At 51.7% G+C, this 230,686-nt stretch carries 192 protein-coding genes, 5 tRNA genes, 3 rRNA genes and 26 pseudogenes (2 of these 226 cut by a window edge); 74 read left to right on the plus strand and 152 right to left on the minus strand.

All coding sequences use genetic code 11. From position 1 onward, the window contains the following. Together mmuM and mmuP are read right to left on the minus strand one after the other, a co-directional pair. Positions 1 to 266 carry the start of a homocysteine S-methyltransferase gene (gene mmuM, locus NL510_RS18185; RefSeq protein WP_253379028.1) on the minus strand. 667 nt of this gene lie to the left of the window's left edge, so only the first 266 of its 933 coding nucleotides appear in the window; its start codon is at positions 264 to 266; its stop codon lies off the left edge, out of view. Further along, positions 253 to 1,653: an S-methylmethionine permease gene (gene mmuP, locus NL510_RS18190; protein ID WP_253379030.1), complete on the minus strand. Its 1,401-nt coding sequence runs from the start codon at positions 1,651 to 1,653 to the stop codon at positions 253 to 255. Before mmuP ends, mmuM begins: the two co-directional genes overlap by 14 nt. Before the next feature lie 180 nt (positions 1,654 to 1,833). On the opposite strand from mmuP, the gene NL510_RS18195 reads away from it, so the two are divergent. After that, on the plus strand, positions 1,834 to 2,982 hold the full coding sequence (locus tag NL510_RS18195) for an AI-2E family transporter (RefSeq protein WP_253379032.1): 1,149 nt from the start codon (positions 1,834 to 1,836) through the stop codon (positions 2,980 to 2,982). A 725-nt stretch (positions 2,983 to 3,707) separates the two neighbouring features. Here NL510_RS18195 and NL510_RS18200 read toward each other — a convergent pair. Next, the gene (locus NL510_RS18200; RefSeq protein ID WP_253379034.1) at positions 3,708 to 4,163 is read right to left on the minus strand and encodes an SgcJ/EcaC family oxidoreductase; all 456 of its coding nucleotides are present in this window, start codon (positions 4,161 to 4,163) and stop codon (positions 3,708 to 3,710) included. A 442-nt stretch (positions 4,164 to 4,605) separates the two neighbouring features. On the opposite strand from NL510_RS18200, the gene NL510_RS18205 reads away from it, so the two are divergent. From NL510_RS18205 to NL510_RS18230, 6 genes are all read left to right on the plus strand, one after another. After that, on the plus strand, positions 4,606 to 4,848 hold the full coding sequence (locus NL510_RS18205; RefSeq protein ID WP_253379036.1) for a hypothetical protein: 243 nt from the start codon (positions 4,606 to 4,608) through the stop codon (positions 4,846 to 4,848). 285 nt (positions 4,849 to 5,133) lie between these two features. After that, on the plus strand, positions 5,134 to 5,823 hold the full coding sequence (gene paoA / locus NL510_RS18210) for an aldehyde dehydrogenase iron-sulfur subunit PaoA (RefSeq protein WP_253379038.1): 690 nt from the start codon (positions 5,134 to 5,136) through the stop codon (positions 5,821 to 5,823). After that, positions 5,820 to 6,776 carry an aldehyde oxidoreductase FAD-binding subunit PaoB gene (paoB, locus tag NL510_RS18215; RefSeq protein ID WP_253379040.1) on the plus strand — a complete coding sequence of 319 codons (957 nt, stop codon included), beginning with the start codon at positions 5,820 to 5,822 and terminating at the stop codon, positions 6,774 to 6,776. The genes paoA and paoB overlap by 4 nt, the downstream gene beginning before the upstream one ends. Then, positions 6,773 to 8,971 carry an aldehyde oxidoreductase molybdenum-binding subunit PaoC gene (gene paoC / locus NL510_RS18220; RefSeq protein WP_253379042.1) on the plus strand — a complete coding sequence of 733 codons (2,199 nt, stop codon included), beginning with the start codon at positions 6,773 to 6,775 and terminating at the stop codon, positions 8,969 to 8,971. Before paoB ends, paoC begins: the two co-directional genes overlap by 4 nt. A 9-nt stretch (positions 8,972 to 8,980) precedes the next feature. Beyond that, positions 8,981 to 9,940: an XdhC family protein gene (locus NL510_RS18225; RefSeq protein WP_253379044.1), complete on the plus strand. Its 960-nt coding sequence runs from the start codon at positions 8,981 to 8,983 to the stop codon at positions 9,938 to 9,940. After that, positions 9,919 to 10,473, plus strand: coding sequence for a nucleotidyltransferase family protein (locus tag NL510_RS18230; protein ID WP_253379046.1), 555 nt, complete (start codon positions 9,919 to 9,921; stop codon positions 10,471 to 10,473). The genes NL510_RS18225 and NL510_RS18230 overlap by 22 nt, the downstream gene beginning before the upstream one ends. A gap of 168 nt (positions 10,474 to 10,641) precedes the next feature. Here NL510_RS18230 and NL510_RS18235 read toward each other — a convergent pair. Next, a pseudogene (locus NL510_RS18235) lies at positions 10,642 to 11,433 on the minus strand (LysR family transcriptional regulator); the annotation flags it as partial. A gap of 148 nt (positions 11,434 to 11,581) precedes the next feature. Here NL510_RS18235 and NL510_RS18240 point away from each other — a divergent pair. Beyond that, positions 11,582 to 11,769: pseudogene (locus tag NL510_RS18240) on the plus strand (NAD(P)H-binding protein); the annotation flags it as partial. 27 nt (positions 11,770 to 11,796) lie between these two features. Here NL510_RS18240 and NL510_RS22925 read toward each other — a convergent pair. Further along, positions 11,797 to 11,934: pseudogene (locus tag NL510_RS22925) on the minus strand (DUF1493 family protein); the annotation flags it as partial. Positions 11,935 to 12,067: 133 nt separating this feature from the next. On the opposite strand from NL510_RS22925, the gene NL510_RS18245 reads away from it, so the two are divergent. Next, positions 12,068 to 17,407: a dermonecrotic toxin domain-containing protein gene (locus tag NL510_RS18245; protein WP_253379053.1), complete on the plus strand. Its 5,340-nt coding sequence runs from the start codon at positions 12,068 to 12,070 to the stop codon at positions 17,405 to 17,407. Between the two features lie 175 nt (positions 17,408 to 17,582). Here NL510_RS18245 and NL510_RS18250 read toward each other — a convergent pair whose 3' ends face one another. The 4 genes from NL510_RS18250 to tnpA (NL510_RS18265) all read right to left on the minus strand — a co-directional run bounded on the left by NL510_RS18250 (position 17,583) and on the right by tnpA (NL510_RS18265) (position 20,498). Next, positions 17,583 to 18,200 carry an IS4 family transposase gene (locus NL510_RS18250; RefSeq protein WP_253379055.1) on the minus strand — a complete coding sequence of 206 codons (618 nt, stop codon included), beginning with the start codon at positions 18,198 to 18,200 and terminating at the stop codon, positions 17,583 to 17,585. Positions 18,201 to 18,268: 68 nt separating this feature from the next. Beyond that, entirely contained in the window at positions 18,269 to 19,804 is a 1,536-nt protein-coding gene (tnpC, locus tag NL510_RS18255; RefSeq protein ID WP_436298520.1) for an IS66 family transposase, read from the minus strand. A gap of 63 nt (positions 19,805 to 19,867) precedes the next feature. Further along, positions 19,868 to 20,203 (minus strand): IS66 family insertion sequence element accessory protein TnpB, encoded by a 336-nt coding sequence (gene tnpB, locus NL510_RS18260; protein WP_253379065.1) that lies wholly within the window; start codon positions 20,201 to 20,203, stop codon positions 19,868 to 19,870. Beyond that, complete coding sequence (gene tnpA, locus NL510_RS18265) at positions 20,190 to 20,498, minus strand: IS66 family insertion sequence element accessory protein TnpA (protein ID WP_253379067.1); 309 nt, start codon at positions 20,496 to 20,498, stop codon at positions 20,190 to 20,192. Before tnpA (NL510_RS18265) ends, tnpB (NL510_RS18260) begins: the two co-directional genes overlap by 14 nt. 232 nt (positions 20,499 to 20,730) lie before the next feature. On the opposite strand from tnpA (NL510_RS18265), the gene NL510_RS18270 reads away from it, so the two are divergent. After that, positions 20,731 to 21,747: an IS5 family transposase gene (locus NL510_RS18270; protein ID WP_253379069.1), complete on the plus strand. Its 1,017-nt coding sequence runs from the start codon at positions 20,731 to 20,733 to the stop codon at positions 21,745 to 21,747. On the opposite strand, the pseudogene NL510_RS18275 reads toward NL510_RS18270, so the two are convergent. After that, positions 21,689 to 21,880: pseudogene (locus NL510_RS18275) on the minus strand (hypothetical protein); the annotation flags it as partial. The gene NL510_RS18270 and the pseudogene NL510_RS18275 sit on opposite strands and share 59 nt — an antisense overlap. Positions 21,881 to 22,271: 391 nt before the next feature. Between NL510_RS18275 and NL510_RS18280 the strand changes: the two are divergent. Continuing rightward, positions 22,272 to 25,259, plus strand: coding sequence for a Tn3 family transposase (locus NL510_RS18280; protein WP_253379071.1), 2,988 nt, complete (start codon positions 22,272 to 22,274; stop codon positions 25,257 to 25,259). Positions 25,260 to 25,372: 113 nt separating this feature from the next. Here the strand turns inward: NL510_RS18280 and NL510_RS18285 are convergent, their stop codons facing one another. Together NL510_RS18285 and NL510_RS18290 are read right to left on the minus strand one after the other, a co-directional pair. Further along, positions 25,373 to 26,638 (minus strand): type II toxin-antitoxin system HipA family toxin, encoded by a 1,266-nt coding sequence (locus NL510_RS18285; protein WP_253379072.1) that lies wholly within the window; start codon positions 26,636 to 26,638, stop codon positions 25,373 to 25,375. Beyond that, positions 26,631 to 26,951 (minus strand): helix-turn-helix domain-containing protein, encoded by a 321-nt coding sequence (locus NL510_RS18290; RefSeq protein WP_253379073.1) that lies wholly within the window; start codon positions 26,949 to 26,951, stop codon positions 26,631 to 26,633. Before NL510_RS18290 ends, NL510_RS18285 begins: the two co-directional genes overlap by 8 nt. 226 nt (positions 26,952 to 27,177) lie before the next feature. On the opposite strand from NL510_RS18290, the pseudogene NL510_RS18295 reads away from it, so the two are divergent. Further along, positions 27,178 to 28,276, plus strand: a pseudogene (locus NL510_RS18295) (IS256 family transposase); the annotation flags it as partial. A 42-nt stretch (positions 28,277 to 28,318) separates the two neighbouring features. Here the strand turns inward: NL510_RS18295 and tnpC (NL510_RS18300) are convergent. The 3 genes from tnpC (NL510_RS18300) to tnpA (NL510_RS18310) are packed head-to-tail and all read right to left on the minus strand — an operon-like array spanning position 28,319 to position 30,628. Next, entirely contained in the window at positions 28,319 to 29,857 is a 1,539-nt protein-coding gene (gene tnpC, locus NL510_RS18300) for an IS66 family transposase (RefSeq protein ID WP_253379078.1), read from the minus strand. Between the two features lie 49 nt (positions 29,858 to 29,906). Next, entirely contained in the window at positions 29,907 to 30,254 is a 348-nt protein-coding gene (tnpB, locus tag NL510_RS18305; RefSeq protein ID WP_052908738.1) for an IS66 family insertion sequence element accessory protein TnpB, read from the minus strand. Next, positions 30,251 to 30,628: an IS66-like element accessory protein TnpA gene (gene tnpA, locus NL510_RS18310; RefSeq protein ID WP_253377879.1), complete on the minus strand. Its 378-nt coding sequence runs from the start codon at positions 30,626 to 30,628 to the stop codon at positions 30,251 to 30,253. The genes tnpB (NL510_RS18305) and tnpA (NL510_RS18310) overlap by 4 nt, the downstream gene beginning before the upstream one ends. Positions 30,629 to 30,671: 43 nt before the next feature. Between tnpA (NL510_RS18310) and NL510_RS18315 the strand changes: the two genes are divergently transcribed. Further along, complete coding sequence (locus NL510_RS18315; protein ID WP_436299143.1) at positions 30,672 to 30,827, plus strand: hypothetical protein; 156 nt, start codon at positions 30,672 to 30,674, stop codon at positions 30,825 to 30,827. A 170-nt stretch (positions 30,828 to 30,997) separates the two neighbouring features. Here the strand turns inward: NL510_RS18315 and NL510_RS18320 are convergent, their stop codons facing one another. The 4 genes and pseudogenes from NL510_RS18320 to tnpB (NL510_RS18335) form a co-directional block, all read right to left on the minus strand. Then, entirely contained in the window at positions 30,998 to 33,247 is a 2,250-nt protein-coding gene (locus tag NL510_RS18320; protein ID WP_253379079.1) for an NEL-type E3 ubiquitin ligase domain-containing protein, read from the minus strand. A 24-nt stretch (positions 33,248 to 33,271) separates the two neighbouring features. Beyond that, the gene (locus NL510_RS18325) at positions 33,272 to 33,430 is read right to left on the minus strand and encodes a hypothetical protein (RefSeq protein ID WP_253379080.1); all 159 of its coding nucleotides are present in this window, start codon (positions 33,428 to 33,430) and stop codon (positions 33,272 to 33,274) included. Positions 33,431 to 33,659: 229 nt separating this feature from the next. Further along, positions 33,660 to 35,195 carry an IS66 family transposase gene (gene tnpC, locus NL510_RS18330; RefSeq protein ID WP_436298525.1) on the minus strand — a complete coding sequence of 512 codons (1,536 nt, stop codon included), beginning with the start codon at positions 35,193 to 35,195 and terminating at the stop codon, positions 33,660 to 33,662. Positions 35,196 to 35,258: 63 nt separating this feature from the next. Further along, positions 35,259 to 35,561, minus strand: a pseudogene (gene tnpB, locus NL510_RS18335) (IS66 family insertion sequence element accessory protein TnpB); the annotation flags it as partial. A gap of 119 nt (positions 35,562 to 35,680) precedes the next feature. On the opposite strand from tnpB (NL510_RS18335), the gene NL510_RS18340 reads away from it, so the two are divergent. After that, the gene (locus NL510_RS18340; protein WP_253378013.1) at positions 35,681 to 36,100 is read left to right on the plus strand and encodes a hypothetical protein; all 420 of its coding nucleotides are present in this window, start codon (positions 35,681 to 35,683) and stop codon (positions 36,098 to 36,100) included. 8 nt (positions 36,101 to 36,108) lie between these two features. After that, complete coding sequence (locus tag NL510_RS18345; protein ID WP_301308567.1) at positions 36,109 to 37,323, plus strand: IS91 family transposase; 1,215 nt, start codon at positions 36,109 to 36,111, stop codon at positions 37,321 to 37,323. A gap of 166 nt (positions 37,324 to 37,489) precedes the next feature. Here NL510_RS18345 and tnpA (NL510_RS18350) read toward each other — a convergent pair whose 3' ends face one another. The 7 genes and pseudogenes from tnpA (NL510_RS18350) to NL510_RS18380 form a co-directional block, all read right to left on the minus strand. Continuing rightward, positions 37,490 to 37,798 carry an IS66 family insertion sequence element accessory protein TnpA gene (gene tnpA / locus NL510_RS18350; protein ID WP_253379067.1) on the minus strand — a complete coding sequence of 103 codons (309 nt, stop codon included), beginning with the start codon at positions 37,796 to 37,798 and terminating at the stop codon, positions 37,490 to 37,492. A 35-nt stretch (positions 37,799 to 37,833) separates the two neighbouring features. Further along, complete coding sequence (locus NL510_RS18355; protein WP_253379090.1) at positions 37,834 to 38,685, minus strand: IS4/Tn5 family transposase DNA-binding protein; 852 nt, start codon at positions 38,683 to 38,685, stop codon at positions 37,834 to 37,836. A gap of 176 nt (positions 38,686 to 38,861) precedes the next feature. Further along, a pseudogene (locus NL510_RS18360) lies at positions 38,862 to 39,529 on the minus strand (IS66 family transposase); the annotation flags it as partial. A 13-nt stretch (positions 39,530 to 39,542) separates the two neighbouring features. Beyond that, positions 39,543 to 40,387 (minus strand): IS5 family transposase gene (locus tag NL510_RS18365; protein ID WP_253376809.1). Its coding sequence is split into 2 segments (ribosomal slippage): positions 39,543 to 40,042 and positions 40,042 to 40,387, totalling 846 coding nucleotides; the frame shifts between segments, so codons are not numbered across the junction. A 63-nt stretch (positions 40,388 to 40,450) separates the two neighbouring features. Then, positions 40,451 to 41,005: pseudogene (locus NL510_RS18370) on the minus strand (transposase domain-containing protein); the annotation flags it as partial. Further along, positions 41,002 to 41,349 carry an IS66 family insertion sequence element accessory protein TnpB gene (gene tnpB, locus NL510_RS18375; protein ID WP_253379091.1) on the minus strand — a complete coding sequence of 116 codons (348 nt, stop codon included), beginning with the start codon at positions 41,347 to 41,349 and terminating at the stop codon, positions 41,002 to 41,004. The pseudogene NL510_RS18370 and the gene tnpB (NL510_RS18375), both read right to left, overlap by 4 nt. Further along, positions 41,346 to 41,738, minus strand: a pseudogene (locus NL510_RS18380) (transposase); the annotation flags it as partial. The gene tnpB (NL510_RS18375) and the pseudogene NL510_RS18380, both read right to left, overlap by 4 nt. Positions 41,739 to 41,873: 135 nt before the next feature. Here NL510_RS18380 and NL510_RS18385 point away from each other — a divergent pair. Continuing rightward, a pseudogene (locus NL510_RS18385) lies at positions 41,874 to 42,179 on the plus strand (Tn3 family transposase); the annotation flags it as partial. 134 nt (positions 42,180 to 42,313) lie between these two features. On the opposite strand, the gene NL510_RS18390 reads toward NL510_RS18385, so the two are convergent. The 10 genes from NL510_RS18390 to NL510_RS18440 form a co-directional block, all read right to left on the minus strand. Next, positions 42,314 to 43,534 carry an RHS repeat-associated core domain-containing protein gene (locus tag NL510_RS18390; protein ID WP_253379092.1) on the minus strand — a complete coding sequence of 407 codons (1,221 nt, stop codon included), beginning with the start codon at positions 43,532 to 43,534 and terminating at the stop codon, positions 42,314 to 42,316. Next, on the minus strand, positions 43,491 to 45,725 hold the full coding sequence (locus NL510_RS22930; protein WP_436298526.1) for a hypothetical protein: 2,235 nt from the start codon (positions 45,723 to 45,725) through the stop codon (positions 43,491 to 43,493). Before NL510_RS22930 ends, NL510_RS18390 begins: the two co-directional genes overlap by 44 nt. A gap of 1,436 nt (positions 45,726 to 47,161) precedes the next feature. Further along, the gene (locus NL510_RS18405; RefSeq protein WP_253379094.1) at positions 47,162 to 48,268 is read right to left on the minus strand and encodes a hypothetical protein; all 1,107 of its coding nucleotides are present in this window, start codon (positions 48,266 to 48,268) and stop codon (positions 47,162 to 47,164) included. A 27-nt stretch (positions 48,269 to 48,295) separates the two neighbouring features. Next, entirely contained in the window at positions 48,296 to 48,838 is a 543-nt protein-coding gene (locus NL510_RS18410) for a hypothetical protein (RefSeq protein ID WP_253379095.1), read from the minus strand. Between the two features lie 37 nt (positions 48,839 to 48,875). Further along, complete coding sequence (locus NL510_RS18415; protein ID WP_253379096.1) at positions 48,876 to 49,118, minus strand: phosphopantetheine-binding protein; 243 nt, start codon at positions 49,116 to 49,118, stop codon at positions 48,876 to 48,878. A gap of 5 nt (positions 49,119 to 49,123) precedes the next feature. Further along, on the minus strand, positions 49,124 to 49,876 hold the full coding sequence (locus tag NL510_RS18420) for a hypothetical protein (RefSeq protein WP_253379097.1): 753 nt from the start codon (positions 49,874 to 49,876) through the stop codon (positions 49,124 to 49,126). Continuing rightward, on the minus strand, positions 49,876 to 50,727 hold the full coding sequence (locus NL510_RS18425) for a beta-ketoacyl-[acyl-carrier-protein] synthase family protein (RefSeq protein WP_366518970.1): 852 nt from the start codon (positions 50,725 to 50,727) through the stop codon (positions 49,876 to 49,878). The genes NL510_RS18420 and NL510_RS18425 overlap by 1 nt, the downstream gene beginning before the upstream one ends. 48 nt (positions 50,728 to 50,775) lie before the next feature. Then, positions 50,776 to 51,620, minus strand: a protein-coding gene (locus NL510_RS18430; protein ID WP_253376809.1) for an IS5 family transposase whose coding sequence is annotated in 2 segments (ribosomal slippage) — positions 50,776 to 51,275 and positions 51,275 to 51,620 — 846 coding nt in all. Because the reading frame shifts where the segments join, the coding sequence is not laid out codon by codon here. A 37-nt stretch (positions 51,621 to 51,657) separates the two neighbouring features. Next, on the minus strand, positions 51,658 to 52,044 hold the full coding sequence (locus tag NL510_RS18435) for a beta-ketoacyl-[acyl-carrier-protein] synthase family protein (RefSeq protein ID WP_253379101.1): 387 nt from the start codon (positions 52,042 to 52,044) through the stop codon (positions 51,658 to 51,660). Between the two features lie 81 nt (positions 52,045 to 52,125). Continuing rightward, complete coding sequence (locus tag NL510_RS18440; RefSeq protein ID WP_253379102.1) at positions 52,126 to 52,422, minus strand: putative holin; 297 nt, start codon at positions 52,420 to 52,422, stop codon at positions 52,126 to 52,128. Between the two features lie 594 nt (positions 52,423 to 53,016). On the opposite strand from NL510_RS18440, the gene NL510_RS18445 reads away from it, so the two are divergent. Both NL510_RS18445 and NL510_RS23095 read left to right on the plus strand, forming a co-directional pair. Beyond that, positions 53,017 to 53,562, plus strand: coding sequence for a glycoside hydrolase family 24 protein (locus NL510_RS18445; protein WP_253379103.1), 546 nt, complete (start codon positions 53,017 to 53,019; stop codon positions 53,560 to 53,562). Positions 53,563 to 53,696: 134 nt separating this feature from the next. Continuing rightward, a pseudogene (locus tag NL510_RS23095) lies at positions 53,697 to 54,766 on the plus strand (IS91 family transposase). 37 nt (positions 54,767 to 54,803) lie between these two features. Here NL510_RS23095 and NL510_RS18460 read toward each other — a convergent pair. Then, positions 54,804 to 55,031, minus strand: coding sequence for a hypothetical protein (locus NL510_RS18460; protein ID WP_253379108.1), 228 nt, complete (start codon positions 55,029 to 55,031; stop codon positions 54,804 to 54,806). Between the two features lie 66 nt (positions 55,032 to 55,097). Here NL510_RS18460 and NL510_RS18465 point away from each other — a divergent pair. Next, positions 55,098 to 55,580, plus strand: a pseudogene (locus tag NL510_RS18465) (IS3 family transposase); the annotation flags it as partial. Here NL510_RS18465 and NL510_RS18470 read toward each other — a convergent pair. The 3 genes and pseudogenes from NL510_RS18470 to NL510_RS18485 all read right to left on the minus strand — a co-directional run. Then, positions 55,551 to 55,933 (minus strand): annotated as a pseudogene (locus NL510_RS18470) (transposase); the annotation flags it as partial. The pseudogenes NL510_RS18465 and NL510_RS18470 sit on opposite strands and share 30 nt — an antisense overlap. Positions 55,934 to 56,088: 155 nt before the next feature. After that, the gene (locus NL510_RS18475; RefSeq protein ID WP_253379112.1) at positions 56,089 to 57,210 is read right to left on the minus strand and encodes a lytic polysaccharide monooxygenase; all 1,122 of its coding nucleotides are present in this window, start codon (positions 57,208 to 57,210) and stop codon (positions 56,089 to 56,091) included. 847 nt (positions 57,211 to 58,057) lie between these two features. Then, on the minus strand, positions 58,058 to 58,432 hold the full coding sequence (locus tag NL510_RS18485) for a putative holin (RefSeq protein WP_253379114.1): 375 nt from the start codon (positions 58,430 to 58,432) through the stop codon (positions 58,058 to 58,060). Between the two features lie 596 nt (positions 58,433 to 59,028). On the opposite strand from NL510_RS18485, the pseudogene NL510_RS22810 reads away from it, so the two are divergent. Continuing rightward, positions 59,029 to 59,169 (plus strand): annotated as a pseudogene (locus NL510_RS22810) (hypothetical protein); the annotation flags it as partial. Positions 59,170 to 59,503: 334 nt separating this feature from the next. Then, positions 59,504 to 60,511: pseudogene (locus NL510_RS18490) on the plus strand (site-specific integrase); the annotation flags it as partial. Between the two features lie 359 nt (positions 60,512 to 60,870). On the opposite strand, the gene NL510_RS18495 reads toward NL510_RS18490, so the two are convergent. Continuing rightward, positions 60,871 to 62,199, minus strand: a complete 1,329-nt coding sequence (locus NL510_RS18495) for a hypothetical protein (RefSeq protein ID WP_105574252.1) — start codon at positions 62,197 to 62,199, stop codon at positions 60,871 to 60,873. Positions 62,200 to 62,450: 251 nt separating this feature from the next. Then, a pseudogene (locus NL510_RS18500) lies at positions 62,451 to 62,816 on the minus strand (integrase core domain-containing protein); the annotation flags it as partial. A 290-nt stretch (positions 62,817 to 63,106) separates the two neighbouring features. Between NL510_RS18500 and NL510_RS18505 the strand changes: the two are divergent. After that, positions 63,107 to 64,222, plus strand: coding sequence for an AAA family ATPase (locus NL510_RS18505; RefSeq protein WP_105574251.1), 1,116 nt, complete (start codon positions 63,107 to 63,109; stop codon positions 64,220 to 64,222). Beyond that, entirely contained in the window at positions 64,215 to 66,416 is a 2,202-nt protein-coding gene (locus NL510_RS18510; protein ID WP_253379120.1) for a S8 family peptidase, read from the plus strand. The genes NL510_RS18505 and NL510_RS18510 overlap by 8 nt, the downstream gene beginning before the upstream one ends. Positions 66,417 to 66,479: 63 nt before the next feature. Here the strand turns inward: NL510_RS18510 and NL510_RS18515 are convergent, their stop codons facing one another. The 10 genes and pseudogenes from NL510_RS18515 to proB form a co-directional block, all read right to left on the minus strand. Continuing rightward, complete coding sequence (locus NL510_RS18515) at positions 66,480 to 67,400, minus strand: hypothetical protein (protein WP_253379121.1); 921 nt, start codon at positions 67,398 to 67,400, stop codon at positions 66,480 to 66,482. Positions 67,401 to 67,469: 69 nt separating this feature from the next. Further along, positions 67,470 to 67,997 (minus strand): hypothetical protein, encoded by a 528-nt coding sequence (locus tag NL510_RS18520; RefSeq protein ID WP_253379122.1) that lies wholly within the window; start codon positions 67,995 to 67,997, stop codon positions 67,470 to 67,472. 10 nt (positions 67,998 to 68,007) lie between these two features. Continuing rightward, positions 68,008 to 68,565: a hypothetical protein gene (locus NL510_RS18525; protein WP_253379123.1), complete on the minus strand. Its 558-nt coding sequence runs from the start codon at positions 68,563 to 68,565 to the stop codon at positions 68,008 to 68,010. Between the two features lie 485 nt (positions 68,566 to 69,050). Beyond that, on the minus strand, positions 69,051 to 71,741 hold the full coding sequence (locus NL510_RS18530) for a TOPRIM and DUF927 domain-containing protein (RefSeq protein ID WP_253379125.1): 2,691 nt from the start codon (positions 71,739 to 71,741) through the stop codon (positions 69,051 to 69,053). 67 nt (positions 71,742 to 71,808) lie between these two features. Next, a pseudogene (locus NL510_RS18535) lies at positions 71,809 to 72,000 on the minus strand (helix-turn-helix transcriptional regulator); the annotation flags it as partial. Between the two features lie 122 nt (positions 72,001 to 72,122). After that, positions 72,123 to 73,064: a hypothetical protein gene (locus NL510_RS18540; protein WP_253379127.1), complete on the minus strand. Its 942-nt coding sequence runs from the start codon at positions 73,062 to 73,064 to the stop codon at positions 72,123 to 72,125. A gap of 139 nt (positions 73,065 to 73,203) precedes the next feature. After that, on the minus strand, positions 73,204 to 74,418 hold the full coding sequence (locus NL510_RS18545) for a tyrosine-type recombinase/integrase (protein ID WP_253379137.1): 1,215 nt from the start codon (positions 74,416 to 74,418) through the stop codon (positions 73,204 to 73,206). A gap of 165 nt (positions 74,419 to 74,583) precedes the next feature. Then, a tRNA-Thr gene (locus NL510_RS18550) sits at positions 74,584 to 74,659 on the minus strand. 111 nt (positions 74,660 to 74,770) lie between these two features. Further along, a complete protein-coding gene (gene proA, locus NL510_RS18555; protein WP_253379139.1) occupies positions 74,771 to 76,024 on the minus strand; it encodes a glutamate-5-semialdehyde dehydrogenase in 1,254 nt (417 codons plus the stop codon). Positions 76,025 to 76,034: 10 nt separating this feature from the next. Continuing rightward, on the minus strand, positions 76,035 to 77,138 hold the full coding sequence (gene proB / locus NL510_RS18560) for a glutamate 5-kinase (RefSeq protein ID WP_253379144.1): 1,104 nt from the start codon (positions 77,136 to 77,138) through the stop codon (positions 76,035 to 76,037). 304 nt (positions 77,139 to 77,442) lie between these two features. On the opposite strand from proB, the gene phoE reads away from it, so the two are divergent. Then, positions 77,443 to 78,495 (plus strand): phosphoporin PhoE, encoded by a 1,053-nt coding sequence (gene phoE / locus NL510_RS18565; RefSeq protein WP_253379146.1) that lies wholly within the window; start codon positions 77,443 to 77,445, stop codon positions 78,493 to 78,495. 316 nt (positions 78,496 to 78,811) lie between these two features. On the opposite strand, the pseudogene NL510_RS23100 reads toward phoE, so the two are convergent. The 4 genes and pseudogenes from NL510_RS23100 to gpt form a co-directional block, all read right to left on the minus strand. Then, a pseudogene (locus NL510_RS23100) lies at positions 78,812 to 79,092 on the minus strand (IS4 family transposase); the annotation flags it as partial. 267 nt (positions 79,093 to 79,359) lie between these two features. Continuing rightward, positions 79,360 to 79,761 carry a sigma factor-binding protein Crl gene (gene crl, locus NL510_RS18575; RefSeq protein ID WP_253379148.1) on the minus strand — a complete coding sequence of 134 codons (402 nt, stop codon included), beginning with the start codon at positions 79,759 to 79,761 and terminating at the stop codon, positions 79,360 to 79,362. Between the two features lie 57 nt (positions 79,762 to 79,818). After that, positions 79,819 to 81,063: an esterase FrsA gene (frsA, locus tag NL510_RS18580; protein ID WP_253379150.1), complete on the minus strand. Its 1,245-nt coding sequence runs from the start codon at positions 81,061 to 81,063 to the stop codon at positions 79,819 to 79,821. A gap of 103 nt (positions 81,064 to 81,166) precedes the next feature. Beyond that, positions 81,167 to 81,625, minus strand: coding sequence for a xanthine phosphoribosyltransferase (gpt, locus tag NL510_RS18585; RefSeq protein WP_253379151.1), 459 nt, complete (start codon positions 81,623 to 81,625; stop codon positions 81,167 to 81,169). Between the two features lie 257 nt (positions 81,626 to 81,882). Between gpt and pepD the strand changes: the two genes are divergently transcribed. After that, on the plus strand, positions 81,883 to 83,340 hold the full coding sequence (gene pepD, locus NL510_RS18590) for a cytosol nonspecific dipeptidase (protein WP_253379153.1): 1,458 nt from the start codon (positions 81,883 to 81,885) through the stop codon (positions 83,338 to 83,340). Positions 83,341 to 83,413: 73 nt separating this feature from the next. Here pepD and dinB read toward each other — a convergent pair whose 3' ends face one another. Beyond that, positions 83,414 to 84,472, minus strand: a complete 1,059-nt coding sequence (gene dinB / locus NL510_RS18595; protein WP_253379155.1) for a DNA polymerase IV — start codon at positions 84,470 to 84,472, stop codon at positions 83,414 to 83,416. A 159-nt stretch (positions 84,473 to 84,631) separates the two neighbouring features. Between dinB and NL510_RS18600 the strand changes: the two genes are divergently transcribed. Further along, positions 84,632 to 85,495: a glycerophosphodiester phosphodiesterase family protein gene (locus tag NL510_RS18600; RefSeq protein WP_253379157.1), complete on the plus strand. Its 864-nt coding sequence runs from the start codon at positions 84,632 to 84,634 to the stop codon at positions 85,493 to 85,495. 29 nt (positions 85,496 to 85,524) lie between these two features. Here NL510_RS18600 and nqrM read toward each other — a convergent pair whose 3' ends face one another. The 7 genes and pseudogenes from nqrM to NL510_RS18635 all read right to left on the minus strand — a co-directional run bounded on the left by nqrM (position 85,525) and on the right by NL510_RS18635 (position 91,576). Beyond that, on the minus strand, positions 85,525 to 85,686 hold the full coding sequence (nqrM, locus tag NL510_RS18605; protein WP_436299141.1) for a (Na+)-NQR maturation NqrM: 162 nt from the start codon (positions 85,684 to 85,686) through the stop codon (positions 85,525 to 85,527). 53 nt (positions 85,687 to 85,739) lie between these two features. Continuing rightward, the gene (nqrF, locus tag NL510_RS18610) at positions 85,740 to 86,963 is read right to left on the minus strand and encodes an NADH:ubiquinone reductase (Na(+)-transporting) subunit F (protein WP_253379161.1); all 1,224 of its coding nucleotides are present in this window, start codon (positions 86,961 to 86,963) and stop codon (positions 85,740 to 85,742) included. Positions 86,964 to 86,973: 10 nt separating this feature from the next. Further along, a complete protein-coding gene (nqrE, locus tag NL510_RS18615) occupies positions 86,974 to 87,570 on the minus strand; it encodes an NADH:ubiquinone reductase (Na(+)-transporting) subunit E (RefSeq protein WP_253379162.1) in 597 nt (198 codons plus the stop codon). Positions 87,571 to 87,576: 6 nt separating this feature from the next. Continuing rightward, the gene (locus tag NL510_RS18620; protein WP_253379163.1) at positions 87,577 to 88,215 is read right to left on the minus strand and encodes an NADH:ubiquinone reductase (Na(+)-transporting) subunit D; all 639 of its coding nucleotides are present in this window, start codon (positions 88,213 to 88,215) and stop codon (positions 87,577 to 87,579) included. Next, positions 88,208 to 89,001, minus strand: a pseudogene (locus NL510_RS18625) (Na(+)-translocating NADH-quinone reductase subunit C). The gene NL510_RS18620 and the pseudogene NL510_RS18625 overlap by 8 nt, the downstream one beginning before the upstream one ends. Then, positions 88,994 to 90,229, minus strand: a complete 1,236-nt coding sequence (locus tag NL510_RS18630; RefSeq protein WP_253379164.1) for an NADH:ubiquinone reductase (Na(+)-transporting) subunit B — start codon at positions 90,227 to 90,229, stop codon at positions 88,994 to 88,996. Before NL510_RS18630 ends, NL510_RS18625 begins: the two are co-directional and overlap by 8 nt. Before the next feature lie 3 nt (positions 90,230 to 90,232). Further along, positions 90,233 to 91,576: a Na(+)-translocating NADH-quinone reductase subunit A gene (locus NL510_RS18635; RefSeq protein WP_253379165.1), complete on the minus strand. Its 1,344-nt coding sequence runs from the start codon at positions 91,574 to 91,576 to the stop codon at positions 90,233 to 90,235. 300 nt (positions 91,577 to 91,876) lie between these two features. Here NL510_RS18635 and dpaA point away from each other — a divergent pair, with 300 nt between their 5' ends. Continuing rightward, positions 91,877 to 92,617: a peptidoglycan meso-diaminopimelic acid protein amidase gene (dpaA, locus tag NL510_RS18640; RefSeq protein ID WP_253379166.1), complete on the plus strand. Its 741-nt coding sequence runs from the start codon at positions 91,877 to 91,879 to the stop codon at positions 92,615 to 92,617. Here the strand turns inward: dpaA and NL510_RS18645 are convergent. Together NL510_RS18645 and lpcA are read right to left on the minus strand one after the other, a co-directional pair. Continuing rightward, positions 92,588 to 93,355 carry a class II glutamine amidotransferase gene (locus NL510_RS18645; RefSeq protein WP_253379169.1) on the minus strand — a complete coding sequence of 256 codons (768 nt, stop codon included), beginning with the start codon at positions 93,353 to 93,355 and terminating at the stop codon, positions 92,588 to 92,590. The genes dpaA and NL510_RS18645 overlap by 30 nt on opposite strands. 46 nt (positions 93,356 to 93,401) lie before the next feature. Then, complete coding sequence (gene lpcA / locus NL510_RS18650; protein WP_253379170.1) at positions 93,402 to 93,980, minus strand: D-sedoheptulose 7-phosphate isomerase; 579 nt, start codon at positions 93,978 to 93,980, stop codon at positions 93,402 to 93,404. A 239-nt stretch (positions 93,981 to 94,219) separates the two neighbouring features. On the opposite strand from lpcA, the gene fadE reads away from it, so the two are divergent. Then, positions 94,220 to 96,664 carry an acyl-CoA dehydrogenase FadE gene (gene fadE, locus NL510_RS18655; RefSeq protein WP_253379171.1) on the plus strand — a complete coding sequence of 815 codons (2,445 nt, stop codon included), beginning with the start codon at positions 94,220 to 94,222 and terminating at the stop codon, positions 96,662 to 96,664. 168 nt (positions 96,665 to 96,832) lie between these two features. Here the strand turns inward: fadE and NL510_RS18660 are convergent, their stop codons facing one another. Continuing rightward, positions 96,833 to 97,039, minus strand: a complete 207-nt coding sequence (locus tag NL510_RS18660; RefSeq protein ID WP_253379172.1) for a PAAR domain-containing protein — start codon at positions 97,037 to 97,039, stop codon at positions 96,833 to 96,835. A 266-nt stretch (positions 97,040 to 97,305) separates the two neighbouring features. Here NL510_RS18660 and NL510_RS18665 point away from each other — a divergent pair, with 266 nt between their 5' ends. Further along, positions 97,306 to 98,076 carry an amidohydrolase gene (locus NL510_RS18665; protein WP_253379175.1) on the plus strand — a complete coding sequence of 257 codons (771 nt, stop codon included), beginning with the start codon at positions 97,306 to 97,308 and terminating at the stop codon, positions 98,074 to 98,076. Positions 98,077 to 98,111: 35 nt separating this feature from the next. Here the strand turns inward: NL510_RS18665 and NL510_RS18670 are convergent. The 25 genes and pseudogenes from NL510_RS18670 to dnaQ form a co-directional block, all read right to left on the minus strand. Continuing rightward, a pseudogene (locus NL510_RS18670) lies at positions 98,112 to 98,901 on the minus strand (gamma-glutamyltransferase); the annotation flags it as partial. 30 nt (positions 98,902 to 98,931) lie between these two features. Further along, on the minus strand, positions 98,932 to 99,327 hold the full coding sequence (locus NL510_RS18675; protein ID WP_253379177.1) for a GntR family transcriptional regulator: 396 nt from the start codon (positions 99,325 to 99,327) through the stop codon (positions 98,932 to 98,934). Between the two features lie 372 nt (positions 99,328 to 99,699). After that, positions 99,700 to 100,251, minus strand: a complete 552-nt coding sequence (locus tag NL510_RS18680) for a tyrosine-type DNA invertase (RefSeq protein WP_253379179.1) — start codon at positions 100,249 to 100,251, stop codon at positions 99,700 to 99,702. A gap of 838 nt (positions 100,252 to 101,089) precedes the next feature. Continuing rightward, on the minus strand, positions 101,090 to 101,767 hold the full coding sequence (locus NL510_RS18685) for a helix-turn-helix domain-containing protein (protein WP_253379180.1): 678 nt from the start codon (positions 101,765 to 101,767) through the stop codon (positions 101,090 to 101,092). Next, the gene (locus NL510_RS18690) at positions 101,764 to 102,480 is read right to left on the minus strand and encodes a helix-turn-helix transcriptional regulator (protein ID WP_253379182.1); all 717 of its coding nucleotides are present in this window, start codon (positions 102,478 to 102,480) and stop codon (positions 101,764 to 101,766) included. Before NL510_RS18690 ends, NL510_RS18685 begins: the two co-directional genes overlap by 4 nt. A gap of 23 nt (positions 102,481 to 102,503) precedes the next feature. Then, complete coding sequence (locus NL510_RS18695) at positions 102,504 to 103,214, minus strand: LuxR C-terminal-related transcriptional regulator (RefSeq protein WP_253379183.1); 711 nt, start codon at positions 103,212 to 103,214, stop codon at positions 102,504 to 102,506. A gap of 106 nt (positions 103,215 to 103,320) precedes the next feature. Continuing rightward, positions 103,321 to 103,866 (minus strand): fimbrial protein, encoded by a 546-nt coding sequence (locus NL510_RS18700; protein WP_253379184.1) that lies wholly within the window; start codon positions 103,864 to 103,866, stop codon positions 103,321 to 103,323. A gap of 30 nt (positions 103,867 to 103,896) precedes the next feature. Next, positions 103,897 to 104,970 carry a fimbrial protein gene (locus NL510_RS18705; RefSeq protein ID WP_253379185.1) on the minus strand — a complete coding sequence of 358 codons (1,074 nt, stop codon included), beginning with the start codon at positions 104,968 to 104,970 and terminating at the stop codon, positions 103,897 to 103,899. Between the two features lie 8 nt (positions 104,971 to 104,978). Further along, positions 104,979 to 107,537 (minus strand): fimbria/pilus outer membrane usher protein, encoded by a 2,559-nt coding sequence (locus NL510_RS18710; RefSeq protein WP_253379187.1) that lies wholly within the window; start codon positions 107,535 to 107,537, stop codon positions 104,979 to 104,981. An 86-nt stretch (positions 107,538 to 107,623) separates the two neighbouring features. Further along, complete coding sequence (locus NL510_RS18715; RefSeq protein WP_253379189.1) at positions 107,624 to 108,310, minus strand: fimbrial biogenesis chaperone; 687 nt, start codon at positions 108,308 to 108,310, stop codon at positions 107,624 to 107,626. 77 nt (positions 108,311 to 108,387) lie between these two features. Further along, positions 108,388 to 108,909, minus strand: coding sequence for a fimbrial protein (locus NL510_RS18720; protein WP_253379191.1), 522 nt, complete (start codon positions 108,907 to 108,909; stop codon positions 108,388 to 108,390). A gap of 494 nt (positions 108,910 to 109,403) precedes the next feature. Next, positions 109,404 to 109,952 (minus strand): tyrosine-type DNA invertase, encoded by a 549-nt coding sequence (locus tag NL510_RS18725; RefSeq protein ID WP_253379194.1) that lies wholly within the window; start codon positions 109,950 to 109,952, stop codon positions 109,404 to 109,406. A gap of 717 nt (positions 109,953 to 110,669) precedes the next feature. Next, positions 110,670 to 111,404 carry an SDR family NAD(P)-dependent oxidoreductase gene (locus NL510_RS18730; protein WP_253379196.1) on the minus strand — a complete coding sequence of 245 codons (735 nt, stop codon included), beginning with the start codon at positions 111,402 to 111,404 and terminating at the stop codon, positions 110,670 to 110,672. Positions 111,405 to 111,407: 3 nt separating this feature from the next. Next, positions 111,408 to 111,656: an acyl carrier protein gene (locus NL510_RS18735; protein ID WP_253379198.1), complete on the minus strand. Its 249-nt coding sequence runs from the start codon at positions 111,654 to 111,656 to the stop codon at positions 111,408 to 111,410. Positions 111,657 to 111,702: 46 nt separating this feature from the next. Next, positions 111,703 to 112,515, minus strand: a complete 813-nt coding sequence (locus NL510_RS18740; RefSeq protein WP_253379200.1) for a MaoC/PaaZ C-terminal domain-containing protein — start codon at positions 112,513 to 112,515, stop codon at positions 111,703 to 111,705. Then, on the minus strand, positions 112,515 to 113,786 hold the full coding sequence (locus NL510_RS18745) for a beta-ketoacyl-[acyl-carrier-protein] synthase family protein (protein ID WP_253379202.1): 1,272 nt from the start codon (positions 113,784 to 113,786) through the stop codon (positions 112,515 to 112,517). Before NL510_RS18745 ends, NL510_RS18740 begins: the two co-directional genes overlap by 1 nt. A 3-nt stretch (positions 113,787 to 113,789) precedes the next feature. Next, complete coding sequence (locus tag NL510_RS18750; RefSeq protein ID WP_253379204.1) at positions 113,790 to 115,184, minus strand: efflux transporter outer membrane subunit; 1,395 nt, start codon at positions 115,182 to 115,184, stop codon at positions 113,790 to 113,792. Beyond that, positions 115,181 to 117,127, minus strand: coding sequence for a MacB family efflux pump subunit (locus NL510_RS18755; RefSeq protein WP_253379205.1), 1,947 nt, complete (start codon positions 117,125 to 117,127; stop codon positions 115,181 to 115,183). Before NL510_RS18755 ends, NL510_RS18750 begins: the two co-directional genes overlap by 4 nt. Beyond that, positions 117,120 to 118,217: an efflux RND transporter periplasmic adaptor subunit gene (locus NL510_RS18760; RefSeq protein ID WP_253385008.1), complete on the minus strand. Its 1,098-nt coding sequence runs from the start codon at positions 118,215 to 118,217 to the stop codon at positions 117,120 to 117,122. Before NL510_RS18760 ends, NL510_RS18755 begins: the two co-directional genes overlap by 8 nt. 86 nt (positions 118,218 to 118,303) lie before the next feature. Further along, positions 118,304 to 120,445, minus strand: a complete 2,142-nt coding sequence (locus NL510_RS18765) for a peptidase domain-containing ABC transporter (RefSeq protein WP_253379206.1) — start codon at positions 120,443 to 120,445, stop codon at positions 118,304 to 118,306. A 63-nt stretch (positions 120,446 to 120,508) separates the two neighbouring features. Beyond that, on the minus strand, positions 120,509 to 121,456 hold the full coding sequence (locus tag NL510_RS18770; protein WP_436298546.1) for an ABC transporter: 948 nt from the start codon (positions 121,454 to 121,456) through the stop codon (positions 120,509 to 120,511). A gap of 2 nt (positions 121,457 to 121,458) precedes the next feature. After that, entirely contained in the window at positions 121,459 to 122,130 is a 672-nt protein-coding gene (locus tag NL510_RS18775) for a DsbA family protein (protein WP_253379212.1), read from the minus strand. Between the two features lie 142 nt (positions 122,131 to 122,272). After that, a complete protein-coding gene (locus NL510_RS18780) occupies positions 122,273 to 122,464 on the minus strand; it encodes a DUF4762 family protein (RefSeq protein WP_119935421.1) in 192 nt (63 codons plus the stop codon). A gap of 612 nt (positions 122,465 to 123,076) precedes the next feature. Beyond that, a tRNA-Asp gene (locus tag NL510_RS18785) sits at positions 123,077 to 123,153 on the minus strand. Between the two features lie 131 nt (positions 123,154 to 123,284). Beyond that, positions 123,285 to 124,016, minus strand: coding sequence for a DNA polymerase III subunit epsilon (gene dnaQ, locus NL510_RS18790; protein ID WP_253379213.1), 732 nt, complete (start codon positions 124,014 to 124,016; stop codon positions 123,285 to 123,287). 64 nt (positions 124,017 to 124,080) lie between these two features. Here dnaQ and rnhA point away from each other — a divergent pair, with 64 nt between their 5' ends. Beyond that, positions 124,081 to 124,548, plus strand: a complete 468-nt coding sequence (gene rnhA, locus NL510_RS18795) for a ribonuclease HI (RefSeq protein WP_253379214.1) — start codon at positions 124,081 to 124,083, stop codon at positions 124,546 to 124,548. Here the strand turns inward: rnhA and NL510_RS18800 are convergent, their stop codons facing one another. Then, entirely contained in the window at positions 124,549 to 125,265 is a 717-nt protein-coding gene (locus tag NL510_RS18800) for a class I SAM-dependent methyltransferase (RefSeq protein ID WP_253379216.1), read from the minus strand. Positions 125,266 to 125,297: 32 nt separating this feature from the next. Here NL510_RS18800 and gloB point away from each other — a divergent pair, with 32 nt between their 5' ends. Continuing rightward, positions 125,298 to 126,056: a hydroxyacylglutathione hydrolase gene (gene gloB, locus NL510_RS18805; RefSeq protein WP_253379218.1), complete on the plus strand. Its 759-nt coding sequence runs from the start codon at positions 125,298 to 125,300 to the stop codon at positions 126,054 to 126,056. 68 nt (positions 126,057 to 126,124) lie between these two features. Next, positions 126,125 to 127,489 carry a murein transglycosylase D gene (mltD, locus tag NL510_RS18810; protein WP_253379221.1) on the plus strand — a complete coding sequence of 455 codons (1,365 nt, stop codon included), beginning with the start codon at positions 126,125 to 126,127 and terminating at the stop codon, positions 127,487 to 127,489. Between the two features lie 51 nt (positions 127,490 to 127,540). On the opposite strand, the gene NL510_RS18815 is transcribed toward mltD, so the two are convergent. Next, positions 127,541 to 128,314 (minus strand): class I SAM-dependent methyltransferase, encoded by a 774-nt coding sequence (locus NL510_RS18815; protein WP_253379223.1) that lies wholly within the window; start codon positions 128,312 to 128,314, stop codon positions 127,541 to 127,543. Between the two features lie 77 nt (positions 128,315 to 128,391). Then, on the minus strand, positions 128,392 to 129,192 hold the full coding sequence (locus tag NL510_RS18820) for an endonuclease/exonuclease/phosphatase family protein (protein WP_253379225.1): 801 nt from the start codon (positions 129,190 to 129,192) through the stop codon (positions 128,392 to 128,394). A 256-nt stretch (positions 129,193 to 129,448) separates the two neighbouring features. Between NL510_RS18820 and yafC the strand changes: the two genes are divergently transcribed. Continuing rightward, positions 129,449 to 130,354, plus strand: a complete 906-nt coding sequence (yafC, locus tag NL510_RS18825) for a DNA-binding transcriptional regulator YafC (protein WP_253379227.1) — start codon at positions 129,449 to 129,451, stop codon at positions 130,352 to 130,354. A 28-nt stretch (positions 130,355 to 130,382) separates the two neighbouring features. On the opposite strand, the gene dkgB is transcribed toward yafC, so the two are convergent. From dkgB to gmhB, 8 genes are all read right to left on the minus strand, one after another. Then, complete coding sequence (gene dkgB, locus NL510_RS18830) at positions 130,383 to 131,186, minus strand: 2,5-didehydrogluconate reductase DkgB (protein WP_253379229.1); 804 nt, start codon at positions 131,184 to 131,186, stop codon at positions 130,383 to 130,385. Positions 131,187 to 131,349: 163 nt separating this feature from the next. After that, positions 131,350 to 131,426 (minus strand) — tRNA-Asp (locus NL510_RS18835). Between the two features lie 54 nt (positions 131,427 to 131,480). Next, a 5S ribosomal RNA gene (rrf, locus tag NL510_RS18840) occupies positions 131,481 to 131,596 on the minus strand. A 62-nt stretch (positions 131,597 to 131,658) separates the two neighbouring features. Continuing rightward, a 23S ribosomal RNA gene (locus tag NL510_RS18845) occupies positions 131,659 to 134,565 on the minus strand. Positions 134,566 to 134,738: 173 nt separating this feature from the next. Next, positions 134,739 to 134,814, minus strand: a tRNA-Ala gene (locus NL510_RS18850). A 105-nt stretch (positions 134,815 to 134,919) separates the two neighbouring features. Next, positions 134,920 to 134,996 (minus strand) — tRNA-Ile (locus NL510_RS18855). Between the two features lie 69 nt (positions 134,997 to 135,065). Beyond that, positions 135,066 to 136,605 (minus strand): 16S ribosomal RNA (locus tag NL510_RS18860). Together the 16S, 23S and 5S rRNA genes with 3 tRNA genes alongside form the textbook arrangement of a ribosomal RNA operon. A 368-nt stretch (positions 136,606 to 136,973) precedes the next feature. Further along, positions 136,974 to 137,540, minus strand: a complete 567-nt coding sequence (gmhB, locus tag NL510_RS18865; protein WP_253379231.1) for a D-glycero-beta-D-manno-heptose 1,7-bisphosphate 7-phosphatase — start codon at positions 137,538 to 137,540, stop codon at positions 136,974 to 136,976. Between the two features lie 188 nt (positions 137,541 to 137,728). Between gmhB and metN the strand changes: the two genes are divergently transcribed. The 7 genes and pseudogenes from metN to NL510_RS22945 form a co-directional block, all read left to right on the plus strand. Next, positions 137,729 to 138,760 (plus strand): methionine ABC transporter ATP-binding protein MetN, encoded by a 1,032-nt coding sequence (gene metN / locus NL510_RS18870; protein ID WP_253379233.1) that lies wholly within the window; start codon positions 137,729 to 137,731, stop codon positions 138,758 to 138,760. Beyond that, on the plus strand, positions 138,753 to 139,406 hold the full coding sequence (locus tag NL510_RS18875) for a methionine ABC transporter permease MetI (protein ID WP_253379235.1): 654 nt from the start codon (positions 138,753 to 138,755) through the stop codon (positions 139,404 to 139,406). Before metN ends, NL510_RS18875 begins: the two co-directional genes overlap by 8 nt. A 40-nt stretch (positions 139,407 to 139,446) precedes the next feature. Further along, complete coding sequence (gene metQ, locus NL510_RS18880) at positions 139,447 to 140,262, plus strand: methionine ABC transporter substrate-binding lipoprotein MetQ (protein ID WP_253379237.1); 816 nt, start codon at positions 139,447 to 139,449, stop codon at positions 140,260 to 140,262. Positions 140,263 to 140,368: 106 nt separating this feature from the next. Further along, positions 140,369 to 140,773: an Rcs stress response system protein RcsF gene (gene rcsF, locus NL510_RS18885; protein WP_253379239.1), complete on the plus strand. Its 405-nt coding sequence runs from the start codon at positions 140,369 to 140,371 to the stop codon at positions 140,771 to 140,773. Continuing rightward, positions 140,770 to 141,477, plus strand: a complete 708-nt coding sequence (gene tsaA / locus NL510_RS18890; protein WP_253379241.1) for a tRNA (N6-threonylcarbamoyladenosine(37)-N6)-methyltransferase TrmO — start codon at positions 140,770 to 140,772, stop codon at positions 141,475 to 141,477. The genes rcsF and tsaA overlap by 4 nt, the downstream gene beginning before the upstream one ends. A 112-nt stretch (positions 141,478 to 141,589) precedes the next feature. Beyond that, positions 141,590 to 143,308 carry a proline--tRNA ligase gene (gene proS, locus NL510_RS18895; protein WP_253379244.1) on the plus strand — a complete coding sequence of 573 codons (1,719 nt, stop codon included), beginning with the start codon at positions 141,590 to 141,592 and terminating at the stop codon, positions 143,306 to 143,308. A gap of 117 nt (positions 143,309 to 143,425) precedes the next feature. Beyond that, a pseudogene (locus NL510_RS22945) lies at positions 143,426 to 143,931 on the plus strand (transposase); the annotation flags it as partial. Between the two features lie 102 nt (positions 143,932 to 144,033). On the opposite strand, the gene nlpE reads toward NL510_RS22945, so the two are convergent. The 3 genes from nlpE to NL510_RS18915 are packed head-to-tail and all read right to left on the minus strand — an operon-like array spanning position 144,034 to position 145,731. Further along, positions 144,034 to 144,732, minus strand: a complete 699-nt coding sequence (gene nlpE, locus NL510_RS18905) for an envelope stress response activation lipoprotein NlpE (protein ID WP_253385010.1) — start codon at positions 144,730 to 144,732, stop codon at positions 144,034 to 144,036. Positions 144,733 to 144,766: 34 nt separating this feature from the next. Further along, positions 144,767 to 145,189, minus strand: a complete 423-nt coding sequence (gene arfB, locus NL510_RS18910; RefSeq protein WP_253385012.1) for an alternative ribosome rescue aminoacyl-tRNA hydrolase ArfB — start codon at positions 145,187 to 145,189, stop codon at positions 144,767 to 144,769. Continuing rightward, the gene (locus NL510_RS18915) at positions 145,186 to 145,731 is read right to left on the minus strand and encodes a YaeQ family protein (RefSeq protein ID WP_253379246.1); all 546 of its coding nucleotides are present in this window, start codon (positions 145,729 to 145,731) and stop codon (positions 145,186 to 145,188) included. The genes arfB and NL510_RS18915 overlap by 4 nt, the downstream gene beginning before the upstream one ends. Before the next feature lie 195 nt (positions 145,732 to 145,926). On the opposite strand from NL510_RS18915, the gene NL510_RS18920 reads away from it, so the two are divergent. Both NL510_RS18920 and rof read left to right on the plus strand, forming a co-directional pair. After that, entirely contained in the window at positions 145,927 to 146,127 is a 201-nt protein-coding gene (locus NL510_RS18920; RefSeq protein ID WP_253379248.1) for a YaeP family protein, read from the plus strand. Then, on the plus strand, positions 146,114 to 146,374 hold the full coding sequence (gene rof / locus NL510_RS18925; protein ID WP_253379250.1) for a Rho-binding antiterminator: 261 nt from the start codon (positions 146,114 to 146,116) through the stop codon (positions 146,372 to 146,374). The genes NL510_RS18920 and rof overlap by 14 nt, the downstream gene beginning before the upstream one ends. A 30-nt stretch (positions 146,375 to 146,404) precedes the next feature. Here the strand turns inward: rof and tilS are convergent, their stop codons facing one another. The 5 genes and pseudogenes from tilS to NL510_RS18945 all read right to left on the minus strand — a co-directional run bounded on the left by tilS (position 146,405) and on the right by NL510_RS18945 (position 149,322). Further along, positions 146,405 to 147,691 carry a tRNA lysidine(34) synthetase TilS gene (tilS, locus tag NL510_RS18930; RefSeq protein ID WP_253379252.1) on the minus strand — a complete coding sequence of 429 codons (1,287 nt, stop codon included), beginning with the start codon at positions 147,689 to 147,691 and terminating at the stop codon, positions 146,405 to 146,407. A 57-nt stretch (positions 147,692 to 147,748) separates the two neighbouring features. Further along, positions 147,749 to 148,138 carry a VOC family protein gene (locus tag NL510_RS18935; protein ID WP_253379255.1) on the minus strand — a complete coding sequence of 130 codons (390 nt, stop codon included), beginning with the start codon at positions 148,136 to 148,138 and terminating at the stop codon, positions 147,749 to 147,751. Positions 148,139 to 148,204: 66 nt separating this feature from the next. Further along, positions 148,205 to 148,348 carry an Orn/Lys/Arg family decarboxylase gene (locus NL510_RS23105; RefSeq protein ID WP_436298554.1) on the minus strand — a complete coding sequence of 48 codons (144 nt, stop codon included), beginning with the start codon at positions 148,346 to 148,348 and terminating at the stop codon, positions 148,205 to 148,207. Positions 148,349 to 148,350: 2 nt separating this feature from the next. Further along, positions 148,351 to 148,521: pseudogene (locus NL510_RS23110) on the minus strand (hypothetical protein); the annotation flags it as partial. 306 nt (positions 148,522 to 148,827) lie between these two features. After that, positions 148,828 to 149,322, minus strand: a complete 495-nt coding sequence (locus tag NL510_RS18945; RefSeq protein WP_253379257.1) for a hypothetical protein — start codon at positions 149,320 to 149,322, stop codon at positions 148,828 to 148,830. Between the two features lie 176 nt (positions 149,323 to 149,498). Here NL510_RS18945 and NL510_RS18950 point away from each other — a divergent pair. Further along, positions 149,499 to 149,661: pseudogene (locus NL510_RS18950) on the plus strand (DDE-type integrase/transposase/recombinase); the annotation flags it as partial. 104 nt (positions 149,662 to 149,765) lie between these two features. Here NL510_RS18950 and NL510_RS18955 read toward each other — a convergent pair. From NL510_RS18955 to rpsB, 18 genes are all read right to left on the minus strand, one after another. Next, the gene (locus NL510_RS18955; RefSeq protein WP_253379258.1) at positions 149,766 to 151,517 is read right to left on the minus strand and encodes a glycoside hydrolase family 19 protein; all 1,752 of its coding nucleotides are present in this window, start codon (positions 151,515 to 151,517) and stop codon (positions 149,766 to 149,768) included. 177 nt (positions 151,518 to 151,694) lie between these two features. Continuing rightward, the gene (gene accA, locus NL510_RS18960; RefSeq protein ID WP_253379259.1) at positions 151,695 to 152,654 is read right to left on the minus strand and encodes an acetyl-CoA carboxylase carboxyl transferase subunit alpha; all 960 of its coding nucleotides are present in this window, start codon (positions 152,652 to 152,654) and stop codon (positions 151,695 to 151,697) included. Positions 152,655 to 152,666: 12 nt separating this feature from the next. Further along, positions 152,667 to 156,149, minus strand: coding sequence for a DNA polymerase III subunit alpha (gene dnaE, locus NL510_RS18965; protein ID WP_253379260.1), 3,483 nt, complete (start codon positions 156,147 to 156,149; stop codon positions 152,667 to 152,669). 38 nt (positions 156,150 to 156,187) lie between these two features. Beyond that, positions 156,188 to 156,784, minus strand: a complete 597-nt coding sequence (gene rnhB, locus NL510_RS18970) for a ribonuclease HII (protein WP_253379261.1) — start codon at positions 156,782 to 156,784, stop codon at positions 156,188 to 156,190. Next, positions 156,781 to 157,929 (minus strand): lipid-A-disaccharide synthase, encoded by a 1,149-nt coding sequence (gene lpxB, locus NL510_RS18975; protein ID WP_253379262.1) that lies wholly within the window; start codon positions 157,927 to 157,929, stop codon positions 156,781 to 156,783. The genes rnhB and lpxB overlap by 4 nt, the downstream gene beginning before the upstream one ends. Beyond that, positions 157,929 to 158,717 (minus strand): acyl-ACP--UDP-N-acetylglucosamine O-acyltransferase, encoded by a 789-nt coding sequence (gene lpxA, locus NL510_RS18980; protein ID WP_253379264.1) that lies wholly within the window; start codon positions 158,715 to 158,717, stop codon positions 157,929 to 157,931. The genes lpxB and lpxA overlap by 1 nt, the downstream gene beginning before the upstream one ends. A 3-nt stretch (positions 158,718 to 158,720) precedes the next feature. Continuing rightward, positions 158,721 to 159,176 carry a 3-hydroxyacyl-ACP dehydratase FabZ gene (fabZ, locus tag NL510_RS18985; protein ID WP_010426706.1) on the minus strand — a complete coding sequence of 152 codons (456 nt, stop codon included), beginning with the start codon at positions 159,174 to 159,176 and terminating at the stop codon, positions 158,721 to 158,723. A gap of 103 nt (positions 159,177 to 159,279) precedes the next feature. Further along, the gene (lpxD, locus tag NL510_RS18990) at positions 159,280 to 160,305 is read right to left on the minus strand and encodes a UDP-3-O-(3-hydroxymyristoyl)glucosamine N-acyltransferase (RefSeq protein WP_253379266.1); all 1,026 of its coding nucleotides are present in this window, start codon (positions 160,303 to 160,305) and stop codon (positions 159,280 to 159,282) included. Positions 160,306 to 160,308: 3 nt separating this feature from the next. Beyond that, a complete protein-coding gene (gene skp / locus NL510_RS18995; RefSeq protein WP_253379268.1) occupies positions 160,309 to 160,803 on the minus strand; it encodes a molecular chaperone Skp in 495 nt (164 codons plus the stop codon). 122 nt (positions 160,804 to 160,925) lie between these two features. Further along, the gene (bamA, locus tag NL510_RS19000; protein ID WP_253379270.1) at positions 160,926 to 163,343 is read right to left on the minus strand and encodes an outer membrane protein assembly factor BamA; all 2,418 of its coding nucleotides are present in this window, start codon (positions 163,341 to 163,343) and stop codon (positions 160,926 to 160,928) included. Between the two features lie 29 nt (positions 163,344 to 163,372). After that, positions 163,373 to 164,725 (minus strand): sigma E protease regulator RseP, encoded by a 1,353-nt coding sequence (rseP, locus tag NL510_RS19005; protein WP_253379272.1) that lies wholly within the window; start codon positions 164,723 to 164,725, stop codon positions 163,373 to 163,375. 11 nt (positions 164,726 to 164,736) lie between these two features. Then, complete coding sequence (gene cdsA / locus NL510_RS19010; RefSeq protein ID WP_253379274.1) at positions 164,737 to 165,594, minus strand: phosphatidate cytidylyltransferase; 858 nt, start codon at positions 165,592 to 165,594, stop codon at positions 164,737 to 164,739. A gap of 12 nt (positions 165,595 to 165,606) precedes the next feature. Continuing rightward, positions 165,607 to 166,365 carry a (2E,6E)-farnesyl-diphosphate-specific ditrans,polycis-undecaprenyl-diphosphate synthase gene (gene ispU / locus NL510_RS19015; RefSeq protein ID WP_253379277.1) on the minus strand — a complete coding sequence of 253 codons (759 nt, stop codon included), beginning with the start codon at positions 166,363 to 166,365 and terminating at the stop codon, positions 165,607 to 165,609. 186 nt (positions 166,366 to 166,551) lie between these two features. Then, positions 166,552 to 167,751: a 1-deoxy-D-xylulose-5-phosphate reductoisomerase gene (gene ispC / locus NL510_RS19020; protein WP_253379279.1), complete on the minus strand. Its 1,200-nt coding sequence runs from the start codon at positions 167,749 to 167,751 to the stop codon at positions 166,552 to 166,554. A 93-nt stretch (positions 167,752 to 167,844) separates the two neighbouring features. Next, positions 167,845 to 168,402, minus strand: coding sequence for a ribosome recycling factor (frr, locus tag NL510_RS19025; RefSeq protein WP_006173607.1), 558 nt, complete (start codon positions 168,400 to 168,402; stop codon positions 167,845 to 167,847). Positions 168,403 to 168,570: 168 nt separating this feature from the next. Next, complete coding sequence (pyrH, locus tag NL510_RS19030; protein ID WP_006173609.1) at positions 168,571 to 169,296, minus strand: UMP kinase; 726 nt, start codon at positions 169,294 to 169,296, stop codon at positions 168,571 to 168,573. Positions 169,297 to 169,447: 151 nt separating this feature from the next. Next, positions 169,448 to 170,299: a translation elongation factor Ts gene (tsf, locus tag NL510_RS19035; RefSeq protein WP_253379281.1), complete on the minus strand. Its 852-nt coding sequence runs from the start codon at positions 170,297 to 170,299 to the stop codon at positions 169,448 to 169,450. Positions 170,300 to 170,415: 116 nt separating this feature from the next. Further along, a complete protein-coding gene (gene rpsB / locus NL510_RS19040; protein ID WP_253379283.1) occupies positions 170,416 to 171,141 on the minus strand; it encodes a 30S ribosomal protein S2 in 726 nt (241 codons plus the stop codon). A gap of 320 nt (positions 171,142 to 171,461) precedes the next feature. Here rpsB and map point away from each other — a divergent pair, with 320 nt between their 5' ends. From map to NL510_RS19065, 5 genes are all read left to right on the plus strand, one after another. Further along, complete coding sequence (map, locus tag NL510_RS19045) at positions 171,462 to 172,256, plus strand: type I methionyl aminopeptidase (protein WP_253379285.1); 795 nt, start codon at positions 171,462 to 171,464, stop codon at positions 172,254 to 172,256. A 62-nt stretch (positions 172,257 to 172,318) separates the two neighbouring features. Next, positions 172,319 to 174,994, plus strand: a complete 2,676-nt coding sequence (gene glnD, locus NL510_RS19050) for a bifunctional uridylyltransferase/uridylyl-removing protein GlnD (RefSeq protein WP_253379288.1) — start codon at positions 172,319 to 172,321, stop codon at positions 174,992 to 174,994. 32 nt (positions 174,995 to 175,026) lie between these two features. Continuing rightward, entirely contained in the window at positions 175,027 to 175,851 is an 825-nt protein-coding gene (gene dapD, locus NL510_RS19055) for a 2,3,4,5-tetrahydropyridine-2,6-dicarboxylate N-succinyltransferase (protein ID WP_253379290.1), read from the plus strand. Between the two features lie 110 nt (positions 175,852 to 175,961). Further along, positions 175,962 to 176,348 carry a DUF3461 family protein gene (locus NL510_RS19060; protein WP_253379292.1) on the plus strand — a complete coding sequence of 129 codons (387 nt, stop codon included), beginning with the start codon at positions 175,962 to 175,964 and terminating at the stop codon, positions 176,346 to 176,348. A gap of 210 nt (positions 176,349 to 176,558) precedes the next feature. Then, positions 176,559 to 179,534 carry a putative mucin/carbohydrate-binding domain-containing protein gene (locus tag NL510_RS19065; RefSeq protein ID WP_253379294.1) on the plus strand — a complete coding sequence of 992 codons (2,976 nt, stop codon included), beginning with the start codon at positions 176,559 to 176,561 and terminating at the stop codon, positions 179,532 to 179,534. 42 nt (positions 179,535 to 179,576) lie between these two features. Here NL510_RS19065 and NL510_RS19070 read toward each other — a convergent pair whose 3' ends face one another. The 3 genes from NL510_RS19070 to dgt form a co-directional block, all read right to left on the minus strand. Next, positions 179,577 to 180,734, minus strand: coding sequence for a CdaR family transcriptional regulator (locus NL510_RS19070; protein ID WP_253379296.1), 1,158 nt, complete (start codon positions 180,732 to 180,734; stop codon positions 179,577 to 179,579). Between the two features lie 154 nt (positions 180,735 to 180,888). Beyond that, complete coding sequence (gene degP / locus NL510_RS19075; RefSeq protein WP_253379298.1) at positions 180,889 to 182,328, minus strand: serine endoprotease DegP; 1,440 nt, start codon at positions 182,326 to 182,328, stop codon at positions 180,889 to 180,891. A gap of 132 nt (positions 182,329 to 182,460) precedes the next feature. Next, the gene (dgt, locus tag NL510_RS19080) at positions 182,461 to 183,975 is read right to left on the minus strand and encodes a dGTPase (protein WP_253379300.1); all 1,515 of its coding nucleotides are present in this window, start codon (positions 183,973 to 183,975) and stop codon (positions 182,461 to 182,463) included. Positions 183,976 to 184,058: 83 nt separating this feature from the next. On the opposite strand from dgt, the gene mtnN reads away from it, so the two are divergent. From mtnN to NL510_RS19095, 3 genes and pseudogenes are all read left to right on the plus strand, one after another. After that, positions 184,059 to 184,757, plus strand: a complete 699-nt coding sequence (gene mtnN, locus NL510_RS19085; protein ID WP_253379302.1) for a 5'-methylthioadenosine/S-adenosylhomocysteine nucleosidase — start codon at positions 184,059 to 184,061, stop codon at positions 184,755 to 184,757. Beyond that, complete coding sequence (gene btuF, locus NL510_RS19090; RefSeq protein WP_253379304.1) at positions 184,750 to 185,559, plus strand: vitamin B12 ABC transporter substrate-binding protein BtuF; 810 nt, start codon at positions 184,750 to 184,752, stop codon at positions 185,557 to 185,559. The genes mtnN and btuF overlap by 8 nt, the downstream gene beginning before the upstream one ends. A 22-nt stretch (positions 185,560 to 185,581) precedes the next feature. Beyond that, positions 185,582 to 186,206 (plus strand): annotated as a pseudogene (locus tag NL510_RS19095) (TRIC cation channel family protein). Between the two features lie 37 nt (positions 186,207 to 186,243). Here NL510_RS19095 and erpA read toward each other — a convergent pair. After that, positions 186,244 to 186,591 carry an iron-sulfur cluster insertion protein ErpA gene (gene erpA, locus NL510_RS19100; protein ID WP_253379313.1) on the minus strand — a complete coding sequence of 116 codons (348 nt, stop codon included), beginning with the start codon at positions 186,589 to 186,591 and terminating at the stop codon, positions 186,244 to 186,246. An 86-nt stretch (positions 186,592 to 186,677) separates the two neighbouring features. Further along, a complete protein-coding gene (clcA, locus tag NL510_RS19105) occupies positions 186,678 to 188,078 on the minus strand; it encodes a H(+)/Cl(-) exchange transporter ClcA (protein WP_253379314.1) in 1,401 nt (466 codons plus the stop codon). A gap of 177 nt (positions 188,079 to 188,255) precedes the next feature. On the opposite strand from clcA, the gene hemL reads away from it, so the two are divergent. After that, a complete protein-coding gene (gene hemL / locus NL510_RS19110) occupies positions 188,256 to 189,536 on the plus strand; it encodes a glutamate-1-semialdehyde 2,1-aminomutase (protein WP_253379321.1) in 1,281 nt (426 codons plus the stop codon). A 187-nt stretch (positions 189,537 to 189,723) separates the two neighbouring features. Here the strand turns inward: hemL and fhuB are convergent, their stop codons facing one another. The 6 genes from fhuB to hrpB form a co-directional block, all read right to left on the minus strand. Continuing rightward, a complete protein-coding gene (fhuB, locus tag NL510_RS19115) occupies positions 189,724 to 191,706 on the minus strand; it encodes a Fe(3+)-hydroxamate ABC transporter permease FhuB (RefSeq protein WP_253379323.1) in 1,983 nt (660 codons plus the stop codon). Next, the gene (fhuD, locus tag NL510_RS19120) at positions 191,703 to 192,593 is read right to left on the minus strand and encodes a Fe(3+)-hydroxamate ABC transporter substrate-binding protein FhuD (RefSeq protein WP_253379325.1); all 891 of its coding nucleotides are present in this window, start codon (positions 192,591 to 192,593) and stop codon (positions 191,703 to 191,705) included. The genes fhuB and fhuD overlap by 4 nt, the downstream gene beginning before the upstream one ends. After that, positions 192,593 to 193,390, minus strand: a complete 798-nt coding sequence (fhuC, locus tag NL510_RS19125) for a Fe3+-hydroxamate ABC transporter ATP-binding protein FhuC (RefSeq protein WP_253379327.1) — start codon at positions 193,388 to 193,390, stop codon at positions 192,593 to 192,595. Before fhuC ends, fhuD begins: the two co-directional genes overlap by 1 nt. A 51-nt stretch (positions 193,391 to 193,441) precedes the next feature. Then, positions 193,442 to 195,652: a ferrichrome porin FhuA gene (gene fhuA, locus NL510_RS19130; RefSeq protein ID WP_253379329.1), complete on the minus strand. Its 2,211-nt coding sequence runs from the start codon at positions 195,650 to 195,652 to the stop codon at positions 193,442 to 193,444. Positions 195,653 to 195,889: 237 nt separating this feature from the next. Next, positions 195,890 to 198,406: a bifunctional glycosyl transferase/transpeptidase gene (gene mrcB / locus NL510_RS19135; RefSeq protein ID WP_253379330.1), complete on the minus strand. Its 2,517-nt coding sequence runs from the start codon at positions 198,404 to 198,406 to the stop codon at positions 195,890 to 195,892. A gap of 79 nt (positions 198,407 to 198,485) precedes the next feature. Beyond that, complete coding sequence (gene hrpB / locus NL510_RS19140) at positions 198,486 to 200,915, minus strand: ATP-dependent helicase HrpB (protein WP_253379331.1); 2,430 nt, start codon at positions 200,913 to 200,915, stop codon at positions 198,486 to 198,488. A gap of 72 nt (positions 200,916 to 200,987) precedes the next feature. Here hrpB and thpR point away from each other — a divergent pair, with 72 nt between their 5' ends. The 16 genes from thpR to NL510_RS19220 all read left to right on the plus strand — a co-directional run bounded on the left by thpR (position 200,988) and on the right by NL510_RS19220 (position 215,291). Continuing rightward, on the plus strand, positions 200,988 to 201,542 hold the full coding sequence (gene thpR, locus NL510_RS19145) for an RNA 2',3'-cyclic phosphodiesterase (protein ID WP_253379332.1): 555 nt from the start codon (positions 200,988 to 200,990) through the stop codon (positions 201,540 to 201,542). Then, entirely contained in the window at positions 201,532 to 202,236 is a 705-nt protein-coding gene (gene sfsA, locus NL510_RS19150; RefSeq protein WP_253379333.1) for a DNA/RNA nuclease SfsA, read from the plus strand. Before thpR ends, sfsA begins: the two co-directional genes overlap by 11 nt. 175 nt (positions 202,237 to 202,411) lie before the next feature. Then, entirely contained in the window at positions 202,412 to 202,867 is a 456-nt protein-coding gene (gene dksA / locus NL510_RS19155; protein ID WP_001155232.1) for an RNA polymerase-binding protein DksA, read from the plus strand. Between the two features lie 59 nt (positions 202,868 to 202,926). After that, complete coding sequence (gene gluQRS / locus NL510_RS19160; RefSeq protein ID WP_253379334.1) at positions 202,927 to 203,817, plus strand: tRNA glutamyl-Q(34) synthetase GluQRS; 891 nt, start codon at positions 202,927 to 202,929, stop codon at positions 203,815 to 203,817. A 42-nt stretch (positions 203,818 to 203,859) separates the two neighbouring features. Further along, positions 203,860 to 205,257, plus strand: a complete 1,398-nt coding sequence (gene pcnB / locus NL510_RS19165; RefSeq protein WP_253385014.1) for a polynucleotide adenylyltransferase PcnB — start codon at positions 203,860 to 203,862, stop codon at positions 205,255 to 205,257. Next, positions 205,254 to 205,733 (plus strand): 2-amino-4-hydroxy-6-hydroxymethyldihydropteridine diphosphokinase, encoded by a 480-nt coding sequence (gene folK, locus NL510_RS19170; protein ID WP_253379336.1) that lies wholly within the window; start codon positions 205,254 to 205,256, stop codon positions 205,731 to 205,733. Before pcnB ends, folK begins: the two co-directional genes overlap by 4 nt. Before the next feature lie 233 nt (positions 205,734 to 205,966). After that, on the plus strand, positions 205,967 to 206,566 hold the full coding sequence (locus tag NL510_RS19175; RefSeq protein ID WP_253379337.1) for a fimbrial protein: 600 nt from the start codon (positions 205,967 to 205,969) through the stop codon (positions 206,564 to 206,566). A gap of 61 nt (positions 206,567 to 206,627) precedes the next feature. Further along, the gene (locus NL510_RS19180; protein ID WP_253379338.1) at positions 206,628 to 207,365 is read left to right on the plus strand and encodes a fimbrial chaperone; all 738 of its coding nucleotides are present in this window, start codon (positions 206,628 to 206,630) and stop codon (positions 207,363 to 207,365) included. A 33-nt stretch (positions 207,366 to 207,398) separates the two neighbouring features. Continuing rightward, positions 207,399 to 210,008, plus strand: a complete 2,610-nt coding sequence (locus tag NL510_RS19185) for an outer membrane usher protein (protein ID WP_253379340.1) — start codon at positions 207,399 to 207,401, stop codon at positions 210,006 to 210,008. Further along, positions 210,008 to 210,565, plus strand: a complete 558-nt coding sequence (locus NL510_RS19190; RefSeq protein WP_253379342.1) for a fimbrial protein — start codon at positions 210,008 to 210,010, stop codon at positions 210,563 to 210,565. The genes NL510_RS19185 and NL510_RS19190 overlap by 1 nt, the downstream gene beginning before the upstream one ends. Before the next feature lie 22 nt (positions 210,566 to 210,587). After that, a complete protein-coding gene (locus NL510_RS19195) occupies positions 210,588 to 211,139 on the plus strand; it encodes a fimbrial protein (protein WP_253379344.1) in 552 nt (183 codons plus the stop codon). Beyond that, entirely contained in the window at positions 211,139 to 211,720 is a 582-nt protein-coding gene (locus NL510_RS19200) for a fimbrial-like protein (protein WP_301308576.1), read from the plus strand. Before NL510_RS19195 ends, NL510_RS19200 begins: the two co-directional genes overlap by 1 nt. 182 nt (positions 211,721 to 211,902) lie before the next feature. Further along, positions 211,903 to 212,694: a 3-methyl-2-oxobutanoate hydroxymethyltransferase gene (gene panB / locus NL510_RS19205; protein WP_253379348.1), complete on the plus strand. Its 792-nt coding sequence runs from the start codon at positions 211,903 to 211,905 to the stop codon at positions 212,692 to 212,694. 11 nt (positions 212,695 to 212,705) lie between these two features. Continuing rightward, the gene (panC, locus tag NL510_RS19210; RefSeq protein WP_253379349.1) at positions 212,706 to 213,557 is read left to right on the plus strand and encodes a pantoate--beta-alanine ligase; all 852 of its coding nucleotides are present in this window, start codon (positions 212,706 to 212,708) and stop codon (positions 213,555 to 213,557) included. 32 nt (positions 213,558 to 213,589) lie between these two features. Then, entirely contained in the window at positions 213,590 to 213,970 is a 381-nt protein-coding gene (gene panD / locus NL510_RS19215; RefSeq protein ID WP_253379350.1) for an aspartate 1-decarboxylase, read from the plus strand. 199 nt (positions 213,971 to 214,169) lie between these two features. Further along, the gene (locus NL510_RS19220; protein WP_253379351.1) at positions 214,170 to 215,291 is read left to right on the plus strand and encodes a fimbrial protein; all 1,122 of its coding nucleotides are present in this window, start codon (positions 214,170 to 214,172) and stop codon (positions 215,289 to 215,291) included. 1 nt (position 215,292) lies between these two features. Here the strand turns inward: NL510_RS19220 and NL510_RS19225 are convergent, their stop codons facing one another. From NL510_RS19225 to NL510_RS19240, 4 genes are all read right to left on the minus strand, one after another. After that, a complete protein-coding gene (locus NL510_RS19225) occupies positions 215,293 to 216,540 on the minus strand; it encodes a polysaccharide deacetylase family protein (RefSeq protein WP_253379352.1) in 1,248 nt (415 codons plus the stop codon). Between the two features lie 63 nt (positions 216,541 to 216,603). Next, entirely contained in the window at positions 216,604 to 217,044 is a 441-nt protein-coding gene (locus tag NL510_RS19230; RefSeq protein WP_253379353.1) for a PTS sugar transporter subunit IIA, read from the minus strand. A gap of 105 nt (positions 217,045 to 217,149) precedes the next feature. Beyond that, entirely contained in the window at positions 217,150 to 217,920 is a 771-nt protein-coding gene (locus NL510_RS19235) for an ABC transporter permease (protein WP_253379355.1), read from the minus strand. After that, positions 217,917 to 218,843 carry an ABC transporter ATP-binding protein gene (locus NL510_RS19240; RefSeq protein WP_253379357.1) on the minus strand — a complete coding sequence of 309 codons (927 nt, stop codon included), beginning with the start codon at positions 218,841 to 218,843 and terminating at the stop codon, positions 217,917 to 217,919. Before NL510_RS19240 ends, NL510_RS19235 begins: the two co-directional genes overlap by 4 nt. Before the next feature lie 107 nt (positions 218,844 to 218,950). Between NL510_RS19240 and can the strand changes: the two genes are divergently transcribed. Beyond that, on the plus strand, positions 218,951 to 219,613 hold the full coding sequence (can, locus tag NL510_RS19245; protein ID WP_253379358.1) for a carbonate dehydratase: 663 nt from the start codon (positions 218,951 to 218,953) through the stop codon (positions 219,611 to 219,613). A 73-nt stretch (positions 219,614 to 219,686) separates the two neighbouring features. Here can and hpt read toward each other — a convergent pair whose 3' ends face one another. From hpt to NL510_RS19270, 5 genes are all read right to left on the minus strand, one after another. Further along, positions 219,687 to 220,223 carry a hypoxanthine phosphoribosyltransferase gene (gene hpt, locus NL510_RS19250; protein ID WP_253379359.1) on the minus strand — a complete coding sequence of 179 codons (537 nt, stop codon included), beginning with the start codon at positions 220,221 to 220,223 and terminating at the stop codon, positions 219,687 to 219,689. Between the two features lie 198 nt (positions 220,224 to 220,421). Then, positions 220,422 to 220,694, minus strand: coding sequence for a helix-turn-helix domain-containing protein (locus tag NL510_RS19255; protein WP_253379361.1), 273 nt, complete (start codon positions 220,692 to 220,694; stop codon positions 220,422 to 220,424). 63 nt (positions 220,695 to 220,757) lie between these two features. Next, a protein-coding gene (locus NL510_RS19260; protein ID WP_253376809.1) for an IS5 family transposase occupies positions 220,758 to 221,602 on the minus strand; the annotation gives its coding sequence in 2 pieces (ribosomal slippage) (positions 220,758 to 221,257 and positions 221,257 to 221,602; 846 coding nt in all). A 281-nt stretch (positions 221,603 to 221,883) separates the two neighbouring features. Further along, a complete protein-coding gene (locus NL510_RS19265) occupies positions 221,884 to 222,075 on the minus strand; it encodes a hypothetical protein (protein ID WP_253379363.1) in 192 nt (63 codons plus the stop codon). Between the two features lie 183 nt (positions 222,076 to 222,258). Next, positions 222,259 to 222,447 carry a hypothetical protein gene (locus NL510_RS19270; protein ID WP_253379364.1) on the minus strand — a complete coding sequence of 63 codons (189 nt, stop codon included), beginning with the start codon at positions 222,445 to 222,447 and terminating at the stop codon, positions 222,259 to 222,261. A gap of 244 nt (positions 222,448 to 222,691) precedes the next feature. On the opposite strand from NL510_RS19270, the pseudogene NL510_RS19275 reads away from it, so the two are divergent. Both NL510_RS19275 and NL510_RS19280 read left to right on the plus strand, forming a co-directional pair. After that, positions 222,692 to 223,036, plus strand: a pseudogene (locus tag NL510_RS19275) (helix-turn-helix domain-containing protein); the annotation flags it as partial. Positions 223,037 to 223,216: 180 nt separating this feature from the next. Beyond that, positions 223,217 to 225,607: a glucose/quinate/shikimate family membrane-bound PQQ-dependent dehydrogenase gene (locus tag NL510_RS19280; protein WP_253379365.1), complete on the plus strand. Its 2,391-nt coding sequence runs from the start codon at positions 223,217 to 223,219 to the stop codon at positions 225,605 to 225,607. Positions 225,608 to 225,692: 85 nt separating this feature from the next. Here the strand turns inward: NL510_RS19280 and cueO are convergent, their stop codons facing one another. Continuing rightward, on the minus strand, positions 225,693 to 227,252 hold the full coding sequence (cueO, locus tag NL510_RS19285) for a multicopper oxidase CueO (protein ID WP_253385016.1): 1,560 nt from the start codon (positions 227,250 to 227,252) through the stop codon (positions 225,693 to 225,695). 145 nt (positions 227,253 to 227,397) lie between these two features. Between cueO and NL510_RS19290 the strand changes: the two are divergent. The 3 genes and pseudogenes from NL510_RS19290 to speD all read left to right on the plus strand — a co-directional run bounded on the left by NL510_RS19290 (position 227,398) and on the right by speD (position 229,511). Continuing rightward, a pseudogene (locus NL510_RS19290) lies at positions 227,398 to 227,746 on the plus strand (YacC family pilotin-like protein). A gap of 100 nt (positions 227,747 to 227,846) precedes the next feature. Continuing rightward, positions 227,847 to 228,716 (plus strand): polyamine aminopropyltransferase, encoded by an 870-nt coding sequence (gene speE, locus NL510_RS19295; protein WP_253379367.1) that lies wholly within the window; start codon positions 227,847 to 227,849, stop codon positions 228,714 to 228,716. Further along, positions 228,717 to 229,511: an adenosylmethionine decarboxylase gene (speD, locus tag NL510_RS19300; RefSeq protein WP_253379369.1), complete on the plus strand. Its 795-nt coding sequence runs from the start codon at positions 228,717 to 228,719 to the stop codon at positions 229,509 to 229,511. It abuts the gene before it with no gap. 31 nt (positions 229,512 to 229,542) lie between these two features. On the opposite strand, the gene yacL is transcribed toward speD, so the two are convergent. Beyond that, positions 229,543 to 229,905, minus strand: coding sequence for a protein YacL (gene yacL, locus NL510_RS19305; RefSeq protein WP_253379371.1), 363 nt, complete (start codon positions 229,903 to 229,905; stop codon positions 229,543 to 229,545). A 179-nt stretch (positions 229,906 to 230,084) separates the two neighbouring features. Next, positions 230,085 to 230,686, minus strand: the 3' portion of a protein-coding gene (gene acnB / locus NL510_RS19310; protein ID WP_253379373.1) for a bifunctional aconitate hydratase 2/2-methylisocitrate dehydratase. It continues 1,996 nt past the right edge of the window; the window shows 602 of its 2,598 coding nt (coding positions 1,997–2,598); its start codon lies beyond the right edge, outside the window; it ends in the stop codon at positions 230,085 to 230,087.

A 230,686-nucleotide genomic window follows, 5' to 3' on the forward strand; every position in this document is an offset into this window, starting at 1 on the left:
CGGGATTGCGCCTCGTCCAGCCCATGCGCGGCAAAGCCCGCAGGCGTGGCCTGATAGCTGGCGGTAATTGCCACCTGCGCGCCAGCCCGGTAATAGTCCAGATGCACGTCGCGGATAAGGTCCGGGTTTTCGACCAGCACGTTAGCAGACCAGAGGCTGTCTGCCAGGTTACACCCGCGCGCTTCAAGCTCCGTTGCCATCGCGCCATCCAGCACCACAAACGGCTGTTTTTCAAGGATCGGGCAAAGGGGATTATTCTGCGACATGTTCAGGCTCCTGCGATGTCATGTTTCGGGTCAGGTAGTACGCACCATAACACAGGGCGACAAACGGCAGCCCGCAGTAAAGGGCAATGCGCTGGCTCGGATCGAATGCCAGGCCGACACAGGCCACCAGGCAAAGGATAAAGCCCAGCACCGGCACCAGCGGATACCAGGGTGCGCGATACTGCAGGGCAGAGAGCGGCTGGCCGGACTGCAGGTGGCGGCGACGGAAAACGAAGTGCGACGCGCAGATGCTTATCCACACCGCGACGACGGCAAAACCAGAGATGGCCGACAGGGCGACAAACACCGTATCTGGCGCGAAAACGCTTGAGAATAGCGCCAGCACGCCGCCGAGCATCGAAACGGAGAGCGCCGTCAGCGGTACGCCGTTTTTATTGACGCGAGCAAAGCAGCGCGGCAGCGTTTTCTCTCTGGAGAGAGACCACAGCATGCGCCCGGAGGCGTACAGCCCGGAGTTCGCCGCAGACAGGATCGCCGTCAGGATCACGACGTTAAAGATGTCGGCAGCATAGGGGATCCCGACTTTCTCGAACACCAGCACGAACGGACTCTTTTCCACCCCGGCCTGCTGCATCGGGATCAGCGCCGCCAGCACAAACACGGTGCCGATGAAAAAGACAACCAAACGCGCAATTGTCGTACGGATGGCCACCGGAATGACCTTGCGCGGGTTTTCGGTTTCACCCGCCGCAATGCCGATAAGCTCCGTCCCGGAGAAGGCAAAGTTCACCGCTACCATGGTCATCAGGATCGGCAGGCCACCGTGCGGGAACCAGCCCTCCGCCGTAATATTCGCCAGTCCCGGCGCGGGGGAACCATCCTGCATAGGGATGAAGCCAAAGATCGCCGCACCGCCAAGGATAATAAAGGCGATGATGGTAATGACCTTGACCAGCGAAAACCAAAATTCGCCCTCGGCAAAGAAGCGGGTCGAGATGACGTTAAGGCCGAAAATTACCGCGCAGAACAGCACGCACCATGTCCACACGGGCACCTGCGGGAACCAGTACTGCATACAGAACCCGGCGGCGGTAAAGCTCGACCCGAGCGCGACCGTCCAGGTAAGCCAGTAGAGCCACGCCACGGTATACCCTGTGGCCGGGCCGAGATAGCGGGTGGCGTAGACATGAAACGCGCCGGTTTCCGGCATCGCCACGGAAAGTTCGCCCAGGCACTGCATCACCAGCCAGACGACCAGCGCACCAATCAGATACGCCAGCAGCGTGCCCGCCGCCCCGGTCGTTGAAATAATGTATCCGGTATTGAAAAATAACCCTGTACCAATGACCCCACCCAGCGAGAGCATAATCAGATGGCGAGTTTTCATGGTGCGCTTAAGCGGTCCATTTTGGTGTTCTGTTTGCATATTACCTTCTAAACGTATGGACATCTAAACATCCAAAGAAGGGGTGTTATACCGCGATTGGTATTAAAAAGCCAGGCTTGCATAGGCCGACAACGCCCGGTACGGCGTAGCCGCCAGTTATTGGTAAATCCTCAAATCAGTTCTATAGTCGACACAGATTATTCGATATCAGGACTCACTATGCGCTTTAATGGACTGACCAAAGGTTTCTTCATCCTTATTCTTGCCCTCGTCACCTGGGCTTTCTTCGATGTGCTGTCGCCCTACTTCTCCGCCATTTTGTGGGCCGCGATCCTGACCATCATCTTCAACCCGGTGAAAAACAGACTGCGCACCGCGCTGGGCGATCGCAACGGGCTGGCGTCGTTTTTAACACTGTGCATCATCTGCCTGATCGTCTTTATTCCGCTGATGGCGATCCTCTCCTCGCTCGCCATTGAGCTGAACATGGTCTACACCCGGCTGCAGCAAAACAACACGCAGTTCCCTGAAGTGGTAGCGGGTATATTTAACCGCCTGCCGGACTGGGCCAGCGGTTTTCTCGCGGATCACAACCTCAATAACGTTGAGCAGATCCAGAAAAAACTTTCCGACGTGGCGCTCAAGGGCGGGCAATACCTGGCGGGCAGCGCATTCCTGATTGGTAAAGGGACGTTTGGCTTTGCGATCAGCTTCGGCATCATGCTGTATCTGCTGTTCTTCCTGTTAAAAGACGGGCCTTATCTGGTACGCCAGATCCTGGATTCCCTGCCGCTGACCGACTTTGCCAAGCAACATCTTTTTGCCAAATTCGTTGGCGTCTCGCGGGCGACGGTGAAAGGCACGGCGGTGGTGGCAGTGGTTCAGGGTACGCTGGGCGGTATTGCCTTTGCCATTGTCGGCATTGATGGCAGCGTGCTCTGGGGGGTTTTGATGGCGTTCCTCTCGCTGGTGCCGGCCGTCGGTTCGGCAATTGTCTGGGTTCCGGCAGCTATCTTCCTGTTTGCCACCCACCAGATATGGCAAGGGCTGTTTATCGTCGGTTTCTTCGTCATCATCGTTGGGCTGGTGGATAACATTCTCCGTCCGCTGCTGGTGGGGAAAGACACCAAAATGCCGGATTACCTGATCCTGATCACAACGCTGGGCGGTATGGAGTTGTACGGAATTAATGGTTTTGTCATCGGTCCGTTGATTGCGGCGCTGTTTATCGCCTGCTGGAATCTCTTCTCCGGACGCGACCATGAAGGCAATGCCGAAGAGCTGGACGCAGCATTTATTGAAGAGGGAAAAAAACCCTCCCGATATTTAACATTACATGCCATCCCACTTTTGTCGCAGAAGGATTAACATGAGCGAATCGCCACGATAACAAACTGGACCTACGGTGCCACCGTGTTTCTGACCTTCGCGTCTGGCATCGTCATACTGATGGCGTCCCATGCCGACAATGTGGAGACGCCTGGCAATGAGCCCTGCGCATTCCAGGACAGGCTTCACACGTTAATAATCGAACTCCAGTCGCGATAGAGCAGGGAGAAAACGACAGACATCAGATACGCTGAAATAAGCAACGTAATTAAAATTTTAAGCTTATTGTGCCTTCTTAAAAAACAGGCCGCAAAAATGAATGTGGTTAATGCCACTATTGTATTTAATATCAAAATAAACATAGGAATGATGATTTCATACTCAGCAAAATCTTTATGCAAAAAGATCCAGCCCGTGACTAACCAAATCGCAAAATTGAGTATCGAGATAATCAGTAAAAATGAACTATATTTATCATTCTTTTCCAGTACAACGCCCTTCAAAGCCCTTCTCCTGATAAAATAAAACTGAAAACAGGATACGATGATACTGCCCTGTGCCTGGAATAGCGATGTCCAGTATGGTCCCGTCGCCCGCTCGCTGCATTTGGCCCCATGAACAGTTTTTATTTTAAAGGGTGTCTTATACCAACTGAAAGTTCAACAATATCTAAACTGTGGGCGGATGATCGCGGGGTTATGCAGAATAGTGTGTGAGGCGGGTTAATTTTCAGGGTGGCGGCAGAAGCCACCACCCGTACTGAATCAGGACTCTGGCATAGCGGAAGAGTGATGCGAAGAAATTTTCCACTCGTCGCCGGTCCAGGCGTAAGTGAAAGTATAGCGGGCAGAAACTTTTGAATTATCGGCAAAAGTAAATGTGTAAGTCCCGGTATCGATCGCTTTGTTGCAGCCAATACGAATGGTGCGACTGTCAATGTGGCCTACCGGTTTCTTTTCCAGGAAATGTTTGAAGTAATCCACACGTTCAGCGTCTGTCAGGCGTACCTGGTTTGAGACTGTTGGTAACAAAACGGCATCGGAAAGGTAGGTTTCAGCCACCTTCTGCGGATCACCGGTCTTTAGCGAAGCATTCCAGCGATCAAATAACGCCTCTATTGCGGCATTGTCTGTCTTCACGCAATTCGCTGCAGGGGTTGCGGCCCATGCAGATCCAGAAATCAACAGTAACGAACTAATAATACCGGTCATCTTTTTCATGTGTTTTCCTTTATTAACGATGTAACTCCTGAAACGACAAAGTAGCAAGCATAACGGCGGAAAACAATAACGTGTTGTTATAGTTACTTTATTTTACCTTAATTGATAACCATTGAAATAAACGCATTAATGTACACTTTAATCGCTCTTCTTTTGCCTTCTCAAAATACGTGTTCGCGCAGGCGGTCAACAGCATTTAACGTTAACAGGCCGTCAATCTTTTCATTACGGGTAATACCCGACTTAATGCCATAATTATACTTCATTTACTGCGCCATGCTCAGTAACTTGATTATAAATGTTAATACTTAGTAAACGAAACAGCGTTACGACATTGACTGCCTATTAATAACGTCAATAATACGCAGCAGGTCTACGATGCCTGCTTCCCCTCGGGGACGTTTTCTTTCGATCGACAAATTCGTTTGCTAAAAGGATAAGCATGAAATATTTATCACTTTTTTCTGCAGGTTTTATTTTTTTGCTGGCAGGATGTTCAATGATAACAACAGAAGAAGAACGCTTAAAAAGCTGTGAAGCAAAAGGCATTAGTAAAGACACCTGTTACCTGGTCGAGAAAGCCGACAGACGACAGGAAAAGGAGCAGCGTGATGCCCGTTTGCACGAGCAAAATTTGCAGGTCATTAAGCAAATGGGGGTGAAGGGCCTTGGGCTTCCGGAGTAAACGGTGATACCCAGTTGAGACCTGCTCCACGCGGGTCTTTATTTATCAAAATGACCAGCGCGACGGCTCACGACCTGCTTAGCCGCACGCGTGCAGCACAAATGTTTTCGACTCTGAAGAGAGTGATGACCGTCGCGCCGATTCCCTGCCGACTATGAATTTATTAGCCGAGCTCATAACAGCATTCGCGTTTTAAGAATAATCCCCCTGCTTTCGCCGACTATGCTTAACGTTCAAAAAACCATTAGCACGTTTATTTCCCCTTTTGAATACCGGAGGCCTGGCATGAGCAACCAAGGCGAATATCCCGAAGATAGTCGGGTTGGGATACACGAGTCACACGATTTTAGTTTGACTCGTCGCGATCTGATTAAAGTCAGTGCCGCGACGGCGGCAACGGCAGTCGTTTATTCACATTCCACATTTGCGGCACGCGTGCCGGCTGCCACACCCGCCCCCGAGATAATGCCCCTGACACTCAAGGTGAACGGTAAAACCGAGCAGCTAGAGGTGGATACCCGAACCTCGCTGCTGGACGCGCTACGCGAAAATCTGCATCTGACCGGCACGAAAAAGGGCTGCGATCACGGACAATGCGGGGCCTGCACCGTGCTGGTCGACGGTCGCAGGCTCAATGCCTGCCTGACACTTGCCGTTATGCATCAGGGGGCGGAGATCACCACCATTGAAGGCCTGGGGACGCCAGATAATCTTCACCCCATGCAGGCGGCCTTTATCAGGCATGATGGCTTCCAGTGCGGCTACTGCACCTCCGGGCAAATTTGCTCCTCGGTAGCGGTGCTAAAAGAGATTCAGGACGGCATTCCGAGCCACGTAACCCTCGACCTGGTTTCTCCGCCGGAAATGACAGCCGATGAAATTCGTGAGCGTATGAGCGGCAACCTCTGCCGCTGTGGCGCTTACGCCAATATACTTGCCGCCATTGAAGACGCAGCGGGGGGAAGTCAATCATGAAGGCGTTTACCTATGAACGTGTGAATACCCCGGCCGAGGCGGTGCTGAGCGCTCAGCGTGTTCCCGGCGCCAGGTTTATCGCAGGCGGCACCAATCTGCTGGATCTAATGAAGTTAGAGATTGAAACGCCCACCCACCTTATCGACATAAACGGGCTAGGGCTGGACCGGATTGCAGCGACCGATGCGGGCGGCCTGCGCATCGGCGCACTGGTGTGCAACACCGATTTAGCAGCCCACGAACGCGTGCGTCGGGATTATGCCGTACTCTCCCGCGCCCTGCTCGCTGGCGCTTCCGGCCAGTTACGTAATCAGGCGACCACCGCAGGTAACCTGCTCCAGCGCACGCGCTGCCCCTACTTTTACGATACCAACCAGCCCTGTAATAAACGCCTGCCCGGCAGCGGCTGTGCCGCGCTTGAAGGCTTTAGCCGTCAGCACGCGGTGGTAGGCGTAAGCGAAGCCTGCATTGCCACCCATCCAAGTGATATGGCGGTTGCGATGCGGTTGCTGGATGCGGTGGTGGAAACCATCACGCCTGAGGGAAAGTCGCGCAGTATTAAGCTTGCTGATTTTTACCGCCCTCCGGAGAAAACGCCGCACATTGAAACCGCTCTGCTGCCCGGTGAGCTTATCGTCGCGGTGACGTTGCCGCCCCCTGTCGGCGGGGCACATTTCTACCGCAAGGTGCGCGATCGTGCCTCCTACGCCTTTGCGCTAGTGTCGGTCGCGGCGATCGTCCAGCCAGACGGCAGTGGACGCGTCGCGCTGGGCGGGGTGGCGCATAAACCCTGGCGCGTTGAGGCGGCGGACGCTCAACTGCCACAGGGAGCGCAAGCCGTGTATGAGACGCTGTTCGCCAGCGCCCATCCCACCGCGGAAAACACCTTCAAACTCCTGCTGGCGAAGCGAACGCTTGCCTCCGTACTGACAGAAGCGAGGGCTCAGGCATGAAATTTGATAAACCCGCAGGGGAAAACCCGATCGATCAGCTTAAGGTCGTCGGTCGCCCCCATGACCGCATCGACGGGCCGCAAAAAACCACCGGCACGGCACGCTACGCCTACGAATGGCATGAGGAAGCACCCAACGCCGCCTATGGCTACATCGTCGGTTCCGCTATTGCAAAAGGACGCCTCGCCGCCCTTGACACGGACGCCGCGCTAAAAGCGCCGGGTGTGTTGGCGGTTATCACCGCCAGTAACGCCGGGGCGCTTGGCAAAGGCGACAAAAACACCGCCAGCCTGTTAGGCGGCCCCAGGATTGAGCACTACCATCAGGCCATTGCGCTGGTGGTGGCAGAGACTTTCGAACAGGCGCGAGCGGCGGCCTCGCTGGTACAGGCGCACTATCGTCGCGAGAGAGGAGCTTACTCCCTGGCGGATGAGAAGCCGACTGTCAGTCAGGCGCCCGAAGATGCACCCGACAAAAACGTCGGTGATTTTGACGGCGCGTTCGCCACCGCAGCGCTGAGAATTGATGCCGCCTACACGACCCCGGACCAGAGCCATATGGCAATGGAGCCGCATGCCTCGATGGCCGTCTGGGAGGGTAATAAAGTCACAGTCTGGACCTCAAACCAGATGATTGACTGGTGCCGCGCCGATCTGGCGAAAACGCTGAAGCTGCCCGTGGAGAATGTGCGCATTATCTCCCCCTATATCGGCGGCGGGTTTGGCGGCAAGCTGTTCCTGAGAAGCGATGCGCTGCTGGCGGCCCTCGCTGCCCGTGCGGTAAAACGTCCGGTAAAAGTGATGCTCCCTCGCCCCGCCATTCCCAATAACACCACTCACCGCCCCGCGACTTTTCAGCACCTGCGTATCGGTGCTGACCAGAGCGGGAAAATTACCGCTATCTCCCATGAAAGCTGGTCCGGTAACCTGCCCGGCGGCACGCCGGAAACGGCGGTGCAGCAAAGCGAATTACTCTACGCGGGGGCAAACCGCCATACTGGTCTGCGGCTCACAACGCTCGATTTGCCGGAGGGGAACGCCATGCGCGCGCCCGGCGAAGCGCCCGGGCTGATGGCGCTCGAAATCGCGATGGATGAGCTGGCGGAAAAGGCGGGTATCGATCCCGTTGAGTTTCGCATCCTGAATGACACTCAGGTTGACCCCGCCGATCCGACGCGCCGCTTCTCGCGACGTCAGCTTGTCGAGTGCCTGCGTACCGGAGCGGATTCATTTGGCTGGAAGCAGCGCAATGCCACGCCCGGACAAGTGCGCGAGGGTGAGTGGCTGGTCGGTGTCGGCGTAGCGGCGGGCTTTCGCAATAATCTGCTGGAAAAATCTGGCGCGCGGGTTCACCTCGAGGAAAACGGCAATGTCACCGTGGAAACGGACATGACCGACATTGGCACCGGCAGCTACACCATTCTGGCCCAGACAGCAGCGGAGATGCTTGGCGTAGCGCTGGAGCAAGTTGCGGTTCACCTCGGCGATTCTCGTTTCCCGGTCTCTGCAGGGTCTGGCGGACAATGGGGAGCGAACACGTCTACCTCCGGCGTGTATGCCGCCTGTGTGAAACTTCGCGAAATGATTGCCTCGGCCGTCGGGTTTGATCCTGAGCAGTCGCAGTTTGCTGACGGCAAAATTACCAGCGGTACGCGCAGCGCCACGCTGCGTGAGGCTGCCTCTGGCGGCAGGCTGACGGCGGAAGAGAGCATTGAGTTCGGCACACTTAGCAAGGAGTACCAGCAGTCGACCTTTGCCGGGCATTTTGTCGAAGTGGGCGTGCATAGCGCAACGGGGGAGGTTCGCGTTCGTCGCATGCTCGCGGTGTGCGCCGCTGGACGCATTCTTAATCCGAAAACCGCACGCAGCCAGGTCATTGGCGCAATGACCATGGGAATGGGCGCGGCGCTGATGGAGGAGCTGGCCGTGGATACCCGTCTGGGCTTCTTCGTGAACCACGATATGGCGGGATATGAGGTGCCGGTCCATGCGGATATTCCGCAACAGGAGGTCATTTTCCTGGATGATACCGATCCCATCTCCTCACCGATGAAGGCCAAAGGCGTGGGTGAGCTCGGCCTGTGCGGCGTGAGCGCGGCTATCGCCAACGCGGTGTACAACGCCACGGGTATTCGGGTACGGGATTACCCCATCACCCTGGATAAGCTGCTCGATAAGCTGCCGGAGTTGACGTAAGGGGGAACAATGTCCGACTCGCTTTTTGACATAAACGACGCGCGCTGGCATCAGCCAGAGCAGGCGTTTCTTACCGATGATCCCCAGTCTATTCTGCGTTTCGCGGTGGAGGCCCTGATGTCCGGTAAAGCAGCGGTGCTGGTGACGCTGGTTGAGATACGCGGCGGCGCTGCGCGGCCGCTCGGTGCGCAGATGGTAGTGCGTGAAGATGGCCGCTACTGCGGTTTTGTCTCTGGCGGCTGCGTGGAGGCCGCCACCGCGTTTGAAGCGCTGGAGGTGATGAACTCAGGCCGCGATCGCGAAATTCGCTATGGCGAAGGTTCGCCGTGGTTCGACATTGTTTTGCCCTGCGGCGGTGGGATCACTCTGGCGCTCCATAAGCTGCGATCGGCACAGCCCCTTCTTGCGGCGCTGAACTGCCTGGAACAAAGACACCCGGCGGGACTACGTTACGATCCGCAAACACAATCGCTCATGTGCCTGCCCGCGCATACCCGTACGGGCTGGCACCTCAATGGCTTTGAGGTGGGGTTCAGACCTTGTGTAAAGCTGGTAATTTATGGCCGTTCTCTTGAAGCGCAGGCAACCGCCAGCCTTGCGGCGGCCACAGGCTATGACAGCCATACCTTCGACCTATTTCCAGCCTCAGCCAGCGTTCAGATAGATGCCGACACGGCGGTGATTTTGCTGTGCCACGATCTCAACCGGGAGCTGCCGGTATTGCAGGCCGCGCGCGAGGCGAAACCCTTTTACCTCGGCGCGTTGGGCAGTTACCGAACGCACGCTTTGCGTCTGCAAAAACTTCGCGAGCTGGGGTGGCGCAAGGAGGAAACAGAGCGAATCCGAGCGCCTGTCGGGATATTCCCCAAAGCCCGGGATGCGCATACTCTGGCGCTCTCCGTGCTGGCAGAGGTTGCGTCCGTACGTCTTTATCAGCAGGAAAGTTCATGCCAGCCCCCGTCGTCCTGATCCTCGCTGCCGGGCGTGGGGAGCGCTTTCTTACCTCCGGAGGCAGCACCCATAAACTCGCCGCGCAGCTCAACGGCAAGCCGGTTCTGGAACATGTGATAGAGGCGGTTGAAACCGCGAATCTGAGAGGGCATCTGGTCTGCCCAGAAGGCGGAACGTGCGGCATGGGCGAGTCTATTTCGCTTGGCGTTCACGCCACCCTTGAGGCCCAGGGATGGCTCATTCTGCCTGCCGACCTTCCCTTAATTCAGCCTTACTCATTGCAACGCGTCGCTGCAGAGCTTGAAGAAAATTCGGTCGTGGTGCCTCACCACCAACATCATTCGGGCCATCCGGTGGGATTCCGGCACGAACACCGTGCTGAATTACTTGCCCTGTCTGGCGATACGGGAGCAAAAGAAATAGTGAGACGCGCGCGACAACGGGGAGAAGCTAAAGATATTTTCCTGTCGGATCAGGGTATTACCCACGATATCGATACCCTGGCAGATTTACAGGCGGCGCAAAGGTTAATAGACCTGTCGCGCGTTTAATGTCCGACTCAATCCGCAGCAGACCCCTAATGCCCGCGTGGTGGGGACATCCGAAAAATTAGCCAGTTCAGCCGCCAGCGCTTTGAGTTTCTTTTCGTCCATAATTTGCCTGTCTCCGTTGTTGGAGTGAACATATCAACAACAGGCAGATACACAATTTAAATTACAGTCTTGCAAAACCTGAATAAGCTCTCCTGACTTTATATAATCCTGCACCCTGTCTTCAGGTATACAGGCAATGCCAAAACCGGATAACGCCGCATCAATCCTTTCCGCCTGCAGATTAAAGGTTACCTGCCCTTCTACTCTGACACGTAACGGCTTCCCTTCCTTCTCAAATTCCCAGTGGTAAAGCCCACCGGCTGTCGGCAGGCGCATATTGATACACTGGTGATTTTGTAGCTCGTGCGGCGTTTCAGGTGCAGGATTTGTCGCGAAATAAGACGGCGCTCCTACGACGGCCATTCTCATGTCCGGCCCAATTCTTACCGCAATCATGTCCTTATCCACGCTTTCGCCCAGGCGGATCCCGGCATCAAAACGCCCCTCAACAATATCGACAAAGCCATTATCCACCACCAGTTCGAGATTGATTTCCGGATATTCCCTGAGGAAGGGTTTTAGCTTCGGCCATACCAGACTTCGCGCGGCATGCTCCCCGGCAGATAAACGGATATTGCCGGAAGCTGTGCCGTTCAATTGAACCAGCGATTCCAGTTTCTGCTCAAGATCGGCAATACGCGGTTCAAGGCAGGCAATAATTCTCTCACCTGCTTCTGTGGGGGCAACGCTTCGGGTCGTGCGGGTCAGAAGGCGGATATTCAGCCATTCCTCCAGGGCCTTCATCGCATGGCTAAGTGCAGACTGAGAAACCCCCAGTTTACCCGCTGCTTTGGTAAAACTTCGCTCCCTCGCCACCACAAGAAAGATTTGCAGTTCGTTGAAATTTTCTTTGAGCATCGGCGATTTCCTTATGGGGGCATTCCCTTCATCACGTACTCATGAAGTGTGTTCATAGACACAATCATTTTAGCCCCATGACTAACATTAATGATAATTGATATTCTGACTGTATGGAAAATAAGACTCAATTATCAGTAGGTTTATCATGAAAATACTCGTAGCAGGGTGACAGGAAGTATTGGTTTTCATATCGTGAATACCGCTATCAAAATGGGCTATCAGCCTGTAGCGCTGGTCAGAAATAAGCGCAAAGTGAAATCCCTTCCTCGGGAAACGGATGTTTTTTACGGCGATGTTTTATTGCCTGAAACACTCAGCGATTTGCCGAAAGATGAAGCAGAGGGGCGCTGTGCTCTCTCATTAGTACAACCCTCTTCGGGCTTTTGCTGATTCGATCAGCATGCCAACATTGAAATCTGGAACGTCAGGATAGTAAGTTTAAATTTCAAAGTTTCCCCGTTAAACCTTCAATGCATCGAAAAGCTTATCCATCAACTCTGATCTTAACGCGAAGCGGCATTCTAAATACGAACTGAACACAATATACCGGAGCGAATATACAAGTATTTGCTGATAGGAAAAAAATACTGCGTTGGTAAACATTATAGTAATCAGCTAGTAAAGGAAGAATATGCCACCTGTAAATCCACCTATCCCAGACACATCAACCACCCTAAACCGGGCATCCCGGGATGATTCAAGTCAGGAAGACCTGGATATCTGGTTTGACGCCATCGACCACGTTGAAATGGAAGGGGCCTGGTTTAATCCCCATGAAATGCATCATGCTGATCCGTCATCCTCTGCAGGAGAATACGCTGACTCCCGGGTCACGTTCACAGAAGACTGTCGTCGGTGTGTACAGCAGTTTGTCCGTACGCTGGGGGAATGCGGGGAGAGCAGAATGCTTTCTGCCTGCCTTTCCAGAATACTTCCCGACACCCCAATAAGTCTCGTGGTCGCGGCAAACAGCCTGTACACGGCGATTACTGAGCAACGTAATATTGATACCGCAGTCCTGCACACCCTTGGACTGGCATCGTGGTACCTTCCAGGGAATATGAATGTTGTTTCCCGGCTGGCAGATTTTATCCGGGATACCGTTACCGGGTGGACAGATGAGACTTTTCTGCAGCAGTTTCTGGGAAACGATGAAAATCACACTTCCACCCGCCTGTTTATAGCCCTGGCGGTTACGGCCATTGTGGCGGGACGCTGGATGAAAGACGAAGGGGCCCCGCAGCGCGGTATCCTGAAGGTCCCGGCCTTTATGGCTAATATTTTTATCCGCGCCAGTCATTACTGGACTGCGCTGGGAAATATGGCGAGCAGTCTCCCGTCCGGCGCGGCAATCCCGAAAAATAGCGGCACATCACAACACGCTCCCGCTTTTGAGGTCGATACATTGGTGGAAATGACCGGAGATCTATGTGATGCCACAGTTTCCGGTGTCTCAGCACCACGGCTCACCGCATTCTCGTCAAATTCAACTGCAAGTTCTGAGGCTTACACCCGCGCGACGGTACAGAACAGGCCCGCCTCTGCGCCTGGGAAAAATACCCATCTCTCTGTGTCTGAACAGGTGCATTATCTGGCTGTGGAGAAACTCCGGCAGGAAAGCGGTATTTCAGACCTGCTGTACTGTGCGACCCGGAAAACAGAGGCCCGCCAGCAGACGAACGAAAAGATTATTACCGCCACGCATTTCAATACGAAATGTGATGCCACAGTTTATCCTGAGCTACTCAGGAAAGCGGCAGAGAGCATACCGGTACACACAGGCATACCTGAAACACAGGTATCCTCGGCAGCAACAACCCGGAGTGGCGGGGATGCTTTATTGCCTCTGGTGATGACGGGGGCAGTGGCGGTGCCCGTGGCAACGTCTTATATGCAGGTCCTGAAAAGTAAAACGGTTATTGCAGCCGGAACCACCATGGGGTTATTCGGGCTAACCGTAGGAGGAAAAGCTTTATGGAATAGCCTCCAGTCACCAGCAGTACGGGATGCAGATAGAGCCGTTCCACACACACAATCGTTAGTAACGAATAAAAGTGTAAAAGGAGAGAGCATCATTCAGGATTTCACGAGTAAGCGTGAACTGGGTTCAAACGATGTGCCATATAATGATTATTTTATCTCGAACATGCCATGCCAAAAAAAGTTTGAGATAGTAACTAATGCTCCTCCTCACAATTCAGAAGAAGCCTTAAATGAAATCGTCCATACCATGAATGCCATTGTTGGTGAAAATAATCTCAGGCAATACGATTCCATAGAGCAACTCAAAAACGCGCGAAACGACCACCGTGGAAAAATACTTGTACGCAGAATTGAAAATGCGTTAAGTGAAGGGGAGAGGCGAATTTATAACGCTTATCAAAAATTCATTAATCCGGCAGAAAAAGATGACATTTTATTATATCTCTCTGCTGTACTTAAAACAGATAACAAAATAGCCCTTGACGAAGCTTACGAACGGTTAAAAAGGACGGCCTTTCAGACATCCATGCTGGTTAAAAACAATATCCATTTAACGGCTTTTTTTGAACGGCGAGATAAAAATATCCCTTTACCTTGCACCAGGGATAAAAGCCCGATAGTTCTTGTTAACAACAAGAACCCAGCAATGATCAAAATCAACCTGGAAGAGGCAGAAAACATGGTTGCAGAACTTTTAGTTCTGCAATCATCAGCAGGCTATAACTCCGAGCTGATGGAGGCGTTCATGCGGCAGATGATCATGCTGGGAGGAAACACGCAAGATTTAGTTACCCTGCCTGCATGTCAAAATGAGCAGGGACTCTCTTTGGGCTCATATCATCGTGCCCTGCTCTATTTCGCGATTAAAAATCAGCCTGCGCAGGCATTAGCCGGTAACGGGTCTGTCTATCCTGATGATAATGCGGTATGGGAGATACTGAACAAAACGCACAATGTAACCCTTACAGACAAGTTGCGGGATGAAGCTAAAAATAAGCTTCAAAATCGACAGGATGAATATTATCAGAGAAAAACAGGTAAAAGGCCCCCCTCACCGCATGAGCAACAAGAGATCGTTAATACCATAGCATGGATATACACAGGTTCAGAAATTGATTTTGAGGCGATGAAATTCTTCATTGATCCCGTTTACCGGGCGGATATAATGACTGCCAATACCGACTCGGCAACGATTTACCTGCGGGATATTGGAGCGGAAGGCATTCAAGCCGCCCGTAATGAGGATAGCTTATCAGCTAACTCGCTCTTTATTGCTTTTAAGCAGAAAGCGCAGGAACTCCGTAATAGTTTTTGTGACCCCTATAAGGTTGCAAGAAATATTGCCAGAGATAAAGTTTATCAACGGACGGGTCAAAGCCTCGATCCAGACAAAATTTATCTTCACCAGTTCAAACAGAGCCAAACGGTAAAAGATAGCAACAGCCATACGGGATATACCCATAACGGCCAGCCAATACATAGCGAGACGCTAACGCAAGCCTTTATGGATAATTTTAAAGTCTTTCGCAGGCGTCAGTTCAGCTCATTAATAGATTTATTAAACAGAGGCGCCATTTTATTGTCCTCAAATGGATATATCCCTGACCACCTAGACGACCCTGAACGAACTGCTCCATTTGTCACCGGCCCCGATACACTATCGGGCTTATATCAGGTTGATGCCAGTGCAACGCATTTCGGTGCTGAGAATGAAGTTAAGTATCTTCCTTCCGTTCTGAAAAATGACATCTATGATGCAAATGTCATGAAACAGATTGAAGAGCAGCAACAGGAATTCTGGAGTGAAAACAGCGAATCCTGGCGAGCCATGGCTAAAGGCCAGTTCATTGAAGAGGCGCGTTTAGCCTATATCAATAACACCCTTTCACAGCAGGCGTATGAAACAGCCATAAAAGGCGGCGCAGCCAACATTATCCTTTACGATCCGGTAACGATGCGTGAACTAAATGAGTCTGTCGCCGCCGATCCCTCGGTGGAAGTGAGTTTTTTAAATGTTCGTACTCTATCAAGTTCCTGGTCTGCCAGCAATACTATGCCTTATGCAACATTTTATACAACCAATATACTTTGTTTCACTGGCAAAGATGGACGTGAAGTTCTTTATCTCCCTGGGGACAACAACGCATTTCGTGAATTTAAAGATGCGAAAGAGCTGGAAACATGGTTTGAGCAACAAATTAAAAAAGAAGATACTCGCCAAGCATTCCTTCAACATGTTTCACTGGCGGATCGGCAAAAGGAGGTTGAAGAATCTCTTAACAATCTGGCGAATGGTAAAATATTTAAAGATGTATGGGGGTATAGTCTAAAACCCACCATCGTAAAAAATAGCGTTACAACACAGTATTACACTGAGGATATCTTCTCTGCCCTCACCCAGTTAACTAAAGAACGCACAGAACAGGATGCAGATACCTTAATCAGTTCAAACGGAGAAATTGTTTTAGAATCGGTTCAACAGATATTACAAGTGGTGAATATGCTGGCTGTGCCCCTTTTGCCAATGTTAGGGCCAGTGGGCATTGCTTTAGACATTGGTTTGACCGCCGCACAACTGGGTACAGATATTGGGATCATGTACACGGCCGATACGCAGGATGATTATAATGCCGCACTGGTAGATGTTGGTATGAGTTTGCTATTTTTAGGCTTAAATGGCATCGGTACGATCTCCGTAAACAAAAATGCGGTTCAATCCGCCACTCCATTCCGCCAGACTTTATTGAAAACAGATGTCACCACCCTGCAAAAGCAGTCGGGGTTTCTGCAGCGTATTCAGTTAATAAGGGAAAATGGTCTGAGTGGCAGAGGTGCCATTATGGGCGGGAAAAATCGGTTGCAGCGGGTTGAAAAGGCTTTTGGCGAGGATCTGAATTTTCGCTGGATTGATGACGAAATCGGGGAAACGGAAAAAAGCTTGCAAAAACTGCTCTTTTCTCGGGGAGAAAGTGCCGCGAAGCTCCGTGATTTTCGTCAAAACCCGTCAGGTTTCTGCTATGAAGCGATGGTTGAGTCTTATAATTCGCTCAAAAATAAGGGCGAACAACCTAAAGTTATTGGTTTACTCATTTATAAAACCCCTTGGGATGATGCCCCGTCAAATCATTTTGCCGTGTTTTTAAATAAAGACGCTTCTGATTTTGTTGTCGATCCCACGATCCGTCAGTTTGATCCCGTTTTACCTGAAGAGGCAACAATATCAACCTTGAGTGAGTGGAAGTCATTGATGATTAATAAAGTTGGAGTCGGCAAGGATTCAGTGATCATTATGAATACCTTTGATACCCCCTTACTGGCGAAGCTCAATGTGGCTGAACTTCATGCGGCAAAGGGTAAGTTCTTTCAGAGTTCTTTAATCAACAAAGATAATGTTAATATTTTAAAACATAGCGATCGCTTTGAAAATTCTATTATCAAGGAGATTAGCATCACGAATACCAAGCTAAAAAAGCTGGCGCGCAATTCGGTGGAATATGCTTACACCAAGCAAGATCTGGAAAGACTTATGGTACTGAAATCTCATTTATCAATTTATTCCCCAAATGAGATAAAAGTTACAAACAAGATTAAAAAAAGGTTTAAAAAACAGATTTTAAAATATTCCATCCCTACTACAGATATATCAGCATTACACTCAACAGGAGACTCCAGAGATATTATCTCAACTGTTGCAGGAAAACATTATATCAAAATACAAAAAAACGCCTGGATTAATATTGAGCAATCAGCAGATTCCTCTATTTGGTTAGTTTTCCAGGGACAAAAAAAACTGTTGATGAATTTTGATGAAATGAAGAAAAGATGGTTTTTTCCAGCTCTTATTACTAAAGCTAAAGCTAAAGGCCATGATGCCGTATCTCCAAATGTAGTCAAACCAGCTCATGGCGAGCTTGAAAAGCCCGGCCCTTCGGTCAATAAAGACGTTTTACCAGGTCCTTCTGAGAGAGGCTTGAGCGGAGTGCGGTGATAATCGCACGCTTCGTTCTTAGGAGAGCACAGTCAGGCAACTGGCTGTGCTTATCCGACTATATCTGGAAAAGCAACCGGATTCCGGTAAGTATCAGCGGCTGAGGCCAGCTAAAGTCGAAAGGTCAAAAACAGGAGTCTGTCAGTAATTCGTAAGCGTCGTCTGAGTCTTGCAACTACCCACATCTTTCAGTGGCTAATTCCCATCCGATTAGTATTTCGTTTAATCGTCGCAAGCCGCGCCAGATAACAATATTACCGGGTGGATGCTTATTTTTATTCCCAGTGTATCCTCCCAACTGGGCAAGTTTTATCGTATATTTTTCCAGTGGAGGCGATGACATGACTTGTGCTGTGTCTTTGATCATCGTGTCCAATATTTTTATCTCTGTGTCGCTGAAAGCAAGTTCTACCGGTGCCTTGGGTATTTCTCGGCTGAGCATTGTCAGCCAGAATATCCGCCAGCTCAGGATACAGTAACAGCATAATAAATTTGTCAGCCGTTCCGCCGAACCCAGTCTGGAGCGTTCCGCCTGACATCCGGATTTCATAACCTTATGGAAGGTCTCTATTTTCCAGCGATGGCTGTACCATTCCAGCTTTTCCGTGGCCTCAGCCAGATTTGCCACTGGCAGGTCAGTCAGTAATTTCCACTCAATCCTGGTATCATTATCCGAACACTCTTCTGTCGCGATAAGTGCCGTCAGCTGTAGATCGGGATACTGCTTTGCCTTACCAATCGGAGGATGTAATGTGAGCGTTTTCCATTTGACATTCAGTATTATTTCGCGCATCCCTTCCGTATCGTTTCGGCGAACTCATATTGACGAAGCCGCCCCATTCTGCATTTCGCAGTTTTGCGTCAGTCGATCAGGCTATTTTTGGCGAAGGGTAATAACTCATCCAGCCGCTCCTGCGGCCATTCCGGCAGGCGTTCCAGCAACGATTTCAGCCAGCCATACGGCTCCACGCCGTTCAGTCGCGCCGTTTCCAGCAGGCTCATCACCGCTGCCGCACGATGCCCCGCCTGCAACGAGCCGGCAAACAGCCACGTATTCCGCCCCATCACCACCTGGCGGATCGCCCGCTCGCACCGGTTGTTGTCCAGCGGCAATGCGCCATCCTCCGCGAACCGGCTCAGCGCTGTTTTGTGAGACAGCGCATAGTTTATCGCCTTATGCAGCGCTGAACCCGGCGCGCATTTTTGTACCTGCGCCGTCAGCCAGCCCCACAGGATATCCAGTTGCGGCTTCGCATACCGCTGCCGCCACTGCCGGATCTTCTCCGCTGGCCGGTGGCGGATCTTTTTTTCAAGCCTGTACAGCCCGTGGAGCATTTTCAGCGCCGTTCCCGCATGCGGATCGCGATTTGCCTTATACAACGCCGCGAAGCCGCGCCGCGCATGCGCCCAACATCCCGCGTTGATGATATTACCGCCGTTTTTCAGGGAGTGATACACGGCGTAGCCGTCTGTCACCAGCCGGCCGCTCCAGCCCGCCAGCCAGGCTTCGGGATAACGCGCCGCCCGTCCGGGCTGACAGTCGAAGCAGACCACGCTGTCGCCGGTGGTTTCACCGCTGACATAGGTCCACAGGTAACCATTCTGCGCCTTTCCGCCCTTTTTCGTCTCCAGGATTTGCAACGGCGTTTCATCCGCATGAAGCACCGGGCGGCTTAACAGCGCTGTGCGCAGCCGTTCCGCCAGCGGCATCAGCCAGACGCCGGCCGCGCCCACCCATCCGGCCAGCGTGCTCACCGGCAGTTCCACCCCGGCGCGGGCGAACACCTGCTGCTGGTGATACAGCGGCTGGCGGTCGCAGTACTTGCCGACCAGCACCTGCGCCACCAGGCCGGCGTCGGGAATGCCCTTCGGGATAATCTGCGCGGGCAGACGACCGGAGACCACGCGCTGGCAGTCATCGCAACCGTACTGCGGGCGGACGTAACGTTTCACCACGAACTGCGCCGGGATGTAATCCAGCCGTTCGCTGATTTCATCGCGGATATGGCGCAGCGGCCGGCCGCAGTCCGGGCAGCCGCAGGCGTCAGGTTCGATAACGGTTTCTTCACGCGGAAGATGTTCCGGCAGCGGTTTACGCACCGGACGGGCTTTCTTCTCTTCCGGTTCCGGCTGCAGACGCGCAAGCCGGGTTTCGGCAGAGGCGATATCGGCGTCGACATCCTCTTCGAACAGGGAGCGCTGTAAGCCGCTGAAGGATTCAGCCTGACGGCCAAAGCGCTGCTGGCGGGCCAGCAGCAGGGCCTCCTTCAGCAGGTGTATCTGATGGTCTTTTTCGCTCAGGGAGGCGTCTTTTTTACGGTTTTCTTCCAGCAGGGATAACGCCAGCTGACACAGCGTGTCGGGGTCATTCGTGGAGAGAAGTACTGTGATATCCATACCGGATATTATAGGCTTTCCGGCACAGATATTCATTCAAAATCATCAGATTACCGGCAGATATTATGTCCATTTCGTCAGGTCGTGACCGGCCATTCTCTGCCAGTCAATGCCGGCGACCAGCCAGTCGAACTGCGCCGGCGTGAGCGACCATGCGCTGTCGCCGTCACGCGGCCAGGTGAATCGCCCCTGGTGCAGGCGGCGGGAACAGAGCCAGACGCCGTGTTTATCCCACCGCAGCAGTTTGATACGGGTGCGGTTTTTGTTGGTGAAGAGGAAGGCGGCGCCGTCATGCCAGGGCGTGGTGAGGGAGGCCTGAATATACTGCGTGAGGACATCAATGCCGCAGCGCATATCGACGGGCTGGCGGACAAGGAAGAGGCGTTCAGGCTTCAGCATGTTTCACCGCCCGGAGCACGTCAGGGAGTTGCGCGGGCAGGCAGTCGATACGACAGCCGCCGGGGAGATGGAGGGTGACGGCAGCGTTAATGGCGGAAGGCTCCGGAGTCACCCGGACGGGGATGACAGCGGAGTCCGGTTGATTGTTGATATCGGGGAACATGGAGGGCCAGTTTTTGAAGTAGCCGGGATTGATGTTGTGGTGCAGGGCGTACTGGCGGGAAGTGAGCCCGCTGTCGCGCCAGGCGCGGATATGATGCTTTTTGTCGTCGGCGGACCAGAAAGATAACGGCATGGCAAAACCTCAGGTGATTCAGGATGCCGCCGATGTTATCTGACTAAAAATTTTTGAAAATGTGAGTTCACCGGAACGATACGAAAATCCTTTAGACGCCTGCATTATCCCGTTGATGTAAGTATCCTCCGGCAGAGCCGGAGGCTTTAGGGTGAGCGCCTCAAAGGGGCGTTGGTGCATGGATGGCTAAACGGGTATCATCAGCGCTTACCCATTCCGGAATACGCTCACGATGCCGCATAAGCACAATGCCAGCAAACGTCACCACATTCCAAAATCACGCTTTACCATCACTGACTGGCCGGAATACGAAGCCGGCCTGAAGCAGCGGGGCAGTCTGACGCTCTGGCTCACCCCGGAAGCCATTGCGTTGTGGAAAGCCGGTGCCCGCACCACGCCCGGCGGTCAGGCCCGTTACTCTGACCTCGCCATTCAGACCTGCCTGATGCTGCGCATCGCCTTCCGGCTCCCCCTGCGCCAGGCCGAAGGTCTGATGGCTTCTGTCTTCAGTATGATGGCGCTGTCCCTCACGGTGCCGGACCATACCACCGTCAGCCGGCGGGCGGCTGTACTGCCTCCTCTCCCGCGTATGCCTGCCGGAGGCGACCTGCACATCCTTATCGACAGCACCGGGCTGAAGGTTTACGGTGCCGGCCAGTGGATGGAGGAAAAACACGGTACCCGTGCCCGCCGCGACTGGCGAAAACTCCATCTGGCGATGGATGCGGACAACTTCAGTATCGTCGCCCATACCCTGACGGACTCACAGACTGATGACCCGTCGCAGGTGGAGGCGTTGCTCAGCCAGGCTGACGGCCCCCTCACGCAGGTCACTGCGGACGGGGCTTACGACGGTCGTCCCACGTACACTGTCATTGCCGGCCACGGTGAAGGTATCACTGTCGCCATTCCTCCCCGCGTCACGGCGGTACCGGAGGACACCACGGGGCCGTCATGCCAGCGGGACCGGCACCTGGCCATGATACAGGAAAAGGGGCGGCTGACCTGGCAGAAGGCGGTGGGGGACGGAAAGCGGGCTCTGGTGGAAACCATGATGGCGTGCTGGAAAACACTCATCGGTCCCCGCTTACGTGCCCGGGGTTTTGCGGCGCAGCAGACAGGAGAGCTCCGCCTGAATTATAACGGGTATGGGTGCAGTCTGATGATGAACAGCAATAGCGACGAACGCCCATCTCCGTGGTGCCACAGGCGAGCATGCGCTCAACGCAGAGGCGGGTCCAGGGAGTGACGTTGTCGCCGAACCTGGCGAGGAACCTGTTCCAGGCGTCATCGACGGTAAAGAGCAACTTTGCGGGACGCGGAATATACATGCCGCAGAGTATAAAACGGGGCTCAGCGCATGAACACCATCGGAACGGCATAGCCGTGACGCTCGCCCTGCAAGGGCGCTACGTTCTCCAACCTTTCAGCACTCACCCCTGGGGATCATCTCGGCTTAGTGATCTCGCCTCAATCCCCGTTGTCAGCGGGTTACATCACCCTGCGGGCATGCCGCAGGTCACTGCCGCTCAGGTTCTCCACCGTCACACCCGGTAGGATTGTTGGGTTTCTCATCGTGAGTTACCAGTTCAATATTCCAGACAGGCTCGTGGTTCATTTGAGCATCCATGCTCGCCCTGAACTCCGGGCACAATATAGGTTATGTCATTCATCATGTACCGTCACGTTTTGGTTATGGTGTCAGGGTGTACTCTTATGCGATAAGCATTTTTGTTAAAAATACCGCATCGAATAATTTATGGGGGAAACTATATGGCAAGGAGGCAGATTCTTTCTCTGTCGGAAAGAGAATCATTATTGGCATTGCCAGATGATGAGTTAACGCTGACCCGAATGGCCTATTTCAGTGAGCATGATCTGGCACTTATCAGTGCTCACCGTAAACCTGCCAGCCGTTTTGGTTTTGCCGTCCTTCTTTGCTACCTGAAAAATGTCGGTTTTGCTCCGGATAAAAAAATCCCACCCTCTGATGCCCTGCTGAAGAATATTGCCAGCAGGCTAAAGCTTACCGGCGATCTCTGGCCTGCTTACCTTTCCGGCAGGGATACAACCCGGCGTGAGCATTTAACCGAACTGTACCGCTATCTTGGCGTAAAGGCGTTCACCGGCAAAATACAGCAGGAGTGTATTACGCACCTGTTATCGATGGCGACGCGCACCGATAAAGGTATTCTCCTGGCCGAAGAGTTACTGGTCTGGCTCCGGCAGAACAACGTGATGATTCCCGCGATTGATGTCGTGGAGCGTGCCTGTGCGGAGGCCATGGCTGGCGGAGATAAAATCGTATTTCAGACTCTGAATGCCCCGTTAACTCCGGCGCACAGGGATGCCCTGGATCGTTTACTTGAGTCATCAGACAATCAGCCTTCCAGGCTGACATGGCTTCTGCAACCGCCGGGTAAAATCAATGGTAAGAACGTGCTGCAACATCTTGATCGGCTCAGCAGCATTGAATCGCTGGCATTACCTGAAGGTATAGATCGTACCATTCACCAGAACCGGTTGCTGAAACTGGCGCGGGAAGGTCGAAAGATGAGTAGCCGGGATTTGACCCGATTTTCAGCAGCCCGCCGTCATGCGATCCTGGTCTGCGTGCTGGAAGAAGCCAGAGCCACACTGACAGACGAAGTGATTGAGCTGCATGAGCGAATGCTGAACAGCCTGTTCAGCAAAGCCAAAAGAACACAGGCTGAGCGCCTTCAGCAGACCGGAAAGCTGATCCAGTCCAAACTGAGGCAGTACATCGATGTCGGTCAGGCGCTGTCTGATGCTCGCGATTCCGGTGGCGATCCATGGCTCGCAATAGAAAACATACTCCCGTGGCCCGAATTTGTCGCCAGTCTGGAGGAAACACGCCATCTCGCCAGAAAAAATAATTTTGACCCGCTGCATATTATTACTGAGAAATACAGCACATTAAGGAAATATGCCCCGCGCATGTTGTCTGCTTTGCAGTTAGTCGCAACCCCGGCAGCACAACCTCTGGCTGATGCGCTGATTGTGATCAAGGATATGTACCGGAGGCAGTCACGTAAAGTTCCGGCGACAGCGCCGCTTGAGTTTGTCCCTGAAAGCTGGCGCAAGGTGGTGATTACACCTGCGGGTATTGACCGACAGTATTATGAATTTTGTGCGCTCAGCGAGCTTAAGGGAGCGCTACGCTCCGGGGACATCTGGGTTAAAGGCTCACGCCGCTACAAAAATTTTGATGATTACCTCATTCCCGAAAAAGACTTTGACAAACTCACACCGGCGCTGCCACTGCCCGTATCTGCTGATTATCATGAGTACATTACCAGCCGCATGACTCTGCTTCAGTCCAGGCTTGAAGAGGTCAATGCTATGGCTGCCCTTGGTGAGCTGCCCGATGTGGAAATATCCGACAGGGGCGTAAAAGTCTCTCCGCTGGATAACTGCGTTCCGGCACAGGTTTCACCGCTGGCAGAACTGGTTTACAGCATGTTACCGCGACCTAAAATCACGGAAATTCTCGACGAGGTAAACAGCTGGACGACGTTTACCCGTCATTTTTCGCATATAAAAAATGACATTACCCGTCCCGATACCCGCCTGCTCCTCACCACCATTCTTGCGGATGGCATCAATCTTGGTCTGACCAAAATGGCAGAAGCCTGCCCAGGTAGCACCAAATCATCACTCGAAGATATTCAGGCATGGTACATCCGCGACGAAACCTATTCAGCCGCTCTTGCTGAGCTGGTAAATGCACAGGGGAAAAGACCACTGGCGGCATTCTGGGGAGACGGGACAACGTCATCATCAGATGGACAGAATTTCAGAACAGGCAGCTCAGGCCGCTACGCAGGGCAGGTTAACCCGAAATATGGGCAGGAGCCTGGGCGTCAGTTTTATACCCATATTTCGGATCAATACAGCCCGTTTTACACCTGCATAATCAGTCGGGTCAGGGATTCAACCCATGTTCTCGATGGCTTGCTGTATCACGAAAGCGACCTGGAAATCAGGGAGCATTACACCGATACCGCTGGTTTCACCGATCATGTCTTTGCCATGATGCATCTGCTGGGATTTGCGTTCTGTCCGCGAATCAGGGATCTCCACGACAAGAAGCTGTTTATCAAAGGGAAAGCGGACCAGTACCCGGCGTTTCAGTCACTGATATCAACGACCAGCCTGAATCTGAAAGAGATCGAACTTCACTGGCGTGAAGTGCTGCGTCTGGCAACCTCGATAAAACAGGGAACTGTGACGGCATCCCTGATGCTGAAAAAACTGGCCAGCTATCCCAAACAAAATGGCCTGGCAAAGGCGCTGAGAGAAATTGGCCGCATTGAGCGGACGCTGTTTATGCTCGACTGGTTCCGCGATCCTGCACTTCGTCGGCGGGTCCAGGCGGGACTGAATAAAGGAGAAGCCCGTAACGCGCTGGCGCGCGCGGTATTCCTGCACCGTCTGGGTGAAATCAGGGATCGTAAACCGGAAAATCAGAGCTACCGCGCCAGTGGACTGACGCTGCTGACAGCAGCTATCTCGCTGTGGAATACAGTCTATATGGAAAGAGCGGTCGATGCCCTGAAGCGTAAAGGGGTGAAGATCAACGAGCAACTGCTGTCACATTTGTCGCCGTTAGGCTGGGAGCATATCAATCTGACAGGCGATTACATCTGGAAAAGCAATAGAATACCGGCCTCCGGTAAGTTTCGTCGGCTGAGGCCTGCTAAAGTAGAAAGGTCAAAAAACGACCTTAACGTACAATAATTTTCGATATCCAAACTGCCCCCAATTTGTAAGGTCTCTTGCAGTTAAGTGTGGATAAGAAATTCTCAATCTGGTTAGCATGAAAACGACCTCTTTTTTGAGGCCGTGATAACTCATTTGGATTGCATACCGGCAATATTTTCGTTGATGCGATTTTGAATATAACCGATTGTATCTTCAGTTACTTTTTCCGGAAGTAAGTCACGGCATTTCGCGGAAAATGTGGTGGCCACAGAAGAAATCCGCTCAATTAGCTCGTCTATCTGATTCACCTCTAGCTCAGCCTCCCGGGTTCCAAGGGCAATCAGATGCTTGCGTTCTATGTTGAGTGCTTCCCCCATGACATCCATCTGATGATACCCGCCCGGACCATCGCAGAAAGTAATGTCAAAGGCCGGCGCAAGAGACCAGTTCCCCTCCTGAGACATCAGGTAGGCAAAGTTTTTGGGATGATCATCCCGGTTATTAAAGATGACATTGAATACAACGCGCTCGAATGCTCGTTTTTTTTCCCTGATATCATTCGTACAGAGCTGAGTCGCCCTAATGAAGTTTGCATAGTCCATGGAGCCCGGGATCTGATAATTTGCACCTGTGAAGGCCGCGAGGCTTTGCATCGGTACTTTCATTTCTCTTTCTCTGTCGAATCGCCGGCTTGCAAAAGCCGCTTGTCCGTCAGGTAATTCAAAATACCTGGTTTCTGGCGTTTCAATCCCACATTCTCGCAGGCACTGCGAGTAGACCATTTCCACAGCGCAAACTTCGGGATGCTCCTGCCTGGCAGGGAACTTAATCAGCCATGGTTCAAGTTTCTGTGAAGGTATCGTTGTAAACTCATCCGTTACAGAGTGGCGATACAGCAGAGCTTTTGGGCGAGCTCCCTGTGGTGAGCCCCCCATAAGTAAGAGCCGGTTGAGAAACTCCCCTCCTTCACCTTTAAGTACTTCCTGAACCTCCGCAGCTAACTGGCTAACCGGGATATCTTCCTGAACAGATTTAACATCCGGTGATACCGGCTTATAAGACATCGCCCCCATAGCATTACTACCGATATAGGTGAGTCGTTCAAGGGGGCCGATTCTTGCAATGTTAAGTCCGCGTTTACGAAACAATCTATCCATGAGCAGCATCCCCCACCCATCTGGCAGGGAGTCGTAAACCGGTCCAGGAAGCCCTAACTGGTGCAGAGGGAAATCACTCCGGAGTTTCGGGCCAGCCAGTGGTAGCGTATAACTTGCCAGTTCCAGCCCTTTTTTTTGTGCTTCAGGACTATATTCGAAAACGATCACCGGTCGCCCTGTCAACGCTGTCGTCGTGGCTAACGTTCCCCAACGCCAGTGCTCTCCCCAGCCATCATAAAAAACATCAACACTAATCATTTTTTAAACTCTTATTTCTGATGCGCTTCCGGGTTAACGTGGACTCATATCGGCGGAGATCATCCAGACTATCAAGCTTTGGTTTGAACAGTGATTCCAACTCATCAGTTCGGCCCAGGATCATTGCTACACGAATAATATTCTCAAAACTGGTATTTTTACCTGATTCCAGGTTGGACAACGTATTCACACCAATACCAGCTCGCTTTGCCAGCTCAGACTGAGTCATCTGTTGGTTAATCCTTTCTGTACGTAACCGATCGCACAGAAGCAAGGCTATCTCATCTGGTTTGGTTAGCGATAAATCCAACATATTGTGTTTTATCTCTCATTATTCAACATAAGGCACATTATATTGGAATTATACCACAGGCGTTCACGACGGCGAAACAAATGGCTGTGGGGCGGATTTTAATAGAAACGATGCTGAGGTTTTAAGTTTCGGAAGACGGAAATACCTGTTGCGCTAGAGACTGTAATTTAAATTGTGTATCTGCCTGTTTTTGATATGTTCACTTCAACAACGAAACAGGTAAATTATGGACGAAAAGAAACTCAAAGCGCTGGCGGCTGAACTGGCTAAGGGCATTAAAACTGAAGCTGATCTTAACCAGTTTTCTCGTATGCTGACGAAGCTAACCGTCGAAACAGCGTTAAATGCTGAGCTGACTGACCATCTCGGGCATGAGAAAAATGCCCCTAAATCCGGCTCGAACACCCGCAATGGCTACACATCAAAAACTCTGCTTTGCGATGACGGGGAGATTGAGCTGAACACGCCTCGTGATCGTGAAAATACCTTTGAACCTCAGTTAATTAAGAAAAATCAGACGCGTATTACGCAGATGGACAGCCAGATCCTATCCCTGTATGCCAAAGGGATGGCCACGCGCGAAATCGTCGCCACCTTCAAAGAGATGTATGACGCCGATGTGTCGCCCACGCTGATCTCTAAAGTCACCGATGCCGTTAAAGAGCAGGTTACAGAGTGGCAAAACAGGCAACTGGATGCGTTATATCCCATTGTTTACATGGACTGCATTGTTGTGAAAGTCCGCCAGAATGGCAGCGTAATAAACAAAGCCGTTTTCCTGGCGCTGGGTATCAATACCGAAGGTCAGAAAGAATTACTGGGCATGTGGCTGGCCGAAAATGAAGGCACAAAGTTCTGGCTGAGTGTACTGACAGAGCTTAAAAATCGTGGGCTTCAGGACATCCTGATAGCCTGCCTGGACGGTCTGAAGGGCTTCCCGGATGCGATAAACAGTGTCTACCCGCAGACCCATATCCAGCTGTGCATCATCCATATGGTACGTAACAGCCTGAAATACGTGTCCTGGAAGGACTACAAAGCCGTCACCAGCGGACTGAAGGCGATTTATCAGGCTCCGACCGAAGAGGCAGCGCTGATGGCGCTGGATACGTTCGCGGGTGAGTGGGACGACAAGTATCCACAAATCAACAAAAGCTGGCGTGCGCACTGGGAAAAGCTGAATACGTTCTTCGGCTACCCGCAAGGCCATTTACACCACTAATGCTATAGAATCGCTGAACAGCGTGATCCGTGCGGCCATAAAGAAACGCAAAGTGTTCCCGACGGACGACTCGGTACGGAAAGTTGTCTATCTGGCGATCAAAGTAAGCGTATAGCGCGAACCGTATTGACGTGACGAGGATGGGTTATTCGGCAGGCAGTGTGATCCGCCACGGCAGCAGTTCACCAACCCGGTTTACCGGCCAGTCAGCAATGACGTCAAGGATATGGTGAAGGTAACGTTCTGGAGCTACTCCATTCAGTTTGCACGTCCCGATCAGACTGTACAGCAGCGCTCCCCGCTCACCACCGTGGTCTGAGCCGAAGAACAGCCAGTTTTTACGCCCCAGACTGACCGTCCGCAGCGCATTTTCAGCGATATTGTTATCGGCTTCAGCCCAGCCGTCGTCTGCGTAGTATGTCAACGCCTGCCACTGGTTCAGTACATAGGTGAACGCTTTTGCCAGCTCTGAGTGTCGCGACAGGGTTTTCACTTTTTCACGCAGCCAGTTTTCCAGTGATTTAAGAAGCGCTTTCGTTTTTAACTGGCGTTCAGCAAGCCGCTGTTCTGCTGGCATTCCCCTGATATCCGCTTCGATGGCATACAACTCGCCTATCCGTTTCAGCGCTTCATCTGTGAGCGCTGAGGGAGTGCGAACGTGAACATCATGGATTTTACGCCGGGCATGGGCCCAGCACGCGGCTTCCTTTATATGACCGTCGCGGTAGAGCTCGTTGAACCCGGCGTAGGCATCAGCCTGCAGTACGCCACTGAAGCCTGCAAGATGGGTCTGAGGGTGGATACCTTTTCTGTCCGGGCTGTAAGCGAACCACACTGCGGGGGCCAGCGCTGAGCCGGCGTTGCGGTCGTCGCGAACGTACGTCCATAAGCGCCCGGTCTTCGTCTTCTTATTACCCGGCAACAGCACCGGGACAGGCGTATCGTCAGCATGGAGTTTGCCGTCGGTCAGGACATAGTCCTGAAGGGCTTCATCCAGCGGTGCCAGCAGACGACAACACGCATCCACCCAGCCCGACAGTACAGAACGACTCAACACCACACCCTGGCGGGCATAGATCTCCGACTGGCGATACAGCGGTGTGTGCTCTGCATACTTTGAGGTCAGCACGCGGGCCAGCAGCCCCGGTCCGGCGATACCCCGTTCGATGGGGCGCGAAGGCGCCGGGGCCTGAACGATGCGATCGCACCGACGGCAGGCATGCTTTTCACGTACTGTCCGGATAACCCGGAAGGCGCTGCGCATCAGCTCCAGCTGTTCGGCGGCATCCTCACCCAGGTAGCTCAGCGAACCACCGCACTCCGGGCAACAGGACTCTGTGGGTAACAACCGCTTTTCATCACGGGGGAGTGACTCAGGGAACGGTTTGCGGGTGCGGGTCTGACGCAGCGGGCGCTGCACCGCCGGATCATCAACCCGACCGGTCAGCGTATCGCTTTCCTGCTGCAGCCGGTTCAGGTCAGCTTCCATCTGCGCGATACGGCGGGATACCTTTTCGGAACGACTGCCGAAGTTCATCCGGCGCAGCTTATCCAGTTGCGCCTGCAGATGGTCTATTTCGCGTTCCCGGACGGCCAGCTTTTCCAGCAGGGCGCGGTTCAGCGCTTCCTGTTCGGCCAGGCGCTGTTTCAGCAGAAGGATGTCGTCAGAAGAGGTGTCGTTCATAAGCCCGTATTTTACCAGGCTTATTCTGCGACAACCAGGATAAAGAGCGCTACAACATGGTCAGGGACGTCAGTAACCGCTTTGGCTGTCGCCAGTCGATACCTTCCATCAGCATCGCCAGCTGCGCCGGCGTCAGGAACACTTTGCCATCGCGGGCTGAGGGCCAGGCGAAGCGACCACGTTCCAGTCGCTTTGTCAGCAGGCACAGCCCGTCACCGGTGGACCAGAGCAGTTTGACCTGACTGCCGCTGCGTCCCCGGAAGATGAAGACGTGGCCGGACATCGGGTCATCTTTCAGCGCGGTCTGCACCTTTGCGGCCAGGCCGTTGAAGCCGTTACGCATGTCGGTGATACCGGCAACCAGCCAGATTTTAGTACCTGAAGGTAGCGGGATCATCGCTTCAGTTCCTGTATCAGCAGAGCCAGGAACGTTTCGCTGACAGCGCCGTTGAGGCGAAGCGTCCCGTGCCGGAACGTTACCTCACAGCTGATACTGAGCCCCGGGTCTTCTGCGAGCGATTCTGGCTGTACGGCAGTGGCATCGAGAGTCACAGGAAGTAGCAGAGGACTCTCTGAGGAAGGTAACAGTAGCTTTCCGTCGCGCCACTGCTGGCGCCATTTAAATAACAAATTGGCGTTGATGCCGTTTTCAAGCGCCAGTTTTGAAATGGATATTCCGGGTTTGCAGGAGGCAGCAACGAGCTGCTGCTTAAACTCAGGAGAATAATTAGGGCAGCCCTTACGCCTGCCGGGGGTCACATTTTTCTGCATATCTGACACTTTGGTTCCCACTACTTATTTGGTGGACACCACTTTGTCGAATACATCAGATTATGACCAGACGGTTCGCGCTGTACGCTTACCGATCAAAGATGCGTCAAAAAAATGGAGTATGCCGATCCAGAACTGGCGTCTGGCGATGAGTCGCTTTATTATCGAGTTCGGTGACCGCCCGAGCGATCACCTTTAACGAGTGGGCAGTTACACAGAATTACTTACAGGCTCTGTCCCCATGTTTATCCATATACCTGTTCAATGAGAGTTACCTCGCGTTTTGTTTAAGGATTAGACACCCATATCAAAACCGGTAACTCTCAACCTTTCAAGGCCCAGTGTCAGATCAAGTCGAGACTAATACAATTAAGGCCATCGGGCCTTCAGGTGTCCGTCCAGCATCTTATTCGCCAGAGGGCTAAGACCATCCAGAAATGCCTTTTCCGCTCTATCCAGTGCTCTTGCTCCGATAGCACGCTCAGCATCGGTGTTGCCGACTAGCCCCGCCGGTTTCAGCTCTGTGTCAGACAACGTCCGGTACGAATCATCATAGTCTGATATTTTCTTTTCATTGAGTTTTTTCCAGTCTTCCGGATACGCGCGTTCCAGAACGCTGCGTAACGGCGCCCACTGCAGTATCCACTCCCTGAACTGGTTGTTTTCGGCGGTCTTCACCTGAAGCTCAGCGGCCTGAATGTCTGATTCAGTAATGTGGGACACGTCAAAGAACCGCATTTCCTTCGTCACGCTGGTCAGTCCAAGAGGTTCTTTCAGTTTATTCTGGAAGCCCAGATAAACCTCAATTTCATCAATGAAGCGCAGCGTGCTGACCTTATCCCAGGCAATCTGCTCCAGCTTCTCCAGCCGGAATATTTCACGTCCCGCAGAAACCAGTTCAGGGAGATTGTTATCGTACTTCCCTTTTTCTGCGTTATGGGCCAGCTGCTCGTTCTTCATCTGGTTCAGCGCAAGGGTGACCCGGTCCTCGCAGCTTGACGTTGCCTCTGTTGCCATGGCAAAGGTTTTTGCTCTCAGTTCATCGTCTTCAGCCAGCTGTGTCAGCCAGGACGATATCTGTGCTTTAAAACCGGAGTCTTTTCTGAAGTTTTCCGTCTCGCTAAGCCTGTCTAGGAAAGCGCTGAAGGAAGCGGCTTCAGGCCCAGAGGACTGCCAGCTGTATGCGGGCGCGGGTTCGCCCTCTTTCGCCGGCGTCAGCCAGTCAGCGACCGCCTGGTGTAATGGGCGGATTTCCCGGGGAGCGGAAGGACCGGCCATACTGAAATATATACGTGGCCCCGAATAGTCCGGGGCGCGGGTCATGGCCTCCAGGGCCTGGCGCGTACGCTCTGACAGAGGATTATTTAATATATTCACAGATGCATTCGGGGACAGGCCGGTGAGGCTTTCCGGCATGCTGGTGATTAAGGTGTTATTCACCTCCATCCTCCTCAAGCTGCCCGGCAGCGCCGGCAGGCTGGTCAGGGGGGAGTCAGACACCTTTAGTGTCCTTAACCCGTCCGGGAGCGCTGGCAGGCTGCTCAGTGAAGTTCCAGAGAACTCCATCTCCACTCCCTGCATTCCTCCCAGCATTCCTCCCAGCATTCCTCCCAGAATTCCTCCCAGAATTCCTCCCTGCATTCCTCCCAGAATTCCTCCCAGAATTCCTCCCTGCATTCCTCCCTGCATTCCTCCCTGCATTCCTCCCTGCATTCCTTCCATCCTGTTCGGGAGCGCCGGCAGGCTGGTCAGGGGGGTGTTAGACACCCTTAGTATCGATAACCTGTCCGGGAGCGCCGGCAGGCTGGTCAGTGAAGTTCCAGAGAACTTCATCACTACTAGCCCGTCCGGGAGCGCCGGCAGGCTGGTCAGGGGGGTTCCAGAGAACTCCATCGCTACTAGCCCGTCCGGGAGCGCCGGCAGGCTGGTCAGGGAGGTGCCAGACACACTTAGTGCCGATAACCTGTCCGGGAGCGCCGGCAGACTGGTCAGGGGGATGTTGCGGATGTGTATGAATTTAATATGTGATGGTAAATGGTCGGGTAAGGAAGAAATATTTAAGCCATTCAGAGTAAGAAAAGTTGACTCCAAGTTCTGGATTCGTTGCAATATCCGTACAACGTGAGCACGGTCTGTGGCCTCTCCTGTCGGTGCAGCCTTTTCCCAAGCGGACCAGACCGCTGCCGTCTGTTCTGCGCAATCCTCCTCCCGCTCTGTGTCCGGGGTGAGATTGTGCGTTTTATCATGCCCCTGACACTTCACGGTATATTTCCCGGCGTCATCGAGGGTGACCGACAGCATCTCCTGGCTGTTTTCGTCCAGAATACAGAAGTTGTTTTCCCCGTGCCGGCCGGACTGAACGTTTTCCCCAAAGCTGCCATACGCGAGCGTCCTGAGCCGTTCAAAGTTGTGAACCACATCCTCCCGTGTCGTGCCGGCCGGTGGGTGACAAATCTGCCGGATAAGCTCCTGCGCTTCAGGCTTGTTCGTTGAGCAGAAAAACGCGCTGATTTTTTCCCATACGCTTATTTCAGGCGGAGTATCAGAGCTGGCGATACGGGTAATGCGGCTGTCGCTGACTGAGGCGGGAAAACATGAGTTTACAATGTGAAAGGGCATAATAAAAACTCTCTGTAAATTTTGTCAGGTGGTACCAACGACTGGCGTTGACGGTTGACGGTTGACGGTTGACGGTTGACGGTTGACGGTTGACGGTTGACGGTTGACGGTTGACGGTTGACGGTTGACGGTTGACGGTTGACGGTTGACGGTTGACGGTTGACGGTTGACGGACGATATCATCTTTGATATCACCTTTATTTCACAATCCGGTCATCGGCTGACTCACAATTGTTCACGTACAGGAAATTGAAATCATTTCTGCCGATTCTGTCGCATTAAGAAATTGTCGGGTAACATACTGTTTTTTTATTACGATGTTGTCTGAACATGCCTCTGATCCGAAAATCCGTATCGTTTCGGCGAACTCATATTGACGAAGCCGCCCCATTCTGCATTTCGCAGTTTTGCGTCAGTCGATCAGGCTATTTTTGGCGAAGGGTAATAACTCATCCAGCCGCTCCTGCGGCCATTCCGGCAGGCGTTCCAGCAACGATTTCAGCCAGCCATACGGCTCCACGCCGTTCAGTCGCGCCGTTTCCAGCAGGCTCATCACCGCTGCCGCACGATGCCCCGCCTGCAACGAGCCGGCAAACAGCCACGTATTCCGCCCCATCACCACCTGGCGGATCGCCCGCTCGCACCGGTTGTTGTCCAGCGGCAATGCGCCATCCTCCGCGAACCGGCTCAGCGCTGTTTTGTGAGACAGCGCATAGTTTATCGCCTTATGCAGCGCTGAACCCGGCGCGCATTTTTGTACCTGCGCCGTCAGCCAGCCCCACAGGATATCCAGTTGCGGCTTCGCATACCGCTGCCGCCACTGCCGGATCTTCTCCGCTGGCCGGTGGCGGATCTTTTTTTCAAGCCTGTACAGCCCGTGGAGCATTTTCAGCGCCGTTCCCGCATGCGGATCGCGATTTGCCTTATACAACGCCGCGAAGCCGCGCCGCGCATGCGCCCAACATCCCGCGTTGATGATATTACCGCCGTTTTTCAGGGAGTGATACACGGCGTAGCCGTCTGTCACCAGCCGGCCGCTCCAGCCCGCCAGCCAGGCTTCGGGATAACGCGCCGCCCGTCCGGGCTGACAGTCGAAGCAGACCACGCTGTCGCCGGTGGTTTCACCGCTGACATAGGTCCACAGGTAACCATTCTGCGCCTTTCCGCCCTTTTTCGTCTCCAGGATTTGCAACGGCGTTTCATCCGCATGAAGCACCGGGCGGCTTAACAGCGCTGTGCGCAGCCGTTCCGCCAGCGGCATCAGCCAGACGCCGGCCGCGCCCACCCATCCGGCCAGCGTGCTCACCGGCAGTTCCACCCCGGCGCGGGCGAACACCTGCTGCTGGTGATACAGCGGCTGGCGGTCGCAGTACTTGCCGACCAGCACCTGCGCCACCAGGCCGGCGTCGGGAATGCCCTTCGGGATAATCTGCGCGGGCAGACGACCGGAGACCACGCGCTGGCAGTCATCGCAACCGTACTGCGGGCGGACGTAACGTTTCACCACGAACTGCGCCGGGATGTAATCCAGCCGTTCGCTGATTTCATCGCGGATATGGCGCAGCGGCCGGCCGCAGTCCGGGCAGCCGCAGGCGTCAGGTTCGATAACGGTTTCTTCACGCGGAAGATGTTCCGGCAGCGGTTTACGCACCGGACGGGCTTTCTTCTCTTCCGGTTCCGGCTGCAGACGCGCAAGCCGGGTTTCGGCAGAGGCGATATCGGCGTCGACATCCTCTTCGAACAGGGAGCGCTGTAAGCCGCTGAAGGATTCAGCCTGACGGCCAAAGCGCTGCTGGCGGGCCAGCAGCAGGGCCTCCTTCAGCAGGTGTATCTGATGGTCTTTTTCGCTCAGGGAGGCGTCTTTTTTACGGTTTTCTTCCAGCAGGGATAACGCCAGCTGACGCAGCGTGTCGGGGTCATTCGTGGAGAGAAGTACTGTGATATCCATACCGGATATTATAGGCTTTCCGGCACAGATATTCATTCAAAATCATCAGATTACCGGCAGATATTATGTCCATTTCGTCAGGTCGTGACCGGCCATTCTCTGCCAGTCAATGCCGGCGACCAGCCAGTCGAACTGCGCCGGCGTGAGCGACCATGCGCTGTCGCCGTCACGCGGCCAGGTGAATCGCCCCTGGTGCAGGCGGCGGGAACAGAGCCAGACGCCGTGTTTATCCCACCGCAGCAGTTTGATACGGGTGCGGTTTTTGTTGGTGAAGAGGAAGGCGGCGCCGTCATGCCAGGGCGTGGTGAGGGAGGCCTGAATATACTGCGTGAGGACATCAATGCCGCAGCGCATATCGACGGGCTGGCGGAGAACGTAGCGCCCTTACAGGGCGAGCGTCATCGCTTCGCGATTCCGATGGTTTGCATGTCCTGAGTCCGGCTTTATACTCTGCGGCATGTTAATTTTCTCAGGAAGTCATTGGTATGGCCCGCAGCAAAGCCCCCCGAAAGCGTAAACCCACGCCCTCGTCCCGACTCTCACGCCCTGATTATCCGAAGCGTTTCCTCGTCTCCCTGCCCCCGGAAAGCGACCATGATGACCCCGACGAGTTTTTTTACGACACACCGCAGGATGCCATTCGTCACTGTGTCCACCTGGGGCCGCAGTTTTTCCTCGATACACACTTCGACCCGCCTCTCGTCTGTATCATCCGCGGCTTTGAGCCGCCTGACTCACCCGACGGCGATGTCGTCATTGAGTCCATGCCAGCCGATGTGTTTATTCTCGCCACAGAATCCGGCATGCTACCGGTGACCTTCGCACCGTGGGATAAACACACCGACAACTGGGCCGATGACTGTGACGACTGGCACTATCATACCGGTGCCACTGCAGAGCGATAATCCGCCGCATGTATATCCCGCGCCCCGCAAAGCTGCTGTTCACCACTGATGACGGCTGGAACAGGTATATGGATAAACACGGTGACACCCTCAGCCCGTGGACCGTTCTCTGTGTCGAGCGCATGCTCGCCTGCGGCACTGCTGCCATGGGGGTGAAGCGATACTGCTGCGCCTCCCCGGACTGTACACATTCCCGCTTCTTCTGCCAGACCTGTAAATCAAAAGGCTGCAGCTCGTGTGGACATAAAGCCACGGAACAGTGGATTACAGAGCAACAGCATATTCTGCCCGACTGTGACTGGCAGCACATCACCTTCACCATGCCCCACCTGCTGTGGCCCTTCTTCAACAGCAACTGGCCCCTTCTCAATGCACTGTTCCGGGCAGCCACCCGGGCCATACTCCGGTGGACCCGCAAACAGGGCGTGGAGGTCGGTATCTTCTGCGCCCTGCATACGTACGGCAGACAACTTAACCAGCATCCGCACATCCACCTCTCCGTTACCCGCGGCGGGCTTGATATTAAACACGGCGTATGGCGCGACCTCTTCTTTAAGAAGCATGCCGTGGAGGAAATCTGGCGCGGAGCCGTCATCCGGCTGCTGCGCCACAGTTATGACCTGATTAATCCCGGCAGCCTGCCGGGGCTGGGCCATATCCGCGATAAAACTCAGTGGCAGCGGTATCTGCAGGCGCAGTACGGACGCCGATGGAAGGTTCACTTTGCGAAGAAAACAAAAGGCGCATGGCGAAGCGTCAAATACCTCGGGCGCTACCTGAAGCGCCCGCCGGTATCGGCGGCGAAGCTCAGGCACTACAGCGCCGGCGCGGTGGTGCACCACTATTACGACCATCGTACGCAGCAGTACCGGCAGCAGACGCTGACCCAGGAGGAGATGATCGGACGCTATATCAGTCATATCCCGGAGAAGCATTTTAAGATGGTGCGTTACTACGGCTTCCTGTCTAACCGTAAACGGGGCACCTTGCTGCCGAAGGTGTATGCAGCCCTGGGGATGGAAGCGCGGAAAAAACCGGAACAGCCCGGCTTCGCCGCGCTGATGAAAGAATTTCTGCGCACGGATCCGTACAAATGCCTTCTGTGCGGGACCCGGCTGCGCTTTGTCAGCGCTCAGGCCGGGAGGCACGCCACGGAGTTAGTGGCAGAAAGGCAGCATAAAATCGACCGGAAACGATGGCTTCAGGAACAGACTGCGGGATAAGTGCATCTGAAAAACGGCTTTCAGGTTAAAAACGCGCCGAAAGAGCCATTTTATGGCCATAACATTCCCGATGGCACATCATTACTGCATTGCAGACACTGCTGTTCATGGTCAGGAAATTTTTTAAAACGATGATTCATTTTCCTAACCATCAAGGAAGAGGCGTTCAGGCTTCAGCATGTTTCACCGCCCGGAGCACGTCAGGGAGTTGCGCGGGCAGGCAGTCGATACGACAGCCGCCGGGGAGATGGAGGGTGACGGCAGCGTTAATGGCGGAAGGCTCCGGAGTCACCCGGACGGGGATGACAGCGGAGTCCGGTTGATTGTTGATATCGGGGAACATGGAGGGCCAGTTTTTGAAGTAGCCGGGATTGATGTTGTGGTGCAGGGCGTACTGGCGGGAAGTGAGCCCGCTGTCGCGCCAGGCGCGGATATGATGCTTTTTGTCGTCGGCGGACCAGAAAGATAACGGCATGGCAAAACCTCAGGTGATTCAGGATGCCGCCGATGTTATCTGACTAAAAATTTTTGAAAATGTGAGTTCACCGGAACGATACTCCCTTCCTGGTCATGCCGAAGAAAGATCTTATGATATCCCTGATGGTCAGAGGACACGCTTTTCATTTCTTCCTCCATGGTGGTATTTTCAGCCAGGCGATTAACACACGTTCTGACAAGAAAATGTGTATTTAACTCCGATGCCAGGCAATACAGCTCGTAAATATCACTCTCACGATCACCAATATGAATGCATCGTTCCGGGCATTGCAGTAACTTCGTTGACTGCCGTAAATTCTCCAACCAGCGATAGCTTTCTTTCTCCTCAATAGGAACGCGGGTCGGATTAATTTTCCTTTTGAGTGCGTTGGTACCTTTGAATTTTTTTCGCGTCCAGAATTTCACCGCAGTCAGACCCAGTGGGAGTCCTGATGTAGTTACTGCCAGGCTCAAATGCATCAGGATCCCACAATTGATACCTGCATCATTCCCCGTCTTGATTAGACCAGCAGTGTGATTGCCAGCAAATCCTACTGCGTCAGGGTTATCCCGATGATAGCCAAATGTCGTGGTATCCTGAAGCAGCAGAATATTCTCATCTTGCAGCGCATGTATCCTTTGACTGGTGGCCTCGGAATGCCCCTGTAGCAGGAGCTGTTCATCAATCCTGTCGCTGGAAAGGAACCGGTAAGCCGCTTTTGTCGCTGCATTATCCTGGCAGGCAAATGGAAGGCTGTTGCCCATTCCCCGCCAGAGTTTTTGCATGAGACTTTTAAAACGACTGGCATGGCGGCGATCGCTAAAGACAGAAAAATTAATTTCCTCATCAAGCCATGAAAGCGAAGTCTGTTCCTGATTAACCATTCAACCATCCCTGAAAGTAATTCACAACGACTATCTTAATGATTACCTTAATATAATTGTGGGTAGTTGCAAGCGTCTGAGTACCGTCTGGTCCCGAATTCAGGATCCTGTAACTTAAGCACCCACTTATTTTGCAGGTTGACAGTAAGCGCCCCGTGAAGAAGGTGGGATAAAAATTAGTTTACAGAGAGGGTGACGTTCCAGGGTAACAGCTCTTTCACGCGGTTGGCTGGCCAGGTATTGATAGCACTGATGACATGACGTAGCCAGGTTTCCGGCTCGATGCCGTTGAGTTTGCAACTGCCTATCAGGCTGTACATCATTGCTGCACTTTCAACACCACTATCAGAGCCGAAGAACATGTAGTTACGGCATCCCAACGCAACCACACGGAGCGGGTTTTCACACCGGTTATTGTCGATCTCCACCCAGCCATTGCGACAGTATTCGTTCAGCACATCCCATTGTTTCAGCATATACGTGAACGCTTTCGCTGTGTCTGAGTGCCGCGACAGCGTGTTCATCTGCCTCGGGAGCCAGTCATACAACGACTGCATCCGCGGTACCGTTCTGGATTTTCTGACCGCCAGTCGCTCTTCTGCCGGACTGCCGCGGATCTCTGACTCGATAGCCTACAGCGCCCCGATATGGCTGAGCGCTTCTGTTGTTACTGTCGTTGGATGGCGAACATGTACATTGTGGATCTTGCGTCGGGCATGCACCATGCAGGCCGCTGCGGGTGGATACCTTTGCGGTCGGGTGAGTAGGAGAACCACACCGCTGCCGGCATGGATGAGCCGGCGTTGTGATCGTCACGAACATAGACCCACAGCTGACCGGTCTCTAGGCTGTGTCCCTTAATTATATAGTCGTTGATAAAAGAGCCGGATGCAGCCCAGCTTCACCATCGCCAGATAATTTCTCGCCGTTTTGTCGTAACGCGTCGCTATGCGACGGTATTCTTTCAGGCGACCAAAACATCGCTCAACAACGTTGCGATTGCGGTACGCATTACGATCGAGCTGTGAACGCCCATCCAATGCCATTTTCTCATTTGATTTTCGGGGAATGACTGCTTTTATACCTTTGCTTTTCAGTTCGTTGCGTAACGCATGCCCGGAGTACGCTTTGTCGGCCAGTACCGCATGGCCACGGCGTTTCATGCTGCCGTTCTGGCGCTGAACACCAATACCGTCGAGAAGACGTTGCGCGAACTGGCTTTCGTGAGCCTGTCCGGGACTCAGCACTATGTTTAACGGAAGACCGTTTCCGTCTGTCGCCAGATGGATTTTGGTGCCAAAACCACCGCGAGAGCGACCCAGCCCATTATCTCCGGCGATATCGGGATGTTTTTTTGAGCCCCGGCAGCACATTTCAACGCCCGGATATTGCTGCCATCCAGCGCCGTAGCAGACCAGTCAACAAGATTGCTGGCATCAAGTAGCGAAAGCAACCTGTTGAAAATAATGTTAATAACACCTGATTTTGACCACCGGTTAAAGCGGTTATAAACCGTTTTCCATGGTCCATATCGTTCAGGTAAATCACGCCACGGAGCCCCGGAACACAACACCCAGAACATACCGTTGATAATTTTACGATGCTCAGCCCATGGGCGTCCGGCCCGTGGAGATACGGGTTCAGCAGGCAATAAAGGCTGGATGATAATCCATGCTTCATCAGGAAGGTCGTAGCGAGCCATAGTTCAATATGTTGTGGAAACAGACAGTTACTATAGCTCAAACGATTAAGGGACACAGCCTAGTACATTCACCGGCGTATCCTCTGCATGCACTTTACCCGGCATCAGCACATAGTGGTTCAGTTCATCATACAGCGGGAGAAGCTGCTCCCCCATGACATCAACCCAGCGCCCCATCGTATTGCGGTTCAGCTCCACACCCTGCCGGGCGTAGATTTCAGCCTGCCGGTACAGTGGCAAGTGTTCGGCGAACTTCGCCATGATGATGCGGGCCAGCAAGTCCGGGCTGGCGTAGCTGCGCCCGATGGGTTTCGGCGGCAGCGGAGCCTGCACGATACAGTCGCACCGGCTGCAGGCAAGCTTCGGACGAACCGTTTTGATCAGCCTGAAGGCGGTGTTGATGATATCTAACTGCTCAGAGATGCTTTTCTATCTTCTCGCGGTTTCCTCGCTGCTGCGGCCAAACAGCATCCTCTGTAGTTTAGCGACCAGTGCTCTGAGTGAGTCGATCTCGCGGGCATAGCTGGTTATTTCACCGGACAGACGCTGGATAACCGCCTGCTGGGCGACCAGCAGGGCCTTCAGTTGCTCGATGTCATCGGGAAGTGCATTGGTTATATCCGTATACCAGGCCGTTCCGTCCGTTTTGGATGTTGCCACGCGATACCCTCAAGTAGCATGGACAACTGGGCGGGTGTCAGGTGCACTTTCCCTTCACGGGTTACCGGCCACACGAAGCGGCCCCGCTCCAGGCGTTTGGCGAAGAGACACAACCCATCGCGATCGGCCCACCAGATTTTTACCATTTTACCGCTGCGCCCCCGGAACACGAATATATGCCCGGAGAACGGATCGTCCTTTAGCGTATTCTGCACCTTCGAGGCCAGGCCGTTGAAGCCACAACGCATATCTGTAACACCCGCTATGATCCAGATTCTGGTGCCAGTCGGCAGCGTTATCATCGGACATCACCTTTCATTTCGCGGATTAGCGCCCGAAGAAGTTCTGGTGTCATCGGGGCAAAGAGTTTTACAACGCCTGATTTTAAGTGCAGTTCACATCGTGGAGTACACCCAGGTGGTTCGTCAACAGAGCTCTCGTCTGGCTTATTTCGCCAGAAGGGATTTGTCACTGGGTCAGGTGTAGCAGTCAGTGCAACCGGGACAGGCAGGCATTCCTGTATATCATCATCTTCCAGTAACCCGTTTTCGTACTGGTTTTTCCATCTGAACAGCAGGTTATCATTGATTCCATGTTCTCTGGCGATCCGGGCAACAACAGCGTCGGGTTGTAGTGCCTGTTTAACCAGGCTGACTTTAAATACACGACTATAGCTGGTCCGCCAATCTTTTTGCCATTTTTCTTCGTTGCTGTCACGGGGAAGTCGTTCTTTGGCGCGCATGAGGTGTCCACCTGCAAAATAAGTGGGTGCTTAAATTACAGGATCCTGAATTCGGGACCAGACGGTACTCAGACGACGCTTACGAAAAAGCGGCTCAGGACTCTGAAAGATCTTGATCGGGCCGCACTATTACTGGCACGGGCATGCACGCTATTACTTGATGTGAACACCGATGAAGCAGACTTACGTCAGGCTATTTTTCGCCGCATACCAAAGGACAAACTGGCTGAATCCGTCGGCAAGGTAAATGAGCTGGCGCGCCCGCAGAATACTCATTTTCAGGATGAGATGGTGGAACAATATGGGCGGGTGAAGCACTTCCTGTCTGCGATGTTGCGCGACTTACACTTTCAGGCTACCCCAGCCAGTGAGCACATGTTGTCAGCAATCCGGGATAACGCTTACCGTTCATGGACACCTCAAAGTCATCTTAAATGACTCTGAGGTGATTGTTAAACCCGTGGCGATTCACTAATCTAGAGATACAGCACCCTCTGCAATGCGAGTGCTGTATAATATATAGATTAATCTAAAGGTCTAAAACTACCTAACTCAAAATTTTGTCTGCTCATGATTGGGTCCTCTACAGTGATATTAAGGGAGTCAGTATGGTGTTTTGCTGCTTTACGTAAATTCTTTCCTGAACCAAAAAGCCCAGCAGCTAAACCTATGACGTTAAACGCCAGAGCCGCTTTATTCAGTTTTTCAGCAGTGTCCTCATCTACAAACTCTGCAGCGATAGTAGTGCCCGTATATGCTAAAACGGAGGATATCTCAAATGCCGTAATAGCGGTATCGAACCTTGAGCTCACACCGCCTATAGATAAGACATTTCGTCCAATTCCAAATGTCCCTCCCGTTCGCTCCGCTGCAGTTTTTCCTATATTTAATTTGATCGTGTATCCGGCCCCTGCACTTCCCACGGCTAACCCAAATAAACCAGTGGCCAGGCTTGCTATATTAAGTGCACTGGAAGCTTTCGGGTTAGATTCACTGGTTGCCGCTGATGCCACCGACAAGGTATTCGATACCACGCCGAGACCTGCAGATACTTTGCCCAATACAGAGGTCGCTGCGATGGCTTTCAGTACTGCAAACTTGGCTGCGACCGCAGGAAGGGCAGCTCCAAGCGTGAAAATCGACATCAGTATACCAACGGTGCCCAACACAATGCCCGCAATCGCCATTTCACTCAAATGCCCGCTGGGATCGTTTTTGTTGATCGGGTCGCTCAAGGCATAGATATAGGGATTAATACCCCCACCGCCAAAAGGACTCCAACTGTCCGGACTGTGAAAACGCATCAACACTGGGTTAAACACGCGATAGCCATTCCCAAGAAAATACCAGCCGGTAATCGGGTCAATTTGAGCCCCGCCCAAGCCTGGGATCGTCGACAACAGACTTCGAAATCCGAAAGGGGTATAAGATAGAGGTATGGAACTGTCTACAGAATTGTTCAGGCAGGGTGTACCATCAACCATCAATCCATAATGGTAGCTGGTTTCCCGATTGCTTTCAGTTTCAATATGCCCCAGTCGTAACGCGCTACCGTTGTCCATCCATGTTAACTCTTTACCGTCAAGATCTGCATTACTGAGTGACTGCCCGGAATAAAAATAGCGGTTAGTGTTATTACCCGGGATCTCCTGGGCAACCAACTTATCAAATGCATCATAGTGATAGCGGCAAATGCATTGATTATTTGCATTTTTCACTTCCACTAAACGGTTTTTTTGCATCATAGACAAGTTTCTGACCCTTCTCATCACTCGTTAGATTGCCGTTGACATCGTATTGCAGGGTAACGCGTTGACCATTTTCGACGATGCTGCTCAACTGGGTAGGATCATTCGGGTTGAACTCATATGTTACTGCACTCGTAACACCATCATGGGTATTTTCCAGGCGCGTGATATTCCCCCAGCAATCGTATTGATAGTGTTGAGCAGACAATACCCGGCCCTGATGATCGCGCGGTGCATTTTTACCTGAGCACTGATAGTGGCAGAGTCGATCGTTTTGGTCGTAACTGTATTTCTCCAGCAGCAGCAGACTGGTATCGCGCAGTTCACGCTCGCAGATTTTACCTTCAGGCGTGTAGGCAAGTTTAAGCGTGGAGACATGATTTCCGGCCTGATAGGTACGCATAACTTCCCGACTGAATGAATCATATCTAATGGTCGTGGTGAAGGTAGCTGTACCGTCTCGGGTTTCAATGGTACTGATGCGACTAAAGTTGTCATATTCATACATTATTTCTTGCGTGGCGTGAGTGGAACGCTTCAACCGACCCACGTCATCATAATAATAACGATGCTCTATGCCCTTACTGTCACGTTTAAACTGAAGCAGACCTGACATGGAATGTCGATACGTTGTGGCAGACATGTCAACATTATTGACCACCATGCGCTCCTCCTGAAGCAACCCTGACGGGAAATAGTCCATCTGCTGGTTCAGATTTCCTTCGTGCGCCTGTGTCATCTTGCCGGACTTATCATTATAATTAAAAACTTGATTAATGCCCGGGGCCGTCATGCTGGTAATTGTGTTATCCAGATGAAAAGCGTAGCGACGCATATGGGGTTGGTTAGCCGGGGGGATGATGGCGTTTGGCAACCGTTCTCCGTTGCGATATTGATATCGTTGGGTACGTTCACCGCATTGATCCTGTGACACACGCTCCAGGCCATCATATTGCGCGCTGGCAAACGCGACACCCTGCACGGTAAGTGTAGAAATGCATTTTTCCGTCGTGAAAGGCGCGTACGTTTTCTTGACCACTGTACCATCTGGCAGTGTTTTGTGGACGAGACGGTCAAAAACATCCCATTTAAAACAGGTGGTTGCACCGTTGTTGTCGATTTCGGAGACCTGGCGGCCAAATCCGTCGTAGCTCATGCTGGTTCTGGCATGAATCCCGTTATCCGTGTCCATCAGGGCAACAAATTCCGGCTCGTCGAAGGCATTATTTTGGGTTAATACCATAGAAAGCCCTTGCAATCCTTGTAGGTAGGAGTTATCAACCGGATCATGGCTGTCTATTTCCACCCGTCCGTCATTATGGCGCGTTATCGCTACTTCTCCCCATCCGTCATATTCGTATTCCTTGCTCTTACGAACCGGTGTTGAGAGACGCTCAGTGATGCTGGCATTCAGATCCCACAACCAGTCCAGAGAGGTTTCGCGGATTAACTGACCCAGAGAGTTATAGGCAAGATTTTTCACTTCTCGCAACGTACCTGTATATTCTTCGGCATTCAGTGGCGCATCATCGTCCTGCTGCATAATCCGACACAGTCTTCCTGTGCCATCGTACTGATACTCCCGGCGCAAACCAGCTGTATTAGTTTCTGTCATTACCGGCCAGAGATTTGTCGACGCCGGGTCTGGGTAAGTATAATTGAAACATCGCGTTTCAATGTTGTTCGGGCCGGTTCTGGTACTTTTTTCCGCTATTTTGCCGTCCGGGGTATATCTGATGCAGGTCAGCGTTCCGTTTTCGTCGATTTGTTCAAGCAGATGGCGGGTAAAGACAGAGTATGTCGCTGATTTGCTGCTGTGGGCACCGTCATGACCGATGGTGCTTTCCGTCGTGCGTAGCGCATTACCGGTTGCCTGATATGTAAATGTGGCGACGGTCGTGAGATCATTCATGGTCGTCTCAACCTTACTCAGCAAGGAGTGAAGGCGCTGCGCAGGGGAATTGACGTAACTGTAGCTATGAAGCCGTGTGCCATCGGTTTCTTTGGTGGCAGGACAAATATAGTTAATGTTCAGTGAATCAGAGAAAGAAGACAGTGATTGCCAGGAGTAGTATGTCGTTTTTTGATGGTGTATCGCCAGACGCTGGCAGTAACGTTGTTGAACGGATAAACCTACTAAAGCCCAGCGGATCAGCAGGACAAAGTCCGGATTCGCCTGCACTGCCAAAAAAAACATTTTCCTGCTGTGTGCCGTCAGGGTAGACGACTCGTAACACGTTACCCCACTCATCTGTCTGCTGAGTCGTTGACTTCACACGAAAATGATCTTCGCCGATGTTAGTAAAAATTTCGGTTTCTTCACTGACCAGCGGCAGGTTCATCGGCTGCTGATAATAGTTTACGCCTGAGAGCTCATTATAGACATATCTCAGGGTATGACGCTTGCCGTCCTGCACAGTTTCTTCCCGCGTAATGAGGTGGAAACGGTTGTAATCCCGGGTAATACGAATGGCGTCCTGTTTTCCCAGAAAATGATTTTCCGTTGAGCTGTAGGTATAATTTCCGGTAACAAGGTAGAGATTATCCTGCTCCGGATCGATATGCGTCCGCCCGGATGAAAAACCCGTAAAATTTGTATTCTGACTGTACTGCCACGTTCTGGTCATTGCTGGCTGACCATTCCCTGGATGGGTCGTGGTGGACACCACGCAAGGAAGGTAGGTTGCCATCGTGACCCGTATACCGGTGGCATTATACTGAATAATTTCTCTGGAGCCTGTAGGCGTTCGACACTCCTTAATACCAAGATAGTTATCTTGCAATGTAATATAGTTAAATGTATATGCCGCATCACTTTTAGTATTTTTCCCTACCGGCAGGCTTAACTGCATCAGTTGATTATTACGGTATTGAATATTGATCTGGGACAGGTCGCCATTGTCATCAGGATACTTGATCTGATGGCAGTTTCCGGAAAAATAATTCAACCGGAGCATGAGATTTTTTGTCTGACGATGATGGATTTCCGTCAGGCAGGGATGCCCTTGGATAAACATACTGTAGGCCAGATCGAATGTTTCACCGTTGGCAAAGGTAACAGACGTCAAAACAGCCATATCGCTCGTGAAGTTTAAACGTTGAAGTGTTTCAGTAATACCACTTTTATAGTGCAATCGGACCGTGGTGGCATTAACCATTGTGGCACGCAAATTAACAATTTTTTTATCAATAAATCGGATTTCTCTGCCAGGAATCAACGCTTCACATCGATATTGCTCACCTTCAGCAGTGGTTAATACTCGTTTGCGTATATCCAGTTTCGAGGTAGTTACTTCCCATCCTCGCCCAAAACCAAAGTTAATTTTGTTAAACGGTGAGAAGCGTACTGCAATGTTGAGACTACTGTCGTTAATATTAAAGGGTTTAAGCTCCGTTATATTAATTTTTGCCGTGTATTGTCCGGTGCGTGGGTCAACGCCGGAAGATAGAAAAGATGAAAAGTTAAACGCATTGGAATAAATTGTTTGGTCGCTCATTGTACATACTCCTAAAGCAAATAAGTTAAACAACCCATCAAAGTCCACATGCTATTATTTATTCCACCATCAAGAATGAAGTGAAAACCAGAAAATAATAGTTTGATGAGTTTTAAATTAGTAGCTGCTAGTTACTTCTGTTCACAGAAATTTTCCTTCCGTTATCTTCTGGCGTGAATAAAAAAGATTGATGATTTCCAAAGTTGTCGACGAATGAGAGTCGACGTTGTCCAGTGTAATAACCTGACGGCCATGCGCATCCTTTGAAATGTAATAAAGACACAGCTATCTCGTTACTATTAATATTTATAAAATATTTATATTGCCAGATGCATCCTTTGGGATCTCTCACTTGACGTGCATGAAGAGAATAATTCCCAGGTCGAAGAAAATAACCGCGAGTCATAAAAAGATTATTCTCATGCGTGCTGCCTAACCTGTAGAACACACCAAGATGACCATCACTCATTTCCATTATTTTAAGGTTATAGGGTAACACCCAGCGAAATAAAGTGATATTTTGATGATATTTAACCCATTTACTGATTTGTTCCTCGATGTTCTGGATTGTCTGGCTGGAATAAGACAGCATGTTTGGCTGAATTGAAAAGGGAGTAATTGCTTCAAGATTTACTGTACTATTAAAGACATTGACACCAACATTCATATTAGTTGTGAAAGTGACAGGGCTAATTTGATTTCCATCAGACACATCGAGTGTTGCCTTCGCCATAATCCTCTGGATACCAGTAGTCGAAGCAATGATGTAGACATTTATTATTTCAGGAACATTATTCCCTTGCTTTATTACGGTCTCAGTCAGGATATTTTCCATCTCCGCTTGTATCTTCTGCTCATTACTGACAGGCAGACATGGTTTGTTAGTGCACTCTTCTTCGTTTAGAATATCCTTAGGTCTAAACCATTTTGTTAGGTTTTGCTCTCTTCGCTGATTGATTATACCCATTTCGTATTCATTACGTTTTTTATTGATTTCCCATCCTGGTGGCATAGGTAAATCTTCATAATTCAGCGATGAAGAGAAAAGTGCTGTGGTAACAGTTTTACGCTCTTGCTGGGTGAGCGGAACTGTATTCAACATTCCTGTAGAAACATTGATGCCTTGTTTTAAAATTTTTACCCGAATGTGGCACTGTTGTCTGCCGTTTGCATAAAAACGTGTTGAGACAGCCTCAAGACTGAATTGTGAAACATGAACATTTCTGAATGTCATAACTAACCCCCCTATTATAAAATAGAATTACTTATTCATCTCAATCTCGAAACCAAAAAACGGCGGGCTAAGTTCATCAATAATTTTAATAATGAACCTGCTTTTCAGTTCTGGATCAATATTAGTAAGTAGTGACATCATTAACATACTGAACACGCCTCGCGCCTGGAAAATAAACTGACGTGTTTCTGGCGAAATCGACACATAATAACAAACCGCATTTTGTATTAGCGAGATAAAACCAGGAGCCATTTCCGGGTTAGTTAGAAGAGAATCATCATCTATGACAAAATCCATTACGCCATATTCGTTAACACGATAAATTCTAAGTTCGCGATAACTACGGCGTAAAAGGTAATGCTCGTTAAGTCCGGTGATAAGATATTTCGGCTCGTAGTTGTTATTGGTTAAGTGCTCAGGAATGACAAATTCCAGCATGATTCGTTCGTTACCGATCGTCATCGGGATATGCTCAGCGCCAGCTTTCATATAGATTAATGAGCCGAACCAGGAAAAACCTTCAGCATCTTTATAAAGTGCATGTAAATGGCCATCTGTTAATGTCAGCATTTTTTCCTCTTTTACTGTTAGGTTATAATAAATATATTTAGTTCAAAATATAATTCACAGCATCCTCAATACTTGCAATAGTGCGTTGATACAATAACTGGTCAGGAATTTTAATTGCATAACTTTCCTGAATATAGACCTGCAATTCAATGTAGTCCAGACTGTCAAATTTTAATGACTCGAAGGTGCTTTCCATCAGCACTTCGCTTTCATTATGATCCTTCATTATCATGATTCGTTGCTTCAGACTATCGAAAATATCATCTCTTGATTCCATCATTACTCCTAACTGGTTTTATTACCTTTAATTAAGAACATACTTTTCATTTTTAACACTATGTTGCCATTTATGCTTAAGTGATAAGTCACAGAGCGGACAGTTACTGTAGATGAGATATCATGATCATGGATTTTAATAATCAGAAGATCTAATAAATTTATTTGCTCAACTATGTTTTTATCAGGAAACGTATGGTCCCATTCTGCCGATTGGGATACATGGATAACCATATTGTTGCCAAAGTACTTATCTGTATTCTCATAAACTATATTTTTATATGTCAAAAAGGTTCTGGACCCTAATGCCATACTAAAGCATAACGCGCAGTAAAAACTGAGTTTTGTTGTTGTTTTAGTGAATATTTTATGAAAATCATTTCTGAACTTTTTTATTGACCCATTATCAATGCTGACTTGATCACTATAAATTTGTTTTTCCCCTTTAAGCCATTTTTCTGTTCTGTACCATGTAGTTGTCATTACGTTACGATTTGCATTAGAATTAAGAGTTATTTTATTTTTTTCCAGTAGCGCGAGGCGATAATCATCATCGGTAAAAATCGGCTTGCGGAAAAAACTCTCAATTTTGAATGCACTGTTTTTAGTTGAAGGCCTGAGTTCAATCCAGTTAAGCATATGAACAAAAACTAACATACCCTGCACGATGCATTTTTCAGGAGGCGAAGAGGAATGTAACTTATTATTATCCCCCGAAAAATAAGACCAGTGAGCAACATCCTGACGCGAAAACAAAATCATCAGTCACTTCCTCGGGTGATAACAAGAGCCGCATTATGTCCGCCGAAACCGGAACTGACGTTAACTGTTGTATTGATATTATGGCCTGTAAGATGATTGTCCGGTAAATAATTTAAATCACATTCCGGATCAGGATTATTGAGATTAATAGTTGCTGGTAATATTTCATCATTAATCGCTTTTACGCACACAATGGTTTCAAAACTTCCTGCTGCGCCAATAAGATGACCTGTATACGATTTTGTGCTGGATACCGGAATAAGGTAAGCGTTTTTGCCAAAAACCTGCTTTAAAGCACGGGTTTCGTACAAATCATTCAGCTGCGTGGAGGTACCGTGAGCATTAATATAATCCACTTCTGCGGGAGTGATGCCTGCCTGACTCAGTGCCTGGCTGATGGTTCTTGCGCGACATGAAACATCTTCTGCAGGACGGGTCATATTCTCGCCATCAGATAAACTTGCATATCCTCTAATCTCCGCAAGGATTTTTGCGCCCCGTGCGACGGCTGACTCATATTCTTCCAGACATACGACAGCAGCACCTTCGGCCAGAACAAAACCAGAGCGATCTCTGCTGAAGGGGCAACAAGCACGGTCAGGATTATCCTTTTCTTTTGACAATGCTTTCATTATGTCGATGCCCCAAATGCTCAACTCGCTTTTCAATGACTCTGAGCCACCCGCAACCACGCATTTCGCTCGACCGGAACGAATTAGTTCATAGGCTTCACCGATTGCCATGTTGCCGGTGGCACATGCAGCAGAGATTGTGTTTTGAAAACCGCGTAAGCCGTACATCATTGCACATGCCGCAGTCATAGAGCCTGGCATGCTGATGAGATTAATTATGGGATTGGTTAAACCTGAATTGTGGTACTGAAGACTAGGCTGTGTCCCTTAATTATATAGTCGTTGATAAAAGAGCCGGATGCAGCCCAGCTTCACCATCGCCAGATAATTTCTCGCCGTTTTGTCGTAACGCGTCGCTATGCGACGGTATTCTTTCAGGCGACCAAAACATCGCTCAACAACGTTGCGATTGCGGTACGCATTACGATCGAGCTGTGAACGCCCATCCAATGCCATTTTCTCATTTGATTTTCGGGGAATGACTGCTTTTATACCTTTGCTTTTCAGTTCGTTGCGTAACGCATGCCCGGAGTACGCTTTGTCGGCCAGTACCGCATGGCCACGGCGTTTCATGCTGCCGTTCTGGCGCTGAACACCAATACCGTCGAGAAGACGTTGCGCGAACTGGCTTTCGTGAGCCTGTCCGGGACTCAGCACTATGTTTAACGGAAGACCGTTTCCGTCTGTCGCCAGATGGATTTTGGTGCCAAAACCACCGCGAGAGCGACCCAGCCCATTATCTCCGGCGATATCGGGATGTTTTTTTGAGCCCCGGCAGCACATTTCAACGCCCGGATATTGCTGCCATCCAGCGCCGTAGCAGACCAGTCAACAAGATTGCTGGCATCAAGTAGCGAAAGCAACCTGTTGAAAATAATGTTAATAACACCTGATTTTGACCACCGGTTAAAGCGGTTATAAACCGTTTTCCATGGTCCATATCGTTCAGGTAAATCACGCCACGGAGCCCCGGAACACAACACCCAGAACATACCGTTGATAATTTTACGATGCTCAGCCCATGGGCGTCCGGCCCGTGGAGATACGGGTTCAGCAGGCAATAAAGGCTGGATGATAATCCATGCTTCATCAGGAAGGTCGTAGCGAGCCATAGTTCAATATGTTGTGGAAACAGACAGTTACTATAGCTCAAACGATTAAGGGACACAGCCTAAATTGACGGATGCTATCAAATTCCCCCCAGCCGCTGCCAAGGATAACGCCACAATCAAATGCATCGTAATAATCAACCGGGCAGTTTTCCTTACCAAAAGCCTGGACTATAGCCTGCCTACAGCTTTCAAGAGCTAATTTTCCATGTTCTGGCAGAACATGTATTAGTGAACGGGGTAATAATGCATAGCGATTATCTTTTTCCTCAAGAAAGGAAAAGTATCGCGCATTAATTTCTGAATTCAAATACACATAGCTAAAGTTATGTCGTTTTTCAATAATCCTTTTCCAAGCGTGATCCACGCTTCTTGCGCCGGCAATAACGGTCCCCATTCCCGTGATCGCTACTCTTGCCCCAGACATAGCTACCTCCATTTAAGTGAAACGTATGATTAACGTTATTTAATACCCTGGCGTTGACAAAAATCATAGTAACCAAAGCAATCATTTTTTAGTGAATGTCCCATCGACTAATGACTTAATTCTTATAAATACTGTGATGATTAATGCACTACAAACAAATGCCCCTAACGCTCGTTCTTCTGTATTAATGGCAGGCACCAGGCTGTTGATAATGTCTAATGATACATCAGCTCCAATAAATCCCATTGAGAATGAAATGAAGAAAGCTACACGTTTCTGTTTTTTGTTAAAACATCGCGCATTGATTATGAAGCACAACGCTCCAGAAAAAGATGCAGTTATAACAGAAAAATCAAATTCACATATTGCAGTTATCATAAGCTTTCTCCTGCATATCTATCAAAAATCATCGCAAAAATGTCGTCATATCATCTTAAAGCCCTATTTAATAAATTTCTTCTGGAGGAGAACCTATACATAATTCTTATAAAAAGATAACTGTTATTACCGATCGTAAGTAGCTACATTGATAGGTGGTAACTATTAAATTATTTATAACGATCGATGTAAGTGATTCAAACCAAAAAAAATAAATATGTAAGCGACTGATAATTAACTAAAATAATATATATATGATATATTATAACAACAACAAAGAGGTTAAGGTTTGTTTATGGAAAGAAAGAATAGAATCATGTATGCATTATTTTTTTAACGAATTAATTTAATTAATTTATACCTCAAAATAAATATATACGCGCTTCTTGACCTTATCCCAGGCATGATACGTCTCATTTTTATAAATCTTATAACAAATGAGAGTTTGCAGATTTGTTGTTTGCTTGTTATTTTTTAACAAACGTATATTTTAATTAAACAAGCCTTCATTAGTTCTTTTTTTTAACTCTGGTGCTATGTGCAATGTAAAATACACCCTATGATTGATTTCCAGACATAGCCAAGGTACTGTCCATGCCGTTTATATCGAATACCGGGAAGTTAGATACTCATCTTTGTGCATTTTTAGATATGATTGCCTGGTCAGAAGGGACATCAAAGAACGTTCATCCGTTGACCAAAATGGATGGCTATGATGTTATTGTTACCGGAGTCAGTGGCCCAGAGATTTTTACTAATTTTAGCTCTCATCCCTTTGCGGGGAGAAGACCCCCAAAACATGTTACAGGCTCGCTTTTCTCAAGTGCATCCGGACGCTACCAATTCCTTGAAGTACACTGGAATTATTATAAGGAAAAACTCAAGCTAAATGACTTTGGCCCCCGGTCACAGGATCTATGGGCCTTACAGTTAATCAGGGAGCGTCGTGCGCTTACTGACATAAAAGAATTAAGAATACAGGAAGCAATTAGCCGGTGTTCAAACATCTGGGCATCATTTCCCGGAGTGGGCTACGGACAACCAGAACATAGTATGGGTCAGCTAATTGCTGTTTTTGAATCAGCCTTAAATACATTAAAATCCTCAGCCCATCACACGAAATCTGATAATTTTAATTAAAGTCTAATCAAATTTTTAAAATACCTTTGGATAGATTGAAAATACAGAACAGTAATGCCCCTTAGAGGACAAGCGTCACCGCTTCGTGGCTCCGATGGTTTGCATGGCCTGAGACCCGTTTTATACTCTACGGCATGTATATACCGCGCCCCGCAAAATTGCTCTTCACCGTCGATGACGGCTGGAACAGGTACCTTTATTCGTATGGCGACAGCGTTAGTCCCTAGTCCCGCCTCTGCGTTGAGCGCATGCTCACCTGCGGTACCGCCAGCATAGGCGTCCGCCGCTACTGCTGCACCCACTCCCGTTTTTTCTGCCAGAGCTGTAAGTCAAAGGCCTGCACCTCCTGCGACTTCAAAGCCACGGAGCGGTGGGTATCGCAGCAGAGCCATATCCTCACCGACTGCGACTGGCAGCACATCATCTTTACCATGCCCCATCTGCTGTGGCCTTTTTTTAACATCACTGGCCTCTGCTCAACCAGCATCCGCACATTCATCTCTCCGTCACCTACGGCGGGATCGATATTAAGTATGGCGTCAGCCGCGATCTCTTCTTTAAGAAGCTCGCCGTGGAGGGAATCTGGCGCGGGCCTGCTGCGGCACAGTTATGACCTGATTAGTACCGGCATCCTGCCGGTACTGAGGCATATCCGCGACAGAAAACAGTGACAGCGTTACCTGCATTCGTAGTACGGTCGCCGCTGGAAGGTCCACTTTGCGAAGAAGGCCCGGGGTGTCTGGCGAAGCGTAAAATGCCTCGGCCGGTATCTGAAGCGACCGCCGGTGTCAGCTGCGAAGTTCAGGCACTACAGCGGTGGTACCGTGGTGCATCACTATTACGACCGCCCTACGCAGCAGTACCAGCAGCAGACGCTGTCGCAGGAAGAGATGATCGGGCGCTATATCAGCCATATCCCGGCGAAGCACTTTTAAATGGTGCGCTACCACGGTTTTTGTCCAGCCGGAAACGGGGCGAGCTGCTACCGAAGGTGTATGAAGCCCTGCAGATGGAAGCACGGAAAAAACCGGAGCAACCGGACTTCGCCGCGCTGATGAAGGAATTTCTGCGCACGGATCCGTACAAATGCATCCTGTGCGGCAACCGGCTGCGTTTCAGTGGCGTAGAGGCTGGCAGACACATCCCAGAATTAATGGTAGAAAGACTGCACGGGATCGAAAGAAAACGATGGCTTCTAACATAGACCGCAGGATAAGTGCGCCTGAAAAATGGGTTTCAGGTTAAAACTGCATTTTACCATCATAAGAGCCACCATTACCCGCCATCATTACGCTTCCTGCAGCAATATTCATAGTCAGAAAATTTTTAAAACGATGATTCAGTCTCCTAACAATCAAGCCATTGGTAGCGCCCGGATGCACTTGAGAGAAGCGAGCCTGTAACATGTTTTGGGGGTCTTCTCCCCGCAAAGGGATGAGAATTAAAATTAGTAAAAATCTCTGGGCCACTTGATCTTATCCAGCAATAGTGGACACGCGACTAAGTGAGTAAACTCTCAACCAGAGGTGACTCACATGGCAAAACCAGCATCAACCATCAAAAAGATCCGCAAGCAACACTCGCCTTAATTCCGTCAGGAAGTCCTTAAACTGGCTGAGCGCACGGTATCGCCGCGGCAGCCCGCGAGAATCGCAGCTTTATAACTGGCGCAGTAAACAGCAGCAACAGCTCTTATCCTCTGACCGAGAAAATTAACTCGCCGCTGAAAATGCCCGTCTCAAGCGCCAGTTGGCGGAACAAGCTGAGGAGCTGGCTATCCTCCAAAAGGCCGCGACATACTTTGCGAAGCGCCTGAAATGAAGTATGTCTTTATTGAAAAACATCAGGCTGAGTTCAGCATCAAAGCCATGTGTCGGGTCCTCCGGGTGGCCCGCAGCGGCTGGTATGCGTGGGATCAGCGGCGTGCGGGGAAAAGCTCACGCCAGCAGTTCCGCCTGAGTTGCGACAGCACCGTGCACGAGGCTTTTCACCGGGCAAAACAGCGCTACGGGAAACCGTACCCTGAGTTGCTCAACGAATGAGAACTGTTCAGGGAGTCTGACATCAAGATCGCGGTAGCCTTTTCTAATATATCTCTTTCTATTTCAATGTGTTGAAGTCTTTTCTTCAGCTCACGCATTTCAATCTGCTCAGGTGTCATGGGTGATTCTCCCGCTCGTTCTTCTTTCAACTGACGGACCCACTTATCCATCGTGGATTTGCCGACATTCATTGCCGTGGCAGCGGCGGCAACAGATTGTTGCTGATCGAGTACAAGTTGGGCGGCTTCGAGGCGAAACTCTGGGCTAAAATTACGTCTGTTACGTCCGTCATAATGTCACCTGTTTTTACTATGAGGCGATGATATCACCTCTGTTCAGGTGGCCAAATTTAGTGTGCCACTACATTTTTTATTGAACTAATAACCTCGTGGCGTTAGTGTCAGGAGAGAGGATTTTATTTTCATTAAAGATGACCGGGATAACCGGCCATCTTGCTTTTATTATTATTGAGGCATTCGTATAATTATATTGCGCGCCATAGTGTCTCGGAGTCGGCACCGCCAGGTGACCAGTCATAAACATAGGCGGTGTGAGTTTGCAGGCAAATCCAGTTCCGACCGCGATAGCTTATCCGGGTTCCTGCTGGATAGGTTGCATTAAGTTTCCACTCCGGGTAATCCCCCTCGCCCGGACCAGGGCCTGGGTCCGAACCTGCCAGGGTAGTGGCACTCAGGGTATTACTCGCCGCTGAACGCCGTCCGTGTATATCCTCCGCGATAACATGGTAATTATAGGTAGTACCGTACTGCAGCCCGGTATCTAGGAACGAAAGCAGTGAAGCTGGAACACGGGATATCTCGACGCTATTACGGTAGATCAGATAGGCAGCCAGCGTACTTGATGTTGTCGATGAAGGTCCCCACATCAGGCTTACGCTATTTTCAGTGACACCCATACTGTGCAAATTCGTTGGAGGAGTTAGGATGCTCTGATTACCGTCGTCTTCATTTTCACCCACAAAGTTTAGATCAATAACCTGGTAGAAAGCATTGCCGGTGTCGGCCACTTCCCAGACGGCCAGAATGACATGGTAGCCGCTGCGTTCCGGTAAAATAACATCATGCACCGTGGGTTGTGGCGGAGTTAATGCTGTGCCATGACTCCAGAAAGGCTGTTCAGTTAATTCAACCTGATAAAAAGGCTTGTCTTCAAACTGGGCGCGGCTAAGAGGCAGATTTGCATCCCAGTTCGGGCGCGTAATAAAATAGTTCCAGCGCCGAGTCAGATGCTTGGCAGAATAAAACCAAGAAATCGTTAAGACGTCTGATGATAGCACATCATGTTTTTGCCAGTGAGTACCCGGTGCGTCCAGAAATTCACCATTTCCCTGGTTAGCACTGCCAATTTTGCCATCAGGCGGCGGTAATGCGTTAGACTGATCCTGAGGTGCTATAGGATCACGAAGGCCCGAATGTAAGGCAGGGAAAAATTTACCCGCCTCACGCTGGTTAAGCTGGCCTGTATCGAGCTGCCCGGCTTGCCAGGCAAAATATGCCCGAGATGCCGGTGAGAATACATGCCCATGGAATGGGGTAACATTTGATTGTTTATCCCTGGAGATAATAGTTGGTGAACGGAATGTCATAATATTATTCCTTATAGCATTGAACAATTAATGAATGTTTAATTTAAAACCTTCGTGAGTAACGTATTTAATATGATTTTTTCTCCGTACCTCCATTAGCTTTGGCTCTATCGTATTAACGGCAGCGGATCAGCTGAAGTTGCACTGTCTATTTTTTAGGCAGTCAACAGATAAAACTTTCCTGCCGTGATAATCCCTCTCCTACTGAGTGATGAAGCTGACCTTTCCGTAGCATGTGGATAATTTCCATACCACACGAGATAGTCTGTTGAACCCGTCATTACTTTTATCAGGCGTTCAGTGTCGCGGTGGTCCTGCTCCATGAAATTGATCAGATAGTTATTCTGCCTGAATTCAATACAGTTATCTTTCTTGCTGCCAGTATTTAGTTCTGCAAGGGCAGCAATGTTTGTAGAGATTTTAACGATGGCTACTACTATCACGGATAGCCTTGCGAAAGAAATGCAGGGCTGCAGCTGTATCTCGATTCGCGTGAGCAGGAAATAATGGTCTGCCCGTCGGAGTCAACGGCCCGGCACCGGTATTTCCACTGGCCCTTAACTTTGATATACGTTGCGTCCAGTCCCCCGAGACGATGTTTATATCGGCGGAACACTCTATCCAGAAGCGTCACCATGCGGATACCCCACCGGTGTAGGGTGGAATGATCAACGATGAAATTCCGCTCTGCCATCATCCCGTCAGGGAATAGCTTTGTGCATTGATTCTTTGCTTTATATAAAAAGGATGACGTTTTTAATTAATGTTTTTCCGTGCATGTTCCACGCTTCCTGTGCCAGGATTGACAGTTCCTACTCTCGTAATTGCTACTTTCAACCCTGACATATCAACATCCATTTAAGTGCGGTTTATAATTTTTATTAATCCGTACTCTGACGTTGACATAACAAAACCATTTTATCCTTTTATTTTTAGTGAGTGCTCCATCGACTAATGATTTCATTCTTAAAAATACTGTGATGATTAATGCACTACAAACAAATGCCCCTAACGTTCGTTCTTCTGTATTAATGGCAGGCACCAGGCTGTTGATAATGTCTAATGATACATCAGCTCCAATAAATCCCATTGAGAATGAGATGAAGAAAGCTACACGTTTCTTTTTTTTGTTAAAACATCGCGCATTGATTATGAAGCACAACGCTCCAGAAAAAGATGCAGTTATAACAGAAAAATCAAATTCATATATTGCAGTTATCATAAGCTTTCTCCTGCATATCTATCAAAAATCATCGCAAAAATGTCGTCATATCATCTTAAAGCCCTATTTAATAAATTTCTTCTGGAGGAGAACCTATACATAATTCTTATAAAAAGATAACTGTTATTACCGATCGTAAGTAGCTGCATCGATAGGCGGTAACTATTAAATGATTTATAACGATCGATGTAAGTGATTCAAACCAAAAAAAATAAATATGTAAGCGACTGATAATTAACTAAAATAATATATATATGATATATTATAACAACAGCAAAGAGGTTAAGGTTTGTTTATGGAAAGAAAGAATAGAATCATGTATGCATTGTTTTTTTAACGAATTAATTTAATTAATTTATACCTCAAAATAAATATATACGCGTTTCTTACCCTTATCCCAGGCATGATACGTCTCATTTTTATAAATCTTATAACAAATGAGAGTTTGCAGATTTGTTGTTTGCTTGTTATTTTTTAACAAATATATATATTTTAATTAAACAAACCTTCATTAGTTCTTTTTTTTAACTCTGGTGCTATGTGCAATGTAAAATACACCCTATGATTGATTTCCAGACATAGCCAAGGTACTGTCCATGCCGTTTATATCGAATACCGGGAAGTTAGATACTCATCTTTGTGCATTTTTAGATATGATTGCCTGATCAGAAGGGACATCAAAGAACGTTCATCCGTTGACCAAAAAAGATGGCTATGATGTTATTGTTACCGGAGTCAGTTGATCTTACCCAGAAATAGTAGACATGCGTCTGCACGCTGCAACTAACCTGACATCTTCAAGATTTAATCAATCCCACGGGGTGATCCATAGCATCTTAACGCCGCTTTATATGCAGGATTATTTTCGCCATCTGAAGTAGCGGATCATTTTTCTTTTCCTGGCATCTATCGCTTTAAAATGCATCACAGTGATACGACAATGCACTTTCAAAATGAAATGATCCAACAACACCATGCTAAGTAATTAATTGATTTTAAATGACTAATAGCTAAAGAAGCGTTAGCCTGCATGATAAGTCAAAGATAACATTCTGTTTTATAAGTATGTTCGGTGAGGCTCCAAAGAAACTTTTCAAAGAGGCTTGCATTCGCTGGCTAAGGGAGAAGGAGGATAAGAAGAGCATCGATGATGATAAGAGCATCATCACGTTCTGGCTGCAGTTCTTCGGGGAGACGATCCTCTCCGATATAACCACGCAGAAAATAATGGAGGCGGTAGACGGAATGGAAAACCGCCGCCATCGCCTGAACAGGGAGATGAGCCGGGACAGGTGTTTAAGACTTTCCAAACCAGTACCGGAGTATATGCCAAAACTGGCGACGAAAGGAACGAGAACCAGACACCTGGCAATACTGCGGGCGATCCTCAATCTGGCTGTTGAATGGCAGTGGCTTGATAAGGCTCCGAAGATATCAACGCCGCGTATCAAGAACGGTCGTATCCGTTGGCTGACGGAAGAAGAATCGAAGCGTCTGTTTGCAGAGATAGCGCCCCATTTCTTCCCTGTCGTTAAGTTTGCCATTACCACAGGACTGTGCAGATCAAATGTGACAGATCTGGAATGGTCTCAGGTGGACCTTGATAAGCGCATGGCATAGATGCACCCGGACGAAACGAAAGCAGGTAATGCGATCGGCGTTCCGTTGAATGAAACGGCATGCGGAATACTGAGGAAGCAGCAGGGATTGCATAATAGGTGGGTGTTCGTTCACACGACCCCGGGCTACAGGAGTGATGGGTCGAATACGGCAGCTGTGAGGAAAATGCGCACAGACAGCAATAAGGCATGGAAGGGAGCACTAAAGCGGGCAGGCATTAGCAATTTCCGCTTCCATGACCTGAGACATACCTGGGCAAGTTGGTTGGTACAGTCCGGCGTTTCACTTCTGGCCCTGAAGGAAATGGGCGGGTGGGAGACTCTGGAAATGGTTCAAAGATATGCGCATTTATCTGCAGGTCACCTGACCGAACATGCGAGCAAAATTGACGCAATTATTGGACTCAATGTCACAAATACGGCACAAGAGAAGAATGTAGTTTATATAAATGTGAGGTAACTATTTGATTCTAATGGTGCGATAATAGGAACAAAACAACCAACACAAAGTCATTGATTTTTAATCACTTTATTTTATTCGATCTTTTAGCATACCCCCATAAGTACCCCCAGATGTTTGTATGCGGGACATAAGTTGAGATCTGAGTAACGAGGTCTATCACTACAATTTGCTCTGATTAGGTGCCTTACCTACATGGGTATGTTGTTCAGGTCTTTTTTTTAGTAGCGCTCAAAAGTATCAGGTATCAGCCCTAGCGATTGATACCACTCACCCATTTTTAAATGGGGCTGGCATTTGCCAGCCCTCCTCATCCCTAACACCCTAAACTCATCGTCCAAATTTAAAACCTCTTCACTTCACGACTTTAAGTAATGATCGTAAGCTGCTTTAACTCCACTGGGAACGCTCGCTGGATCAATCAAAGCAAGAGTGGCTTTAAATCTGGCACGACAGGACTGTAATGTGTTTACACGGCGTCCAAGGCTATTGTCATTGTTGCTTGCCAAACGAATCATCGTTGCTATTTCCCTTGGGGAAAAGTTACGAATTAATTGTTCATAACTTGTAGCTGCCGCCCAGCAAACACCGTAACCATTGCCAATGTAGCAGCAGACAACTACTTGTACGAATTGCTCTTGTGCCGTTTCCGGTACAGCTCCGTGCAGCGACAATTCTAATAGTCGCTCTGCAAATGGCGGCTCATTGTAGAAATTATTTGTTCCGTTATGTACATTCCAAAGACGCTCAATGGCTCGGTAGAAGACGGCATGTTGCTCAGACTCATTTAGCAGAGTCAAAAGACCAAGCTTCTCGAAGAACTGGAGAGATGCAGCATGACGTGGCTCATCTCCTTTTGCTGCGTACTCGCTATGCTTGTTAACGAGATCTGAGCGAAGAGATGCAGTAAAAATTTCTTTTAGTGAACCACCTATATCCAATGCGTTCAACCGCGACGGTTCTGATGTATTTGGGTCACAATAGATGCCATGTACCATTCCAACCAACATCTGACGCTGAGCATCGTGTGTCTCTGTAAGTCTTTGCACCCATATATCATGCTGGTTAGCATTAAATCTTGCACCTTTAACAGCGGAGATGAATGCACCAATGTCTACTCCTTTCGGAGACGATGCATCAGCCAAGGCATAACGAACACATCGGTTTAGAAACGTTGTGAACTCTCGGTCATTAACGCTGCCCATTGTCGGGTGGGCGGCTGAAAAGTTATTGCGAACTTCTCGACATTGATCGAGGAAAAAGAACCCATCTTCGTTAACTAAGTTTAATTTGAGTGCAAGTTCAAGGAGTCGGCTATCTTGAAGTTCCAATAGATGCCTTTCTTCGAAGTCCGATTGCAAGATCTGCGCGACAATAGGTAGGCCAAAGTTCCTTACTTTTGTTCTCAATTGAAGGATGGCGGCGTTCCATGCGTAATTCATTGCCCCATCAAATAGACCAGTGCTAACAGCAACGCACATTCTGGCTACCAACTCACCACGAAGATCTGGTGGAATTTCACGCAATTCACGGGGAAGATCGCGCCATGCATACTGAATTTCCTCATCGCTTGCCAGTACATCGCGGGGTATCCCCAATGATGCAGTGAGTGCAGAAATCGCTGGCAGAACAGTTGTTGGTAATGCCGGAAGTATCGGCTCTGGTAGTTTTGGTACGATAGCTGACAAGTTTAGACTCCTTTTAATTCGCTTTGATTGTGATGCCTAATTTAGATCAGATAAATTTTAGAATAAGATAAATATGCGTAATTGTGTGTTACTTGACTACCTTTTAGCATTTTTCTTTGACGACTATTTGCAAAGTGGACAGCCTCCACAACCGTAGACATTTCTTGTCCTTACTCTGCTAGGCCTGTTCAAAGGCCTCCGTACTGACACCCCCGAGATGAATGTGGCAACGGACCCGGTAATAGAGGATTTCAATGTAATTGAAGATGTCGCCGCGGGCTGTATGCGTACCCATTTTGGTTCACCACGCTTTTTGAGGCTTCCGGGTTTTCAGCCATCAGCCTGAACTCTTCTAGGTTATTCAGGAATCTATGAGGTCATTCGCTGTTATATTCCTTCAGCCAGCACTCTGTGATTTTCCGGGCTTCATTCAGGGTCCTGAACAGATAAAAATCCAAGATTGCTGTCCGGTAAGTCCAGTTGAACCGCTCAATAAACATGTTCTGTATCGACTTGCCCGGCTTGGTAAATTCCAGCAACACTCCATGTTCTTCAACCCATTGTGACAGTGAGACCAGTTCCGCTCCGTTTTCCATCCGTATCTTCCGCGGGTAACCAAGCTAACCTTAGTCCAGACAGCACGTATTATGCTGAAATTCCTCTTATTAATGGAACAGCATTTTTTGAGAGGGTCATACGTTAGAAATCGATTGGGACGCTCGTCAGAGCAAAGTAGGTGGGAAACGATAAAACACAACTTTCGGCACTGTAAAAAAACACAGTAGCTACTGACAACATGGATGAAACTGTCTATAATGCATAAAAACGCAAAAAACAGACATTAAAATTATGATTTTTTGCCTTTAAATAACATGAAGTTACGCAAATTATTGACCAAGGTGCACAAATGACTTTAGATTTAGTCAGTTTAATCAAGTTATCTCTTGAAGGGAATGAGAAAGACTTACGGCTCTATCTAGCTAAACATGTCCGCTCATTAAGAAAGAGTGACCCCCAGCTTGCATTGAAAATCGAAGAGTTGCTAAAACTGAACCCTGCCCGTTCCCATGATGTTATGCGTAAGGAGCCATCCTCTTACGATTTTCAAGGCACTACTACTGATGAAGTTATGCCCCACTCGCTGTTGAAAATGTCATCAACTCCAACCAATTCTGACACCCCCCTTTTACAGGGTCAGGTAAAAAAGCAGCTTGAACAAGTTTTACTGGAACGAGAAAAAAGCGAACTGTTGACTCGCCACGGACTAGTACCTGCTAAATCGTTAATTTTCAGCGGCCCTCCTGGTGTAGGAAAAACAATGACGGCTCAGTGGCTGTCTCAAAAGCTTGAACTCCCGCTGTATACGCTAGACCTAACGACGGTGATGAGTAGCTTCTTGGGTCGGACTGGTAGCAATCTTCGCAGCGTAATTGATTACGCCAAATCTCACCCATCAATTTTACTACTTGATGAAATTGATGCTATTGCCAAAAAACGTACTGATGAGGCCGACGTAGGCGAACTAAAGCGCCTTGTCACTATCATGTTGCAAGAATTAGAAGATTGGCCATCCAGCGGTTTATTGATCGCTGCAACTAATCACCCGGAGCTCGTTGATCCGGCACTTTGGCGACGTTTTGATCTTGAAATTACTTTTCAACTACCTGACGATGCACAAGTTGCCGAAGCTGTGCGTCTGTTCGCTGGAGATGAGTTCAATATATTAGCACCTTGGTATGACCTTCTGAAAGAAAGCCTTCGAGGTCAGTCATACAGCAACATTAAGCGTGAAATCTCGCAATTACGCAGACTTTATATACTGCGTCCAGAGCATTTTGAAGCAGACTTGATTGCACAACTGGATTTTGATGCCACGAAGAAAACCAAGGCCGAAAAAATCAGCTTCGCAGTCAGACTAGTTCGTGAATATGGTCTCACACAGCAAAAGGCCGCAAAAATCGCGAATATAAGCAGGGATACAATTCGAAAACATCTAATGGCAAAGGAGATGAGTAATGACTGAAAAGCGAAACTACATTATCGGCAAGGCAGAAGTGTTAGCATCCCATACTCCCCCGCCGAAAATAAATCCTAAGTCGGATCCGATTTATACCTTTCAAGAGGTAATGGGGAGGTTAAAACCTCAGTTTGAGCAGACAGTCAGCAAGTTGAATGCATTAGACGACAGTCTCTGTCCCAAAGATTTTGCAGTTGCGACTATTACTCTACATCCATCTTACATTGCAAAAGGGCATTTTCCCCGAGCACTTTTCAAAGAAATGGCCGTACGCTCCATCGGGAGTAAGGGTGTCGAAGTACTACCCGATCGGTGGACGAGAACAGGTCCACCAGTAAAGTCACCGACAACTAAAATATTTGTAGCTGGCAAAAGAGACCGGCTAACGGCGTTTAGTAAAGAGTTAGAACATTTTACTGAAACAAGCAGAGGAGGCGCTGACCTTTTCCGTGTTTGGAACATTTCAGAACCAGACAATAATGAAAAGGTTAAAAAAAATCCCGATGCTTTTGAGGGATATTGGGAAGTTGGATTACAACTTATGCCAGTGGGAAACAGTGAGTTTATCAAAACCGCATTCGTTGATTACGCACATGAACTAGGGTTTGAAACCAAAGAAGAAATGGCTATTGAAGTTGGTAATCTCTGGTTCATGCCTATTGCAGGCTCAGATAATCAACTGGTCCAACTTGCATCCTTTTCATTCGTTCGCGTAGTCCGGCCTTTGCCAGCTATGAGATCGTTTAGGCCTATAACCCGAGGGGTACCAGTTGGCGCTGACATAAATTTGCCTGAAGTACAGCCTTACGCCTCAGATGTGCGTGTTGCCATTCTAGATGGTGGACTACCTGAAAAGCATGTGCTTGAGCCTTGGGTCACTAACTATTCTCTAGCTGATACTACAGCAGATGATCACGTTGACGGTCCCTCTCACGGATTGGGTGTTACTTCGGCATTCCTTTTTGGGCCGCTTTGGCCTGGAGAAAAAGCAAGCCGCCCTTTCTCATATGTTGATCATCATCGGATTCTTGACAGTAATATTGGCGGAGAGGATCCTTACGAACTTTATCGTACGCTGTCACATCTCGAAGATATTCTGCTATCCCGCCAGTATGAATTTTTGAACCTAAGCCTCGGCCCTGCACTACCTATAGATGATGATGAAATTCATCCATGGACATCTCTCATTGATACGTATCTTGCAGACGGCGATACATTCCTCACTATAGCTGCCGGAAATAATGGAGATAGCAAGGGTTCACTTGGCCTTAATCGTATTCAAGTACCTTCAGATTGTGTCAATGCACTATCCGTTGGAGCCACTGACCAAGTTGATACAGGGTGGAAGCGCGCACCATACAGTGCTGTTGGCCCGGGACGCTCACCAGGATTGGTTAAACCTGATCTTGTTGCATTTGGAGGAACGCCCAGACAGTACTTCCATGTGCCAAGTGCTACGGATTCCAACAAACTGGTACCAACCTGTGGAACCAGCTTTTCAGCGCCTTTTTTATTACGTTATGCCGTAGGTATTCGAGCAATCCTTGGACATGATATTTCACCACTCGCAATCAAAGCTCTGCTAATCAATGCAGCTGAGCGTGCAGACCATGAAAAGGGAGATGTGGGATGGGGCAAAGTGCCAGAATCAATAAATGAAATCATCGAGTCCCCTGACGGAACTGCCCGAATCCTTTACCAAGGTGAGCTAACACCAGGGAAATATTTACGCGTACCTTTGCCAATCCCTGAAACAGGAATTAATGGCAAAGTGAAAATTCGGGCTACTTGTTGTTTCTCAAGTCCGGTAGATCCTCAGGATACCTCAATGTATACACGTGCTGGTGTTGAAATTACATTCCGCCCTGATCCTGAAAAAACCCAGTCTTTTTTCAAGCAGAAAACTGTCGCCACAGAAGCAGAATTGCGTGCAGATGCGGGAAAATGGGAGTCGGTTCTTAGTGCAGAACTGAATAAAGTCGGCAACAAATTACTACGACCTTGCTTTGAAATTCACTATATGGCGCGTGAAGGTGGAGATCAAATCGATGGTTCTAAAGCGGCAAGTATACGATATGCATTCGTAGTTTCGCTCGAGTCGCCCAAAACACCGAATATTTTCTCCGGAATACTCGAGTCGGATGCACGATTAGTTGAAATTCAACCTAGAATTCCTGTACCAATCCCTATTACTCTTTAATCCATTCTTGGCCCTTTACGGGGCCAATTTGGATCTACACTTTTTCATATTTTTCTTAAGTTACTAAGCTCCAGTGAAACGAACAAACCACACAGCAAGTTTCTGTATAAAATTCCTACGTTGGTGACGTTCAACTTCTTGAGCACGGATTTCCTCCTGTTCCTTTTGCCTCTGATTGGTTAGCAGTGTCGGATTTCTGTGCATAAATTCACGGTAGGCTGATTCGGCGACGAGGGCATCACCTGTAATAGCGACAGCGGTAGCCTTGAAGCTTGCTGCCTTCAATCTGAAATCTCTGGCTGATTTCATGATACGAGAGACTTGAGACTGCTTAAGGGCAGATTGGAGCCTGTTTGCCTGAACAAATATCTCCATCAATTCTGCCCTATCGTCAGCAGGGAACATCCAGCCTAAATGCCCGTTACCTTGGAGATAAAAATCATAGTTGTCGTACCGCTGCGATAGCTTCTTAACCTTACCTGCAAATTCTTTTTCTACTGTGGCTAACGCAACGAGTGTTTTCGTTCGCTTTGCAACGGATTCTTCTGGGCCTGCCAGCAACCCCTGTTCACTTCTCAGCCTCTGAAGACCCTTCCCGAGCGATTTCACATCACTGGCCATAGCATCAATTGAGTCAGACATCTGCTTCGCATGAGTGTTGTGGAGCGATAGCCATTTTTCGTGATCCGTAACGTCAGCACACGCTGCGAAGAGTATCTTTTCACTGCTGTACATTTGGGAATAATGCATTAAAATTTTTACCGACAGCTCACACGCTCGGCAATAACGCTGAAAGCGAGAACTCTGTAACCGGCTTACCATCGCATCGGAAAACAGCTGGCACTGCATTTCATCCCAAAGCTCCCCATCCAGGGTTTCCATTACTGGAACGGGAAAGTCACTTTCTCTCTTTCGTATTTCATCAAAATATTGTTGCCTGACGTGCAAAAGCCCGCAAAAAGCTGCTGTAGTTATTTTCATCATAAATAATTGGTCTTTTTAATATGCTGCAAAAATGCAGCATCGAATGATGCCATTACAACTCGTCCACTCTTAATTGAGGGAATGTCTTTTCATGATTAAAGGATTAGCCAGACGTCGGAAGATCTTCCGATACTGCCAGAATAATCGGTCAAACTCTGTTTCATCTGGCTGTTTGTGAATGAGCATTAGCCGCTTAAGACCATAGAATTCCTTTACCAACTTTTCGTGGCTCAATATCCGGTCATGCTCAGCGGTAATCTGATAACACTCCTCAAGCGCCCAGGCTTCCAATTTTCGCCAGAATGCATTATTAACCGGCATGAGCTGAACATCGTTGGTTTTTAGCTGGTGGGCTACAAATGCTTGTGGTAACTCACCTATTGCCTTCTGATGCTGAAAATCATACGACCGCCAGACCCGTAAACGGACCTGATCTGGTTTCGGGTACCACCAGGCAATCAGATATGCAGTGCAATGCTCCCCAGGCGGAGCATCCAGATACACCACATTTCGATGAGTATCTGTGCGCTTCAATAACCGATATCCAACCGGGACTTCGTATCCTTCCAGAGCATAATCTTCATATTTCCTAATCAAGATAGCCCCCTCAGGCTCTGGCCAGTGCTTCCTCAACCTGATCCATTCTCCCCAGAATGCCCGTACAGGCGTAAGGGAAAAGCTCCAGTGACTGCCGCAGCTCTGTTTCGCTGCTCACCTCCCGAAGATAAGGTTTTTCTTCGCGATCAAATAAAATGAGTACCACACCAAATCGCCTTTTCAACCGCCTGGCAATGCATTCCCAGTACTCAAGATCGTCACGGTAATTGATAGCGATGCATTCAGTCCTCAATACCCATTCCATAAAGGCCGTTTGAGTTCCACGTGGACACTTACGTTCAGACTGGTCATCCTGCCAGGCATGAATTTTCAATGCTGTGGGTAATCTTGGAATAAAGGTGTCAACTTGCCTCATATCGAATCGGCAGACAATTTGCGGTTCTTCACCAAGATTGACCAATGCAAACTGGCTACCATCTGTACGCATATACCATTGTCGCCAGGCTGCAGTATCCATTCCAGGGATTTGAATTTCATACACGCCTCTTTCAAAAAATTCTGTGGTTTCATCCACCAGCGTTCTTTTTCTGAGTTCATTTAATTCCATGTAAGACTCTTTTTGCCTGTTGTCCCTTTTTATCTATACAGGCTAAAAACATTACACTCCAGGGGATTTTATATATTTTAAAATGGCTCCGTTCCATATATGGAACGAATGATGACGCATATTTTAAACATTTAACCTGTGACATCACTTATAAGGTGAAAATAAAACAAAAAGAAAAACAACCGTTGTATTTAGTCCGGTAAATATCAACGTAGAAGGTGTGGTTCAGTCGGGTCAGTTGGATTAAACCCTGAAGACATTGCTATTACTAGCATTTGTTGAACCACATTAGAGCTGAGTCTGTGGTTCAACATCAAGTCCCTGTGGTTCATCACCTTCTGGAAAGTTGGTTCAATCACGCCATAGTTGGTTCCGTGTGGTTCAGTTTTTCGACGTAAATGCCCGTGGGGCATAGGCATCATAAAGTGATACCGACGAACCGACTGAACCACAACCCTCAGTGTCAGAATCTCACGTAGATAATCTTACTTCTCTGTCCGAAACCTGATTTCAAAGACACGCGCTTGTCTGCCATTAACACGAGGGGATTTCTTCATATATCCCCTGTCGATTGTTGGAAGGATCAACATCCCGGCCTCAATCAACACCTCACAAACTTGCTTGTAATTGAATCCTTTCGCCATCTCATTTTTGAATGTTTCAGGAAAGACATAAAAGGTCAGTGGGTCATCCTCATGATTTCCCCTTTGCCTGTAGCCCGCTAAATCCCTGATTGGCAACGCGACAGGGTCGAACGGTATCGGCGCAAATCGGCTAAATCCATAAGCATTCAGGAATGCTTCCACCTGCTCAATAATTTGCTCTCGTTCTTTATTTCCGGAACCAAAAGCATCCAGCCATGCGTCATAACACTGCCGAACCGCCTCAATACATGCCTTTTCACTCCAGCCCGTTAGCGTTCGACTAAGCAGCAGAGCCGCTTCAAGGATCGCAAACCTGGAACCCACTCGGTGTACTTGCTCGCCATGTTCAGCAGGGATTTGGTTACGCCAGCGCAGTTCACATTCGCGAACAACGTCAATCGCCTCCTGCTGGTGGTCAACTAACCATTTGATCCACTCTCGCCCTGTGGTCCCATAGTTGTTTTGATAGCCACTTTTCAGTGCGTCGGCGTGCTGCTTACCATTTTCATATTCATGGAAGCAATTGGTCTTACTCAAAGGAATATTGAGCAATCGCACAAGTTGCCCTGCTTTCGTCTTGTGCCCCGTAGTCGAAATGAAGGTTTCAAGATCCATCTCTCCGGTGCTAATGGCAACTGTTCTCCAGCGCTTAAGGTCACGGTTCCCTCCTTCTTTAGCGCCCTGCAGTTTACCCACGCCATTGAACAGCGCGTAGGCACTTTGAGACACACTAGCCGGGTCAGATCCTTGGCCAACTTCATCCAGTGGCATCAGGCCATCATTATGTGCAGAGGCTTCATTAGCCAGACCCAGCGAGGTCCCATACCACGTAAGCCGCAGAAGATCAGGGCTGCCATACAAACTGCTGGCCACATTCGCCGTTGTAGTCTTGCCTGCACTGGACTGGGCATAGAAATGAAGACCAAATCCATCAGCTCCACATGGACCAAGAAGTGGTGCGGCAAAGGCAGCGCCGATGGCTGTCATCATGCAATGATTTCCCTCTGCCAAATGTGCAACATCTCTACGCCAACTTTCAATCGTCCCTTTGCAGGTATATCCAGAGGTTGTAGAGCTACGCCCGCTAAATAAAACCGGAGTTTCCGGAGAGCCGATTATCTCCCCGTCCGCCATGATATAGGCACCATGCTGCCACCCAGTGGCATGGGATATAAGCCAAAGTTTTTTCGGGTAATTGCGCTGGAGCCAGTCAGCAAGCGTGGCGCGCAAACCACTTTTTGCTGTAATGTTAACCCCTCCTTTTTTCAACACTCTCCATCCTTCCTTTTCGCCAATATCAGCTAAAGGGATCGCTTTGGTGGTAGGCAAATCCGAGCCAAAAGCAGTCCAGCGGATAATCAGATACAGATCATTTCCATCAGTACCTATTCCAACGACTTCCATTGGAGAGGATAACCAACTTTCCTGTAGGGTGATTTCGCCGCTGTCTCTGTCCACCTTGGGCACCACCCAGAAAATGCCATCCTGACGAGACTCAACGCGAGCTTTAAGTGGATCATGTTCGAAGGGACGGATTTCAGTCTCTCCAGCGAGACTAGAGGCAGTTAACATTGCGTTCGACTGATACTGCACAACAGAATCATTGAAATCAGCAGAAGCTTTATCAAGCCCAAACCGCTGGTGGTAATCATTCCAGTCAGCTTTGTAATCCACTGGCGGGAGAGCTATCCACCCCTCTACAACTGCAGCGGCTTTTTCCGCAGCGGCTAACCCGACATTAGGCTGCTCCTCGCCCTGCCAGTCGTTATCAGCTGCGATGATGATTCGACTGTTCGGGTACTTGCGACGCATAGCCTGCGCTACAGGTGTCAAATTTCCGGCATCCAGACCCACTACGACCATGGAATCTGGCTGCATGAGTTGGACAGATAACCCCGTGGCCAGCCCCTCGCAAACGACAATGTCACTACCCACATCAGCGGTACTCAGGGCGTACCATGCCCCCCTTTTGGCTGACCCTGGCAGAAGCTTTTTTTCGCCGCTTAATGTGATGGACTGAGCGGCCACTACGCTTTCAGTCTCATTCACCAGAGGAAGCAGCAGCGTACCATCAGGGAGCAACAGAAAACGCCCATCATTCAGCCCCTTCGCGGCCAGGTACTGGCTTTGCCCTGGCTGGGCTTTCTCGACCATTGCCAAGTATTTCGACGTAAAGCGCTGACGACGGATTTCAGTTTCCTGTAGTCCCTTTTGTCGGGAATACACCATTCCATCTGCGCGAGAGCGATTGACATGATTCAGCACAGAAGCAACCTGATTCGCAGCCTCTGCCGCGCTAACCTGGTGTGCCTTTTGGACTAAATCGAGCCCGTCACCCGCACCGCATTGATTACAGATATGTGCGCCACAGCCTTTATCGTCAAATCGAAAGCGGTCTTTACCACCACAGGCCGGGCAGGCCGAATGTTTAACCGGAGAACCTGGCACCTTGATGCCAAGTCTTTGCAACACGAGCGGCCATTGTCCCGAAGCTGCCTGAACCACCTCCCGGATGTTATCGATACTACGCATTTTTCACCCCTACATTTCCACAGTTGAGGGATGCGTTCACAGCATGTGGTTTGATTCCCGGGAGATAGATACCGTTGCGGGACTCTTCGATGCGTTGATCGATCCAGTCGTCGATTTCGCTCTCAACAAAGGCGATAGCGCGAGATCCGATCTTCACGGCAGAAGGAAAACGCTGCTGACTCATCAGGCGATAGATCCAGGCCTTACTGTAGCCGGTGCGGCGTTGTACTTCGGGTAAGCGGATAAATGACTTAGGCATGACTGACTCCAATAGTCGTTAAAAGAACTGGAGTCATTTCAAACAAATGGGTACATCAATTCTACTGCTCTACGACGTAGAGTATGTAGTCTACGCGGAGACTACATACTTTCATTGCCGATTTACTTATCGATTGGGTTATTTTTAGCACACAACATCAGCCAGCGGCTGACTGTAGATAGCTCGTAGTAGAATTTTAGTCCTTCAAGCCACAACTTATAATGCTTAGCAGCAGCCATCAGGCTTTTGAACTTTTCCCGGTTTTCAAGCCATCTGGCACAAACCAGCTCCTTCGCTTCCCTATTCTTCACATGACGTGCGGTATTCGCTTTTTGCGTCAATACCTTGTAAGCATCAGTGACATCAGCCTCAGTAAGAACAGCTTTCTCGCTCATCAATACATCTATTTTTTCTTCTGACGCCAGTAGATTGAGTTCATGTTTTGCTTTCATTTCAGACAGGCGAGCGTAGCCGATGGCCTTCATAGCCTTCATCGCTGGTTCAATAAAACATCCCATGTCTGCCAGAACCTTCGTAGTATTCACTTTTTCAATAGAGGGAATGAAGTAAACAGATTCTGCGGCAAGTAAAAGTGCCAGAGCGGCAAAGTATTCATAAGGCCCAGCATCTACAAATCCTTCAACGGATTCGTTATCAGTAAACCACTCAATGATTTCATTGAGCACTTCAACATCATCCAGGTCACCATCACCCGGCAGGTTAAGTTCACTTTCATCACCGACAAATTCAAGAAACTCGCCATAGCGGTTATGACGAAGTGCAAAAGGATAGAGGTCTGGGCCTTCGTCCTCTTCTTCACCCCAATGATGTTTTGCTAAGCGTGCTCTAACTTCAGTTTCTAACCGTTGCTTCTCTTTCTCGCGCTCTTCCTGCCAGTAAATGTCGATCAGATCCCTGATCAACTTTTGTACATGGATAACTTGCGAGTTCGTTCTTCTGTTGCGCTTTAGAATCCAGCGGGCATGGTTGGCGACCCAGCTTAAATCCCGACTTGGGAAAGGCGGTATGGAAAAATCTAAAGGGAGAGATTGTTGTTCGGACATGACCACGCCAACTTCGCCTCTTCTTATAGGGAGCTATACCCACCCGCAGAGGCAGCCGGGTATCACTAAGGTATAGCCCTGTTTTTTATACTTCTACTGCAGTCTACTCCTCTTTAGTTAAACCACCTATCCGAGCAGATTATGCTGACTTCCCAAACTTACCGTGGATAAGATTCCCATTCTGCTCAAGGCTATCCATGTAATCCGCATACCACTGCAACATCTCCCTACGCCCTTCCAAATACTGGGCGTGGTTGTAGGTGCCGCGAATAGAATTTTTATCAACATGAGCAAGTTGTGTTTCAATCCAGGCAGTGTTGTAACCCTGCTCATGGAGAATAGTACTCATGGTGTGTCTGAAACCATGGCCAGTAACACGTCCGGTATAGCCAATGCGCTTGAATACCTGATTAATACTGGCTTCACTCATGGTCTTTCGTGGGTCATTACGACCCGGAAAAATCAGAGGGTAACGCCCCGTCATTTCGCGGATGCGCTCAATGATAGCTAGTACCTGTCTGGATAAAGGTACAATATGTGGACGGCGCATCTTCATACGTTCTGCTGGGATGGTCCACATAGCAGATTCTGTGTCGATTTCTTGCCATGTAGCACCTCGTAGTTCACCTGTTCTGACACCAGTAAGAATCAGCAAGCGCGCGGCCAAAACGACTAAAATACTGCCCGAGTACTGAGAAAGGGATTCGAAAAATGCAGGAAGCTCGGATGTGTTCAGGAAAGGATAATGGTTGGACTCATGTCCTTGCATGGCGCTGGTGAGATCGGGGGCAGGATTGTATTCAGCCCGGCCAGTCACAATTCCATAGCGGAAAACTTCACCACAACGCTGCCTGACTTTTTTTGCCTTTTCAGTCGCTCCCCTGCTTTCCATGCGGCGAAGCACATTCAGCAGTTCGAGTGGCTTGATATCTGCAATAGGCTTTTTGCCGATGTAAGGGAACACATCTTTATTGAACGCTTCCATAATGTCAGAGGCATATCCCTCAGACCATTTGTAAAGCTTGCTGGAATGCCATTCACAGGCAATTTCTCGAAAGGTATTCCTGATATTTGCCTCTCGGGCTATCTTTTCTTCACGCTTCGCTTCGTTAGGATCGATACCCCCAGCGATCCCCCTTTTTGCTTCATCACGTTTCGCCCGTGCATCCGCCAGGGTAACGTCAGGATATACCCCCAAGGCCAGCAGCTTTTCTTTGCCAGCGACACGGTACTTAAGACGCCAATATCGTGCGCCGTTAGGTTTAATCAAAAGATAAAGTCCTCCACCATCAGCGAGTTTGTAGGGTTTATCTTTTGGTTTAGCGGTATCAACCTGGCGGGCATTAAGTTTCACTGGGGGTATCTCCATAAGACCGAACAGCAAATACCCCCGAATGTACCCCCACATGCATATAGATTTTGGGGTACTCCAGTAGACGTCAGAATACAGACGGGAGCCGGAAAGTGGAGATTATAAGGGGTTTCAGTGAACTTGAGTAGACTTAGAGAGATGCTTGAGTGGTGCCGATAATAGGAGTCGAACCTACGACCTTCGCATTACGAATGCGCTGCTCTACCAACTGAGCTATATCGGCCCTGAGAGGCCGGTTACGAGCGTAACCATGGGGCAAAAGAGTAAATCTAACCGGGTGATGCGTCAATGCCCTTTTAAATCAGATGGCTATTTTTGCATCACCCGCGGCGATTTACGCACGAATCGTATCATCACCGACGCCGATCCACTTGTAGGTAGTCAGCGCTTCCAGCCCCATCGGGCCTCGCGCGTGCAGTTTTTGCGTGCTGACAGCCACTTCTGCGCCCAGACCAAACTGTCCGCCGTCGGTGAAGCGGGTTGAGGCATTCACATACACAGCAGAGGAGTCCACTTCGTTCACGAAGCGATCGGCGTTGCGCAGAGTGCGCGTCAGGATCGCGTCAGAATGTTGGGTGCCATGTTCCCGGATATGCGCAATGGCGTCGTCAAGATCCGTAATCACCTTCACGTTCAGATCCAGTGACAAGAACTCGTCGTCATACTGCTGTGCTTTAACCGGAACCACAGCCGCCGGGCCGTCTTTCAACAGAACGAATGCGTCAGCATCGGCATGCAGCGTAACGCCGCTTTCCGCCATCTGCTTGCTCAAAGCTGGCAGGAAGCTGCTCGCGATATCCTGATGCACCAGAAGCGTTTCAACCGTGTTACAGGTGCCTGGTCGCTGGGTTTTGGCATTGATGATAATTTTCAGCGCCGGTGCAATCTCCGCGCTGTCGTCGACCAGGATATGGCACACGCCGATACCGCCAGTGATTACCGGGATCGTCGACTGTTCGCGGCACAGCTTATGCAGACCCGCGCCACCACGTGGTATCAGCATGTCGATGTATTTATCCATGCGTAGCATCTCGTTCACCAGCGCACGGTCCGGGCTTTCAATCGCCTGCACGGCGCCCGCCGGCAGGCCACACTCTTTAAGGGCCTGCTGGATAACGTTTACCGTTGCCGCGTTGGTGCGCCAGGTCTCTTTACCACCGCGTAGAATAGCGGCATTACCGGTTTTAAGGCACAGGGAGGCCACATCGACCGTCACATTGGGGCGGGCTTCATAAATCACGCCGATAACGCCGAGCGGCACGCGGCGACGCTCCAGACGTAGACCGCTGTCCAGCAAACCACCGTCAATCACCTGCCCTACCGGATCGGCCAGGTTGCAGACCTGGCGAACATCGTCAGCGATGCCTTTCAAACGCGCCGGGTTCAGCGCCAGACGATCCAGCATCGCGTCGCTCAGGCCGTTTTCATGCGCCTCAGCGAGATCCTGTTCATTGGCCCATAAAATCTCAGCGGATTGCGATTCAAGATAATCAGCGATTTTTTCCAGCACACGGTTTTTCTCGCGGCTGGAAAGGAGCGCCAGTTTGTAAGAGGCGGCCTTCGCGGCGGCACCCATTTGTTCCAGCATTATTTGCTCCTTAACGAATAATCATGTCATCACGATGAACGGCAACCGGGCCATACTCGTAGCCGAGGATGGCATCAATCTGCTGCGAGTGGTGACCCGCAATGCGGCGTAGCGCGTCGCTGTTGTAGCGGCTGACGCCGTGTGCAATATCGCGCCCTTCAAGACTACGGATGCGGATCACTTCACCACGCGAGAAGTTGCCTGTCACGCTTTTAATTCCTTTTGGAAGTAATGAACTTCCTCGTTCCAGAATTGCGGCGGTGGCCCCTTCATCGACGGTCAGTTCACCTGCAGGAGGCGCGCCGAAGATCCAGCGTTTGCGGTTTTCCAACGGGGATTCCTGGGCATGAAAGCGAGTGCCCACAGAGATACCATCCATGACGTCACCAATCACGCCAGGACGGCTGCCTGCGGCAATGGTGGTGTCGATACCAGCGCGACATGCCACGTCGGCGGCCTGCAGCTTGGTGCCCATTCCTCCGGTTCCCAGGCCAGACACGCTATCACCCGCGATGGCGCGCAGCGCGTCGTCAATACCGTGAACGTCTTTGATCAGTTCCGCTTCCGGGTTGGAGCGCGGATCGGCGGTGAACAGACCTTGTTGATCGGTCAAAAGCAGAAGTTTATCGGCACCGGCCAGAATCGCAGCCAGGGCAGAAAGGTTGTCGTTATCGCCCACTTTGATTTCAGCAGTCGCGACGGCATCGTTCTCGTTAATAACGGGAACAATATTATTGTCCAGTAACGCACGCAGCGTATCACGTGCGTTCAGGAAACGTTCTCTATCTTCCATATCCGCACGCGTTAACAGCATTTGCCCTACGTGGATACCATAAATGGAAAACATTTGTTCCCAAAGTTGAATGAGTCGACTTTGCCCCACGGCGGCCAGCAGCTGTTTCGAGGCTATCGTCGCGGGGAGCTCGGGGTAGCCCAGATGTTCACGCCCGGCGGCAATCGCCCCGGAGGTCACAATCACGATACGGTGCCCTGCGGCATGCAACTGAGCGCACTGGCGTACAAGCTCAACGATGTGGGCGCGATTTAGGCGGCGCGATCCGCCTGTTAATACACTGGTACCGAGTTTTACCACCAGCGTCTGGCTGTCACTCATGATTCTCTGCCGTTCAACGATAAGGAAAATTGATGTCAAACGAACGTTTTAACAGGACTCAGCCCTGTTGCCAACCGCCTTAGCATAAAGCAGAACACTTTGTTGCGCAGGATCAGGAAGCGTAGCGGCAAATTTTGACAGTTTTATTACTGAAATAATAAATCACAACTTTTTAGAATAATTCTCAAATTGTCATAAAACTTTAATTCCAGAACGTTAAAACCCTTCCTGTTTTTTCACGGGACTGAAGCATGAGCTTTGCGTCCAGCGAATTTTAGCGCGTATATAACACTCAGGATTGAAAATGAAAAAGAGTACTCTGGCATTAGTGGTAATGGGCGTTGTTGCTTCAGCATCGGTGCACGCGGCAGAAGTTTATAATAAAAACGGTAATAAACTGGACGTGTACGGCAAAGTGAAAGCAATGCACTACATCAGTGATGACGATGCCAAAGACGGTGACCAGACTTACGTACGTTTTGGCTTTAAAGGTGAAACTCAAATTAACGATCAACTGACCGGTTATGGTCGCTGGGAAGCGGAGTTCTCCGGCAACAAAACTGAGAGCGATGCGACACAAAAAACGCGTCTGGCATTTGCCGGTCTGAAACTGAAAGACTTCGGCTCTCTGGATTATGGTCGTAACCTGGGTGCGCTGTATGATGTTGAAGCCTGGACCGATATGTTCCCTGAATTCGGTGGCGACTCTTCAGCGCAGACCGATAACTTCATGACCAAGCGCGCCAGCGGCCTGGCGACTTACCGTAACACTGACTTCTTCGGCGCGATTGACGGCCTGGATATGACCCTCCAGTATCAGGGTAAAAACGACGATCGCGATGCCAAAAAACAGAACGGTGATGGTTTCGGCACCTCTCTGACCTATGACTTCGGCGGCAGCGATTTCGCCATCAGCGGTGCTTACACCAGCTCCGACCGTACTGACGATCAGAACCTGCTGGCACGTGGCGAAGGTAAAAAAGCGGAGGCCTGGGCAACCGGTCTGAAATATGACGCTAACGATATCTACCTGGCCACTTTTTATTCTGAAACCCGTAATATGATGCCCATTTCTGGCGGTTTTGCAAATAAAGCGCAAAACTTTGAAGTGGTGGCACAATACCAGTTCGATTTCGGCCTGCGTCCGTCTCTGGGCTATGTCCAGTCTAAGGGCAAAGATATCGAAGGTATCGGTGACGAAGATCTGGTGAAATATATTGATGTCGGCGCAACCTATTACTTCAACAAAAATATGTCCGCGTTTGTTGATTATAAAATCAATCAGATCGATGACGATAACAAACTGGGCGTGAGCAGCGATGACATTGTTGCCCTGGGTGTGACGTACCAGTTCTAATTTTGGGGTAATAAAAAACCGGCTTTCGCCGAATGCTGGTCACTTAAGGTGACCAGCAGTTTTCTTATCAGGATATTTTTTTGTTTTTACCCTCAGCTCTCGTTGATAACTTCGCTCCCGCCTGCCCGGTAGTATCAGCCATTGTGCCTGCTCATACAGGCTTCTTAACTCTCACGGCATATTGCCCGGCGTGGCCCACGGCAGTGTTATGTCACTTATCGTACCACTGAAGCTTAACTGATAAGGCAAATAACCCCCTTTAAGATGGAACGCCTTTCTCACCATCTGATACCTCACCAGGGTGTAAGTCAGTAGCACGCCCCAGACGGCAGACGACTTCATACTCTGTGTTTTCCTTCAGCGGCAACAGCCAGTGACGGTTTTCTCCCGCCGTCATCCAGTGATGGAACAACCCCAGTGAGTCAAATCCTTTATCGAACAGCGGAATGCTGTTGTCCGGGGTCTTGTCTGCTAGCCGCATTTCAACTGTCAAAAACGCTGGCATTTATCAGATGACTACTCAGTTCCATCAGACAGACCATCCACGGCAAACAGATTCAGGCCATACCACTGCGGGTGAGCGGCCTGTTGATGCCAGTGTTATTGTGTAATGTTGAACAGTTCCCGAACTGCGGGCGGTAAAAGGCGTTCCGCTACGATCGGCAATATCCGTAAGATTAATAATTTCAGACATCGGAGAGGGAACGGGCATGTACCGCAGAGGTAATATTGATAATGCCGAGTGCCTGAGAAAGTTCCATTTAAAAAGGGTCCATGTAGAAACATGAACCCTTTTTACATCAACCACCGGATCGGCATTAGGCTGTTACCGGTTTTTTTTTGCACGGTGCCGCGGTTATCTCGTTACGCCGTTAGCTTTACCGCTTCGCTGGAAAAATCATCGGCAGGTTCAAGCTTGAGATCCAGGGTTGCCAGTAAAGCACTCGCTTTTCCGAGGTACTCCTTTAGCGTGAATTCCAGGCGGTCGATCACTTCCTGATCTTTAATCGGAGCGGCCTGCCAGCTACCGTCTTTGTTAAACAGACCAAACTGGTAGCTATAGGTGAAACGTTTTTCTTGTGCTTCCATTTCCATCCACCAGCCCCAAAACTCCCGTTTTTCAGGGGCAGGCTTCACGTTGACGCAAACAGCCAGGCAGTCGAAAAAAAAGCGATTTTCTTCACACTGCTCTTCTCGAATATACGGGCCGAGAGCCATGAACTTCTTAATCAATCTACTTTTCGGGTGTCCACTCGGTAACGTCATTGCGATCTCCTTTTGTGAAGCCACTGTTTTATCAAACCAGAAAAATTTAGCAATCTATTAACACAATCTCTGAGCGATCCAGCGCGTGATCTCGATTAACGCGTTGTCAAAATTATGGTAAACCGGGCTGAAGGGGACCTCAAGCAGCTTGCCATCCGTAGATGACGAAGTGATTAAACGCGACTCCTCTTCCGGGCTAAAAGGATCGTTTTCCCAGAAACCTGACATCATCGGCGTCGGGCAACGACGTCCCAATAAACCTTGTGTTTTGAGCGAATAACGATTCAGTTCTATGCGCAAGGCTTCATCTGAGGCATCATGCATGCCAAGACGGCTGGCCAGTACGTCGAGATACATCTCCGGCACACGTCCCTGGCGTTCAGGATCGCTTAATAACGCGTGAACCACCGGCCCAAGACAGGCCACGGCTTTCAGGCGCGATGATTCAAGATAAGCCAGACGTACCGCGACGTTCGCGCCAAAGCGGAAACCGAATGCCGCCACCCGCGCATGATCAACCCACGGAATATGTTCCAGTGCTTTCAACGCATGCTGGTGCAGCAGGCTTGAATCTTGCGTTAATTTCCACTTCGAGGAGAAACCGATTGAAGGCATATCCAGCGTTAGCATCGCGATCCCCTTCGGGGCGAAGTAACGTTCAAACAAACTGTAGTAGTCGATTTGCAGGGAATCCAGACCGCCGCACATCAGTACCGTCGGGAACGGGCCTTCGCCTTCAGGCATATGCAGGAACCCGGTGACGGGCGCGCCACCTGGGATGGTAAACTCAAGCTCGCGCATCTGTACCGGCAGGCGTTGGGCCGCCTCTTCGTAGGCGCGATTCGCCAGCGCCTGAGCCTGTTCAGCCAGTTCATCCCCTTTCAGATGCGGGTACGCGGCGATAGAGTAGAGGTTGGCCGCATGTAACCAGTGCTTGCCGCTGAGCGCTGCATCCTCTTCCTGGCTGGCTTTCTGCTGCCAAAGCATCGCCTGTTTTGACCATTCGTAGATCCAGTTCCCGCCGCGATAGCCGACCACAGTGTCATAAAGCTCGCTATCGGTACGCTCGGATTCACTCATCACAATACGGGCCTGCACATCGAGGATTTCACGCGCATCAATGCCGCGCCAGATCCACATCAGGCGGTTCGTCATGCGATACCAGTGAGGCACGTTTTTACCGTCTAACGTAGATTGCATGGCAGGCATGGCGCCTGGGTTAAAACGGCGCACCAGCGTAGACGTTTCAGGGTGCTTAAAACGGGGTTTGAAAAGAGTTTCGGTGAGATTCGCCTGCGTCATTACGTTGCCTCCGTGGATACGTCATTCACAGACCATTGTAACGCGTGGCAGACTAAAAAGAACAATGCCCGGCAAGCCGGGCGTGTAAAGTTAGGTTTGGCACTTAACGGCCAGAGATCGGCGGTACAAATATCACGCCCATATCCCATGGCTGTTCAATCCAGGTATCCTGAGGAATATCAATCACGTAATCATCAACCAGTGGGCGACCTGCTGGCTTGGCGAAAATAGTGACGAAGTGCGCTTTTGGATACATTTCGCGGATGGCGACGGCGGTACCGCCTGTGTCGACCAGGTCATCAATAACGATGAAACCTTCACCGTCGCCTTCCGCGCGTTTCAGCACAGTCAGCTCACGCTGGTTGTCATGGTCATAGCTGGAGATGCAGACGGTATCGACATGACGAATACCCAGCTCACGTGCCAGCAGCGCTCCCGGTACCAGACCGCCACGGCTAACGGCAATAATGCCTTTCCACTGCTCGGAAGGCATCAGTCGCGCAGCCAGTTTGCGTGCGTGAATCTGCAACATGTCCCAGGTGACGACGTATTTTTCGCTCATGTGAAGTGTCCCAGCCTGTTTATATACGGCTTAAAAAAATGAGGGTGAACCAGGTTGCGCGAGATTATAGAGATCTGACGCACTAAAAACCAGTGTTAAGCACCCTGAGCCTGGGTTTTTACATGCTTTATCCTACCCGCCACTGGAGAAAGTGGTATTCTCAGTTGCATCTCGCAAGCCTGACTTGTGGTAACTATTAACCTGCTAACCCTGTGACCTGCAACATTCTTTGCAGCGCATCAACAAGGAGACTTATCGTGTCTGAACTGTCTCAATTATCACCACAGCCGCTGTGGGATATTTTTGCCAAAATCTGTTCAATTCCGCATCCTTCCTACCATGAAGAACAACTTGCCGAACATATTATGGGTTGGGCGAAGGAAAAAGGTCTGCACGCTGAACGCGACCAGGTTGGCAATATTCTGATCCGCAAAGCGGCGACCGCCGGCATGGAAAACCGCAAACCGGTTGTCCTGCAGGCGCACCTGGACATGGTTCCACAAAAAAACAACGACACCGTTCACGACTTCACTAAAGACCCTATCCAGCCATACATTGACGGTGAGTGGGTTAAAGCGCGCGGCACGACGCTTGGCGCGGATAACGGTATCGGTATGGCGTCTGCGTTGGCCGTACTGGCTGATGACCGCGTTGAACACGGTCCGCTGGAAGTACTACTGACCATGACCGAAGAGGCGGGTATGGACGGTGCGTTTGGTCTGCAGGCGAACTGGCTGCAGGCGGATATACTGATCAACACCGACTCCGAAGAAGAAGGTGAAATCTACATGGGTTGCGCCGGAGGTATTGATTTCATCTCTACCCTGCCGCTGTCCCGCGAAGCTGTTCCTGCTGGCTTCCAGACCTTCAGGCTGACGCTGAAAGGGCTGAAAGGCGGCCACTCCGGCGGTGATATTCATTTAGGCCTGGGCAATGCCAACAAACTGCTGGCACGCTTCCTGGCAGCCCATGCGGCGGAGCTGGAGCTGCGCCTGGTTGATTTCAACGGCGGTACGCTGCGCAACGCTATTCCGCGTGAGGCCTTCGCGACACTGGCCGTACCTGCGCAAAAAGCAGACGAGCTAAAAAAACACGCCAGCATTTATCTGGATACCCTGAAAAACGAACTGTCTGAGAAAGAGAAGAACCTGACCATGGAGCTGGGATCTGTGACCACGGATAAAGGCGCGCTGACAGCCCAGTCTCGTGACAGCTTCGTTCAACTGCTGAACGCAACGCCAAACGGCGTGATCCGCAACTCTGACGTCGCGAAAGGCGTGGTTGAAACCTCACTCAACGTAGGCGTGGTGACCATGGGGGACGATAGCGCTGAAATCATCTGCCTGATCCGTTCACTCATCGACAGCGGTAAAGAGTATGTGGTGAGCATGCTGAAATCTCTGGGCACCCTGGCGGGCGCGGAAACATCTGCTAAAGGTAGCTACCCGGGCTGGCAGCCGGATGCAAGCTCTCCGGTGATGGCCCTGGTACGTGAAACTTACCAGCGTCTGTTCAACAGCACCCCGAATATTCAGGTGATCCACGCAGGGCTGGAATGTGGGCTGTTTAAGAAACCGTATCCGGACATGGACATGGTTTCTATTGGGCCAACCATCACCGGCCCCCACTCGCCGGATGAGCAGGTGCACATTGAAAGCGTGGGCCATTACTGGACCCTTCTGACCGAACTGCTAAAAGCGATTCCGGTGAAGTAATACTCTCCAACAGCCCTCTTCCGGTGGGGAGGGTGAAAAACGCAGGCCCGGAGCGTAGCGCCGCCGGGCTTTTTTACAGCCCCAGTATCAACTGTCGCTCTAACTGGGGATCCAGCAGTGTGACGTGCAATCCTACCAGCCTCACCCCTCGCCCCCCCCGACGCTCTTCCCAGGCCTTTTTCGCAGTGGCGATGAGATCCTCTTTATTTAAACGCGGCCAGACGTGTTCCTGAGTCGTTTGTTGGAAATCATTAAATTTGAGTTTTATGCCCTGACGGGCAATCAGCAGATCCGGTTTTACCTTCAATAAACGTCTTTCCAGTTCAGGATAGAGTTGCTCTGTAATAATGGTTTCACACGCTGACCACTCATGAATATCTTCAATGAGCGTACGTTCAACCCCGACGGATTTACGCAGCCGCTCATTATTCACATCTCGATCGTCAATCCCCAGGCTGCGCTCCCACAGCACGCGGCCAAACTTGCCAAAGCGTTTAAGCAGCAGGGCAAGGTCGCTTCGCTGTACATCCTCGCAGGTACGTAACCCCATACTTTCCAGTTTTGCCGCAGAGACTTTTCCTACGCCGGGTATTTTGCCGAGCGGCAGGTTTTTTAGAAACGCCGGAACCTCTTCAGGCGTGATGACGTACTGACCATTAGGTTTATTTAAATCTGAGGCAATTTTGGCGAGGAATTTTACCGGAGCGACCCCCGCCGATGCGGTCAGGTTCAGCTCGTTAAAAATCGTCTGGCGGATCTCCTGCGCCATCAGCGTGGCGGAGCCATGGCAATGCACGCTGTCGGTGACATCAAGATAAGCTTCGTCCAGCGATAGGGGTTCAATCAGTGAGGTGTAACGAGCAAAGATTTGCCGGATGTGCGCTGAGGCCTCTTTATACGCTTCGAACCGGCCCGGCAAAAGCGTGAGATGCGGGCAGAGTTTCAGCGCCATTGCGGTAGGCATAGCACTGCGCACGCCAAATTTTCGCGCGGGATAGTTGGCGGTGCTGATGACACCCCGCTGGACACGGCTGCCGCCGATGGCAACAGGAATATCCCGCAGTGCCGGATTGTCACGCATCTCCACTGCGGCAAAAAAGCAGTCCATATCGACATGGATTATTTTGCGCATTCATTACACCACACATGTATTTATATACAGTATAGCAAAAGACCAAAAATGCGTCAGCTCTTTTCATGACTCACACCTGTCATAAAAACGTGATACAAATGTTCGGCATAATTCTCTTAGTATACATAAAGTTAACTAATAAATAGTGGGCATTTATTCATGAAAAGAATGATTTCAGCTTCATTACTCTTCCTTGCAAGCGCGGCGTCCGCCAATCCGGAAATTATCGCCCACCGTGGTGGTACAGCGGACGCACCTGAAAATACTCTTCCCGCCATTAAACTCGCGCTTGAGAACAACGCCCAGGCGATTTGGATCACCGTCCAGCTAAGCCGTGACGGCGTTCCGGTCCTTTATCGCCCAAGCGACTTAAAAACGTTGACCAATCAGCAGGGGAAAATTTCCCGGTATGACGTTAATGAACTTGCAAAAGTGGACGCCAGCGTGACATGGAAAGATAAAGGCCTGCCGGAAAACCTGATGCACAGCACAATACCTACGCTGCAATCCGTGCTGACGACCTGGCCCGGCACCCGTTTTTATATTGACATCAAATCCCCTGATGCCGATCCGGTGACAATGGGTAAACAACTGCTAAATGTCCTGAAAGCGACCCACAGTCTGGACAGGGTTCGCGTCTATTCAACTGAGGATCGTTATCTGGAAGCACTCCCCACCGACATTCCTCGCTTTGTCACACGCAGCGAAACGCGAACTCGCCTGGCAAATATTTCGCTCAGCCATGAGTGCCAGCCGCCATCGAAAAAAATGCAGGATTACTGGTACGGTCTTGAGTTAAACAGAAAGGTCGAAGTGGTCGAGAAATTCACCTTAGGCGAAGGTATTTCTCCTGCCACCTTAACCTGGGATAAGGAAGCGGTTGATTGCTTCCGTTCCCAGGGTAAGGCGCATCTGATTTTTATCGGCGTAAACTCTGACGCTGATTATCAGAAAGCGAAAGCGTTAGGGGCTGACGGAGTACTAGTGGATTCGCCAGCCAAAGCGAAAAGCTGGGCAAAATAACAGACACAGGCCGCCAGAGGCGGCCTGTTTTAAAGGATTCTTTTTTGCTGATGCTGGCGCTCTCGCACCATGCGTTTTTTACGCGCATCGCAAGGCTCTGGACAGTCGCATACCTTTTCCAGTCCAACAGACGAGATACCGCCGCAGCTGCCCTGAATGCTTTTACGCTTAACTATCCAGCCCAGAGACATGCCGAAGATCGCCAGCAAAAACACCACGAATGCTGCCAGAAAGGTCAACACCGTTAACCTCCAAAATCATCAAGCATAATGTTCTCATCTTCCACGCCAAGATCTTTGAGCATCCTGATTACCGCGGCATTCATCATTGGCGGCCCGCACATGTAGAACTCGCAGTCCTCTGGCGCAGCATGCTGTTTGAGATAGTTTTCATAAAGCACATTGTGAATGAAGCCCGTATAGCCCGTCCAGTTATCTTCCGGCTGCGGATCGGAAAGCGCCACATGGAAGGTAAAGTTAGGGTTTTCACGCGCCAGCTGTTCAAACTCCTCTTCATAGAACATTTCGCGCAGCGAGCGTGCCCCGTACCAGAAGCTGATTTTACGTGTACTGCCAAGCCGCTTGAGCTGGTCGAAAATATGCGAGCGCATCGGTGCCATGCCCGCCCCTCCACCGATGAAGACCATTTCCGCATCGGTCTCTTTGGCAAAGAACTCGCCAAACGGACCAGAGATTGTTACTTTATCGCCCGCTTTTAGCGACCAGATGTAAGACGACATGATCCCCGGCGGGGCAGCAGGCACGTTCGGTGGCGGCGTGGCGATCCGCACGTTGAGCATAATGATGCCCTTCTCTTGCGGATAGTTGGCCATTGAATAGGCCCGCAGCGTTGGCTCTTTAACCTCTGAGACGAAGCGGAAGAGGTTGAACTTATCCCAGTCAGCCCGGTATTCATCTGGTACGTCGAAGTCCGCGTAGGCTACAGTGTGTTCAGGGCATTCAATCTGGATATAGCCCCCCGCGCGGAACGGAACGCTCTCACCTTCCGGCACGCGTAGCTTAAGCTCTTTTATAAAGGTGGCTTTGTTATCGTTGGAGATAACCTCGCATGCCCATTTCTTAACGCCGAAAATCTCTTCCGGCAGTTCGATTTTCATATTCTGACGCACCGCGACCTGACAGGCGAGACGACACCCCTCTTTGGCCTCACGCTTCGTGATATGCGCAAGCTCGGTTGGCAAAATATCACCGCCGCCCTCTTTGACCGTAACGCGACACTGGCCACAGGAGCCACCGCCGCCACAGGCTGACGAGACAAAAATACCGTTGCCGGAGAGCGTATTAAGCAGCTTGTTCCCTGCAATGGTGCGGATCTGATTTTGCGGTTGATCGTTGATATCAATAACAACGTCACCCGCGTTCACAAGCCTGGCGCGCGCAGCCAGAATCAGACCCGACAGTACCAGTACAATCAGCGTGAACATCACTACGCCAAGAATTATTTCCATTTGCTTGCCCTTATAGCTGCACACCGGAGAAGGACATAAAGCCCAGCGCCATTAGCCCGGTGGTGATAAAGGTGATCCCTAAGCCGCGCAATCCCGCTGGCACGTTGGCATATTTCATTTTTTCGCGGATCCCCGCCATGGTAACGATAGCCAGCATCCAGCCGATACCAGAGCCAAAACCATACACCACCGATTCGCTGAAAGTGTAATCACGCTGGACCATGAACGAGACGCCACCAAAGATGGCGCAGTTCACCGCGATCAGCGGCAGGAAGATCCCCAGCGCGATGTAAAGCGACGGAAAATACTTATCGAGGATCATCTCCAGGATTTGCACCAGCGCCGCAATAACCCCAATGAAGGTAATAAAGTTGAGGAAGCTGAGATCAACGCCTTCCACCAGCGCACCATCGCGCAGCACAATGTTATAAATCACATTGTTAATGGGGACGGAAAGCCCGAGGACAACCGTAACCGCGACGCCCAGCCCGAATGCCGTCGATACTTTTTTGGAGACCGCCAGGAACGTACACATGCCCAGAAAGAACGCGAGCGCCATATTTTCAACAAACACCGCACGTACAAATAAACTCAGGTAATGAGCCATTGTCGGTTACTCCTTTTCCTGCTGTTCGGGCTTCAGCGTACGAATCAGCCAGATCAGCAAACCGATAATGAAAAATGCGCTGGGGGCCAGCAGGAATAGACCATTTGGTAAATACCAGCCGCCGTTCTGTACCGTGTCCAGCACCGTAATCCCAAACAGTTTGCCGCTGCCGATTAACTCCCGCAGGAAACCAACCGTCAGCAGGATCACGCCATAGCCGAGACCGTTGCCGATACCGTCCATAAAGCTCGCCAGCGGCGGCATTTTCATGGCGTAGGCTTCCGCGCGCCCCATGACAATGCAGTTAGTGATAATCAAACCGACAAACACTGAGAGCTGTTTTGAGGTTTCATAGGCAAAGGCGCGCAGCAACTGATCGACCACGATCACCAGCGAGGCGATGATCGCCATCTGCACGATGATCCTCACGCTGTTCGGGATGTAGTGGCGGATCATAGAGATAAACATGCTGGAAAACGCCGTGACCAGCGTTACCGCGAGGGTCATTACCAGCGCGGTTTCCAGTTTGGTGGTTACCGCCAGCGCCGAGCAGACACCCAGCACCTGCAGGGTAATCGGGTTATTGGCCAGCAGCGGGCCAATGAGGACCTTTTTGACTTCTTTCAGTTCACCTGTATCAGCCATTGTTCAAGGCTCCTTCACGAACGTTCTTAAGGAAGGGACCAAACCCCAGTTCGCCCATCCAGAAATCAAAACTGTGCTGCACGCCATTGGAGGTGAGCGTAGCACCGGAAAGCCCATCAACGGCAAAGTCGTCGCCCGGTCGTGCAGAGCCTTTCGTGACTCTCAGCGCAGGCTGGCCGTTGTCGTCCAGCACTTTTTTACCAACAAACTGTGCTCGCCAGTTAGGGTTTTCAATTTCTCCCCCCAGCCCCGGCGTTTCGCCGTGGTCATAGTAAGTGATTCCCTTAATCGTGCGACCGTCCGTACTCAGGGCGACAAAGGCGTACATGACTGACCATAAGCCGTTGCCGTAGATGGGCAGCACCATCTCCTGAACGCGTTGTTGTTCATCGCTCACCAGGTAGATTTCAACAAGATTACTGCGTCGCTTAATGCCGGCGGGATCTTGCGATGGCTCGAGTACGATGCTCAACTGTGGGTCTTTCAGTGCCTGAGAGGGGCTAAACTTTGCCGGATCCTATCCAGCAGTTGGCCGGTTTTTAAATCCACCAGCCGCGCCGAGATGCGCCCGGCGAAGACGGCTGAGATATCGTCTGCACTCATCCCTTCCTGCATCAGTCCGGCGACGGCGAGGATGTTGCGTTGTTTATCCAGCGCGCGCTGCTCATGCTGCCGGGGCTTTAACCCCACGGCAGAACCAGCCACAATGATGGAACAGACCAGACAAAGTACCAGCACTACCAGCAACGTTTTACTGATGCTGTCGTTATTTTTGCTATCAGCCACGCGCCTTCCTCCGCTTAACGTTGGCGCGCACGACCAGGTAATCGAACAGTGGCGCAAACAGATTCGCAAACAGAATGGCCAACATCATCCCTTCCGGATACGCCGGGTTGACCACGCGAATCAGGACACACATCACGCCAATCAGCACGCCATAGCTCCACTTGCCGTTATCGGTAAAGGAAGCAGAGACCGGGTCAGTGGCCATGAACATCATGCCAAATGCAAAACCCCCCAATACCAGATGCCAGTACCAGGGCATGGAGAACATCGGGTTAGTGGTTGAACCGATGAGGTTAAACAGCGTAGCGGTGAGCACCATGCCGACCATTACGCCTGTGACGATGCGCCAGGATGCGACACGCCCGAACAGGATGATGGCGCCTCCCAGTAAAATCATCAGCGTGGATACCTCCCCGATGGCGCCGGGAACGTTGCCAGTAAAGGCGTCAAACCAGGTAACGGGCTGGCCTGTCGCATTGTTAACCAACGTTTCCCCCCCGTGGGCGGCCCACTGAGAGAGCGGCGTCGCGCCGGAGAAACCGTCCGCCGCCGTCCAGACCAGATCGCCCGAGATTTGCGCCGGATACGCAAAGAACAGGAACGCACGCCCTGCCAGCGCCGGGTTAAGGAAGTTGCGCCCGGTACCGCCGAATATTTCTTTGGCAATCACCACACCAAAGCTAATCCCCAGCGCTGCCTGCCAGAGCGGCAGCGTCGGCGGAACGATCAACGCAAACAGAATGGAGGTGACAAAAAAGCCTTCGTTGATCTCATGCTTGCGAATAATGGCAAACAGCACTTCCCAGAAGCCGCCCACGATGAATACCGTAAGGTAAATCGGCAGGAAGAAAATGGCCCCCAGCGTCATCATGCTTACCCAACCCGCATCTGCGGCAAAGCTCACGCCCAGCGATTGCGCCAGGCGGTAGTGCCACTCGGACTGAAGTACCTGAGCGAGCTGCGGCGCATCGTACAGATGGTGCAGCGCCGGTATGGTCTGCAGGCCAACGTTGTACATGCCCCAAAACATCGCCGGAAAGACAGCAAACCAGACCAGAATCATCATTCGTTTCAGGTCGATGGCATCACGTACGTGCGCCGCGCCTTTCGTCACCTGCCCCGGTGTATAGAAAAGGGTCGTCGTCGCTTCAAATAGCGGGTAATACTTCCTGAGCTTACCGTCGGTAAAGTGCGGCTCTATTTTTTCAAAGAGGTGTTTTAAGCCCATCGGTTATCCTTCCTGCTCAATGCGGGTTAACACCTCGCGCAATACTGGCCCAAATTCGTATTTTCCGGGACACACGTAGGTACAAAGCGCCAGGTCTTCTTCGTCCAGCTCAAGGCACCCCAGCGCCTGCGCGCTGTCGGTATCTCCGGCGAGCAGATCGCGCAGCAGCATGGTCGGCAGAATGTCCAGCGGCATTACGCGCTCGTAGCTGCCAATGGGCACCATGGCGCGCGCGCCGCCATGAGTGCTGGTAGAAAAAGTAAACAGCTTGTGGCGCAGGAAATGGCCAAGCGTCGTACGGGTTACAGAGAACTTGTCTGCTCCCGGGAGAACCCAGCCGAACAACTCTTTCTCACGCCCTTCCTGAACAACAGAGACCTGAAGGTGGAAACGCCCCAGATAAGCCTGTGCCCCAGCGGCATGGCGACCACTGAGCACTGAACCGGAAATCAGGCGGTTTTCACCCTCTTTCATTTCACCGGCAAGCAGCTCATTGATATCTGCCCCTAACAGCGTGCGCACCAGTCGCGGAGCCAGCGCCTGTGGGCCACCGATGGCGACCACCCGTTCAGCGCACAATGTACCGGTCGTAAAAAGCGTGCCGATGGCAATGACGTCCTGATAGTTGAGATGCCAGACCTGCTTCGTCTGGCTTACCGGTTCAAGAAAGTGAATATGGGTACCGGCAAGCCCTGCAGGATGCGGCCCGGCGAATGCGTTAAACGTGACCTGGCCCTCCGGGTGTCCACCAAGCTTTCCGCCGCTGGCCTGGCAGACATGAACTTTGCCGGACGTCAGGCGCGTTAACAGGGTGAGCCCGGCATCAAAGGCGGTACGCTGGGCCAAAATAAGGGGCTGCGGATCGGCGCTGAGCGGGTTAGTGTCGATTGCGGTAACAAAAATGGCGGCCGGGAGTGTATCGGGAACAGGAGATTTGCTGAATGGGCGGGTGCGCATTGCCGTCCATAAGCCGGATTCCAGCAGTTGAGCCTGTACTGTTTCGCGGCTTAATGTGGAAAGGTCTTCCACGTCAAAATGGGCAAACTTGCGCTGCTCGTTACCTTCAATGCGAATGACTACCGACTGCAGAACCCGACGTTCACCGCGATTTATCGCCACAACGGTGCCGCAAGCAGGAGAGGTAAACAGCACGCCGGGATTTTTTTTATCTTCGAAGAGCGCCTGCCCTTTGATAACGCGATCGCCCTTCTGTACCCGCATGGAGGGACGCATTCCCACGTAATCGTTACCTACAATGGCGACATGCCGGATAGTTGGGCCTGCCGAAAGGTGCTGTTCAGGCACGCCGGCAATCGGCAGATCAAGCCCTTTTCTGATTTTAAACATGTGGTTAGCAAGTTTCCATGAACGATAATCCAGAGGATGGTCGAGTGTACCATCCCCCCCGCGTTGTCAGCAGTTAATCCGCCATTAAGTACATCTAAATGCGAGCGATTACGCACAGTCCATGGCGGCAGCGCATTTTGGCCTGGCTATTACGTATAACTAATTTGTAAACTAACCGCCCGGCTATTGCGAAAATTTATGGCGATGCTAATGTGAGCGCTCCTAATCCAGAATAGTCTGATTTCGGGTCTGTTTTGCCGTTCTGGCAAGTGGTCTTAGTTTTATCAAGGAACTCGTAGTATGCGTAAAATCGCATTGTTCATTGCGATGCTTCTGATTCCATGCGTGTCGTTTGCAGGGCTGCTCAGCAGCAACAGTTCACCCACGTCGATCAGCAAAGAATATAAACAACAGTTAATGGGATCGCCGGTTTATATTCAAATCTTCAAGGAAGAACGCACGCTCGACCTGTTTGTGAAAATGGGTGAGACATATCAGTTGCTCGACAGCTACAAGATTTGTAACTACTCAGGCGGCCTTGGGCCAAAGCAGCGTCAGGGCGATTTTAAAAGTCCGGAAGGGTTTTATAACGTTCAGCGTAACCAGTTAAAACCGGATAGCCGTTTCTATAAAGCCATTAATATTGGTTTCCCGAACGCATTTGACCGTGCTCACGGTTATGAAGGTAAATACCTGATGATCCATGGGGCCTGCGTCTCTGTCGGCTGCTATGCAATGACCGATAGCGGTATTGATGAGATTTTCCAGTTTGTTACGGGCGCGCTGGTTTTTGGTCAGTCAAACGTGCAGGTCAGTATTTATCCGTTCCGCATGACCGATGCCAACATGGCGCGTCACAAATACTCTTATTACACCGAGTTCTGGAAACAGCTGAAGCCGGGATACGACTACTTTGAGCAGACCCATAAACCGCCTGTCGTCTCTATTGTCGATGGCCGCTACGTCGTCAGCAAACCGCTGAGCCACAAAGTCGTCCATCCACAGCTGGCATCAAACTACTCGGTCTCCGAGACAAAATAGTCTCCACTCACCTGGCATTATCTTTTGCCAGGTTTCGTTGCCCGTCAGCGGCTGCGTAGCGATTACAGTGACCACATCGTTTGGCGTGGTCTCTGTCTGAAAATCTATCTCCACATCCTGATCGAGCAAAGTTGCCACGCCAAACGGCGCACGGCGGGTTATCCAGAACAGATTCGTCGAACAGAATGCCATTACGTAACGCCCGTCAGACAACAGCATGTTAAACACGCCTTTCTCCCGCAGTTCAGACGCCAGCGATGCGATGTATTTAAAAACGGCGGTCATATTGCCTGGCGTACGCGGATATCGCTCCGTCAGCCTGTGCAATAGCCAGCAGAACGCCTTTTCGCTGTCGGTTTCGCCTACCGGGCGAAAATTCCCCGTCTCAAGAGACTTGTAGCCTGTGAGCTGCCCGTTGTGCGCGTAGGTCCAGTTACGGCCCCACAGTTCACGGGTAAACGGATGGGTATTTTCCAGCGCCACTTCGCCGCGGTTCGCCTGGCGGATGTGAGCGATAACCGAGCAGGACTTTATTGGATAGTCCTGCACCAGTCTGGCAATCGGTGAATTAAAGCTGGGTTGTGGATCTTTGAAGGTGCGACACCCTTTACCCTCATAGAAGGTGATACCCCAGCCGTCTTTATGCGGCCCGGTTCCCCCCCCGCGCTGAACCAGCCCGGTGAAACTAAAGCAGATATCGGTTGGCACATTGGCGCTCATCCCGAGCAGTTCGCACATACTTCACCTCCACAACAGCGGGGGCAATGCAGCCCCCAGCGAAGTCTTATTTAACCATCTCTTTTTCAATTAACTGGATCAGGATATGGATCACTTTGATGTGAATTTCCTGAATGCGGTCAGCATAACCAAAATGCGGAACGCGAATTTCAATGTCAGCCGTACCGTCCATTTTACCGCCGTCTTTACCGGTCAGGGTGATGACTTTCATCCCTTTTTCACGCGCCGCCGCAATCGCTTTAATCACGTTAGCGGAGTTACCGGACGTCGAAATACCCAGCAGTACGTCGCCTTCACGACCCACCGCTTCCACGTAACGAGAGAAGACGTAGTCGTAACCAAAGTCGTTGCTCACGCAGGAGATGTGGCTCACGTCGGAAATCGCGATCGCCGGATAGCCCGGACGGTTTTCGCGATAACGCCCGGTCAACTCTTCTGCGAAGTGCATAGCATCACAGTGGGAGCCACCGTTACCGCAGGAGAGCACTTTGCCACCCGCTTTGAAGCTGTCGGCCAGCAGGACCGCTGCGCGCTGAATAGCGTGAATATTGGCATCTTCTTTCAGAAAGTTAGCCAGCGTTTCCGCCGCTTCGTTCAGTTCGTTACGAATAAGATCCTGGTACATGAGGATAATCCTTCAGTATTGATGAAATAACTCAGTGGAGTGTACCGGATAGCGATTAAAGCGAGAAGCCAAAGCCATACGATTCGTCCGGCGTTTTGATTTTTCGTGCCGGAGAAAAGATGAACATTGTGAACCATGTTGTAATTATTTTGTGAACGCATTGCTAAAAGAAATAACATCCACTACAACCATATCATCACAAGTGGTCAGACCTCCTACAAGCAAGGGAGCTTTTCTTTATGATGATTTTGAGCATTCTCGCAACTGTTGTTCTGCTCGGTGTGTTGTTTTATCACCGCGTGAGTTTATTTCTCAGTAGCCTGATTCTGTTGGCCTGGACCGCCGCACTCGGTCTTGCAGGTCTCTGGAATATTTGGCTATGCGTTCCGCTGGCCCTCATTCTTCTGCCGTTGAACGTGACCTCGATGCGTAAAGCGATGATCTCCGCACCGGTGTTCAGGGGCTTTCGTAAAGTGATGCCGCCGATGTCGCGTACTGAGAAAGAAGCGATCGATGCCGGTACCACCTGGTGGGAAGGCGATTTGTTTCAGGGCAATCCTGACTGGAAGAAATTACACAATTATCCGCAACCGCGTCTCACCGCCGAGGAGCAAGCCTTCATTGATGGCCCGGTGGAAGAAGCGTGCCGCATGGCCAATGATTTTGCCATCACCCATGAAATGGCAGATCTGCCGCCAGAACTGTGGGCGTATCTGAAAGAACATCGCTTCTTCGCGATGATCATCAAGAAAGAGTATGGCGGCCTGGAATTCTCTGCTTATGCTCAGGCGCGCGTCCTGCAAAAGCTGGCAGGCGTCTCCGGGATCCTGGCGATCACCGTTGGCGTGCCTAACTCATTAGGCCCGGGCGAGCTGTTGCAGCATTACGGTACGCAGGAGCAGAAAGATCACTATCTGCCGCGGCTGGCACGTGGTCAGGAAATTCCGTGCTTCGCGCTGACCAGCCCGGAAGCAGGTTCTGACGCAGGCGCTATCCCTGACACCGGCGTGGTGTGCATGGGCGAGTGGCAGGGCGAACAGGTGTTGGGTATGCGCCTGACATGGAACAAACGCTATATTACGCTGGCCCCGATCGCGACCGTGCTGGGTCTGGCGTTTAAACTTTCCGATCCTGAAAAACTGTTGGGTGGCGAAGAAAATCCCGGTATTACCTGCGCGCTGATCCCAACCTCTACTCCGGGTGTTGAGATTGGTCGCCGTCATTTCCCGCTGAACGTGCCATTCCAGAACGGTCCGACCCGCGGCCAGGATATTTTTGTGCCGATTGATTACATCATCGGCGGTCCGAAAATGGCCGGTCAGGGCTGGCGTATGCTAGTGGAGTGTCTGTCCGTGGGCCGCGGTATTACCCTGCCGTCGAACTCTACCGGTGGTCTGAAATCTGTGGCGATGGGGATTGGGGCCTACGCTCACATCCGTCGTCAGTTCAAAATTTCCATCGGTAAGATGGAGGGAATCGAAGAGCCGCTGGCACGTATCGCCGGTAACGCCTACGTGATGGACGCGGCGGCCTCCTTAATTACCTATGGCATTATGCTGGGCGAAAAACCGGCCGTGTTATCAGCCATCGTCAAATACCATTGCACCCACCGTGCTCAGCAGTCAATCATTGACGCGATGGATATCGCGGGCGGTAAGGGCATCATGCTCGGCGAGGGCAACTTCCTGGCGCGCGGCTACCAAGGCGCACCGATTGCCATCACCGTTGAAGGGGCAAACATCCTGACCCGCAGTATGATGATCTTCGGTCAGGGGGCGATTCGCTGCCATCCTTACGTACTGGAAGAGATGGCTGCCGCACAGAATAACGACGCGGATGCCTTCGATAGACTGCTGTTCAAACATATCGGCCACGTGGGGAGTAACACCCTGCGCAGCTTCTGGCTGGGCCTGACCCGCGGACTGACCAGCGCGACCCCCACGGGAGATGCGACTAAACGTTATTACCAGCATCTGAACCGATTGAGCGCCAACCTGGCCTTGCTGTCTGATATCTCAATGGCGGTACTGGGCGGCAGCCTCAAGCGCCGCGAGCGTATCTCTGCCCGTCTGGGGGATGTGCTGAGTCAGGTATTCCTGGCCTCTGCGGTCCTCAAACGTTACGACGACGAAGGCCGTCAGGAAGCCGATTTGCCGCTGGTTCACTGGGGCGTACAGGATGCCCTGCATCAGGCCGAACAGGCCATTGACGCCCTGCTGACGAACTTCCCGAACCGCGTGGTGGCAGGCGCCTTGCGGGCGGTTATTTTCCCGACCGGACGTCATTATCTGGCGCCGTCTGACAGGCTGGATCATAAAGTGGCGAAGATCCTTCAAGTTCCGAGCGCAACCCGTTCTCGTATCGGCCGTGGTCAGTATCTGGAGCCAACCGAGCACAACCCGGTCGGTCTGCTGGAAGCGGCGCTGCAGGATGTGATGGCCGCCGACCCAATTCATCAGAAAATTTGCAAACAGCTGGGCAAAAACCTGCCGTTTACCCGCCTGGATGAGCTGGCGAAACAAGCGCTGGCAGGCAGCATTATCAATAAAGATGAAGCGGCGCTGCTGGTGAAAGCCGAAGAGAGCCGTCTGCGCAGTATTAACGTGGATGATTTCGACCCTGAAGCGCTGGCGACACAGCCGGTAAAACTGCCGGAGAAACACCGCAAACCTGAAGCGGCGTAACACGTTTCACTCTGACACCCCCCGCCCTGCACGCAGTGCCGTTCACTTAAGCGAAGCGGCATTGCGATTTGATGGATAGCGAGTTTTTGATATCGATAGCCGAAACGGTGTCGAATATTCCAATAAAATGGGTCGTTCCGGCGGGCTGCCCCTGAAAGGCGACGCCGTTCAGCCCCTAACGAAATCCGGCGTGCTGCTTACTACGGTGCCCGGCATTTTACAGACCGGACAGGGCGTCGTTTTGTCACCGACGCGAACTATGCCTCTGCCGGTATCCTGGTTGGCGGGAAGGGAACTGATGCAGCGGGCGCCGGTGGTTGTTTTATCGCCATCAAGGTCAAGACCGAGCGCGTCGATACTGACAAAGTGGGGCATTTCATATCCATATAATAACAAGGGTTATTATTTCACACTATACGCCCAATTTTCCTGTGAAAATATATTATTAGCATACAAATAGTTACATCAAAATGGAATGGGGATTTCCGCCCGGTATTGATAACGATTGTTTACTTTTTTTGTAAGAGTAAGCTCGGACATCAAGGCAATAGCCCGCGCCCTGCGCAGGGTTTTTTATTGCCACATTTTCTCGTAATGACGTGCTACAGTGTCAAAAAGCGGTCGTTTGAGGAGTCTGAATTGTGCCTGGCCTGAAGATGTCGATTTTGCAGCAACCGTTAGTGTGGATGGATGGCCCCGCCAACCTGCGCCACTTCGATCGTCAACTGGAAGAGATTACCGGCCGCGATGTGATTGTTCTGCCGGAGATGTTCACCACTGGCTTTGCGATGGAGGCGGCAAAACAGTCACTGCCTCAGGACGAGGTTGTTGCCTGGATGCATGCCAAAGCGCAGCAAACAAACGCGCTGATCGCCGGTAGCGCCGCGCTGCAAACCGAGCGCGGGGCGGTGAATCGCTTCCTGCTGGTTGAGCCTGAAGGAAAAGTGCACTTTTACGATAAACGCCACCTGTTCCGCATGGCGGATGAGCATCATCACTATGAAGCGGGCAATGCACGCGTGGTGTTTGAGTGGCGCGGCTGGCGTATTCTGCCGTTGGTGTGCTACGACCTGCGCTTCCCGGTGTGGTCGCGCAACCGAAACGATTATGACCTGGCGCTGTATGTTGCCAACTGGCCCGCTCCGCGTTCGCTGCACTGGCAGGCGCTGTTGACCGCGCGCGCCATTGAGAACCAGGCGTACGTGGTGGGCTGTAACCGCGTGGGAACGGACGGCAACGGGCATCATTACCGTGGCGACAGCCGGGTGGTGAATCCACAGGGCGAGATTATGGCGACTGCCGACGCGCATCAGGCAACGCGCATTGATGCCGAGCTGTCGCTGACGGCGCTGAAAGAGTATCGGGAGAAGTTCCCGGCCTGGCAGGATGCGGATCTGTTTAGCATTGAATGAATATTATACCCTTTCCGAAAAGGGAGATAAAAAGGTTAACTCACTACTTTGCGGCTTTCCGTCGCGGCTACGGAGTGCCCTTCCGGCATACGGTAAATCACCTGCGCACCGCCAAAGTTATAATCCTGCAACGGATCTTTTACCACGATTTGATGATCGCGTTCGCACAGGGCGTCGATTGCCGCCTGCGGATGGTGTCCGTGCAGCATAATGCGCAGCGCCATCTGCTATGTCCTTGCGCCTGCATCGGCCCGCCCATCACGCCGAAGGACATCAGCAGCTTGCCGTTGCCGTTCATCGCAAAACCGGGAATGATAGTGTGGAACGGACGCTTGCTGACCGCCAGCGCGTTGGGGTGTTTTGGATCCAGCAAAAAACCGCAGCCACGGTTTTGCAGACTGATCCCGGTATCGGGCACCACCATGCCAGAACCAAAGCCCATATTGTTGGACTGAATAAACGGGATCATCATACCGCTGGCATCGGCGGCGCTCAGATACATCGTCCCACTCTGCGTCGATGAACTATAGGTGAAATCAGCGTGGCGATCCCCTGGCCGTTAGGCGGTAGCTCCTGCACTGAACCGCCTGCAAAATCCCGCGACAGCAGGACTAGCCAATCCACGCGATGGTTTGCCAGATCCTCAGCCGTGAGGTGTGCGCCGTGCGCTTTGGCAAAAGCGGCGATTTTCTGCGCCAGTTCACCGCGATAAAACGCTTCGCCGTTGGTTTTCGCAATCAACTCCAGCGAGTGGACCTGCGCCGGGTTGCGGGAGATCTCCCCCACGCACGGCGCGCGGCCTTCCGGCGCAAAGCAGCCGCAGTACAGGCGTAACGTCCTCAAACGGAATCGTTGTCATAGCGTGGAGTTGTACGCAAGGTGAATCGCCTGAATCAGGGCGGTTTGCAGACTGAGCAGGTGCTCACGCATGGCGGAGGCTGCTTCATTAGGCTGGCACTGGATAATCGCGGACATGATGTTGTGATGATGGTCGTTGTAGCTATCAACGCGTTCAGACGTGCGGGCCAACTCGCGCAGGTGCCGCCAGCCCTGTTTACGCCATATACGCCCCTCCTCTTTCAGCACATCCAGCGCGCGATGCACTTCGCGTCGTCCTACGCCGAGAGTGTCCGACAGCTCACGTTCGGTGGGCAGCGGAATGCCTGGTGTTGACTCGTGCTGGTTGATGAGCCCGCGCAATTGCTCTAACGCGGTACTGGAATTGGCCAGAAACCGTGACGGTTTTTCCATATTGGTTCGCTCACTGTCATCATGACTTTATTTTTAGTAACGATAACTTATTGATATAACGTACATCTTATCGCTCTAATGATTAAGCAATGAACAAACCAATACACAATTGGTTCATGATAAAAGAAGAATAGATGCGATAACCGACTGATTTCTAATGAATTATTTTTACGTAAGTATTACTTTCACCCGCAAAAAACGAACGCCGCCTGGCAGGCAGTGTTCGTTCAGGGTTATCGCTAAACCGGTAGTCGGCGATAGAAGGTGTGGTCAGTTAGATAAGTAATATTTAATATTCTCAGGGGCAAAATAAAAACTCTCCATGTTATATAAATTCACAAGCACTATGACTGTCATACGAGGAATCGTACGTTAAAAAATCACGGCCTTAAAACGGGCAGCATTGGATGCCGTATAAATTACGGTATTTTGAATATTTCTGTGCCCTAAATAGTCCTGTATTAGTCGTGTATCACACCCTTTATCAGCCAGGGCATAACCGCACGCATGGCGAAACATGTGTGGATGTACATCGATATTGATGCCGGCGGCATGACCGGCCTCTCTGAAAATACGATAGAGTTGCTGCCTCGATATTTTCTTACCATGCCTTGATAAAAACAGATATTCAGAGTCCGAACCTAAATAGCCCGATCGCTTCTGCATCCATGCCTGCAATGCTAACAGCTCTCGATGCTGCAAAGGATGCTGTACGGAGAATCCATTCTTTAATCTTGAGATATAGATTATTTTATTGGAAATTTCGATATCCCGAATTTTCAATTGCGATAGTTCGCTCACGCGGAGCCCGTGGATGAAGCACATTAACAGCATGCATTTGTTTCTTTCACTGTTTTTTGTGCTAGCAACGGCAGAGATTAATCGTTCAACCTCATGCACGGTCAGGTATTTTCTTCTCTTCATTGTCATATTTCTTTTTTATTTTCACGTTTCCGTTTACAACCTTACTTTCTCAAACATATACCGCAGGCAAGGACATAACTGACATATGAAAATCCTCATCATCCATTTCACCAGGTTAAATTTTTATTGACGTCCAGACAGAACATTATGCGAAACACCGTTAAGAATATTTATCGATTCAACGGTATTATTAAGGTGTCGTTGTTCAAAACTTGGCGCGGCCAGGTTTAGAAATCGCATAATCCTGCCCTGGAAAGATTAAATCACAACCAGACAGACGGTGTGAAGTGCAATTTTTTTAAAATCGACACGAATGTGAAACGCAGGCACTCAGAATAAGCACCAATTAGATTTTTACGCCAAAGAGCAGAGTTTCTATAGAATTTAATTCTTTATTTACATCGCAAAATCGTCAATAAAAAGAATCTTCACCCAATGTTTAATGGCCAGTAAACACTTATGGGAAATGGCTTAAATTTTTCCAGGAATGTATAGGATTATTCTTTGAAGAAATAATACCATAGTGAAATCAATTATCTTCACCCTTTACAAAACAATGAGTTAAAGAATATATTTTACACATAATTTTAGTTTATAAAAAATATTTGCACACTTTCCTTTTTATTTCAGATCAGAGAAAATTCTTATTCCATCGGTTTATTCTCAAAATAGTAGCCCCGAAACAGATTTTCTGTAAAAGCTATCGATGTGAATTTGTCGACCCTCCCACCCGGGTGGAGTATAAAAGCGTTTGGCCCGAACGTAAGCCGCACCTAATGCAAATTGAGGTCCTTAACCCGCACATCCGTGTCTGGCCGGACCTCTCATCACACACCTTTTACTGTTTTATCAATCGAGCGTTAGCGGTGTGGATTTTATTGGTGAAAATCGGGAACAGTATGTCGATGTTCTTGAAGAGGATGAACTGAAAAAAAGATGCGTTTTCAAATCCAAATTTACTCATAAGCGTTGATCTTACGTGATAGATAGATTTGAGAGATAAGCTCGCATGTTCTGAAATCGACTGAACCTTATGCTCGGCCGCAAGGTACTTGATCATCGAGCATTCACTTTTCGTTAAGCGGGTACAGCGATTTTTCCCTGTTCGCGATTCGCGTCCACAGAAGATATCGTTCAGGTTGCGCTTGAACTCAAGCAACGCTTTTTTCTTCTCCACCAGATAGCTTTTTCCAGGCTTGAATGGTGTAAAGGCACCGGTTTTGTCACCCTGTAACCAGATGATTTTCACGAAAGTGCAAGCATCAAAAATACTCAGAAGCGATAACCACTCCCCCTGAATGTAAATATCGTTATCAACAATCAGTACCACAGAGTTCACATTCCCCCACAGTTTCGTGTGCAGCGCTTCATCACTTAACCGAACGTGAATAACATTCGTTTGTGGGTACAATTGTGCTATGCCAAAATACAACCAATAGTTATCGGTAAGAACAATAATCGGGTTCTGATAGCTGATGCCGCTTCCCACGGCGTTAATGCGCTTCTGGCTAATCATATACAATTCCCTCTTTGAGTAAACGCAGTACTCAACTGTAAAAACAGTTCCGAATCCGTCCTGACATCAAGCTTGCGCATAGCATTACATTTATGAGCGCTTATAGTTTTGATGCTTAATTGCTTCATCTGAGCGATTTGTTGCAGATCCATGCCGTGGAACAGATGCTTCAAAACATCAATTTCGCTACGGGTTAATCTGGCGGTGACGCACTGATGAGTCTCGTTGATCCGCGCCAGATCGCTGCAGATTTTCGGGCTCAGCACATGTTTTTTATCAAATGCCTGCCTGAAGAAATCCTCCGTATCGTTCAGGGACTCCGCGCGTGCGATCACGCTGATGTTGTAATGATTCAGGAGATTGCGCAGCACATTACTGTCATGGCAAGAGGTATAAACCACAATAGTCATGTCGGGAAACTGCGCATTCATTTGCAGCAGAGTATCTAGCCCTTTCTGCAGATCCTCCTCTGCGCTTTGCAAGTCGGTGACAAGAAGATCGACGGACTGATACATCAGCGCATCCTGCATTTTGCCGAGACTTAGCTCCTGAAAAACGATTTCATAATCATCATTAATGGATTTGATCAGCGTCGAGAGCCCAAAAAGCGTTAAGGGGTGGCTATCCATTAATGCCACGGTTTGAGGTGGGGTGCATGTCTGATTCATCAGGCTATTGCTCCTTGCAGGCCGGGGCTCCCGGCGCTTATCCATTACAAAAACAGTACGGTTAAAATTTACAGTCCCGCGGTCGGACCCACTTTCGCCATCCAGGTCCCCTGAGCAAAGAGTTCACTGTCATTGTGAAACCCCAGCTTCATCATGGCATTACGCTTGTGGGTACTGATGGTGCGAATATCGCGATGCAGCGTCTGCGCAACTCTGGAAACACTTTGCCCGGAAAATAAACAGGCGAGCACGTCCAGTTCTCTGGCGGTAAGCGCGGTATTTTTAGGGGTCGTTTTAGCGAGCAGTTGCTGCACCTTAGGGCTAAGCCATTGCCGGCTTCCCAATATGCCTTTGGTGATACATTGCGTTAGCGCCAGTGCAGGCTCGTGTTTTAACAGGATGCCGTGAGCTTTCGAGGACACCAGCAGCTCCAGCACACGGTAGTCACTGAAATCAGTACAAATCACAACCTTCATGGTGGGATAGGTTTCGCGCAAATGCGCCAACAGTCTCAGCCCATCGAGCATGAGTTCATTTTCGCCACAAATATCCATAATCAGTAATGCAGGCGGCGAACTGGCAACATGCGATGTAATGTCAGCGAGCGTTTGCACGACGTTTATCGCATCGCTTATCCCGCAGGACTCCATGAGGATCTGCTTTATACCCAGTGCAGTGACAGAACATGCATCCATGATCAATACCCCTTCCCCTTCAGAGCGTACCGGGAAGATGCGTGATGAGACACGGACTGCATTTAGGTTGTTGACATAGTTCATCTTACCTCCTTGTTTTCTCAGTAACGCTCCCTTACGGGAGCATTTTCTGGAACAGATGCCTTACGTTATGTATCGGTCTCCCCTTGCGACCCGCTTCCTCCCTCAATTACTGATATGTAAAGGTGACCTGCATTGTTCCTACGATTGTTCCCGGTGTTGCATTGCCCTGCGCGCTATAAACGCGCGCCAGCATGTCGAACGTTGTACCGCGGCTTGCGGAATCAACGTTCTTCTGCATTTGCGACGCATTTCCAAGCGTCGTGCCAGCCTCGTTCTGCACCTCAATTTGCACCTGCGTCGCCGTGCCGGTGTTCGCATACATGTTGCTTTCAACCTCATCTGGCGTGCCGTTGAGGGTCATAGTGGCAACCGATGTCGATGCAGGACATTGGCTCAGCACAATCGAAAAAGTTTTCCAGCCCGTCGACGAACCGGCCTCCGCCAGTGATGACGCCAGGATGTTCTGACCTAAATCCACATTCAACCCACCAGAAGGCAGATTGATGCTGCAAGGCGAGGCCTTAATGTTGCCCGTGATGTTAAGTTGCGTATCAGCACCTGCCGGGGATGAAAGCGCCACAGCAGCCAGCCACAACATCAAGGCCGGCATTTTGGCCTTGTTGCTCACTTTGAACGTTGCTTCCTTAACCATTTCTTTTCCCTTACCCGTTTCGTCGCGGAATTACTCTATTTCAGCGCGTATCGTTGCTGTCGCATTGAATTCACCCGTCTCAGGCGTATTACCCGTGGTGTTAACCGGGAATAAATTAATTGCCGAGGTACCAATCTGCGCGGCGTAGTCCATGGTGAGCGGCAGACGTCCACTTAATGGCGCAACGGTAGCGCCTGCGGTATCCTGAATTTTGACGCCGACGTCGCTATTGGTGGTCGACAGTACGGTTGGATCGTTGGCATCCGGAGTTCCCTGGAATGAGAGACTGACCTTCACACCCTCCGAAATATTGGTACAGGCAACGTTAAAATTGACGTTTTTAGGCGTGAAGTTTTTCGCCATTTCACCCTTCGTGGCGATATCGCCTGACATAATGTCGCCGAACGGCACGGTGATTACGCCGCCGCCATTGATCTCGCAAGATTGCGGCACAGTAACCGACCCGCTCATCCAGACGGTGGACACCGGCACGGAAGACTGTGTTGACGCATCAGAGGCAAGATACACATCAACAACTTTGGTCAGCGGGATCGTCTGGACCCCAACAAACGGACGTTTGAAGTACAAAGATATCGAACCACGAGACCCGGTAGCGTACGGATATCGGGCGCAGTTAACCGCAGTGTTCAGGTTACTGACGCTGGTGAAGGGGGTTGCCTTGTTCGCGCCGTATCCGCCGGCGATATACACCTCACTCGCCACCGCCAGGTACTCGCTAATGCTGTAGTAATTAAGGTTACCGTCGGTATAGGCAAGCCCGGTATCCGGCACTTTTGCCGTGACGTAGGCGCCGGTGTACGTACCCGTACATGTACAGGTCACGTTGTAGTTACCACTCAAGTTCCACTGATAGGCATTGTTGACAATTCTGCCGGTGGTGTTCTCCGTCGGATCCTGCAATAAATAATCCATTGGGAAGTTGTACGTCTTCGTGCCATCGGTAGGAGCACACTCACTTGCCTGCGCTCGGGCACTCAGCATTCCGCCAATCAGCGCCAGGCAAAGCAACGCCGCTTTGCCACCGAAGGAAAGGCGTGAAGTGATGTTGGCAAAAAACATATTCATGCGATCGATCATGTCCATATACCGCCTTAACGGCAGTCTCCATTAATAAGTTGAATACCCGATGTGGCCGATTGTTCAGGCAGGCGATAATTCACGAGGCAGCTCTGGGATGCTGAAGAACCCCACTTCACCCTCAGCGTTCCGCTGTCCGGCATGCCCGACAGATAAACCTGGCCGCCATCGCCGACAATGCTGCCGTTACTTCTCTTCTCGTCATCAAGGCCGGCCATCGCGCCGAATGGCACTGGCTCACCATTTGCACGACTGATCATCATCAGTACACGTCGACCGACGTTCGGATCAAAGTCGGCACGAACCACGGCGCCACGCGTTGGGATGACCGACGTACTGGTCAGGGTCATATCCACGTTGTCCGGTAAGGTTGCGGTATCAAGAGAGATCTGGTTACGGCGGTACGCAGTGGCATATGGCACCACGGCATAACCCCGCCAGTCGGTTTTTACCCCGGTATTACTGGAGATGCTGACATCGTCCGCGCCCGGCGCTTTAACCAGTACGACCGTTTCGCTCAACGGTTGCGAAAGGGTTACGCCATTTTCATGCACCACAACGCCACCCTGGAGGCCATAATCCATACGGCGCTGGCTACGGTCATAGCCATAACCGGCATTCACTTCCCCGTAAGTGCCTTTATAGTCTGCGCTGGCATAACCGTTCGCACCCTGGCCCTGGGTGGTATAGCCCTGGCTGATGTTGTAGTTAAGGTTGTTGTCACGTAACGCGGTGCCACTCAGCCCCACGTTATGCGAGGTGCTACCATTTTTGCTGCTATTGAGGTTATAGGTTGCATAACTCCCCGGCAGCCATTTGCTTAATGGCACGCTGATGTTCATCGCGACAATTTGATCGGTGTAGTAGGTCCGGTGACCGTAGCTGTCCATACCGTTACGGTTGTAGGTATAGTTAACCCCCCAGGAGATACCAGACCAGGTGTTGTTGTACCCGACACTCGCCGATTCACTCGAACGATCGTTGTTCCAGTACTCTTCTTTAACCAGGCTCAGGGAGAGCGCTCCCCCCTTCTGCCATAAGTTCTGGCTAAGCGTCAGCTCTGCGCGGCTCTTTTTATGATCGCTGTAATAGCTGTTGCCTTTGGCATAACTTTCCAGCGCTTCCTGCAGAGTATAAAAACCGGAAGTTGAATAACGGTAGCTGGCCAGACTGAAGTTGGTCCCTGTTTCAACGAAGCTCTTACCATAACGCAAACGCCAGGACTGGCCGTTTTCTTTCTGCGCATCTTCCTGCTTGGTCCACGCCTGGGTTACGTCTGCAGAGAGAGCACCAATGCGCCCGAGGTTTTGTCCGATCCCCACCGCCACGGACTGATATTTACTCGCCGCCTGCACCCCACCATAAACCGTCGCACCATGCGATAAGCCATAAATTGCGGTGCCCTGAGTAAACGGCGTCTTTTCAACATCATCGTTGTACGAGCGGTATTGACCGCTGGTAAAACTGTATTTGAGGTGCCCTTCACGCTGAAGGACCGGTACGGAAGCGAAAGGAACCACCAGCGTTCGCTCGGTGCCGTTCGCTTCTTTAATGGTTACGTTAAGGTCGCCACTGCCCGCCGTTGGGTAAAGGTCGGAAATGGCAAACGGCCCGGCCGGGACATAGCTTTGATAGATAACATAGCCGTTCTGGCGAATGGTAACCTGGGCGTTACTTTGCGCGATTCCCCTTACCACCGGCGAATAGCCTTTCATGCTGTCGGGCAGCATGTCGTCATCCGACGCCAGCTGAATACCACGGAACGGCACGGTATCAAAGACTTCTGTAGGCGAGTTGCTATCGCCCAGCGTCAGTTGGCTTCTCAGCGTCTGAATGTCACGCTGCAGATAGGTATTAATAGAGTCCCAGTTCTGATTACCCTTGCTGTCACGGTTCCATGTTGAATAGTTGCGCAGACGCCAGGCACCCAGGTTAGCCCCGGAACGCAGGTTCAGGTAATAGGTGTTGGAATTATTGCTGTCACTGTTGCGCGCGTCGGTGTTCGCACCACTGAAGCTATAGTTCAGTAACAGGGCAGGAATACCCGAATCCCACTTATCCGGAGAGACATAGCCGCGCGCCTGTGAATTCAGGGCTGCCTGTGGAATGCTGAGATCCAGCCTCTGCTGGTCAAAGCGGAAGTTAGCTGAGGACTGCGCAATCGCGCCGGTAAAATTGGCACATTCATCCGTGGCCTGAATCCCGGGATATATGCCAATTTTCACGCCCATATCGCGCAGCAATTCACCGCTCAGGCACGGCTGAAGGCTTTGCTTACCGGTAGCGTCAGTCGCCAGGGTGAATGTGACATCGCGGGTATCAACAGCCGAGCCATTAAGATAAATATCAACGCGATAGGTGCCAGGGGGCTGTAACTCACCGTCTTCAAAAATGGATAAATCAGCGTTACCCTGAATCGGATTATCGATTTCTAATAAGGCTGGGTTGAAATACTCCGCCGCATTGACCGCACCCATTCCGCCGATTAAAAGCCCAACCTGACATGCCACAAGCCGCGCAATACAGGACAGTCTAAAATTGGCCGGAGCAGGAATCTTCGTTATTTTGTTCATTTTCGTTGTTCCATGTATTAATGCAGCCTGGGGCGTGCATTCATCACTTCCTTATAGACGGACGTAACCGTACCCTGACAGCGAGGTCAGATATTGCTCGTCAACGCTTTGCTGGTACCGCCATAGTCATTAATAAACTGCCAGGTGAGTGCTCCTCCAGCGACATTGGCTGGCAACTCAAATGTGGCCTGCGATTGCGGCGCGACCATGTTGGCGCTCTTCACTGCCGCACCGTTGATTTTGACGTTGAAGAAGGTGATGTAATGCGCAGACGGATTGTTTACCTGAAGCTGGTTACCGGTGCGTTTCCAGGTGAGGGTGTTCGCCGCTTCTTCAAGCGTGCTTTTTACCCCGGCCGGACGAAAAATCAGTTTGATGCGCGTTTTCACCGCAATTTGCAGCGTGTTTTGTTGCTTCTGTGCAGAAGGTATAGATTTGATATTCAGCCAGAACAGTGACTCTTTGGTTTCTGGCAGAGAGCCACCCGCGCGAACCACCCGCAAAATGTTCTGCTGATTGCCGTCCAGGCGGAATAAAGGTGGAGTGACAATAAACGGCGCTTTACTTGCCTGTGCGCCCGCGCTGGCTTCCCCGCCGTCCACCCAGGACTGGATTAAGTAAGCGTTTTTGTCAGGATTACTGATATTGATGGCAGACTCTTTTTTAGCGCCGTCGTAGATCAGACGCGTTCCACCAACCACTACACCCGCCTGCACTACTGTGCTGAAGGTCATTAATACTACTGCCACCGCTGCTGCGCGCCATGTATTCATGGTGTTCCTACCTGTCTTAAACATTCAAAAAGACCAGAGGCATTCATTGCCCCTGATCTGATTTAGCTCTATCGAAATTACTGATAAACGACAGTGAACTGAGTTACACCGTTCGCATCACCCACGGTGACTGCATCAGTCAGAGAGATGTAGCGAGCGCTGAAGTCCAGGTTGTTAGGACCGGTGCTAACCAGAGGGTAAACAGAGGAGTCTTCGTACAGTGGAACCACTTTGTTCTGGCTGTCAGAGATCTGAATACCAACGCCAGTTGCAGTGCTGTCACCTTCGGTCAGTGCCAGAATGCTGTTATCACCAGAAACCTGGTTGCCATCGAAACGTACGGTAGCGCCAGTTACGGTGTCCGGGCAGTTAGTCAGTACCAGGGTGAATTTCTTAGCCGCAGCCAGAGAACCTGCTACCGGGAAAGCAGTACGAGCGATGTTGCCCAGGAACACATTCTGGTTCTGAGAAGCGGTATCGATAGTACAAGCAGCATCAGTGATGGTGCCGGTGAAGTTAACTGCGCCGTCAGCAGCGAAAGCAGAAGAAGCAACGGCTGAAGAAGCCACCAGAGCAATAGCAAGAAGAGTCTTTTTCACGAGAATTATCCTATAAACAATGAAAAACGATATACCTGTTTAAGCGGCTATCGAATTAGTTATGACAAAACCATCTGTCATTCCTTTATTTAGTTCATGAGTTTCCGCCTCAAGTAATAAATCGCTGTTCGGTTGTAGCCAAAAGCAAAACGATTCATTTTGAACTAAAGTGACTCCTTTGGTTTTTTATTCCAAATACCAATGATTAGTTAGCGCAATACTCCGCACCACCATGATTTAACAGGTTTTTATGGATATATTTTTTGCTCGATTGTAAAATCTGATTTGCACCGTGCTGGTGGTATAAGAAAAAACCGAGAGGGAAGGGGCGGGCTAAATATAGCGAAATCTCACATAACGCATTGAAAGATAAATATTAACGGCGATTTAGACTGCAATAATACATTGTGAGTTGACAGAAATTTACCAGTTCACTACAGTATGTTCCAATTTAGTTCAAAATGACTCCCTTGAAATAATTAATTACATCTCAATCACCAGACTTCTTTGAAGCGATTAGCGTTGCTTGCAGTATAGATAACCGTATTTTGTATATTACGATGACCTAAATAATCCTGAATTAAGCGAGTATCAATTCCTCTGTCAGCCAGCGCAAAACCACAACCGTGTCTTAACATATGGGGATGAGCGTTTATTGTCAGATTCGCCGCCTGACTATAATTTCTGATTAACCAGTAAATTCGTTGCCGGGATAACTTTGCCCCTCGGTTAGAAAGAAATAACCAGTCGGTATCCGCTCCGCGATATTGTTTTCTTTTATTCATCCAAAGCATTAATGATTTCCGTTCACGTCGGTAAAGCGGGTGAACGGTTGAAAAGCCATTTTTTAATCGATGGATATAGATATTATTACCTTCTATATCGATATCGGACAGGCGCCAACTACTGATTTCACTGACCCTACAGCCATGGATGAAGCACATCCAGATCAGGCAGTAGTCCCGCTCCGCATGCTTACCGCGCAGCGTGGCCTCAAGCAGTTTTTCAACTTCGAATGGCGTCAGATATTTGCGATTTTTCATAGTGCCCCTTTATGTTCATGGTGGTCCCAGATAAGCATTGATTTCGGTGGCACTCACCTAAAAAATGCCATTCTGATATTCAAATTTTTCTCTCCGGGAAAAGAGAGAGATTATTATGCTTTGTATAATAATAGCGCTAAGTTAACTCGACGAGTTTATAAAACCTCCTTAGGATAAGGCATAAATATAAAAATGCAGGCAATCCCAATATACGTCTTAAATGGCAATACAGCAAATAAAAGGGATTAAAAGAGGCTCTGAAAGGTCAAATCAGAAAGGGATATATGCTTATAGACAAAAAGTAACCGTGCGGCGGCTTTAAATATTGTACATATTTCGACCTGACGATGAATAACTCTCGTCAGTGTACAGATGGTTAAAGAAACGCCAAAAATGCATTATTTCTCGTTTATTTCGCCTCTTTTAAGGCTTCTGGAGGGATTTTATTGCGTTTACAACACAATTTTTATAAGGATTTTTCTGAGAATTGCTCCGCAACTTTCTTCAGGATAAGGGGATAAATTTTCACGAACGGTGACGAATGGCTGCGATAAGCACACTTTTTCGCCTGTGGTGAGGGGGAATTTTTTGCGGTGAGCTTAGGGTGGGGGCAAGATGGCAGAGATAAGGACAGGAACAACCTGAGGAATGGTCGGGAACAAAAAAAAACAGGACGTATGAGGTCCTGTTTGCGTTATGCAGAATGAAGCGACGGGATCAGGCAGAAAGCCCGCCGTCAAGAATGAGGGTTTGCCCGGTCATGTAGGTGCTCTCATCACTGACAAGCCATGCCGCTGCGGCGGCCACTTCGTCCACTCTCCCGAAGCGTTTCATCGGGATCGTTTTTCGTAGCTCTATGCGTTTTTCTTTCGGTATCTGGCTCATAATTTCAGTGTCAATGTAGCCCGGCAGCAGGCAATTGACGCGTACGCTAAATCGCCCTAGCTCGATCGATAATGTTCGCGCCAAACCGATCATCGCCGCTTTGCTTGCACCGTAGGCGCTTTGACCGCTGTTACCTTTTATGCCCGTCACCGATGACATCAACACCACCGAGCCTCCGCCCTGCATCATCATGGGTTCGAGCAGCAGATGGTTCCAGTAAAATAGGGCATTAAGGTTGGTGTCCATCACCTGACGCCAGTTTGCCGGACTTTGATGAATGTGAAGAGCATCCAGGGTAATACCGGCATTGTGTACGACACCTGAAGGTGCGCCATAGCGCGCCAGCAGATCAGCGGCCAATCGGCTCACCGCCTGCTCATCACTACCGTCGCATTGATAGCCTTCCACCGTACCGGGCAAGTTCTCACATGCGCGCTCCACGTCATGCGCCGCATGGCTATCCTTGCACCAGGTGAAGACCACGTTCCACTGTTTTGCCAGACGCAGTACCGTAGCACGTCCTATTCCACGGCTTCCGCCGGTGACTAAGATCCATTGATTACGCATAGCTTATTGACTTTTTTCGCTGAGATATTGACACAACTCACCCAGAGTCATGTTGACATTATTAATGAAGACATCGGCTTCAATCGCCACACCAAACTCTTTTTTCGCCAGTACCATCAGTTCTACGTAGTCCAGGCTATCGAGTTTAAGTTGATACAGCGGCATCTCAGGAGAGAGAGAGTCCATCTCCAGATCTTTTGCATCACACAGCATCTCGCAAACCTTGCTATAAACTTCATCATATTGCGCCATGTTTTATTCCTTTAATGTAGTCAGTTAATAATATTAATGGTCTGTCTTAATCGGCCAGCGGCCCGGTTTTTAGCGTTGCCGAGACAGAAATCAGCGGTTGATTGGCCCGCCATGCCTCAATGCCCGTCACCAAAACCAGTCCGGCCTCTTTTTCGCCCATAACCAGCGTTGGCAGGACGGAATAATGTAAAGGTTCACTTGCTGAATCTGGGTCCGCATCTTCCAGCAGCAGCGGAGAAAAACAGGTTTCGTGGTGGGTTTGAACCACCCGCGCAAGCCTGAAAACGTCGCATAAACTGGTCGCCTTATGCCCGGGTATAATACTTTGTACGGTTTCAAGCGTTTCCGGCGCGTTGACCAACTGGCGGAACAGCACCGCATCAAAAAAGCTCCACAACGGCGCATTCTGAGACTCTACCGTCTGGAATTGACGGTACAGCGTGGAGAGTGCCTCCCCTCGCACTGTGTTCGCCTGCGTGATCGGGCTTAGCGCCAGGGGTTTACTCTCACTGAGCTTGCTGCTCATACTCAGAGCCTGAGTTTGCGCGTGACGTAATTTGCCGGTGACCTGCTGCACCCCCTCAGACTGCGTCTCACTTAACGCAAGGTGATAAGGTTTTTCGCATGCCACGGGTTCGCGCAAACGACAACTGAAAAGCAGACCACCTGTCGACAATGTGTGCTTTTGCAGTGCCCGGCTGAGAGCTGATTTCACATCCAGCATCGCGCGCATGCCATGAACGCAAACGTCCTCCATGCCCAGATGCTTCGCCTCGACGGCATCAAAATGAATCGGATTGTAGTCTTTGGAAAATGCCGCCCAGCGTTCAGCATCGCGCAGCGTGTAGTGCAGAGACATTATTGCCCCCGTCCGATGACCAGTGCCGCATTTGCCCCGCCGAATCCGAAGCTCAGATTGAGCGTCAGCCTGAGCGCGGCAGGACGGTGGATATTGGGGACATAGTCCAAATCGCAGGCCGGGTCTGGCGCATCAAGATGGCAGGTGGCAGGCATGATCTGGTGCTGCAGAGCCTGCAGACAGACGATAGATTCAAAGCTGCCCGCTGCGGCAATCAGATGGCCGGTATAGGATTTGGTGCTTGAGCATGGCGTGGCGTAGGCCGCCTCTTCGCCCAGCGCAATTTTGATGGCCTCGGTTTCATTAAGATCGTTTAACGGAGTGGACGTACCGTGCGCATTGATGTAATCCAGATCGCTGGCCTTAATGCCTGCCTGGCTGAGCGCACGGCGGATGGTCTGCACCCGGGCAATTTTATCCTCGGCCGGCGCGGTGAAATCAAAGGCGTCAGAGTAATTCCCGTAGCCGAGAATTTCGCCAAGAATGGTTGCGCCACGCGCAATGGCTGACTCATACTCTTCCAGACATAACACCGCTGCCCCTTCACTGAGGACAAAGCCGTTACGGTGCTGGCTGAACGGACAGCAGGCACGGGTTAGCTCCTCTTGCTCGCTTGCCAGTGCGCCGAGAATATCAATATTCCACACCGCCGAATCAGAACGCAGAGACTCTCCCGCCCCCGCCAGCATCATGTTTGCGCGACCGTTACGGATCAGCTCAAACGCGTCACCAATGGCGATGGTTCCGGTTGCGCAGGCGGCGACTGGCGTATTTTGATACCCTCGCAGTCCCCAGAGAAGGCTGACGGCGGCGGTGGCGGCGTTGGGCATAGAGAAGAAACAGCCGAAAGGCGATCCCACACCCGTACGCATATAGTCTTCATAATGAAGCTGGGTTTCGTCCTGCCCCGCCCAGCCGGTGCCCATGACGACACCGCAATCACGTAGATCGTAATATTGCTCGGGCTTTTCGTCACCAAAGGCCATTTGCATCGCTTCGCGCGCAGAGGCCAACGTCAGGCGCGCGTAACGCGGCAGGCGACGACGGATCGCTGCCGGTACGCCCTTGAGCGATGGCTCCTCATCGATCAGCCCGTAAAAGCGAGATTTGATCCCTGCAGCCGATTTGTCGCAGTAGCGATATCCGGGTTGGTAGTTCATGATGGCCGTCCAGCTTTCAGCGGAATTCATCCCCAGCGGGGTGACCGCGCCATAGCCGGTGACCACCACCCGACGTGGCAAGTTCGTGGTCTTTAAAATGTCCGTTTGCATGATTTATCCTTGTTGATTCACTGTGTCGTTTTCCCCGCCCCCCAGCGCCAGCCAGAGTTTCATCGTGGAATACAGATAGTTGTATTGGGTTTTCACCAGCGTGTTTTCGCTGTCCAGCAATGTGTTTTGCGCATCGAGCAGCGTTTGGTAAACCACGGCTCCGTGGCGATACTGGCTTTCCACCAGCTTCAGTCGTTGCTGGCTTAGCGCCAGATCGTCCAGTTGACGCTGTTTTTCCTGCTGCCAGGTCAGGCGCTGTGACATGGCGTTGTCGATATCCTGCAGGGCGCTATAAGAAGCCTTCCTGAACTGGATCGCCGCGGTTTGGACATCCAGGCCGGACTTTTCGATGGTCAGACGCACCTTGTTCCACTGGATGAACGGCAGCTCCACCGCCGAACCCAGGGTTCTGACCGGATTACTGAACCACTGCTGAAACACTGACGCCCCCGCGTTTAGCGATGCATTGAGCGTCAGTGAGGGATAAAAGCTCAACCGCGCTACATCCGACCCGGCCAACGCCGCCCGAAGATTAAGTTCTGCCGATTGCACATCAGGCCTTTTGGCAATCACCTCCAGCGGCAGGCGCTGGGCCACCGGCACGCTTTGATGAATATCAAGCGCGTGTCGCTCAGCGGCGTACTGACCCGGCGGACGGCTGAGTAAAATCGCCAGCGCATTGCGGCTTTCGTCCCGCTGCTGATAGAGATCTCGCAGGCTCACTTCCCGGCTGAGTACGGTTTGCTGCGCTTGCAGGTAATCAAGCTGGCCGAGATCGCCTGCGCGCCAGCGTGAGGTCACCATCTCCAGCGTGTCTTCAGCGATGCGCAGACTGTGCTGCATATTTGCGATTTGCTGATTCAGGCTGGCAAGTTGCCAATACAGCTGCGACGTTGTGCCAATAAGCGTTAGCGCGGTCGCCCGCAAATCCTGTTCCGATACCTTTGCCAGCCAGTCGGACTGCTCACGCGTGCGCGCCAGTTTTCCCCACAGATCCAGCTCATACGCGGCCGTCAGGGCGGTGCTGTAATTCTCCGTTGGCGTGGTATTACGGCGTAAGTTCTGAGCGTTACTGGCACTGGCGTTGGCGCTGAAATCCGGCGTCAGGTTGAGATCTGATATGCCTGCTGTAAGCAGCGCCTGCTTGAGCTTTATGCCTGCCAGCGCCAAATCGTCATTACTTTGCAGGCTGGCCACGATAAGACCTGACAGTTGTGGATCGCCAAAGTTGTCCCACCAGTGCGGCGTAAATTTCGCCACACCTTCACCGGTATCCTGCACGCGCCAGGCGTCAGGGACTGAAAGCAGCGGCCGTTGATACTCGCTCTTGAGAGCCTGGCCGCAGCCGGTAAGCATTAGCGCCATCAGCGCCGTTGAAAGTAAATTGCGCTTATTCATTCTCGTGCCAGCGCCTCCGTCGGGTGCAAACGGGCAGCGTTGCGTGCCGGGAAAAAGCCAAATCCCAGCCCGATAAGTGCGGAGAATCCGCAGGCCAGAAGGATCGGCGGCCAGGTGAAAATCATGGTGAATTCCTGGGTAACCAGAGAGAAGATCAGCCCCGCCACGCCCGAGCCGACAATGCCGATCAGGCCGCCGAGGGTGCAAATCACCATCGCTTCGATCAGGAACTGGCGCATAATATCGACCGGGCGAGCCCCCACCGAGAGACGAATGCCAATTTCGTGTGTTCTTTCCGTGACGGAAACCAGCATGATGTTCATCACCCCGACGCCCCCCACCAGAAGAGAGATCCCGGCAATGGCGGTAATCAGCAGAGTCATCGACTCCGACGTTTTGCGGATCGTTTTCGTCAGCTGATCATTGGTCATGGTAAAGAAGTCACGCTTGCCGTGGGCGGAATCGAGCAGTTGTTCTACCTGTTGCTGAGCAACCTCAATGGGGTAACCGTCCACAATGCGCAGAGTTATTGACTGCAGGGGCGTATCACCTGACATACGTTCCAGCAGCGAGGTATAGGGGATCCATGCGGCGAGCTGTTCGCCGATATACTTCGGCCCTTTTTTATCCGCCACGCCAATGATCCGGAAGGGGACGCCGGACAACTGAATAATTTCGCCCAGCGGATCCTGCCCCTCGCCAAACAGCGTGCTGCTGATGTTTGGATCGATAATGACCACCGGCTCCCGATCGTCGAGATCGCGAGGCGTAAAACGGTTTCCGCCAACAAAATGCAGACCCTGGACGCGAAAGAAACCATTGCTGACGCCAGACAGAGAGACCAGAACCTGTTTTCCTCCGCGGATCGCTCTTACGGTTTTACTGACCACCGGAGAAAGGCTATCGATGTAAGGCTGCTTGCCGAGGAGTTCTACGTCGTCCAGAGTCAAAGAACGCTCAAAATCAGGACGCGGCTGATCCCAACCCAGGCCGGGCTGGATCTCGATGGTGCTGGTCCCCAGTTGGCTTATCTGGCTCAGAATGTTTTGTCGCGCCCCTTCCCCCACCGCCATAGACGAGACGACGGAAGAGATGCCGATAATAATGCCAAGCATTGAGAGGAACGCCCGAATACGGTGGCCCAGCAGAGAACGCCACGCCATGCGTACCGCCTCTTTAACGCTCTGCCAGAGCGGCGTACGCCCGGTGGTGGCAATAGTCGGTAACGCCTGGGATGTCACCTGCGGGATGGCCGGGTTGACGCGATCGGCGACAATCTGGCCATCATGGATTTCAACAATGCGCTGGCACTGCTCTGCGATACTCCGGTCGTGGGTGACAATGATAAGCGTGTGCCCGGCCTGATGCAGGCCATGCAAAACGGCCATCAGCTCCTTACCGCTGGTACTGTCAAGTGCACCGGTAGGCTCGTCCGCGAGAATAACCGGCGCACCGTTCATCAGGGCGCGAGCGATACTGACGCGCTGCTGCTGACCGCCGGAAAGCTGAGCAGGCCGGTAGTGCATACGGTTACCTAAACCTAAACGGTTTAGCAGATACTCTGCCCGCGAATGACGCTCGTTTGCCGGCATATCCGTATATAACGCCGGGATCGTGACGTTCTCAATGGCCGTCAGGTAGGGCATCAGGTGGTAGCGCTGAAAAATAAACCCAAGATACTGACTACGGAGCTGCGCCAGTTGTTCGCTACTGGCCACCTGAGTAGACACATCCATAATGCGCATTTCGCCTTCCGAGGGCTTATCAAGGCAGCCAAGGATATTCATCAGCGTCGATTTACCTGAACCCGATGCGCCGATAATGGCCACCATCTCTCCGGCATGCACGCGCAGGGAAATATCCTTTAGTACGGTGACTGCCGCATTACCCGAGCCAAAGTGGCGATAAATATGCGAAAGCTCGATAACAGGAGTATTAGCCATTTGCGATCCCTGATGAGTTTTGCATCACCACGCGTTCGCCTTCCTGAAGGCCATCAATGACCTGAATATATTGCCTGTCGTTGATCCCCACGCGGACCAGCCGTTGTTCCAGGGTCTCTCCCTTCATCACCTGAACATGGTAGCGATCGCCCCCCTGCGGCTGGCCGAGGGCCATGACCGGCAGACGTAACACATTTTTGGCCTGCTCGGTGACGATAAATACCTGTGCCGTCATTGAGGTGCGGAGCAGGTGCTCGGGATTGGGCACGGTGAACACGCCGTTGTAGTACACGGCGGAAGGTTGCTGAGATTGAGCACGCACGCTCTCATCCTGTAAGGCATCGTTGGGGGCATCCTGCAGCGCGCCCATCACGCTCTGGTAACGATGCTTAGGATCGGCAACGACATAGAACGACAGTGGCTGGCCCGGATGCACTTTAAGAATATCGGTTTCTGAAATACGGGTTTGCACGGTCATGGTGTCGACATTGGCCAGCACCAGAATAGTCGGCGCAGTTTGTGATGAGACCACGGTTTGTCCCTCTTTGGTGACAATCCCCAATACCTGGCCATCCACGGGCGCCAGAATACGTGTATAACCCAGGTTGGCTTTCGCGGTTTCCAGCGCCATCTGCGCTTGTACTATCTGCGCGTCGTTGACCTTTATCTGGGCCTTTTGGGTATCCACTTTGGCCTGCGCCTGCTCCAGGTTACTTTTTATGCCGGACCCGTCGCGATCCAGTTGCAGCTGGCGTTTAAGCTCAAGTTGGTACTGGGTTAAGGTGAACTGCGACGCCTGCTTCTGCGCCATCGCACTCTCCAGTTCGGCCTCAGATTTACGCAGTTCGCTCTGTTGCAGCGTGGGGTCAATTTCAGCCAGCAGTTGGCCTTTGCTTACCCGATCCCCAGCGCGGACATACAACTTTTTTAACTGACCGTTAACCTGCGCACCCACGTTTACCTGGGCTGACGGTTTAAGGATCCCGGTCGCCAGCACGGTTTTTTCAATATCACCGCGATCGATGACCTGCGTTATTACCGGCGCGGCGGTGCCAGACATCATGTGATGCACTCCCCACCCGCCAGCCATCAGCAGGAGGAGCACCAGCGCCAACAACGCCAGCAATGCCTTACGGTGACGGGTAGCCAGCACCGGGATCTTTTTTACTGTAAAGCTCACGCCAACTCTCCCTGAGTCTCACTGGCAACGGGCACGTGGTTCTGGAACACGGCGACTTGCCCCTCTTTCAGTTCGCAGACACGGTCAAATAAGGGCAGTGCCGTTTCACTATGGGTGACCGTAATAAGCGTTTTGCCATATTCACGGCAGTGGTCGATGAGGGTCTGCATCACCTGCAATGCGGTTTGTTCATCAAGGTTGGCTGTCGGCTCGTCAAGGACCATAACCGGACAGTCGCTGTACATTGCACGCGCCAGCATCAGCCGCTGACGCTGCCCAAGGGAGAGTGCAGGGTGGCTTTCACGGATCAACGCATTTTGTTTACCCGGCAGGCTATCGATCACCTCGGTAAGGTTCAGTCCGCGTAAGGATTTATCAATGCGCAACTGTTTGACGGCATCGTGGTGACGATCGAACAGCGTGATGTTTTGCAGAACGCTGGTATTAAACAGGATGTCTTCCTGGCTCTGCAGGAAAAAGAGTTTGTACGCCTGGCGCGAGTTCACCGGCTGTCCATCAGCAAGAATCTCGCCTGCCTGAGGGTCAATCAACCCGGCAATGGCTTTCAGGAGCGTACTTTTACCCGCGCCAGATTCACCAACAATAGCCAGGGTTTCACCGCAGAAGACCGTCAGGGAGAGATCCTTGAATACGGGTTTACCTGGCTCATAGGCAAACTGCACGCCACGGTAGCTAAGCTGCTGTTTAAAGTGTGCCGGAGGCGGTAATTCAGCACCGTCCTCGTCTTTTTTTACTGGCGGGAACAGGTCAGCGGCACGGGTATCAATGACATGCAGCTGGTTCTTCTGAAGAATCGAGAAGAAAATTTGCGTAATGTAGGCGGTAAAAATCTGACGCACGAAGCTGTAGGCGAAGAACTCACCTAACGTGATGCGGTTATCTTTCAGCAGCGGTAAAGCAAGAAACATGAAAAAGACCATTTCCAGGCTGCCGATTAGCTGATAGAGGCTGCTTTTCACCTGCTCGTATACTTTTTGTTTCTGTCTGAAGTCAAAAAGAGAGAGAGCATAACCGGCAAACGCCGTCTGACGCTGCCCCTTCAGGCCCGCTGATTTCAGCGTCGCAAAACCCTGAATAGATTCCAGCAGAAAGTCGCTCTGCTCGGCGCTTTTAACCTGAATTTGCTGTGTGTAATAACGATCGCGGAAGATGGCCCATACGCTTACCAGCCCCATTAACGTCACGCCTACTGCAGATATAGCAGCAAGTAGCGGGCTGATGTAGCACATCACCGCTAATGCAATGACGCCAACCACCCAGTCAATTCGCAGGCCGTTATCCAGCTCGATTTTTTGAGCGGCCGCCATCTGCCAGTTGGAGAACCGGCTGTAGATTTCACCCGGGCTGCGCTTTTCGAAGAAGGAGAGTGAATTGTTGAGCAGGCTGGCGAAGCCGCTTACGCTCTGCATCACCACAAATCGCTTAATAAAGCGCTCTGTTACACTACGCACAACAAAGGCCAACAGCGTCGACACGACAAAAGCCAGCAGGTAATAGAAGTAGGGGAACTCCTTTTCACCTCCGGAGGAGAATACGTTGTTGATAGCGGTGCTGACCATGACCGGCATGATAAACAGGGTCAACGAAACCAGGAATGCCAGCAGCATCAGTCGGTAAATACCCGGAATGGCGGCGGTCTGTTTTAGACTCATGCATTCCAGTGCGCGGAAGCGACGGGTGCGCTTATGTTGTTCCACCGTCGGCGTAGCCCCACCGCTCTCCTGGTCGAGTACCAGCGCATAGCCGCTGATTTCTGTTTTCAGTGCGGCAATAGGCAGCAGTTGCTCCCCAATGGCAGGGTTCATTACGCAGACATAGCTGCCCTGCCGATAGGCCAGCAGGACATAATGGCTTGCACCGTAGTGCAAAATAGCCGGTAGAGGGAGTTCGGCAAGCTCGTTAAGATCGAACGCCACCGGGTAGGCCGGAATGGCTAATTCAGCCAGGATGTCGCACATCGTTGAAAGCGCAGTGCCGTGGGATGACGCCGAGAAACGTTCGCGCAGCTCTTCCAGAGGTGCATTAATGCCCTGTGTTTCAGCCAGCATGGAAATACAGGCCAGCGCACATTCATTCGTTTCAGCCTGATAAACTATTTTAGGAATTACATTTTCCATAATTTATACCTCAAAACGCCCTGTTCTTTTCTGTCATTACGCTGGTTTTCTTTCTATGCATTTTTAATCATTTATAAAAAACAGCGAGTGTGAATGCCATAGCATCCAGTCAGTTGAGTGATCACGAATACTGTGTTCAATAATCCGCGGCATTTCAGCTTTCAGATTTTTTGCCGCAACAGGATCATGGATATAAATCTTTAATCCTTTATCAAAATAAAGATGATAAAAGACCACCTTCGCCGACATCATTCTGGCCAACCTGATAATCCCGCTGTGTAAACTGGCCGGGCGGTCAAACAAGCGACAATGTAATTTATCGGCCTGATCTTTACTGGCAAAATGGGTGAAGTCAGGGGTGATATCCGGGAACAAAATGATATTACGTTTGTTCTCCGCCGCCTCCATCACCGATGTCATTAAATTACCGGCAATATTTTTATTATCTTCATGAATCGAACAATAAGTCAGATCTACGCCACCCAACTGTCGCTCGGCTTCGGAATGTGCGTCAGCGCTGCGCGAGGTGATAACCGTAGCTTTTCCGGGATACGCGGCCGCGCCCACCATGGTGGTCAGAACATCCGAAACCATATGCAGTGGAGCCAGTATCACTGGCTGCCCTGCCCGCTGAAGCGGCTCAACCACGCTATTAAGCTGTGCCGAACAGTCTGCCAACTGGCGCAGCAGGCGCCGATTCTGTCCGTAAGTCACCGCCTGAATCAGCAACTGCCGTCTCTGAGTCAGCCAGACATAATTAAATCGTTTTTTATCATTAAGCAGGCATTGACGGTTAGACTCTGCAACCGCTGCTCGCAATTTCACATCGCGTGGTGTCAGTTTCAACAAACGCCTGATATGAGCAAACGCAAACACGATACGATAGTGCAAGCGCCGGAATAATAAGCAATGCGCCCTGTAGCCAATGAGCTGAAGTTTATACGCCAACCATTGACACCTGGCAGTGAAATTCCGCCAAAACAGCGCGCACCACAGGGCATAAAATTTCATATTTACTCCGGTGCTTTACCTGTTTTCAAAATAGACAGCAATTTTTCAGAAAATGACGGGAAATCACGATCCTGAATAGCAACCCATTTTTTAGCAACAATAAAGGTCGGGGTGGCATTGATATCATAATACTGAGTAACACGCGTCATATAATCCAGAAGCTCTTTTACTTGTGCAGACTGGCTAACTTTGCGGTATTCAGCGACATCAATTTTATTCTCTTCCAGCCATGCATCGCGTTTAGCCGGGTCACCTAAATCAATGTGATTCTTCATCACCGCATCATAAGCGCTCTGGCGATGCGCTTCTTCAATGCCCATGACCTGAAGGGTTGCGAAGACGGGAGCATAGCGTGCCAGGCCACCCTGATTATCCAGGCTAAAATGCAGGCGAACGAGCTTTTTGCCCGCTGGCATACTTTTTTCCAGCGCTTCTACATTTGCTTCGTTAACGGCACAATAATGGCAACCATACGAGAAAATCTCAATAATGTCTTGTCCATCCGCTATTGGGCTTTTACTCAATTTATCAGCCGAGATCGACGTTAACACCTGCTGCCCATCCTCGCTGGTCTGATTTAAAACGAAAGTATGGAACCAGGCGGTGGTAATCACTGCTGAAATAACCGCGACAAAAACGGTATAAGCCAGCACGTAGAGGATTCTTTTTTTCATGTGAGGTGTATAATCCTGAAGATGATAATACGAAGACTGCTTTCAAGAATACTTATTAGAGGGGCGTTGTATCAGGAATACAACGCCCATAAGAATAACGGGTTAAGAACCTTACTCTTATTTAATGAAGAACTAAGATTTCTTAGCCTACGTTACCGCAGTTGATGATTGCTGCAGCAGTGAAGGTTTTAGTCACAACGCCATTTTTGTCAGTACAGGTTTTCACTGCGTTACAAACAGTAGCGTCGCCAACCAGATTCAGTTCGAAGCTGTTAACACAAGTAGTAGTACCACCAACAACTGCGCTTGCTTCAGACATATTGATCTTTTTCATCTGTGATTTCCTTATTTAATTATTAAGAGTATGTAGTTTGAGCTAATATTTTCTGGCATATAAAAAATTATATGCCATGCAGAAATGACATATATCGTTATCATTTCCTCTCCGTATAACGACAATGCTGAACATAATGTTTCAGTACGTCATTACCGGATAGGGCGCATAGTAGTAGTGTTTTTTTGAATAGGCAATATGCTGAAACTGCTGTTATCTGGCAAAACTGCCAGCATTACCGCCATTTACACCAGATAATTCTTACATTAAATACACTCCATCTCCGACAATAAAAAATATCCCCTACCCTATTAAAGATCTCCCCCATCATTCGCACAGGATATTTCTTAGGAAAAGCCAGGTCATCAGGATCGTAAAGCTGAAATTTTTTTTAAATTTTTTCTGTGCCCGGCACCAGGGGTAAGAATCTTACGGATTTCACGCAACGTCATGCGCTTTGAGAGAGAAAAGGGATACGTTAAGAAGGTTGGCGCGTGAAAGGTATCAGAAGCTCGCTCTGGCCCGGCAAAGCAAACCACCGTCCTGGGGTTCTGTGTAGAACCAGAGAAATGAAAAAAAGGCCATGCTATGAAATAGCATGGCCTTGAATAGTGGCGGAACGGACGGGACTCGAACCCGCGACCCCCTGCGTGACAGGCAGGTATTCTAACCGACTGAACTACCGCTCCACTGTTCCCGTTTGGGGAACGAGGCGAATATTACGGTTTGCCTCCGAACTCGTCAACGCTTTTTCTTAGCTTTTGAATCGTTTGCTGCAAAAATCGCCCAAACGATGATTTTGCACGCATCCTGAGGCGATTTAAGCTCGCCAGAGGCAGCTTCCGCCCTTCTTCTGCACTAAATCCAGACGGGATTCATGATCAAGGCGCTCAGCATCGCTGGCTAAAATAACCCGCAAGCGGTTAGCCTGGCGGATAACCCGCTGAATACCCGCTTCACCCTGCTGTTGCTGAGATTCGTTATCCGTACTGAATTTCATTGATGTCTGGCCGCCGGTCATCGTCAGGAAGACGTCTGCCAGAATCTGGGCATCGAGCAATGCGCCGTGCAGCGTTCGCTTGGTGTTATCTATTTCATAGCGCGAGCAGAGGGCATCAAGGCTATTACGCTTGCCAGGAAACATTTTCCTTGCCAGCGCCAGGCTATCGGTCACTTTGCAGAAGGTGTTCGTTTTCGGAATATCACGATGGAGTTTACTGAACTCATAGTCCATAAAGCCGATATCGAACGATGCGTTATGGATGACCAGTTCTGCGCCTTTAATGTATTCCAGGAACGCGTCCGCCACGTCTGCAAAGGTAGGCTTATCCAGCAAGAACTCATCGGCGATACCGTGAACGCCGAAAGCTTCAGGATCCACCAGACGATCGGGTTTGAGGTAGACGTGAAAGTTATTCCCCGTAAGGCGACGGTTCACGACTTCTACGGCACCAATCTCAATGATCTTGTGCCCTTCGTAGTGCGCGCCTATCTGATTCATACCCGTGGTTTCGGTATCGAGGACAATCTGGCGAGTAATTGCAGTGCTCATAGCGGTCATTTATGTCAGACTTATCGTTTAACTGAACGTTTCAAATACAGGAAGTCTACCAGAGATGCGTAAACAGGTAGAAATTTTCACCGATGGATCTTGCCTTGGCAACCCGGGTCCCGGCGGTTATGGTGCCATTATGCGCTATCGTGAGCACGAAAAAATATTTAGCGAAGGTTATTTTCTGACCACCAACAACCGTATGGAGTTGATGGCCGCGATTGTGGCACTGGAAGCGTTAAAAGAGCACTGCAACGTAGTGCTAAGTACCGACAGCCAGTATGTGCGCCAGGGCATTACGCAGTGGATACATAACTGGAAAAAGCGCGGCTGGAAAACGGCTGAGAAGAAGCCAGTCAAAAATGTCGATCTGTGGAAACGTCTTGATGCGGCGCTGGGCCAGCACCAAATCAAATGGGAGTGGGTGAAAGGCCACGCCGGTCACCCGGAGAACGAACGTTGCGACGAGCTGGCCCGCGCGGCGGCCTCAAATCCCGGGCATGAGGACGTTGGCTACCAGCCAGAATCCTGATTAGGGTTTTCGGTACTGACGCGTTGCGCCTACCGTCTGGCGGATCTGGGCTTTGGATTTACTCTGCTTCATCGGGTTTAGCGTAAGGGGAATGGTCCGCTTACGCGCTACGATGAACTGCATGCATCCTAAAGCAGGTAAATGAGTACTTAACACTACGCCACCTTTTCTTGCCCAGGGGAGCACGTGAAACCCGCCGTAGCTGAGCACTTCGAAGTTCAGCAATGAAAGCCAGTCGAGCTGACGCGTCATGGTGAACATGCGGCTATTATAGGGTGGCGTGCGGCGTAACACGGGCACCAGCTTGCGTACCCCCATCAGGCTAAGGGGATTAAACCCGCTGATCATCAGCCAGCCGTCATCGATCAGCACGCGATCGGCCTCGCGTAGCAGGCGGTGAGGATCGCTGCACCAGGGCAACATATGAGCGAGCACACACGCGTCAACCGATTTTTCGGCAAACGGAAGATGCAATGGGTCCGCTTTCACATGAACGGGCGCCCCGCCGAGGGAAACGTTGACCTGATGCGAGATAGCGCAGCTTTCGGTGTTGATTTCCGCGCTGAGATTGCCAATCTTAAGCAGGTGAAACCCGTACATTTTCGCGAGCCAGGGCTTCAACTGTTGCTCTAGCGCTTCACGATAGTATTCACCCCAGGGCAATTCCGCCCAACGTTCCGGTGCTGAGACAATCTGAGGTATCCTTGCCGGTTTCATCAACACTTCCGCCACGCAGTAAGAGGTAATGTATGAATCTTATCAGTATTCCTGCTTTTCAGGACAATTACATCTGGGTTTTAGTTGACGACGATCGTCGGTGCATTATTGTCGATCCCGGTGAATCTACGCCGATCCTGCAGGCTATTCAGCAAAATGGCTGGCAGCCGGAAGCCATTCTCCTCACCCATCATCATAACGATCACGTCGGCGGCGTTACTGAGCTGCGTGCTCAATTTCCACACCTTGTGGTTTACGGACCGGCAGAGACACAAAATAAAGGAACAACATGCCTGGTCGAAGACGGCGAAAACCTCCTCATTCTGAGGACGGCGTTTTCCGTTTTTGCCACGCCGGGTCACACTTCCGGACATCTTTGTTACTACAGCAAACCTTATCTTTTTTGCGGCGATACGCTATTTTCCGGAGGCTGCGGAAGATTATTTGAAGGCACGCCCGCTCAAATGTATCAATCTTTACAAAAGATTAATGCGCTGCCAGACGATACTCTCATATGTTGCGCACATGAGTATACATTAGGAAATATGACGTTTTCTATGAGCCTCTTGCCCAGGGATCCTGCGATTCAAGATTATTACCAGAAAGTTAAGGAGTTACGTGCAAAAAACCAAAAAACGCTCCCTGTATTGCTTGAAAATGAGCGCAAAAATAATGTTTTTTTAAGAATTGATGATATTGATTTAATTGAAAAAATTAACCAAGAAACAAATTTGCAACAACCTGAGGAGCGATTTGCATGGTTAAGGTCAAAGAAAGATAACTTCAGATAATTGCAGGTTGCCTTTTCAAAATTTCGCCGTTATCATCGCTCGTCTTTTAAGCAACTATTGACACACACATGAAGGCAAAAGCGATATTACTCGCCTCTGTCCTGCTTGTAGGTTGCCAGTCGCAAAACGGCAGCAATGTACAGCAGCATGCACAGAGCCTTTCTGCAGCTGGTCAAGGGGAAGCAGGGAAGTTTACAAGTTCAGCGCGCTGGATGGACGATGGGACATCATTCGCGCAAGAGCAGAATTTGTGGGCCTCTATTAGCGACGAGCTGAAGATGGGAATTCCGGAAAACAACCGGATTCGCGATCAGAAACAGAAGTATTTGAGAAATAAGAGCTATCTCCACGATGTAACGTTACGGGCAGAGCCGTATATGTACTGGATAGCCGGGCAAGTTAAGAAACGTAACATGCCTATGGAGCTGGTACTCCTACCCATAGTGGAGAGCGCTTTTGACCCACATGCAACGTCTGGTGCCAATGCCGCAGGTATTTGGCAAATCATTCCGAGCACAGGGCGCAATTATGGTTTGAAACAGACCCGCAGCTACGATGCGCGTCGCGATGTTGTCGCTTCTACGACAGCCGCTCTCGACATGATGCAACGTCTGAATAAGATGTTTGACGGTGACTGGTTGTTAACGGTCGCTGCGTATAACAGCGGTGAAGGTCGTGTAATGAAGGCAATGAAAGCAAACAGGGCGCATGGTAAATCCACCGATTTCTGGTCGCTTTCACTGCCGCAGGAAACGAAGATTTACGTACCGAAAATGCTGGCCTTGAGCGATATTCTCAAGAACAGTAAGCGTTACGGTGTACAACTGCCAACACCAGATGAAAGTCGTGCACTGGCGCGTGTTCGCCTCAGCAGTCCGGTTGATATTCAACAGGTTGCTGATATGACGGGTATGTCGGTGAGTAAATTAAAAACCTTTAATGCCGGTGTTAAAGGCTCAACGCTGGGGGTTAGCGGCCCACAGTACGTCATGATCCCGCAGAAACATGCCGATCGGTTACGTGAGTCTTTAGCTTCTGGTGAGATTGCTGCAGTTCAGTCCACGCTGATTGCAGATGCCTCACCGGTAAGTAGCCGCATCTATAAGGTTCGTTCAGGCGATACGCTTTCTGGCATTGCATCGCGTCTTGGCGTGACGGCAAAAGATCTGCAGCAGTGGAACAACCTGCGCAGCTCAGGCCTCAAAGTGGGTCAGACACTGACGATAGGTGCGGGTAGTAGCGCACAGCGTCTCGCCAACAACAGCGATAGCATTACCTATCGCGTGCGTAAGGGTGATTCGCTGTCCAGTATCGCAAGGCGACACGGCGTAAACATCAAGGATGTGATGCGCTGGAACGATGGTACTGACAATCTGCAGCCTGGCGACCAACTGACGTTGTTTGTAAAAAACAACGCCACGCCAGACTCCTGATAGCATGACCTGATACAAAAAAGGCACCGTTTCCTCCGGTGCCTTTTTTATTTAGCCTGCTTTCTGTGCTTCTGCCATGATGGTATCACTGGTAAATGACCCCTCTTCCAGTAGCTCAAAATAGGCTTTGATTTCCGCTGAGGCACTCTCCTGATACAACCGTATCGCCTGGCTCAAGGCGTCTGGCGTACGCATACGCGCAATCCATGACGTGAACTCCAGCGGCAGACGATCGGTTATCAATGAGCGGGTGATCAATCCTGCTTCAGTAATGAGCGATAACCATTCACCACTGGAATAGTTTTGTACATGCGAGGAATCACGCAGCGCTTCTACCGTTTGCAGCCAGATATTACGTACAGGATGCCCGGGGGACATCACGTCCATGATGATGAAAATCCCTCCCGGCTGGAGCACGCGTTTGACTTCCCGCAAGGCCTGACCGACATCATGCCAGTGATGCGCAGAATAGCGGCTAATGACCACCTCAAAAGAGGCATTGTCAAATGGTAAAGATTCGGCATAGCCCTGACGCGTGGCAACGTTTTTAAGCCCCTTCGCTTTTGCTGCCTCTGCGACCACCTCCAGCATTTGACTGCACAAATCATATGCTGTGACCTGAGCAACTTGCTGCGCGGCCGTAAAGCTTGCATGCCCTGCTCCACAGCCCAAATCCAGCACGTGCGCCTGGGAGAATGCTGACAGACGTTCACCGAGACGCACCAGATCGCGTCCTGACGCGTGCACGGCACTGCTCAAATAAGCGCTTGCCTGAGAGCCAAACTGTTTTTCTACGTTGTCATGATGGGAGTGTGTTGTTGTCATCCTGCTGTCCTTTTATGGGATAGAATATAAAGGGCAGCTCCCGTACAGACCTGCCCCGCGGCAGACCTGACTCACCATTACTTATCAGGTTTGCCGGGACTGAATTCAACGAGTAGAGGGTTGTGATCGGAGGCACGAGTGACCAGAACGGAGGCACCATGCACACTCAATCCGCGATAGAAGACAAAATCGAGAGGACGGCCAAACGCTTTTTTACGCTGGTCATCGTTAAAACGGACTTCACGCAGCGACATTTCGCGCGCAAAGCGATACAGCGCATTCATGCGCGGACGACTCCAGGCATTGAAATCCCCGGCCATAATGATTGGGCCGCTGTGATGGGCAATCTGGTCGCCAATAGGAAGTAACTGCTTACTGTATACATCTACTCCAAGGCTAAAGTTTACCGCATGGATATTCACCACCATCAGCATTCTGCTGTCCGGCAGAGGATAAACGGTCACCAGCGCCGACTTTGCCAGTCGCAGGATAGGCTCTCGTTCACGCAACGGACAACAATAGACTGGATGAGCGGCAGAAAGTGTCATCACGCCGGAGGGATGCTGGGGTAAGACGAACGCCGGAACCTGATCGGCAGCAAGATAGTTAGTGGTCGCAAACCTGACCAGCTCAGGTGTGGTTTGCGCCTCCTGGAGCAGGACCAGATGCGCATCCTTACCAAAATTTTTGAGCACGGATAACCATTCCGCACGCTGTTGCTTAAAGATATTCCAGACCAGTACCCGGATTTTATCATCGCTGCTTAAAGGAGTACCGGCGGGTAATGCCTGGTTGATGCTCGCAAAAGAGCCCGGAGGTAAAATCCTCTCCGCTGGCATTCCGGCAACATAGCGCATGGCATAGGTATTTTTTCGCACTTTTGGAAACGACCTCTGTAACTTAGACCAGCCCGGAAAACGGACGGTTCTAATGTTATAGGGATTTTAGGTCACACTTTCAACGCTATTTCTTTGAAACCGCTTTCCAGATTTGTAAGCAACCGCTTACTTCTGTCATGTACCGTCGTATTAATGACGGCGGCATTGCCCGGATTAAGATGACATCAAGCATGCGCCAGTGGTTAAATAACAAAAATGGACAAAATTAAAATTGAATTTTGCAGGTGATGCAACAATGAAAGCAACCTCGGAAGAGCTAACCACTTTTGTCGCCGTCGTTGAAAGTGGCAGTTTTAGCCGTGCGGCGGAACAGCTGGGACAGGCAAACTCAGCCATCAGCCGCTCGGTGAAAAAGTTAGAGATGAAGCTTGGCGTGAGTCTGCTAAACCGAACGACGCGGCAGCTTAGCCTGACAGAAGAAGGTGAACGCTATTTCCGTCGCGTGCAGTCTGTGCTGCAGGAGATGGCCGCCGCGGAGACCGAGATTATTGAATCCCGCAGTACGCCGCGCGGGCTGCTGCGTATCGATGCGGCAACACCGGTGGTGCTGCATTTTCTGGTGCCGCTGATAAAGCCTTTCCGTGAACGTTATCCGGAGATAACGCTCTCATTGGTTTCCTCCGAAACCTTTATCAACCTTATCGAAAGGAAAGTCGATGTCGCGATCCGGGCCGGAACCCTAACGGACTCGAGCCTGCGTGCTCGCCCCCTGTTTGCAAGCTACCGTAAAATTATCGCATCACCGCAGTATATTGCGGAGCATGGAACACCAGATACCGTAGAAGCGTTGAAGCAGCACCTGTGTCTGGGTTTTACGGAACCCGTGTCGCTGAATACCTGGCCTGTCGCCTGTCATGACGGCCAGCTTCATGAAGTGATTTGTGGAATATCGTCCAACAGCGGGGAGACGTTAAAGCAGCTGTGTCTTGAAGGGAACGGAATCGCCTGTTTGTCCGATTATATGATTGATAAAGAAATTGCGCGTGGTGAGCTTGTGGAGGTGATGGCGGATAAACGTCTGCCAGTAGAGATGCCTTTCAGCGCCGTTTATTACAGTGACAGGGCGGTAAGTACGCGCATTCGCGCCTTTATCGATTTTCTGAGCGAGCACCCTCACACAATTCCCGCAGGCGCTGTGTGAGGATATAGGGTACAGCAGACAGAAAAGATTAATCCCACTCAGGCGCTAAGCCTTCCGGGCTGACCAGACGGTCATTGCAATCCAGTGCGGCTATCGTCTTTTTATCTTCTTCATCGAGCTGGAGATTCTGTGCTAACAGGTTGCTGGCCAGATTTTCGCGCCGGGTTGAGGAAGGAATAACGGCATAGCCTTCTCCCATCGCCCATGCCAGGATCACCTGCGCCGCCGTGGCATTATGCTTCTCAGCAATTCGTATAATGGCCTTATCTTTTAATGCTTTTCCATAAGCCAGCGTCATGTATGAGGTGATGTGGATACCCTGTTGTTTGGCCCACTTAACCACTTTACGGTTTTGCAGATAGGGAGACAGCTCAATCTGATTGGTTGCAATATTTCCGGCCCCCAGTGCTGCAATAGCTCTTTCCATCAACGGGATAGTGAAGTTTGATATCCCAATCTTACGCGTTAATCCCTGCGCTTTCGCGTCCAGCAGCGCCTGCATGAACTCGTCAACTGAAACGGTATCGTTTGGTGACGGCCAGTGGATCAGAGTGAGATCCACGTAATCAGTACGCAGTTTTTTCAGGCTCTCTTTCAACGCGGGAATCAGCTTATCTTTGCTGAGGTTCTCAATCCAGATTTTGGTAGTAATGAAAAGCTCGTCGCGTGCCACACCGCTTTCTTCAATAGCCTGACCTACAGCGGCTTCATTTTCATAAATCTGCGCCGTATCAACCGCACGATAGCCAAGTTCAAGCGCAGTTTTTACCGACTCGATAACAACGTCGTCTTTCAGGCGGAAAGTGCCCAGACCAAATGCAGGGATAGCCATGTCATTCCTCTTTACTTGTTATGTTCGTAAGTTGAAGAGGATTATCGCGAGTGAGGTTATATAGAAAAAGAGCGAAAAATTCAGAGGATTTTTGCTGATTTAGCAACAATAAAGCGCTAGATAAAAAAAAAACCCTGAGCGTGAGCTCAGGGCTTCTAATAAGTGGCGGAACGGACGGGACTCGAACCCGCGACCCCCTGCGTGACAGGCAGGTATTCTAACCGACTGAACTACCGCTCCACCGAAGACTTCTGTAACCACCGGATTATGCACCGGCTTACCACTTAATTTGATGCCTGGCAGTTCCCTACTCTCACATGGGGAGACCCCACACTACCATCGGCGCTACGGCGTTTCACTTCTGAGTTCGGCATGGGGTCAGGTGGGACCACCGCGCTACAGCCGCCAGGCAAATTCTTTATCTGTATCAGGCTGAAAATCTCTCTCTCCGCCAAAACAGCTTCGGCGTTGTAAGGTTAAGCCTCACGGTTCATTAGTATCGGTTAGCTCAACGTATCGCTACGCTTACACACCCGACCTATCAACGTCGTCGTCTTCAACGTTCCTTCAGGACTCTCAGAGAGTCAGGGAGAACTCATCTCGGGGCAAGTTTCGTGCTTAGATGCTTTCAGCACTTATCTTTTCCGCATTTAGCTACCGGGCAGTGCCATTGGCATGACAACCCGAACACCAGTGATGCGTCCACTCCGGTCCTCTCGTACTAGGAGCAGCCCCCCTCAATTCTCCAGCGCCCACGGCAGATAGGGACCGAACTGTCTCACGACGTTCTAAACCCAGCTCGCGTACCACTTTAAACGGCGAACAGCCGTACCCTTGGGACCTACTTCAGCCCCAGGATGTGATGAGCCGACATCGAGGTGCCAAACACCGCCGTCGATATGAACTCTTGGGCGGTATCAGCCTGTTATCCCCGGAGTACCTTTTATCCGTTGAGCGATGGCCCTTCCATTCAGAACCACCGGATCACTATGACCTGCTTTCGCACCTGCTCGCGCCGTCACGCTCGCAGTCAAGCCAGCTTATGCCATTGCACTAACCTCCTGATGTCCGACCAGGATTAGCTGACCTTCGTGCTCCTCCGTTACTCTTTGGGAGGAGACCGCCCCAGTCAAACTACCCACCAGACACTGTCCGCAACCCGGATTACGGGTCTACGTTAGAACACCAGCCATTAAAGGGTGGTATTTCAAGGATGGCTCCACGCAGACTGGCGTCCACGCTTCAAAGCCTCCCACCTATCCTGCACATCAAGGACCAGTGTTCAGTGTCAAGCTATAGTAAAGGTTCACGGGGTCTTTCCGTCTTGCCGCGGGTACACTGCATCTTCACAGCGAGTTCAATTTCACTGAGTCTCGGGTGGAGACAGCCTGGCCATCATTACGCCATTCGTGCAGGTCGGAACTTACCCGACAAGGAATTTCGCTACCTTAGGACCGTTATAGTTACGGCCGCCGTTTACCGGGGCTTCGATCAGGAGCTTCGCCTTACAGCTAACCCCATCAATTAACCTTCCGGCACCGGGCAGGCGTCACACCGTATACGTCCACTTTCGTGTTTGCACAGTGCTGTGTTTTTAATAAACAGTTGCAGCCAGCTGGTATCTTCGACTGGCTTCAGCTCCGTGAGCAAGTCACTTCACCTACGCGCCAGCGTGCCTTCTCCCGAAGTTACGGCACCATTTTGCCTAGTTCCTTCACCCGAGTTCTCTCAAGCGCCTTGGTATTCTCTACCTGACCACCTGTGTCGGTTTGGGGTACGATTTCGTGTTACCTGATGCTTAGAGGCTTTTCCTGGAAGCAGGGCATTTGTTACTTCAGCACCGTAGTGCCTCGTCATCACACCTCAGCGTTAATAAGGTACCGGATTTACCTGGAACCTCCGCCTGCATGCTTAAACCGGGACAACCGTCGCCCGGCTAACATAGCCTTCTCCGTCCCCCCTTCGCAGTAACACCAAGTACAGGAATATTAACCTGTTTCCCATCGACTACGCCTTTCGGCCTCGCCTTAGGGGTCGACTCACCCTGCCCCGATTAACGTTGGACAGGAACCCTTGGTCTTCCGGCGAGCGGGCTTTTCACCCGCTTTATCGTTACTTATGTCAGCATTCGCACTTCTGATACCTCCAGCACCCCTCACAGGCCACCTTCAACGGCTTACAGAACGCTCCCCTACCCAACAACGCATACGCGTCGCTGCCGCAGCTTCGGTGCATGGTTTAGCCCCGTTACATCTTCCGCGCAGGCCGACTCGACCAGTGAGCTATTACGCTTTCTTTAAATGATGGCTGCTTCTAAGCCAACATCCTGGCTGTCTGGGCCTTCCCACATCGTTTCCCACTTAACCATGACTTTGGGACCTTAGCTGGCGGTCTGGGTTGTTTCCCTCTTCACGACGGACGTTAGCACCCGCCGTGTGTCTCCCGTGATAACATTCTTCGGTATTCGTAGTTTGCATCGGGTTGGTAAGCCGGGATGGCCCCCTAGCCGAAACAGTGCTCTACCCCCGAAGATGAGTTCACGAGGCGCTACCTAAATAGCTTTCGGGGAGAACCAGCTATCTCCCGGTTTGATTGGCCTTTCACCCCCAGCCACAGGTCATCCGCTAATTTTTCAACATTAGTCGGTTCGGTCCTCCAGTTAGTGTTACCCAACCTTCAACCTGCCCATGGCTAGATCACCGGGTTTCGGGTCTATACCCTGCAACTTAACGCCCGGTTAAGACTCGGTTTCCCTTCGGCTCCCCTATACGGTTAACCTTGCTACAGAATATAAGTCGCTGACCCATTATACAAAAGGTACGCAGTCACCCCATAAAGAGGCTCCCACTGCTTGTACGTACACGGTTTCAGGTTCTTTTTCACTCCCCTCGCCGGGGTTCTTTTCGCCTTTCCCTCACGGTACTGGTTCACTATCGGTCAGTCAGGAGTATTTAGCCTTGGAGGATGGTCCCCCCATATTCAGACAGGATACCACGTGTCCCGCCCTACTCTTCGAGTTCACAGCAAGTGTGCTTTCGTGTACGGGAGTATCACCCTGTACCCTGCGACTTTCCAGACGCTTCCACTAACACACAAGCTGATTCAGACTCCGGGCTGCTCCCCGTTCGCTCGCCGCTACTGGGGGAATCTCGGTTGATTTCTTTTCCTCGGGGTACTTAGATGTTTCAGTTCCCCCGGTTCGCTTCATTACGCTATGTATTCACATAATGATAGTGTGACGAATCACACTGGGTTTCCCCATTCGGACATCGCCGGGTCAAAGGTTCATATCACCTCGCCGGCGCTTATCGCAGATTAGCACGTCCTTCATCGCCTCTGACTGCCAGGGCATCCACCGTGTACGCTTAGTCGCTTAACCTCATAACCCGAAGCTGTTTCGCTTCTGATTGTGAAAATTTGAGAGACTCAAACACACCATTAAAGATGTGTCGTTTCAATTTTCAGCTTGATCCAGATTTTTAAAGAGCAAAACTTCGCAGTGCACCTTTTCAGGTTCACTCTGAAGTTTTCTTGTTTTGTGCAGTAAAAGGATGGTGGAGCTATGCGGGATCGAACCGCAGACCTCCTGCGTGCAAGGCAGGCGCTCTCCCAGCTGAGCTATAGCCCCATCGTAGTTATCTCTCTACCGGTAATTTTTGTTGAGGCAAGGCGTGGTGACACGGAGCATACTCAGGTATGTGAGTGTCACCGCAACGCAGCATCAGCAAAAATTTGGTAGGCCTGAGTGGACTTGAACCACCGACCTCACCCTTATCAGGGGTGCGCTCTAACCACCTGAGCTACAAGCCTGCAGAGATTTTTACTGCTGTATTTCATCAGACAATCTGTGTGAGCACTACAAAGGCAGGTTCTTTAAGGTAAGGAGGTGATCCAACCGCAGGTTCCCCTACGGTTACCTTGTTACGACTTCACCCCAGTCATGAATCACAAAGTGGTAAGCGCCCTCCCGAAGGTTAAGCTACCTACTTCTTTTGCAACCCACTCCCATGGTGTGACGGGCGGTGTGTACAAGGCCCGGGAACGTATTCACCGTAGCATTCTGATCCACGATTACTAGCGATTCCGACTTCATGGAGTCGAGTTGCAGACTCCAATCCGGACTACGACGCACTTTATGAGGTCCGCTTGCTCTCGCGAGGTCGCTTCTCTTTGTATGCGCCATTGTAGCACGTGTGTAGCCCTGGTCGTAAGGGCCATGATGACTTGACGTCATCCCCACCTTCCTCCAGTTTATCACTGGCAGTCTCCTTTGAGTTCCCGGCCTAACCGCTGGCAACAAAGGATAAGGGTTGCGCTCGTTGCGGGACTTAACCCAACATTTCACAACACGAGCTGACGACAGCCATGCAGCACCTGTCTCACAGTTCCCGAAGGCACTTCAGCATCTCTGCTGAATTCTGTGGATGTCAAGACCAGGTAAGGTTCTTCGCGTTGCATCGAATTAAACCACATGCTCCACCGCTTGTGCGGGCCCCCGTCAATTCATTTGAGTTTTAACCTTGCGGCCGTACTCCCCAGGCGGTCGACTTAACGCGTTAGCTCCGGAAGCCACGCCTCAAGGGCACAACCTCCAAGTCGACATCGTTTACGGCGTGGACTACCAGGGTATCTAATCCTGTTTGCTCCCCACGCTTTCGCACCTGAGCGTCAGTCTTTGTCCAGGGGGCCGCCTTCGCCACCGGTATTCCTCCAGATCTCTACGCATTTCACCGCTACACCTGGAATTCTACCCCCCTCTACAAGACTCTAGCCTGCCAGTTTCGAATGCAGTTCCCAGGTTGAGCCCGGGGATTTCACATCCGACTTGACAGACCGCCTGCGTGCGCTTTACGCCCAGTAATTCCGATTAACGCTTGCACCCTCCGTATTACCGCGGCTGCTGGCACGGAGTTAGCCGGTGCTTCTTCTGCGGGTAACGTCAATCGGTGAGCTTATTAAACTCACCGCCTTCCTCCCCGCTGAAAGTGCTTTACAACCCGAAGGCCTTCTTCACACACGCGGCATGGCTGCATCAGGCTTGCGCCCATTGTGCAATATTCCCCACTGCTGCCTCCCGTAGGAGTCTGGACCGTGTCTCAGTTCCAGTGTGGCTGGTCATCCTCTCAGACCAGCTAGGGATCGTCGCCTTGGTGAGCCTTTACCTCACCAACAAGCTAATCCCATCTGGGCACATCCGATGGCAAGAGGCCCGAAGGTCCCCCTCTTTGGTCTTGCGACGTTATGCGGTATTAGCTACCGTTTCCAGTAGTTATCCCCCTCCATCAGGCAGTTTCCCAGACATTACTCACCCGTCCGCCACTCGTCACCCGAGAGCAAGCTCTCTGTGCTACCGTTCGACTTGCATGTGTTAGGCCTGCCGCCAGCGTTCAATCTGAGCCATGATCAAACTCTTCAATTTAAGTTTGATGCTCGTGAATTAAACTTCGTAATGAATTACGTATGTTCACTCAGAGACTTGGTATTCATTTTTCGTCTTGCGACGTTAAGAATCCATGTCACTTTGAGTGCCCACACAGATTGTCTGATAAATTGTTAAAGAGCAGTGCAACGCGGCTTTCGCTCACCGTTGCGAGGTGGCGTATATTACGCTTTCCTCTTTCAGAGTCAACCCGTTATTTCAGGATTTTTTCTCTTCAACCGACCGGGGTGTTTGTGAAGTGATTCACATCTGCCGTGTCGATGGAGGCGCATTATAGGGGGCCGCCGCAGAATGACAAGTGGAAAAATGCATTTTTATTTTAACCGCTCATCTTTTCGCCAGAAAGGTTATTTTTGATGCTTTTGAATTGCTTTTGGCAGTTCAGCCAGGCTGTTTATCACCCAATCTGCTGCGCTTTCGGCTTCTGGCGTCACTGGCTTCCCGCTGCGCACGACTATTTTAGTTCCCACGCCTGCTGCAGCTGCAGCCTGCATATCTTCCAGTTTGTCGCCCACCATATAAGAAGCAGCCATATCAATGTGCAGAAACTCCTGCGCCGAGACAAACATTCCCGGATGCGGTTTACGGCAATTACAGGTCTGACGATACTCTTCTACAGTTCCTTGCGGATGATGAGGACAATAGTAGATTCCATCAAGATCAACGCCCCGATCAGCCAGGGACCAGTCCATCCATTCAGTCAGCGTCTCAAATTGCGCTTCGGTGAATTTCCCACGCGCGATACCGGACTGATTAGTCACCACCACCAGCGCATAGCCCATCTCTTTCAACTGGCACATGGCATCTATTACGCCTTCGATAAACTCGAACTCGTCAATCTCATGGACGTAACCATGATCCACATTAATAGTGCCATCACGATCGAGAAAAATTGCGGGTACTGATTTTGCCACCGGTTTGCTCCTGAAAAAGGCATGTTCAGCTAGTATCTCATGAATCGCCGCGCAATAAAGTGCTCATCGCACAGAGTTGGATTGATTTAGACGTCTGGATGCCTTAACATCCATTTTGTTTACGGTCATCACCGGGATCTGGCAGAACAAAATGCCACGGCTAACTTACATACGATATAAATAATCTAATGATTAAACTTTCCAATATCACCAAAGTGTTCCAGCAGGGGAACCGAACCATTCAGGCGCTGAATAACGTCAGCCTGCATGTGCCTGCTGGTCAAATTTATGGCGTCATTGGCGCATCGGGTGCAGGTAAAAGTACGCTGATCCGTTGTGTTAACCTGCTCGAGCGCCCAACCCAGGGCAAGGTAGACGTTGGCGGACAAGAACTTACCGCGCTCTCAGAGAAAGCGCTCACCAAAGCACGCCGCCAGATTGGCATGATCTTTCAGCACTTCAACCTGCTGGCTTCCCGCACTGTTTTTGGCAATGTCGCATTGCCGCTGGAGTTAGACAATACCCCGAAAGACGAAGTGAAGCGACGCGTCACCGAACTGCTGGACCTCGTGGGACTGGCCGACAAATACGATAGCTATCCGGCAAATTTGTCTGGCGGTCAGAAGCAGCGCGTAGCCATTGCTCGCGCGCTGGCAAGTAATCCAAAAGTGCTGCTGTGTGATGAAGCCACCAGCGCGCTGGATCCGGCCACGACACGTTCTATTCTGGAACTGCTGAAAGACATTAACCGTCGTCTGGGCCTGACTATCCTCCTTATCACACATGAAATGGACGTAGTGAAACGCATCTGTGATTGCGTGGCGGTGATCAGCAACGGTGAACTGATTGAACAGGACACAGTTAGCGAAGTGTTCTCGCACCCGAAAACCCCGCTGGCACAGCAGTTTATTCAGTCCACGCTGCATCTGGATATTCCGGAAGATTATCTGGCGCGTTTAAAAACAGAAGCGGCGCCAGACAGCGTACCGATGCTGCGCATGGAGTTCACCGGCCAGTCTGTCGATGCCCCCTTGCTTTCCGAAACCGCGCGTCGCTTCAACGTTAACAACAACATTATTAGCGCGCAGATGGATTACGCCGGTGGCGTTAAATTCGGCATCATGCTGACGGAAATGCACGGCACACAAGAAGAAACCCAGGCGGCCATTGCCTGGCTGCAAGAACATCACGTAAAAGTAGAGGTACTGGGTTATGTCTGAGGCGATGATGTGGCTACTGGTTCGCGGCGTTTGGGAAACGCTGGCAATGACCTTCGTATCAGGTTTCTTTGGTTTCGTGATCGGCCTGCCGGTCGGCGTCCTGCTGTACGTGACGCGCCCGGGTCAAATCATTGAGAACGCGAAGCTGTATCGCACCCTGTCTGCGCTGGTGAACATCTTCCGCTCTATCCCGTTCATTATTCTGCTGGTGTGGATGATTCCCTTTACCCGCGTGATCGTGGGCACCTCTATTGGCCTGCAGGCGGCAATCGTTCCACTCACCGTGGGTGCGGCACCGTTTATCGCCCGTATGGTGGAAAACGCCCTGCTGGAAATCCCAACCGGCCTAATTGAAGCCTCACGTGCAATGGGTGCAACGCCTATGCAGATCGTGCGCAAAGTTCTGCTGCCTGAAGCGCTGCCGGGGCTGGTGAATGCAGCAACCATTACGCTCATTACCCTGGTCGGGTATTCCGCGATGGGAGGAGCAGTAGGGGCTGGCGGTTTAGGCCAGATTGGGTATCAATACGGCTATATTGGTTATAACGCTACCGTAATGAATACCGTTCTGGTATTGCTGGTTGTGCTGGTTTACTTAATCCAGTTCTCTGGCGATCGCATCGTCCGGGCTGTTACTCACAAATAACGTTACACACAACACAAACTCGACGAGTTAAGGATATAATATGGCGTTTAAATTAAAGACCTTTGCAGCGGTAGGCGCGTTGATCGGCTCTCTGGCACTGGTGGGTTGCGGTCAGGACGAAAAAGATCCAAATCACATTAAAGTGGGCGTTATCGTGGGTGCAGAACAGCAAGTTGCTGAAGTCGCTCAAAAAGTGGCTAAAGAGAAGTATGGCCTGAACGTTGAGCTTGTTACCTTTAACGATTACGTTCTGCCGAACGAAGCGCTGAGCAAAGGCGATATCGACGCCAATGCCTTCCAACACAAACCTTACCTGGATCAACAGATCAAAGATCGCGGCTACAAGCTGGTTGCAGCCGGTAACACCTTCGTTTACCCAATCGCGGGTTACTCTAAGAAAATTAAATCGCTGGGCGAGCTGCAGCCAGGCTCGCAGGTCGCGATCCCTAATGACCCAACCAACCTCGGCCGTTCCCTGCTGCTGCTGCAGAAAGTGGGCCTGATTAAGCTGAAAGACGGCGTGGGCCTGCTGCCAACCGTTCTGGACGTGACCGAGAACCCCAAAAATCTGAAACTGGTTGAGCTGGAAGCCCCACAATTACCACGCTCTCTGGACGATGCGCAGATCGCGCTGGCGGTTATCAACACCACTTACGCCAGCCAGATTGGCCTGACGCCCGCGAAAGACGGTATCTTCGTTGAAGACAAAGATTCTCCGTACGTCAACCTGATCGTGACGCGCGAAGATAACAAAGACGCAGAGAACGTGAAGAAGTTTGTTGAAGCGTATCAGTCTGACGAAGTTTACCAGGAAGCGAACAGAGTCTTTAACGGCGGTGCTGTTAAAGGCTGGTAATCTGACCGCAGTGTAATATCATCAAGACGGGCTTCTGCCCGTCTTGTCATTTGTGCAGGTAACTGATTCAATATCTGACGTTTTGATTATCCACTGAGGAATTATTATGCGTGCTTTACCGATCTGTCTTTTAGCACTGATGCTGAGCGGTTGTTCTATGCTAAGCAGATCTCCTGTTGAACCTGTTCAAAGCACTGCAACCCCGCCAAAAGCGGAGCCAGCCAAACCGAGAGTGACTCGCCCTGCGCCAGTACGCATTATTACGAAAGCCGACGATCTTGTGGGCAAGCCATTCCGTGAACTGGGTGATGTGAGCGGTGAATCCTGTCAGGCAAGCAATCAGGACTCTCCGCCTACTATCCCGACAGCACGTAAACGTATGCAGATCAACGCGGCGAAAATCAAAGCCAACGCGGTACTGTTACACCGTTGCGAAGTTACCAGCGGTACGCCAGGCTGCTACCGCCAGGCGGTTTGTCTTGGTACTGCGCTTACCATTTCGGCGAAATGAGTTCATTTCAGTTCGGGCAGATAGGCGTTATACGCTCTCCTTATAAGGAAAAGTTCGCCGTGCCTCGCCAGCCGGGTCTGGTTACCCACGGCGGCGGTGAACTTCACCTGCTTGCACCTTATAATCAGGCCGATGCGGTACGTGGGCTTGAAGGGTTCAGCCACCTGTGGGTGGTCTTTGTCTTTCACCAGACAATGGAAGGTGGCTGGCGTCCAACGGTTCGTCCGCCTCGCCTGGGAGGCAATGCCAGAATGGGCGTGTTTGCGACTCGCTCAACTTTTCGCCCAAATCCCATCGGAATGTCGCTGGTGGAGCTGAAAGGCATACGCTGTCAGCAGGATCAGGTGATTCTGGAGCTAGGGAGCCTCGATCTGGTTGAGGGCACGCCAGTTATCGATATCAAGCCCTATCTGCCCTTTGCCGAAGCGCTGCCAGATGCCCGCGCCAGCTATGCCCAACAGGCACCGCTGGCGGATATGCCCGTTTATTTTACGCAAGCGGTAGCAGAGCAGATTGCGCAGCTTGAAAAACGTTATCCGCAGTTGTGCGACTTCATCGTCGAGGTTCTGGCTCAGGACCCGCGTCCAGCCTATCGCAAAGATGAGAACGCCGGGAAAACCTATGCCGTCTGGCTGCTGGATTTTAACGTTCGTTGGCGTGTGACAAAGGCGGGTTTTGAAGTCTTTGCCCTGGAACCCAGGTAATTTTAATCTCCTCTCTTTTGGCATCTTTGCCACACTGGTAAACTAAACCACTTTTTTTGTGTCAGGTTGGCCTTTCAGCCTGTCTCACTAGTCGAAACGGAACCGTAACAACATGCGTACTAGCCAATACCTGCTCTCCACTCTGAAGGAGACGCCTGCCGACGCCGAGGTCATCAGCCACCAGCTGATGCTGCGCGCCGGGATGATCCGCAAGCTGGCCTCCGGGTTATATACCTGGCTGCCGACCGGCGTGCGCGTCCTGAAAAAAGTCGAAAACATCGTGCGTGAAGAGATGAACAACGCCGGTGCTATCGAGGTGTCCATGCCTGTGGTTCAGCCCGCGGACCTGTGGCAGGAGAGCGGTCGCTGGGAGCAGTACGGTCCGGAATTGCTGCGCTTCGTTGACCGTGGCGAACGTCCGTTCGTCCTCGGTCCAACTCATGAAGAGGTTATCACCGATCTAATCCGTAACGAGCTGAGCTCTTACAAACAGCTGCCGCTGAACTTTTTCCAGATCCAGACCAAGTTCCGTGACGAGGTGCGCCCACGCTTTGGCGTAATGCGTTCTCGCGAATTCCTGATGAAAGATTCTTACTCTTTCCATACCTCTCAGGAATCTCTGCAAGAGACCTACGACAAAATGTATGAGGCCTACAGTAAAATCTTCTCCCGTATGGGACTGGATTTCCGTGCTGTACAGGCTGATACCGGTTCTATCGGCGGTAGCGCATCCCACGAGTTTCAGGTTCTGGCGCAGAGCGGTGAAGACGATGTGATCTTCTCTGACTCCTCTGATTACGCCGCTAATATTGAGTTTGCAGAAGCCCTGGCACCCAAAACGCCACGTGCCGCAGCAACCGAAGCGATGACGCTCGTCGATACGCCAAACGCGAAAACCATCGCCGAGCTGGTTGAACAATTTGCTCTGCCTGTCGAGAAAACGGTAAAAACGCTGCTGGTGAAATCTACCGAAGGCAGTGCATACCCGCTGGTTGCTTTGCTGGTGCGTGGCGATCATGAACTGAACGAAGTGAAAGCAGAAAAACTACCGCAGGTTGCAAGCCCGCTGTCCTTCGCGACGGAAGCAGAAATCCGCGCCGTTGTGAATGCCGGTCCAGGCTCTCTGGGCCCAGTGAATATGCCTGTTCCGGTGGTTATTGACCGTACGGTTGCCGCAATGAGTGATTTTTCCGCAGGTGCCAACATCGACGGTAAGCACTACTTCGGCATTAACTGGGATCGCGATGTTGCAACTCCTGAAGTGGCGGATATTCGTAACGTTGTTGCGGGCGATCCAAGCCCGGATGGCCAGGGTACCCTGATGATCAAACGCGGCATCGAAGTGGGCCACATCTTCCAGTTGGGCGATAAATACTCCCGCGCGTTGAATGCAGCCGTTCAGGGCGAAGATGGCCGCAACCAGGTTCTTACTATGGGTTGTTACGGTATTGGGGTTACGCGTGTGGTCGCGGCGGCAATTGAGCAGAATTACGACGAACGGGGCATCGTCTGGCCAGATAATATCGCGCCTTTCCAGGTGGCGATTCTGCCAATGAATATGCACAAGTCCTATCGTGTACAGGAGCTGGCTGAGAAGCTGTACGCTGAACTGCGTGCTCAGGGTATCGAAGTATTAATGGATGACCGTAAAGAGCGCCCGGGCGTGATGTTTGCCGATATGGAACTGATCGGTATTCCGCACACCATTGTGATCGGCGACCGTAACCTCGACAGCGACGAAATTGAATATAAATACCGTCGCAGCGGCGAGAAACAGATGATTAAGACCGGCGAAGTTCTTGATTACCTGGTGAAAGTCATCAAAGGTTAAAATAAAAAGCCCCGCGCGAAGCGCTGAGGGATCCCCAGTAATGGGCGGGTAAAAAAAGGACGGGCATAGAGTTTTGTGATCTACTGGTTGTGCTAACAATTCAGGGAGATCACCTCTATGCCCGTTTGTTCATTATGCCAGAAGTTTTTCCGCGATGCTCTGGCTCCATTTCATCAGTACCGCCAGCGTGCCATCCTTGATGCCACTGCTGCGCTCAGTCGGGGCGCATCGACCGCCTGCTGGGTAATGAGGCTTTACACCGCGATATCCCCGCTATTTTTCATAACCTTACCCGGCTTATCACCATCATCACTGATGCCGGATTCCAGAGCGCATGGTTCCGTCATGTCCGTTCACTGGGCTGGGATTTTATTGGCCGAATACGGGGAAACGTCCAGTTCCGGCTGGCCAGTCTTCCTGAACGATGGTTAAAACTGAAAATGTTGCGAGCCAGCAGCAAGGCAAAATATCTGGGGGCGGGAACGCTGGTTAATATTCAGCAGCACGAATGAGTTTGAAGCCCGAAAATCATGAAGTTATACAGCAGAAGAATGCAGATAGAGCAAAATTTCCGCGATGAAAAAAGTGAGCGCTTTGGTTTTGGTCTGAGGGCCAGTCATAGCCACCTCGCCAGAACCTACCAGAGTATGGTGCTGCTTTATTAGCGCTGAGTCTATGGGGATCCCTCAGCGCGCGGCGGGGTTTTTTAATGGCACAGCGTGAGCTTATTGACTGCTGCAATCTTTGCCAACAATGAACGTTGCCTCTTTATCTACCACCAGCGTTTTGACCATCTCCCCGCTATCCGGGTTAGGCTCCAGCGTATAGTGACCATTCAATGTCAGTAATACCGGCTTAGTGTTATTCCCGCGAGCGACGGCATAATCACGTTCCAGTTGCGCATTGTTCGCCACGCTAACTTTCTTGTTGGTTGCACAGTCAGTAAAGATCGCTGCATCCGCCATATAGAAATACATGCCACGCATCGGCATTGGCGTAGCTGGCAGAGCCGCTTTAACCGGGGCTAGCGTATAGTTGAACTGGGACGCAATCGGGTTACCCTCGATATCGAGCATCTCCATGCTGTCACCTTTAGGGCGGAACCAGGTTTTATCACCGGTGGTATCGGTCAGCACCAGCTTTTCCGCCGTGCGCGCCCATGTACCGTAACGGGCAAAAGACGAAGGTTCTTTCGCTCCCTGATAACGTTGGTTCATGACCCAGGTGCCATCTTTTTCCAGGAACAACGATGTTTCAATACCCTCACAATCGGCGCAGGGCAGCACACCGCGCCAGCTCTGCTGCATAGGCTTTAATTCTTCGTTCTGGGTAGGCTGTAAAATCTGCGTTTCTGCACGGTTATTACATCCGAAAAGAACAAACAACGTACTAACGGCCAGCGCTGAAAATAATGCTTTTTTCACCATGAATTCCTTATGAAAAGTTTGTTCCCTTTCGTCACTCTGTCGGGCGACGAACTTTACCCCGAAGCGCTTTCACTGAAGATTTTTGAGACTTCGACGTCAGTCGCCGCTCTTTTGATGCCCGAGTTGGACGCGTTGCCCGACGGCTTTTTTGCACCGTCGTTACCTCTTTTATGACCACCACCAGCCTGGAAAGTGCCGCTTCCCGATTCAACTCCTGGCTACGGTACTCCTGGGCTTTGATCACGATGATACCGTCTGGAGTGATCAGGTGATGGCTGGCAGCAAGCAGTCGTTCTTTATAATACTCTGGCAGGCTGGAGGCCCGGATGTCAAAGCGCAAATGGATTGCCGTTGAGGCTTTATTAACATGTTGTCCCCCCGCCCCCTGAGCACGGATGGCCGTGATGTCTAGCTCGCTATCCGGAATGCTGACATTCTGCGACAGCACAATCATGACGCGGGCTGCCACGCCGCGAAGTGGATTTCCAGATTATTCTGGGAATCAGAGAGCCAAATCGCACCATCCTGAATCGTCGCCTGCAGCGCCATTGTCCGTCCCGCAAATTCACTGAGCTGCGCCAGTTGCTCATCATCCAGATACCAGACGGTAAGATTTTTAAACTGTCCGCACTTGCTCTTGTTTTGTTGCCACCAGATCTCCGCAGCACGTTGATTATACGCGAATAACGCCACCTTTGCGGACTGAGTACAGGCCTTTTTAATGCGCCGCTCATCGGGCAGACCGAGTTCAATCCATAAATCGATCCCCATATGGTCGTTACGCAGCCAGGCTTCCGGCTCGTCCTCTGCGCTCAAGCCGCGAGAAAACTGCAGCCGCTCGTCAGCATATTTAATCCACGCCAGCAGGCGCAGCATCATGCGTTCCTGGGTTTCCGAGGGGTGGCGCGCAAGCGTCAGTGACGCATCCAGAAACTGGTTGCGGTCAAGATCCGCCACATTGACCACAGCTTTATAAATTGTCGCTTTCAGCGCCATGAGAGAACTCCTTTCGAATCAGGTGCACATTGTAGCGAAAACCGCGGCAAAAGGCTGTTACGAGGTGATGAATACCTGCTATCAAGGCTCTGATATTGCTTACATGAGTATGGTATAGTCCCCTTGCTAAACCGAGTTTATCTTCGTAGGCTTAAGGGTATCTCACAGTAAGTCAGTGCGCTGGCGGGAGGGGGTGTGAATAATTATTGTGAGTTAATTCGCAAACGGTATGCGGAAATCGCCAGCGGCGATCTGGGTTACATCCCGGATGCGTTGGGCTGTGTATTGAAAGTGCTTAATGAAGTGGCCTCTGATGAGGGCCTTTCAGAATCGGTCAGGGAAAAAGCAGCATATGCTGCGGCGAATTTACTGGTGAGCGATTATGTCGATGAATGAAACTTATCAACCCATCAATTGTGATGACTATGACAACCTCGAACTCGCCTGCCAGCATCATTTTATACTGACGCTGGAGCTTAAAGATGGCGAAGTGTTGAAGGCAAAAGCCAGCGTTCTGGTTTCACGCAAGAATGTGGAGTATCTGATAGTGGAAGATGCCGGCGCGACGCGCGAGCTGCGCCTGGACAAAATTGCCAGTTTCAGCCACCCGGATATCGGCACCGTCGTGGTGAGCGAATCCTGATGTGACTCACGGGCAGCCCCAGGCTGCCCGTTACGTTTCCCACTCGAACGCTGCGCCCTTTTCTGTCCATCCGTCTTGTGTAATGAATACGCCCGCAGCGGCAATCAGCGTCTCGCCATAAAACAGCAGTGGCGTAGTATCTCGCAGCCACGGCGGCACATTGTTCTCCTGCCAGATTTTCTTAAGCTTTCGTCCGCCGTTACGCCCGACGATATGCAGCACCCCGCCCGCTTTAAAACGCACGGTGATCCGTTCACCCGCCTCAGGCTGACGAACATGCCCGGATTTCACCAGAGATACTTTCCCGCTATTGTAGGGCAATATCAGCGGCTGCTCCGTTGTCGGCCAGTCGAGCACCACATCTGAAAGCGAAGGCGTCGAGTTGATCCACCAGAGTTGGCCTTTGTAGCGCCTGACCTCAAAACCGTTCAGATGTAGAGACGGGGTGGCATCTTCCCGCGCCAGCGCAACTTCGTCCCAGATGCGGTTGAGCATCGCCCGCGACGGCATGGCTGCACGGTGCGTGGCCAGCCAGCGACGTAACAGCGCGCTCCGGCGAACTGAACGCATTCCTTTCAGCGGGGCGATCCTGAGCGCTCCCTCGACAGACATTAGTGTAGCCAGCTCATCGCTTAGCAACTCGTCGAGCAAACTTTCCTGCTCGGCGCAGAGTGTGGCGCTGCGTGCCGTCGCCTCAGCAAAATGCCCCCAGCGCCCGGTCAGGAGAGGTACTACGCGCAAGCGCAGAAAATTGCGATCATAGCGGTCATCCTGATTACTTTCGTCCTCAATCCAGCGCAGTAGGTGCGCCTGCGCCCAGGTTTCGAGAGAAGCGCGCGTCTCGCCAAGAAGCGGACGGATTAACCGCGTTCCGGCAAAATCAGCACGTTCAGGCATGGCGGATAAGCCCGCCGGGCCGCTTCCCCGCTTAAGCGCCAGTATAAAGGTCTCGCATTGATCGTCCAGATGCTGGGCCGTCACCAGCGCCTCTCCAGGTTTAAGCGCGCTGGCAAAGGCGGCATAACGGGCTTGACGCGCCTGTGCCTCCGTGCCCAACCCTTCATCCTTAAGCGTGACTCGTTCAACACAGAGCGGGATATCCCACGCGGCACACAGCGCCTGGCAATGCGCCACCCAGCCATCCGCGTGAGGGCTTAAACCATGATGAATATGCATCGCCCGAAGCTGAACGTCCGGCTCAACATCGCGCCAGAGCTTAAGACGATGGAGCAATACAGTGGAATCCAGGCCACCGCTAAACCCCACCAGCAGCTGGCGGTACGGTGAAACGGCTTGTGCGATAGAGGGTAAGGTCATAGGAAATTACACATAAAAATGCCCGAACTGAGCGGGCATTATCACACATGACGGGGATTACTGCTGGTAAAGCTCCAGCGGCAGGCCATCAGGATCATTGAAAAAGGTGAAACGCTTGTCGGTGAACGGATCAACACGAATTGCTTCACATTGCACGCCGTGCGCCTGGAGATGTTGCACCGCGCAATCCAGGTCATCAACGCTAAAGGCCAGATGGCGCAGGCCGCAAGCTTCCGGACGAGACGGTCGCGCAGGCGGAAAAGGAAAAGAGAACAGTTCAATCACATATTGCCCGTTCAACGCCAGATCGCCTTTCCAGGAATCACGCTCTTCACGGTATGCCTCGCTTAAGAGCGTGAAGCCAAGAATATCGCAGTAGAAGGCCTTACTGAGCGCGTAATCAGTGGCAATGATCGCAATATGGTGAACCTGTTTTAAACCCAGCATAGCGTCTCCTTTTTATGATGCCCTGCACGTTACAACTGAAAACCCGTATCTTGCAAGCGGTCACCTTTATTTTAGGACTCGGACCCAATAGCCACCGTGTTCACCACGCTTCGCGCCGTGAATATCCGTATCAAACCCCGGATAGTGTCGTCCAACAGAACAGAGCTTTAGCAGAAGATCGAGTACTGCCCGGCTCTCTTCTACAATCATCTCCCCTGCTCGTCCATGCCAGGCGTCAGGATCGTCACTTTAACCGGATCGAGGAACATAGGGTCGGCATCGGTATCGCGGAAACCATGCCATCTCTCGCCCGGTGCGACAGGCCAGCACTCCGCCTCTTCGATCTCTTCCTGTTGCCAGATACCAAAGAACCCGCCCTCCGCGCCACTGTTGCAAAGTTAGCGATGAGGCACGGTCAAAGATACTCCTGCCACCGCCCAGAGAGCCGCTCAAGCGGATCGCAAGGGAAGAATCAGGAGTATTACGGGGGGCTTTACCGCTTCTGCGGCATTTAATAGCATTGTGCATCCATATTACGCGGGTAGTTAATGCCTGACCAGTAAGGAGTGCTTTAAGTGCTTTGTCGAAAATCGAAGGGCTGGCTCATATGTCATGCCTTTTTCTTTGTGTATAACTGGGATAATACAGAATTTCAAACACTACCGCGTTAAACATGAAAAATATTAAGACTAAAATCTTTTCATGAACCGATTCAATTCCTTCGTTATTTTGTCAGAACTTCTTACGATTTCTTTAGATACTCTTTCGCCGACTCTCTGTACTTCTTTAGCAATCTGCTCGTTAGTTATAACTATTGACCCAATTCTTATGCATTCAGATTCAGTTACATTTAATATGGTTTCCATTTGATCGATTAAACTATAGAGCTCTTTAAAGTTACTCGTATTATCAATTTCCATATCGGTATTGTCATTTATCGAGTTTACCAAGTTTAATGAGGCGGTTAGTTTGTCAACGATTTCAGGGGATTCAAGAATTTTGCTTTTATTTTGGGTAATAAAATCTTTGAAAATGTTTATTTCATGGGGGGTTTTACCTGGTTCTATCGAACTTAATTTCTTTTCCAGACAAGCAAGTCTGGTCGTGATTGCCGGAGAATTATTTCCCTGCGGAGAATGCTGGATAGAAGATAAGGAATTAAGATTTGAAACAGACGGTAACATAAACACATCTCCAGTATAGTTTGTAGAAAAAACACCTAAATTTTACACTATTAAAACCTTGCTGATGTATCGGTTTATTACCCCATAATGAGTTGTACGATCATTATAAAAGGGGTACTGTTGCAGAAATCTGTAGGTGATAAACTCATCGTCACCTTTTGCTGACGGAGCAGCACATGAACCTATTCAAAAGCCAGCATTTTCAGCGTGACTTCATCCTGTGGGCCGTACGCTGCTACTTCCAATCTTTGTCCGTGGCACATTGATGAGACATACGTTAAGGTCATTGGTCGGTGGGCTTATCTTTACCAGGCAGTCGACAACAGTGGCCGCACCGTGTGGCCCCATGATGGCAATAATATTCCTGCGTCTCTCCTGGAAAAAACCTGAAGTAAACATAGTAACAATCCAGCCAGTGCAAGACACTGGCTGGATTTTTCAGATTACAGCGCTTTCCAGGCATCGCCCCAGGCAATACCTACGCCCGGTTCATAATAAGCAGGGCTGGAGCTGCACCATGCGCCTTCCGGTAGAGGTTTACACTGATACAGCGCCCCATTGTTATTCACAATGTCACCCGCAGCCCAGGTATGCGTGCTGTTCCAGGCAGGATAACCCTCCTCCTGGCCCTCGTCAGAAGAGGCTTTCGCCTTAACGTTCAGGGTATATTCGGTTGTGTCGACAAACGTACCGTCGCTCACCTTCAGGTTCACCAGAAACTGACTCTCTTTTGTCACGTCCGGCGCGCTAAAGGTGATGACAGCTTTGTCGTCACCGCTGATGGTTTTACCGTCCTGCGACATCCAGGTATAAGTCAGTTTATCTCCGTTGGCATCGGTAGAGCCTGATGCACTCAGCGATACTTGGCTACCGGCGTCAACTGCACCCACCGGTCCCGCGATGTGCGCAACTGGCGCAACATTTTCAGCAGGCACAGGAGCTGGCGTCGCCTCTTCTTCTGGCTGGTCAGAATTTTCTACAATATTGACATTGAAGTACTTCTGCACGCATTTCGAGTAATCTCCTTCTTTAAACGCGGTGAACGGAGTTTGATAGCCGACCAACTGGCAGGAGTAGGTTTTGCCGTCCGGCGTATCCGCGCTCCATCCCCAGTCCTCTTCCCAGTAGATTGGCAAAGCCCCTGCGCCACCTTCGTCAAACTGCTTCATCTTCTTACAGCCCAGCACTTCAGTATCAGCAATGGGTACCTTCAGATAGGTAGCGAATTCTTTATAGTAGGCAATACGGTTAAGCGACTGAGCATTTTCTTCTGCGCCACCACACTCAACTCCGCCGTTGATTATCTGGATTGTGACACCAAAACCAGGGACCAGGCCGTTCTCTTTATCACGATCGTTAGGCTGCCAGGTACCGTCAATCACGTGAAGCATGGAAGGTTTTGGCGGCTGTGGGTAAACGAAGAAGAAGATGGCGCTTGCCAGGTTCATCCAGGTATCTGCTACCCGTTCAGGGTTATCCAGTAATGGGCGGACATCGCCATACATGGCATCAGAGAAAGGACCATAGTTATAGTTGTATGAGAGCTGCTTCGCACCGCGACCAAAATAGCTCAGGTAGTCACCGTCCTTATCTTTACCACATGGCCAGGTCTGTCCCTGCCAGATATCAGGGTTACATTCGCCGTTATAGCCGCCTTTCTGGCCTTCAACCCAGCCAACTTCACGCAGATAGACCAGCGCCTGACGCCACTCAGGAATATCACGCCAGTTTTCATGACCACCGGTTTCCTGAGCAAAGTGAGCAAACATTGTCGCCAGTGATTTGCGGCAAATGGCATCGCTATCACGACCATCTGTATAGGTACCGCACACTGCCGGGAACTTACCCACTGCTTTCAGGAAATTAGCATAGGTATATTCCGGTGCCCGCATTGGAAACAGGTGATCCCAGTCTTGTTCGGAAATAACACCTTCGACCCGTTTCACGTTCTCCGGATTTGCCGCCCGGCCCGGCTCAATTTTTTCCACTTCGCTATTAGGCAGTGTCGCAATAGACGTTTTAACTGCGTTCATCAGCGGGAAATCGGTCAGCGCTTTTTCTTTTGCCGCCAGTTCACTGGCCGGGATGGTGTAGGGTTCACTGCTACTGAGCAGGGAGGCTGCATGGGCGCCAGATAAGCTAAACAGGATCCCAGCAGCAAGAGTACTGAGCACCATTTTTTTTCGCATTGCCATAATTAATCTCCTTGAATGTTTTTTCCAGACCAGCTCGTGTCAAATGGCTGACCGTGCTCAGAGTTTCAAGGACTATGGACTTAATGACTCAATCATTTTGCCTCATTCTCATCTCATTTTTTTCTCAAAAAAAAGGGCCGGAAAATCCGGCCCCTGAGATAAAAATGATGTAGCTAATCAAGCATAACCGTAGGTCATCAGGCGCTGATAACGACGGTTGAGCAGCTCTTCTTTGCTCAGCACGTCGAGGTCGGCCAGGTCGGCCAGCAGTTGCGCTTTCAGGGAAGCAGCCATCACTTCCGGCTTACGATGCGCGCCACCCAGAGGTTCCGGGATAATGGTATCGATAAGCTTAAGCTCTTTCAGGCGTGGGGCAATGATGCCCATCGCTTCTGCAGCCAGCGGAGCTTTGTCGGCGCTTTTCCAAAGAATAGACGCACACCCTTCCGGAGAGATAACGGAATAGGTGCTGTACTGCAGCATATTCACTTTATCGCCCACACCAATGGCCAGAGCGCCACCGGACCCCCCTTCGCCGATCACGGTACAGATAACCGGCACGCTCAGACGAGACATCTCACGCAGGTTGCGTGCTATGGCTTCAGACTGACCGCGCTCTTCCGCGCCCACGCCAGGATACGCCCCCGGGGTGTCGATAAAGGTGATGATTGGCATATTGAAACGCTCAGCCATCTCCATCAGACGCAGGGCTTTACGGTAGCCTTCCGGTGCTGGCATACCGAAGTTGCGGCGGATCTTCTCTTTGGTTTCACGCCCTTTTTGATGACCAATGATCATCACCGGGCGTCCGTCGAGACGCGCGATCCCACCGACGATAGCTTTGTCGTCAGCGTAAGCGCGATCGCCTGCCAGTTCGTCGAACTCATCAAACGCCAGGCGGACATAATCCAGGGTGTACGGACGCTGCGGGTGACGCGCCAACTGGGCTACCTGCCATGCGCCGAGATCGGCAAAGATTTTGCGCGTCAGTTCTACGCTTTTTTCGCGCAGACGATGCACTTCTTCGTCGATGTTAATATCCAGTTTTTCATCCTGACGGCTTACAGCTGTCAAAGAATCGATTTTCGCTTCCAGCTCTGCAATAGGCTGTTCGAAATCAAGGAAATTCAGACTCATAGTATTCCTGTATTAGTCAAACTCCAGTTCCACCTGCTCCGAACCAATAAGGCCACGGAGATCGTTGAGTAAACGATCGCTCGGAGAGACACGCCACGTTGCACCAAAGCGCAATCGCGCACGTGCATCCGCCCTCTGATAGTAGAGATGTACTGGAATGGTCCCCGAGCGGTGGGGTTCCAGAGACTGACGGAGTCGGTTTAAAAGCTGGTCATCAATTTGCCTGTCCGTCAGCGAGATAGCAAGCCCGCGAGCATATTTTTCACGGGCTTCGTCAATGTCCATCACTTCGCGGGCGGTCATTTTAAGCCCCCCGCTGAAGTCATCAAAGCTGACCTGTCCGCTGACGATAAGTATGCGGTCTTTTTCCAGCAATTGCTGGTATTTATCCAGCGCGTCGGTGAACAACATCACCTCCAGACGCCCGGAACGGTCATCCAGCGTACAGATGCCGATACGATTGCCGCGCTTGGTGACCATTACCCTTGCAGCAATCACGAGCCCAGCAGCCGTGGTGATTTTACCACGATCTGTCGGATGCATGTCTTTCAGCCTGTTGCCTCCGACATAGCGCTCAATTTCTTTAATGTACTGGTTGATTGGGTGGCCCGTCAGATACAAGCCTAAGGTTTCACGCTCGCCATCCAGCACCACCTGTTCCGGCCAGGGCTGACAGTTAGAATAAGACTGCTCTATTTGCTCAGGCTCTTCCGCCAGCACGCCAAACATATCCGCCTGGCCAATGGCTTCCGCTTTTGCATGCTGATCTGCCGCTTTAAGGGCATCGCCGAGCGAGTTCATCAGCGCGGCACGGTGCGGGCCCAGCCTGTCGAATGCGCCGGACATGATCAGTTTTTCGAGCACGCGGCGGTTCAGCTTTTTGGTGTCGGTACGGGCGCACAGATCGAACAGCTCGCGAAAGTAGCCGCCGTTGTTACGCGCCTCGATGATCGCCTCAATAGGCCCCTCACCCACGCCCTTGATCGCGCCGATCCCGTAAACAATTTCCCCGTGTTCATTCACGTGGAAATGATACAGGCCTGAGTTAATGTCCGGCGGCAGGATCTTCAACCCCATACGCCAGCACTCATCCACCAGGCCAACGACCTTCTCGGTGTTGTCCATATCCGCCGTCATTACTGCCGCCATAAACTCGGCAGGATAGTGCGCCTTCAGCCACAGCGTTTGATAGGACACCAAAGCATAGGCGGCGGAGTGAGATTTGTTAAAGCCGTACCCGGCGAATTTCTCTACAAGGTCAAAGATTTTGATCGCCAGTTCGCCATCAATACCGTTTTTTCTCGCGCCTTCTTCGAAGGTGCCACGCTGCCTGGCCATCTCTTCCGGCTTTTTCTTACCCATCGCACGACGCAGCATATCCGCGCCGCCAAGGGTGTAGCCAGAGAGCACCTGGGCAATCTGCATGACCTGTTCCTGATACAGGATGATGCCGTAGGTCGGCTCCAGCACCGGTTTCAGGCATTCGTGCTGCCACTGCACGTCCGGATAGGAAATCTCTTCGCGCCCGTGCTTACGGTCGATAAAGTTATCTACCATCCCGGACTGTAGCGGGCCCGGACGGAACAGGGCTACCAGGGCGATCATATCTTCGAAGCAGTCAGGCTGCAGGCGTTTAATCAAATCTTTCATGCCGCGGGATTCAAGCTGGAAAACGGCTGTCGTCTCCGAGCGCTGCAGCATGTCGAAACTTTTTTTGTCATCCAGCGGGATAGCGGCGATATCTATCGGCTCCAGCCCCTGCTTTTCCCGGCGCGGGTTGATCATCTTCAGCGCCCAGTCGATGATCGTCAGCGTACGCAGGCCGAGGAAGTCGAACTTCACCAGCCCGGCGTATTCCACGTCGTTCTTATCAAACTGAGTCACTGGATGCTGACCGGCTTCGTCACAATAGAGCGGCGCAAAGTCGGTAATTTTCGTCGGGGCGATCACCACGCCACCCGCATGTTTACCGGCGTTACGCGTGACGCCTTCCAGCTTGCGCGCCATGTCGATCAGCGCTTTAACTTCCTCGTCGGCCTCGTAGATTTCAGGCAGCTGCGGCTCGGCTTCAAAAGCCTTCGCCAGCGTCATACCCGGATCGGGCGGCACCAGTTTTGAAATACGATCGACAAAACCGTACGGGTGGCCCAGCACGCGGCCTACGTCGCGGATAACCGCTTTTGCCGCCATGGTACCGAAGGTAATAATCTGTGATACCGCATCGCGGCCGTACATGTCCGCGACGTGCTCGATAACCTGATCGCGCTTTTCCATACAGAAATCGACATCAAAGTCGGGCATCGAGACGCGTTCAGGGTTAAGGAAACGTTCGAACAGCAGGTCAAATTCCAGCGGATCGAGGTCGGTAATTTTCAGCGCATAGGCTACCAGTGAGCCTGCGCCAGACCCACGACCCGGGCCAACCGGCACGCCATTATCCTTCGACCACTGGATAAACTCCATAACGATCAGGAAGTAACCCGGGAAGCCCATCTGGTTGATGACCTGGAGTTCAATATCCAGACGCTCATCATAAGGCGGACGCTTCTCTTTACGAACTCCTTCATCCGGGAACAGAAATTCCAGACGCTCTTCCAGACCTTCTTTCGATTTGACGACCAGGAAATCTTCTGTGGTCATGTCGCCCGTCGGGAACTGCGGCAAGAAGTATTCACCCAGACGAACGGTAACGTTACAGCGCTTGGCTATCTCAACGCTGTTTTCCAGCGCTTCCGGAATATCAGAGAAGAGCTCGCACATCTCTGCTTCGTTACGCATATACTGCTGCGAAGAGTAGTTGCGCGGGCGCTTCGGGTCGTCGAGTGTAAAACCGTCATGGATCGCGACGCGGATCTCATGAGCGTCAAAGTCGCCTGATTCCAGGAAACGCACGTCGTTGGTCGCCACAACGGGCAGCCCCCGCTCTTCCGCCAACGCCACCGCCGCATGAAGGTAGCTCTCTTCGTCGGCGCGTCCGGTACGAATAAGCTCCAGATAGTAACGATCCGGGAAATATTCTTCATAGAACGACACGCACTGATCCACCAACGCGCTGTTGCCACGCAGCAGACATTTACCTACATCGCCCATGCGCCCGCCGGAGATCAGCAGCAGACCGTCGTTAAGCTCCGCCAGCCAGTCGCGCTCGATCCACGGCCCCAGCGCGCCATAGCCCCGCTGATAGGCTTTTGAAATAAGCAGGGTGAGGTTTTGATAACCCGTGTTGTTCATCGCTAACACGGAAATCTGCGTCATTTCATCGCCGAGCACCTCGCTCTGGACATGAAAATCTGCGCCGACAATAGGTTTTATCCCCGCGCCATGCGCCGTTCCGTAGAACTTAACCAGGCCACACAGGTTGGTGAAGTCGGTGATCGCCAGCGCTGGCATGCCAAGCGCGGCCGCCTTTTTTACCAGCGGTCCGGTCTTCGCCAGCCCATCGATCATGGAGTAGTCGCTATGCACCCGCAGGTGTACGAAACGTGGTTCAGCCATCTTGAGATCCCGCGTTACTTAATTGCTTGCGTCTTGATTCAGGACACTCGTCCCAGCGCGCGTTTCACCGGGCCAAAACTGCGTCGGTGATGTTCGGTTGCGCCATGTTCAGCCAGCTTTTCCAGATGGAAAGCGGTTGGATACCCCTTGTGACGGGCGAAACCATACGCGGGATAAGTGAGGTCCAGCGCAGCCATTTCGGCGTCGCGCGTCACTTTGGCAATAATAGAAGCCGCACTGATTTCCGGCACCCGGCTATCCCCTTTCACGACCGCCATCGAAGGTACGGGTAGCGCCGGACAGCGGTTACCGTCAATCAGGACAAATTCAGGCACGATCTTCAGACCGGCGACGGCACGCTGCATTGCCAGCATGGTGGCATGCAGAATATTAAGCTCGTCAATCTCATGCGGCTCTGCGCGCCCCAGGCTCCAGGCCAGCGCATGTTCTTTAATCTCGCCAAATAGCGCCAGGCGGCGCTTTTCGGACAATTTTTTCGAGTCGTTCAGTCCGACGATCGGACGTGCAGGATCGAGGATCACTGCAGCAGTCACCACCGCCCCTACCAGAGGTCCACGCCCGACTTCGTCCACACCCGCAACGAGATGCGTGTGAGGATAAATAAAGTCCATCATTGTGCTAACTCCAGCACCGCGTTAGCCGCTTGCTCATCGGCATTACAGCGGATCTGCAGATGCAGTTCGCGGAACGTATCATGTACCTGGTGGCTGGTTTTGCCGTTTGCCAGCAGCGGCAATAGCGCCTCGGCCAGCGCCTGCGGGTGACACTCGTCCTGCAGAAGTTCCTTCACCAGTTCGCGCCCGGCAAGCAGGTTTGGCAGTGATACATAGTCCGTTTTCACCAGCCGTTTCGCCAGCCAGAAGGTAAACGGCTTCATGCGGTAACCCACCACCATCGGACACTTTGCCAGCATACATTCCAGCGCCGCCGTACCGGAAGCCAGCAGTGCGGCATCGCTTGCGACCATTGCCTCACGGCCCTTTCCATCGAGCAGGTGGACATCAAGATCGGGGGCAACGTCGGCTTTAATGCGCTCAAACTGCTCGCGGCGTTTGGCATTCACCAGCGGCACGACCACTTCAAGGTCGGGATAAGTCTGGCGGAGGATACGTGCCGTTTTCAGGAAATCGGCACTCAGCATCTCAACTTCTGCGCCGCGGCTTCCCGGCAACAATGCCAGACAGTGAGCATCATGCGGGATGCCCAGCGCGTCACGCGCCGCGTTTTTATCGGGATCCAACGGCATCGCATCCGCCATGGTATGGCCGATAAAGCGGCATGGAACATTGAATTTATCGTAAAACGCTTTTTCGAAAGGCAGAAAAGCCAACACCAGATGGGTAGACCGTCCGATTTTGAAAACGCGTTTCTGTCGCCACGCCCAGACGGACGGACTGACGTAATGTATGGTTTTGATCCCCTGCTTTTTCAGGTTCCCTTCGAGGGTGATATTAAAATCAGGCGCATCAATTCCGACAAACACATCGGGTTTGAGGTCGGTAAAACGACGGGTGAGATCGGCGCGAATATGCAGCAAACGGCGCAAGCGCCCCAGCACCTCAACGATGCCCATCACCGCCAGCTCTTCCATCTCATACCAGGCTTCACAGCCTTCGGCCTGCATCAGCGGGCCAGCCACGCCCACGAAGCGCGCGTTGGGCACACGCGCCTTAAGCGCACGGATGAGACCTGCGCCAAGAATATCGCCGGAAGTTTCCCCGGCGACCAGGGCAATCGTAAGCGGACGACCGTCGACCATTAACGAATCAGACCACGCGTGGAACGTTCAAAGAATTCCATGAACGCATTCACTTCCGGGTGCTTATGCGCCAGTTCGGCAATTTCCGGCTTCGCCTCTTCCAGCGTTTTGCTGCTGCGATACAACTGCTTGTACGCGTTGCGGATGGCTGAAATCGCTTCGCGGCTAAAGCCACGACGTTTGAGGCCTTCGATGTTCACACCAAACGGCGTGGCATGGTTACCCTGCGCAATGACGTAAGGAGGGACGTCTTGCGCCACACCTGAGCATCCGCCAACCATCACGTGCGCACCAATGATGCAGAACTGATGGACCGCGGTCATGCCGCCAATAATCGCGAAATCATCAATCGATACGTGTCCTGCCAGCGTTGCGTTGTTGGCAAGAATACAGCGGCTTCCTACGGTACAGTCATGCGCGATGTGCGCATTAACCATAAACAGGTTATCGCTGCCTACCTTTGTTAACCCACCACCCTGTACTGTTCCACGATGAATGGTGACGCTTTCGCGAATACGGTTACGATCGCCGATTTCCAGACGGGTTAGTTCACCAGCATATTTGAGATCCTGGTTAACTTCCCCGATGGAGGCGAACTGATAGATCTCGTTGTTGCTGCCAATAGTCGTATGACCATTCACTACAACGTGAGATTTCAGTACTGTACCCTCACCAATTTCAACATGGGGTCCAACAATACAAAACGGGCCGATGTGAACGTTAGCACCAATGATGGCACCGACTTCCACAATAGCAGTAGGGTGTATAAAGGCAGATTTATCAATCACGTATCAGGACTCCCGGCTTCTCGCGCACATCATAGTCGCTTCGCAAACTACTTTGCCGTCAACCAGAGCTACGCCTTTGAAGCGTGTCAGGCCGCGACGCGTTTTTTCAAAAGTGACTTCCATGATCATCTGATCGCCAGGTACAACAGGACGCTTAAAGCGTGCTTCATCGATACCCGCGAAATAATACAACTCACCCGGCTCCAGTTTACCTACGCTTTTAAAGGCAAGAATACCGGTTGCCTGTGCCATTGCTTCCAGAATCAACACCCCCGGGAAGATAGGCTTACCAGGGAAGTGTCCCTGGAAAAATGGCTCGTTAACGGAAACATTTTTCACTGCGCGCAGAAAACGACCTTCTTCAAAATCCAGCACGCGGTCTACCAGCAAAAACGGGTAGCGGTGCGGCAGAAGTTCTAAAATCTCTTCAATATGCAGAGTATGAGTGTCAGTAGTCAAAATACTCTTCCTGTCAAATGTACTAAGTAGCAATAATAACACGGCCTGCCGGTTTATAAAAAAGCCGACAGGCCGGGCAAATTAGCGTTAAACGGGTGAACGCTTAATCTTGTTGATCGATTTTGCGCTCAATCGCTTTGAGTCGCTTGCTCATATCATCAATATTCATCACCAGAGCAGCTGTTTTACGCCATACCTTGTTGGGTTGCAGCGGAATGCCAGAGGAATAGACGCCGGGCTCAGTGATAGGGCGCATGACCATGCCCATTCCCGTCACTGTTACCTTGTCGCATATTTCCATATGACCGTTGATCACGCTGGCGCCGCCAATCATGCAGTAACGGCCAATCTTCAGGCTACCAGCCATGATAACACCGCCCGCAACTGCGGTATTGTCGCCAATCACAACGTTATGTGCAATCTGGCACTGGTTATCGATGATAACACCATTGCCAATAATGGTATCGTCAAGCGCCCCACGGTCAATGGTGGTACAAGCGCCGATCTCAACACGATCGCCGATAATTACCCGACCAAGTTGTGGGATCTTAACCCAATTACCACGATCGTTAGCGTAGCCAAAGCCGTCAGAACCAATCACCGTGCTGGACTGAACGAGGCAATTTTCGCCAATTTCAACTTCATGGTAAACGGATACATTGGCCCACAAACGGGTCCCTGTACCGATTTTTGTTTGTTTCCCAACGAAGCAACCAGGGCCAATGACCACGTTATCGCCCAGCACAACGCCAGATTCAATAACGGCATTAGCGCCAATAGCGACGTTGTGACCAAGCTGAGCCGTCGGGTCGATTGCTGCGCTGGCTGCTATGTTTTGTGCTGGCTGCGGCGTAGTATCAAGAATTTGAGCCATGCGCGCATACGTCAGGTAGGGGTTTTTTACTACCAGTGCAGCGCTTGCGGCAAACGGAAGATCGTCCTGCGTCAGAACAACAGCTGACGCCTGGCATTGAGCCAGATGTTCACGGTACTTAGGGCTTACCATGAAGGTAATAGTGCCAGCTTTAGCCGATTGCATGGACGCAACAGCGGTGATGACGAGATCGCCATCACCGTGTAATTCTGCATCCAACTGCTGGGCTAAATCAGCCAGTCGAATTGAAGGCATTACTTATTTAACCTGTTTTAGGACATCAGCGGTGATGTCTTTAACATCGCTGCTGTTAAACGCAACGGCGTTCGCATCAACAACCAGATCGATGCTCTGATCGGCAGCAACTGATTTAACAGCAGACTGAATGCGAGTGACCAGTTTACCACGCTCTTCGTTAGAACGACGCTGACGGTCTTGCTCGAAAGCCTGCGCTTTCTGAGAGAAGGTCTGGCGCTGCGCCATTACGTCTTTTTCCAGTTTGCTACGCTCGCTCGCTTTCATGGTAGAACCATCGCGCTGCAGACGCTGCATTTTGGACTGAAGATCGTTTTCCATACCCTGCAGTTCGCTTGCACGGCCTTTGAATTCGTTTTCCAGCGTCGCTGAAACACCTGTTTTCTGTGCAACCTGCTGGAACAAATTACCCATGTTGACGATTGCAATTTTGTCTGCTGCCTGAGCAGACGTTGCCATCGCTAAACCGAGACCTGCAGCTAATAACCACTTTTTCACAATTAACTCCTTACCATCCCATTGGCACCCGAAGGTACCGTTCTTTGCGTGGCAAGGCGATCGTCTTACCGATCGCCAGTTGTCAGCGCTACACTGCCAACGCATTCCGTTGCTGCGGATTATTACCAGGTTTTACCAATGTTAAACTGGAATTGTTCCGACTTATCTCCATCATATTTCTTAAACGGCTGGGCGTAGGAGAAGACCAACGGCCCCAGCGGTGACATCCATTGTAATGCGATACCTGCCGACATGCGAATATTGCTCGGATCGCTGTAGTCTGGTACGCCAGCTTCACGCATCTGAGCCGTGTTCTGCCAGTTGGTATCCCACACAGTACCGGCATCCCAGAAGAAGGAGGTCCGCACTGAATTAGCGTACTTGTCGCTAATGAACGGCGTAGGGGTGATAAACTCCAGGCTCGCCACAGCCATGGCGTTACCGCCCACCGCATCATTGGAACTACAGACATCTTTAGAGGATGTTTTGTAGCAATTATCAGTATCGTTTCCGCCGTAGTAGACCGCTTTCGGACCGATGTTGTTGGACTGGAAGCCACGAACGGTGCTTGAACCACCGGCGTAGAAGTTCTCATAGAATGGCAGTTCTTTGCTGCCAATCCCGTCACCATAGCCCCAACGAGTACGACCCAGAACAACCCATTTATGGTCGTCATCTATCGGGAAGTAGGACGCCGTATCCAGCGTTACCTTATAGAACTCGTTATCCGAACCTGGAACAGTCACTTTACCATTCAGGTTGACGCGAGAACCATCCGTTGGGAAGAAGCCACGGTCAAGACGATTGTAGGTCCAACCGTAGTTGAAGGTGAAGTCGTCTGCAGCAAAACCGTTGTTATCGCTATTTTTGCTTGCCGACTGGCCGATGGAATCCAGATAACGCCACATCGCCACCTGCGGCTGCATGTTGGACAGGTCGTTATGTACGTAACCTAAACCGGCACGCAAGGTGTTGTATTCGTTAATCGGGAAACCAAGCGTACCGTCTACACCGTAGCTCTTGTTGGTATAAGAGGACAAATCCGCGTCGTCTGCTTTAAAGTTGTTATAGAAGAGACGACCGCCCAGACTCACGCCGTCAACGGTAAAGTAAGGGTTAGTAACAGAAAACTCAGAGTAGGTCTGGTAATCGTTTTTGGTGCCGTTGATGCCGACAGAGTAGCCCGTACCCAGCCAGTTATCCTGCTGAACCCCCACCTGGAAGCTCACGCCACTTTCAGTGCCATAGCCCACACCGAAGTTGAAGCTACCGGTGTTGCGCTCTTTTACTTTATAAACGACATCGACCTGATCCGGGCTGCCAGGTACGCGTTGCGTATCGGTGTCAACCGTTTCGAAGTAACCCAGACGGTTCAGACGCTCTTTACCCTGGTCAACGAGGTCGCTACCTAACCAGGCCCCTTCCATCTGGCGCATTTCGCGACGCAGAACGGAGTCTTTGGAGGTGTCGTTCCCTTCGAAGCGGATCTTGCGAACGTAGAAACGGTTGCCCGCATCAACGTTAACGTGGAGTTTAACGGTTTTATCAGCGTCGTTAATTTCTGGCTGCGTCTGCACGCGCGGATAGGCATAACCATAACGGCCGAGCAGCTTCTTAATGCTGTCTTCCATTTTGGTTACTTTAGAACCGCTATACAGATCGCCCGGCTGAATTTTGGTCAGCGATTCAATCTCAGCAGAGTGCCCCGCCAGATTCCCACTCACTTCTACACCGGAAAGCTTGTACTGTTCACCTTCAGTGATATTGATCGTGATGTAGATCCCTTTCTTGTCTGGCGTCAGACTGACCTGGGTTGAGTCGATGTTAAATCGGGCATAACCACGATCCAGATAGTAGCTGCGCAGGGTTTCGAGATCGCCTGCCAGTTTTTGTTTCTGGTATTTACGATCGCCGACCACGTTCCACCACGGCACTTCGTCGCGCAACTGGAAGGTTGAGATCAGTTCGTCAGTGCTAAACGCGTGGTTCCCAACGATATTGATCTGCTGGATCTTCGCCGAAACACCTTCCTGGAAGACCAGTTTCAGGTCAACACGGTTACGCGGCAGCGGTGTGACAACCGCTTTCACGCTCGCGCTGTACTTACCGACGCTGTAGTAGAAATCTTCCAGACCTTTTTCAATGTCTGCAAGCGTTGTGCGATCCAGAGATTCCCCCACACGAACACCCGATGCCTCAAGGTTCTGCTTGAGCATGTCATCTTTCACCGACTTGTTGCCGGAGAAAGTGATACTGGCGATCGTTGGACGTTCTTTTACCTGAACCAACAGCGTATCACCATCGCGCAGGACGCGGACATCCTCAAAGTTGCCAGTGGCAAACAGAGCACGGATGGTGTTACTGATATCATCATCATTCACCGTATCGCCGGGGCGAACAGGCATACTGAGGAGGGCCGCACCAACGGCGACACGCTGAAGGCCTTCGAAATGAATATCTTTCACTACGAACCCGTCAGCACCGTATACGGTCGCGCTGCTAAACAGCAGCGACGCTATGAGCAACTTTTTCATCGCCATCGTTATTATGCGTTCTTCCTAACACTCTCTTACAACCGAGAGAAATCATTGAAAAGTGCAAGCCCCATTAACAGCACCAGCAAAATCGAGCCGATGCGATAACTGAAGTCTTGAACTCGCTCGGATACCGGTCCGCCTTTTAGCTTTTCAATCGCCAAAAACAGCAGATGCCCCCCGTCTAACACGGGAAGCGGGAACAGGTTGATTATCCCAAGATTCACGCTAATGAGCGCGAGGAACATGAAATAGTAAATCACCCCGAATTCCGCTGACATCCCAGCCCCCTGAGCAATAGAGATTGGCCCACTGAGGTTGTTCAGTTTCACATCACCGGTTATCAATTTCCCCAACATGTTGACCGTTAGCTTCATCAGTTGCCAGGTTTTATCCGTGGCTTCAAGAATGGCGCTAAACGGACCATACTGGCGTATTGTTTTGTACTCATCTGGCAGTGGGATCACTTTCGGCACGACACCTGCGAACCCTTCTGCCTTTTTGCCACCCGATTTGGTATCCGGGATAAGCGTCAGCGAAAGCGGACTCCCTTGCCTTTCGACTTCAAGCGCAAGCGAAGTTCCAGGATTATCGCGCACCAGAGTAACAAAGGTCATCCACTGTGTTAATGGCTGACCATCGACTTTAACGATCCTGTCACCCGCTTGCAAACCCGCTTTGCTCGCGGCCGAATTTGCCTGAACTTCAGCTAACACGGTCTCAATCTGTGCGCCGCGCGGACGAATACCCAATGCCGAAACGGGATCTTCTTTATCAGGCTCGAAACGCCAGTGGCGTAAATCCAGCACTTTGTCCTGCCGCTGGTTTGATCCAAACGGCGATACGCTGACCGTCGTCTGCGCATCACCGATTTTAGCGACCAACTGTAGCCGCACGGCATCCCAGTCAGGGGTTTCGATGCCATCAATTGCGTTAAGTTCCATCCCTGGCGTAATTTGCGCACTCGCCGCGATGGAGTTGGGTGCAATTTCACCCACAACCGGACGCACGCCCGGGACGCCGATGATAAACACCAGCCAGTAGGCGAAGATAGCAAAGATGAAATTGGCTACCGGACCGGCAGCAATGATGGCAGCGCGCTGCCCAATGGTTTTATTGTTAAACGCGCTGTGACGCAGCTCAGGGGCAACAGGCTCGACGCGCTCGTCGAGCATTTTGACGTAGCCGCCCAGTGGGATAAGGGCGATAACAAACTCGGTACCGCGGCGATCGGTACGCTTCCAGAGAGATTTTCCAAAACCAATGGAGAACCGCTCCACCCGCACGCCGCAGCGACGAGCAACCCAGAAATGGCCAAATTCGTGCACAGTAATCAATACACCCAGTGCAACAATGAACGCCGCCAGATTCCAGAGAATGCTCAGCATAAAACCTTCCGTTAAATCGTCCCGAAAACCAGTAAAAGCAGGCACGCAAACACAGGGACCGCCGCTGTCAGGCTGTCAATGCGATCCAGTATCCCGCCGTGGCCTGGAATCAAATGGCCACTGTCCTTAATCCCTGCTTCACGCTTAAACATACTTTCGGTTAAATCACCCAGCACCGAGGCCAGCGCGGCAAAAATTGAGCAGATCAGCAGTGTTGACGGCGCAACCTCGAGATTTGCCCAAACGCCGTAGCCCCAGGAGATGATCGCAGCCGTAAACAAACCGCCAATGAACCCTTGCCAGGTTTTCCCCGGAGAAACTTTTGGCGCCAGTTTATGTTTGCCAAACAGTTTACCAAACATATAGGCCCCGGAGTCAGCCCCCCAGACGAGAATCATCACATAAAGCAGCCAAAGCGCGCCGCTGTAGTGGTTTTCGTCATAATGCCAGACGCGCAGCGCCAGCATACCCCAGAAAAAAGGAACAATAGTGAGCAGACCAAAAATAAGGCGCAAAACTTTTGAATTGCGCCATAGCGCCGCAGAACCTGGGTAAAAAAGCACCAGGGCGAGGGCGGCAACCCACCAGACCAGCGATACCCACAGGGAACCGGCAACCAGCGGTTGATGAATATCACGTTGATATTCAGGTAACGTAAACAGCATCAGGGCCAATATAAAGCCACAGATTACCGCCAGCCATACCCGCTGTGTCCGCGAGGTAAAGCCGCTAAACTGTCCCCATTCCCACGCGGCGAGCATGCACACCACCAGCGTGACAATAGCAAATCCCACTGGGGGCAGTAAAAACAGCGCCGCAATGACAATGGGTATTAATACAAAAGCGGAAATCAGGCGATACTTCAGCAAAAGCTACCCCCATCAGGCTTTGTCACCACCAGGCTCGGTGCCGCCGAAACGGCGCTCTCGATTGGCAAAAGCATGCAGCGCACCTTCAAAGTCTTGTTCATCAAAATCGGGCCAAAGAACATCAGTAAAGTAAAGTTCGGCATAGGCAATTTGCCATAGCAAAAAGTTACTTATGCGATGTTCTCCCCCTGTCCTAATTACCAAATCCACAGGCGCCAGTTCATTCATGCAGATTTGCTGACCCAGCGCCTCTTCATCAATTTGGTCGGGTCTGAGCAGCCCTTCCTGAACCTGCTCGGCCAGATGCCGAACGCCCTGGATAATATCCCAGCGTCCGCCGTAATTCGCCGCGATATTGAGCGTCAGACCGGTATTGTTCTCAGTCAACGCTTCTGCTTTACGAATCCGTTCCTGCAAACGTGAGTTAAAGCGACTGGTTTCGCCAATGATACGCAAGCGAACGTTGTGGCGGTGAAGGCTTTTTACTTCGCTGTCGAGCGCCCACACAAACAATTCCATCAACGCAGTCACTTCCTGCGCAGGCCGATTCCAGTTTTCACTGCTAAAAGCATAGAGCGTTAACGCATCAATGCCGTTATTGGCGGCAAAAGAAACGGCGCGACGAACAGATTTCGCCCCAGCTTTATGCCCAAAGGCTCGTATCTTCCCTTGTCTTTTCGCCCAGCGGCCGTTGCCATCCATAATGATCGCTACATGACGACAGCCATGTACTGGCACGTTTTCGCTTATTGGTTGATTCGCAGACAACATAACGCGTTTTTGGTCCCTGAAAAGGATTTAACGGTACTCAGGAATACTGAAGCCTAAACATAAAAAAGCCGTGTCATACCACGGCTTACCTGACCACTCAAAGCCAAATACCTGCGATCAGGTGGCGCAGACTATATCACTGAAGCCCTACGCTAACAAATAGCACGACTCCTGGTGCTTGCTTTATCACCAGCTTGCGAGACGCGTCACCTGTTTACGTGCCGCAATACGCGCCTGTGCATCCACCGCCAGCACCTCTTCCACACGTTGTGGCTCACGCAAATCCATTATCTCCAGTACCGACGAATTCAGAGCCGCAATGTCGGTAAAGCGAATTTGCTGATTCAGAAAAGCCTCAACGGTAATTTCATTGGCTGCATTGAGCGCCGTCGTCGCCGCCTGCCCTTGCTCAAAAGCATTCATTGCCAGCTTGAGGCACGGATAACGATCGTAATCAGGCTCGCTAAAGGTCAGTGAACTGAGCTTGCAGAAATCAAGTGGTTTAACCCCGGACTGCGCGCGCTTTGGCCACGCCATGGCGTGCGCTATTGGCGTGCGCATATCCGGTTCGCCCAACTGTGCCAGCACGCTGCCGTCCTGATATCGCACCATTGAGTGAATCACCGACTGCGGGTGGATTAGCACTTCCATTTGTTTCGCTGACGCGTTAAATAGCCAGCGGGCTTCAATGTATTCCAGACCTTTGTTCATCATGGTGGCAGAATCGACGGAGATTTTACGCCCCATTGACCAATTCGGATGGCGGCACGCCTGGTCTGGCATCATGGCGCTCAGTTCAGACAGTGGCGTTTCACGGAACGGGCCACCAGACCCGGTAAGCAGAATCGACACAACGCCATTCTGCTCCAGATCAGCGTACCCCAGGTTCTGTTGAAAAGGTTGCGGTAAACTCTGAAAAATCGCGTTATGTTCGCTGTCGACCGGTAAAAGGCGCGCGCCACGCTGCTTAACGGCTTCCATAAACAGGCGTCCGCAGGTCACCAGCGACTCTTTATTTGCCAACAGCACGTCTTTACCGGCGTCAATCGCCGCAAGCGTCGGCAACAGCCCTGCCGCCCCGACGATAGCGGCCATGACCTGGTTGACCTCATCCAGCGCCGCCATGTCGCAGGCCGCCTGTTGTCCACTGAGCACCTCCGTGCGGCAGCCTTTCTCCAGCAGCACTGCTTTCACCTGGCGGGCGCGCTCTTCGTCATCCATCACCGCATAGCGGGGGGTGAACTCCAGACACTGCTCAACCATTCGCTGCACGTTCTTACCGGCGACCAGCGCCGTCACGGTGTAAAGTTCAGGATTATGGCGAACAACATCAAGAGTGCTGCAACCGATAGAGCCGGTTGAGCCGAGGAGAGTTAAATGCTTCATGGGATGCCCGAAAAGTTAGACCAGAAAAAAGCAAAACGCCGCCAGCAAGACACAGAGTCCCTCTGAACGGCGTTTATCAGTGTATGGCAAAAATCAGAACTGCATCAGTTCCGCTTCTTTATCTGCCAGCGCCGCATCAATTTTCTTGATAGCCGCGTCAGTCATTTTCTGCACGTCATCCTGAGAACGACGGTCATCATCTTCACTGATCTCTTTCTCTTTCAGCAGCGCTTTTACTTTGTCGTTCGCGTCGCGGCGAACGTTACGCACGGACACTCGACCCTGCTCGGCTTCACCGCGCACCACTTTGATCAGATCTTTACGGCGCTCTTCCGTCAGTGCTGGCAGTGGAACACGAATATCAGCGCCCGCAGAACTTGGGTTCAGACCGAGGTCTGACGCCATAATCGCTTTTTCAATGGCCGGGCTCATAGAGCGGTCGAACACGTTGATTTTCAGCGTACGGGTATCTTCAACAGTCACGCTCGCCAGCTGGCGCAGTGGCGTTGGCGTGCCGTAGTATTCTACGATAATGCCATCCAGCAGGCTTGGGGAAGCGCGGCCAGTACGGATTTTGCTGATTTGGTTTTTGAACGCTTCTACGCATTTATCCATGCGTACTTCAGCATCTTTTCTGATGTCGTTAATCACGTTACGAATCCTTGAAAACTTGTCTCAGGCAGACTATCCGCCAGCACAACGCTACAGGTGTGCTAAGTATAGTCGCGTTTAATTCATGACAACGCCAAAGGCGTTATCCGGGTAAGATACCACTACCAAGTAAAGCGGAATCTTACCTGTATTTATCGCCGACGGAAATTATTCCGTGATCAAAGTGCCTTCTTTTTCACCCATGACCACGCGACGCAGTGCGCCAGGTTTGTTCATGTTGAAGACACGAATCGGCAGTTTGTGGTCACGAGCCAGCGTAAAGGCGGCAAGATCCATCACTTTTAGTTCTTTATCCAGTACTTCACTGTAGCTCAGCTGATCGTACATGGTGGCAGACGGATCTTTCGCCGGGTCGGCAGTAAACACGCCATCCACTTTGGTTGCTTTCAGCACCACATCGGCTTCGATTTCGATACCGCGCAGGCAGGCTGCGGAATCGGTGGTAAAGAACGGGTTACCCGTACCGGCGGAGAGGATCACCACGCGGTTGTTACGCAGCAGGCTTATAGCTTCAGCCCAGCTGTAGTTATCGCATACGCCATTCAGTGGAATAGCGGACATCAGGCGGGCGTTTACATAGGCGCGATGCAGGGCATCACGCATTGCCAGGCCATTCATTACGGTTGCCAGCATACCCATGTGGTCGCCCACAACGCGGTTCATCCCCGCTTTCGCCAGACCAGCACCACGGAAAAGGTTGCCACCGCCAATGACCACGCCAACCTGAATACCCAGTTCGACCAGTTCTTTGATTTCCTGTGCCATGCGGTCAAGAATGCTTGCGTCAATACCGAAGCCTTCCGTTCCCTGCAGCGCTTCGCCACTCAGCTTAAGCAGAATGCGTTTGTACACGGGTTTTGCATTGGTAGCCATGTTTCTTTCCTGAGACTGTCAACGATTAAGATGGGGGTTTAATTCTGGCGACATGTTAAGTCGCAAATCAGCGCAACGATAGTGGAGCTCGTCTGATTTCGTGTGACGGGTGACAAAAAGAAGCCGCCCTCAGGCGGCTCCTTTTCAATCATTAAGACTGCTTAGACATTGCAGCAACTTCTGCTGCGAAATCAGTCTCAACTTTCTCGATGCCTTCGCCCACTTCGAAGCGGATGAAGCCAGTCACGTCAGCGTTATGCTCTTTCAGCAATTGAGCAACAGACTTGCCTGGATCCATAACGAATGGCTGACCGGTCAGAGAAACTTCGCCAGTGAATTTCTTCATGCGGCCTTCAACCATTTTCTCTGCGATTTCTTTTGGCTTACCAGACTGCATCGCGATGTCCAGCTGAACCTGGTACTCTTTTTCTACCACTTCAGCAGACACGTCTTCTGGCTTAACGAATTCTGGCTTGCTTGCAGCGATGTGCATTGCCAGCTGTTTAACCAGCTCTTCGTCAGCGCCTTTAGCCGCAACCAGAACACCGATACGTGCGCCGTGCTGGTATGAACCCAGGACATCGCCTTCCAGGGAAGAGACGCGACGGATGTTGATGTTCTCACCGATTTTAGCAACCAGCGCAACGCGTTCTTCTTCGAACTGTGCTTTCAGAACGTCAACGTCAGTGATTTTACCCGCAATCGCTGCGTCCAGAACTTTGTTAGCAAATGCCTGGAAGCCGCCATCTTTAGCAACGAAGTCAGTCTGGCAGTTAACTTCCAGAATGATACCGTAGTTGCCGTCGATTTTGGTGATGATCACGCCGTCAGCAGCAACGTTGCCTGCTTTTTTAGCTGCTTTGATCGCACCGGATTTACGCATGTTTTCGATTGCCAGCTCAATGTCGCCGTTCGCTTCAGTCAGCGCTTTTTTGCAATCCATCATGCCTGCGCCAGTACGCTCGCGCAGCTCTTTTACCAGGGATGCGGTAATTTCAGCCATTCTTAAATCCTCGGGAGATGTGAACTGCCCGGCCGGGGCCAAACAGTATAAATTGAAAAAAGGGGCCGATAATTGGCCCCTATTCATACACGGTACTAATAAGGGGTAAAACCTTATTATTCAGCTTCTACAAAGCTTTCTTCCGCTTGAGTAGCCAGATCCTGGGAACGGCCTTCACGAACGGTAGCCGCTACAGCGCTCAGGTACAGGCTAACAGCACGGATTGCATCGTCGTTACCCGGGATAACGAAGTCAACACCGTCTGGATCGGAGTTGGTATCAACGATAGCGAATACTGGGATACCCAGGTTGTTAGCTTCTTTGATTGCGATGTGCTCGTGGTCTGCATCAATGACGAACAGCGCGTCTGGCAGGCCGCCCATATCTTTGATACCACCCAGGCTGTTTTCCAGCTTGGCCAGTTCACGAGTACGCATCAGCGCTTCTTTCTTAGTCAGCTTGTCGAAAGTACCGTCCTGAGACTGAGTTTCCAGATCTTTCAGGCGTTTGATTGACTGACGAACGGTTTTCCAGTTGGTCAGCATGCCGCCCAACCAGCGATGGTTCACGAAGAACTGATCGCAGCTGTTAGCAGCATCTTTCACAGCTTCGCTTGCAGCGCGTTTAGTACCAACGAACAGAATCTTACCTTTACGGGAAGAGATCTTGTTCAGCTCAGCCAGAGCTTCGTTGAACATTGGTACAGTTTTCTCAAGGTTGATGATGTGAACTTTGTTACGTGCGCCGAAGATGAAAGGCTTCATTTTCGGGTTCCAGTAACGGGTCTGGTGACCAAAGTGAACACCAGCCTTGAGCATGTCGCGCATGGAAACAGTTGCCATGTTTAAAACCTCTATAGTAAAAGTTGGGGTTATGCCTCCACGTATCCCATATTACCGACCCCAAAGGGCACCCCGGAATATGTGCCGATACGTGTGTGTTGTTACACAAAGTGAGATTATCGCTTCCGTCCAGACTGTGTATCTGAAATGGATCGGAAGTCCGGCGCGCTTTATACCACAAAACACGACCAGAAACCAACAGTTGTTGGCTGAGTGTGCTGTTAATGATTCTCAATTTGGCACGGAGTGGGCCTGACTGATACCATTAACGATACTCAGTTTAGTATTGTCGAAAAAATCGACACCGATGGACAGATTACATGGCTATCTCTATTAAGACCCCTGAAGAAATTGCAAAGATGCGCGTCGCCGGTCGTCTGGCCGCAGAAGTGCTTGAAATGATCGCACCGTTCGTTAAACCGGGCGTGAGCACCGGCGAACTGGATCGCATCTGTAACGACTATATTGTCAACGAGCAGCACGCCGTCTCCGCCTGCCTTGGCTACCACGGTTTCCCGAAATCCGTCTGCATTTCCATTAATGAAGTGGTGTGCCACGGTATCCCCGATGACGAAAAACTGCTGAAAGATGGCGACATCGTCAACATCGACGTGACCGTCATTAAAGACGAATACCACGGTGACACCTCGAAGATGTTCATCGTTGGCAAGCCGACCATCCTCGGCGAGCGCCTGTGCAAAGTCACGCAAGAGAGCCTCTACCTGGCGCTGAAGTTGGTGAAGCCGGGCATCCGCCTGCGTACGCTGGGCGTCGCTATTCAGAAGTTCGTTGAGGCAGAAGGTTTCTCCGTAGTGCGTGAATACTGCGGTCACGGCATTGGCCGCGTTTTCCACGAAGAGCCGCAGGTGCTGCACTATGATGCGGACGACGGCGGCGTGGTGCTGCAACAAGGCATGACTTTTACTATCGAACCGATGGTAAACGCTGGCGACTACCGTATCCGCACCATGAAAGACGGCTGGACGGTGAAAACCAAAGACAGAAGCTTGTCTGCACAGTATGAGCATACTATTGTGGTAACGGACAACGGCTGCGAAATTATGACGTTGCGCAAGGATGACACCATCCCGGCGATACTGACCAACATTGAGTGATAAAAAGCCGGCAAATGCCGGCTTTTTTAATGGCGATAGCGTTTTCTTATGGGTGGCACGCAATGAGTAATTCATTACCCGAACAGTATGCTAACACAGCACTTCCCACCCTCCCCGACCAGCCCGATAACCCGGGCGTCTGGCCATCTCACGCGCTGACCTGTGCAGGCATCAAAGCGCATATGGATATTTTCCATCGCTGGCTGAGCAGCGCGTTTGATGCAGGTATCTCTGCCGAGCAGCTCATTGAGGCACGCACCGAATTTATCGACCAACTCCTCCAGCGCCTGTGGATCGACTACGGATTCGGGCAGATAAGCGATGTAGCCATGGTCGCGGTTGGGGGCTATGGCCGCGGAGAGCTTCATCCGCTTTCCGATATCGACCTGCTTATTTTAAGCCGCAAAAAGCTGGCGGATGAACAGGCACAAAAAATCGGCGAACTGTTGACCCTGCTCTGGGATGTGAAGCTGGAAGTCGGCCACAGCGTGCGTACGCTGGAAGAGTGCCTGCTGGAAGGGCTATCTGATCTGACCGTCGCCACCAACCTGATTGAAACCCGTCTGCTGATTGGCGACGTGGCGCTGTTCCTGGAATTGCAAAAGCACATTTTCAGCGATGGCTTCTGGCCGTCAGAAACATTCTTCGCCGCCAAGGTCGAGGAACAGAATCAGCGCCACCTGCGCTACCACGGTACCAGCTATAACCTGGAGCCCGATATCAAAAGCAGCCCGGGCGGCCTGCGTGATATCCACACGTTGCAGTGGGTCGCCCGTCGTCACTTTGGCGCGACGTCGCTGGATGAGATGGTCGGTTTCGGCTTCCTGACCGAAGCCGAGCGTAACGAGCTGAACGAATGCCTGCATCTGCTGTGGCGAATGCGCTTTGCCCTGCATCTGGAACTTACCCGCTACGATAACCGTCTGCTCTTCGACCGCCAGCTCAGCGTTGCCCAGCGCCTCAACTACCGTGGCGAAGGCAATGAACCGGTTGAGCACATGATGAAGGATTTCTTCCGCGTCACCCGACGCGTCAGCGAGCTAAACCAGATGCTGCTGCAGCTGTTTGATGAAGCGATCCTGGCGCTGACAGCAGACGAAAAACCGCGTCCGATTGATGATGAATTCCAGCTACGCGGCACGCTTATCGATCTGCGCGACGAAACGCTGTTTATGCGCGAGCCGCAAGCGATCCTGCGGATGTTCTTTACCATGGTGCGCAACAGCACAATCACCGGGATCTACTCCACTACCCTGCGCCATCTGCGCCATGCTCGCCGCCATTTGCGTCAGCCGCTGTGCTATATCCCCGAAGCGCGTTCGCTGTTTCTCAGCATGCTTCGCCATCCGGGCGCCGTGAGTCGCGGTCTGTTGCCGATGCATCGTCACAGCGTGCTATGGGCCTATATGCCGCAGTGGTCGCACATTGTCGGGCAGATGCAGTTCGATCTTTTCCACGCCTATACCGTAGACGAGCACACTATCCGCGTGATGCTCAAGCTGGAAAGCTTCGCTAAAGAAGAGACGCGATCCCGCCATCCGCTCTGCGTGGAGTTATGGCCGCGCCTGCCGCACCCTGAGCTTATCCTGATTGCGGCGCTGTTCCACGATATTGCCAAAGGTCGCGGTGGGGATCACTCGGTGCTGGGGGCGCAGGACGTGCTGAAATTTGCCGAACTGCATGGTCTCAACTCACGCGAAACCCAGCTGGTGGCCTGGCTGGTACGCCATCATCTACTGATGTCGGTCACCGCACAGCGGCGTGATATCCAGGATCCAGAAGTGATTAAGCAGTTCGGCGAAGAAGTTCAGACCGAGAACCGCCTGCGCTATCTGGTGTGCCTGACGGTAGCCGATATTTGCGCCACCAACGAAACGCTGTGGAACAGCTGGAAGCAGAGCCTGCTGCGCGAGCTGTACTTCGCCACCGAAAAACAGCTGCGCCGCGGGATGCAACATACGCCGGATATGCGCGAACGCGTGCGCCATCATCAGCTCCAGGCGCTGGCGCTGCTGCGAATGGAGAATATTGATGAAGAGGCGCTGCATCAGATTTGGGCGCGCTGTCGCGCTAACTACTTCGTCCGCCATAACCCAAACCAGCTCGCCTGGCATGCGCGGCATCTGTTAAAACATGATTTGTCTCAGCCGATGATCCTGCTCAGTCCGCAGGCCACGCGCGGCGGTACGGAGATCTTTATCTGGAGTCCGGACAGACCATATCTGTTCGCCGCGGTCTGCGCCGAACTGGACCGGCGGAACCTGAGCGTTCACGATGCGCAAATTTTTACCACCCGCGACGGCATGGCGATGGATACGTTTATCGTGCTGGAGCCAGACGGTAGCCCACTGTCGTCGGACAGGCATGAAAGGATACGTTTTGGCCTGGAACAGGCGATTACTCAGCACAGTTGGCAGCCACCACAACCGCGTCGTCAACCCGCCAAATTACGCCACTTCACCGTCGATACCGAGGTCAATTTTCTGCCGACCCACACTGACCGTAAATCGTTCCTGGAACTGATCGCGCTGGATCAGCCGGGTTTACTCGCCCGCGTCGGCCAGGTTTTTGCCGATCTGGGAATTTCGCTTCATGGCGCCAGAATTACAACCATTGGCGAACGAGTAGAAGATTTATTTATAATCGCCACCGCAGACCGGCGTGCCCTTAATAAAGACCTGCAACTTGAGGTGCAACAACGGTTGACAGCAGCCCTCAATCCAAACGATAAAGGGTGATGTGTTTTTTAGTGAAATGGAAAGAGTAAACAATGCAGCAGTTACAGAACGTTATTGAGTCCGCTTTTGAGCGTCGCGCCGAGATCACTCCGGCTAATGTAGATACCGTTACCCGTGAAGCGGTTAACCAGGTGATTTCTCTGCTGGATTCCGGCGCGCTGCGTGTAGCAGAAAAAATTGGCGGTCAGTGGGTAACTCATCAATGGCTGAAGAAAGCCGTGCTGCTCTCTTTCCGTATCAACGATAACCAGGTTATCGACGGGGCAGAAAGCCGCTACTTTGACAAAGTGCCGATGAAATTCGCTGACTACAACGAAGCACGTTTCCAGAAAGAAGGCTTCCGCGTGGTGCCACCTGCCGCAGTTCGCCAGGGTGCATTCATCGCGCGCAACACCGTGCTAATGCCCTCTTACGTCAACATCGGTGCTTACGTTGACGAAGGCACCATGGTGGACACCTGGGCAACCGTCGGTTCTTGCGCGCAAATCGGTAAAAATGTTCACCTCTCCGGCGGCGTCGGGATCGGTGGCGTACTGGAGCCACTGCAGGCTAATCCTACCATCATCGAAGATAACTGCTTTATCGGCGCCCGTTCCGAAGTGGTTGAAGGCGTTATCGTTGAAGAAGGTTCCGTGATCTCGATGGGCGTTTACATCGGTCAGAGCACCCGCATTTACGATCGTGAAACCGGCGAAGTGCACTACGGCCGCGTGCCGGCAGGTTCCGTTGTTGTCTCCGGCAACCTGCCGTCTAAAGATGGCACATACAGCCTGTACTGTGCGGTTATCGTGAAGAAGGTCGACGCGAAAACCCGCGGTAAGGTCGGGATTAACGAACTGCTGCGCACCATCGACTAATGGGTTATAAAAAAAGCGGGGGCAACCCCGCTTTTTTTGTATCTGAGGGTGGCGAAAATAGATTTTTTCGTTAATTATTCAAAGGTTATGTTGAGATCAAGGGTACCGCTATGTACGATAATCTGAAAAGTCTGGGCATTACCAATCCTGATGAAATCGATCGTTACAGCCTTCGCCAGGAAGCCAACAACGACATTTTAAAAATCTATTTTCACAAGGACAAAGGCGAGTTTTTCGCCAAAAGCGTCAAGTTTAAATATCCGCGCCAGCGTAAGACCGTGGTTGCCGATGGTATCGGCCAGGGTTACAAAGAAGTACAGGAAATTAGCCCTAACCTGCGCTATGTGATTGATGAACTGGATCAGATCTGCCAGCGCGATCGCACCGACGTTGACCTGAAACGTAAAATCCTTGATGACCTGCGTCATCTGGAGAGCGTGGTCACCAATAAGATCAGCGAAATTGAATCCGATCTGGAAAAACTCACCCGCAAGTAAATCATCATTCCAGAGGCCAGGACACTGGCCTTTCTCAAAACCTCACATAGAACCTCATTTTTTATCATTAACTGTCCTCCAGGATAACAAAATATTTTCCGACATCACCCACATCATTAAACATCAAAACGAAAGTAATTGAGTTTTCTTATCTCATGCAAAAGGTAAGGTTTATTCATCCTTAACCAATAAACATGAGATTAACAAACCATGATCACTTTAACCGAAATGATATGCTACACCCTCAAAAAAGCCCCGTGGCTTAATAATGAAGGCTTTGATAAAGGGTTACACCACGATCGGCAGCAGCTTGGTATTATTTTATCGGCGAACACCCCACTTAAAATAAGACAGCTAGATACCCGTTATGGTGCTGCGACACTGCGTTTATTGTGCGACGATTCCGCTGTCGAAAAATCATTAACATTAAAGCCTGAGTGGCAAACGATTAGCGCAACGGTCGATACCGTGCCCTTCATTGATACGCTTTTTACGGAGGATGCGCAAAAATTCTATGTCGAATTTGAGCAAACCGTTGAACCTCGGGAATTGCCATTTTTTAACCGAGAAAAAAATGCTACGGTATTTTTTTCTTCCTGGGCCAAAACTCAAGCTCCATTTGCGCTGGTTGACACCGGTAGCGCTCAACTATTGGTCCCCTATGCCGACATGGATAACCTGCAGAAGGTAAACACAGAAAATGGCATCTCTGGTTTGCTGAACTTTTATGAAGAAATTTTTGCTTTTTATAATAAATTAGCCGGCCTTAGCTTTACACCCGAAAATCCACTCAACCAGAATATTGGTAATAAGTATTTCATTAAAGCAGATAAGCATGGTATCGGTGCCGCCTATTACGGTTCGTACTGGTGTGCAGAGACGTCATCAACCATCGCCCAGGGATGGATTGATAATGCAGCAACCCAGTGGACCATTCTCCATGAAATTGCCCATGGATATCAGGGCAAATTTATGAACGATTCTCGCTTCTCGGTTGGAGAGGTTTGGAATAATATCTATGGCGCATGGTTCCAGCAAACTACATTAGGTAATGCTAACCAGCTCTATACCCAGGGATGGTTGTATAACTATGGTAAAAAAGATGCTGTAGAAAAAAATCTCCGCAACAATATAGCGAGTAAAACCCCGGCGAATAAATGGGATCTGCGTTCTAAACTCTTGCTGCTGATGTTAATGCAATTTAAATCATCGACGAAAAGCTTTACACTGTTTAATGAAGAATATCGCGCATTGGCGAACAGGGAAGATTTCTTAGCGTCGAATTACCACACTCTGGATATCATGGCAGACGCGAGCGCAACTGTAGCGGGTTATGATATGACTGCCTGGATCGATCTGTGTGGTATTGAGCTTAATGATGTTACCCGAGAACGCATTCAGGCTATGGCGGCCAAACCGGTTTATCCTCTTTACGATCTCTTGCCAGAAGCGGAATGGGCGAATGCTCAAAAAAAACTGGGGTTACCAACATCAGTGTGGTTGGTCGATAACGCAGAACTGTCTGTTTTGAACAAAAAAGGAAATGTTTCTTTTAATATCAACATCGACGATTTGGCTCAAATTTATGGCCACGATATCAAACTTATTGACAACTGTGGCACTGATATTACTGTTCGCATTACCGATGATGTTTTACAACTGCAAACCTTACCTGTGGGTATTTATCAACTGATTCTGCCGAAAGGACGCTCACAAAAATACGCTGTTGATAAAAAATGGCTCGTAGTTCGTGAAGGCGAAAATAGCGTAACGGTTAACTACAGCCCTCTGTATGATACTAATTCTCGTAATGAGAGCCTTGTTTTCCTCGGCCTTGCAGATACCCAATTTGCAACCCTCACGATCAATAATGAAAGAAAAAAAATCATACTGGATGTCACCAATTCAACCCCACACTCATATTATGGTGCTGATACTTACGCAAGCGTGACTATTTTCACAGCTGATGGCAAGCAAATATTCAATCGCGTTATGCCGGGGAAAAACTGCCCCATCACCTGCGAAGAAATCCCCTTTGAAGAAGGCTACTTAATTGATGTATATCACGCCGAATGCGGGCATCGTTTTTATAATAAACCCACGTATATCGAACTGATTTCTCATTACGTAAAAACTAATAACTTCAGGATTGACAACGCTGGGTTAGTGAATATTGCACTGAATAATAACCCGAATGACGACCTCCGCGCTATCATCGCAGAGTCAGCACAACAATTACGTTCTGAACCATTGATTTATAGCCTGCCAGACAGTGCGGAAAAGGTTAACATCTGGCTGATGATCAACCAATTCGCTGACGAAGCCCGTGATACATTAGCGCTCGAATATGCCGACTGCATCCCATTAGACAACAGTGACCCCGACAATCTGACGGGCAGTGCAATTCACCTATCATTATGCGGACTCGGTAATTATGAGTTTTGCGGCATTACCATAGACAATAGCCGTTATCAGATGACCGTAACGACTAAACCGGTACAACCACACGCCTATTATCCAAAAACTTATGCATGGGTACGCGTATGGGATGAGAAAGGAATCGAAATATATAGCCGCAATTACGATGGTACAGTTCACTGTATTGCCGGTACGGAAACCCTTCCACTGCGTGATGGTTATGTCATTGATATCTATCATGATGAGCCTTTCAGATGCGTTGCCTCAAACACCATGCAAAATACAGATATTCAGCTCGCGCAGGATAATACATGGGAAGTGACGCGTTTTGGTCTAAAAAAGTGTCAACATCCTGGCGCTGATGCACTGGAACCGACGCTGCGCGGCAATAAATTCCTCTGGAAACTGCTGGGATATTACGATGGCAAATTTGCCAGTATCGATATTGATCTTGTTAACAACACGCTCGTTTATTCAACCGAAGCGATCACGCCACACAGTCTCTATGCCGGGCTGTATGCGGAGGTCAGAATTATCGATAACGAAGGGTTAGTCGTGTATCAGCAGGCGATACAGGCTAAAGAGCCGCTGGTGAAATTCACCGACACCATGACGCTGGCAAAAGGCTATACCATTGAGGTTTATCATGCAGAAGCGGGTCATCGTTCGGTAATCATTAACGCTGAAACCGAACACACCTATCAGCAAAAGAGAAAAGTAGTTTATAACGTTATTGAAAAGGGACTATTTTTAGTTTCTGAAGAATAACCAACCGCTTAACACCACCGCTCTGCGCGGTGGTGTTACTTCTCATCGTTGTTCATCCAGTTGCAGTGCGACATACAGCAGCAGCCTGTCGTCGAAATTCCCCAGATCCAACCCCGTAAGTTCCGAGATACGATTCAGACGGTATTCCAGCGTATTGCGGTGGATAAACAGCGCTTTCGAGGTTGCCAGCGGCTGTACGTTATGACGAAACCACGCCTGCAACGTGCGGCGTAGCAGACCATTGTTATCCATTGCTTTCAGGCGTACTAGCGGGCGCGCCAGCTCATTAGCCTGCCAGCCGCCGCGCAGGCTGTCGAGCAGTACTGGCAGCATCAAATCCTGATAAAAATAGCTTCGGCTTTCCGGCATGCGCTGCTTCCCTACCATCATGGTCGTACGCGCGGTACGCCACGAGCGGGCGATACTGCCAGGTCCGGTAAAGTAATTGCCCAGCGCGACGCGAAAACGGAGTTGACCATTCTCTTTCATACGGGCGATCAGCTGATCCACTCGCCGACGGTGATCTTCTGCATCCCAGCGGCCAAACTGATTCAGCGCGGGCTTGAGCACCACCATTTCTGTTAGCGAAACAATCGCTACCAGGTTGTTTCGTTCCGGCGTCGCCAGCGCATTCTGCAGTTGCTGCAGCTCGGCCATCGCGCTGTCTACGCCCAGTTGGCCGCTATCCACCTCAATGACTGCCACCACGCGCGGTTGATTCAGATCGATGCCCAGACGCTGCGCCCATTCGCTCAGGGCGGGTGTGTGCTCCTCGGCCTGGATAAGATTCATCACCAGCTCTTCACGCAGACGGCTGTCCTGCGCAAGCAGATGCATCAGGCGCGACTGCTCCAGCATCATCTCGGCAGTCATACAGACCAGCTCACCATATTTACGCAGAGACCCGGGTTCACCGGTCAGGCCAATGACGCCCACGATCTCCCCTTCCAGACGCAGCGGTAAATTGATGCCCTGGCGAACACCATGCAGATGTTTCGCGACCGCATCATCGATATCCACTACCCGTCCCTGAGAGAGAACCAGCAATGCACCTTCGTGCAATTCCCCAACGCGTTCACGATCGCCACTCCCGATAATGCGCCCACGGGCATCCATTACGTTGATATTGGTATCGATGATGCGCATGGTGCGCGCCACGATATCCTGCGCCATGTTGGTATCAAGATGCCAGCCAGCCATGTAACCCTCCTGTGAGCAGAGCTCAAGCATAGGGGAGTTCAGTGAGGGTCGCATTGTGCGGATGCACAAAGACAGGGGGATAAGTATGGACTTGTGGAAAGCATCACAGAAAAGAGAAATGCCCCTGCGTTAAACACGCAGGGACATGAGGGGATTACTGCATCAGCAGATAAATTGTGGTGTCACCACGCTGGATATTCAGCGCCAGCACGGTGGGCTTACCGTCGAGGATTTTACGCAACTCAGCGATGTTTTTCACTGGCTGCTGGTTCGCGGCCATGATCACATCACCTTTTTTCAGGCCGATACGCGCAGCCGGTGAGTTCGCTTTCACGTTATTCACCACGACGCCTTTATCTTCACCTTTGTTGCTCATCTCCGCACCTTCGATACCGCTGAAGAGGGTGCTGGAATCAACCTGATTCTGGCTGCTCTGCTGCAGTTCCAGACTCACGTCAACCGGCTTACCTTCACGCAACAGGCCAAGGGTCACTTTGCTGCCAATTGGCATGGAACCCACTTCAGCACGTAGCGCGGCAAAGCTGCTGATAGGCTTACCGTTCAGGGAGGTGATCACATCCCCCGCTTTAATGCCCGCTTTCGCCGCAGACGAGTTTGGCATCACCTGGCTGACGAAAGCGCCGCGCTGAGCGTCAACTTTCATCGCTTTCGCCAGCTCGGAGTTCAGCTCAGTACCCATGATGCCCAATTCACCGCGCTTCACCTGGCCGTACTGCACCATCTGCGAGGTCAGGTTTTTCACCATGTTGCTTGGGATAGCAAAACCGATACCAATGTTACCGCCGTCCGGTGCGAGGATCGCGGTGTTGATACCAATCAACTCACCGTTCAGGTTCACCAGCGCCCCACCGGAATTACCGCGGTTAATGGCCGCATCCGTCTGGATGAAGTTTTCATAGTTCTCAGCGTTCAGGCCACTACGACCCAGCGCAGAAACGATACCCGAGGTCACCGTTTCGCCCAGACCGAACGGGTTACCGATAGCCACGGTATAATCGCCGACGCGCAACGCGTCAGAATCGGCAAGCTTAATCGCCGTCAGGTTTTTCGGATCCTGAATCTGGATCAGCGCGATATCGGAGCGCGGATCTTTACCCACCACTTTGGCATCGAATCTACGGCCGTCGCTCATCTGAACTTTGATGGTGCTGGCGTTATCCACAACGTGGTTATTGGTCACCACGTAGCCTTTAGCCGCATCAATAATTACCCCTGAGCCCAGCGCCATAAATTTCTGCTGCTGCCCGCCGCCCTGGCTGTTTTCACCTGCCCCCCCACCCTGGCAGAACGGGGAGCTCTGGAATGGCGAACCCTCCTGGCAGAACGGTGAGTTATCACCGAAGAACTGCTGGAAGTTTCTTGGCATACGCGGCGTATTAACCGTGGTACTGCCCTCTACGTTAATGCTCACCACCGATGGCATCACCTTTTCGAGCATTGGCGCCAGACTTGGCATCTGCTGAGAGGTTGCTGCCGTGGACGGCGCGGCCTCAGCTGCAGTAGCAGTCAGAGGAGACAGCGCTAAACCTAAACTTAGAGCCAGTGTACTCATTGCTAAAGCGGTTTTTTTCATATTTCTCAATCTCGATTTACCCGATATTGCATAATTGCTGTGTAACTCAGATTCGTTTTATAACGCTTAGTTCCGGGATTAAGTTTATGGAAAAAGTAAAAATTTATTGGCGCTCTTTACAAAACTCCGCGTTTATTCAACGGCCATCAGCTTGCGGTATTCGTCCCAGGCATACAAATCTGTCATGCCGCTGATATAGTCCTGAATAAGTCGACAGCGATAATAATATTCCATAACGGGCCATTGTGAAGATTGTTTCTCCAGTTTACCCGTTGCTTCGACGTAGGCCAGACGATGGCGGGTCGACAATTTTTGGTAAAGCCGGGATTCAATCGGTAATCGACGTACCCGCTCGTCTTCTACCAGTTCACTAAACTCCTCGACCGTTAACTGCAGCAGTGGGCTATAAATCTCCAGCAGCCCGCTTATCACCCGGTATCCCTGTAACTCTAACTGTTCGACATCAGGATGGCTGAACACATGCCGCACGGCAACATTTTTATAGAGTTCAAGAAGTTGACTAAAGCTACTGTCGTCTTCGAGCAACGCATGGTTGAATTCACCGCTAAAAATGGTCGGCAGATTATCGATAAAGCGCGAGGCCGCATAAGGCACCAGTTTATTGAGAGTATTAACCCGCAAATACATAAAGAACTGGTCTTCCGTGCTGCGGCTTAATGAATTTGAGCGCGACTTTTCCCAGGCATTTTCGACGACCTGAGAAAACAACGATCCCTTTTCGTGCTGACCCCAGGCGTCATACAGATGTTGATAAAGCTCCTCAACGCTGAATATTCTTTTCTCAACGGCATCCTCCAGGTCGGCGACACAATAGGAGATATCGTCCGCAGCCTCCATAATCCACGTTAAGGGAAAACGGCCATTCGGCGCCAACGACAGTTCTTTACGCAACCGCTCAATATAGGCTTCTTCAGATAAGTAGTAGCCTGGCTTTTTCATCAAATAACTGTGGGATGCCGGCGCCTCGCCCATCCACCACGCCGGGCGCGTATATTTGAGGATGCAGCCAACCTGCGCCCAGGTGAGATTCATGCGCATCAGAGAATGCACCAGTCGGATCCCCTGCGCATTGCCTTCAAAATGACAAAGATCCTGGCGCACTTTACGACGAAGAACGTTCAGATCTTCTTCCCCCTCACGCAGGCATAAATCACGCACCTTACAGCGATCGTCACTGAGCGGCTGGCTTGCCGCATCCGCCGGGAAAAGGCGCTGTTTAAACCAGTCATTGATGGCAGCTTCACCGAAATGACCAAAGGGGGGATTACCAATATCATGCATCAGGCACGCCATTTCAACGATGCTCTCGAATGGCCCGGTCAATTCATCAAGACCATAGCGTGCCAGCAACCGCTGCTCTTTAAGGCGGCTCAAAATCTCTTTAGCAATATAACGCCCGACTTGCTGAACCTCCATTGAGTGGGTTAAGCGCGTGCGCACTGCGGCGTTACGTTCCAGCGGAAACACCTGAGTCTTTTGCTGCAAGCGACGAATGGCGGGTGAGTTAATGATGCGTCCGCGATCGCTTTCGAAGATCCTCAGGATCTCATGCTCGCTCTTATCGCCCTGCGGCGAACGGAAGCGCCGATGCCAGTTAATTTTTATGCGAAAATCGATCTGCGTCATGTGCTCCCCCGCGTGAGAAATGCGCTTCCACTAAAGCCCATGATAGACTATGCATCTTAACGAGGTACATCGCGAGTAAATCTATGAAAATCGGCATTATTGGTGCAATGGAAGAAGAAGTTACGCTCCTGCGTGACAAAATTGAGAACCGTCAGACTCTCTCTCTGGGTGGTTGTGAAATCTATACCGGCCAGTTGAACGGCGTTGAGGTTGCTCTGCTGAAATCTGGCATCGGTAAAGTTGCTGCTGCGCTGGGTGCAACCCTGCTGCTCGAACACTGCAAGCCGGACGTGATCATCAATACCGGATCTGCGGGCGGCCTCGCACCAACGCTAAAAGTGGGTGATATCGTCGTCTCTGACGAAGCGCGTTACCACGATGCGGACGTGACCGCGTTTGGCTATGAATATGGTCAGCTTCCGGGTTGCCCGGCAGGCTTTAAAGCAGACGATAAGCTGATTGCCGCCGCCGAGACCTGCATCGCTGAATTAGATCTGAACGCCGTGCGCGGCCTGATTGTCAGCGGCGACGCCTTTATCAATGGCTCCGTTGGCCTGGCGAAAATCCGTCATAACTTCCCGCAGGCCGTCGCCGTTGAGATGGAAGCGACCGCGATTGCTCACGTTTGCCATAATTTCAGCGTCCCGTTCGTGGTAGTCCGTGCTATCTCTGACGTGGCGGACCAACAATCGCACCTGAGCTTCGACGAGTTCCTGGCCGTTGCCGCAAAACAGTCTACCGTCATGGTGGAACGCCTGGTACAGAATCTGGCGCGTGGGTAAAGCCTGCTTGAGGGCGCTAGCCGCCCTGCTTCTGCTCGCACCGGCATGGCTTTATGCCGCGCCGCGGGTGATAACGCTCTCCCCGGCGAACACCGAGCTGGCGTTTGCTGCCGGGATCACTCCCGTTGGCGTGAGCAGTTTTTCAGATTATCCGCCGCAAGCGGCCGGCATAGAGCAGGTATCAACATGGCAGGGGATGAATCTTGAGCGTATCGTGGCGCTCAAGCCCGACCTCGTACTGGCATGGCGCGGCGGAAATGCCGAGCGCCAGGTAAACCAGCTCACTTCGCTTGGGATTAACGTCATGTGGGTTGACGCGGTGAGCATTGAGCAAGTCGCCGCAGCACTTCGCGCGCTCGCCCCCTTCAGCCCAACGCCGGAAAAGGCCGAGGCTGTGGCAACCCGGATGCTCAGCGACTACGCTGCGCTGAAAAGCCAATACGACACGCCAGCGAAAAAACGCATTTTCCTGCAGTTTGGCAGCCAGCCATTGTTCACTAGCGGAAAAGGCACTATTCAGAACCAGGTGCTCGACGTTTGTGGCGGTGAAAATATCTTTGCTGCCAGCCGGGTCCCCTGGCCGCAGGTCAGTCGGGAACAGGTTTTGATCCGCCAGCCGCAGGCCATCGTGGTGGTCGGAAGTGCGAGTGAGATTCCTAAAATTGAACAGTTCTGGCAAAGCCAGCTAAAAATACCGGTGATCCCGCTCAACCGCGACTGGTTTGAACGTGCCAGCCCGCGTATTATCCTCGCCGCAAAACAACTCTGTGCCGCGCTGGCAGAGAGTGACTCACTCAGATAAACACCCGTTCGAGGATTTAACGATGCTCGTGTATTGGCTGGATATTCTTGGCACAGCCGTTTTTGCTATATCCGGCGTATTGCTCGCCGGAAAATTACGCATGGACCCTTTTGGCGTGTTGGTTTTGGGCGTGGTTACCGCCATCGGCGGTGGGACGATCCGCGATATGGCGCTGGCCCATGGCCCGGTATTTTGGGTGAAAGATCCCACCGACCTGGTGGTGGCTATGGTCACCTGCCTGTTGACCATCGCGCTGGTACGCCAGCCGCGCAGATTACCTAAATGGATATTGCCGGTGCTGGATGCCGTCGGCCTGGCGGTGTTTGTGGGCATTGGGGTGAATAAAGCCTTTCATGCCGGAACGGGCCCACTGGTGGCCGTCTGCATGGGGGTATTAACTGGCGTCGGCGGCGGCATTATCCGTGACATTCTGGCGCGTGAAATACCGATGATCCTGCGCACCGAAATCTACGCAACGGCCTGTATCGTCGGCGGCATTGTCCATGCCACGGCCTATTATACCTTTGCGGTCCCGCTGGAGAACGCAGCGATGCTGGGAATGGTCGTCACCCCTGGGGATACGTTTAGCGGCGATACGCTGGCACCTGAAGCTGCCGACGTTTGCGCTGGATGACAACGTAAGATAAAAGCAAAACGGTAACCATCAGGTTACCGTTATGATTGTCAGATGCTGAACGAAGACCCACACCCACAGGTGCTTGTCGCATTCGGGTTGGTGACCACAAAGCGCGAACCTTCCAGACCTTCGCTGTAATCCACCGCTCCGCCTACCAGATATTGCAGGCTCATCGGATCCACCACCAGCGCAACGCCCTGCTTCTCGATAGTCATATCACCTTCGTTAACCTGGTCGTCAAAAGTAAAACCATACTGGAAGCCGCTACAGCCGCCGCCGGTAATATATACGCGCAGTTTCAGATCCGGATTGTCTTCATCGGCAATCAGGGTTTTCACTTTATTGGCCGCTGCTTCGGTAAATTCCAGCGGCACAGCGACTACGTCATCACTCATCTTATGCTCCCATGAATACTGCTTACTGCCATTGGGTAAAAATCACCCAATTCTTTTGTTCATTATCTAATACCCTGGTAATTCATTCAAGTATTCTGCGTCGAGGCCTGTTCCGTCTCCTGTTTCGCGAGGGTACGAGCAAGAAGGGTGGAGTATAGCGGTTTTCCCCCCAGGAATTGGGCTAATAGTGTCGCGCCGAGACAGGTAATGATCATTGGCAAAATGAGCTGATAATTATCGGTCATCTCCAGAACCAGTACGATCCCGGTCAACGGCGCACGTAGCGAAGCGGCCAGCAGCGCGCCCATTCCGGCAATGGCGAACGTTCCCGCATCAAGATGATACGCCGGGAAGCCAGCCTCTGCAGCCATGCCAAAAGCCGTACCCAGTAATGTGCCGAGCGCCAGCATCGGGGCGAAAATACCGCCAGGCGCACCGGATGAGAAACAGAGCACGGTGGTGACAACCCGCGAAATAAACAGGAACAGCAACAAACCGACGCTAAAATTACCCGCCGCCGCAATGGGGATCAGCCCAAAACCGCCGCCTGTGGCATTAGGTTCTATCAGACCGATAATGCCGCACATGCCCCCCAGCAGCCCGCCAACCAGCACCCATCTGGTGGTGTTGTCTCTGTGAATACGTTGAAACAGATCCTGAGCGCGTAAAATGAAGGCATTAAATAAGGGGCCGACAACGCCAAATATCATCCCGAGGATCAGATACAGCCACAGCGTATTGACCGGTGCGTTGGTCAGTTTCCCCACCTCAATCACCGCCCCTTCGCCGTTAATCACGCGAAAGACAATGCTCGACATAATAACGCCAGTGAACACCGCTTTAATGGAGATCAGGTTATAGCGAAACTGGGCGCGCATCTCTTCGATAATAAACAGGATCCCCGCCAGCGGTGCATTGAACGCCGCGGAAAGCCCCGCCGCCGCACCGGTTGCCAGCAGCGTATGGCGCGCTTCCGCACTGCGCATGCGAAAAAGATCGCCCACCATTCGTCCGATATTGCCCCCAAGCTGAACGGTTGGCCCTTCACGCCCCAGCACCATCCCTGCGCCGAGCGTACCCATCCCACCGATAAATTTTACCGGGATCACCCGCCACCAGCGGACCGGGCGCAACTCTTCAAGCGCGCCTTCTATTTCAGGAATACCGGAGCCGCCAGCCTCGGGGGCGAATTTACGCACCAGAAAATAGCCCACCATCGCCATTAGCGCAGACAAGACAAATGCCCCTGTCCACACCAGCCATCCGCTCTGTGCGTACCCGGCAATCGTGCCCATGCGCCAGTTGATCACCGCATTTACCGCTTTCTCAAACGCGACGCCAACCAGCCCGGCCAGCGTTCCCACCACGGCGGCAGCCAGCAGGATCGCCAGCGGCGTTTTATCGCGGTTAAGCAACCGACGAATACTGATACGGTGACGCGCGCGCGCAAACTGTTGTTCTTCAAATGAGGGGGTATCTACTTTCATCACCAGTTCTTTTTCGTCATACAATTAGCCGCAAAGATTTTACCAGAGACCGCCGCAGCGTCCCGTGAAAAATCCTTAATAATTGTTTTTGTATTACCAGGCCAAAAATTTCATAACCTTCTGCGGATCACTTAGAATAGTGTGCTTAATCATTTTATACGAACCAGGAACGACGCCATGAGCAAGTCTGAAAACCTCTACAGTGCAGCCCGGGAGCTTATTCCAGGCGGTGTGAACTCGCCGGTCCGCGCCTTTACCGGCGTGGGTGGAACGCCGCTGTTTATTGAACGTTCTGACGGCGCGTACCTGTTTGATGTCGACGGTAAAGCCTATATCGATTATGTCGGCTCCTGGGGCCCGATGGTGCTGGGGCATAACCACCCGGCGATCCGCAATGCGGTGATTGACGCGGCCCAGCGCGGCCTGAGCTTTGGCGCGCCAACCGAAATGGAAGTCAAGATGGCGGCGCTGGTCACCGAACTGGTTCCCACCATGGACATGGTGCGTATGGTGAACTCCGGAACCGAGGCCACCATGAGCGCTATCCGTCTGGCGCGCGGTTTTACCGGTCGTGACAAAATCATCAAATTTGAAGGTTGCTACCATGGCCACGCCGACTGCCTGCTGGTGAAAGCGGGTTCCGGCGCCTTAACCCTCGGCCAGCCGAACTCTCCAGGCGTACCGGCCGACTTCGCCAGACACACCCTGACCTGCACCTATAACGATCTGGACACCGTTCGCGCGGCGTTCGAACAGTATCCGCAGGAGATCGCCTGCATCATCGTAGAGCCGGTTGCAGGCAACATGAACTGCATCCCACCCCAACCTGATTTCCTGCCGGGCCTGCGCGCCCTGTGCGATGAATACGGCGCTCTGCTGATTATCGACGAAGTGATGACCGGTTTCCGCGTGGCGCTGGCGGGCGCTCAGTCATACTACGGCGTGGAGCCGGATCTAACCTGTCTGGGCAAAATCATCGGCGGCGGTATGCCGGTCGGCGCCTTTGGTGGCCGTAAAGAGGTGATGGAAGCGCTGGCGCCAACCGGTCCGGTTTACCAGGCGGGTACGCTGTCAGGCAACCCGATTGCCATGGCAGCCGGATTCGCCTGCCTGACCGAAGTTGCACAGCCGGGTATTCACGAAACCCTGACCAGCCTGACCACGCAGTTGGCAAACGGTCTGCTTGAGGCAGCCAGCGACGCGGGTATTCCGCTGGTGGTTAACCACGTGGGCGGGATGTTCGGGATCTTCTTCACCGATGCAAAAACTGTGACCCGCTACCAGGACGTAGTGAAGTGCGACGTTGAACGCTTCAAGCGCTTCTTCCACCTGATGCTCGAGGAAAGGGTCTATCTGGCGCCCTCGGCATTTGAAGCAGGCTTTATGTCCGTAGCGCACAGCGAAGACGATATCAATAACACCATTGACGCCGCGCGTAAGGTGTTTGCGAAGCTGTAAGATGTGCGTCTTGATGCCCTTACCCCGGCCTCAGCGATTTACAGCCGGGCCAGATCATCGCTGAAAGCCTGCAATCGTGCTGAAACAACGTTATTGCTTCTGTTTAAACATTACTGGGGAACCCTCAGCCCACGGGGAGAGGGAGCAAACACTAAAACGGCAATCTAAGGATTGCCGTTTACTATGATTACCGACTCTGCTTTCGCAACAGATAAATAAAGTACGGCGCGCCGATGAAGGTCGACAGCAGCCCCGCCGGGATCTGATACGGGAACAGCGCCATTCTTCCACACCAGTCGGCAAACACCAGTATCACGCCGCCCGCCAGGGCAGACATCACGATATGCGGCATCGTCCGACGGAAGCCCATCATTCGGGCGATGTGCGGCGCCATTAATCCCACAAAGCTGAGCGGCCCTATGGTCATGGTCGCCGTTGCCGTCAGACAGGCAGCCAGCAGTAGCAGGCCCACGCGGGTAGGTGTTAACGCCATCCCCACCGCGCGTGCGGTTTCACCGCCCAGCGGCAGAATAGTCATCCAGCGACGGCACAATGGCACCATCACCAGAAGGACAATCATCGCGATCCCGGTATTAACCACCTGACTGCCAGTCGCCCCGTAGGTCGAACCGGCGATCCAGGTCAGGATCTGCGCCATGCGCGGATCGCCGCTTGCCTGTAACATCATCAGCAGCATGGTGAACGCGGTGCTTAGCGCCATCCCCGCCAGCAGCATGCGATGCGGCGAGAATCCACCGCGACCGGACGCAATCATAATAATAAGCAGCGTGACCGCCGCACCGATACTTCCGGCAGGCATCAGCCAGCCAAAGGCATTCCCCGGCACCATGAACAGCATCAGCACCACGCCAAACGCCGCGCCGGAGCTGATCCCCAGCACTTCCGGGCTGGCCATCGGGTTACCGGTCAGGCGCTGGATAATACAGCCCGCCACCGCCAGCATCACACCGGCAAATAGCGCCGAAAAGATGCGCGGCCAGCGCCACTGCAGCAATGCATTGAATACATCGCCCGTCGCCCAGTGCCACCCCGTCGCATCACGCCCGAAGGCGAGTGCGGCCACGCAGGCGATAATCAGTACGCCCAGCCCGGCGAGGCTAAACCACAGCACCGACTGACGTTCAGGATAGACGTTATCGCCCGCATCCATCGCAGGCGCACTGATGCTGCGCAGACGTGGCAGCAGCCACAGCAGCAGCGGCGCGCCAATCAGCGCCGTCACCGAACCGGTGGAGACCTCCATCCAGACGCGGGCCAGCCAGAGAATCACCTGATCGGAGAGCCAGAGGATTAGGGCGCCAATCAGCGGAGCCAGCAGTAAACGCGCCAGCAGGCGGCGCGCGCCGAGCATTTTTGCCAGCAGCGGCGCAAAAAGCCCGATAAAACCGATAATCCCGACTGCGTTGACCAGCAGGGCGCTGAGCACAATCGCCAGCGTCAGCGCTGCCAGCCGCGCCAGGGACAACGCCAGCCCCAGGTTACGCGCGACGCCATCATCAAGCCCCATTAGCGTCAGCGGGCGTAAGAGCAGGAATGTCAGCACCACGCCGCCAACTAACTGCGGCCACAGGCGCTGCGCTATGCTCCAGTCAGTCTGGGTAAGCGTGCCGGAACTCCACAGGAACATGCTTTGCAGTTGATCGTGATGGAACAGCACCAGCAGTTGGTTGACCGCCCCGCAGTAAAGGCTGACCACTAATCCCGCGAGGATCAGCGTCACCGGGGAGAGACGTTTGCCCCAGGCCACGCCGAATACCAGCGCCCCGACCGCGACCGCGCCCGCGAGCGCCGCAAACTGCGAGGTTAGCGCCCCGGGCAGTGCCCACAGCGTCGTGATAGTGATCCCAAGCTGCGCCCCCGTCGCCACGCCGAGGGTGGTCGGCTCTGCCAGCGGGTTACGCAATACCTGCTGGAATAAGACGCCCACCAGCCCTAACCCGGCCCCGACCAGCAGGGAAACCGCCAGACGTGGCAGCAGGCTATAGTGGAACAGCATCTGTTGAATGTTGTCGATATCTGGCACAGCAAAGGCCGCGCCCCACTGTTCGCGCGGTAATGCATTCGACAGGTTGAACCCGGTCAGCGCCAGGGTCACCAGCAAAATCACCGTCAGCAGCAGCGCCGGGAAACGGGCAATGCGCGTACTCATGCTTTGCCTCCCATGACGTTATCCAGCACCCGGGCAAAATGCATGGCCGACAACGTCGCGCCGTAGAACCACACGGCTGGGGCACGCAGGAAGCGTTGCTGGCGCACAAACGGCATCGCCTGCCAGAGCGGCGTCGACATCAATGCCTGCATGTCGCGCTCATTGCCGTGATCGAAACAGAGCACATCCACATCACGAAACGCCGCCAGCCGGTCGATACCGACGGCGGTGCTGCCCCAGAAGGTCATCTCGCCGTCCCATGCATTGCGAATGCCAAAGCTATCGAGCACTTCCTGAAACAGACAGTTTTTGCCGAAAACCAGCATATGGCGGGCATCCAGCAGCGTTACCATCAGCAGCGGGCGATCCCCGCGGTGGGCAAAGCGTGGCTTCAGGGAGTCAATCTGCGCGTCAAATTCAGCGAGATGCTGCTTCGCTACCGCTTCGCGGTTGAGGAACTGCGCCATCTCATTGATAGAGTTTTTCGCCATCGTCAGCGGTTTTTTACCGTCGCTGAAGGTAAAACCACGGCCGGGGGCGATACGCGCCATCGTCGCTTCTGACGGACCGTAGCCTGCGGACCAGAACAGAAATGACGGCTTCATGTGCGTGAGCAGCTCAAGGTTAGGCTCCGTACGCAGGCCGATGTCAATAACGGAATCGGGCAGCTTCGGCTCATTCACCCACAGGTTGTAGTTAGGAATATCCGCTACACCGTAGGGGGTGATGCCCAGCGCCATCATCAGTTCTACCGGCAACCATTCCAGGGCGACAATGCGGTGCGGATCAATCGCGGCCGCGCCCGCGGTATTCATTTTCAACAACAGCGGGGAAAGTGCCATCGCCGTCAGTAAGCGTCGGCGGCTAATCAGAGTGGAGTCCAGCATCAGTAGACAAAGCTCACCGGAGCAGCCCCGGCAGGGTGAGGCAAAATACCCATTGGGATACCGTAAATGTGTTCCAGCGTGTCGCTACGCATCAGTTCCGACGGCGCGCCCTGGGCAATCATCTCACCGCCACGGAGCGCCACGAGATAGTCGCAATAACGCGCCGCCATGTTGATATCATGCAGGACCGCAATCACCGTCAACCCGCGCTGCTGGCTTAAACGATGTACCAACGCCAGGACATCGACCTGGTGCGCAATATCCAGCGCGGAGGTCGGTTCATCAAGCAGCAAACAGCGGCTATCCTGCGCCACCAGCATCGCAATCCACGCACGCTGGCGTTCGCCTCCGGACAGGCTATCCACCAGGCGGTGCGCGAGCGGTTTTAAACCCACCAGCGAAATCGCTTCTTCCACTTTCTCTCTGTCGGCCACACCGAAGCGCCCAAGCGCCCCGTGCCACGGATAACGGCCAATCGCCACCAGCTCACGCACCGTCATCCCTTCCGCCTGCGGCAGTTGCTGCGGCAAATAGGCTACTTTGCGGGCAAAGGCTTTACTGCTCCAGCGCTCAAGCGGTTGTTCGTCCAGCAATATATCGCCCTCAGACGGCGGCTGATGACGGCCAAGCATTTTCAGCAGAGTCGATTTCCCCGACCCATTGTGACCAATCAGGCCGGTCACTTTTCCTGCGGGAAACGTCAAAGAGAGCGGATGCAGCAAGGTGCGCCCGGGTACGCGAAAAGAGAGATGATTGAGCGTAAAGGTGGTGTCGGATTGCGTTTTATTATCCTGCATTTTCAGCCAACTTAAATAAAAAGGGCACGGTGAACCGTGCCCAAAGGGAGTTTAGAAGCGGAAGGTCGCGGTAGCAACAACCTGACGTCCTGCCCCCCAGTAGCATGCGTATTCGCTATAGCAGCTGGAGACATACTCGCGGTCAAAGATGTTGTTCACGTTGACGCCGACCGAGGAACCCGGCAGTCCAAAGCGCGCCAGATCGTATTTCACGGTCGCATCCGCCAGGGCAAAGCCCGCCACGTTAAATGACTGGTACGCTTTTGGCGAGGTGGCTGAATAATAGGAGACGGTGTTACCAATGTACCGGGTGCCCGCGCCTACCGTCAGACCACTCAGCGCCGTTTCGTGGAAGGTATAATCCGCCCAGAGAGAGGCCATGTTACGCGGCACTTCCGCCGGACGACGGCCTTCATACCAGGTATCGTGCGTGTATTCTGCATCCGTGTAGGTATAAGATGCCGTCACGTTAACGTTGGCATTCACCGCCGCTTTGGCTTCCAGTTCCAGGCCACGCGAGCGAATTTCACCGCCCTGCACGCTAAAGCCACTGGTCGGGTTCGCCGGGTCGGCAGTCAGGTTGTTGTTTTTGGTCAACTGGAAGACCGCCGCCGTCACAACAACAGGCAGATCTTTCGGTACGTATTTCACGCCCGCTTCATACTGCTTGCCGCGCGCCGGATCGAACGGTTTACCGCCCAGAGTTGCACCGGAGATTGGCTCGAAGGATTCGCTGTAACTAAAGTAGGGCGTGACGCCATTATCGAACAGGTAGTTAATACCGCCGCGCCAGGTGAACGCCCGATCGTTAATTTCAGCCGTCGTGGCAGAGGAACGGGTCAGCGTGGACGTTTTGGCAAAATCGTAACGTCCGCCGAGGGTCAGTACCCATTTATCCCATTCGGCCTGATCTTGCGCGTACAGGCCCGTTTGTTCCTGGCGATTAAGCACGGCATACGGGAAGGTCACGTTGATATTCGCATTGTTGTGCTGCGGATTGGTCATGCTGATAGGATCAGCGGTGCCATAATCAGCGTCAATATCGTTGCGCATGCGAAGGTAATCAACGCCCGTTAACAGGGTATGCTCAACGGCACCGGTCGAGAGTTTGGACTGCAGTTGGGTATCGACCGTGAACGAGTTCAGTTTTTCATCAGAACGCACATAGGCGCGGCTGATTTGCGCCGGTGGGATATAGCCGTTGCCGTACACTGAACGGTAGAGCGTGTTAACTTTGGTGTAGCGCAGGTTTTGACGCACGGTAAAGGTATCGTCAAATTGATGCGAGAAGCTGTAACCGACCATCTTCTGGCGACGGGAGATTTTGTTGTCTTCATCCCCTTCGTTGAAATCGGTCGGCAGCTTGTGCGCTTTTCCGTTGGCGTCATAGTAAGGCACAACGGTACCTTCCCGCGGCAGCCAGCCGTAATAGCCCGCATCCGGATCGTTCTGGAAGTTACTCAGGAAAGTGAAATCGGTTTTGTCGTCAGGACGCCAGCTGAAAGCAGGCGCAATAGCGTAGCGGGTAGACTTAATCCTTTCCTGCTGCGCATTTTCACTGCGGCCCAGCCCGGTCAGGCGGTATGACCATACGCCGTCATCGTCAATCGCATCGCTGAAATCGAACCCGGTTTGCCACAGGTTATCGGTGCCCATCTTGAACTGAATTTCTTTTAGCGGCTCTGTTGTTGGACGCTTGCTTACCATACTGACCACCCCGCCCGGGTGGCTTTTGCCGTACAGGACGGAGGTAGGCCCACGCAGCAGTTCAACGCGTTCAAGGAAATAGGGATCCATGGACACTTCAGAATAGTTATCACCCTGCAGCTTCATGCCATCCAGATACTGGTTGGTATTCACGGTGGTAGAGGTCGTGAAGCCTCGAATTGAGACCACATCGTACGTTGTCGACGCGCCGCGAGTGGCAAAAACACCCGGTGTATATGAGAGGGCTTGCTTAACCGTACCCGGCTGTTTCATGTCCATTTCTTCTCGCGTGACCACGGAAATAGACTGCGGGGTTTTCTCAATCGGCGTATCGGTCTTTGTCGCCGTTGCGCTACGTTTTGCCGCAATCGTGGGAGCTGGCCCCCAGGCACTTTCCTGCGCAGCCGGTGCGGCAGTGACGGTGATAGTTTCTTCTTTTTTCGGGGTTTCGGCAGCATGTGCATGAGTAGACATGCCGGCAACCGCTGTGGCTACGACGACCGCGATTTTACGCAGCGACGTGTTATTTGGCTGAGCAGTATTGGAAAGCGCCATGATGGTTCTCTGATGAAAAAGGTGAATGATAACGTAAACGAGAATTATTATTATGACCGCAGAATAATATGCGAATCGCTGGCGGTATAGCAAGCAGTATGCGGCCCTACAAGAATTAAGGGTTTAAGAAATAAACAACAGGAAACGTGGCGTTAATAAGCCTTGAAATTGCCGTTAAGAAAATGAGCAGTAGAGGTGAAAAAATACCCCCTTGCGTGGAAGGGGGTATCTGAGGGGTTAGTTAGCGCCGAACATGTCTTTTATCCAGCCAGCGACGCCGTCGCTCTCTTTCTTCTCATTCTGCGGCTGCTGCTGCGGCTGCTGAGGTTGCGAAGGCTGACCGAACGGATCCCCCGTCGGCTGTTCAGGCTGGCTCTGCTGACACAGCGAGTCCGGATTGGTCGTCCAGACAGGCAAGGTACGCATACCGCCGCCGCAAAGGAAGTTACCTGCATCATCCACGCCCATATCGACGATATCTTCCGGCGCCACCAGGTTCAGCGGTACCGGAGACTGATTCGCCAGATAGCGCTGGTAAATGGACATCGCCCCGCTCGCACCGTACAGCTTTGTTGGCTGGTTGTTATCGCGACCCACCCAGGTGATCACCACTTCACGGCCATCGATACCGGCAAACCAGGTATCAACGTTGTTGTTGGTGGTCCCGGTTTTACCCGCCAGATGCAGACCCGGATACTTCGCTCCCAACTGACGTCCGGTACCACGCTGCACGACCTGCTGCATGGTCCACAGCGTCATATAGGCCGCCTGGGCCGGAACGGCACGTTCCGCCTGCGGGAAGCTCTGATACAGCACGGAGCCGTCTTCGGCAATGACCGAGCGTAGCGCAGAGAGCTGCGCGCGATTACCGCCGCTGGCAATGGTCTGGAATGCCTGTGCAACCTCGATTGGCGTCAGGTTCAGCGCCCCCAGAATCATCGCCGGGACCGGATGCAGCTGGTTTTTCGGCGCCCCCAGCTTCTGCCAGGTCTCGGTGATGGCAGGCAGACCGAGCGACATTCCCAGGTTCACCGTCGGCACGTTCATGGAGCGGGTCAATGCATCCACCATCATCACCTGTCCGCTGAACTGCCTGTCATCGTTCTGCGGCGACCAGACCTGGCCGTTAGGCTGGCGCAGGGAGATTGGCGCATCGGCAATCCAGGTGTTTAAACGATACTGATTCGGCAGGCTCAGGGCGGTGAGATAGGTCGCCGGTTTCGCGAGGGAGCCAATGGAACGACGGGCCTGCATAGCGCGGTTGTAGCCTGCAAACTGCGGCTCAGCCCCGCCCACCATGGCGCGAACTTCGCCGGTATTACGGTCAACCACCACCATGGCGGTTTCAAGGTCGCTCAGCTTGCGCTGTTTCTTCAGGACCGGAATGCCCTCAACGGCCGCTTTTTCTGCCGCGTCCTGGGCCACCGGGTCAAAGGTGGTGAAGATCTTCACGCCGGAGAGATCTTTCACCTTGTCACCCAGCTTAGACTGCAGCTCCTGACGCACCATCTGCATGAATGCCGGCTGCGGCGAGATCACGCCGCCGCGCGGCTGAACGCCGAGTGGCCGAGCGCTCAGCATGTCGTACAGCTCCTGGTCAATCACCTGCTGCTGTTGCAGCAAGCGCAGGACCAGATTACGACGCTCCAGGGCAAGTTTCGGGTTGCGCCACGGGTTGTAAATCGACGCCCCTTTCACCATGCCCACCAGCAGCGCCTGCTGATCAAGGCTCAGCTCTTCTACCGGACGGCCAAAGTAGTACAGGCTCGCCAGCGGGAAGCCGCGAATTTCATTATCACCGCTCTGACCGAGGTACACCTCGTTCATGTACAGCTCAAGAATACGATCCTTGCTGTAGCGGGCATCCATCAGCACGGCCATGTAGGCTTCGTTGGCTTTACGCCAGTATGAACGCTCGCTGGAGAGGAACAGGTTCTTCACTAGCTGTTGCGTCAGGGTACTCGCCCCCTGCACCGTCCGTCCGGCGGTCAGGTTTGCCAGCACCGCACGGCCAATGGAGTAGAGGCTGATGCCATCGTGCTCGTAAAAATGGCGGTCTTCGGTAGCCAGCAGGGTGTCCACCAGCAGATCCGGGAAGCCGTTACGCGCCACAAACAGGCGCTGTTCGCCGTTTGCCGATGAGAGCATGGTGATAAGGCGCGGATCGAGACGGAAGAAACCGAACTGGCGGTTGTTATCCATATTCTCGATGGTCTCCAGACGCTCGCTATCAAAGCTCAGACGCGCGCGCACCTGCCCTTCTTTGCTATCCGGGAAATCGAACGGACGACGGATCATCTCAATGCTTTTCGCCTGCACCGTGAACTCGCCGGGACGCGTCATCTTCGAGACCTGACGATATTGGGTGGCCTGCAGCAGTTTGACCATCTCGTTCTTGCTGATGGACATCTCCGGCTCCAGGTTCACCATACGGCCATACACCGCCGCCGGTAACTGCCAGACTTTCCCGTCAATACGGCTGCGGATCTTCTGATCCAGATAGACGCCATAAATGGCGATCAGCACCACCAGAACAATAAACAGCTTCAGCAGCAGCCAGAACCAGCCGCGTTTGCCCCGAGGCTTACGCCCTTTGCCTTTCCCTTTACGCGGCATCGGTTCTTGATCCTCATCATCGTCTTCATAGTCATCATCGTACTCCTCATCTCTGAGGCGACGACGGCTTACCTTTTCTTTCGCCGGACGCGTGGGTTTACCCTTACGTCCTATTGGCTCGCGGTCATTCCCCGCCATGCATTTTCTCCGCAACGTTCAGGCGCAAGGGCCCGATTTTCTTTTCTTCCACATCATCGTGAAAGAAGAAATCTCTCAATTAAGAATATTTCTTCGTCCGCCTCGTCGGCGCGGTATTCGCCGGGTCGTCCGGCCAGACATGTTTGGGATAACGCCCCTTCATCTCTTTTTGCACTTCGCGGTAGCTCCCCGCCCAGAACGCCCCGAGATCGCGGGTGATCTGCAGCGGACGATGCGCCGGCGATAATAGCTCAAGCACCACCGGCACGCGCCCTTCGGCGATAGACGGCGTAGTCGCTTCACCGAACATCTCCTGCATGCGGACCGCCAGCGCTGGTGGATTATCCGCGTCATAACGGATGGCAATCCGGCTTCCGGTCGGCACAGTGTAATGCCCCGGCAGTTCACTATCCAGACGTTGACGTAATGACCAGTCCAGTAAATTTTGTAACGCGACCTTAACATCAAGGGCGTTAAGCGCCCGCAGGGAGTGGATGCCGCGCATTTGCGGCAACAGCCACTCCTCAAGCGTGGCCAGCAGCGTGCGATCATCAACCGCAGGCCACGCGTACTGGGGTAACCAGCGCGCTGCACAGTGCAGACGAATACGATATTGCTCCGCCTCGGGGGTCCAGTTCAATGTGCTCAGCCCCTTTTCCCGGATGCCGTTGAGCATCGCCTGGTGCAACTCCTCCTCCGACGGTTTCGCCAGCGGCCTGGTCACCAGAGTCAGTTTTCCAATCTGGCTGCGCCTGAACGCTTTCAGCGTGCCCTGAGCGTCATCCCACTCGATGATATCCGATTGCTCAAGCAACTGCGGACAGGCGCACGTCAGGGCATCAATATCTACGGCGATCGCCTGAAGAATACGTGCGTCTGCCGAGTGGCTCCCCTGCAGTAAGAGCGGCGCAATCAGCCACGCGTTACGCGTCATAGCATCATCGCTGTCCAGCATCGCGCCCATACCGTTTGCCAGTTGATACCGCCCGTCCCGCCCACGGCGGCGCGCAATCCGGTCGACAAAAGCCGGTGCCAGCAGGGCGGCAATTTTATCGCTATCAGGCGCGCCACCCCGGCAGTGAAGCCGTTGACAAAGCTGCTGCGCCCGCTGCTGCCAGTTTCCCTGATTACGCGCAAAGGCCTGAACCAAATCGCAACTGCCGCCGCGTGGCGGCTCCTCAAGAATAGCCGCCAGTTTCGCCGCCGTGGCAATTTCATCCTCGCCCTTTGCTGCGACCAGCATGGCTGCCAGACGAGGATCGTTTCCCAGCCGCGCCATTTTCTGCCCGCGTGACGACAACCGTTCCCCTTCCAGGGCGCCGAGCTGGGTCAATAAAGTCCGTGCTGCGGCAAGATGCACGGCGGGCGGCGGGTTGAGCCAGGTCAGTTGGGCCGGATCCGGGCAGCCCCACTGTAACAAATCCATCACCAGCGCAGAGAGATCGCTTTGCATGATTTCCGGCGTGCTTTGCAAGGCTGCACGTTCCGCCTGCTCGGCAGAGGTTAAATGCAGACAGATACCCGGTTCCAGCCGCCCCGCACGGCCGGCGCGCTGGACCATCGACGCCTTGCTGATGCGTTGCGTAAGCAGTTTTGTCAGCCCGCTACGTGGGTCAAAGTTTGCCACCCGCTCCTGGGCGCAATCCACCACCAGCCGAATACCCTCGATAGTTAAACTGGTTTCGGCAATATTGGTTGCCAGTACCACCTTACGCCGCCCTTCTGGCGCAGGAAGGATCGCTTTGCGCTGATCGCTCAACGACAGCGCGCCGTACAGCGGGCAAAGCATCACGTCACTGCTCACGCGCGACGCCAGTTGCTCCTGCACGCGCTGGATTTCGCCCACGCCGGGTAAGAACAGCAGCAGGGAACCCGACGCCTGGCGCAGCAGCTCTGCGGTGGCGAGCGCTACGGCTTCATCAAAACGCTGATGTGTAGGAAGCGGCTGGTAGCGGCGCTCAACCGGGAAAGCCCGGCCAGCAGAGGAGATGACCGGGGCAGCAGGCAATACCTGCTGTAACCGCGCGTTATCGAGCGTTGCCGACATGATCAGCAGCCGAAGGTCGTCGCGTAGCCCCTGCTGAACGTCCAGCAACAGCGCCAGAGCCAGATCCGCCTGCAGGCTGCGCTCGTGGAATTCATCGAGGATCACCAGCCCGACGCCGGTGAGTTCAGGATCGTTTTGCAGCATGCGGGTGAGGATGCCCTCGGTCACCACCTCAAGCCGCGTCGTTGGCCCAACGCAGGTATCCGCGCGCATGCGATAGCCCACCGTCTCGCCCGGCTTTTCGTTGAGCCATTCCGCCAGCCGCTGCGCCACGCTACGTGCGGCCAGCCTGCGCGGCTCCAGCAGGATAATTTTCCCAGCGAGGGTACGCTCTTTGAGGATCTGCAGCGGCAGCCAGGTGGATTTACCCGCGCCGGTGGGCGCGTTGAGCAAAACCTGCGGAGACTGTCGCAGGGCAGCAAGCAGCTCAGGCAGAACGACGGCGACGGGCAATGAGGACACGAACAGCTCCGGAGGGTTAACATTAGTCGGCGGACATTGTAGCATCGGCGCATATCATTACCGAGTCCCCGTATGTCTGAGTCAAAACGGCTGTTTTTCGCCATTGAATTGCCCGCGCCAATGCAACGACAAATCGTTCGCTGGCGCGCTGAACATTTTCTTGCGCAAGCGGGCCGCCCCGTTGCGGCAGCGAACCTGCACCTGACGCTGGCCTTTCTCGGCGACGTGAGTGCCGAAAAACAGCGCGCATTAGCGGCAATGGCCGCGCGCATCACCCAGCCGGGCTTTACGCTGCATCTTGATGATGCGGGCCACTGGCTGCGCTCGCGGGTGGTCTGGCTGGGAACGCGCCAGCCTCCCCGGGGGTTACTTCAGCTCGCCAGTATGTTGCGGGCACAGGCAGCGCGCAGCGGTTGTTACCAGAACCCGCAGCCGTTTCATCCCCATATCACGCTCCTGCGCAATGCGGGTCAGGGGGTGGCTATTCCGCCACCGGGCTTTCTCTGGGCTTTACCGGTCAACGAATTTGTGCTGTACGAATCTGTCTTTGCCCGGGGACGCACGCGCTATACGCCGCTACAGCGCTGGACGCTTGGCAACACCGAAAGGAATTCTGATGAAGTTTAGTCCCGCGCTACGGCGCGCCACGCTTATTCAACGCTACAAACGCTTTCTCGCCGACGTCGTGACCGCCGAGGGCGAAGCGTTGACCCTGCACTGCCCCAATACCGGCGCAATGACCGGGTGTGCAACCCCTGGCGACACCGTCTGGTACTCCACCTCTGACAATATAAAACGTAAATATCCTCACACCTGGGAAATGACGCAGACACAGCAAGGGGCATTTATTTGTGTGAATACTCTGCGGGCGAATCAGTTAGTAAAAGAGGCGCTGATCCATGACGCAATCCCCGAACTGGTCGGCTATGACACGCTAAAAAGTGAAGTAAAATATGGCGACGAAAGCAGCAGAATTGACTTCATGCTACAGGCGCAAGAGCGGCCTGAGTGCTATATTGAAGTTAAATCAGTCACGTTAGCGGAACAGGAAAAAGGCTACTTCCCGGATGCGATAACGCTACGTGGCCAAAAGCATCTGCGGGAGCTGATAAGTGTTGCGGCGGCGGGCAAACGCGCCGTGTTGCTGTTTGCGGTTTTGCATTCAGCCATTGAACGATTTTCCCCCGCCCGCCATATCGATCCTAAATACGCGCAATTGTTGAATGAGGCACAAAAGCAGGGGGTAGAGGTTTTCGCTTATAAAGCGGAACTTTCTGCCGATAATATGACTCTGAGATCGTCTCTTCCCATTGTCTTATAAGGAATTAGACGGTTGACGATTAAGTGTTCTGGCCGCGTGCGCAAATACGCTTTTCCTCACAGGCTTGTCAAGTGTTACGTATAGATAATTGCCATACGGAAAAGCATCTGCTATTTATAGCGACCTGATTTTTCCCCCACATGGGGATCGATAGTGCGTGTTAAGGAGAAGCAACATGCAAGAAGGGCAAAACCGTAAAACATCGTCCCTGAGTATTCTCGCCATCGCTGGGGTGGAGCCGTATCAAGAGAAGCCGGGCGAAGAGTATATGAACGAAGCCCAGCTGTCGCACTTCAAGCGTATTCTTGAAGCATGGCGTAATCAACTTAGGGATGAAGTCGATCGCACCGTTACTCATATGCAGGATGAAGCTGCAAACTTCCCGGATCCGGTCGACCGTGCCGCTCAGGAAGAAGAGTTCAGCCTCGAACTGCGTAACCGTGACCGCGAGCGCAAACTGATCAAAAAGATCGAAAAAACGCTGAAGAAAGTCGAAGACGAAGATTTTGGCTACTGCGAATCCTGCGGTGTTGAAATCGGTATTCGTCGTCTTGAGGCGCGTCCAACAGCCGATCTTTGCATCGACTGTAAAACGCTGGCAGAAATTCGCGAAAAACAGATGGCGGGTTAAACTCAGCGCTGTTTACACACTCCAAAGGCGGGAGTCTCTCCCGCCTTGTTACTGTTGATATGTCTGAATCACACTATATTGGGCGCTTCGCGCCATCCCCTTCCGGTGAATTACACTTCGGTTCGTTAATTGCCGCCCTCGGCAGCTACCTGCAGGCGCGTGCCCGGCTGGGTAAATGGCGCGTGCGCATTGAAGATATTGACCCTCCGCGTGAAGTTCCCGGTGCAGCAGACTCTATTCTGCGTCAGCTGGAATATTACGGTCTTCACTGGGACGGCGAGGTGCTCTGGCAATCAAGACGTCATGACGCTTACCGGGAACGTCTGGCCTGGCTTTCTGAGCAGGGGCTTTCCTACAACTGCACCTGTACCCGCGCACGCATTCAGCACGTAGGCGGCGTTTATGATGGCCACTGTCGGACGCTCAATCTCGGCCCGCAAAATGCCGCGGTACGTTTAAAACAGCGTTCCCCTGTGACGCACTTTACCGATTTACTTTCCGGTGAGATCCACGCCGATGCACGCCTTGCGCGTGAAGATTTTATCATCCATCGCCGTGATGGCCTGTTTGCCTATAATCTGGCGGTGGTAGTAGATGACCATTTCCAGGGGGTCACGGAAATTGTGCGCGGGGCGGATCTGGTCGAACCTACCGTGCGGCAAATAGCGCTGTACCACCAGTTTGGCTGGACGGCGCCGGATTACATTCATCTGCCGCTGGCGGTGAATGAACACGGTCATAAACTGTCGAAGCAAAACCATGCTCCCGCCCTGCCAGACGGCGATCCGCGCCCTGTTTTGATCGACGCGCTGCGATTTCTCAACCAGAATATAATCAGCGAATGGCAGGATCTGAGCACTGACGAACTGCTGAAAATGGCAACCGCCAACTGGACGCTCAGGGCGGTGCCAAAAATCCAGCATTCTCAAATGCGTTGCGCTGAGCTATGATTAGCCGCTTTTTTCATAACAAAACACACTACGAGGTGTACCATTTTTACCCGAGTCGCTAATTTTTGCCGCAAAGTGCTAAGCCGCGAAGAGAGCATGGCAAATGATGCTATTGCAGCGCCACACATGTCGATCATTCCGCGTGAGCAGCACAACATTTCCCGCAAAGATATCAGTGAAAATGCCCTCAAGGTGCTGTATCGACTGAATAAAGCGGGCTACGAGGCTTATCTCGTTGGCGGTGGAGTGCGTGATTTACTGTTGGGCAAAAAACCAAAAGATTTCGACGTGACGACCAGCGCCACGCCCGATCAGGTGCGCAAATTATTCCGCAATTGCCGTCTGGTTGGCCGCCGTTTCCGCCTCGCTCACGTGATGTTTGGACCGGAAATTATTGAAGTTGCCACCTTCCGTGGTCACCACGACGCGGGCGAGGCCGATCGCGCCACGTCCCAGCGCGGCCAGAACGGTATGCTGCTGCGCGACAATATCTTCGGTTCAATTGAAGAAGATGCCCAGCGTCGTGATTTCACCATCAACAGTCTTTACTACAGCGTGGCGGATTTTACCGTTCGTGATTACGTCGGCGGGATGCAGGACCTCAAAGAAGGTCTGATTCGCCTGATAGGGACGCCGGAAACGCGCTACCGTGAAGATCCGGTGCGGATGCTACGCGCCGTGCGTTTTGCCGCCAAGCTGAACATGCGCATTAGCCCGGAGACCGCAGAGCCCATTCCACGCCTCGCAACGCTGATGAACGACGTGCCGCCAGCACGCCTGTTTGAAGAGACGCTGAAGCTGCTGCAGGCCGGTTACGGGTTCGAAACCTACGCCCTGCTGCGCGAATATAACCTCTTCCAGCCGCTGTTCCCGACCATCACCCGCTACTTCACGGAAAACGGTGACAGCCCGATGGAGCGCATGATTGCGCAGGTGCTGAAGAATACCGATACCCGTATCCACAACGACATGCGCGTGAACCCGGCGTTCTTGTTTGCCGCCATGTTCTGGTATCCCCTGCTTGAAGCCGCGCAGCGGATTGCTCAGGAAAGTGGTCTGGCCTATTACGATGCGTTCGCGCTGGCCGCCAATGACGTGCTTGACGAAGGCTGCCGTACGCTGGCGATCCCAAAACGTATTACCACGCTGGTGCGTGATATCTGGCAACTGCAGTTACGTATGTCGCGACGTCAGGGAAAACGCGCCTGGAAGCTGATGGAACATCCTAAATTCCGCGCCGCCTACGATCTACTGGCACTGCGTGCTGAAATTGAAAAGAACCCTGAACTGCAGCGTCTGGCGCAGTGGTGGGGTGAATTCCAGGTCTCCGCGCCGCCGGAACAAAAAGGGATGCTCACCAACCTGGATGAAGAGCCAGAACCCCGTCGCCGTCATCGCCGCCCGCGCAAACGCGCCCCGCGCCGTGAAGGCACCTCGTGACCCTCGCTTACCTCGCCCTTGGCAGCAATTTATCCTCTCCTCTGGAGCAGGTTAACGCTGCCGTACAGGCGCTGGACAATATCCCGCAAAGCCGGGTGGTGGCCGTTTCGTCTTTCTATCGCACGCCACCGCTGGGACCGCAGGATCAACCGGACTACCTGAACGCTGCCGTGATGCTGGAGACCCGCCTGGACGCCGAAACGCTTTTGGATAACACCCAACGTATCGAACTGCAGCAGGGCCGCGTACGCAAGGCTGAACGCTGGGGTCCACGCACCCTGGATCTCGATATCATGCTGTTTGGTGATGAGGAGATCCACACCGAACGCCTGACCGTGCCGCATTACGATATGAAAAACCGCGGCTTTATGCTCTGGCCGCTGTTTGAAATCGCCCCTGATATTATTTTTCCTGACGGAACGTTGCTTAGCGAACAATTATCCTCACTGGGAATAAAACAACCGGCTCGCTGGTAGCAGCCGTATCTATTATTTCCAGACATTACAATTCTTTTTAATATATAATATCCAATATAAATCCTGAATATTTCTCCGACCTTAATACATTCAATCAATAATTAAGAGGTTAGTTTTTCTTAAAATCTCTTTAAGTGGTATTAAGCTTAAACTTAAAGAACAATAAAAAGACAGTTTGAAACGATACATTTTCATTTTTACACTCTCATTTTATAAATTAAGGTCGTTACCCCATGAAATTTAAACCAGCCGCGATAATTATTGCAGCCGCATTAAGCTCATTTGCTGTATATGCTGCTGATGACACTACAACAGGTACTGATGTTGGCCTCATTACTTTTGATGGCGCGGTAACAGACACCACGTGCCAAATTACGACAAACAATGGCGTTGATGCTAATAACGTCACCATCACCCTCCCGGTTGTCAAAAAATCGGATGTTGAAGCAACAACGATTGATACAGGTGTCGGCTCTAAGGAGTTTGAACTCCATCTGAGTGGTTGCCCGGATGCGATAACATCAGCCTCCGCGGTATTTACCTCCACCCAGTTTGCTGAACTGTCCAACGGCACGCTTAAAGCCGATCCTTCTGTAGCAGGTGCTGCGACTAACGTCAGTCTTGCGCTTTACAACAATACCTCTTCTGATAGCAGCCAAATCAAAGTGGGTTTGCCAGATAACAATACGCAGGTTGTCACCATTGCCGATGGCGCAGCAGATCTGGCATATCGCGTTGCTTACGTTCCGAGTTACGACTGGAACGCGACGTCAAACCCGGTAACCTCCGGTAAAGTGTCCAGCAACGCGACGTTCACTATCTCTTACGAATAAATAAAATTCGCGATAAGCGCCTTTTTCAGGCGCTTTTATTCATTCATGGAGCCTTCAGCACATGCATGCTTTCACTGTTCATAAAAACATTATCGCAATGACCCTTGCCAGCGCCCTGCTCTGCCCGGCGGTCAGCTATGCAGATATCGTCCTGTCCGGTACCCGGGTTATATATCCTCAGGAAAGTAAAGACGTCGTTATCAATCTGAACAACCGGGGGAATATGCCGCTGCTTGTTCAGTCCTGGATTGATGATGGTCGCGATACAACGAATCCGCAGGAACTCAAAGTCCCCTTTGTCGTCACTCCGCCGGTTTCGCGTGTAGACCCGAGTAAAGGTCAAACGTTACGCATCACCTACATGGGACAACCCCTCCCCAAGGACAGAGAGTCCCTGTTCTGGCTAAATGTACTTGAAGTTCCCCCAAAATCAGCAAATGCAGCTGATAAAAACCTGCTGCAGTTGGCTTTCCGCACGCGAGTGAAAGTACTGTTCAGACCTCAAGGATTAAAAGGCGAACCAACGGACGCGGTCAAACAGCTACAGTGGTCATTAAAAAAAGAAGGTAATAAGGTTATCGCTATAGCAAAAAATAACCAGGCATGGAATGTGTCAATTTCGGAAGGCAACGTTATTAGCAATAATAAACATTATAGCATCGATGTTAAAACTGTTGCACCTTATAGCACACAGGAGATGGCCGTAAAGGGATTAACTTCGCTTATTACGGGAAAGGTTAATTTTAAAGCCATAAATGATTATGGCGGCCCGGTTGAGCAAATATCCCGGATTAATTAATGCAATGAAACATAACTCCAACGGATTGGTTACATGACCATTAGATTTTCTGTATTACATCTCTTAATTATTGCCACCTTACCTCTCTATAGCTGGGCGGAGACCCCTTCGGCGTCCGACAATAATAGCGTGGAATTCAACGACCAGTTTCTGATGAATACCGGCAGTAAAATTGATGTATCGCGTTATACCCACGGTAATCCGGTCCCACCTGGTACCTATAACGTGACGGTCAATATTAATGGTATGCCTAAAACCACCTCCGATGTGACGTTTAAAGATAATGGCACACCACAAGCATCGCCTTGCCTGACAGCTTTACAGTTACGCCAGTGGGGCATAGATGTCTCTTCTCTGGCCAATACAGAGGCAGAGGATGAAACGAAAAGTTGTATTGATATAACCCACAGCTTCACCGGTTCAGCCACAACATTTGATTCCGCAAAACAAGAGCTGGATATCTCAATGCCTCAGGCATTTCTGCTACACCTTCCGCGTGGCTATGTTGATCCCTCACTGTGGGACAATGGGATCCCTGTCGCCTTGCTCTCCTACGATCTCAACGGATACCACTCCACCAACGATGGCGACACCTCAGACACCGGATATGCGGGATTGCACTACGGCGCAAATTTTGGCCCCTGGCGTTTTCGCGCCCGAGGAGGGGTGAACTGGAGCAGTGACGACGGTGCGAATTATTCCAGTCAGGACATGTATCTGCAGCGAGATATCGAAGCCTTTGATGCTCAGCTCGTAGCCGGTGATGCCTGGACGCGAGGAGATGCCTTTGACTCGATGAGTCTGCGAGGGGTCCGTATTTATAATGACAACCGTATGTTGCCCGGTGGGCTTTCAACCTACGCCCCCGTGATTCGTGGAGTGGCAAATAGCAATGCGAAGGTCACTATTACCCAGTCCGGCAACAAAATCTATGAAACGACCGTGCCACCGGGCGCATTTGTTATCGACGATCTTAGCACTACGGGTTACGGCGCAGACCTTGATGTTACGGTCGAAGAATCTGACGGAAGCAAGCGCACGTTTTCAGTCCCCTACTCTTCCGTTACGCAGATGCTGCGCCCTGGCTTTTCACGCTGGGAAATCGGTGCGGGAAAACTCAATGACGACGACCTGCATGACAAGCCCAATGTCGCCACGGCAACTTGGTATTACGGACTGAACAATACCTTCACCGGCTATCTGGGCGGTGAATATATGGAGGGCGGCTATTATGCCGGGTTGCTTGGCCTGGCAATGAATACAACAGTGGGCGCCTTTGCCTTTGATGTAACCCATTCACAGGCTGAACTTAACAATCTTCCGCGCCTGACGGGCGAAAGTTACCGGCTTTCGTACAGTAAGTTACTTGAGGCAACCAATACCTCATTCAACGTCGCAGCCTATCGATTCTCGACAAAAGATTACTTAAACCTTTCCGATGCGGCAAGCCTTGACGATCAGATCAAACACCGTGATGAAGATCGCTACAGCACCGGTGAAGATGTGTACGGCGCCTATCAGCGTATGAAAAACCAGGTTCAGGCTAACATCAGCCAGACGCTGGGCGACGGCAAAGAGCAGTATGGCTCACTTTATGTGACGGGAAGCTGGCAGAACTACTGGAACGATAGCGGTTCAACCGAGCAATATTCCACCGGATACAGCAACTCCTTTTCCTGGGCGAGCTACAGCCTGTTTTTGCAACGCAGTTACGATGAAGATGGCGAGAAAGACGACAGCATTAACCTTAGCCTGAGCATCCCCCTCAGTAGCCTGATGCCAAATCACCAGCGTCCGCTCGGGTTCTCCACCATTAACACCGACATGACGAACGATTTCAAGGGCAGCAACAATTTGAACGTCACCGCCAGCGGTAACAGCGACGACAATCTTTATAGCTATAGCGTCAGCACTTCCAGTAACTATGCCGACCACTCGTCCACCAATCAGATAAGCAGTTTTGGTAGCTATAACGGCGCTTATGGCCCGCTAAGCCTTTCAGTATCAACCTCAGATGATGATAGCCAACAATATTCCGCCAGCTATAGCGGCGGCATGCTCCTGCATGCAGGTGGCGTGACGTTAACACCGGGCAGCATTAGCGACAGCGATACCCTGGCACTGGTTAAAGCTGAAGGGGCGAAAGGTGCAAGACTCACTAACGGGAACGGTGAAATAGGCAGCAGCGGATACGCCGTTATGCCTTATCTGTCTGCCTATCGCCAAAACACAGTCGGGCTGGATGTCAGCACGCTTGATGCCGACGTGGAAATAAAAAATACCAGTTCGGTTGTTGTCCCGCATAGCGGAGCCGTGGTCGAAGTGACGTTTGCCACCGATCAGGGACGCTCTGTACTGATGGAATTACAGCGTTCCGATAAAGGCTTTATTCCTCTTGGGGCTGATGTGTTTGATAAAAATAATCACATTGTCGGCAGCGTGGGGCAAGCCGGGCAGGCATTTGTGCGCGGCATTGATGACAGCGGAACGCTCAAAATCGTCTGGGGAAATCAATCCAGCCAGTACTGCCTGACAAAGTACCAGATAACGCACGACACCCCTAAAGTGGGGTTCAGCAGCCGTCTCAGCGGGCTGAGTTGCCAGGTGCCGGATAATATATTGCAGACAAGTAAGGAACCATAATGAAATTGTTCTGGAGAATCGTCCTCACGGGGCTTAGCTTGCCGCTCAGCTTAACCGCCCATGCCCAGAGCCTGGACGTTACCTTTACCGCCAACATTCTGGAAACCACCTGCAACATGCAGCTTTCAGGCGGAACAGGGAGTGGGAGCAACAACACTTATATCATCGGCGATGCCAATGGCAAGGTGGGACTGGACGATATTATCAATAAGACCGATAACGCCAAAATTGACTTTAGCTTAAAGGCAACGGAATGCCCTTCATCATTAAGCAGCATCAATGTATCGCTCAATGGTTCAGGCTCGAGCATCGTCAACACGATCATTAATAATTCCCTGTCCGGAAGTGGTTCAGATTACACCGGGATTTCAATTGCCCGCGCGTCTGCTCCGGACTCCCCATTCAAGGTCAACACCAGCGGCGCACTCACCTGGACCGCGGCTGAAATCTCGGCAGGTGAAGTCGACCTTATCGCACGTATTGAGCCGACCAACAGCGCTAAAGCCACCACGGGGGCTTTCCAGGCTGACGTGACTTTTAATTTCACCTATGAATAACAGCAATAATGGAAAACAGAATATGAAATCGTTTCATCAATTATTCCTGATCGCCGTTATTACACTCAGCAGCGCAGCCACCGCTCAGGCCAACGGCACCACCAGCGTGAAAGCAACATTTACGTCAACGGTAGAGGCAGGGACCTGTACGGCTGCAATCCTGGATGGCAACGGCGCTACCGTTACCGCAATTGATTTTGGTGACGTATATAAGTCCGATCTGGTGGCCGAGTCCCGAACCGAGCCGCTGAAAATCGCGTTTACAAAATGTGTGGGCGTCGCGTCTGCCAGCGTCCAGGCCACGCCGACAACCGGAGGATGTTCCGGGTCTGCCTCAAACGGCAACTCATTCCCGGCAAGTAACGGCGTCGCCTTCGAGGTCTGGAACGGAAAGGCGGACAGCGGCACCCTGATGGATTGCAATAAAAAACCTGCGCAAAACGTGAGCATCGCTTCCGGTAGCGGAACGCTGGATATGATCTCCCGGATCGTTATCGCCAGCGGCAGATCAATTACAGATGTGACTACCGGAGCCGTCTCCTCCAGCGTTACCTTTCTGATTACCTACCAATAATGGAACAGGGTCAACGATCTTCTATGCGCAAACTCACTCTATGGCTGTTTCTCATGATGCCCGGCTTCGCTTTTCTGGCCAGCGCAGATAATCCACATGTCGATTTCTCTGCCAATATTGTAGAAAACACCTGCCAGGTCGCCGTCAGCAATGACGGTCTGGTTCACTTGTCTACCGTCGGTACGCATTTTTTTTCAGATTTGCTGACGCCAGAGAGCCAGTCCAGTGGGACAGCTTTTTCCATTAATGTTACCGGCTGCGGCGGCACCAGTAGCGGTGCCAGCAAACTGCATTTCAGTTTTAGCCCACAAAGCGGCGCGTTTCCTGCCCAAAGCAGCCAGGTGTTCCCCAATAACACTACCGTGGCCACAGGCGGGGCAGCAAACGTAGGGGTCGTCATTTTCTCCTCACTGGATAATACCAACGTGCTGAAAAAAGACGGTACGTCAGACGTGGTGCTGCCAGCGACCAGCGAGTCGTTGATCAACCGCTATGACTTTTATGCCCGTTACCAGCACCTGGACACGCCCGGCGCTGGAAAAGTGACCAGCAATGTGCTGGTGAGCGTGACTTATGAATAACGGGAAGTGGAAAAAAGTGTAATAAAAATAGTCTCAAGACTGCAGACGCATTTCAGGCAATGGCTAAACAGACAAAAATTTAGGTATAAACTGCCTGAACGCCACGGCGGACAGACCCCTTGTGTTCACCAGGGTGGACTGCGAAAATGTCAGGCAATTAAGTTTATCTGACAGGAAAGCGAATGAAACCCACCACCCTCTCCTTATTGCAGAAATGCAAACTGGACAAAAAACGCTTCGCCACCATCACAGCCTATGACTACAGTTTCGCCAAACTCTTCAGTGAAGAGGGAATAAACGTTATGCTGGTCGGAGATTCGTTAGGGATGACGGTACAAGGACATGAGTCCACCCTGCCGGTCACGGTCGACGATATTGCTTACCACACGCGCGCCGTCCGCCGCGGTGCCCCAGCCTGCCTGCTGCTTTCCGATCTGCCGTTTATGGCCTATGCCACCCCAGAGCAAGCTTTTGAAAATGCGGCTGCTGTGATGCGCGCGGGCGCTAACATGGTCAAAATTGAAGGCGGCGCCTGGCTTGTTGATACGGTGAAAATGCTCACCGAGCGCGCCGTACCGGTATGCGGGCACTTAGGCCTGACGCCACAGTCCGTGAATATCTTTGGCGGATACAAAGTCCAGGGCCGTGGCGATGCGGCGCAAACGTTGTTTGATGACGCCGTCGCGCTGGAAGCCGCAGGCGCACAGCTGCTGGTGCTGGAGTGCGTTCCGGTTGAACTGGCAAAACGTATCACTGACGCGCTGTCGATTCCGGTGATTGGCATTGGCGCAGGCAATGTCACTGACGGTCAGATCCTGGTGATGCACGATGCCTTTGGCATTACCGGTGGACATATCCCTAAATTTGCCAAAAATTTCCTTACAGAAGCGGGCGACATGCGCGCTGCGGTCAGGCAGTATATTGCCGATGTTGAATCCGGTGTTTACCCGGGTGAAGAACACAGTTTCCATTAAGGAGTCTCGTTGTGCTAATCATTGAAACCCTGCCGCTGCTGCGCCAGCACATTCGTCGTGCGCGCCAGGAAGGTAAACGTATCGCCCTGGTCCCGACCATGGGCAACCTGCATGACGGCCATATGAAGCTGGTCGATGAAGCAAGATCCCGTGTAGATATCGTGGTGGTCAGTATCTTCGTTAACCCCATGCAGTTCGATCGTGCGGACGACCTGGCACGCTACCCACGCACCCTGCAGGAAGATTGCGAGAAGCTCAAAAAACGCCATGTGGATATCGTCTTCTCTCCGGCGCCGGCGGATATCTATCCGCAAGGTACTGAAGAAGCAACCTTCGTCGACGTCCCAGGCATTTCCACCATGCTCGAAGGCGCAAGCCGCCCGGGCCACTTTCGCGGCGTTTCCACCATCGTCAGCAAGCTGTTCAACCTGGTGCAACCGGACATCGCCTGCTTCGGTGAGAAAGACTTCCAGCAGCTGGCGTTGATCCGCAAAATGGTCGCTGACATGGGCTATGATATTGAGATCGTCGGCGTACCGATTGTACGAGCCAAAGACGGTCTGGCGCTCAGCTCCCGCAACGGCTATCTGAGCGCCGAACAGCGCAAAATCGCTCCGGGATTGAGCAAGGTCATGAATGCCATGGCAGACCAGTTGCTGGCGAAAGCGCTAACACCCGAAGAGATTATCGCCCTTGCTGAGCAGGCGCTGAACGACAACGGTCTGCGCGCTGACGACATTCAAATTCGAGATGCCGATACGCTGCTGGCGCTTTCAGAGACCAGCCAACGTGCGGTGATCCTGGTGGCGGCCTGGCTCGGCCTGGCCCGCCTTATCGACAATAAAGTGGTTGAACTGGCGTAGTTTTTCTACCCGGACGATTAAAGGTAAACGTAATGATTCGCAAAATGCTGCAAGGCAAGCTTCACCGAGTGAAAGTCACTCAGGCCGATCTGCACTATGAAGGCTCCTGCGCAATTGACCAGGATTTCCTGGATGCGGCTGGCATCCTTGAAAACGAAGCGATTGATATCTGGAACGTGAACAACGGCAAACGTTTCTCCACCTATGCGATTGCCGCCGAGCGCGGGTCTAAAATTATCTCCGTGAACGGCGCTGCCGCACACTGCGCGCAGGTGGGGGATATTGTCATCATCGCCAGCTTCGTTATGATGTCGGACGACGAAGCGCGTCGCTGGCAGCCGAAAGTGGCCTACTTCGAGGGCGACAACGAGATGAAACGGACTGCGAAAGCGATTCCGGTCCAGGTAGCCTAATTCTTTCCTCGGGGAGCAGCCGGGTCCCCGGGTTGTTCCTCTTCTTTTTTAGATCCAGATGTACAATTTATACATACTTAATTAATCATTTAGAAAAACTAAAAAATAAAGCATCTGTAGGTGATAGAATCATTGCCTCATTTAAAAATAGAAAACCTCACGCCACATACCCGCTAAAAATTTAATTAAAGAGATAGATATGAAAGAAAAAACGTCAAAGACATTTCTTTTATTTTCATTGTTTTTTATATTTACATTATTCAATAAATCATTTGCCTATAACGATTGCTATATTGAATCTTCACAAACGGGCACGCGCACAATTAATTATGGCTCGATTAACGTAACCTCATCACTCTACCCCTCAGATAGCGTAAACGATGCCATCGTCCTGGCCAATAAAGACATCCAGATTGACGTTGGCAGTGATGGCATAGGATGCAAAAAAGGCGGGGCGGGTAACAATAATGTTGAGTTTTTCAATGCAGCCGATGGAACAAACATTTCTGCCCCATGGGGTAACATCGGGATGATCCAAACCAGTATTCCAGGGATTGTCTTATCGGCCACGCTGATGTGTAAAAGCAGTGACTGTGCTTCCGCAGCAGAAGGGGCTGGGGCGGGTAACATGGTTAATTTGAATCTCCCCGCCGCAAGCGGGCAGGAAAATATCATACATTCCCAGGGCGGCTATCCGTGGGAGGGCGCCGATAAGGGCTGGTATCTCCACATGACCCTTTATCAGTATGGCAGTTTTTCCCCCAAGTCCGGAGTCACCTCAGGACATACTCTGGCGGGAAATTTTGCCAGATGGCGTATAGGCGGCTCTACGCAAGGTTCAATCACCTTTAAAACCTCAACAAGCTCTCTCACTTTTACCATTCCACAGACGACGTGTCAGGACTTCTACATGGCAAATGGTGAGGGTAATCGCATCTCCAATAATCAGTATGCATTGGGTGATTATTCGATAGCTAATATAGAGACCAACAATACTAAAGAAGTTCCCTTCAAAATTATATTAAGCAAATGTTACGCATCTAAATTCACTACGAAATTATATTCCAGCAACAGAGCGGGTAATAATGCTCTGATCGGAAAAAGTGCCGGTTCGGCAAGCGGCATCGGGGTTAAAATTATGGATACCGCCAATAATCTGCTCCTGAAAGCAGACGGCTCCAATGAAACCACATTGACTCCGCAAAACTGGTACAACGATACTCTGGCTATTCCTTTTACTGCTCAGGTTGTTGCCGATAACAGCACTATTTCCTCGGGCGATTTCTCTGCAAACGCCACTTTTACCGTCACCTATGAATAACCTACCTCTGCGGCTGATTACCGATCAGCCGCGACATCGTCTCCAGCGAATCCGTTCTCAGGATGTAGAGACGCTTCAGTAAGAACGGATTATCCCCCGGCTTGACCTTTCCTTTCACCGTGGTCACCGCCAGATGAAAACCGGCGTCATTCGCCGCCTTGATCGCCTTATTATCATAGCCGCCAAACGGATACGAAAGGTACAGCACGCGAGGGTTGAACTGCGCCAGCGCGCGGCGGGAACGTTCAAAATCAAACAGGATCACGTGGTAGCTACGGCTGAGTAAAATGGGGTGTTTATCACCGTCGACGCGGTGCAGGAAGTGTGTATGTGACTGAATATCAAACACATCCAGAATGCCCTTAATTTCCTGAACGCTCATAAACTGCAGCGATTTAGGATCCCACTTCTGCGGATGCCCTTTAATGCGCGATGAGATAACAAACGCCGTGGCGTTAAAGCCATACTCTTTCAAAATCGGATAAGCGTAGCGGCTTACGGATTTCAGCCCGTCGTCAAAGGTAATAACCACCGCTTTCGCCGGCAGGTTCATTTTGTTACGCACATACCCTTCCAGCTGATACATCGTCAGGGCGGTATAACCCCGATCGCGCAGCCAGGCCATCTGGTTATTGAACGCACGTACGCTGGTGGTCGTAGAGGTATGACGGAAACGGGTGTTCTCTTCATCACGTAAGATATGGTGGTAGGTGATGACCGGCAAACCGTTGTCCTCCTGCGCGTCCAGGCTGCTTATCCACGCCAGGCGGTTGCCAATACGGATTTGGTACCAGGTCTGGTTCAGCCGATCTTTAAGCTTACTGAGGATCGGATAGCGAAGATTAGCGCTGAGCGTTCCGAACGGCGCGCTGCCGCTGGCGGGGGCGTTATACACCGGGGTATCTTTCCAGGTGATCAGATTTTGATTGCTAAGAGGCTTATTCAGATCACCGAGGCTATCCTCGACGCGCTGTTTTCCCTGCACCTGCTCCAGGTGCCCCTTGTCGATAAATCCGGTTCCGAAGCCAAAGCGAAACTCGTAGTAATCCGCTGCGGTGGGCACGACGGCAAGGATCTGTCCGGCACGCACATTGCCCACGTTTACGACATTATTGCCCACCTGCGCCCAAATAGCCGCATCTTCGGTAGTTTGCATGTACTGGGCTGGAAGACCTTGCTGGCTGACTAAACTGGCAGATGCCCCACCAGAGAACGCCAGCAGGAACAGGAAAAGAGTACGCGTGAACATGTATGTGATATCGATGCGGATGAACTGCCGCTATTGTAACAAAAGCGCTACCAATACCAATGTTTAATTCTTATACAGATCATGAAGAAGGACGAAAGGGGGGGTTTTCTGTTGCTGATGCCACAGGCTGCTGACGCCGGGGATCCCCTGCCCCACGATAGTATTACGGAAATCCTGGCTGCTCAGTGAGCCACGAAAGGGAAGCATCATTTCCAGCAGCGGATAGCCGATGCCTGAAATCACTTCACAGTTGTCGTGCTTGTGGCTCATGAGTGCAGCCGTACGATACGGCGCCGCGCCAGATTTATCCGTAAGAAAAATAACGCCTTCGCCAGAGTCGGTTTCATGCAGGGCATCGCACATCATCCGGCTAAGCATATTGGTGCTCAACCCCCGCCAGTAGTTTACTGCCCGGCATTGCGCCAAAGGACCAAACCTGGCTTCAAGCTTTAGCAACATCTCCTGCGCCCGATCATCGTGGCAAGTAATGACCCATCCCAGCATAACGATCTCCTTTGCAAGCGAGCAGTGTAGCCCAGTGAAGCTTAGCTTTCGGTGATAACTATCAAAGAAAAGCACCCGGCAAACGGAATGTCGCCGGGCTGAAGTTTAGCTGCGCAGGCCTCGCCCGCGCTGGATCAGATACCAGCACAGCATGTAGAAGATGACGATAAACACCACCAGCACCGCAACCGTGGTAAACAGCGGTACATCAGTAATGCCGAGGAAACCAAAGCGGAACCCACTGATCATGTACACAATTGGGTTCAGGTGCGACAGCGCCTGCCAGAATGGCGGCAGCAGCGTCAAAGAGTAAAACACCCCGCCCAGATAGGTCAGCGGCGTCAGCACAAAGGTCGGGATCAGGTTGATATCGTCGAAGGTTTTGGCAAATACGGCGTTCAGAAGGCCCGCCAGCGAGAACAAAATGGCCGTCAGCAGCAGCGTCAGCGCCACAAACAGCCATGAGTGCACCTGGAACGGGACGAAGAACAGCGAAATCACCGTCACCAGCACGCCCACACAGAGGCCACGCGCCACACCGCCGCCCACGTAACCGGCAATGATCACGTGCGTCGGAACCGGAGCCACCAGCAGCTCTTCTATGTTGCGCTGGAACTTGGCGCTAAAGAACGACGAGGCCACGTTGGCATAGGCGTTGGTGATTACCGCCATCATGATCAGACCCGGCACAATAAACTGCATATAAGTGAAGCCGTGCATCTCACCAATGCGGGAGCCAATCAGGTTACCGAAGATGATGAAGTAGAGCGTCATTGTAATGACCGGCGGCACCAGGGTCTGGATCCAGATGCGCATAAAGCGATGAATCTCTTTCGCCCAGATGCTTTTCAGCGCAACCCAGAAAAGATGCGTCATGCCTGTTCTCCTTGTTTTTGATGCACCAGAGAGACAAACAGCTCTTCCAGTCGGTTTGCTTTATTTCGCATACTCATTACCTGAATACCCTGCGCGCTCAGCTGTGAGAAAACGCTGTTAATCCCCTGTTCACGCAGGACTTCCACTTCCAGCGTTGAGGTATCCACCAGACGATACTGATAGCCTTCGAGCTTCGGTAGCGGGCTTTTCGCTGCCAGATCAAGAATAAACGTTTCTGATTTCAGTTTGGAAAGCAGTGCTTTCATCGACGTATTTTCCACCAGCTCGCCGTGCTGAATGATGCCAATATTGCGGCACAGCATTTCGGCCTCTTCAAGGTAGTGGGTGGTGAGAATGATAGTGGTTCCTTTATCGTTCAGATCCTTCAGGAAGCCCCACATTGAGCGGCGCAGCTCAATATCCACGCCTGCGGTTGGCTCATCAAGAATCAGCAGTTTTGGCTCATGCATCAATGCGCGGGCAATCATCAGGCGGCGCTTCATTCCCCCGGATAACATGCGCGCGCGTTCGTTGCGTTTTTCCCAGAGATCGAGCTGTTTGAGGTACTTTTCGCTGCGCGCCACAGCTTCTTTGCGCTCCACTCCGTAATAACCCGCCTGGTGGACAACAATCTGTTGCACCGTCTCGAACGGGTTGAAGTTGAACTCCTGCGGAACCAGCCCGAGCTGGCGCTTGGCATTCACCACGTCTTTTTGCAGATCGTAACCAAATACGCTCACCCGGCCAGAGGTTTTGTTAACCAGCGAGCTGATAATACCGATGGTGGTGGATTTGCCCGCCCCGTTCGGCCCCAGAAGCGCGTAGAAATCCCCCGCTTCTACTTTTAAATCTATCCCGCGTAGCGCCTGTACGCCGCCCGGGTAGGTTTTTTTAAGCTGTTCAAGTTCCAGTGCAATCGCCATGAAATAAACTTACCTATAGTTCTGACACACGTTGTGTGGTTTCATTAAAAGTCCGGTTACCCTATAGTAGCGCAACGCAATTACTCGGTTACAGGTCGTCAACCTCCATGAATGACATAGATACACTCATCAGCAACAATGCACTATGGTCAAAAATGCTGGTGGAAGAAGATCCCGGTTTTTTCGGCAAGCTTTCACAGGCGCAGAATCCGCGCTTTCTATGGATTGGATGTTCCGACAGCCGCGTACCGGCTGAGCGCCTGACAGGCCTCGAGCCTGGCGAACTCTTTGTTCACCGCAATGTCGCCAACCTGGTGATTCATACCGATCTTAATTGCCTTTCTGTTGTTCAATATGCCGTTGACGTTCTGGAAGTCGAACACATTATAATATGCGGCCACTATGGCTGTGGCGGTGTGCAGGCGGCAGTAGAAAACACAGAGCTGGGGTTAATTGATAACTGGCTGCTGCATATCCGCGATATCGGGTTCAAACATAGCTCACTGCTGGGTGAAATGCCGCAGGAGCGCCGTCTTGACACCCTGTGCGAACTGAACGTGATGGAGCAGGTATATAACCTGGGCCACTCAACTATTATGCAATCGGCGTGGAAACGCGGGCAGAAGGTCTCTGTCCACGGCTGGGCATACGGTATTCACGACGGCCTGCTGCGCAACCTGGAAGTGACCGCCACCAACCGTGAAACGCTGGAACAGCGCTACCGTTCAGGTATAGCCAACATTAAGCTTAAGCACGCGAACCATAAATAAAGCCGGGATTTTTTCCCTCTCCCTGTGGGTGTGTACGGTCCGGGGTGAGGGCATCAGCCCGCCCCCGCAAACATTACTCGTCCAGCAACACCACTTTCCCGACATACGGCAGATGGCGATAACGCTGCGCGTAGTCAATACCATAACCCACTACGAATTCATCCGGGATCGAGAAACCGACAAACTCCACGGGCACCTGCACTTCGCGACGGGTGGGTTTATCGAGCAAGGTACAAATCGCCAGTGATTTCGGCTCACGCAGGCTCAGGATCTCGCGCACCTTAGAGAGCGTGTTGCCGGAGTCGATGATGTCCTCAACGATCAACACATCTTTACCACGAATATCTTCATCAAGATCTTTCAGGATTTTCACATCACGGGTTGTGGACATGCCGCTGCCGTAGCTGGAGGCGGTCATAAAATCGACCTCATGTGACACCTGCACCTCACGGCACAGGTCTGCCATGAACATGAAAGAGCCACGTAACAGACCAACCAGCACCATTTCGCTGCCGCTGTCCTTGTAATGTTCGGTGATTTGACGACCCAGTTCGGCGATACGCGCTTTGATCCCGGCTTCCGGGATCATCACTTCAACAATATGTTTCATAAAAATCATAACCAACTGTTTTTAAAAACAAAACGCAAACCAATCGGAACGTGGAACAAAATTATTGATACACCGATTGATACACTTTAGTTTGTATAACCTCGTACATACCCACCAGCACGAGAACAACGTAAAGATTATACCAGTGCAGCGACCTCACAGCACCCCTATCTGCCAGAGTTAAACAGCTCAAAAAAGTCAGGGGGACATTTTGGTACCATATGCGCTTAATGAAGATGAACAAAATTGCGGAAAGCGCTTTTTCCAGCGATTTAATGTGCGTTCATCCACACCCAACACAGTGCCGATTTCCGCATCAGTCAGCCCCATACGGCACAGCGTCAGTGCTATATCGGCAAATTTATCACGGTATCTGGTCGGCCTGCTCATCTTCTCCCCCAGTAGCGGCACTCCAGCATTGCCAGTAAACCGCGCAGGTACAGGTTTTCCTTCAGCGTTAACTGGCTGCATTTTCCCTGAAAGGTGCGCCAGTGCATCCCTTTTGGTTCAGGAAAGGAATCTAGGCTGTGTCCCTTAATTATATAGTCGTTGATAAAAGAGCCGGATGCAGCCCAGCTTCACCATCGCCAGATAATTTCTCGCCGTTTTGTCGTAACGCGTCGCTATGCGACGGTATTCTTTCAGGCGACCAAAACATCGCTCAACAACGTTGCGATTGCGGTACGCATTACGATCGAGCTGTGAACGCCCATCCAATGCCATTTTCTCATTTGATTTTCGGGGAATGACTGCTTTTATACCTTTGCTTTTCAGTTCGTTGCGTAACGCATGCCCGGAGTACGCTTTGTCGGCCAGTACCGCATGGCCACGGCGTTTCATGCTGCCGTTCTGGCGCTGAACACCAATACCGTCGAGAAGACGTTGCGCGAACTGGCTTTCGTGAGCCTGTCCGGGACTCAGCACTATGTTTAACGGAAGACCGTTTCCGTCTGTCGCCAGATGGATTTTGGTGCCAAAACCACCGCGAGAGCGACCCAGCCCATTATCTCCGGCGATATCGGGATGTTTTTTTGAGCCCCGGCAGCACATTTCAACGCCCGGATATTGCTGCCATCCAGCGCCGTAGCAGACCAGTCAACAAGATTGCTGGCATCAAGTAGCGAAAGCAACCTGTTGAAAATAATGTTAATAACACCTGATTTTGACCACCGGTTAAAGCGGTTATAAACCGTTTTCCATGGTCCATATCGTTCAGGTAAATCACGCCACGGAGCCCCGGAACACAACACCCAGAACATACCGTTGATAATTTTACGATGCTCAGCCCATGGGCGTCCGGCCCGTGGAGATACGGGTTCAGCAGGCAATAAAGGCTGGATGATAATCCATGCTTCATCAGGAAGGTCGTAGCGAGCCATAGTTCAATATGTTGTGGAAACAGACAGTTACTATAGCTCAAACGATTAAGGGACACAGCCTAGTTTGCGGAACAGATTATTCACGTCGGGTATGTCTTCGCCCTGGATGGCTTGTCGCATTTTCGGACCCGCCGTAATTCTCGTTCCCGTGGTGCTTCACTCTGTTGCTCCGGGTCGTGCAGCGCTATTCCGGCGATGTGTTCCTCATCACCGTCAATATCCAGCGTTATAATCTCAAGTCCCAGCGCATCTACGGCATCAAGGATGCGGGTCTGTAGTTCTTAATAGGTCGCCGCTGGTGGATAAACATCATCGAGCGGCGGCACGATTGACGCAGCTTCGTCAGGGCTTACCGGGATAACCTGATTTTTCTCTTCCGAATAATCGCTGTCCTGAGAAAATAGCGCGGCTTTCGGCGAAATGTTTACCCGCTTATTGTCGACATGCCATGCAGCAGGGGCGACAAAAGTCATCGCTTTTTGTTCTGAGGCGCTGGCATCTTAACCGATAAATAAAAAAGGTGCTAAAAACTGAGCTATAACACCACTTAATCAATAAAATATTATTGATTGTTTTCGGATGTGCTACTTTCACCACTGTCAATCATCGTGACATGACCATTTTCATACCTGAAACGTGAGCCATCTTTAAAGCAATCACAGCATTTTTTTACCCCATGATGACCAGTCAATATCAATATACCAAACCTCACGTGGGTAAAATTCATTTGAAATAACAACTTCTTTACCCGAAAAGTCAAAAACCCGATAAGCTTTATATAAATAAAGATTTTTGGTTATGTGTCTCGGTTCATTGAGATCATAACAAACAACAAATTTACCCATACTCCCCGTTTTTTCGTTATCAGGATAGAACCATCCTTCTTGATCTCATCCAATCTGGCTGCTGTCATTTTTAAATATTTCCTTCCCATTCAATAAAAGGCGAAATTGTTTGTCTTTCTCTCCTTGCCCCCAAATATATTCTAAATAGCTTCGCAAAATAGTAGATCACTGGAAGGGAACTCAGCCCGGATTGTGCGATCTGATTAATCGCCAAATCAAAACAAATCACCAACCGGACTGAGCGATGCCGATCATAGCAGCAATCTCCGATGAAGAGCGAATATCGATGCGTAAAGAAGCGCAGCAAACCCGCGATAAAAACTATGCCAGACGTCTCATTGACATGCTGATGCTGCATCAGGGAATGACCGTCACTGAGGTCGCTAAAATGCTCTGTGCTGCACGCTCATCCGTCGGCAGATGGATAAACGGGTTTACTTTACATGGCGCTGAAGGACTCAAAAGCCTCAGACCCGGACGTGCCGCACGATGGCCGGGCAGGGAGATCTTGCTTCTGCATAGTTCCACGTTACACCGATACCTGAAACAGGCGGAGATTGTCTGGCGCAGAGTCGCACCAACACTGAAGCAAGAGGCGCAGAGATTGAGCCCTCGCCATCGGCAAACATTGCAGGAGCCTCACGTTGGACACCCTGTAACTCGAATCATTTAGGGTATAAAAAGCAAATATTGTGATTCCGATCACGCTTGTTAATACCTATAATTAGTTGCTTGCAAATAATTAACAAAACTGACGAGTACACTTTCTATGGCTGAAACAAAATCTAAACAGCCACGTCTACTGATGACATTAACAGCAGCGTTCGCAGCCTTCTGCGCGCTCTATTTGTTAATCGGTGGCGTCTGGCTTGTCGCGCTTGGCGGCTCCTGGTACTACCCAATTGCGGGTCTGGTTATGATTGGCGTAACCGTCCTGCTGTTGCGTAGAAAACGATCTGCCATGTGGCTATACGCTGCTTTGCTCATTGCAACAATGATTTGGGGCGTATGGGAGGTCGGGTTCGACTTCTGGGCACTGACGCCGCGAAGCGACATCCTGGTCTTCTTCGGTATCTGGCTAATCCTGCCGTTTGTTTGGCGTCGCCTGATTTACCCTGCCAACGGCGCGGTAGCCGGTCTGCTGGTGGCGCTGGTGATCGCTGGCGGCATCCTGACATGGGCCGGTTTTAACGATCCGCAGGAAATCAGCGGTACGCTGAACACCGACTCCACGCCTGCAGCGGCTATTTCACAGGTCGCGGATGGCGACTGGCCTGCCTATGGTCGTAATCAGGAAGGTCAACGTTACTCTCCGCTCAAGCAGATCAACTCAGATAACGTTAAAAATCTGAAAGAAGCCTGGGTCTTCCGTACCGGCGATGTGAAATTGCCGAACGACCCGGGTGAACTGACCAACGAAGTCACTCCCATTAAAGTGGGCAACATGCTTTATCTGTGTACGGCGCACCAGCGTCTGTTCGCGCTCGACGCGGCCACGGGTAAAGAGAAGTGGCACTTCGATCCGCAGTTGAACTCTAACCCCTCCTTCCAGCATGTCACCTGCCGCGGCGTCTCTTACCACGAAGCGCGTGCGCAAACCGCAAGCCCGGAAGTGATGGCCGACTGCCCTCGCCGTATTATTCTGCCGGTGAACGATGGTCGTCTGCTTGCCATCAATGCCGAAACAGGCAAGCTGTGCGAGACCTTTGCCAATAAAGGTACGCTTAACCTGCAGACCAACATGCCAGATACTACACCGGGTCTGTATGAACCAACGTCTCCGCCAATCATTACCGATAAAACCATCGTGATTGCCGGTTCAGTGACGGATAACTTCTCTACCCGAGAAACCTCTGGCGTTATCCGTGGCTTTGACGTCAATACCGGTAAACTGCTGTGGGCCTTCGACCCGGGCGCGAAAGATCCCAATGCGATCCCATCGGACGAGCACACCTTTACCTTTAACTCGCCAAATTCCTGGGCACCGGCGGCCTATGACGCTAAGCTGGACCTGGTGTATCTGCCAATGGGTGTGACCACGCCAGATATCTGGGGCGGTAACCGCACGCCAGAACAGGAACGTTACGCAAGTTCTATCCTGGCGCTGAATGCCACCACCGGCAAGCTGGCGTGGAGCTACCAGACCGTACACCACGATCTGTGGGATATGGATATGCCGTCCCAGCCGACGCTGGCTGATATCACCCTTGACGGTAAAACCGTTCCGGTTATCTACGCGCCGGCAAAAACCGGCAACATCTTCGTGCTGGATCGCAGCAACGGTAAGCTGGTTGTCCCTGCCCCGGAAAGACCGGTTCCGCAGGGCGCTGCCAAAGGCGACTACGTCTCCAGAACGCAGCCGTTCTCCGAGTTGAGCTTCCGTCCGAAGAAAGATCTGACTGGCGCTGACATGTGGGGTGCCACGATGTTTGACCAGTTGGTATGCCGCGTAATGTTCCATCAACTGCGCTATGAAGGCATCTTCACGCCGCCGTCCGAACAGGGCACGCTGGTCTTCCCCGGCAACCTCGGGATGTTCGAGTGGGGTGGCATCTCCGTCGACCCGCATCGTCAGGTGGGGATTGCGAACCCAATGGCGCTGCCGTTTGTTTCCCGCCTGATCCCACGCGGTCCGGGTAACCCGATGGAACAGCCGAAAGACGCAAAAGGCAGTGGTACCGAAGCCGGTATTCAGCCGCAGTATGGCGTACCGTTTGGCGTGACCCTGAACCCGTTCCTGTCTCCGTTTGGTCTGCCGTGTAAACAGCCGGCCTGGGGATATATCTCGGGAGTGGATCTGAAAACTAACCAGATCGTCTGGAAAAAACGGATTGGTACGCCACAGGACAGCATGCCGTTCCCGATGCCGATTCCCGTGCCGTTCAAAATGGGTATGCCTATGCTGGGTGGCCCAATCTCTACTGCCGGTAACGTGCTGTTCATCGGGGCAACCGCAGATAACTACCTGCGCGCGTACAACATGACCAACGGTGAGAAACTGTGGCAAGGTCGTCTGCCAGCAGGTGGACAGGCAACGCCGATGACCTATGAAGTGAATGGCAAACAGTACGTTGTCATCTCTGCTGGTGGTCACGGTTCGTTTGGTACGAAGATGGGCGACTACATCGTCGCGTATGCGTTGCCGGACGAAGGCAAGTAACTGATAAGCCCGGTGGCGCTACGCTTACCGGGCCTGGGGATGCGAAATACAGGCCGGGTAAGGCGAAGCCGCAACCCGGCTTTTTTTATACGGTAAAACCGAGCATCATCCCGGTATCTTCATGCTCCAGCAGATGGCAGTGTGCCATATAGGCAAACGCCTTCGGCGCATGGTGATCGAATTTCACCAGCACTTCACTGACACCGCCTTCCACTCTCACCGTATCCTTCCAGCCCGCGCGATGCGCCTCAGGCGCGTTACCGTTTTCAGAGAGAATGCGGAACTGCGTGCCGTGAATATGGAAGGGATGCAACATCATGTCGCCAACGCCTGAAATCATCCAGCGCTCAAACTGCCCTTTAGCGGCGGCAAACATCGGGGTGTTCATGTCAAAGGCTTTGCCGTTGATACGGTTGGCATTGTGGAAGTCAAACTCATGGCCGCCGTGATCCCTGTCGCCCATTTTGCCATGGTCCATATTCATGTGGCCCATCATCTGTCCGTGATGCATACCGGCCATCGCCTGATTGCCATATTTGTTTATCAGCGCCTGCATACCCATCATGTCGAGCATCGGATCCATCGAAAGCTGCAATTTACGCTGGGTTAACCCCTCAAGCGCTGGGTGAGCGGGCAGCGCGGTTAAGATATCCGGCAGCATACCGGAGGCGGTGATTTGCAGCGGTTGGATGCGCAGCACCGGATGCGCTTTATCAAAGGGCGCAACGGCCATGCCCATCTGGTTGACGGGCAAGGTCACCAGGTCAAACGCTTTGCCGTCACTGATATCCACCAGCACCTCAAAGCGCTCGCCTACCAGCATCGACAATTCGCTTACCTTCACTGGCTCAGGCAACAGACCCCCGTCGCTTGCTACCACATACAGTGGGCGATTATCGCTGGTCGCGAAATTGAGTGAACGCGCGTTACAGCCGTTGAGCAGACGTAAACGCAGCCAGCCTTTCGGCGCTGCGTGTTGTGGATAAACAGCGCCGTTGGCCAGCAGCGTGTCGCCAAACCAGCCTACCGCTGCGCTCATCACATCCAGCTGGTAGTCAATCTGCCCGTCGGCGGTAAATTTCTTATCCTGCACAATCACCGGCACATCGTCGATGCCCCACTGCTTTGGCAGGCGAAGCAGACGACTTTCATCATCCTCAATCACCACCAGTCCCGCCAGCCCCATCGCCACCTGATGACCCGTTTTGCCATGCTGATGCGGGTGGAACCAGCAGGTCGCTGCACGCTGGTCAGGGGTAAAAGTCACGCTACGCTTGCCGCCCGGGGCGATCACGCCCTGAGGGCCGCCGTCCACCTCGCCCGGCACTTCCAGGCCGTGCCAGTGCAGCGTAGTCTCTTCCGCCAGCGTATTATGGATATCGACCGTTACGGCTTTCCCTCTGCGTAACTGCAGCGCCGGTCCCAACAGGTTGCCGTTATAGCCCCACGTTGTAGCCTTCTGCGCACCAAAGGAGGTTCTCCCCGACTGAACGACGAGCTGAATGCGGTTACGGGCATCCGCGGAGAGTAAGTCAGGGATGGGTAAGGCTTGCCTGTCGGCCGCAAAAGCCGCGCGACGCCACAGCGGTAGCGCGCTGGCAACGCCCAGCGCAACAGAATATTTCAAAAAATCACGACGTTGAATGTTCATTCCCTTATTTCCTGCAGGCGAAATTTTGAGCATAAACCCTCCCCTTACCGGAAGGTCAAGCAAGCCGATAATAATAAAGATCGTCGGCCTGGCATCAAGTATGCTAACGTTAATTTTCCGTGATGCAGTGGTAAAAGCAATGAAGACGTTTTTCAGGACAATTTTGTTCGGCAGCCTGGTGGCAATGTCCGCTAACAGCTATGCGCTAAGTGAAAATGAAGCGGAAGATATGGCCGATCTGACGGCAGTTTTTGTATTCCTGAAAAACGATTGTGGCTACCAGAATTTACCCAACGGGCAAATTCGTCGCGCACTGGTCTTTTTTGCCCAGCAGAACCAATGGGATCTCAGCAACTACGACAGCTTCGACATGAAGGCGCTCGGTGAAGACAGTTATCGTGATTTAAGCGGAATTGGCATCCCCACTGCAAAAAAAATGCAAAGCGCTGGCTCGCGATTCACTCAGCCTGCTCGCCTACGTGAAGTAACCTTCCCGACGCCCTTGTTGACGCTTAAACCGCTTCACAGTGGTTTTATGTTGCGCCCGTTCCGCTGATCTTATGGATGTTAACGAGGGAGGTGTGAACCATGGCCGATAATATGGTGTGGCACGAAACGCTGCATGACCAGTTTGGTCAATACTTTGCCGTTGATAACGTACTTTATCATGAGAAGACCGATCATCAGGATCTGATTATCTTCGAGAATGCGACCTTTGGCCGCGTGATGGCGCTGGATGGCGTGGTACAGACCACCGAACGCGATGAGTTTATCTATCACGAGATGATGACGCACGTTCCGCTGCTGGCGCATGGCCACGCGAAGGATGTGCTGATTATAGGCGGCGGCGATGGCGCCATGTTGCGTGAAGTCTCCCGCCATCAGACTATCGACACCATCACCATGGTGGAAATCGATGCGGGCGTGGTCTCTTTCTGCCGCCAGTATCTGCCTAACCATAATGCCGGGAGCTATGACGATCCACGCTTTAATCTGGTCATCGACGATGGCGTGAATTTCGTTAACCAGACCCCCCGGACGTTTGATGTCATTATTTCAGACTGTACCGACCCCATCGGCCCGGGCGCATCGCTGTTTACCTCATCGTTCTACGAAGGCTGTAAGCGCTGTCTGAAGCCAGGTGGAATATTCGTGGCACAAAACGGCGTCTGCTTCCTGCAGCAGGATGAAGCCCTCGACAGCCACCGCAAGCTGAGCACGTACTTTAGCGACGTCAGCTTCTATCAGGCCGCTATTCCGACCTACTACGGCGGGGTGATGACCTTTGCATGGGCGACGGATAATGAGGCGCTACGCCATCTCTCAACCGAAATCATTCAGGCCCGCTTCCATCATTGTGCGCTCACGTGTCGGTACTACAACCCGGCAGTGCATACCGCCGCGTTTGCCTTGCCGCAGTATCTGCAAGACGCGTTGTCCTCAAAAGGGGTGAGCTAATTGAAAAAGCTTAAACTGCATGGCTTTAACAACCTGACCAAAAGCCTGAGTTTTTGTATTTACGATATCTGCTACGCCAAAACAGCGGAAGAGCGCGATGGTTATATCGCCTATATCGATGAACTCTATAATGCCAACCGTCTGACGGAAATTCTGTCTGAAACCTGCTCGATTATCGGTGCCAATATCCTGAACATTGCCCGTCAGGACTACGAGCCTCAGGGCGCGAGCGTCACGATTCTGGTGAGCGAAGAGCCCGTCGACCCACAGCTTATCGACAAAACCGAACGCCCGGGTCCGTTGCCAGAAGGGGTGGTGGCTCATCTCGATAAAAGCCACATCTGCGTACACACCTACCCCGAAAGCCATCCCGAAGGGGGGTTATGTACCTTCCGCGCCGATATTGAAGTCTCGACCTGCGGTGTCATCTCGCCCCTGAATGCGCTGAACTATTTAATCCATCAGCTGGAATCGGACATTGTCACCGTTGATTATCGCGTGCGGGGTTTCACGCGTGATATCAACGGCATGAAGCACTTCATCGATCACGAGATTAACTCTATTCAGAATTTTATGTCCGACGACATGAAAGCCCTGTACGACATGGTGGATGTGAATGTGTATCAGGAAAACATCTTCCATACCAAAATGTTGCTTAAGGAGTTCGACCTTAAGCACTACATGTTCCATACCCGGCCCGAAGAGTTAAGCGAAGAAGAACGTAAAACCATTACTGACCTGCTCTGGAAAGAGATGCGCGAAATTTACTACGGCCGCAATATTCCGACCGTGTAAGACGCACAGGGAGCAGGGAGGCTCCTGCAGGTTACGTCTGCTTCATGAACTCGCGGTACGCACCCACCACCTGAAGAAAGTCTTCCACGCCGCACAGCGACAGGCTCTCTTCGTCGTAATAGCTCATCCCCTCTTCCATCTCATCGCCCGAGAATTCTAGCTGGTTGGCGCGGACCATCACCTCTTCACCATCCATCCACAGCGTGTATTCATGCCCGGCGCGCTGCCAGGAGCGTTCACTGCCTTTCACCGTGCTTGCCGCCTGCTCTACTTCGTCAAGCAGCGCCAGATTCTCTTTCACTTCTTCGTTGAACCAATGTCCTACCGCTTCGTGGCCCATCGACATACGCACTTTCACCACACCGGTGATGTCGCGCAGAAATTCGTAATCCATCGTGTTTTCCTCTGTGAAGCCATTAGGGTAATTATCGCAGCAGAGTGGAAGAAAAAAAGCGTGAAAGGCGGGAGGAGTGAAAATAAAAAAGGTGAGAGCAAGACCCTGCGGTCCGAGCCCTCACCCCGTCCCTCTCCCACGGGAGAGGGTGCAAACACTAAAAACCGTGGTTTTTCTGCTTATACCGCGGTCTGGAAGATAACCCCGTCAGCCTTCTCGGTATACTGAGAGAGCTGGTCAAAGTTGAGATAGCGATAGGTATCTAGCGCTGTCTTATCAACCTGAGCCACAAAGGTCTGGTACTCATCCGGCGTTGGCAATTTGCCAATCAGCGCCGCAACCGCCGCCAGCTCCGCAGAGGCCAGGAAGACGTTGGCGCCGGTACCCAAACGGTTCGGGAAGTTACGGGTTGAGGTGGAAACCACCGTCGCGCCGTCTGCTACTCGCGCCTGGTTGCCCATACACAGGGAACAGCCAGGGATTTCAATACGCGCACCGCTCTTACCAAATATGCTGTAGTACCCTTCTTCAGTAAGCTGTGCCGCGTCCATACGGGTTGGCGGAGCCACCCACAGTCGGGTTGGCAGTTGGCCTTTATGGGTATCCAGCAGTTTACCGGCAGCGCGGAAGTGGCCGATGTTGGTCATACAGGAACCAATGAACACTTCATCGATTTTTTCACCCTGTACGGCAGACAGCGGACGTGCGTCGTCTGGATCGTTTGGCGCACACAGGATCGGCTCTTTAATATCCGCCAGATCGATGTCGATCACTGCCGCAT

Origin of the sequence: unidentified bacterial endosymbiont, assembly GCF_918797525.1 — a bacterium.
GTDB lineage: Bacteria > Pseudomonadota > Gammaproteobacteria > Enterobacterales > Enterobacteriaceae > Enterobacter.

Excerpts from the sequence above, each read along its gene's own strand:
- sfsA (WP_253379333.1), top strand. The coding sequence starts at position 201,532 with ATGAAGTTTAGTCCCGCGCTACGGCGCGCCACGCTTATTCAACGCTAC.
- NL510_RS18245 (WP_253379053.1), top strand. The coding sequence starts at position 12,068 with ATGCCACCTGTAAATCCACCTATCCCAGACACATCAACCACCCTAAAC.
- tsaA (WP_253379241.1), top strand. The coding sequence starts at position 140,770 with ATGAGTTCATTTCAGTTCGGGCAGATAGGCGTTATACGCTCTCCTTAT.
- NL510_RS18280 (WP_253379071.1), top strand. The coding sequence starts at position 22,272 with ATGGCAAGGAGGCAGATTCTTTCTCTGTCGGAAAGAGAATCATTATTG.
- map (WP_253379285.1), top strand. The coding sequence starts at position 171,462 with ATGGCTATCTCTATTAAGACCCCTGAAGAAATTGCAAAGATGCGCGTC.
- gpt (WP_253379151.1), bottom strand. The coding sequence starts at position 81,625 with ATGAGCGAAAAATACGTCGTCACCTGGGACATGTTGCAGATTCACGCA.
- NL510_RS19060 (WP_253379292.1), top strand. The coding sequence starts at position 175,962 with ATGTACGATAATCTGAAAAGTCTGGGCATTACCAATCCTGATGAAATC.
- dnaQ (WP_253379213.1), bottom strand. The coding sequence starts at position 124,016 with ATGAGCACTGCAATTACTCGCCAGATTGTCCTCGATACCGAAACCACG.
- glnD (WP_253379288.1), top strand. The coding sequence starts at position 172,319 with ATGAGTAATTCATTACCCGAACAGTATGCTAACACAGCACTTCCCACC.
- yacL (WP_253379371.1), bottom strand. The coding sequence starts at position 229,905 with ATGGATTACGAATTTCTGCGCGACATCACCGGTGTGGTGAAAGTGCGT.
- NL510_RS18675 (WP_253379177.1), bottom strand. The coding sequence starts at position 99,327 with ATGGAAAAACCGTCACGGTTTCTGGCCAATTCCAGTACCGCGTTAGAG.
- gloB (WP_253379218.1), top strand. The coding sequence starts at position 125,298 with ATGAATCTTATCAGTATTCCTGCTTTTCAGGACAATTACATCTGGGTT.
- NL510_RS18875 (WP_253379235.1), top strand. The coding sequence starts at position 138,753 with ATGTCTGAGGCGATGATGTGGCTACTGGTTCGCGGCGTTTGGGAAACG.
- NL510_RS18205 (WP_253379036.1), top strand. The coding sequence starts at position 4,606 with ATGAAATATTTATCACTTTTTTCTGCAGGTTTTATTTTTTTGCTGGCA.
- NL510_RS18715 (WP_253379189.1), bottom strand. The coding sequence starts at position 108,310 with ATGAATACATGGCGCGCAGCAGCGGTGGCAGTAGTATTAATGACCTTC.
- mmuP (WP_253379030.1), bottom strand. The coding sequence starts at position 1,653 with ATGCAAACAGAACACCAAAATGGACCGCTTAAGCGCACCATGAAAACT.
- mrcB (WP_253379330.1), bottom strand. The coding sequence starts at position 198,406 with ATGGCGGGGAATGACCGCGAGCCAATAGGACGTAAGGGTAAACCCACG.
- NL510_RS18700 (WP_253379184.1), bottom strand. The coding sequence starts at position 103,866 with ATGGTTAAGGAAGCAACGTTCAAAGTGAGCAACAAGGCCAAAATGCCG.
- dksA (WP_001155232.1), top strand. The coding sequence starts at position 202,412 with ATGCAAGAAGGGCAAAACCGTAAAACATCGTCCCTGAGTATTCTCGCC.
- pyrH (WP_006173609.1), bottom strand. The coding sequence starts at position 169,296 with ATGGCTACCAATGCAAAACCCGTGTACAAACGCATTCTGCTTAAGCTG.
- dinB (WP_253379155.1), bottom strand. The coding sequence starts at position 84,472 with ATGCGCAAAATAATCCATGTCGATATGGACTGCTTTTTTGCCGCAGTG.
- NL510_RS23105 (WP_436298554.1), bottom strand. The coding sequence starts at position 148,348 with ATGATTGTAGAAGAGAGCCGGGCAGTACTCGATCTTCTGCTAAAGCTC.
- NL510_RS18250 (WP_253379055.1), bottom strand. The coding sequence starts at position 18,200 with ATGCGCGAAATAATACTGAATGTCAAATGGAAAACGCTCACATTACAT.
- NL510_RS19190 (WP_253379342.1), top strand. The coding sequence starts at position 210,008 with ATGAAATTGTTCTGGAGAATCGTCCTCACGGGGCTTAGCTTGCCGCTC.
- NL510_RS18780 (WP_119935421.1), bottom strand. The coding sequence starts at position 122,464 with ATGAAAAAGATCAATATGTCTGAAGCAAGCGCAGTTGTTGGTGGTACT.
- tnpB (WP_253379065.1), bottom strand. The coding sequence starts at position 20,203 with ATGCTGAAGCCTGAACGCCTCTTCCTTGTCCGCCAGCCCGTCGATATG.
- metQ (WP_253379237.1), top strand. The coding sequence starts at position 139,447 with ATGGCGTTTAAATTAAAGACCTTTGCAGCGGTAGGCGCGTTGATCGGC.
- NL510_RS19230 (WP_253379353.1), bottom strand. The coding sequence starts at position 217,044 with ATGCTGGGATGGGTCATTACTTGCCACGATGATCGGGCGCAGGAGATG.
- ispU (WP_253379277.1), bottom strand. The coding sequence starts at position 166,365 with ATGTTGTCTGCGAATCAACCAATAAGCGAAAACGTGCCAGTACATGGC.
- NL510_RS18660 (WP_253379172.1), bottom strand. The coding sequence starts at position 97,039 with ATGCCCCACTTTGTCAGTATCGACGCGCTCGGTCTTGACCTTGATGGC.
- rseP (WP_253379272.1), bottom strand. The coding sequence starts at position 164,725 with ATGCTGAGCATTCTCTGGAATCTGGCGGCGTTCATTGTTGCACTGGGT.
- paoC (WP_253379042.1), top strand. The coding sequence starts at position 6,773 with ATGAAATTTGATAAACCCGCAGGGGAAAACCCGATCGATCAGCTTAAG.
- dpaA (WP_253379166.1), top strand. The coding sequence starts at position 91,877 with ATGCGTAAAATCGCATTGTTCATTGCGATGCTTCTGATTCCATGCGTG.
- dkgB (WP_253379229.1), bottom strand. The coding sequence starts at position 131,186 with ATGGCTATCCCTGCATTTGGTCTGGGCACTTTCCGCCTGAAAGACGAC.
- tnpC (WP_436298520.1), bottom strand. The coding sequence starts at position 19,804 with ATGGATATCACAGTACTTCTCTCCACGAATGACCCCGACACGCTGTGT.
- NL510_RS18290 (WP_253379073.1), bottom strand. The coding sequence starts at position 26,951 with ATGTTGGATTTATCGCTAACCAAACCAGATGAGATAGCCTTGCTTCTG.
- paoB (WP_253379040.1), top strand. The coding sequence starts at position 5,820 with ATGAAGGCGTTTACCTATGAACGTGTGAATACCCCGGCCGAGGCGGTG.
- NL510_RS18620 (WP_253379163.1), bottom strand. The coding sequence starts at position 88,215 with ATGGCTGATACAGGTGAACTGAAAGAAGTCAAAAAGGTCCTCATTGGC.
- frsA (WP_253379150.1), bottom strand. The coding sequence starts at position 81,063 with ATGACGCAGGCGAATCTCACCGAAACTCTTTTCAAACCCCGTTTTAAG.
- rnhA (WP_253379214.1), top strand. The coding sequence starts at position 124,081 with ATGCGTAAACAGGTAGAAATTTTCACCGATGGATCTTGCCTTGGCAAC.
- proS (WP_253379244.1), top strand. The coding sequence starts at position 141,590 with ATGCGTACTAGCCAATACCTGCTCTCCACTCTGAAGGAGACGCCTGCC.
- rof (WP_253379250.1), top strand. The coding sequence starts at position 146,114 with ATGTCGATGAATGAAACTTATCAACCCATCAATTGTGATGACTATGAC.
- NL510_RS19180 (WP_253379338.1), top strand. The coding sequence starts at position 206,628 with ATGCATGCTTTCACTGTTCATAAAAACATTATCGCAATGACCCTTGCC.
- NL510_RS18635 (WP_253379165.1), bottom strand. The coding sequence starts at position 91,576 with ATGTTTAAAATCAGAAAAGGGCTTGATCTGCCGATTGCCGGCGTGCCT.
- panB (WP_253379348.1), top strand. The coding sequence starts at position 211,903 with ATGAAACCCACCACCCTCTCCTTATTGCAGAAATGCAAACTGGACAAA.
- tsf (WP_253379281.1), bottom strand. The coding sequence starts at position 170,299 with ATGGCTGAAATTACCGCATCCCTGGTAAAAGAGCTGCGCGAGCGTACT.
- NL510_RS18775 (WP_253379212.1), bottom strand. The coding sequence starts at position 122,130 with ATGAAAAAAAGAATCCTCTACGTGCTGGCTTATACCGTTTTTGTCGCG.
- arfB (WP_253385012.1), bottom strand. The coding sequence starts at position 145,189 with ATGATTGTGCTGTCGCAGAATGTCAGCATTCCGGATAGCGAGCTAGAC.
- NL510_RS18630 (WP_253379164.1), bottom strand. The coding sequence starts at position 90,229 with ATGGGCTTAAAACACCTCTTTGAAAAAATAGAGCCGCACTTTACCGAC.
- NL510_RS18510 (WP_253379120.1), top strand. The coding sequence starts at position 64,215 with ATGACTGAAAAGCGAAACTACATTATCGGCAAGGCAGAAGTGTTAGCA.
- speE (WP_253379367.1), top strand. The coding sequence starts at position 227,847 with ATGGCCGATAATATGGTGTGGCACGAAACGCTGCATGACCAGTTTGGT.
- NL510_RS18735 (WP_253379198.1), bottom strand. The coding sequence starts at position 111,656 with ATGGCGCAATATGATGAAGTTTATAGCAAGGTTTGCGAGATGCTGTGT.
- proA (WP_253379139.1), bottom strand. The coding sequence starts at position 76,024 with ATGCTGGAACAAATGGGTGCCGCCGCGAAGGCCGCCTCTTACAAACTG.
- tnpA (WP_253377879.1), bottom strand. The coding sequence starts at position 30,628 with ATGCAGAAAAATGTGACCCCCGGCAGGCGTAAGGGCTGCCCTAATTAT.
- lpxD (WP_253379266.1), bottom strand. The coding sequence starts at position 160,305 with ATGCCTTCAATTCGACTGGCTGATTTAGCCCAGCAGTTGGATGCAGAA.
- NL510_RS18410 (WP_253379095.1), bottom strand. The coding sequence starts at position 48,838 with ATGCTGACATTAACAGATGGCCATTTACATGCACTTTATAAAGATGCT.
- proB (WP_253379144.1), bottom strand. The coding sequence starts at position 77,138 with ATGAGTGACAGCCAGACGCTGGTGGTAAAACTCGGTACCAGTGTATTA.
- tilS (WP_253379252.1), bottom strand. The coding sequence starts at position 147,691 with ATGACCTTACCCTCTATCGCACAAGCCGTTTCACCGTACCGCCAGCTG.
- NL510_RS18445 (WP_253379103.1), top strand. The coding sequence starts at position 53,017 with ATGCCGTTTATATCGAATACCGGGAAGTTAGATACTCATCTTTGTGCA.
- NL510_RS18320 (WP_253379079.1), bottom strand. The coding sequence starts at position 33,247 with ATGCCCTTTCACATTGTAAACTCATGTTTTCCCGCCTCAGTCAGCGAC.
- nqrE (WP_253379162.1), bottom strand. The coding sequence starts at position 87,570 with ATGGCTCATTACCTGAGTTTATTTGTACGTGCGGTGTTTGTTGAAAAT.
- NL510_RS18935 (WP_253379255.1), bottom strand. The coding sequence starts at position 148,138 with ATGCTGGGTTTAAAACAGGTTCACCATATTGCGATCATTGCCACTGAT.
- NL510_RS18485 (WP_253379114.1), bottom strand. The coding sequence starts at position 58,432 with ATGATAACTGCAATATATGAATTTGATTTTTCTGTTATAACTGCATCT.
- lpcA (WP_253379170.1), bottom strand. The coding sequence starts at position 93,980 with ATGTACCAGGATCTTATTCGTAACGAACTGAACGAAGCGGCGGAAACG.
- fhuB (WP_253379323.1), bottom strand. The coding sequence starts at position 191,706 with ATGAGTACGCGCATTGCCCGTTTCCCGGCGCTGCTGCTGACGGTGATT.
- gluQRS (WP_253379334.1), top strand. The coding sequence starts at position 202,927 with ATGTCTGAATCACACTATATTGGGCGCTTCGCGCCATCCCCTTCCGGT.
- NL510_RS19255 (WP_253379361.1), bottom strand. The coding sequence starts at position 220,694 with ATGCAGCCAGTTAACGCTGAAGGAAAACCTGTACCTGCGCGGTTTACT.
- NL510_RS18815 (WP_253379223.1), bottom strand. The coding sequence starts at position 128,314 with ATGACAACAACACACTCCCATCATGACAACGTAGAAAAACAGTTTGGC.
- lpxB (WP_253379262.1), bottom strand. The coding sequence starts at position 157,929 with ATGGTCGACGGTCGTCCGCTTACGATTGCCCTGGTCGCCGGGGAAACT.
- NL510_RS18530 (WP_253379125.1), bottom strand. The coding sequence starts at position 71,741 with ATGCGTAGTATCGATAACATCCGGGAGGTGGTTCAGGCAGCTTCGGGA.
- NL510_RS19220 (WP_253379351.1), top strand. The coding sequence starts at position 214,170 with ATGAAAGAAAAAACGTCAAAGACATTTCTTTTATTTTCATTGTTTTTT.
- NL510_RS19200 (WP_301308576.1), top strand. The coding sequence starts at position 211,139 with ATGGAACAGGGTCAACGATCTTCTATGCGCAAACTCACTCTATGGCTG.
- NL510_RS18600 (WP_253379157.1), top strand. The coding sequence starts at position 84,632 with ATGAAAAGAATGATTTCAGCTTCATTACTCTTCCTTGCAAGCGCGGCG.
- NL510_RS18945 (WP_253379257.1), bottom strand. The coding sequence starts at position 149,322 with ATGTTACCGTCTGTTTCAAATCTTAATTCCTTATCTTCTATCCAGCAT.
- NL510_RS18740 (WP_253379200.1), bottom strand. The coding sequence starts at position 112,515 with ATGTCTCTGCACTACACGCTGCGCGATGCTGAACGCTGGGCGGCATTT.
- NL510_RS18755 (WP_253379205.1), bottom strand. The coding sequence starts at position 117,127 with ATGGCTAATACTCCTGTTATCGAGCTTTCGCATATTTATCGCCACTTT.
- bamA (WP_253379270.1), bottom strand. The coding sequence starts at position 163,343 with ATGGCGATGAAAAAGTTGCTCATAGCGTCGCTGCTGTTTAGCAGCGCG.
- nqrF (WP_253379161.1), bottom strand. The coding sequence starts at position 86,963 with ATGGAAATAATTCTTGGCGTAGTGATGTTCACGCTGATTGTACTGGTA.
- NL510_RS19235 (WP_253379355.1), bottom strand. The coding sequence starts at position 217,920 with ATGACGCATCTTTTCTGGGTTGCGCTGAAAAGCATCTGGGCGAAAGAG.
- NL510_RS19185 (WP_253379340.1), top strand. The coding sequence starts at position 207,399 with ATGACCATTAGATTTTCTGTATTACATCTCTTAATTATTGCCACCTTA.
- NL510_RS19265 (WP_253379363.1), bottom strand. The coding sequence starts at position 222,075 with ATGACTTTTGTCGCCCCTGCTGCATGGCATGTCGACAATAAGCGGGTA.
- NL510_RS18345 (WP_301308567.1), top strand. The coding sequence starts at position 36,109 with ATGTATATCCCGCGCCCCGCAAAGCTGCTGTTCACCACTGATGACGGC.
- tnpA (WP_253379067.1), bottom strand. The coding sequence starts at position 20,498 with ATGCCGTTATCTTTCTGGTCCGCCGACGACAAAAAGCATCATATCCGC.
- NL510_RS19240 (WP_253379357.1), bottom strand. The coding sequence starts at position 218,843 with ATGGCGATTGCACTGGAACTTGAACAGCTTAAAAAAACCTACCCGGGC.
- yafC (WP_253379227.1), top strand. The coding sequence starts at position 129,449 with ATGAAAGCAACCTCGGAAGAGCTAACCACTTTTGTCGCCGTCGTTGAA.
- NL510_RS18325 (WP_253379080.1), bottom strand. The coding sequence starts at position 33,430 with ATGATATCGTCCGTCAACCGTCAACCGTCAACCGTCAACCGTCAACCG.
- NL510_RS18230 (WP_253379046.1), top strand. The coding sequence starts at position 9,919 with ATGCCAGCCCCCGTCGTCCTGATCCTCGCTGCCGGGCGTGGGGAGCGC.
- NL510_RS18745 (WP_253379202.1), bottom strand. The coding sequence starts at position 113,786 with ATGCAAACGGACATTTTAAAGACCACGAACTTGCCACGTCGGGTGGTG.
- NL510_RS18195 (WP_253379032.1), top strand. The coding sequence starts at position 1,834 with ATGCGCTTTAATGGACTGACCAAAGGTTTCTTCATCCTTATTCTTGCC.
- metN (WP_253379233.1), top strand. The coding sequence starts at position 137,729 with ATGATTAAACTTTCCAATATCACCAAAGTGTTCCAGCAGGGGAACCGA.
- mtnN (WP_253379302.1), top strand. The coding sequence starts at position 184,059 with ATGAAAATCGGCATTATTGGTGCAATGGAAGAAGAAGTTACGCTCCTG.
- fhuC (WP_253379327.1), bottom strand. The coding sequence starts at position 193,390 with ATGCAGGATAATAAAACGCAATCCGACACCACCTTTACGCTCAATCAT.
- accA (WP_253379259.1), bottom strand. The coding sequence starts at position 152,654 with ATGAGTCTGAATTTCCTTGATTTCGAACAGCCTATTGCAGAGCTGGAA.
- NL510_RS18765 (WP_253379206.1), bottom strand. The coding sequence starts at position 120,445 with ATGGAAAATGTAATTCCTAAAATAGTTTATCAGGCTGAAACGAATGAA.
- NL510_RS19225 (WP_253379352.1), bottom strand. The coding sequence starts at position 216,540 with ATGTTCACGCGTACTCTTTTCCTGTTCCTGCTGGCGTTCTCTGGTGGG.
- NL510_RS18475 (WP_253379112.1), bottom strand. The coding sequence starts at position 57,210 with ATGACATTCCGTTCACCAACTATTATCTCCAGGGATAAACAATCAAAT.
- NL510_RS18440 (WP_253379102.1), bottom strand. The coding sequence starts at position 52,422 with ATGATAACTGCAATATGTGAATTTGATTTTTCTGTTATAACTGCATCT.
- NL510_RS18800 (WP_253379216.1), bottom strand. The coding sequence starts at position 125,265 with ATGAAACCGGCAAGGATACCTCAGATTGTCTCAGCACCGGAACGTTGG.
- nqrM (WP_436299141.1), bottom strand. The coding sequence starts at position 85,686 with ATGTCTCTGGGCTGGATAGTTAAGCGTAAAAGCATTCAGGGCAGCTGC.
- dnaE (WP_253379260.1), bottom strand. The coding sequence starts at position 156,149 with ATGGCTGAACCACGTTTCGTACACCTGCGGGTGCATAGCGACTACTCC.
- NL510_RS18285 (WP_253379072.1), bottom strand. The coding sequence starts at position 26,638 with ATGATTAGTGTTGATGTTTTTTATGATGGCTGGGGAGAGCACTGGCGT.
- NL510_RS18340 (WP_253378013.1), top strand. The coding sequence starts at position 35,681 with ATGGCCCGCAGCAAAGCCCCCCGAAAGCGTAAACCCACGCCCTCGTCC.
- NL510_RS18760 (WP_253385008.1), bottom strand. The coding sequence starts at position 118,217 with ATGGCTGGCGGGTGGGGAGTGCATCACATGATGTCTGGCACCGCCGCG.
- erpA (WP_253379313.1), bottom strand. The coding sequence starts at position 186,591 with ATGAGTGATGACGTAGTCGCTGTGCCGCTGGAATTTACCGAAGCAGCG.
- tnpA (WP_253379067.1), bottom strand. The coding sequence starts at position 37,798 with ATGCCGTTATCTTTCTGGTCCGCCGACGACAAAAAGCATCATATCCGC.
- dapD (WP_253379290.1), top strand. The coding sequence starts at position 175,027 with ATGCAGCAGTTACAGAACGTTATTGAGTCCGCTTTTGAGCGTCGCGCC.
- degP (WP_253379298.1), bottom strand. The coding sequence starts at position 182,328 with ATGAAAAAAACCGCTTTAGCAATGAGTACACTGGCTCTAAGTTTAGGT.
- NL510_RS18355 (WP_253379090.1), bottom strand. The coding sequence starts at position 38,685 with ATGGTTAATCAGGAACAGACTTCGCTTTCATGGCTTGATGAGGAAATT.
- NL510_RS18695 (WP_253379183.1), bottom strand. The coding sequence starts at position 103,214 with ATGAACTATGTCAACAACCTAAATGCAGTCCGTGTCTCATCACGCATC.
- phoE (WP_253379146.1), top strand. The coding sequence starts at position 77,443 with ATGAAAAAGAGTACTCTGGCATTAGTGGTAATGGGCGTTGTTGCTTCA.
- NL510_RS18730 (WP_253379196.1), bottom strand. The coding sequence starts at position 111,404 with ATGCGTAATCAATGGATCTTAGTCACCGGCGGAAGCCGTGGAATAGGA.
- NL510_RS18680 (WP_253379179.1), bottom strand. The coding sequence starts at position 100,251 with ATGAAGAGAAGAAAATACCTGACCGTGCATGAGGTTGAACGATTAATC.
- paoA (WP_253379038.1), top strand. The coding sequence starts at position 5,134 with ATGAGCAACCAAGGCGAATATCCCGAAGATAGTCGGGTTGGGATACAC.
- NL510_RS19195 (WP_253379344.1), top strand. The coding sequence starts at position 210,588 with ATGAAATCGTTTCATCAATTATTCCTGATCGCCGTTATTACACTCAGC.
- NL510_RS19070 (WP_253379296.1), bottom strand. The coding sequence starts at position 180,734 with ATGGCTGGCTGGCATCTTGATACCAACATGGCGCAGGATATCGTGGCG.
- NL510_RS18225 (WP_253379044.1), top strand. The coding sequence starts at position 8,981 with ATGTCCGACTCGCTTTTTGACATAAACGACGCGCGCTGGCATCAGCCA.
- NL510_RS18690 (WP_253379182.1), bottom strand. The coding sequence starts at position 102,480 with ATGGATAAGCGCCGGGAGCCCCGGCCTGCAAGGAGCAATAGCCTGATG.
- mltD (WP_253379221.1), top strand. The coding sequence starts at position 126,125 with ATGAAGGCAAAAGCGATATTACTCGCCTCTGTCCTGCTTGTAGGTTGC.
- tnpB (WP_052908738.1), bottom strand. The coding sequence starts at position 30,254 with ATGATCCCGCTACCTTCAGGTACTAAAATCTGGCTGGTTGCCGGTATC.
- fadE (WP_253379171.1), top strand. The coding sequence starts at position 94,220 with ATGATGATTTTGAGCATTCTCGCAACTGTTGTTCTGCTCGGTGTGTTG.
- rpsB (WP_253379283.1), bottom strand. The coding sequence starts at position 171,141 with ATGGCAACTGTTTCCATGCGCGACATGCTCAAGGCTGGTGTTCACTTT.
- NL510_RS18420 (WP_253379097.1), bottom strand. The coding sequence starts at position 49,876 with ATGATTTTGTTTTCGCGTCAGGATGTTGCTCACTGGTCTTATTTTTCG.
- dgt (WP_253379300.1), bottom strand. The coding sequence starts at position 183,975 with ATGACGCAGATCGATTTTCGCATAAAAATTAACTGGCATCGGCGCTTC.
- crl (WP_253379148.1), bottom strand. The coding sequence starts at position 79,761 with ATGACGTTACCGAGTGGACACCCGAAAAGTAGATTGATTAAGAAGTTC.
- NL510_RS18685 (WP_253379180.1), bottom strand. The coding sequence starts at position 101,767 with ATGATTAGCCAGAAGCGCATTAACGCCGTGGGAAGCGGCATCAGCTAT.
- can (WP_253379358.1), top strand. The coding sequence starts at position 218,951 with ATGAATGACATAGATACACTCATCAGCAACAATGCACTATGGTCAAAA.
- NL510_RS18645 (WP_253379169.1), bottom strand. The coding sequence starts at position 93,355 with ATGTGCGAACTGCTCGGGATGAGCGCCAATGTGCCAACCGATATCTGC.
- NL510_RS18515 (WP_253379121.1), bottom strand. The coding sequence starts at position 67,400 with ATGATGAAAATAACTACAGCAGCTTTTTGCGGGCTTTTGCACGTCAGG.
- NL510_RS18710 (WP_253379187.1), bottom strand. The coding sequence starts at position 107,537 with ATGAACAAAATAACGAAGATTCCTGCTCCGGCCAATTTTAGACTGTCC.
- tnpC (WP_253379078.1), bottom strand. The coding sequence starts at position 29,857 with ATGAACGACACCTCTTCTGACGACATCCTTCTGCTGAAACAGCGCCTG.
- NL510_RS18415 (WP_253379096.1), bottom strand. The coding sequence starts at position 49,118 with ATGATGGAATCAAGAGATGATATTTTCGATAGTCTGAAGCAACGAATC.
- NL510_RS18705 (WP_253379185.1), bottom strand. The coding sequence starts at position 104,970 with ATGGACATGATCGATCGCATGAATATGTTTTTTGCCAACATCACTTCA.
- NL510_RS18750 (WP_253379204.1), bottom strand. The coding sequence starts at position 115,184 with ATGAATAAGCGCAATTTACTTTCAACGGCGCTGATGGCGCTAATGCTT.
- tnpB (WP_253379091.1), bottom strand. The coding sequence starts at position 41,349 with ATGATAACGCTGCCGACTGGCACCAGAATCTGGATCATAGCGGGTGTT.
- NL510_RS18390 (WP_253379092.1), bottom strand. The coding sequence starts at position 43,534 with ATGATGCAAAAAAACCGTTTAGTGGAAGTGAAAAATGCAAATAATCAA.
- NL510_RS19280 (WP_253379365.1), top strand. The coding sequence starts at position 223,217 with ATGGCTGAAACAAAATCTAAACAGCCACGTCTACTGATGACATTAACA.
- clcA (WP_253379314.1), bottom strand. The coding sequence starts at position 188,078 with ATGAAAGTAGATACCCCCTCATTTGAAGAACAACAGTTTGCGCGCGCG.
- ispC (WP_253379279.1), bottom strand. The coding sequence starts at position 167,751 with ATGAAGCATTTAACTCTCCTCGGCTCAACCGGCTCTATCGGTTGCAGC.
- NL510_RS18540 (WP_253379127.1), bottom strand. The coding sequence starts at position 73,064 with ATGTCCGAACAACAATCTCTCCCTTTAGATTTTTCCATACCGCCTTTC.
- NL510_RS19065 (WP_253379294.1), top strand. The coding sequence starts at position 176,559 with ATGATCACTTTAACCGAAATGATATGCTACACCCTCAAAAAAGCCCCG.
- hemL (WP_253379321.1), top strand. The coding sequence starts at position 188,256 with ATGAGCAAGTCTGAAAACCTCTACAGTGCAGCCCGGGAGCTTATTCCA.
- NL510_RS18435 (WP_253379101.1), bottom strand. The coding sequence starts at position 52,044 with ATGTCTGGGGCAAGAGTAGCGATCACGGGAATGGGGACCGTTATTGCC.
- NL510_RS18725 (WP_253379194.1), bottom strand. The coding sequence starts at position 109,952 with ATGAAAAATCGCAAATATCTGACGCCATTCGAAGTTGAAAAACTGCTT.
- NL510_RS18955 (WP_253379258.1), bottom strand. The coding sequence starts at position 151,517 with ATGGCAATGCGAAAAAAAATGGTGCTCAGTACTCTTGCTGCTGGGATC.
- NL510_RS19270 (WP_253379364.1), bottom strand. The coding sequence starts at position 222,447 with ATGGGTAAATTTGTTGTTTGTTATGATCTCAATGAACCGAGACACATA.
- NL510_RS19175 (WP_253379337.1), top strand. The coding sequence starts at position 205,967 with ATGAAATTTAAACCAGCCGCGATAATTATTGCAGCCGCATTAAGCTCA.
- NL510_RS18200 (WP_253379034.1), bottom strand. The coding sequence starts at position 4,163 with ATGAAAAAGATGACCGGTATTATTAGTTCGTTACTGTTGATTTCTGGA.
- fhuA (WP_253379329.1), bottom strand. The coding sequence starts at position 195,652 with ATGGCGCTTTCCAATACTGCTCAGCCAAATAACACGTCGCTGCGTAAA.
- panD (WP_253379350.1), top strand. The coding sequence starts at position 213,590 with ATGATTCGCAAAATGCTGCAAGGCAAGCTTCACCGAGTGAAAGTCACT.
- thpR (WP_253379332.1), top strand. The coding sequence starts at position 200,988 with ATGTCTGAGTCAAAACGGCTGTTTTTCGCCATTGAATTGCCCGCGCCA.
- rnhB (WP_253379261.1), bottom strand. The coding sequence starts at position 156,784 with ATGATGGACTTTATTTATCCTCACACGCATCTCGTTGCGGGTGTGGAC.
- NL510_RS18505 (WP_105574251.1), top strand. The coding sequence starts at position 63,107 with ATGACTTTAGATTTAGTCAGTTTAATCAAGTTATCTCTTGAAGGGAAT.
- NL510_RS18270 (WP_253379069.1), top strand. The coding sequence starts at position 20,731 with ATGCCGCATAAGCACAATGCCAGCAAACGTCACCACATTCCAAAATCA.
- hpt (WP_253379359.1), bottom strand. The coding sequence starts at position 220,223 with ATGAAACATATTGTTGAAGTGATGATCCCGGAAGCCGGGATCAAAGCG.
- NL510_RS18405 (WP_253379094.1), bottom strand. The coding sequence starts at position 48,268 with ATGACATTCAGAAATGTTCATGTTTCACAATTCAGTCTTGAGGCTGTC.
- tnpC (WP_436298525.1), bottom strand. The coding sequence starts at position 35,195 with ATGGATATCACAGTACTTCTCTCCACGAATGACCCCGACACGCTGCGT.
- rcsF (WP_253379239.1), top strand. The coding sequence starts at position 140,369 with ATGCGTGCTTTACCGATCTGTCTTTTAGCACTGATGCTGAGCGGTTGT.
- fhuD (WP_253379325.1), bottom strand. The coding sequence starts at position 192,593 with ATGCTGGACTCCACTCTGATTAGCCGCCGACGCTTACTGACGGCGATG.
- NL510_RS18915 (WP_253379246.1), bottom strand. The coding sequence starts at position 145,731 with ATGGCGCTGAAAGCGACAATTTATAAAGCTGTGGTCAATGTGGCGGAT.
- NL510_RS18525 (WP_253379123.1), bottom strand. The coding sequence starts at position 68,565 with ATGGAATTAAATGAACTCAGAAAAAGAACGCTGGTGGATGAAACCACA.
- NL510_RS18770 (WP_436298546.1), bottom strand. The coding sequence starts at position 121,456 with ATGAAATTTTATGCCCTGTGGTGCGCGCTGTTTTGGCGGAATTTCACT.